The 230,686-nt window shown below is 67.9% G+C and carries 195 protein-coding genes, 5 tRNA genes and 11 pseudogenes (1 of these 211 cut by a window edge); 79 read left to right on the forward strand and 132 right to left on the reverse strand.

The features are described 5' to 3' along the window. A pseudogene (locus BG28_RS15680) lies at positions 1–708 on the forward strand (hypothetical protein); the annotation flags it as partial. A gap of 185 nt (positions 709–893) precedes the next feature. Here BG28_RS15680 and BG28_RS09815 read toward each other — a convergent pair. Both BG28_RS09815 and BG28_RS09820 read right to left on the reverse strand, forming a co-directional pair. After that, positions 894–2,090, reverse strand: coding sequence for an alkaline phosphatase family protein (locus BG28_RS09815; protein WP_036476294.1), 1,197 nt, complete (start codon positions 2,088–2,090; stop codon positions 894–896). A 13-nt stretch (positions 2,091–2,103) separates the two neighbouring features. After that, positions 2,104–2,763, reverse strand: a complete 660-nt coding sequence (locus tag BG28_RS09820) for a DUF5998 family protein (protein ID WP_051501290.1) — start codon at positions 2,761–2,763, stop codon at positions 2,104–2,106. 62 nt (positions 2,764–2,825) lie between these two features. Here BG28_RS09820 and BG28_RS09825 point away from each other — a divergent pair, with 62 nt between their 5' ends. The 4 genes from BG28_RS09825 (at position 2,826) to BG28_RS09835 (ending at position 7,654) form a co-directional block, all read left to right on the forward strand. After that, on the forward strand, positions 2,826–3,854 hold the full coding sequence (locus BG28_RS09825) for a 3-oxoacyl-ACP synthase III (protein WP_036476295.1): 1,029 nt from the start codon (positions 2,826–2,828) through the stop codon (positions 3,852–3,854). Further along, the gene (locus tag BG28_RS16810) at positions 3,848–5,137 is read left to right on the forward strand and encodes an alpha/beta hydrolase (RefSeq protein ID WP_369797220.1); all 1,290 of its coding nucleotides are present in this window, start codon (positions 3,848–3,850) and stop codon (positions 5,135–5,137) included. Before BG28_RS09825 ends, BG28_RS16810 begins: the two co-directional genes overlap by 7 nt. Before the next feature lie 125 nt (positions 5,138–5,262). Then, positions 5,263–6,636: an AMP-binding protein gene (locus BG28_RS16815; protein ID WP_369797221.1), complete on the forward strand. Its 1,374-nt coding sequence runs from the start codon at positions 5,263–5,265 to the stop codon at positions 6,634–6,636. Positions 6,637–6,661: 25 nt separating this feature from the next. After that, positions 6,662–7,654, forward strand: coding sequence for an NAD(P)-dependent oxidoreductase (locus BG28_RS09835; protein ID WP_036476296.1), 993 nt, complete (start codon positions 6,662–6,664; stop codon positions 7,652–7,654). 30 nt (positions 7,655–7,684) lie between these two features. On the opposite strand, the pseudogene BG28_RS09840 reads toward BG28_RS09835, so the two are convergent. Next, a pseudogene (locus tag BG28_RS09840) lies at positions 7,685–10,419 on the reverse strand (GNAT family N-acetyltransferase). Between the two features lie 92 nt (positions 10,420–10,511). Between BG28_RS09840 and BG28_RS09845 the strand changes: the two are divergent. From BG28_RS09845 to BG28_RS09855, 3 genes are all read left to right on the forward strand, one after another. Beyond that, positions 10,512–13,052, forward strand: a complete 2,541-nt coding sequence (locus BG28_RS09845; RefSeq protein ID WP_036476297.1) for a DNA topoisomerase (ATP-hydrolyzing) subunit A — start codon at positions 10,512–10,514, stop codon at positions 13,050–13,052. A 135-nt stretch (positions 13,053–13,187) separates the two neighbouring features. Next, complete coding sequence (locus BG28_RS09850; protein WP_036476298.1) at positions 13,188–13,529, forward strand: BlaI/MecI/CopY family transcriptional regulator; 342 nt, start codon at positions 13,188–13,190, stop codon at positions 13,527–13,529. Positions 13,530–13,608: 79 nt separating this feature from the next. Further along, positions 13,609–14,634 carry a M56 family metallopeptidase gene (locus BG28_RS09855; protein WP_036476299.1) on the forward strand — a complete coding sequence of 342 codons (1,026 nt, stop codon included), beginning with the start codon at positions 13,609–13,611 and terminating at the stop codon, positions 14,632–14,634. A gap of 36 nt (positions 14,635–14,670) precedes the next feature. Here BG28_RS09855 and BG28_RS09860 read toward each other — a convergent pair whose 3' ends face one another. Together BG28_RS09860 and BG28_RS09865 are read right to left on the reverse strand one after the other, a co-directional pair. Further along, complete coding sequence (locus BG28_RS09860) at positions 14,671–15,432, reverse strand: SDR family oxidoreductase (RefSeq protein ID WP_036476300.1); 762 nt, start codon at positions 15,430–15,432, stop codon at positions 14,671–14,673. Between the two features lie 75 nt (positions 15,433–15,507). Next, positions 15,508–16,215 carry a beta-ketoacyl-ACP reductase gene (locus BG28_RS09865; protein WP_036476302.1) on the reverse strand — a complete coding sequence of 236 codons (708 nt, stop codon included), beginning with the start codon at positions 16,213–16,215 and terminating at the stop codon, positions 15,508–15,510. A gap of 157 nt (positions 16,216–16,372) precedes the next feature. Between BG28_RS09865 and BG28_RS14470 the strand changes: the two genes are divergently transcribed. Genes BG28_RS14470 through BG28_RS09880 form a run of 3 tightly spaced genes read left to right on the forward strand, consistent with a single transcriptional unit; the run spans position 16,373 to position 18,098 of the window. After that, positions 16,373–16,882, forward strand: coding sequence for a DUF3099 domain-containing protein (locus tag BG28_RS14470; protein WP_084479634.1), 510 nt, complete (start codon positions 16,373–16,375; stop codon positions 16,880–16,882). Further along, a complete protein-coding gene (locus BG28_RS09875) occupies positions 16,882–17,169 on the forward strand; it encodes a hypothetical protein (RefSeq protein ID WP_036476303.1) in 288 nt (95 codons plus the stop codon). The genes BG28_RS14470 and BG28_RS09875 overlap by 1 nt, the downstream gene beginning before the upstream one ends. After that, a complete protein-coding gene (locus tag BG28_RS09880; RefSeq protein WP_036476305.1) occupies positions 17,166–18,098 on the forward strand; it encodes an SURF1 family protein in 933 nt (310 codons plus the stop codon). Before BG28_RS09875 ends, BG28_RS09880 begins: the two co-directional genes overlap by 4 nt. 357 nt (positions 18,099–18,455) lie before the next feature. Here the strand turns inward: BG28_RS09880 and BG28_RS09885 are convergent. After that, positions 18,456–20,053: pseudogene (locus BG28_RS09885) on the reverse strand (ABC-F family ATP-binding cassette domain-containing protein). Between the two features lie 65 nt (positions 20,054–20,118). Here BG28_RS09885 and BG28_RS09890 point away from each other — a divergent pair. Next, on the forward strand, positions 20,119–20,808 hold the full coding sequence (locus tag BG28_RS09890; RefSeq protein ID WP_036476522.1) for an energy-coupling factor ABC transporter ATP-binding protein: 690 nt from the start codon (positions 20,119–20,121) through the stop codon (positions 20,806–20,808). 79 nt (positions 20,809–20,887) lie between these two features. Here BG28_RS09890 and BG28_RS09895 read toward each other — a convergent pair whose 3' ends face one another. From BG28_RS09895 to BG28_RS09970, 16 genes and pseudogenes are all read right to left on the reverse strand, one after another. Continuing rightward, positions 20,888–22,348, reverse strand: coding sequence for a sugar transferase (locus BG28_RS09895; RefSeq protein WP_036476307.1), 1,461 nt, complete (start codon positions 22,346–22,348; stop codon positions 20,888–20,890). Next, positions 22,345–23,169 (reverse strand): ATP-grasp fold amidoligase family protein, encoded by an 825-nt coding sequence (locus BG28_RS09900; RefSeq protein WP_051501294.1) that lies wholly within the window; start codon positions 23,167–23,169, stop codon positions 22,345–22,347. Before BG28_RS09900 ends, BG28_RS09895 begins: the two co-directional genes overlap by 4 nt. A gap of 288 nt (positions 23,170–23,457) precedes the next feature. Continuing rightward, entirely contained in the window at positions 23,458–24,393 is a 936-nt protein-coding gene (locus tag BG28_RS09905) for an ATP-grasp fold amidoligase family protein (protein ID WP_051501295.1), read from the reverse strand. Positions 24,394–24,398: 5 nt separating this feature from the next. Continuing rightward, positions 24,399–25,892 carry a hypothetical protein gene (locus BG28_RS09910; protein WP_036476308.1) on the reverse strand — a complete coding sequence of 498 codons (1,494 nt, stop codon included), beginning with the start codon at positions 25,890–25,892 and terminating at the stop codon, positions 24,399–24,401. A 69-nt stretch (positions 25,893–25,961) separates the two neighbouring features. Beyond that, positions 25,962–26,918 carry a glycosyltransferase gene (locus BG28_RS09915; protein WP_152539270.1) on the reverse strand — a complete coding sequence of 319 codons (957 nt, stop codon included), beginning with the start codon at positions 26,916–26,918 and terminating at the stop codon, positions 25,962–25,964. After that, entirely contained in the window at positions 26,918–27,661 is a 744-nt protein-coding gene (locus BG28_RS09920; protein ID WP_036476310.1) for a WecB/TagA/CpsF family glycosyltransferase, read from the reverse strand. Before BG28_RS09920 ends, BG28_RS09915 begins: the two co-directional genes overlap by 1 nt. Positions 27,662–27,809: 148 nt before the next feature. Beyond that, positions 27,810–28,157, reverse strand: a complete 348-nt coding sequence (locus BG28_RS09925; RefSeq protein WP_036476311.1) for a hypothetical protein — start codon at positions 28,155–28,157, stop codon at positions 27,810–27,812. After that, on the reverse strand, positions 28,154–29,383 hold the full coding sequence (locus BG28_RS09930; RefSeq protein WP_036476312.1) for a polysaccharide biosynthesis tyrosine autokinase: 1,230 nt from the start codon (positions 29,381–29,383) through the stop codon (positions 28,154–28,156). The genes BG28_RS09925 and BG28_RS09930 overlap by 4 nt, the downstream gene beginning before the upstream one ends. Before the next feature lie 302 nt (positions 29,384–29,685). Beyond that, positions 29,686–32,628, reverse strand: coding sequence for a LuxR family transcriptional regulator (locus BG28_RS09935; protein ID WP_084479635.1), 2,943 nt, complete (start codon positions 32,626–32,628; stop codon positions 29,686–29,688). 127 nt (positions 32,629–32,755) lie between these two features. After that, a complete protein-coding gene (locus BG28_RS09940) occupies positions 32,756–33,088 on the reverse strand; it encodes a metal-sulfur cluster assembly factor (protein WP_036476317.1) in 333 nt (110 codons plus the stop codon). Positions 33,089–33,176: 88 nt separating this feature from the next. Further along, complete coding sequence (gene sufU, locus BG28_RS09945) at positions 33,177–33,635, reverse strand: Fe-S cluster assembly sulfur transfer protein SufU (protein ID WP_036476318.1); 459 nt, start codon at positions 33,633–33,635, stop codon at positions 33,177–33,179. Continuing rightward, positions 33,635–34,951: a cysteine desulfurase gene (locus tag BG28_RS09950; RefSeq protein WP_036476319.1), complete on the reverse strand. Its 1,317-nt coding sequence runs from the start codon at positions 34,949–34,951 to the stop codon at positions 33,635–33,637. The genes sufU and BG28_RS09950 overlap by 1 nt, the downstream gene beginning before the upstream one ends. Positions 34,952–34,958: 7 nt before the next feature. Beyond that, the gene (gene sufC / locus BG28_RS09955; RefSeq protein ID WP_036476321.1) at positions 34,959–35,720 is read right to left on the reverse strand and encodes a Fe-S cluster assembly ATPase SufC; all 762 of its coding nucleotides are present in this window, start codon (positions 35,718–35,720) and stop codon (positions 34,959–34,961) included. 108 nt (positions 35,721–35,828) lie between these two features. Then, positions 35,829–37,036: pseudogene (sufD, locus tag BG28_RS09960) on the reverse strand (Fe-S cluster assembly protein SufD). A gap of 235 nt (positions 37,037–37,271) precedes the next feature. Beyond that, positions 37,272–38,729, reverse strand: a complete 1,458-nt coding sequence (sufB, locus tag BG28_RS09965; protein ID WP_036476322.1) for a Fe-S cluster assembly protein SufB — start codon at positions 38,727–38,729, stop codon at positions 37,272–37,274. Further along, positions 38,726–39,703, reverse strand: a complete 978-nt coding sequence (locus BG28_RS09970; RefSeq protein ID WP_152539272.1) for a metalloregulator ArsR/SmtB family transcription factor — start codon at positions 39,701–39,703, stop codon at positions 38,726–38,728. The genes sufB and BG28_RS09970 overlap by 4 nt, the downstream gene beginning before the upstream one ends. Before the next feature lie 164 nt (positions 39,704–39,867). Here BG28_RS09970 and BG28_RS09975 point away from each other — a divergent pair, with 164 nt between their 5' ends. From BG28_RS09975 to BG28_RS09985, 3 genes are all read left to right on the forward strand, one after another. After that, a complete protein-coding gene (locus BG28_RS09975; protein ID WP_235181066.1) occupies positions 39,868–40,842 on the forward strand; it encodes an ABC transporter ATP-binding protein in 975 nt (324 codons plus the stop codon). 82 nt (positions 40,843–40,924) lie between these two features. Continuing rightward, a complete protein-coding gene (locus tag BG28_RS09980; RefSeq protein WP_235181067.1) occupies positions 40,925–41,599 on the forward strand; it encodes an ABC transporter permease in 675 nt (224 codons plus the stop codon). 8 nt (positions 41,600–41,607) lie between these two features. Further along, a complete protein-coding gene (locus BG28_RS09985; protein ID WP_036476327.1) occupies positions 41,608–42,666 on the forward strand; it encodes a heme A synthase in 1,059 nt (352 codons plus the stop codon). 9 nt (positions 42,667–42,675) lie between these two features. Here BG28_RS09985 and BG28_RS09990 read toward each other — a convergent pair whose 3' ends face one another. Then, positions 42,676–43,176, reverse strand: a complete 501-nt coding sequence (locus BG28_RS09990) for a redoxin domain-containing protein (protein ID WP_036476329.1) — start codon at positions 43,174–43,176, stop codon at positions 42,676–42,678. Beyond that, a complete protein-coding gene (locus BG28_RS09995; RefSeq protein ID WP_036476330.1) occupies positions 43,173–43,649 on the reverse strand; it encodes a DUF3052 family protein in 477 nt (158 codons plus the stop codon). Before BG28_RS09995 ends, BG28_RS09990 begins: the two co-directional genes overlap by 4 nt. 244 nt (positions 43,650–43,893) lie before the next feature. On the opposite strand from BG28_RS09995, the gene aceE reads away from it, so the two are divergent. The 6 genes from aceE (at position 43,894) to fabF (ending at position 51,961) form a co-directional block, all read left to right on the forward strand. Further along, positions 43,894–46,635 carry a pyruvate dehydrogenase (acetyl-transferring), homodimeric type gene (aceE, locus tag BG28_RS10000; RefSeq protein ID WP_036476332.1) on the forward strand — a complete coding sequence of 914 codons (2,742 nt, stop codon included), beginning with the start codon at positions 43,894–43,896 and terminating at the stop codon, positions 46,633–46,635. Between the two features lie 285 nt (positions 46,636–46,920). Next, positions 46,921–48,096 (forward strand): CdaR family transcriptional regulator, encoded by a 1,176-nt coding sequence (locus BG28_RS10005; RefSeq protein ID WP_051501297.1) that lies wholly within the window; start codon positions 46,921–46,923, stop codon positions 48,094–48,096. Positions 48,097–48,187: 91 nt separating this feature from the next. Continuing rightward, positions 48,188–49,111 (forward strand): ACP S-malonyltransferase, encoded by a 924-nt coding sequence (locus tag BG28_RS10010; RefSeq protein ID WP_036476335.1) that lies wholly within the window; start codon positions 48,188–48,190, stop codon positions 49,109–49,111. A gap of 143 nt (positions 49,112–49,254) precedes the next feature. Beyond that, a complete protein-coding gene (locus BG28_RS10015) occupies positions 49,255–50,259 on the forward strand; it encodes a beta-ketoacyl-ACP synthase III (RefSeq protein ID WP_051501329.1) in 1,005 nt (334 codons plus the stop codon). 101 nt (positions 50,260–50,360) lie between these two features. Then, positions 50,361–50,606, forward strand: a complete 246-nt coding sequence (locus tag BG28_RS10020) for an acyl carrier protein (RefSeq protein WP_036476339.1) — start codon at positions 50,361–50,363, stop codon at positions 50,604–50,606. Between the two features lie 95 nt (positions 50,607–50,701). Beyond that, the gene (gene fabF / locus BG28_RS10025; protein WP_036476340.1) at positions 50,702–51,961 is read left to right on the forward strand and encodes a beta-ketoacyl-ACP synthase II; all 1,260 of its coding nucleotides are present in this window, start codon (positions 50,702–50,704) and stop codon (positions 51,959–51,961) included. 246 nt (positions 51,962–52,207) lie between these two features. Here the strand turns inward: fabF and BG28_RS10030 are convergent, their stop codons facing one another. The 14 genes from BG28_RS10030 to ffh all read right to left on the reverse strand — a co-directional run bounded on the left by BG28_RS10030 (position 52,208) and on the right by ffh (position 64,078). Next, the gene (locus BG28_RS10030) at positions 52,208–52,714 is read right to left on the reverse strand and encodes a DUF3145 domain-containing protein (RefSeq protein WP_036476342.1); all 507 of its coding nucleotides are present in this window, start codon (positions 52,712–52,714) and stop codon (positions 52,208–52,210) included. A 148-nt stretch (positions 52,715–52,862) separates the two neighbouring features. Continuing rightward, a complete protein-coding gene (locus tag BG28_RS10035; RefSeq protein WP_036476344.1) occupies positions 52,863–53,840 on the reverse strand; it encodes a tyrosine recombinase XerC in 978 nt (325 codons plus the stop codon). Positions 53,841–53,888: 48 nt separating this feature from the next. After that, positions 53,889–55,286 (reverse strand): DNA-processing protein DprA, encoded by a 1,398-nt coding sequence (locus BG28_RS10040; protein ID WP_051501298.1) that lies wholly within the window; start codon positions 55,284–55,286, stop codon positions 53,889–53,891. Positions 55,287–55,300: 14 nt separating this feature from the next. Further along, on the reverse strand, positions 55,301–56,884 hold the full coding sequence (locus BG28_RS10045; protein WP_036476346.1) for a YifB family Mg chelatase-like AAA ATPase: 1,584 nt from the start codon (positions 56,882–56,884) through the stop codon (positions 55,301–55,303). Further along, positions 56,884–57,264 (reverse strand): YraN family protein, encoded by a 381-nt coding sequence (locus BG28_RS10050; protein ID WP_036476347.1) that lies wholly within the window; start codon positions 57,262–57,264, stop codon positions 56,884–56,886. The genes BG28_RS10045 and BG28_RS10050 overlap by 1 nt, the downstream gene beginning before the upstream one ends. Positions 57,265–57,433: 169 nt before the next feature. Further along, positions 57,434–58,102, reverse strand: a complete 669-nt coding sequence (locus tag BG28_RS10055; RefSeq protein ID WP_051501299.1) for a ribonuclease HII — start codon at positions 58,100–58,102, stop codon at positions 57,434–57,436. A 64-nt stretch (positions 58,103–58,166) separates the two neighbouring features. Beyond that, positions 58,167–58,814, reverse strand: a complete 648-nt coding sequence (gene lepB / locus BG28_RS10060; protein ID WP_235181068.1) for a signal peptidase I — start codon at positions 58,812–58,814, stop codon at positions 58,167–58,169. 64 nt (positions 58,815–58,878) lie between these two features. Next, complete coding sequence (lepB, locus tag BG28_RS10065) at positions 58,879–59,604, reverse strand: signal peptidase I (RefSeq protein WP_036476349.1); 726 nt, start codon at positions 59,602–59,604, stop codon at positions 58,879–58,881. Positions 59,605–59,648: 44 nt separating this feature from the next. After that, positions 59,649–60,044, reverse strand: coding sequence for a 50S ribosomal protein L19 (gene rplS, locus BG28_RS10070; protein WP_036476351.1), 396 nt, complete (start codon positions 60,042–60,044; stop codon positions 59,649–59,651). Between the two features lie 205 nt (positions 60,045–60,249). Beyond that, the gene (trmD, locus tag BG28_RS10075) at positions 60,250–60,984 is read right to left on the reverse strand and encodes a tRNA (guanosine(37)-N1)-methyltransferase TrmD (RefSeq protein ID WP_036476352.1); all 735 of its coding nucleotides are present in this window, start codon (positions 60,982–60,984) and stop codon (positions 60,250–60,252) included. Positions 60,985–60,998: 14 nt separating this feature from the next. Further along, entirely contained in the window at positions 60,999–61,583 is a 585-nt protein-coding gene (gene rimM, locus BG28_RS10080; RefSeq protein ID WP_084479637.1) for a ribosome maturation factor RimM, read from the reverse strand. Positions 61,584–61,602: 19 nt separating this feature from the next. Next, the gene (locus tag BG28_RS10085; protein ID WP_036476533.1) at positions 61,603–61,845 is read right to left on the reverse strand and encodes an RNA-binding protein; all 243 of its coding nucleotides are present in this window, start codon (positions 61,843–61,845) and stop codon (positions 61,603–61,605) included. Between the two features lie 20 nt (positions 61,846–61,865). Further along, positions 61,866–62,270, reverse strand: a complete 405-nt coding sequence (rpsP, locus tag BG28_RS10090) for a 30S ribosomal protein S16 (protein WP_036476354.1) — start codon at positions 62,268–62,270, stop codon at positions 61,866–61,868. A gap of 200 nt (positions 62,271–62,470) precedes the next feature. Then, positions 62,471–64,078 carry a signal recognition particle protein gene (gene ffh / locus BG28_RS10095; RefSeq protein ID WP_036476356.1) on the reverse strand — a complete coding sequence of 536 codons (1,608 nt, stop codon included), beginning with the start codon at positions 64,076–64,078 and terminating at the stop codon, positions 62,471–62,473. Positions 64,079–64,175: 97 nt separating this feature from the next. On the opposite strand from ffh, the gene BG28_RS10100 reads away from it, so the two are divergent. The 3 genes from BG28_RS10100 to BG28_RS10110 all read left to right on the forward strand — a co-directional run bounded on the left by BG28_RS10100 (position 64,176) and on the right by BG28_RS10110 (position 69,112). Then, entirely contained in the window at positions 64,176–67,067 is a 2,892-nt protein-coding gene (locus BG28_RS10100; RefSeq protein ID WP_036476358.1) for a glycosyltransferase, read from the forward strand. A 292-nt stretch (positions 67,068–67,359) separates the two neighbouring features. Then, entirely contained in the window at positions 67,360–68,592 is a 1,233-nt protein-coding gene (gene wecC, locus BG28_RS10105) for a UDP-N-acetyl-D-mannosamine dehydrogenase (protein WP_036476534.1), read from the forward strand. Between the two features lie 106 nt (positions 68,593–68,698). Next, positions 68,699–69,112: a hypothetical protein gene (locus BG28_RS10110; RefSeq protein ID WP_036476359.1), complete on the forward strand. Its 414-nt coding sequence runs from the start codon at positions 68,699–68,701 to the stop codon at positions 69,110–69,112. A gap of 35 nt (positions 69,113–69,147) precedes the next feature. On the opposite strand, the gene BG28_RS15685 is transcribed toward BG28_RS10110, so the two are convergent. After that, on the reverse strand, positions 69,148–69,285 hold the full coding sequence (locus BG28_RS15685; protein WP_161634825.1) for a hypothetical protein: 138 nt from the start codon (positions 69,283–69,285) through the stop codon (positions 69,148–69,150). A 30-nt stretch (positions 69,286–69,315) separates the two neighbouring features. Here BG28_RS15685 and BG28_RS10115 point away from each other — a divergent pair, with 30 nt between their 5' ends. Then, entirely contained in the window at positions 69,316–71,814 is a 2,499-nt protein-coding gene (locus BG28_RS10115) for a glycosyltransferase (protein ID WP_161634826.1), read from the forward strand. Between the two features lie 222 nt (positions 71,815–72,036). After that, positions 72,037–73,317 (forward strand): ATP-grasp fold amidoligase family protein, encoded by a 1,281-nt coding sequence (locus BG28_RS14475; RefSeq protein WP_161634827.1) that lies wholly within the window; start codon positions 72,037–72,039, stop codon positions 73,315–73,317. A 32-nt stretch (positions 73,318–73,349) separates the two neighbouring features. Here BG28_RS14475 and BG28_RS10125 read toward each other — a convergent pair whose 3' ends face one another. Continuing rightward, on the reverse strand, positions 73,350–75,521 hold the full coding sequence (locus BG28_RS10125) for an acyltransferase family protein (protein ID WP_084479638.1): 2,172 nt from the start codon (positions 75,519–75,521) through the stop codon (positions 73,350–73,352). A 202-nt stretch (positions 75,522–75,723) separates the two neighbouring features. On the opposite strand from BG28_RS10125, the gene ftsY reads away from it, so the two are divergent. Beyond that, positions 75,724–76,923 carry a signal recognition particle-docking protein FtsY gene (gene ftsY / locus BG28_RS10130; protein WP_051501302.1) on the forward strand — a complete coding sequence of 400 codons (1,200 nt, stop codon included), beginning with the start codon at positions 75,724–75,726 and terminating at the stop codon, positions 76,921–76,923. Between the two features lie 133 nt (positions 76,924–77,056). Here the strand turns inward: ftsY and BG28_RS10135 are convergent, their stop codons facing one another. After that, the gene (locus BG28_RS10135) at positions 77,057–77,773 is read right to left on the reverse strand and encodes a FadR/GntR family transcriptional regulator (RefSeq protein ID WP_036476369.1); all 717 of its coding nucleotides are present in this window, start codon (positions 77,771–77,773) and stop codon (positions 77,057–77,059) included. A 175-nt stretch (positions 77,774–77,948) separates the two neighbouring features. On the opposite strand from BG28_RS10135, the gene eat reads away from it, so the two are divergent. The 6 genes from eat to BG28_RS10165 all read left to right on the forward strand — a co-directional run bounded on the left by eat (position 77,949) and on the right by BG28_RS10165 (position 85,316). Further along, positions 77,949–79,382, forward strand: a complete 1,434-nt coding sequence (gene eat / locus BG28_RS10140; protein WP_036476371.1) for an ethanolamine permease — start codon at positions 77,949–77,951, stop codon at positions 79,380–79,382. Positions 79,383–79,518: 136 nt separating this feature from the next. After that, positions 79,519–80,865, forward strand: a complete 1,347-nt coding sequence (locus tag BG28_RS10145; protein ID WP_036476373.1) for a glutamine synthetase family protein — start codon at positions 79,519–79,521, stop codon at positions 80,863–80,865. Further along, positions 80,846–81,685, forward strand: a complete 840-nt coding sequence (locus BG28_RS10150) for a gamma-glutamyl-gamma-aminobutyrate hydrolase family protein (RefSeq protein WP_235181069.1) — start codon at positions 80,846–80,848, stop codon at positions 81,683–81,685. The genes BG28_RS10145 and BG28_RS10150 overlap by 20 nt, the downstream gene beginning before the upstream one ends. After that, positions 81,682–83,040, forward strand: coding sequence for an aldehyde dehydrogenase (locus tag BG28_RS10155; RefSeq protein ID WP_036476374.1), 1,359 nt, complete (start codon positions 81,682–81,684; stop codon positions 83,038–83,040). The genes BG28_RS10150 and BG28_RS10155 overlap by 4 nt, the downstream gene beginning before the upstream one ends. Positions 83,041–83,089: 49 nt before the next feature. Next, positions 83,090–83,866 carry a 3-oxoacyl-ACP reductase gene (locus BG28_RS10160; protein WP_036476375.1) on the forward strand — a complete coding sequence of 259 codons (777 nt, stop codon included), beginning with the start codon at positions 83,090–83,092 and terminating at the stop codon, positions 83,864–83,866. Between the two features lie 169 nt (positions 83,867–84,035). After that, complete coding sequence (locus tag BG28_RS10165) at positions 84,036–85,316, forward strand: ammonium transporter (protein WP_036476377.1); 1,281 nt, start codon at positions 84,036–84,038, stop codon at positions 85,314–85,316. A gap of 202 nt (positions 85,317–85,518) precedes the next feature. Here the strand turns inward: BG28_RS10165 and BG28_RS10170 are convergent, their stop codons facing one another. Beyond that, entirely contained in the window at positions 85,519–86,655 is a 1,137-nt protein-coding gene (locus BG28_RS10170) for an MFS transporter (RefSeq protein ID WP_235181070.1), read from the reverse strand. Positions 86,656–86,785: 130 nt separating this feature from the next. Between BG28_RS10170 and BG28_RS10175 the strand changes: the two genes are divergently transcribed. Then, a complete protein-coding gene (locus tag BG28_RS10175) occupies positions 86,786–87,178 on the forward strand; it encodes a DUF1801 domain-containing protein (protein WP_036476379.1) in 393 nt (130 codons plus the stop codon). Here BG28_RS10175 and BG28_RS16820 read toward each other — a convergent pair. Genes BG28_RS16820 through wecB form a run of 3 tightly spaced genes read right to left on the reverse strand, consistent with a single transcriptional unit; the run spans position 87,165 to position 91,964 of the window. Then, positions 87,165–89,276: an AAA family ATPase gene (locus BG28_RS16820; RefSeq protein WP_369797226.1), complete on the reverse strand. Its 2,112-nt coding sequence runs from the start codon at positions 89,274–89,276 to the stop codon at positions 87,165–87,167. The genes BG28_RS10175 and BG28_RS16820 overlap by 14 nt on opposite strands. After that, positions 89,159–90,787, reverse strand: coding sequence for a chromosome segregation SMC family protein (locus BG28_RS16825; RefSeq protein WP_369797222.1), 1,629 nt, complete (start codon positions 90,785–90,787; stop codon positions 89,159–89,161). The genes BG28_RS16820 and BG28_RS16825 overlap by 118 nt, the downstream gene beginning before the upstream one ends. Positions 90,788–90,797: 10 nt before the next feature. After that, on the reverse strand, positions 90,798–91,964 hold the full coding sequence (wecB, locus tag BG28_RS10185) for a non-hydrolyzing UDP-N-acetylglucosamine 2-epimerase (RefSeq protein WP_036476381.1): 1,167 nt from the start codon (positions 91,962–91,964) through the stop codon (positions 90,798–90,800). 203 nt (positions 91,965–92,167) lie between these two features. On the opposite strand from wecB, the gene BG28_RS10190 reads away from it, so the two are divergent. From BG28_RS10190 to BG28_RS10210, 5 genes are all read left to right on the forward strand, one after another. Further along, a complete protein-coding gene (locus BG28_RS10190) occupies positions 92,168–93,295 on the forward strand; it encodes a hypothetical protein (RefSeq protein ID WP_036476383.1) in 1,128 nt (375 codons plus the stop codon). Between the two features lie 11 nt (positions 93,296–93,306). Continuing rightward, on the forward strand, positions 93,307–95,370 hold the full coding sequence (locus BG28_RS10195) for an acyltransferase family protein (RefSeq protein ID WP_161634828.1): 2,064 nt from the start codon (positions 93,307–93,309) through the stop codon (positions 95,368–95,370). Between the two features lie 52 nt (positions 95,371–95,422). Continuing rightward, on the forward strand, positions 95,423–97,537 hold the full coding sequence (locus tag BG28_RS10200; RefSeq protein WP_036476387.1) for an acyltransferase family protein: 2,115 nt from the start codon (positions 95,423–95,425) through the stop codon (positions 97,535–97,537). 147 nt (positions 97,538–97,684) lie between these two features. Then, a complete protein-coding gene (locus tag BG28_RS10205) occupies positions 97,685–98,623 on the forward strand; it encodes an ABC transporter permease (RefSeq protein ID WP_051501303.1) in 939 nt (312 codons plus the stop codon). Beyond that, complete coding sequence (locus BG28_RS10210; RefSeq protein WP_084479640.1) at positions 98,620–99,654, forward strand: ABC transporter ATP-binding protein; 1,035 nt, start codon at positions 98,620–98,622, stop codon at positions 99,652–99,654. Before BG28_RS10205 ends, BG28_RS10210 begins: the two co-directional genes overlap by 4 nt. A gap of 86 nt (positions 99,655–99,740) precedes the next feature. On the opposite strand, the gene ndk is transcribed toward BG28_RS10210, so the two are convergent. The 4 genes and pseudogenes from ndk to ileS all read right to left on the reverse strand — a co-directional run bounded on the left by ndk (position 99,741) and on the right by ileS (position 105,356). Next, on the reverse strand, positions 99,741–100,154 hold the full coding sequence (gene ndk, locus BG28_RS10215) for a nucleoside-diphosphate kinase (protein ID WP_036476389.1): 414 nt from the start codon (positions 100,152–100,154) through the stop codon (positions 99,741–99,743). After that, positions 100,147–100,626 carry a DUF4233 domain-containing protein gene (locus BG28_RS10220; RefSeq protein WP_036476391.1) on the reverse strand — a complete coding sequence of 160 codons (480 nt, stop codon included), beginning with the start codon at positions 100,624–100,626 and terminating at the stop codon, positions 100,147–100,149. The genes ndk and BG28_RS10220 overlap by 8 nt, the downstream gene beginning before the upstream one ends. Positions 100,627–100,640: 14 nt before the next feature. Continuing rightward, on the reverse strand, positions 100,641–102,017 hold the full coding sequence (locus tag BG28_RS10225) for a folylpolyglutamate synthase/dihydrofolate synthase family protein (protein WP_036476393.1): 1,377 nt from the start codon (positions 102,015–102,017) through the stop codon (positions 100,641–100,643). Then, positions 102,014–105,356, reverse strand: a pseudogene (ileS, locus tag BG28_RS10230) (isoleucine--tRNA ligase). The gene BG28_RS10225 and the pseudogene ileS overlap by 4 nt, the downstream one beginning before the upstream one ends. Positions 105,357–105,989: 633 nt before the next feature. On the opposite strand from ileS, the gene BG28_RS10235 reads away from it, so the two are divergent. From BG28_RS10235 to BG28_RS10245, 3 genes are all read left to right on the forward strand, one after another. Continuing rightward, positions 105,990–107,717 (forward strand): sodium:solute symporter family protein, encoded by a 1,728-nt coding sequence (locus BG28_RS10235; protein ID WP_036476395.1) that lies wholly within the window; start codon positions 105,990–105,992, stop codon positions 107,715–107,717. Then, positions 107,714–107,845 carry a putative transporter small subunit gene (locus tag BG28_RS16285; RefSeq protein WP_036476397.1) on the forward strand — a complete coding sequence of 44 codons (132 nt, stop codon included), beginning with the start codon at positions 107,714–107,716 and terminating at the stop codon, positions 107,843–107,845. The genes BG28_RS10235 and BG28_RS16285 overlap by 4 nt, the downstream gene beginning before the upstream one ends. A gap of 150 nt (positions 107,846–107,995) precedes the next feature. Further along, positions 107,996–108,703: an MgtC/SapB family protein gene (locus BG28_RS10245; RefSeq protein WP_036476399.1), complete on the forward strand. Its 708-nt coding sequence runs from the start codon at positions 107,996–107,998 to the stop codon at positions 108,701–108,703. Positions 108,704–108,808: 105 nt separating this feature from the next. Here BG28_RS10245 and valS read toward each other — a convergent pair whose 3' ends face one another. Then, complete coding sequence (gene valS, locus BG28_RS10250; RefSeq protein WP_036476545.1) at positions 108,809–111,496, reverse strand: valine--tRNA ligase; 2,688 nt, start codon at positions 111,494–111,496, stop codon at positions 108,809–108,811. Between the two features lie 81 nt (positions 111,497–111,577). Between valS and BG28_RS10255 the strand changes: the two genes are divergently transcribed. After that, positions 111,578–112,342: an SDR family oxidoreductase gene (locus BG28_RS10255; protein ID WP_036476401.1), complete on the forward strand. Its 765-nt coding sequence runs from the start codon at positions 111,578–111,580 to the stop codon at positions 112,340–112,342. Positions 112,343–112,455: 113 nt separating this feature from the next. Here the strand turns inward: BG28_RS10255 and BG28_RS10260 are convergent, their stop codons facing one another. Both BG28_RS10260 and BG28_RS10265 read right to left on the reverse strand, forming a co-directional pair. After that, positions 112,456–113,058 carry a DsbA family protein gene (locus BG28_RS10260; RefSeq protein ID WP_036476403.1) on the reverse strand — a complete coding sequence of 201 codons (603 nt, stop codon included), beginning with the start codon at positions 113,056–113,058 and terminating at the stop codon, positions 112,456–112,458. Between the two features lie 204 nt (positions 113,059–113,262). Continuing rightward, positions 113,263–114,711 (reverse strand): mycothione reductase, encoded by a 1,449-nt coding sequence (locus BG28_RS10265; RefSeq protein WP_036476405.1) that lies wholly within the window; start codon positions 114,709–114,711, stop codon positions 113,263–113,265. A 162-nt stretch (positions 114,712–114,873) separates the two neighbouring features. On the opposite strand from BG28_RS10265, the gene BG28_RS10270 reads away from it, so the two are divergent. Continuing rightward, positions 114,874–115,203 carry a putative quinol monooxygenase gene (locus tag BG28_RS10270; RefSeq protein ID WP_036476407.1) on the forward strand — a complete coding sequence of 110 codons (330 nt, stop codon included), beginning with the start codon at positions 114,874–114,876 and terminating at the stop codon, positions 115,201–115,203. A 65-nt stretch (positions 115,204–115,268) separates the two neighbouring features. Continuing rightward, positions 115,269–116,054 (forward strand): ParA family protein, encoded by a 786-nt coding sequence (locus tag BG28_RS10275; RefSeq protein ID WP_036476546.1) that lies wholly within the window; start codon positions 115,269–115,271, stop codon positions 116,052–116,054. 107 nt (positions 116,055–116,161) lie between these two features. On the opposite strand, the gene BG28_RS10280 is transcribed toward BG28_RS10275, so the two are convergent. The 15 genes and pseudogenes from BG28_RS10280 to BG28_RS10340 form a co-directional block, all read right to left on the reverse strand. Then, positions 116,162–116,767, reverse strand: a complete 606-nt coding sequence (locus BG28_RS10280) for a MerR family transcriptional regulator (protein ID WP_051501304.1) — start codon at positions 116,765–116,767, stop codon at positions 116,162–116,164. 194 nt (positions 116,768–116,961) lie between these two features. After that, positions 116,962–117,126: a hypothetical protein gene (locus BG28_RS16510; protein WP_161634829.1), complete on the reverse strand. Its 165-nt coding sequence runs from the start codon at positions 117,124–117,126 to the stop codon at positions 116,962–116,964. Between the two features lie 98 nt (positions 117,127–117,224). Continuing rightward, a pseudogene (locus BG28_RS16830) lies at positions 117,225–117,464 on the reverse strand (bifunctional nuclease family protein); the annotation flags it as partial. 14 nt (positions 117,465–117,478) lie between these two features. Continuing rightward, positions 117,479–118,237 (reverse strand): MerR family transcriptional regulator, encoded by a 759-nt coding sequence (locus BG28_RS10285; protein ID WP_036476409.1) that lies wholly within the window; start codon positions 118,235–118,237, stop codon positions 117,479–117,481. 91 nt (positions 118,238–118,328) lie between these two features. After that, entirely contained in the window at positions 118,329–118,772 is a 444-nt protein-coding gene (locus tag BG28_RS10290) for an FHA domain-containing protein (RefSeq protein ID WP_036476411.1), read from the reverse strand. A 36-nt stretch (positions 118,773–118,808) separates the two neighbouring features. Continuing rightward, on the reverse strand, positions 118,809–119,195 hold the full coding sequence (gene gcvH / locus BG28_RS10295; protein ID WP_036476413.1) for a glycine cleavage system protein GcvH: 387 nt from the start codon (positions 119,193–119,195) through the stop codon (positions 118,809–118,811). 164 nt (positions 119,196–119,359) lie between these two features. Then, a complete protein-coding gene (locus BG28_RS10300; RefSeq protein ID WP_036476416.1) occupies positions 119,360–120,607 on the reverse strand; it encodes an ABC transporter ATP-binding protein in 1,248 nt (415 codons plus the stop codon). Between the two features lie 21 nt (positions 120,608–120,628). Continuing rightward, entirely contained in the window at positions 120,629–121,480 is an 852-nt protein-coding gene (locus BG28_RS10305) for a carbohydrate ABC transporter permease (protein ID WP_036476418.1), read from the reverse strand. A gap of 2 nt (positions 121,481–121,482) precedes the next feature. Then, on the reverse strand, positions 121,483–122,490 hold the full coding sequence (locus BG28_RS10310) for a carbohydrate ABC transporter permease (protein ID WP_051501305.1): 1,008 nt from the start codon (positions 122,488–122,490) through the stop codon (positions 121,483–121,485). Further along, positions 122,487–123,797 carry an extracellular solute-binding protein gene (locus BG28_RS10315; RefSeq protein ID WP_036476419.1) on the reverse strand — a complete coding sequence of 437 codons (1,311 nt, stop codon included), beginning with the start codon at positions 123,795–123,797 and terminating at the stop codon, positions 122,487–122,489. The genes BG28_RS10310 and BG28_RS10315 overlap by 4 nt, the downstream gene beginning before the upstream one ends. A 135-nt stretch (positions 123,798–123,932) precedes the next feature. Then, a pseudogene (gene clpX / locus BG28_RS10320) lies at positions 123,933–125,224 on the reverse strand (ATP-dependent Clp protease ATP-binding subunit ClpX). Between the two features lie 124 nt (positions 125,225–125,348). Beyond that, entirely contained in the window at positions 125,349–126,017 is a 669-nt protein-coding gene (locus BG28_RS10325; protein WP_036476420.1) for an ATP-dependent Clp protease proteolytic subunit, read from the reverse strand. Between the two features lie 65 nt (positions 126,018–126,082). Further along, entirely contained in the window at positions 126,083–126,691 is a 609-nt protein-coding gene (locus BG28_RS10330; RefSeq protein WP_036476421.1) for an ATP-dependent Clp protease proteolytic subunit, read from the reverse strand. Positions 126,692–126,899: 208 nt separating this feature from the next. Continuing rightward, on the reverse strand, positions 126,900–128,285 hold the full coding sequence (gene tig / locus BG28_RS10335) for a trigger factor (RefSeq protein ID WP_036476422.1): 1,386 nt from the start codon (positions 128,283–128,285) through the stop codon (positions 126,900–126,902). 40 nt (positions 128,286–128,325) lie between these two features. Further along, positions 128,326–128,399 (reverse strand) — tRNA-Pro (locus tag BG28_RS10340). A 294-nt stretch (positions 128,400–128,693) separates the two neighbouring features. On the opposite strand from BG28_RS10340, the gene BG28_RS10345 reads away from it, so the two are divergent. Then, positions 128,694–128,766: transfer RNA gene (locus BG28_RS10345), tRNA-Lys, on the forward strand. 213 nt (positions 128,767–128,979) lie between these two features. Here the strand turns inward: BG28_RS10345 and BG28_RS10350 are convergent. Then, positions 128,980–129,498 carry a hypothetical protein gene (locus BG28_RS10350; protein ID WP_036476423.1) on the reverse strand — a complete coding sequence of 173 codons (519 nt, stop codon included), beginning with the start codon at positions 129,496–129,498 and terminating at the stop codon, positions 128,980–128,982. 90 nt (positions 129,499–129,588) lie between these two features. Between BG28_RS10350 and bcp the strand changes: the two genes are divergently transcribed. Together bcp and BG28_RS10360 are read left to right on the forward strand one after the other, a co-directional pair. After that, positions 129,589–130,056 (forward strand): thioredoxin-dependent thiol peroxidase, encoded by a 468-nt coding sequence (gene bcp, locus BG28_RS10355; protein WP_036476424.1) that lies wholly within the window; start codon positions 129,589–129,591, stop codon positions 130,054–130,056. Positions 130,057–130,215: 159 nt separating this feature from the next. Further along, positions 130,216–130,299 (forward strand) — tRNA-Leu (locus tag BG28_RS10360). On the opposite strand, the gene BG28_RS15015 is transcribed toward BG28_RS10360, so the two are convergent. Then, on the reverse strand, positions 130,264–131,286 hold the full coding sequence (locus tag BG28_RS15015) for a hypothetical protein (RefSeq protein WP_133726128.1): 1,023 nt from the start codon (positions 131,284–131,286) through the stop codon (positions 130,264–130,266). The genes BG28_RS10360 and BG28_RS15015 overlap by 36 nt on opposite strands. 120 nt (positions 131,287–131,406) lie before the next feature. Between BG28_RS15015 and BG28_RS10370 the strand changes: the two genes are divergently transcribed. The 3 genes from BG28_RS10370 to BG28_RS10380 all read left to right on the forward strand — a co-directional run bounded on the left by BG28_RS10370 (position 131,407) and on the right by BG28_RS10380 (position 135,475). Further along, the gene (locus BG28_RS10370; RefSeq protein WP_084479644.1) at positions 131,407–133,053 is read left to right on the forward strand and encodes an ABC transporter substrate-binding protein; all 1,647 of its coding nucleotides are present in this window, start codon (positions 131,407–131,409) and stop codon (positions 133,051–133,053) included. Positions 133,054–133,171: 118 nt separating this feature from the next. Then, positions 133,172–134,683: a malate:quinone oxidoreductase gene (locus BG28_RS10375; RefSeq protein WP_036476426.1), complete on the forward strand. Its 1,512-nt coding sequence runs from the start codon at positions 133,172–133,174 to the stop codon at positions 134,681–134,683. Between the two features lie 54 nt (positions 134,684–134,737). Then, positions 134,738–135,475 (forward strand): alpha/beta fold hydrolase, encoded by a 738-nt coding sequence (locus tag BG28_RS10380; protein WP_051501307.1) that lies wholly within the window; start codon positions 134,738–134,740, stop codon positions 135,473–135,475. 9 nt (positions 135,476–135,484) lie between these two features. On the opposite strand, the gene BG28_RS10385 is transcribed toward BG28_RS10380, so the two are convergent. The 3 genes from BG28_RS10385 to BG28_RS10395 are packed head-to-tail and all read right to left on the reverse strand — an operon-like array spanning position 135,485 to position 141,374. Continuing rightward, on the reverse strand, positions 135,485–136,852 hold the full coding sequence (locus BG28_RS10385) for a hypothetical protein (RefSeq protein WP_133726129.1): 1,368 nt from the start codon (positions 136,850–136,852) through the stop codon (positions 135,485–135,487). Then, positions 136,849–140,127: an AAA family ATPase gene (locus BG28_RS10390; RefSeq protein WP_036476429.1), complete on the reverse strand. Its 3,279-nt coding sequence runs from the start codon at positions 140,125–140,127 to the stop codon at positions 136,849–136,851. Before BG28_RS10390 ends, BG28_RS10385 begins: the two co-directional genes overlap by 4 nt. Then, positions 140,124–141,374: an exonuclease SbcCD subunit D gene (locus BG28_RS10395; protein WP_036476430.1), complete on the reverse strand. Its 1,251-nt coding sequence runs from the start codon at positions 141,372–141,374 to the stop codon at positions 140,124–140,126. The genes BG28_RS10390 and BG28_RS10395 overlap by 4 nt, the downstream gene beginning before the upstream one ends. Positions 141,375–141,440: 66 nt before the next feature. On the opposite strand from BG28_RS10395, the gene BG28_RS15450 reads away from it, so the two are divergent. Further along, positions 141,441–142,349 (forward strand): ADP-ribosylglycohydrolase family protein, encoded by a 909-nt coding sequence (locus tag BG28_RS15450; RefSeq protein ID WP_051501308.1) that lies wholly within the window; start codon positions 141,441–141,443, stop codon positions 142,347–142,349. A gap of 126 nt (positions 142,350–142,475) precedes the next feature. Here the strand turns inward: BG28_RS15450 and BG28_RS10405 are convergent, their stop codons facing one another. From BG28_RS10405 to clpS, 7 genes and pseudogenes are all read right to left on the reverse strand, one after another. Then, positions 142,476–143,267, reverse strand: coding sequence for an exonuclease domain-containing protein (locus BG28_RS10405; RefSeq protein WP_051501309.1), 792 nt, complete (start codon positions 143,265–143,267; stop codon positions 142,476–142,478). A 190-nt stretch (positions 143,268–143,457) separates the two neighbouring features. Continuing rightward, positions 143,458–144,096 (reverse strand): RdgB/HAM1 family non-canonical purine NTP pyrophosphatase, encoded by a 639-nt coding sequence (gene rdgB / locus BG28_RS10410; protein ID WP_036476431.1) that lies wholly within the window; start codon positions 144,094–144,096, stop codon positions 143,458–143,460. Beyond that, positions 144,093–144,827: a ribonuclease PH gene (gene rph, locus BG28_RS10415; RefSeq protein WP_036476556.1), complete on the reverse strand. Its 735-nt coding sequence runs from the start codon at positions 144,825–144,827 to the stop codon at positions 144,093–144,095. The genes rdgB and rph overlap by 4 nt, the downstream gene beginning before the upstream one ends. Before the next feature lie 2 nt (positions 144,828–144,829). Continuing rightward, positions 144,830–145,663 carry an MBL fold metallo-hydrolase gene (locus tag BG28_RS10420; protein WP_051501310.1) on the reverse strand — a complete coding sequence of 278 codons (834 nt, stop codon included), beginning with the start codon at positions 145,661–145,663 and terminating at the stop codon, positions 144,830–144,832. An 18-nt stretch (positions 145,664–145,681) separates the two neighbouring features. After that, a pseudogene (murI, locus tag BG28_RS10425) lies at positions 145,682–146,585 on the reverse strand (glutamate racemase). After that, the gene (locus BG28_RS10430) at positions 146,582–147,400 is read right to left on the reverse strand and encodes a DUF2017 domain-containing protein (protein WP_051501311.1); all 819 of its coding nucleotides are present in this window, start codon (positions 147,398–147,400) and stop codon (positions 146,582–146,584) included. Before BG28_RS10430 ends, murI begins: the two are co-directional and overlap by 4 nt. A gap of 3 nt (positions 147,401–147,403) precedes the next feature. Beyond that, positions 147,404–147,715, reverse strand: coding sequence for an ATP-dependent Clp protease adapter ClpS (gene clpS / locus BG28_RS10435; protein WP_036476432.1), 312 nt, complete (start codon positions 147,713–147,715; stop codon positions 147,404–147,406). Between the two features lie 143 nt (positions 147,716–147,858). Here clpS and BG28_RS10440 point away from each other — a divergent pair, with 143 nt between their 5' ends. Beyond that, entirely contained in the window at positions 147,859–149,118 is a 1,260-nt protein-coding gene (locus BG28_RS10440; RefSeq protein ID WP_235181077.1) for a nicotinate phosphoribosyltransferase, read from the forward strand. Here the strand turns inward: BG28_RS10440 and BG28_RS10445 are convergent. After that, a complete protein-coding gene (locus tag BG28_RS10445; protein ID WP_084479659.1) occupies positions 149,111–149,746 on the reverse strand; it encodes a helix-turn-helix domain-containing protein in 636 nt (211 codons plus the stop codon). The genes BG28_RS10440 and BG28_RS10445 overlap by 8 nt on opposite strands. A 77-nt stretch (positions 149,747–149,823) precedes the next feature. On the opposite strand from BG28_RS10445, the gene BG28_RS10450 reads away from it, so the two are divergent. After that, positions 149,824–150,804, forward strand: a complete 981-nt coding sequence (locus BG28_RS10450; protein ID WP_036476433.1) for an NAD(P)/FAD-dependent oxidoreductase — start codon at positions 149,824–149,826, stop codon at positions 150,802–150,804. A 135-nt stretch (positions 150,805–150,939) separates the two neighbouring features. Next, a complete protein-coding gene (locus tag BG28_RS10455; protein ID WP_369797223.1) occupies positions 150,940–151,521 on the forward strand; it encodes an isochorismatase family protein in 582 nt (193 codons plus the stop codon). 58 nt (positions 151,522–151,579) lie between these two features. On the opposite strand, the gene BG28_RS10460 is transcribed toward BG28_RS10455, so the two are convergent. From BG28_RS10460 to BG28_RS15700, 6 genes are all read right to left on the reverse strand, one after another. Then, complete coding sequence (locus BG28_RS10460; protein ID WP_036476434.1) at positions 151,580–153,367, reverse strand: DEAD/DEAH box helicase; 1,788 nt, start codon at positions 153,365–153,367, stop codon at positions 151,580–151,582. 23 nt (positions 153,368–153,390) lie between these two features. Further along, entirely contained in the window at positions 153,391–153,723 is a 333-nt protein-coding gene (locus tag BG28_RS10465; protein ID WP_036476566.1) for a DUF3039 domain-containing protein, read from the reverse strand. 110 nt (positions 153,724–153,833) lie between these two features. After that, positions 153,834–155,414: a hypothetical protein gene (locus BG28_RS10470; protein WP_036476436.1), complete on the reverse strand. Its 1,581-nt coding sequence runs from the start codon at positions 155,412–155,414 to the stop codon at positions 153,834–153,836. Continuing rightward, a complete protein-coding gene (locus tag BG28_RS10475) occupies positions 155,399–156,214 on the reverse strand; it encodes an ABC transporter ATP-binding protein (protein ID WP_051501312.1) in 816 nt (271 codons plus the stop codon). The genes BG28_RS10470 and BG28_RS10475 overlap by 16 nt, the downstream gene beginning before the upstream one ends. Positions 156,215–156,303: 89 nt before the next feature. Then, on the reverse strand, positions 156,304–157,293 hold the full coding sequence (locus BG28_RS10480) for a co-chaperone YbbN (RefSeq protein ID WP_036476438.1): 990 nt from the start codon (positions 157,291–157,293) through the stop codon (positions 156,304–156,306). Between the two features lie 66 nt (positions 157,294–157,359). Further along, positions 157,360–159,474, reverse strand: coding sequence for a hypothetical protein (locus BG28_RS15700; RefSeq protein ID WP_051501313.1), 2,115 nt, complete (start codon positions 159,472–159,474; stop codon positions 157,360–157,362). Positions 159,475–159,620: 146 nt separating this feature from the next. On the opposite strand from BG28_RS15700, the gene BG28_RS10490 reads away from it, so the two are divergent. Further along, the gene (locus BG28_RS10490) at positions 159,621–160,910 is read left to right on the forward strand and encodes an AI-2E family transporter (RefSeq protein WP_235181071.1); all 1,290 of its coding nucleotides are present in this window, start codon (positions 159,621–159,623) and stop codon (positions 160,908–160,910) included. Between the two features lie 30 nt (positions 160,911–160,940). Here BG28_RS10490 and BG28_RS10495 read toward each other — a convergent pair whose 3' ends face one another. After that, a complete protein-coding gene (locus BG28_RS10495) occupies positions 160,941–161,252 on the reverse strand; it encodes a hypothetical protein (protein WP_036476440.1) in 312 nt (103 codons plus the stop codon). A gap of 104 nt (positions 161,253–161,356) precedes the next feature. Here BG28_RS10495 and nucS point away from each other — a divergent pair, with 104 nt between their 5' ends. Then, positions 161,357–162,049, forward strand: a complete 693-nt coding sequence (gene nucS / locus BG28_RS10500) for an endonuclease NucS (RefSeq protein ID WP_036476441.1) — start codon at positions 161,357–161,359, stop codon at positions 162,047–162,049. A 3-nt stretch (positions 162,050–162,052) separates the two neighbouring features. Here nucS and BG28_RS10505 read toward each other — a convergent pair whose 3' ends face one another. The 20 genes and pseudogenes from BG28_RS10505 to BG28_RS10600 all read right to left on the reverse strand — a co-directional run bounded on the left by BG28_RS10505 (position 162,053) and on the right by BG28_RS10600 (position 184,931). Then, on the reverse strand, positions 162,053–162,718 hold the full coding sequence (locus BG28_RS10505) for a dihydrofolate reductase family protein (RefSeq protein ID WP_084479649.1): 666 nt from the start codon (positions 162,716–162,718) through the stop codon (positions 162,053–162,055). Between the two features lie 191 nt (positions 162,719–162,909). Then, positions 162,910–163,176, reverse strand: a complete 267-nt coding sequence (locus BG28_RS10510) for a F0F1 ATP synthase subunit epsilon (protein WP_036476443.1) — start codon at positions 163,174–163,176, stop codon at positions 162,910–162,912. Between the two features lie 2 nt (positions 163,177–163,178). Beyond that, positions 163,179–164,639 (reverse strand): F0F1 ATP synthase subunit beta, encoded by a 1,461-nt coding sequence (atpD, locus tag BG28_RS10515; RefSeq protein ID WP_036476444.1) that lies wholly within the window; start codon positions 164,637–164,639, stop codon positions 163,179–163,181. 69 nt (positions 164,640–164,708) lie between these two features. Beyond that, positions 164,709–165,602 carry a F0F1 ATP synthase subunit gamma gene (locus BG28_RS10520; RefSeq protein WP_036476446.1) on the reverse strand — a complete coding sequence of 298 codons (894 nt, stop codon included), beginning with the start codon at positions 165,600–165,602 and terminating at the stop codon, positions 164,709–164,711. Positions 165,603–165,659: 57 nt separating this feature from the next. Then, positions 165,660–167,288, reverse strand: a complete 1,629-nt coding sequence (gene atpA, locus BG28_RS10525; protein WP_036476448.1) for a F0F1 ATP synthase subunit alpha — start codon at positions 167,286–167,288, stop codon at positions 165,660–165,662. 89 nt (positions 167,289–167,377) lie between these two features. After that, positions 167,378–168,187: a F0F1 ATP synthase subunit delta gene (locus BG28_RS10530; protein WP_036476449.1), complete on the reverse strand. Its 810-nt coding sequence runs from the start codon at positions 168,185–168,187 to the stop codon at positions 167,378–167,380. Further along, positions 168,187–168,756, reverse strand: coding sequence for a F0F1 ATP synthase subunit B (locus tag BG28_RS10535; protein ID WP_036476451.1), 570 nt, complete (start codon positions 168,754–168,756; stop codon positions 168,187–168,189). The genes BG28_RS10530 and BG28_RS10535 overlap by 1 nt, the downstream gene beginning before the upstream one ends. Before the next feature lie 81 nt (positions 168,757–168,837). Further along, on the reverse strand, positions 168,838–169,041 hold the full coding sequence (locus BG28_RS10540) for an ATP synthase F0 subunit C (RefSeq protein ID WP_036476452.1): 204 nt from the start codon (positions 169,039–169,041) through the stop codon (positions 168,838–168,840). A gap of 135 nt (positions 169,042–169,176) precedes the next feature. Beyond that, complete coding sequence (atpB, locus tag BG28_RS10545; protein WP_084479650.1) at positions 169,177–169,968, reverse strand: F0F1 ATP synthase subunit A; 792 nt, start codon at positions 169,966–169,968, stop codon at positions 169,177–169,179. A 289-nt stretch (positions 169,969–170,257) separates the two neighbouring features. Beyond that, complete coding sequence (locus BG28_RS10550; protein ID WP_036476455.1) at positions 170,258–171,406, reverse strand: MraY family glycosyltransferase; 1,149 nt, start codon at positions 171,404–171,406, stop codon at positions 170,258–170,260. Continuing rightward, on the reverse strand, positions 171,403–172,146 hold the full coding sequence (locus BG28_RS10555; protein WP_036476457.1) for an L-threonylcarbamoyladenylate synthase: 744 nt from the start codon (positions 172,144–172,146) through the stop codon (positions 171,403–171,405). The genes BG28_RS10550 and BG28_RS10555 overlap by 4 nt, the downstream gene beginning before the upstream one ends. 70 nt (positions 172,147–172,216) lie before the next feature. Further along, positions 172,217–173,167 (reverse strand): annotated as a pseudogene (prmC, locus tag BG28_RS10560) (peptide chain release factor N(5)-glutamine methyltransferase); the annotation flags it as partial. A gap of 5 nt (positions 173,168–173,172) precedes the next feature. After that, positions 173,173–174,255, reverse strand: a complete 1,083-nt coding sequence (gene prfA, locus BG28_RS10565) for a peptide chain release factor 1 (RefSeq protein WP_036476579.1) — start codon at positions 174,253–174,255, stop codon at positions 173,173–173,175. Between the two features lie 142 nt (positions 174,256–174,397). Further along, positions 174,398–176,779, reverse strand: coding sequence for a transcription termination factor Rho (gene rho, locus BG28_RS10570; RefSeq protein ID WP_036476459.1), 2,382 nt, complete (start codon positions 176,777–176,779; stop codon positions 174,398–174,400). A 308-nt stretch (positions 176,780–177,087) separates the two neighbouring features. Further along, complete coding sequence (gene thrB / locus BG28_RS10575; RefSeq protein WP_084479652.1) at positions 177,088–178,203, reverse strand: homoserine kinase; 1,116 nt, start codon at positions 178,201–178,203, stop codon at positions 177,088–177,090. Positions 178,204–178,226: 23 nt separating this feature from the next. Beyond that, the gene (gene thrC / locus BG28_RS10580) at positions 178,227–179,336 is read right to left on the reverse strand and encodes a threonine synthase (RefSeq protein WP_036476460.1); all 1,110 of its coding nucleotides are present in this window, start codon (positions 179,334–179,336) and stop codon (positions 178,227–178,229) included. A 60-nt stretch (positions 179,337–179,396) separates the two neighbouring features. Further along, on the reverse strand, positions 179,397–180,746 hold the full coding sequence (locus BG28_RS10585; RefSeq protein ID WP_036476461.1) for a homoserine dehydrogenase: 1,350 nt from the start codon (positions 180,744–180,746) through the stop codon (positions 179,397–179,399). 56 nt (positions 180,747–180,802) lie between these two features. Further along, positions 180,803–182,314, reverse strand: coding sequence for a diaminopimelate decarboxylase (locus BG28_RS10590; RefSeq protein ID WP_051501315.1), 1,512 nt, complete (start codon positions 182,312–182,314; stop codon positions 180,803–180,805). Positions 182,315–182,398: 84 nt separating this feature from the next. Next, positions 182,399–184,054 carry an arginine--tRNA ligase gene (gene argS / locus BG28_RS10595; RefSeq protein ID WP_036476462.1) on the reverse strand — a complete coding sequence of 552 codons (1,656 nt, stop codon included), beginning with the start codon at positions 184,052–184,054 and terminating at the stop codon, positions 182,399–182,401. Positions 184,055–184,130: 76 nt separating this feature from the next. Then, complete coding sequence (locus BG28_RS10600; RefSeq protein WP_036476464.1) at positions 184,131–184,931, reverse strand: LysE family translocator; 801 nt, start codon at positions 184,929–184,931, stop codon at positions 184,131–184,133. A gap of 89 nt (positions 184,932–185,020) precedes the next feature. Here BG28_RS10600 and BG28_RS10605 point away from each other — a divergent pair, with 89 nt between their 5' ends. The 4 genes from BG28_RS10605 to BG28_RS10620 are packed head-to-tail and all read left to right on the forward strand — an operon-like array spanning position 185,021 to position 187,789. After that, entirely contained in the window at positions 185,021–185,938 is a 918-nt protein-coding gene (locus BG28_RS10605) for a LysR family transcriptional regulator (RefSeq protein ID WP_036476465.1), read from the forward strand. 34 nt (positions 185,939–185,972) lie between these two features. After that, positions 185,973–186,341, forward strand: a complete 369-nt coding sequence (locus BG28_RS10610; RefSeq protein WP_369797224.1) for an ArsR/SmtB family transcription factor — start codon at positions 185,973–185,975, stop codon at positions 186,339–186,341. Positions 186,342–186,358: 17 nt separating this feature from the next. After that, a complete protein-coding gene (locus BG28_RS10615) occupies positions 186,359–187,345 on the forward strand; it encodes an SRPBCC family protein (RefSeq protein WP_036476468.1) in 987 nt (328 codons plus the stop codon). Between the two features lie 48 nt (positions 187,346–187,393). Beyond that, a complete protein-coding gene (locus BG28_RS10620) occupies positions 187,394–187,789 on the forward strand; it encodes a VOC family protein (RefSeq protein WP_051501316.1) in 396 nt (131 codons plus the stop codon). Between the two features lie 149 nt (positions 187,790–187,938). Here BG28_RS10620 and BG28_RS10625 read toward each other — a convergent pair whose 3' ends face one another. From BG28_RS10625 to BG28_RS10655, 8 genes are all read right to left on the reverse strand, one after another. Further along, positions 187,939–188,763 carry a hypothetical protein gene (locus BG28_RS10625; protein ID WP_200869324.1) on the reverse strand — a complete coding sequence of 275 codons (825 nt, stop codon included), beginning with the start codon at positions 188,761–188,763 and terminating at the stop codon, positions 187,939–187,941. Positions 188,764–188,772: 9 nt separating this feature from the next. After that, positions 188,773–189,267: an HD domain-containing protein gene (locus BG28_RS10630; RefSeq protein ID WP_051501317.1), complete on the reverse strand. Its 495-nt coding sequence runs from the start codon at positions 189,265–189,267 to the stop codon at positions 188,773–188,775. A 218-nt stretch (positions 189,268–189,485) separates the two neighbouring features. Beyond that, positions 189,486–189,558, reverse strand: a tRNA-Arg gene (locus BG28_RS10635). Between the two features lie 79 nt (positions 189,559–189,637). Then, positions 189,638–189,958: an antibiotic biosynthesis monooxygenase gene (locus BG28_RS10640; RefSeq protein WP_036476469.1), complete on the reverse strand. Its 321-nt coding sequence runs from the start codon at positions 189,956–189,958 to the stop codon at positions 189,638–189,640. 46 nt (positions 189,959–190,004) lie between these two features. Further along, a complete protein-coding gene (locus tag BG28_RS10645) occupies positions 190,005–191,795 on the reverse strand; it encodes a gamma-glutamyltransferase family protein (protein ID WP_036476471.1) in 1,791 nt (596 codons plus the stop codon). 91 nt (positions 191,796–191,886) lie between these two features. Then, on the reverse strand, positions 191,887–192,921 hold the full coding sequence (locus tag BG28_RS15860; RefSeq protein WP_235181078.1) for a radical SAM protein: 1,035 nt from the start codon (positions 192,919–192,921) through the stop codon (positions 191,887–191,889). Next, on the reverse strand, positions 192,812–193,468 hold the full coding sequence (locus BG28_RS16835; protein ID WP_369797225.1) for a hypothetical protein: 657 nt from the start codon (positions 193,466–193,468) through the stop codon (positions 192,812–192,814). The genes BG28_RS15860 and BG28_RS16835 overlap by 110 nt, the downstream gene beginning before the upstream one ends. Positions 193,469–193,505: 37 nt before the next feature. Then, positions 193,506–194,588 carry a putative sulfate exporter family transporter gene (locus tag BG28_RS10655; RefSeq protein ID WP_051501318.1) on the reverse strand — a complete coding sequence of 361 codons (1,083 nt, stop codon included), beginning with the start codon at positions 194,586–194,588 and terminating at the stop codon, positions 193,506–193,508. A gap of 35 nt (positions 194,589–194,623) precedes the next feature. On the opposite strand from BG28_RS10655, the gene tgt reads away from it, so the two are divergent. Together tgt and BG28_RS10665 are read left to right on the forward strand one after the other, a co-directional pair. Then, positions 194,624–195,955, forward strand: a complete 1,332-nt coding sequence (gene tgt, locus BG28_RS10660; protein WP_235181072.1) for a tRNA guanosine(34) transglycosylase Tgt — start codon at positions 194,624–194,626, stop codon at positions 195,953–195,955. Positions 195,956–196,181: 226 nt separating this feature from the next. Further along, positions 196,182–198,266: an acyltransferase family protein gene (locus BG28_RS10665; protein ID WP_161634830.1), complete on the forward strand. Its 2,085-nt coding sequence runs from the start codon at positions 196,182–196,184 to the stop codon at positions 198,264–198,266. A gap of 67 nt (positions 198,267–198,333) precedes the next feature. Here BG28_RS10665 and BG28_RS10670 read toward each other — a convergent pair whose 3' ends face one another. The 4 genes from BG28_RS10670 to BG28_RS10685 all read right to left on the reverse strand — a co-directional run bounded on the left by BG28_RS10670 (position 198,334) and on the right by BG28_RS10685 (position 202,000). Next, complete coding sequence (locus BG28_RS10670; protein ID WP_036476475.1) at positions 198,334–198,879, reverse strand: hypothetical protein; 546 nt, start codon at positions 198,877–198,879, stop codon at positions 198,334–198,336. A 90-nt stretch (positions 198,880–198,969) separates the two neighbouring features. Further along, entirely contained in the window at positions 198,970–199,200 is a 231-nt protein-coding gene (locus tag BG28_RS10675; protein ID WP_036476477.1) for a hypothetical protein, read from the reverse strand. 54 nt (positions 199,201–199,254) lie between these two features. Then, the gene (locus BG28_RS10680; RefSeq protein ID WP_036476479.1) at positions 199,255–200,865 is read right to left on the reverse strand and encodes a peptide chain release factor 3; all 1,611 of its coding nucleotides are present in this window, start codon (positions 200,863–200,865) and stop codon (positions 199,255–199,257) included. A gap of 238 nt (positions 200,866–201,103) precedes the next feature. Further along, on the reverse strand, positions 201,104–202,000 hold the full coding sequence (locus BG28_RS10685) for an alpha/beta hydrolase fold domain-containing protein (RefSeq protein ID WP_036476480.1): 897 nt from the start codon (positions 201,998–202,000) through the stop codon (positions 201,104–201,106). A 43-nt stretch (positions 202,001–202,043) separates the two neighbouring features. Here BG28_RS10685 and BG28_RS10690 point away from each other — a divergent pair, with 43 nt between their 5' ends. Further along, positions 202,044–202,547 (forward strand): GNAT family N-acetyltransferase, encoded by a 504-nt coding sequence (locus BG28_RS10690; RefSeq protein WP_036476482.1) that lies wholly within the window; start codon positions 202,044–202,046, stop codon positions 202,545–202,547. 85 nt (positions 202,548–202,632) lie between these two features. Beyond that, on the forward strand, positions 202,633–203,763 hold the full coding sequence (locus tag BG28_RS10695; protein WP_133726144.1) for an SGNH/GDSL hydrolase family protein: 1,131 nt from the start codon (positions 202,633–202,635) through the stop codon (positions 203,761–203,763). A 22-nt stretch (positions 203,764–203,785) separates the two neighbouring features. Here BG28_RS10695 and BG28_RS10700 read toward each other — a convergent pair whose 3' ends face one another. After that, positions 203,786–203,998 (reverse strand): hypothetical protein, encoded by a 213-nt coding sequence (locus BG28_RS10700; protein WP_036476486.1) that lies wholly within the window; start codon positions 203,996–203,998, stop codon positions 203,786–203,788. Between the two features lie 137 nt (positions 203,999–204,135). On the opposite strand from BG28_RS10700, the pseudogene BG28_RS10705 reads away from it, so the two are divergent. From BG28_RS10705 to BG28_RS10730, 6 genes and pseudogenes are all read left to right on the forward strand, one after another. After that, a pseudogene (locus tag BG28_RS10705) lies at positions 204,136–204,842 on the forward strand (NUDIX domain-containing protein). Beyond that, complete coding sequence (gene nadA / locus BG28_RS10710) at positions 204,839–206,116, forward strand: quinolinate synthase NadA (RefSeq protein WP_036476487.1); 1,278 nt, start codon at positions 204,839–204,841, stop codon at positions 206,114–206,116. Before BG28_RS10705 ends, nadA begins: the two are co-directional and overlap by 4 nt. 9 nt (positions 206,117–206,125) lie before the next feature. After that, positions 206,126–207,012, forward strand: a pseudogene (gene nadC / locus BG28_RS10715) (carboxylating nicotinate-nucleotide diphosphorylase). Further along, positions 207,012–208,109, forward strand: coding sequence for a cysteine desulfurase family protein (locus tag BG28_RS10720; protein WP_036476490.1), 1,098 nt, complete (start codon positions 207,012–207,014; stop codon positions 208,107–208,109). Before nadC ends, BG28_RS10720 begins: the two are co-directional and overlap by 1 nt. Positions 208,110–208,215: 106 nt before the next feature. Next, positions 208,216–209,253 carry an L-glyceraldehyde 3-phosphate reductase gene (gene mgrA / locus BG28_RS10725; RefSeq protein WP_036476492.1) on the forward strand — a complete coding sequence of 346 codons (1,038 nt, stop codon included), beginning with the start codon at positions 208,216–208,218 and terminating at the stop codon, positions 209,251–209,253. A gap of 192 nt (positions 209,254–209,445) precedes the next feature. Beyond that, positions 209,446–209,522, forward strand: a tRNA-Pro gene (locus tag BG28_RS10730). A gap of 95 nt (positions 209,523–209,617) precedes the next feature. Here BG28_RS10730 and BG28_RS10735 read toward each other — a convergent pair. After that, on the reverse strand, positions 209,618–211,261 hold the full coding sequence (locus tag BG28_RS10735) for an extracellular solute-binding protein (protein ID WP_036476493.1): 1,644 nt from the start codon (positions 211,259–211,261) through the stop codon (positions 209,618–209,620). Positions 211,262–211,538: 277 nt separating this feature from the next. Between BG28_RS10735 and BG28_RS10740 the strand changes: the two genes are divergently transcribed. The 4 genes from BG28_RS10740 to BG28_RS10755 all read left to right on the forward strand — a co-directional run bounded on the left by BG28_RS10740 (position 211,539) and on the right by BG28_RS10755 (position 215,402). Further along, on the forward strand, positions 211,539–212,543 hold the full coding sequence (locus tag BG28_RS10740) for an ATP-binding cassette domain-containing protein (RefSeq protein WP_051501319.1): 1,005 nt from the start codon (positions 211,539–211,541) through the stop codon (positions 212,541–212,543). Further along, the gene (locus BG28_RS10745) at positions 212,540–213,355 is read left to right on the forward strand and encodes an ABC transporter permease (RefSeq protein WP_051501320.1); all 816 of its coding nucleotides are present in this window, start codon (positions 212,540–212,542) and stop codon (positions 213,353–213,355) included. Before BG28_RS10740 ends, BG28_RS10745 begins: the two co-directional genes overlap by 4 nt. Before the next feature lie 47 nt (positions 213,356–213,402). Then, entirely contained in the window at positions 213,403–213,894 is a 492-nt protein-coding gene (locus tag BG28_RS10750; RefSeq protein ID WP_051501321.1) for a thioesterase family protein, read from the forward strand. A 218-nt stretch (positions 213,895–214,112) separates the two neighbouring features. After that, a complete protein-coding gene (locus BG28_RS10755; RefSeq protein ID WP_036476495.1) occupies positions 214,113–215,402 on the forward strand; it encodes a serine hydrolase in 1,290 nt (429 codons plus the stop codon). A 72-nt stretch (positions 215,403–215,474) separates the two neighbouring features. Here the strand turns inward: BG28_RS10755 and der are convergent, their stop codons facing one another. From der to BG28_RS10800, 10 genes are all read right to left on the reverse strand, one after another. Further along, entirely contained in the window at positions 215,475–216,971 is a 1,497-nt protein-coding gene (gene der / locus BG28_RS10760) for a ribosome biogenesis GTPase Der (protein WP_235181080.1), read from the reverse strand. 28 nt (positions 216,972–216,999) lie between these two features. Continuing rightward, positions 217,000–217,737: a (d)CMP kinase gene (cmk, locus tag BG28_RS10765; RefSeq protein WP_051501322.1), complete on the reverse strand. Its 738-nt coding sequence runs from the start codon at positions 217,735–217,737 to the stop codon at positions 217,000–217,002. Then, complete coding sequence (locus tag BG28_RS10770; RefSeq protein WP_051501323.1) at positions 217,716–218,882, reverse strand: prephenate dehydrogenase; 1,167 nt, start codon at positions 218,880–218,882, stop codon at positions 217,716–217,718. Before BG28_RS10770 ends, cmk begins: the two co-directional genes overlap by 22 nt. Next, the gene (locus BG28_RS10775; RefSeq protein WP_235181074.1) at positions 218,879–219,955 is read right to left on the reverse strand and encodes a pseudouridine synthase; all 1,077 of its coding nucleotides are present in this window, start codon (positions 219,953–219,955) and stop codon (positions 218,879–218,881) included. Before BG28_RS10775 ends, BG28_RS10770 begins: the two co-directional genes overlap by 4 nt. Positions 219,956–219,995: 40 nt before the next feature. Beyond that, the gene (scpB, locus tag BG28_RS10780) at positions 219,996–220,571 is read right to left on the reverse strand and encodes an SMC-Scp complex subunit ScpB (protein ID WP_036476499.1); all 576 of its coding nucleotides are present in this window, start codon (positions 220,569–220,571) and stop codon (positions 219,996–219,998) included. Continuing rightward, positions 220,564–221,076, reverse strand: coding sequence for a segregation/condensation protein A (locus tag BG28_RS16300; protein ID WP_369797227.1), 513 nt, complete (start codon positions 221,074–221,076; stop codon positions 220,564–220,566). Before BG28_RS16300 ends, scpB begins: the two co-directional genes overlap by 8 nt. After that, the gene (locus tag BG28_RS16305) at positions 220,962–221,501 is read right to left on the reverse strand and encodes a ScpA family protein (protein WP_051501326.1); all 540 of its coding nucleotides are present in this window, start codon (positions 221,499–221,501) and stop codon (positions 220,962–220,964) included. The genes BG28_RS16300 and BG28_RS16305 overlap by 115 nt, the downstream gene beginning before the upstream one ends. Then, positions 221,501–222,337, reverse strand: coding sequence for a ParA family protein (locus tag BG28_RS10790; RefSeq protein WP_235181081.1), 837 nt, complete (start codon positions 222,335–222,337; stop codon positions 221,501–221,503). Before BG28_RS10790 ends, BG28_RS16305 begins: the two co-directional genes overlap by 1 nt. Before the next feature lie 273 nt (positions 222,338–222,610). Next, positions 222,611–223,243: a trimeric intracellular cation channel family protein gene (locus tag BG28_RS10795; protein WP_036476500.1), complete on the reverse strand. Its 633-nt coding sequence runs from the start codon at positions 223,241–223,243 to the stop codon at positions 222,611–222,613. A 103-nt stretch (positions 223,244–223,346) separates the two neighbouring features. Then, positions 223,347–225,299, reverse strand: a complete 1,953-nt coding sequence (locus tag BG28_RS10800; RefSeq protein WP_051501327.1) for an AMP-binding protein — start codon at positions 225,297–225,299, stop codon at positions 223,347–223,349. Positions 225,300–225,455: 156 nt separating this feature from the next. Here BG28_RS10800 and BG28_RS10805 point away from each other — a divergent pair, with 156 nt between their 5' ends. The 4 genes from BG28_RS10805 to BG28_RS10820 are packed head-to-tail and all read left to right on the forward strand — an operon-like array spanning position 225,456 to position 229,809. Then, positions 225,456–226,181 carry a GntR family transcriptional regulator gene (locus tag BG28_RS10805; protein WP_036476503.1) on the forward strand — a complete coding sequence of 242 codons (726 nt, stop codon included), beginning with the start codon at positions 225,456–225,458 and terminating at the stop codon, positions 226,179–226,181. Positions 226,182–226,206: 25 nt separating this feature from the next. Beyond that, positions 226,207–227,724: an MmgE/PrpD family protein gene (locus tag BG28_RS10810; RefSeq protein ID WP_036476505.1), complete on the forward strand. Its 1,518-nt coding sequence runs from the start codon at positions 226,207–226,209 to the stop codon at positions 227,722–227,724. A gap of 3 nt (positions 227,725–227,727) precedes the next feature. Then, complete coding sequence (gene prpB / locus BG28_RS10815; RefSeq protein WP_036476507.1) at positions 227,728–228,645, forward strand: methylisocitrate lyase; 918 nt, start codon at positions 227,728–227,730, stop codon at positions 228,643–228,645. Between the two features lie 30 nt (positions 228,646–228,675). After that, on the forward strand, positions 228,676–229,809 hold the full coding sequence (locus tag BG28_RS10820) for a bifunctional 2-methylcitrate synthase/citrate synthase (protein WP_036476510.1): 1,134 nt from the start codon (positions 228,676–228,678) through the stop codon (positions 229,807–229,809). Between the two features lie 148 nt (positions 229,810–229,957). On the opposite strand, the gene BG28_RS10825 is transcribed toward BG28_RS10820, so the two are convergent. Continuing rightward, on the reverse strand, positions 229,958–230,686 hold the 3' portion of the coding sequence (locus BG28_RS10825; RefSeq protein WP_036476512.1) for a site-specific tyrosine recombinase XerD. The gene runs 300 nt beyond the window's last position; 729 of the gene's 1,029 nt are visible here — the last part of the coding sequence; the start codon falls outside the window, past its right edge; it ends in the stop codon at positions 229,958–229,960.

Below are 230,686 nucleotides of genomic sequence, written 5' to 3' on the forward strand. Positions count from 1 at the left end.
CGGGGTGACGCAGGAGCTCGCGGCGACGCCGCCCGTCGCGGTGGCTCCGGAGCTCGTGGTGGTGCCGGGGCTCGCGGTGAAGGCCACGAGCATGAGGACCTGCTCGACGTCCTGCGCGCCCGGCGCGGCCAGCGCCTGGGCGCCGACGCCGAGGCCGATGATCGGCTCGCTCTGATGCTCAACAAACAAGACCCACAGGACCGTGACAGCGCGGCTACGCCTGCGGTTCCGGGCAGCACGCCGACAGGGCCAGAGGACGAGGAGCACTCCACGGTTCCGATCCCACGGCTGCGCCCGGTGCAGCACCCCGCGGCCGATGACGCCGAGACCACAGGCACCGACGTTGATGCGACCGAGACGCGTGGCGACGAGACCGCCGAAGGGTCCGAGGAGTCCGCTGGGGACGCCCCGGCGGCGGCCGCACCGCAGGGCACCAACGCCTCCGACACCGGTGCCAACGACGGCCGGCTCGACGCCTGGGGCTTCGCCTACGAGGGTGAGCCTGAGGACCGCAGCGCCGACACCGGTGAGGCTTCGGCAGGTGAGTCTGCTGCAGGTGAAGCGCCAGCGCCCGCCGATCAGGCCGCCGAGCCGACCGAGCCGACCGAGCCAGAGGATCCTGCGGAGAAGCCGCGGAAACGCACACCCCCTCGGCGGGCGAGCATGCCGAAATGGGACGACATCCTCTTCGGCTCCAAGAACGACTGAGCGCCGGCTGGCTCGTCCCGCCCGGGCGGCCTCCCAGCTGCGCGCCGGACTCGAGGTCTCGTCCCGGTGACCTCCCCCGGGCTCTGATCTCGGCTCACTGGAGCGCCTTGGTGAAGCCGACCCGGCACGTGAGCCTGATGGGTCGGGGGGATCCGACGCTGCCAACGTCGGGCAGCAAGGAGGCCTCAGGCCCCCAGACGCAGCAGCGGCACCCGACGTTCGGCCTCGGTGAGCGAGCCGTGCTGACCCACCATGTCCATCGGCGCCTGGCCCACCCGGTCACAGTGGTAGAGCGCGATATCGCTGTGCGCGGCCACCAGCACGTCGCCGATGCGCCCCGAGACCCGGTCCTCCACCTCTCCGAACCAGCCCGCAGCGACGGCCTGCGCGCGGGTCAGGACCCAGGCGCGGTCGCCATACTCGCTGTCCCAGGCTGCGGCGATGGTCTCGGGCGCGGTGCCGGGTTCGGCATAGAGCTGCACCAGTCGCGGCTCGCCGCCGGTATGGCGCACCCCGTCCAGCAGCGCCGTCTGCCCGGAGAAGTCGAGCCGGTTCTCGGCCGCGATGTCGATCATCCCGTGGTCTGCGGTCAGCACCACCGAGACCTGGTCGCCGTAGCGGCGGCGCAGTCCGGCGGTGAAGCGCTCCGCCTCGGCGTCGAGCGTCTCCAGCATCTGCAGCCACTGCGCGGAGTCCACGCCGTAGCGGTGACCGGTCTTATCAAGCTCATCGACGTAGAGGTACACCAGCTGACGGGGGGCGGGTCCCTGCCGCACACCGCTGCTGGTGCGCTGCTGCTGGATCCACTCCGCAGTGAGGCTGAAGCGGGCGTCCATCCGGGCGGCGCCGCGGAACTCGCCGCCGCGCAGCACCGCCTGGGTGAGTCCGGAGTCCACGAACTTCGGCCGTGAGGCGGTCAGCACGGCAGCCCCGGCCGCGTGGGCCCGGAGCAGCACCGAGGGGTGCCGCTGCCACTGCACCGGGTCGATCTCAGCGTCCCAGCCTCCGAGCATGTTGACCGTGCGATCCAGCTCCGGCGCGAGGACGTCGTAGCCGACCAGCCCGTGCTGCCCCGGCGTGGTGCCGGTCCCCAGGGAGGCCAGGGAGGCCGCCGTCGTCGTGGGCACCCCGACGTCGAGGATCTCCGCGCTGGAGCTGCGCCAGGCGGCGGCGAGGAAGCGGGCGTGCCCGGAATAGCGGGCGAGCAGCGCGTCGCCGAGACCATCGACCATCAGCACCACCGTGGCTGAGGCCTCGGGCAGGCCCAGCCGGTTCTGGAATCCCGAGAGGCCCAACGAGGCGGCGGCTGAGGTCATCACATGGCGCAGGTGTGCGCCGTCGTAGTCCGGGGCGTCCGGCAGCGGGCGAGGCTTCGAGGTCATCGCGGAGGGCGCCTCAGCGGGCGTGCGTGATGCAGGCTCGGCGCAGCGCCCGGACGAACCCGCGGGCCTCGTCCACGGCGGTGTCACCCTCCGCGGTGGCCGCGATCCGCAGCGCGATGTCCTCGGGCACCCAGTTTCCGGTGTCCCCGTGGTCGGCCACGCACTCCGGGTTTCCGCACTCGGCCGGATAGGTGTCGAACCGGGCTCCCCCGGTCCAGGTCAGGTTCAGCGAGACCTCGGCGAGCGACCGATCCGGGGTGAAGTTCTCCGGGCTGCGGTGGACCTCGGAGAGAATCAGCGAGCGGACCCGGCTGACCGGGACCACCTCGGTGGAGATCCGGGCCACAGTGTCAGCTCGTCGCGGATGAGGCGAGTCGCCGTGGCCGAAGGCGGGGCCGTCGTCGGCCTCCAGATCATGGTCATCGAGGTGCGCGACGACGATGATGTCCTCGGCCAGCGCCAGCACCGTGATGTGACGATGGACCTCCTCCATGTCGAAATGGGTGTCCACATGCACGATCTGATGGCTGGCTTCACGCTCGTCGAGCGCCTCGCTGAGCGTGTGCAGCACCAGAGATGGATAAAAGCCTCCCCGCTCGACTGCTTCCTTGAGACTGGAGGTGGAGGCGGCGCTTCGGTGGTGCTCCCCGGACCCGTGCTGGCTGAACGTCATGGAACTCATGCTATCCGGTAGCGGGATTCGCCGGTGCGCGTCACATACGGGATACTAGACCGGTGCCAGGAAACGCTACCTTTCATCACCGCAACGCCGCCCTCCTCTCCGTGAAGGAGGTACAGGCCCCGGAGGTCCTCACATCGAAGGACCTTGACCGGCGTCTGGCGGATGCGCTCAAACGACTCAAGCTGCCCACCGGGCTGCTCCAACGGGTCGCGGGGGTCAAGACTCGCCGCCACTGGTCAGGGCCAGGTGACGTTCGTGCCGGGACCGCGGAGGCCGGTCGCCGGGCGCTGGCCGCAGCCGGGATCGCGCCGGAGGACGTCTCGATGATGATCAACACCTCGGTGTCCCGTGAGCACCTGGAGCCCTCGGTGGCGGTGGGGATCCACCATGACCTCGGACTGCCCACCTCGGCGATGAACTTCGACATCACCAACGCCTGCCTGGGCTTCGTGAACGCGATCACGCTCGCGAGCTCCATGATCGACGCCGGTCAGGCCAAGTACGTCCTGATCGTCAACGGTGAGGACACGCGGAAGGTCCAGGAAGCCACCATCAACCGGATCAACTCGCTTGAGAAGATGGCCTCCCGGGAGGAGTTCATGGCGGAGTTCGCCTCGCTCACCCTGGGCTGCGGCGCCGCCGCGGCGGTGATCGGACCGGCGGACCTGCACCCCGAGGGCCACCGGATCATCGGCGGCGTCACCCGGGCCGCGACCCAGCACCACGGACTCTGCGTGGGCGACCACAACGGCATGTACACCGATGCCCGCGGTCTGCTCGACGGTGGCATCGAACTGGTCATGAACGCCCTTGAAGATGCCCGCGAGCACTTCGACTGGGACTCGATGGACACCTACGTGACCCACCAGGTGTCCCAGCTGCACACCTCCTCGATCGTGAAGGCCGCCAAGCTGGACAAGAAGCGCGTCCCGGTCACCTTCCCGGAGCTGGGCAACGTCGGACCCGCCTCGCTGCCGATCACCCTCTCGAGGGAGGCCGATCGGCTGCAGCCCGGCGACCGGGTGCTGTGCATAGGCGTCGGCTCCGGGCTCAACACCGCGATGCTGGAGATCGAATGGTGAGCCTGAGAGACCTTTCCGGGCGCTTCACGGCGATCCCGGCTGCCGGCGCGCGGCTGCCCGCCGACCACGCCCCCGGCACCAGCTTCCCCGGCCTGGACCCGGCCTGGTCCCGGCTGGTCACGGCCAAGACCGAAGACGGCGCGCGGAGCTTCCACGTGCTGGACACCGGACCGGTGCTCGAGGCCCGCGGGATCACCCCCACCGGCACGATCCTGGCGGTCCACGGCAACCCCACCTGGTCCTACCTGTGGCGCCACGTGATCGCAGGATCGCTGGAACGCGCCCGCAGCGGCGACGCCTGGCGGGTGATCGCCCCGGACCAGCTGGACATGGGCTTCTCGGACCGGCTGGCCCATCCGGTGCCGCCCGCCGCCGAGGCGCCCAGCTACCGACGGCTCCCGCAGCGCCTGGGCGATCTCGACGCGCTCATGGACGCCCTGGATGTGGACACCGGCTCCCGGCTGGTCACCCTGGGCCACGACTGGGGCGGGATCATCTCGCTGGGCTGGGCGGTGCGCCACGCCGGCCGGGTCGATGCGGCGATCTCGCTGAACACCGCGGTGGACCACCCGACGCAGGACCAGGTCCCCGCCGCGCTGCGCGCCGCGATGGCCCCGGCCGTGCTGCCCGCCGCGACCATCGCCAGCGAGGCCTTCCTGAAGGTGACGCTGGGCCTCACCGAGGATCCGCTGCCCGAGGCGGTCCGCGAGGCCTATCGGGCGCCCTACACCTCACGGCTGGGACGAGGCGGGATCGGCGGGTTCGTCGCCGACATCCCGGCCGAGGCCACCCACGTCTCCCGTGCCGCGCTGACCGAGGTCTCCTCGGGCCTGTGCTCCTGGGACAAGCCGCTGCTGCTGCTCTGGGGACCCAAGGACCCGGTCTTCCAGGACCGCTACCTGGCGGATCTGCAGTCCCGGGTGCCGCACGCGGATCTGCACCGATTCGAAGGTGCCGGACACATGCTCGCCGAAGACCGAGACCTCAGTGCCCCGATCTTCACCTGGCTCGATGACCACTTCGGCGCCGGCGCCTCGCGGGCGGCGTTGGAATCCCCCGCCCCGGCGGGCAGGGTGCTCGGCATGCATGAGCAGCTGAGCACACTCGCCGGCTCGGAGCGGCGGGCCAGCCCCGCCGTCGTCGACATGACCGCCGAGCCCGAGGCCTGGAGCAACGCCGAGGACGCCGGCACCGGAGACCGGGCGCTGAGCTGGGAAGAGCTCTCCGCCCAGGTCGACGCGCTGGCCGTGGGTCTGACCTACACCCGGGGTCCGCCCCGGTGACCGGGTCTCGCTGCTGGTCCAGCCGGCGCCTCGCTCGACCGTGATTCTCTACGCCTGCCTGCGCCTGGGTGCGGTGGCCGTGGTCGCCGCGCCGGGCTGGGGGGTGCGCGGGATGACCCCGCGCCGTGCGCGCCGCCCGGCCCGACTGGGTCATCGGTGCCCTGCCCGGGCTCACCCTGGCGCGCAGCCTCGGCTGGCCCGGCAGACGGATCAGCGCCCAGGCGCTCTCGGCGCGCCAGGCCCGGCTGCTGGGCACCGTCGCCTCGGTGGAATCGCTGCTGAGCCGCCACGAGGGTGCCTCTCCGGACCAGGTGGCGACACCCGGCGCGGAGGACCCCGCGGCGATCCTGTTCACCTCCGGCTCCACCGGACCGGCCAAGGGCGTCATGTACACCCACGGACGGCTCGGCGCCCTGGTGGCGCTGCTGGTGGAGCACCTCGAGATTCGCCCCGGCGCCTCGCTGATCGCCGGCTTCGCGCCCTTCGCGCTGCTGGGACCGGCCATCGGCGCCACCTCGGTGACCCCTGACATGTCGGTGACCCGTCCGGCCACGCTCACCGCCGCGGCCGTGGCCGATGCCGCGCTGGCTGGCAGCGCCACCATGTTCTTCGGCTCCCCGGCCGCGCTGCGCAATGTCGTGGCCACCACGGGCGAGCTGAGCGAGCTGCAGCGCCGGGGACTCTCCGAGATCACGCTGGTGCTCTCCGCCGGAGCCCCGGTGCACCCGGACCTGCTGGACGCGGTCCAGGAGATCTTCCCGGGTGCGCAGATCCACACCCCCTATGGCATGACCGAGGGCCTGCTGCAGGCCGACATCGAGCGCCGCCAGGTGATCGAGGCGGTCGCCACCGGCCAGTCCGGGGTCTGCGTGGGCACCGCGGTCGCGGGCGTCCGCTTCGCACTGGCCCCGCTGGACGGGCTGGGACGGCCCGCAGAGGAGCTGCGCGAACCCGCCGAGGCGGTCGGTGTGCTGGGCGAGATCGTGGTCTCCGCGGCGCACCTGAAGGCCGGATATGACCGGCTCTGGCAGACCGAGCGGACCTCCCGCCGGGACACCCTTGACGGGCTGATCTGGCACCGGACCAATGACATCGGACACTTCGACGCCGAGAACCGGCTCTGGATCGAGGGTCGGCTGCAGCATGTGCTGAGCACACCCGCCGGGCCGATGGGCCCGGGCGCCGTGGAGACACCGGTGGATGCGCTCGAAGAGGTGGCCCGCAGCGCCGCGGTGCCGGTGGGGCCCCAGGGCACCCAGGCCGTGGTGGTGATCGTGGAACCGGCCCCGGATCGCAGCCTGCGCACCGGGCGCTCCCCGGTGGCCGAGACCAGCTTCGCCTCCCGGGTCCGTGAGGCCGCCGGCGAGGTCCCGGTCTCTGCTGTGCTGGTGCTCGAGGAGCTGCCCACCGACGTGCGGCACAACTCCAAGATCGACCGCACCCGACTGGCCGCCTGGGCCGAGAAGGTGCTCTCCGGCGAGAAGGTGGGCGCCCCATGAGCCGGTTGATCGAACCCGCGCCCGGGTGCTGGTCACCGGCGCCTCCGGGCTGCTGGGCGGCAGCGTCGCACAACGGCTGGCGGAGCAGGGCTACCAGGTCACGGTGCTCCAGCGCGGCGCCTCCGGGCTGCAGGGCGTGCACGAGGTGCGCGGCTCGCTCAGCGACCCCGCAGCGCTGGCCCGGGCGGTGAAGGACCAGGACGCGGTGATCCATATGGCCGCGAAGGTCTCGGTCTCGGGCCGGCATGAGGACTTCCTGGAGGTCAATGTGCGCGGCACCCAGCGGCTGCTCGACGCCGCAGCGGCGGCGGGTGTGACCGATTTCCTCCACGTCTCCTCCCCCTCGGTGGCCCACGCCGGGGCCTCGCTCATCGGCGTCGGCGCCGGGACGGCAGATCCGCAGCACGCCGTCGGCAGCTACGCCAAGACCAAGGCCGAGGCCGAGCTCCTCGTCGAGGCCCGCGGAGCGGCGGATCTCAACGTGCTGATCCTGCGTCCGCACCTGGTCTGGGGCCCCGGGGACGGGCAGCTCACCAGCCGGATCATCGACCGCGCCCGCTCCGGACGGATGCCGATCCTGGGCTCCGGCGCCGCGCTGGTGGATACGCTCTACATCGACAACGCCGTGGACGCCTTCGTCGCCGGGCTGCGCCGGCTTCCGCAGATCGCCGGGAGGCGCCTGGTGCTCACCAATGGCGAACCCCGCCCGATCGGTGAGCTGATCACCGGGATCGCCGCCGCCGGCGGGGCCCCCGCGCCCCGGCTGCGACTGTCCCCCGGGCTCGCCAAGGGCCTCGGCGCCGTCGTCGAACGCGTCTGGGCGCTCAGCGAGAAGCTCGCCGGCCCGCGCGCCGACGAGCCCCCGATGACGAAGTTCCTCGCCGAGCAGCTCTCCACCGCGCATTGGTTCGACCAGCGCAAGACCCAGCGTGCCCTGGACTGGACCCCGCGGGTGAGCCTGGACCAGGGTCTGGCGCTGCTGCGCGAGCATATCCAAGCCACCGGAAGCGTCCGCTGACCCGCCCCTCCTGGGCACAGCAGGAGCGGGTCAGTAGCGACTGATCGCCCGGCGGGCCGAGTCGGTGCGCTGTTCCGGGTTGGCGATCTCGATCGCGGCGTGCAACACCTGCACACCCTCCGGGGAGGCCAGCACCGGGGTCAGCTCCAGGGAGGCCACCTGCGGGTGGTTGTCCTTCAGCGTCGCCACCCGCTGCAGCGTGTCCTCCAGTGCCGCGATGTCCACCGCGGGCACGCCCTTATAGCCGAAGAGCCGCTTCGCCGCGCGGGGCCGGCGCAGCAGCCCGCGCACGTCCTGGTCGGTCAGCGGCGGCACCGCATGCGCCCAGTCGTCGAGCAGCTCCACCGCGTCCCCGGAGAGCCCGAAGGAGACCACCGGACCCATCAGCGGGTCTTCGATCGCGCGGATCACGCAGCCCTGCCCGGTCGGCGCCATGGACTGCAGCTCCAGACCCGCCGGCTCATAGTCGGCCAGCGCCCGGCGCATCTCGCCGATCGCCCGGCGCAGCGCCTCGGGATCCTCGATGTTCAGCTGCACCCCGCCGAGGTCCAGGCGGTGGCGCAGATAGGTGTTCGTGGACTTCACCGCCACCGGATAGCCCAGCGTCTGTGCGGCGGCCAGCGCCTCGTCCTCGGTGGAGAAGGCCACCGAGCGCAGCATCGAGAGCCCGTAGACCTCCAGCAGCTCGGCGCAGCGCTCGGGCTCGAGCTGGCGCAGCGTCGCACCCTCGAGGCCCTGGAGCCAGCCGTCGAGCAGCTCGTCGCCGCGCCGGGAGACCGTGGTGCCCTCCAGGCCGGCCGGGACATAGGGCTCCCCGATGCCCTGCGAGCGCCATCGCTGATAGCGCACGATCTTCGCCAGCGCGGTCAGTGAGCGCTCCGGGGAGGAGAACACCGGGAACCCCTGCTGCAGCGACCCCTTCTCGATCACCGGCGCCGCGTTGCCGATGTGGTTCAGCGGCACGCTGGTGTCGAGCACCCCGATCCAGGAGGCGACCATCGGCTTGGTGTGCTGGCGCGCGGTCTGCGAGATCAGCCGGCTGTGGTCATAGTGCTCCCCGGTGACCGCCGGCTGCAGGCACAGTGCCACGGCGTCGACGTCCTCGGCGGTGAACAGCTCCTGCAGCGCTCCGGCCAGCGCGGCGTCGGCCTCGGCGCGCGGAAGATCGAGGTCCAGATCCCCGACGACGTGGGTCGCGGTGAGGTCCAGGGTGCCGGCGGTGTCCGCCAGGATCCGGCTCATCGAGGGCGAGTTCGAGAGGATCCCGACCCGCCCGCCGCCGGGCAGCGGCTGGGTGGCGAGCACCTGCAGCACGTCCATGAGCGAATCGTGGTTGCCCACCTGGATCACCCCGGAGTGCTCCAACATCGAGTCCACCGCGCCCATCGGCGCCCGGGTGGTGCGGACCTCATGGCCGGGGGGCAGACTGCGCCCCATCACGTCGGACTTCGCCACGACCACCGGCTTGGTGCGCGAGAGCCGGCGCGCGATCCGGGAGAACTTGCGCGGGTTGCCGAAGCTCTCCAGATAGACCCCGACGGCGCGGGTCGAGTCGTCGTCCTCGAAGTACTGCATCGCGTCATTGCCGGAGAGGTCTGCGCGGTTGCCCGCGGAGATCACCGAGGACAGTCCCAGCTCGCGCCGGTTGGCCTGGGCGAAGAGCGAGACCCCGATCGAGGCGGACTGGCTGAACAGTCCCACCCCGCCGCGAAGCGGCATGGTCGGCGAGAGGGAGGCGTTCAACGAGACGTCCGGGTCGGTGTTGAGCAGCCCGACCGAGGCCGGACCGATCACCCGCATCCCCCAGCGCCGGGCCAGGCGGACCAGCTCCCGCTGATCCAGCCGCTGGTGGTCCGCCGCCTCGGAGTCCCGGCCCAGATCAGGAGCGGTGATCACCAGGATCCCCTTGACCCCGTTGCGTCCGCAGTCCGCCACCACCTCGCTGAGGCGCTCGGGCGGCACCGCGACGACGGCGAGGTCCACCACCTGCTTGATGTGTGCCAGCGAGGCATAGGCCTCCACCCCGCCGACCTCGAAGGCCTCCGGATTCACCGAGTGCACTCCCCCGGTGAAGTGGCCCTCGATCAGGTTCTGCACCAGGTGGTAGCCCACCGAGCCGTATTCGCGCGAGGCCCCGATCACTGCGACCTGTTCCGGCGCGAGCAGCTCGGCGATGCTGCGGGACTCGGCGCGGTGCTCGCGAGCCTCCATCACCGCCCGGGAGCGCTCGGTGGGGTCGATGGGGAACTCCACCATCACCACGCCGTCCTCGAGCTGCGCTGGGTCTCGTAGCCGGCCTCGGAGAAGACCCCGAGCATCTTGCGGTTCTCCGGCAGCACCTCGGCGGAGAACCGCTCGAGTCCGCGCTCGCGTCCGGCTGCGGCCAGATGCTCCAGCAGGATCGAGCCGAGTCCGCGGCCCTGGTGGCGGTCGGAGATGTTGAACGAGACCTCGGCCTCCCCGGTGCCATCGATCCGGTCATAGCCGCCCACCCCGATGATCTCATCGTCGAGCAGGATCACCATCGCCACCCGGTCGACGTGGTCCACGCGGGTGAACCGGGCGAGCTCCTTCTCGGTCAGCGCAGACTTGAACGTGAAATATCGCAGGTAGATCGAGGACTCTGACTGGGAGGAATGCAGGCGCTGCAGCCGCTCCGCGTCCTCCGGGTTGATCGGGCGCAGATGGGCTGCGGCCCCATCGCGCAGCACGACATCAGCTTCCCAGTGGGCCGGATATCCGCCGGTTCGGGGTGTCTCACCCATAGGATCAAGACTAACCACCCTCGCCCGGAGATGGATACCCACCCTCCGAGCTGCACCTGATCACCGAGAGATACAGGACCAGCACCCTCGCTATGGCCCGCCGTTCCAAGAGCGCCGAGAACCCCCCGGTCACCCCGGAGCAGAACATCATCGACATCGACGTCTCCGCGGAGATGGAGACCTCCTTCCTGGAGTACGCGTATTCGGTGATCTATTCGCGCGCCCTGCCGGACGCCCGGGACGGTCTGAAGCCGGTGCAGCGCCGGATCCTCTACATGATGTCCGATATGGGCCTGCGCCCGGAGAAGGGCCATGTGAAGTCGGCGCGGGTGGTCGGCGAGGTGATGGGCAAGCTGCACCCGCACGGCGACGCCGCGATCTATGACGCGCTGGTGCGCATGGCCCAGCCCTTCGCGCTGCGTCTGCCGCTGGTGGACGGGCACGGCAACTTCGGCTCGCTCGACGACGGGCCCGCCGCCCCGCGCTACACCGAGGCCCGGATGACCGCCCCGGCGCTGTCGATGACCGCGGACCTCGACGAGGACGTCGTGGACTTCGAGCCCAACTACGACAACCAGCTCACCCAGCCCGGCGTGCTGCCCAGCGCCTTCCCCAACCTGTTGGTCAACGGGGCCTCCGGCATCGCGGTGGGCATGGCCACGAACATGCCGCCGCACAACATGCGCGAGGTGATCAATGGGGCCAAGCACCTGATCCTGCACCCGGAGTCCACCCTCGAGGACCTGATCCATCACATCCCCGGCCCCGACCTGCCCTCCGGCGGGCGGATCGTGGGACTCGAGGGGATCAGGGATGCCTACCGCACCGGCCGCGGCACCTTCAAGACCCGGGCGAAGGTCTCCATCGAGCAGGTCTCGGCCCGCAAGACCGGGATCGTGGTGACCCAGCTGCCCTATATGGTCGGCCCGGAGAAGGTCATCGAGAAGATCAAGGACGCGGTTCAGGCCAAGAAGCTCACCGGCATCTCTGACGTCCTGGATCTCACCGACCGCAAGCACGGGCTGCGGATGATCATCGAGCTCAAGGCGGGCTTCAACCCGCAGGCGGTGCTCGGCCAGCTCTACCGGTACACCCCGCTGGAGGACTCCTTCGGGATCAACAATGTCGCGCTGGTCAACGGGCAGCCGCGCACCTTGGGCCTGCTGGAGATGCTGCAGGTCTATGTCGACCACCGGCTCGACGTGGTGCGCCGGCGCAGCGCCTACCGGCTGCGCAAGCGCCAGGCCCGGCTGCACCTGGTCGAGGGGCTGCTCATCGCGATCCTCGACATCGACGAGGTGATCCAGATCATCCGCGCCGCCGAGGACACCGCGGCTGCCCGGGCCCGACTGATGACGATCTTCGACCTGAGCCAGGCCCAGGCCGATCACATCCTCGAGCTGCGCCTGCGCCAGCTCACCCGCTACTCCGCCCTGGAGCTGGAGCAGGAGAAGGAGCGCCTGGAGGCGGAGATCGCCGAGCTCGAGGCGATCCTCGGCTCGGAAGACCGGCTGCGCGGCCTGGTCGCCGCGGAGCTCGATGAGGTGGCCGCGAAGTACGGCGATGACCGGCGCACCGAGCTGCTCGACGCCGAGGCCGCACCGGCGGTGGCCGTGCAGCCAGACCCCGCCGCACCCGCCGCCGGGTCCAGCCTGCAGATCCCCGACGCGCCCTGCTGGGCGGTGCTCTCCAGCTCGGGTCAGCTGGCTCGGACCACCAACCGCTCCAGCGTGGTCCACCCCACCCGGCGCGCCCGCCATGATGCGCTGACCTCCGTGGTGCCCACCAGCGCTCGCGGCGAAATCGGCGCGGTCACCACGGCCGGGCGGATGATCCGGGTCCCCGTGGTGGACATGCCCGCCGTGGAGATGTCCTCCGGGATGGTCAATCTCAACCAGGGCGTGAAGGCCAAGGAGTTCCTGCACCTGGAGAAGGCCGAGGAGCTCCTGGCGTTCGTGCCCCTGGATGCGGTGATCGCCCTGGGCACCGCGCAGGGCCGGGTCAAACGGGTGAACCCGGACTATCCGTTGAACCGCGACGACTGGGAGGTGATCTCGCTCAAGGGTGAGGGCCGCGCCCAGGACCGGGTCATCGGGGCCGCCGTGGCCGCCGACGACGCCGACCAGCTCTGCTTCATCACCGCCGGCGCGCAGCTGCTGCGCTTCGAGGCCGCGCTGGTCCGGGCCCAGGGGCGCACCGCGTCCGGGATGCTCGGGATCAAGCTGGCTCCTGAGGACACTGTGATCGGCTTCTCGGTGGTCCCCGCCGCTGGAGCACCGGAGGACGCCGAGGGAAGCACCTCGGCGCTGGTGGTGACCCTCGCCGCCGGGGACACCCCGCTGGAGGGCTTCGAGGCCGGCAGCATCAAGCTCACCGACTTCGCCGAGTTCCCCGCCAAGGGTCGCGGCACCGCCGGGGTGCGGGCTCACCGGTTCATGCGCGGAGAAGACCATCTGAAGCTGGGCTGGGCCGGGTTCGGGCCGGCCCTGGGGGCCGCGCGCAACGGCGTCGCACGGAATCTTCCCTCCGAGATGGTGCGCCGCGACGGGTCTGGGATCCCACTGGAACGCGGAGTGGACGCGGTCGCGCCCAGCCCCGAGGCTCTTGCCGCCGCGGCGGTCGCGGCCACATGACACACCATTACTACAGCGTGTAGAAATCGACGGTCCGCAGGAGTATCCTGTTGACATCACCTGACTGAGAAGACGCTTTGGTTCCCGCTCTCACCAGGATTGTCGACGTGTCACCGCGATAAGGAGCACCTGCAGATGGCCACTCTCGGAGGACTCGAGCGCTCAGTCATGAGCCTGCTCTGGGACGGCGGCGAGTCGCTCAGCGCCAATGATGTGCGCGACCGGCTCGGCGAGGACCTGGCCGTGACCACGGTGCTGACCGTGCTCTCCCGCCTGGAGCGCAAGGACATGGTCCGGCGTGAACGCTCCACCCGCCCGCACCGCTACACGGCCGTGGCCTCCCGTGAGGAGCACACCGTGGAGATGCTCAACGAGGTGCTGGGCACTGCGGGAGACCGCGAGGCAGTGCTCGCCCGGTTCATCGGGGGCATCCCCGACTCCGAGGCCGCGGCGCTGCGCCGGCTGCTGCAGAAATAGCCGCGACGGCGGAGGATCCCCGCGCCCGATGCGCATGCACCGTCCGAAGGCCCGACGCCTCGCAGACTAAACTGAGCCGGTGACCTTTCTCGCCGTCTGCCTCGCCGCGCTGGCCCTCGCCCTGGCGGTCCCGGTGCCCCGGGTGCTCAGCCAGGCGAAGTTCCGCGCCCGCTCCCCCTGGGCGGCGATGCTGCTGTGGCAGGCCATCGCCCTGGCCGGCGGGCTCTCCATGGTGGGCGCCCCGATCGTCTACGGCCTGGGCCCCTTCGGAGAGTCGGTGCCGGGCGCGGCCTTGCACGTGCTGCGCCTCTCGGCCGCGGCCGACTTCGCCGCGCTGACCGAGCTCGACGTGCACGCCGGTCATATCTTCGCGCTGTGCCTGGGAGTGCTGCTGGGATGCCACCTGCTGGCCACGCTGCTGCTGACCTACGTGCGGGTCCTGGGCCAGCGCCGGCGGCACCGCGATGTGGTCCGGCTGCTCTCGACTCCGGTCCAGGGCGACCAGGCGGCCACCCTGGGACGGCACCTGAACCTCTCTCCGGAGCTGCTCCACGCCCACGTCCTGGAACATGACGCGCCGCTGGCCTACTGCCTGCCCGGCCGGACCAACTCCGGCTCGGTCACGGTGCTCTCCCGGGGCCTGCTGGATCAGCTCTCCGAGGGCGAGCTCGCCGCCGTCGTCGCGCACGAGCAGACGCATCTGCAGCAGCGACATCACTTCCTGACCATGGCGTTCGAGGCCTGGTACCGCGCGCTGCCCTGGCTGCCGACCACTCGGCACGGGCGTGCCGCGGTCACCGAGCTCACCGAGATGCTGGCCGACGACGGCGCCCTGCGCGCCCATCGACGTGAGGACCTGGTGCGCGCCCTGGCCCTGAGCTCCTCCGGACTGGAACACCGCGACGTGCGCCGCGAGGCGACGGTCGATGAGACGTTCACCGGGGATCCCGCCGTGCAGGAACAGTCCGAGCTGATCACCACGGCGCGGCTGCGCAGGCTGCTGGTCCCGCCCGAGCCGCTGGGCCGGGCCGCGCTGGGCGGCATCGTGGGAATCGTGGCGGCACTGATCCTGGTGCCCACCGCCGCGCTGCTGCTGGGGCCGTGACCGCTCGTCGCCCGGGCCGTTCAGCCCGCGCAGTGTTCAGCCGTTGGCCGCCAGGAAGTCCTCCGCACCGCCGACCAGTTCGGTGTGCCCCTGCGCGAGGTCCTTGCGCCCGATGAGCGCCGCGATCTCCACCGCGAACTCCTCCACGCTGTAGAGCCGTCCGGCGGCCTCGCGGCGGGTTTCCAGGGCGCCGGGCTCGGCACGCTCGAGCAGGGTCGCGGTGATGGTGCCCTCGATCATGTCTCCGGAGACGATGCTCAGCGTGATGTCCTTGGCGTCGAGCTCAGGGATCAGCTCCAGCAGCGCGTCCTCTCCCGCCCGCTTGGAACGCGCCACCGGCTCATAGGCGTCCATCGTGGCGGTCTGCTTGATGAAATGCGCCTGGTGGCTGGTCACGAAGACGATCTGGGAGCCTGCCGGCATCACCTCGATCGCGGTGCGCACCATCTGCACCTGAGCGTCGCGGTTGAGCTTCAGCGCGTAGTCCTCACCTCGGCCGGATTCCATGCCGCCGGAGGCGTTGAGCACCAGCAGGTTCAGTGCACCGAAGTTCTCCACCGCCGCGTCCACCAGCGCCTGGGCCCCGGCGGCCTCGGTAAGGTCGGCGCCCACGGCCACCGCGCGTCCACCGGATTCCTCGATCCCCGCGACGACCTTCTTGGCGCGGGGGGCCTTCTGCCGGTAGTTGACCACGACGCCGGCGCCGCGAGCCCCGACCAGGGCCGCGGTGGCGGCACCGATGCCGCGCGATGAACCGGTGATGATGGCGCCGATGCCGGCGAGATCCTGCTCTGTCATGACTGTGTCCTCGGTTCTGCTGGTACGTGATGTTTGCTGGGGTGCGCGCCGCGACGGCCCGCGCGATGGTCGGGCTCAGTGGCCCATGCCCAGGCCGCCGTCGACCGGGATGACGGCGCCGGAGATGTAGCCGGCCTCTGCGGAGGCGAGCCAGCGCACCACCGAGGCCACCTCGGTGGGCTCTGCGAAGCGTCCTGCGGGGATGTTCTGCAGGTATTTGGCCTGGGTGGCGTCATCCAGCTCGTCGGTCATATCGGAGCGTACGAACCCCGGGGCGACGACATTGGCGGTGATCCCGCGGCTGCCGAGCTCTCGGGTCAGTGAGCGGGCCATGCCGATCAGACCAGACTTCGAGGAGGCATAGTTGATCTGTCCCGGAGAGCCGTAGAGCCCGACCACCGAGGAGATCAGCACGACCCGGCCCTTCTTCATCCGGATCATGCCCTTGGAGGCGCGCTTGAGCACCCGGAAGGCTCCGGTGAGGTTGGTGTCGAGCACATCGGTGAAGTCCTCCTCGCTCATCCGCATCAGCAGGGTGTCGCGGGTGATCCCGGCGTTGGCGACCAGGATCTCCACCGGCCCGTGGGCCTGCTCGACCTCGGTGAAGGCGGCGTCCACCGAGGCCGCGTCGGTGACGTCGGCGGCGACGCCGAGCGCACCTTCAGGGGCGTCTCCGTTGCGCGTGGTGACGGCGACCTTGTCCCCGTTGGCGATGAACGCCTCGGCGATGGCGCGGCCGATGCCGCGATTTCCACCGGTGATCAGTACGCTGCGTGCGGTCATGAGTCTCCTTGTTACGTCTCTGCGGCCGATCCGGCGCACCCTCGTGAGGTCCCGCCCACGGCCCGGTAGGGCTTCTCGGCCCAGCCTATGCCAGCGGCTATGTGACCGTCGCGTCACATCGCCGTCGGGCACCAGGTTGGCACCCTAGAATGGACCGGTGAGCGACCAGGTCCACTCGATCACTGATGCTCCTCAGAAGCACAGTGACGAGCAGCACTCAAGGATGGTGCGCTATGCGGTGTCTATGGGCATCCGTATGGTGTGTTTCATCCTTGCGGTGATCCTGCAGAACTGGATGACCTGGGTGCTGCTGGCCGCCGCGGTGATCCTGCCCTATGTCGCAGTCACCACCGCCAATGTCGGTGCCGACCGCTACATGGGGCGTCGGGAGTCCGAGGACCTGGACACCCCCGCGATGCTGGCCACCGCCCATGAACAGGGCGAGCCAGACGCTGACCAGCAGTGGTGGGAGGAGGAAGAGGAAGAATCTGACTCCGAGAATGGCTTCTCCAACGGGGTCTCCGAGTCCGAGGTGATCCCCGGCGAGCTGGTAGGTCCCGAGGACCCGACCGATGCGGATCCGGCGACCAGCGACGACGCCCAGCCGCAGCCGCAGCCGCAGGACGGATCGAACCAGCCCCTCGATGATCAGGACATGCACCGCTGATGGACCTCTTGAACACTCTGGGCGGCGCCGGCGCGCAGCCCGGACCGCAGACTCCACAGTGCTCGCGCAAGGACTGTCGGCTCGACGCGACCTGGCAGGTGCTGTGGAACAACCCGAAGGTCCATACGCCCGAACGGCGCAAGATCTGGCTGGCCTGCGAGGAGCACCGGCCCTGGCTGGAGAACTACCTGACTCAGCGGCTGTTCTGGCGCAGCACCGAACCGCTCGACGCCGGCCCTTCCGGCCCCGGCGGCACCTCCGATGAGCCGCAGCAGGCGGACCCGTGAGGCGCTACCGGTTCCTGCTGACCCCCACCTGGCTGGGCTGGCTGGGCATCTGCGTGCTCTTCGCGGTGGCCTGCGTGTTCCTGGGTCAGTGGCAGATCGACCGCCGCGAGGTCGCGCTGGAGGAGATCAACCGGATCGTGGAGAACTACGACCAGGACCCGATCCCCTACGCCGAGGCCCGGGAGCTCTTCGAGGCCGCCGATGAGCAGGATGAGTGGACCGTCGTGGAGCTCAGCGGCGAGTACCTGACCCAGGATTCCCGGCTGGTCCGCAACCGTGGACACAGCGGCTCGGTGGGCTACGAGTCGGTGGTCCCCTTCGCGGTGACAGGCACCGAGGACGTGGTGGTCATCGACCGCGGCTGGCTTCCCACCGACAGCACCGACGGATCCCAGCCCGCGCTGAACCCGGCTCCGCCCGAGGGCGAGGTGGACCTGGTGGCCCGGATCCGGCCCGCCGAGCCGGAGATCAACCGCGGCGCACCCGAGGGTCAGCTGGCCTCGATCGACCTCATCGAGTACCAGGACCAGCTCGGCTACGACCTGCTGACCGGTGGCTATGGGCTCATGGCCGAGGAATCTCCGGCGCCGGAGATCGCGCCCCGGCAGCTCATCCGGCCCTCCCAGGATGAGGGCCCACACCTGTCGTACTCGATGCAGTGGATCACCTTCGGGCTGCTCGGCTTCATCGGCTGGGGCTACGCGGCCCGGATCCATGCCCGCAACCGGGACTACGAGCAGGCCGAGGCGCTGATCTCGGGAGAGCCACACCATGCCGCAGGCCAAGACGGGGCTCCGGTGCACGCGGCCTCCTCGGCCCCTGCCCAGGACAGGATCCGCGAGGCCAAGCGCCGAGCGCGGATCAAGACCGGCAAGCTCTCCGATGAGGACCTCGAAGACGCCTGGGTGGACCAGCGGCTGCACCGCTGAGCATCACCCTGCGGGTGGGCACTCGTCCTGGGCACAGGACTCAACCTGCCGCCAGAGGCCGTCCCCGGCCCCGCCCCGAGGACTTCCAGCGCGCACATGAGCCAGCTACGGTGCTCTCCGCCCGGTTCGAGTCTCCCCGCTGCCTGATGAACCACCGCGGAGAGGCGTAAGCTCCCCGATTCGAGACTCCACTCCGAGGCCAGCGTGGACTCCAGCAGCAGACGACGACCGCGCGGGCCGCCCAGCAGCGAGTCAGGTGTCAGGGCGATCCGGCGAGCCTCGCCTCAGCACCGGCCCGCCCTGCACGAGTCCCGGTCGGTCCTGAGAGGCTCCTGTTCACACCGTGGAAGCCGCAGCTCAGGCGAGCGTGATCAGGTCCTCGTAGTCCTTGGTGTAGAGGTCTTCCTCGCCGTCGGGCAGCAGCAGCACCCGGTCCGGGCTCAGCGCCTCGACCGCGCCCGGGTCGTGGCTGACCAGGACGACTGCACCCTCGTAGGTGCGCAGCGCGGCGAGGATCTCCTCGCGGCTGGCCGGGTCCAGGTTGTTCGTGGGCTCATCGAGCAGCAGCACGTTCGCGCTGGAGGCCACCAACGAGGCGAGCGCCAGCCGAGTCTTCTCACCGCCGGAGAGCACCGAGGCAGGTTTGCTGACATCGTCGCCGGAGAACAGGAAGGAGCCCAGGATCTTGCGCTGATCGGTGTCGTTGAGGAACGGCGCGGCGGTCTTCATGTTCTCCAGCACCGAGCTCTCGGTGTCCAGGGTGTCGTGCTCCTGCGCGAAGTAGCCGAGTTTGAGTCCGTGGCCGCTGATGACCCGGCCCGCGTCCGCCTCGGCGGCACCGGCGAGCAGGCGCAGCAACGTGGTCTTGCCCGCGCCGTTATAGCCCAGGATCACCACGCGAGAGCCGCGATCGATCGCCAGGTCGAGTCCGTTGAAGATCTCCAGCGAGCCGTAGGACTTCGACAGTCCCTCCGCCATGAGCGGGGTCTTGCCGCAGGAGGCCGGGGCGGGGAACCGGATGTTCGCCACACGCTCGGCGGCGCGTTCACCCTCGAGTCCGGCCATCATCCGGTCGGCGCGCTTGAGCATGGACTGCGCGGCCACGGCCTTGGTGGCCTTGGCCCGCATCTTCTCGGCCTGGAAGCGCAGCGTGCTGGCCTTCTTCTCCGCGTTGGCGTACTCACGCTTGCGGCGCGCGGCGTCCTGATCACGCTGGACCAGGTACTTCTTCCAGCCCATGTTGTAGACGTCGAGGGTGGTGCGGTTGCCGTCGAGGTAGAACACCTTGTTCACGGTGGACTCGATGAGCTCCACGTCGTGGGAGATCATCAGGACTCCCCCGGCGTAGCTCTGCAGGTGATCGCGCAGCCACACGATGGAGTCGGCGTCGAGGTGGTTGGTGGGCTCGTCGAGCAGCAGCGAATCGGCGTCGGAGAACAGGATCCGGGCCAGCTCCACGCGGCGGCGCTGTCCACCGGAGAGGGTCTTCAGCGGCTGGGTGAGGATCCGTTCCGGCAGGTCCAGGTTGTTGCAGATCATCGCGGCCTCGGCCTCTGCGGAGTAGCCTCCGGCGGCGTCGAACCGGGTCTGGACCTTCCCGTACTGGGCCATGGCCTGGTCCCGGACGGCGTCGTCGGTGCTCATCATGTCCTGCTCGGCCTGGCGCAGCTTCGCGGTGATCACGTCGAGCTCACGGGCGGAGAGAATCCGGTCGCGGGAAAGCTGCTCCATATCGTCGATCTTGGGGTCCTGCGGCAGATAGCCGATGCTGCCGCGGCGCTCCACATGACCGGCGGCAGGCTGGGTCAGCCCGGCCAGCACCTTGGTCATCGTCGTCTTGCCCGCACCGTTGCGACCGACGAGCCCGACCTTGTCGCCGGAGTCGATCCGGAAGTTGACCTCGTCCATCAGCAGGCGCGCGCGGCGCGGAGTTCAAGATTGGATACGCTGATCAACGGTGCAGCTTCCCTTCGGGCCGAACACGGTTCGCCGGCCTGACAATTTCAGATGGGTGGGTTTGGTGGACAACCTCTCTAGTGTAACGACGACGCTCGATGCCGTCGCATTCGACGTCGACACCGCTCAAGGCGGCAGGCGCCGAATCCTGCACCCGCTGACCCTGACCCTGGACCAGCACCGGATCGCGGTGATCGGCGCCAACGGCTCGGGAAAGTCCACGCTGCTGCGCCTGATCGCGGGCCTGGTGGCTCCCTCAGAGGGATCACTCCAGCTCAGTCCCGCGGGTGTGCGGCCCGGATTCATCTTCGCGAATCCACAGGCTCAGCTGATCATGCCGGTGGTCGGTGAGGACATCGCATTCTCGCTGCGTCGCAGCATCGGCTCGGCCGCCGGGCGGCGGGAGCGCAGTCGTGAGATCTTGGACACCATGGGTCTCGGGGACCGTGAGGACTCGAGCATCTACGAGCTGTCCTCCGGGGAGCGGCAGAAGGTCGCGCTCGCCGGGGTCCTGGCCGCGGAGCCGGGTCTGGTCCTGGCCGACGAGCCCACCACGCTGCTGGATCTGCGCAGCACCGTGGAGTTCACCGAGCTGCTGATGGGGCTTCAGGCCCCGATGATCGTGGCCACCCATGACCTTCAGCTCGCCGCGCGCGCCGAGCGGGTGCTGGTGTTCGAGCAGGGTCGGCTCATCGCCGACGACGCTCCGGGCCCGGCGATCGCCTGCTACCGCGAGATCGCCGGCGCAGCCTGACCGAGGTCCCGAGGCGACCGACAGCAGAGTCGGACCAGGTCAGGTCAGGTCAGGTCAGGTCAGGTCAGGTCAGGTCAGGTCAGTAGGCCCCGGCCCCGCCGAAGACCGCCCGCGCGGTGCGCAGCACGATCTGGATGTCGCCCAACAGCGTCCAGTTCTCCACGTAGTAGAGGTCCAGCCGGACGCTCTCCTCCCAGGAGAGGTCAGAACGCCCGGTCACCTGCCACAGCCCGGTGATCCCGGGCTTCACGAGCAGCCGCCGATGAGCGTGCTCGTCATAGGTCTCCACTTCCACGGGCAGCGGCGGACGCGGCCCCACCACGGACATCTCGCCGCGCAGCACGTTGTAGAACTGCGGGAGCTCATCCAGGCTCAGCCGGCGCAGCACCGCCCCGATCCGGGTCACCCGCGGGTCCTGGTGCATCTTGAACAACACGCCGTTGCCCTCGGACCGGGCTTGGAGCAGCGAGAGATACTCCTCCGCGTTGACCACCATGGACCGAAACTTCAGCATCGAGAAGCGCGAGTGATGAATCCCCACGCGCTCTTGGCGAAACAGCACCGGCCCGGGGCTGTCCAGACGCACCCAGAGGGCGATGCTGATCAGCAGCGGCCCCAGCATCAGCAGCGCCAGGGCGGAGAAGACGAGGTCGAAGGTGCGCTTGGTCAGCCGGGCGATCCCGGTGAGCCGGGGGTAGGCCACGTGCAGCAGCGGCACTCCGGCGATCATATGCGAGCTGATCCGCGACCCGGAGGTCTCGGTGAGCGAGGGCACCACCACCAGGTTCACATCCAGCGCATCCAGCGCCCAGCCCAGCTCCCGCACTCCCTGCGCCGAGAGTGAATCCGTCTCGGTGAGCAGCACCAGGTCAGCCGCGCTGCGCGTGACGACGTCCAGGATCTGGACGACCGCGCGCTCGCGGGTCTCTGCGTCGTCGCCGGTGCGCTCGCCTGCCACCAGGTGGGTGGCGGTCACGATCGTGCCGGTCACGGTCTTGGATCCCTGCACCGCGGAGACCACGTGACGCACCTTCCCCGGGTGCCCCACCACCACGGCGCGGTGGGTCCAGAGGCCCCGACGCCACTGGGCATGCAGTCGGCGGCGCCAGAGGAGTCGACCCAGCATCAGCCCTAGGGCCCCGACCGGCAGTGACCAGATCAGGTGCTCTCGCGCAATGGCGATCTCCAGGGCCACCAGCACCGCGAAGAACAGTCCGAAGCTCGCAGCGGTGGCGACCAGCACCCTTCGGTACTCGGTGACCCCGGCACCGATGTGCCGCCAATCCCGAGACCTGGTCACCCCCAGCGTCGTGATCCACAGCGCAGCCAACAGCCCGGTGCTCACCGCGTCCATTCCTGGCAGGCCCAGCTGATGACCCAAGGCCAGCGAGCCGACGATGACGGCGAGGTCCGTGACGACCAGCCGCCTGGCATAGCCGGTCTGCCAGCGTCGGGCCGAGGCCGGGCCCGCCGGGGTGCTCATCCAGTCGAGCTGCCGCTGGGCACTGGTGACGCCCACCGGGCTGGCTTGGGTGCTCATGGCAGAGCCCGTTCGCGCTGGGTGCGGACCGGACTGCGATCCTGATCCGCGGCGGATTCGGCATCGAGGGACTGCTCAGCTGAGATCACCCGGGGCAGTCCGACCGGGTAGTCCTTCACGGTGTCGAACCCCGCCCACCAGGCCCCCAGCTGGAGGTCCACCGCATCGGGGGTGAAGGGCTCCATCCCGCCGGAGGGATAGGGGGTCAGCTCGCCGAACCACAGCTCACCGTGGAGGTTGTACAGATCCACCCGCATGAAGTCATAGCCGGCTCCCAGCGTCTCCGCGGCGCGGACCATATCCTGGAAGTTCTCCGGTCGCGGAGCGGCAACCCCTTGGGGCACCTCATTCGTGATGTTCAGCGGCTCCCAGTCACGGTCGTAGAACACCTCCTGGAAGTCGTCGGTGAAGCGACCGAGGTCGGTGTGCAGGATATGGGCCCGGCCGTGGAAGACGAAGATCTTGAAGTCGGTCAACGGGACCCCGGAGCCGATCCGGGCCTCGATGATGAGCTCGCGCCGGGCCTGCGTGTAGGCCCACTCCCCCACGGCGATCCGGTCATAGGGACGAAGCCAGCCCTTGGTCACGCTGCGCAGCTCGTCCAAGGTCGTGCCGCGGTCCCCGAAGTGGACCGCTTTGCTGCGGTGGTTCGGCTTGATGATCCAGTGGTCCGGCAGGCTTGCAAGGTCCAGCTGGTCCAGATCGGTGCCGTGCCACAGCGTCTCCGGCACCTGGATCCATGGTGCGTGCTCCGCGGCGTAGTCCTTCATCGCCCGCTTGTCACAGGTCCAGGCGATTTCCGGGCTGCGGTCCTGCAGCATCCTTTGGGTCAGGAACTCGGTGAAGCGGGCCGCTTCCTGAAGTCGCCCCAGCGTCCGAAACGACGCCGATACATGACATGGCGCAGCAGCGGATCGGGTATCGGAGTCAGCAGTCGACGGAATGACGGGTGCATGGTGGTCACCTTTCAAGGGGAACGGCCTGTGGAGCAGGCGTCGGTGCGGGTGCAAGATCTGAGGGGTCAACGTCAGAGCAAGAAGTCGGCACCTCCGGCGAGTCCGGGGTCGAGCCAGGAGCCGCCTCAGACGCGGCTGCTGCGATCGGGGCGGTCACTTCTGTGACCCTTCGTGGCCGAGGACGGGCCGTCGATCCGACTCCTCGGGGTCTGCGAGGAGCAGTCGCGGAAGACCCTCCGGGAGTTCCTCGATGGCCCCGACCCCGGCCCACCAGGCGCCCAACTGGTGGTCCACCGACTCAGGCGTGAACGGGTCCAGTCCGCCGCCGTGATAAGGGGTCAGTTCACTGAACCAGAGGTCGCCGTCGAGGTTATAGAAGTCGACTCGCATGGAGGCATAGCCCGCCCCGAGCGTCTCAGCCGCGCGGACCATCTCCTCGAAGTTCTGGGGTCTCGGCGAGACCGTCCCCCGGGGCGCCCCATTCCTGATATCGAGCGGCTCCCACTCCCGGTTGTAGAAGACCGCGCGGAGACCATCGGTGAATCGCCCCTGATAGGTGAGCACGAGCTTCAGCTCTCCATGGAAGACAAACATCTTGAAGTCAGCCAGCGGCCGCCCGGAACCGATACGAGGTTCTACGATCAGTTCTCGTCTGGCGGCGGTGTAGGCCCACTCCCCTACGGCTATCCGGTCGAACGGACGCAGCCACCCTCGCGTGACCTCTCGCAGCTCCCCCAAGGTGGTGCTGGGGTCGCCGAAGTGCACGGCATTGCTGCCGTGATTCGGCTTGATGACCCAACTCTCCGGCAGGCTCGAGAGGTCGAGCTGGCTCAGGTCAGTGCCCCGCCAGAGGGTCTCCGGTACCTTGATCCAGGGGGTGTGCGCAGCGGCGTATTCCTTCATGGCGCGCTTGTCGCAGGTCCACGCGATCTCTGGACTGCGGTCTTGGAGCATCCGCTGGGTCAGGAATTCGCTGAACCGGGTGGGGTCCTTGAAGTCACCCCGGCGCCGGTAGCACCGCAGGTACATGATCTGCCGCAGGAAGGTGTCCGGCAGGGGGATCAGCAGGCGGCGAAGTGATGGGCGCATCGTGATTACCTTTCAAGGGTGACAGGCTGCTGAGCACCTGCAGGTGCTGAGATGAGGTCGAAGGAGTCGGAATCAGGTCCGGAGGCGGCTGCGCCGTGTCCGGAGGGGGCTGCGCCGTGTCCGGAGGGGGGCGGCGAGCTCGATGGGGTGCCGGGCTCGCGGAGGATGCGGGAGGCCATGACCAGGCCGGGAATCACCTGGGCGATCACCACGCCCACGGCCATCGAGAGGCCCGGGGCGGCTGCTCCGAGTCCCAGCCGGATGCCCAGCAGGGTTCCTGGCACCACGAACGCGAGCAGGCACAGCGACATCGCGGCCTGCCGCCAGAATCCGCTGCGGTCGGTGAACAGATTCACCTGGGTCAGGTGTGCGGCCTGTGCCGCCAGCGCTGCTCCGAGTCCGAGCACCACGCCCCAGGAGGGCACCAGACTGCCGCCGGTCACGAGACCTGCCACGGGGCGGGCGAAGACGATGTAGCCCACGGCTGCCCCCACGCCCAGCCCGGTGAGCATCAGGTTGGCTCGGAGCCACAGCTCCGGTCCGGGATCGACCGCGAACCGTGGCCACAGCACCGTGGCGGCCATATAGAAGACCGAGTAGATCGGCATGTACAGCTGCAGAGCGATGGCATACTGACTCAGCTCCAGCGGGGACCCGGCGGCGGCGAGGACGAGTCGGCCGTGCTGCTCGGAGAGCACCATGCCGGCCGTGGCCAGCAGCACCGGGAGCCCGCCGAAGAGGATGAGTCTGATGGAGGTGCTCTCGGTGAGCTCTCTGCGGCGCCGACGAGACTCCTCCGGCTCGGAGCGCTCATGGAGCTCGGAGGGTGTGGGGTTCTCCGGCTGGTGGGCGGGGGCAGGGATCCCGCGGATCCCGATGCGAGGGTGCAGGAAGGCCAGATAGCCGCAGAGACCGAGGAAGCTCAGCGTGCTCAGCGGCAGACCAAGCGCCAGCCAGGCCACGGGCACCCCCAGCTGGCCGAGCGTGAAGACCGCCAACAGGTTTCCCACCGAGGGCAGCAGGCCCAGCAGCACGAGCACATCCGAGCGGTCCCGGCCCACCAGCACCCGCTCGGCGAGGCCCAGCGGGAGGCTCAGGAAGAACACGCCGAGCACCAGGCTCATGACCAGATCCACGTCGGGGGCCAGCGCCTCGGGGACGTCGAAGACTCTGGACCAGAACCCATAGATCCCACTCAGCGCCGCGACCGTGGCACCGAGGAGTCCCACTGCGAGCAGCACCAGGGCGGTGCGCCGAATCAGGGCTCGAAGTCCCTGCAGCGCCCGGGTCGAACCATCGGCCCGGGCCGCCGCGCGGGCGACGGCCGCGCCCATGCCGAGGTCTGCGAACGGGAGCGCGAGCTGGAGCTGCGCGACCAGGGTGATGAACCCGAAGGCGAGCACCCCCGCATAGTGCACGGTGAGACCCGCCGTGGTCAGGGCGCAGAGTGCGCTGATCGGCAGCACCGCGACGCGCAGACCGGCGGTGCGCACGAACATCGCGGTCCAGCTCCGCTGCGGCCCCGGGTGCGGCACCGCTGAACCCCGGGATGCTCGGGCAGCCCTGTCTCAGCCATGTCCGCGGACCTGCAGCATCCCGGACATGGCGACCACGACGGCGGCCGCGTGTGGGCGAGCGCGCAGGCATTTCACCAGCTGACGCACTCCTTGGTTCCAGGCCCCGGAGGCGAACGCGTCCCGCGCGACCACCGAGGCTCGGAAGTCCGCACCGGAGCGTTCGGAGACGGTGGTGCCGATCGAGTCGATCCAGCGCGAGCTGGCCTTCCAGTCGGCGCTGCGCGAGATCGAGCCCACGCTGCCCTGATGCACCCGGACCAGGACTTCGGGCAGCATCGTCAGGGACTTGCCGGCTGCGTCCAGCCGAGCCAGCCAGTCCCAGTCCTGGTGCCTGCTCAGCTCCTCGTCCCAGGGGATCTGCAGTGCGGTCGCCCGGCTGCACAGCAGCGAGGAGGTCTGCATGAAGGTGCGGCGGAGTCGCAGCGTGGAGCGGTCGAGGATGTAGTCCACCACTGCCTCCGCGTCCTGTCCCTGGCCCTGATAGAGCCGCTCCGGGACCACCCGGCTCGAGGTCCCGACGAGCAGCGCACGGGAGGTGACCACGGTGTTCTCGTCGACCATCGCCATCTGCAGGGCTGCCTTCTCGGAGACCCACTCATCGTCGTCGTCGAGGAAGGCCACATGCGTGGTGCCGGCGCTGCGCACCCCGAGGTTGCGCGCACCGGCGGCCCCGAGCCCTCCTGGGGTGGGGACCAGGATGTGCGGCAGGCCCTTGAGCAGCGTCTCGACGCACCCGGCGTCCTCGGGCCGGTCCAGGACCACCAGAGCCGTGGTGTCGAAGGACTGACGCAGCACCGAGGCGACGGCGCGCTTGAGGGAACGTCGTCCCACGGTGGGAATGACGGCGGTCAGGGACGGGGCGTGCGCAGGGGCCGGGCCTGCTGCCAGCTCGGCGTCGAAGCTCGCGACCTTCCCGGCCTGAACCCTGGAGGGGGTGTCGATGCTCATCAGGCCCTCCACATCAGCAGCGCGGCGAGCTTCATGGGCTCCAACAGATAGCGTCCGGCGAGCCTCCGCGGGTCTGTGGCCAGGCGCCACGCCCACTCCAGCCCCATCGCGCCGAGCCGGCGAGGGGCGAGGGACTGCGTGCCGCCCAGCTGGTCCAGCGCGCCGCCCACCGTGGCGATCACCGGGACGTCCACGCGTGAGGCGAGCTCGTCGGCGATCCGCTCCTGCAACGGCATGCCCATGCCGATCAGCAGCACCTGCGGGTCGTGCTCCCGGATGCTGGCCGCGACCTCTTCGAGGTTCTCCGCGCGCCAGGGGTCACCGGGGATGGCCTGCCAGTCGACCGCGCCGTCCAGGGAGCGCAGATGCTTGCGCACCGCTGCGCTCGCGGCCGGCGTTCCCCCGAGCAGAGAGACGCGTTGGATCCCCTCAAGCTCCGCCAGGCCCTCCACCCAGTCGGTGGAGCCGATCCGGTGCTCGGTGCGCAGCGGCACCCGGAGCCCGATCCGCATCAGGGCCAGCAGCGGCATGCCGTCGACGACGACGGCGCCGGCCCGGTCGTAGAAGTCGCGGAACTCCGGCAGGTTGTGCCAGAGGTAGACGGAGTGCAGGTTGTGCCCGGCGACGAGCATCCGACGGTGCTCGCGGGCGGCGTCGCGGATATGGGCCAGCAGCTCCTCCCTGCGCAACGGAGTGACGTCGACGTTGAGCAGCGGAACGTTCAAGGACGGGATGACAGTCATCTCAGGTCTCCTCAGGAATGGATCGATGGTGCAGGGGGCGAGGCCGGTGGAGCCGTGCTGGATCACCTGACCGGGGGTGCAGCAGTCGGGATCGGCCGCCTTCGAAGGCAGCGGCGGGGCCCGGAGTCGGAGCAGCCATGAAGACAGATCACGTCCTGTCCTGAGGCAGCGAGAAGATGTGCGCGCTGCGCGGGGCAGCCTCGGAGAGCGCCAGGGTGCCGTCAGGGAGCCGACGTCGTCGCGCCCAGGAGAGTCCGGAGGCGCGGGCGCTCAAGTTCCGCCCGGGCTCGTGGGGACCTGCATCGGGTCCGGGTCCGGCATCACGACGTCGCCGGCGTGAGCGCGAAGACCGAGGGTCTCTCAGGCTGTCAGGTCCGCGCAGCGGAACCCCGGTGAAGACCACCCCGACGAGTCGAGCGCGGGCGCGGGTCAGCAGCTCAAGTCCGGTGCCCAACTGTGCCCGCGTGACCTCGCCGTAGCGCGCCACCAAGATCACACCGGTCTGATCTGAGCCAGCAGCGCCGCATCGGATTCGTTCAGCAGCGCTGGCGTGTCGATCACGGTGACGTCGTAGGTCTCGGCGCAGCCCTCGAGCAGTGCCGCCATGGCGTCGAGGTTGGCGGGTTCCAGGCCCTGGACCGTCCCCCGTCCACCCGGGAGGATGTCGAGACCCGGTTCGGCCTCGGTGATGACCACATCTTCGAGGTACGCCCGTCCAGCAAGTACTTCGCTCAACCCTGCCGGGGTCAGATCGGTCAGCTGGCCTGCCCCCGGGGTCGTGGCCCGAAACCAGGACACCAGGTCCGGGTTCGTGAAGTCCGCCCCGATCAGCAGGGTGCGGCGATCCGCGTCCACCAGGGCTCGAGCCAGATTCACGGCCACGCTGGTGCGACCCTCCTGCTCCACGGCGCTGGTGATCACATAGGAGCTCGGGGTGCCTGGTGGCTTGCCGAACATCAGGCGTCGGCGCATCTCCCGGAAGGGTCCCGTGGCGTCAACGGACCTGGGATCCCGGCGCCGCTTCTCCCAGCGCCCCGCAGGTGCGCGCCGGATGACACCGATCAGCGGCGCTGCGGTGAGGTCCTTGAGATCCTGCGGAGTCCTGACGGAGGTGTCGCGGGCTTCCCGCAGGAATGCCAGGGCAAGGCCCAGGAGAAGACCGAGTGCCAGGCCCGTGCCCAGCGTGATCTCCGGCCGCGGGCTCTGCGGACGCACCGGTGCTTCGGCTTCCTGAACCACTGCCAGTTCGACGCGGGCCTCGCCCTCGGAGGCTGGGCCATCGCCTGGACTCTCGATCTCGGTGACCAGGGCTCGAAGACTGGTGACCGTCGCGCCGGCGAGGTCCGCGGCCGCCTGGGCCTCCCCGGCAGATGCGGTGATCCTCACCAGCGAGGTGCCGCTGGGAACCGTGGCCTCGATGTCCTCGGCGAGCTCGGCACTGGAGGTTGGCAGCCGCAGTGCCTCGATGACAGGGCCCAGCACGGCCGGTGTTGTGACCAGGTCCGCATAGGTCTGGGTCCGCTGTGCAGCAAGGGCGCTGCCCTGGGGAAGCTCCTGCGAATTCTCCCCCGTGGCGGCCGAGACATAGATCGTGGTGGTGGCCTCGTAGACGGTCGGCTGCCAGGCGTAGACGCCGACCGCCACGGCGGCGGCGAGGAGCAGCGTGAGCAGGATGGAAGCCCATCGACGGCGGGCGATCCGCACAGAGTCATGCATGGTCATGAGGGACAACTTCCCGGTGCAAGGTCAGTGGTCACCGGGCAGACGCCCCTGGAACGGAGGGGCGCCTGTCACGGTGCACTGCTCACGCTAGGCCGGGAGGTGGGTCCCGCATCACAGTGGTGGGCGAACCCCCGCAGGGACTACGTGGGAACCCCCGTGATTCCCCGTGGTGGGATTCGCGTCCAGGTCAGCCAGGGCACGGCACAGCAATCCAGCGCTGCGGCGGAGCCAGCCCAGGCGCTGTCGCGGAGCCAGCCCGGCCGCTGCGGCGGAGCCAGCCCAGGCGCTGTCGCGGAGCCAGCTCAGGCGCTGCGCAGACCGTCCTCGGCCTCGTCCTGGAGCATCCGACGCAGCGCATGACGCGAGTCCAGCGCGAGCTTTCCCAGCGCGTTCGCCACGTGGTACTCCACGGTGCGCACCGAGAGGACGAGCTCCTCGGCCACGTCCTTATTGGACAGACCGTGCCCGACCATCAGCGCGATCTCCCGCTCGCGGGCGGTGAGCGCGGCCAGCGCGAAGCGCGCCTTGGAGCTGAGTCCTGCGGGCAGGTCGATCATCCTCACGCGTCCCACGGCACCTGGGAGTGCGCCCCCCTTGCGCAGCGTCCGGAAGACCTCATCGGCCTGATGGAAGAGCCCCTCCGCCCCGCACCCCTGGAACATGGACCCGGCCCAGAGCACCCATTCAGAGCTCTGCTCGACCTTCTCCTGCAGTGAGTCCATGCCGAGCACCACGCACTGCGCCAGGTCCAGTGCGAGGAGTCCGCGGTAGATGCTCAGCGCTCCGCCGTCACCGGAGACCTGGCTGGATTTCAGCGCCGGGATCCCGGAGACCGTGGTCATCGCCGCGCTGAGGTGTTCATAGGCTGTGACGTGTTTTCCGGCCCCCATGGCGGCCAGTCCGCGCAGGTGACGCAGCACGTAGTCGCGCTGTGCGGCGGAGGAGTGCTCATCAGCACGAACCTTGGTGATCAGTGCCGGCAGCGCCTGGGCCCGGCCGCTGTGGAACAGCGAGCGGCCGAGCAGCACTGCAGGGGTGATCGCGCGGGACCAGATGTTGAGCTCGGCCTGCAGCCCGAGGACGCTGCTGATCACGCGCTCATGGTCCTGGGCGCACGTGGCCCCCCAGGCCTCGACGAATCCTCGGCCCGCGCGCCCGAGACTGGTGTCGGTCATGCGATGGATGTGTGCGCGCAGGTCGAAGGGCCAGTTCTGCCCCTCCCGCTCCCCGCGCGCCGCGGGCACCAGGTGGGCAGCGTTGAACGCCACCGGTGCCAGGTTGTCTTCGCTGATGTCCAGCACCTCCGCGGCGGCCGACTCGGCGAACCCCTGGGCCTCGCTCCACATCCCGGCCTCGAAGAGCAGGTAGGTGAGATGGATCTCGGCGTGCGCCAGTGCGCGACGATTTCGTCCGGGCCAGTTCTCGACGGCGGAGATCAGGTCCGAGTAGGCCTCGGAGAGGTGACCGGTGGTACGCAGCAGTGCGCCGCGCGCAACCAGCAGCACCAGCTGCGCAGACTCCGTGCCGGGAATCTGGCGAACCTCGTCGAGGAGCACCTCGACCTCCTGGGAGAACAGCTCGGGCTCAGCGGCATCCATGCCCTCCAGCAGTCGCCAGAGCTGCAGGCTGACCCGCAGTCCACGTGTCTCCGCCAGCAGCTGCTCGGGCGTAGCCATCCGGATGCGCAGGGTCGGATCCCCGGCTTGGAGGCGTTCTTCGAGCAGCTGCAGCACCTCGACGGTTCGTTCAGCGATCTTGAAGAGCTGCCAGTAGGATCCGCGGAGACCTGTGGTGCGCGAAGCGCTCAAGACCGTGTCGGCATAGCACAACAGTGCCTTCGGCGAGGCCTCCTCCAGACCGGCGCCGCCGGCCAGAAAGCCCAGTGTGCTCTGCAGATCTCCGCGCATCAGACTCTCGCGGGCCAGGATTCCGCGGCGCAGCACCGGATGCACGTTCTCGTGGCTCTGCGCCCAGCTGGTCGTCGAGTCGATGGCGAACCGGGTGCCGGCGCGCATCGCGGCAAAGGTCAGGGCCTCCAGGGTGTCCCCTGATCGGTCCACCTCGAAGGCGAGCCGGCTCAGCTCGAGGGTCTCGGCATGATCGCTGGTCCGGCTCGCGGTGCGCGCTGCGTCCGTGAGCGCTGCAACGATCGCCGGGCGGTCTCCCACCGAGGGGTCCAGCAGCGCCGCTTCCGCACGGTGACGCGCCGAGGAGGGACCCGCATCCAGGCGTGCCAGGCGCAGGTGCAGATCCGCCCGCTGCTCGCGCGGGAGATCGGCCACGAGGCCCTGCCGAAAGATGTGGTGGGTCAGGAAGAACCGGCCGGATTTGACCGATTCCTGGACCAGGCCGGAGTCTCGCAGCGCCGCGGCGTCCACGGCCTCGACGCCGAGCAGGTCACGGATCTCGTGGATCGCCAGCGGGTAGCTGGAGAGGGCGAGCAGCGCAAGGACCTCCTGCAGCTGCACAGGAGTCTCCTCGAAGACCTCCCGGATGCGCTGCCGCTGAGACTCGGCCGGACCTTCGCCCCGGTCCAGCTGCTCCAGCGCGTCGTCCAGCGCCGCGGCGGTGATCGCCTCGTCGCGTGCGGTGAGCTTCTCGATGACGTGGTCCAGGAAAGCCGGGAACCCGCCGGTGGCGTCGTGGATCCGCGCCGCCACATTGCTGCTGATCGGCAGCCCGGTCTGCTCCTGGAGCAGCGCGCGGACCTCGGCTCGGCTGAACGGCTCCAACACGATGCGCAGCGCCTCGCCGGCGGTCGCTGTGTATCGCGCCAGGCGCTGCAGCTCCGGTCGCGTGGTGGGGCGGCTTGTCACCAGCGAGAGCAGCGGGACGTCCTCGACCTCGCGGATGGTCTGATAGACCACGGCGGCCGAGAGCGGATCCATCCACTGCAGGTCCTCGATGACCAGCACCACGGGTTCCGTGATGCCGTCGACCTGCTCCTGGACCAGCGCGGCAAGCTCCTGCGGATCTGTGGGCGCGTGGTAGCGCTGCGGCTTGCGCAGCAGATGCGCGGCCGCGTAGCCCGGCGTCGCCCGGTCGGCGACATCGAGGTAGACATTTGCACGGGACCAGCCCGTCAGTCGGGCCACGGCCTCATTGAGCAGGGACGTCTTGCCTACGCCCGGAGGGCCGTCGATCAGGATGAACCTCGGGTCGGAGGAGGAGTGAACGGACTCCGCCGCCGCCGCAATGAGTTCCAGCTCTGATTCTCGGCCCAGAAACCTGTGCAATCGTGACATGTGAGCTCCCTGGCGCAGGCGGCATCCTGCCTGCTTCAGGGTACGGACATGGATGCCACCTGCTCCGAGACAGCCTATGCCAAGGTTCTTCCCAGCAATAGACCCGGCAGGTAATTGTTCAAATTTATTAGATGTTGAAGCCCAGGGCGCGCATCTGCTCGCGGCCGTCGTCGGTGATCTTCTCCGGGCCCCACGGCGGCATCCAGACCCAGTTCAGCCGCCACTCGTCGACCAGGCTGCCCACGTGCTGTCCGACCTGCTCTTCGAGCACATCGGTGAGCGGGCAGGCCGCGGTGGTCAGCGTCATGTCGATGAGCAGCGCGCCGTCCTCGGCGTAGTGCAGGCCGTAGAGCAGACCGAGGTCCACGATGTTGATCCCGAGTTCGGGGTCGATGACGTCCTTGAGTGCTTCCTCGACATCTTCAAGCGGCGTCTGAGCCGCGGTGACAGCGTCACTCATGGCGCTCTCCTCTCCTTCGACGTTCTGTATGTACGTGCTGTGGTCTGTATCTGATCATCTGCAGGGTCCAACGTTTCAAGTCAAGGGTCTATGCCCGGCCGCGCGCCTGGACCAGTGCGTCGCGCAGCGCCATCCAACCCAGCAGAGCACATTTGATCCGTGCGGGATAGCGTGCCACACCGGTGAAGGCCGAGGCGTCCTCGAGCGCCTCCAGGCGTGAGGAGTCCAGTTCCTTGCCTCGTGCCGCCATGAGCTCTCGGAAGTACGCCCCGAGCTCCTCGGCGCGGGCGACCGGCTGGTCGAGGACGAGCTCGTGCATGACCGAGAGCGAGGCCTGAGAGATCGAGCAGCCCTGGCCGGTCCAGCCGAGCGCCTGGATCCGCTCCCCCTCCGGGTCCAGCCGGACCCGGAGCGTGACCTGATCTCCGCAGGTGGGATTGATCTGGAAGGACTCTCCGCCGTATTCGGTGAGCTCGCCCTCGCCCTGCCGTACCCGGGCGTGATCAAGGATCACCTGCTGGTAGAGCTGTTCCATCGCATCGGCCATCAGTGGCCTCCTGTATCCGAGGGCGCCGCGAAGAACCGGCGCACCTCGTGGAGCCCGGCGATGAACGCATCGACGTCTGCGGCGGTGGTGTAGACCCCTGCCGAGGCGCGTGCCGAGGCATGGACACCGAGCCGCCGGTGGATCGGCTGGGCGCAGTGGTGGCCCACCCGCACGGCCACCCCTGCGTCGTCGAGCACCTGGCCGACGTCGTGCGGGTGCACCCCGTCCACCTCGAAGGCGACGACGGCGAGCCGATCGGTGGCGTCCTGGGGTCCCAGCACCCGGACTCCGGGCACCGAGGTGATGCCGTCGAGCAGCCGCTGGGTCAGCTGCGACTCGTGGGCGGCCACCTGGTCCATGCCCAGCTCGCTCAGGTACTTCACCGCGGCCGCGAAGCCGACGACCTGGGCGACCATCTGCGTGCCGGCCTCGAAGCGCTGCGGCGGCGGCATGAAGCTTGTGGCCTCCATCGTGACGACTTCGACCATGGAGCCCCCGGTGAGGAAGGGCGGCAGATCCTCGAGCAGCGCACGCTTGCCGTAGAGCGCGCCCACGCCCGTGGGTCCGACCATCTTGTGCGCGGAGAACGCGGCGAAGTCGACGTCGAGGGCGTGCAGGTCCACCGGCATGTGGGCCGCGGTCTGGCAGGCGTCGAGCACCACGTAGGCGCCCACCCTCCGGGCACGCGCCACCAGCGCCTCCACGTCGGTGATCGCACCGGAGACGTTGGAGGCGTGGGTGATGGCCAGAATCCTGGTCCGCTCCCCGATCACGGAGAAGGTCTCGGGATCCAGGCGGCCCTCCGCCGTGACCGAGATCCAGCGCAGGGTCGCGCCGGTCTTCTGCGCAAGCTGCTGCCAGGGCACCAGGTTTGCGTGGTGTTCGGCCTCGCTGACCACGATCTCGTCACCGGGGACCAGCGCATAGCGCTGGACGGCCTCGGGCGTCACCGCGGCTGCCGCGGCGCTGCCTGGGGCTGCCGCGGCGGCGAGGCTGGCGTTGAGGAACCCGTAGGCCACGAGGTTCAGCGCCTCGGTGGCGTTCTTGGTCCAGACGATCTCCTCGGAGTCGGCGCCGACGAACTCTGCGACGACATCGCGCGAGGTCTCGTAGGCCTCGGTGGCCTCCTCGGCGATCTGGTGGGCACCGCGGTGCACCGCCGCGTTGGTCTGGGCGTAGAACGTCAGCTCCGCGTCGATGACCTGCTGCGGCTTCTGCGCGGTGGCCCCGGAGTCCAGGTACACCAGCGGCTTCCCGCCGCGGACCGTGCGGCCCAGCAGCGGGAAGTCAGCCCTGACGGTGTCTGGATTCAGCATGGGGCGCTCAGGCCTGGGCGGGCGCGAGGAAGCGATCGTAGCCGTTGGCCTCGAGCTCGTCGGCCAGTTCTGGGCCACCCTGCTCGGCGACCCGGCCGTCGACGAACACGTGGACGAACTGCGGGGTGATGTAGTTCAGGATCCGCGTGTAGTGGGTGATCAGCAGGGTGCCCATGTCGTTCTCGGAGTGGGCACGGTTCACGCCGTCGGAGACCACGCGCAGCGCGTCGATGTCCAGGCCGGAGTCGGTCTCGTCGAGGACCGCGAACTTGGGCCTGAACAGCTCCATCTGCAGGATCTCTACGCGCTTCTTCTCACCACCGGAGAAGCCTTCGTTGACGTTGCGGTTGGCGAAGTCGGCATCGATCTTCAGCTTCTCCATGGCGCCGCGGACATCCTTGGCCCAGGTGCGCAGCTTCGGAGCTTCGCCGTCGATGGCGGTCTTGGCGGTGCGCAGGAAGTTCGTCATGGTGACGCCGGGAACCTCCACGGGGTACTGCATGGCCAGGAACAGGCCGGCGCGGGCCCGCTCATCCACGGACATCTCCAGCACGTCGAGGTCGTCGAGCGTGATGGTGCCCGAGGTGACCTTGTAACGGGGGTGCCCGGCGATGGTGGAGGCCAGTGTGGACTTGCCGGAGCCGTTGGGGCCCATGATGGCGTGGATCTCACCGGACTTGATGGTCAGGGTGACCCCTTTGAGGATCTCTTTGGAACCCTGCTCGGTCTCGATGGAGACGTGCAGGTCCTTGATCGCGAGAGTAGACATTCTTTGCGTGTCCTTTGCTTGATTCGTAGAAGTGCTGGTGATGGAGCGAACGAGCCGCGGCGCCCGGCAGGACTTCCTGCCGGCGGTGCTTCTGGAGGACCGGGGCCCCTAGAAGCCGGCGATCTTCAGTTCGTTCTCCAGGTCCTGCTGGACCGTGTCCTCGATCGACTCCACGCCGATGGCCTGGACGATCTCGTTGAGGAAGCCGCGGACCACGAGCTGGCGGGCCTCCTTCTCCGGGATGCCGCGCGCCATCAGGTAGAACAGGTGGTTCTCATCGAAGCGCCCGGTGGAGGAGGCGTGTCCGGCACCCTCGATCAGTCCGGTCTCGATCTCCAGGTTCGGGATCGAATCGGCGCGGGCGCCGTCGGTGAGGATCAGGTTCTGGTTCTTCTCATAGGAGTCGGTGCCTTCGGCCGCCTTGCGGATCAGCACGTCGCCGACCCAGACGGTACGAGCGTCCTGACCCTGCAGCGCCCCCTTGTAGAGCACGTTGGAGCTGTTCCGTGGGGAGTTGTGGTCCACGAAGCTGCGGTGCTCCAGGTGCTGGCCCGCGTCGGCGAAGTAGAGCCCGTACATCGAGGCCTCTCCGCCCTCGGCGGAGTAGCGGACGTTGGAGTTCAGCCGGACGACCTCGCCGCCCAGGGTGATCGAGACGTGCTTGTACTTCGCGTCGCGGCCGACCTCGGCGTCCTGCTGGCCCACGTGGACGGCGTCCTCGTCCCAGCGCTGCAGCGAGACCACGGTGACGTCGGCGCCGTCGCGCACGATGACCTCCACGTTGAGGTTGGCATCGGCGGAGCCCGGTGCTCCATGACGAAGACCGCCTTGGAGTGGTTTCCCGCCTCCAGCACGATGTGCCCGTTGGCGCGGTGCCCGGCGGCTTCACCGGTGATGTCGAGGAAGATCGGCTCGCTGAGCTCAGTGTTCGCCGCGACCTTGATGTGATCGGCCGTCTGGGTCTGGCTGTAGCCGACGACGGCGGCGCGGTCGGCGGCGAGGAAGACGGTGCCGCGCGGTGACTGGGCCAGCGCCAGCTCACCGTGGGTGACGCCGGTGGCGGTGTTGCGCACCTTCAGCGTGACCGGGGTCTGGGTGGCGGCGTCGGAGAGGACGCGGCCGAGCTTCTTCAGCGGCGAGAAGCGCCACTCTTCTTCGCGCCCGGTGGGTACGGCGAAGTCAGCCACGTTCAGGCTGGTGGTGCGGTCGGCTCGGGAGCCGCCGGACTTGGCCTTCACGGTGGACTCACCGAGACCGCCGTGGCTGTGTTCGGTCTCCTCATGCGCGGTGGCGAGGTTCTCGCCCTCTTCGCTCATGCCTGGAATCGTGATGCGGGCTTCGCCGACCTCGACTCCTGCGACCTGTTCCGCCTGATCGGCGGACGCGGAATTCGTCATGTGTTTCTCTTCCCTTGGTTCTGATGCGCGTATTTCTTCTGCGCACGGTGCTGATGCGCGGGGCAGCCGAGGCTGCGCGGTGGGCGGCAGGCCCCAGTCGCCCGGAGTGGTTGTGACCCCGGGCGACTGGGTGTCCTGCGACGATCAGGCTGGGTCAGCCGACCGAGCCTTCCATCTGCAGCTCGATCAGACGGTTGAGCTCCAGGGCGTATTCCATGGGCAGCTCGCGGGCGATCGGCTCGATGAAGCCGCGCACGATCATGGCCATGGCCTCGTCTTCGGCGAGTCCGCGGGCCATGAGGTAGAAGAGCTGATCCTCAGAGACCTTCGAGACCGTGGCCTCGTGGCCCAGCGTCACATCGTCCTCGCGGATGTCGATGTAGGGGTAGGTGTCCGAGCGGGAGATCGTGTCCACCAGCAGGGCATCACAGACCACCGAGTTCGCGGAGTTCTTCGCGCCCTCGTTGATCTGCACCAGGCCGCGATAGGCGGCACGGCCGCCGTTGCGGGCCACAGACTTCGACACGATGGTCGAGGAGGTGTTCGGCGCCATGTGGACCATCTTGGACCCGGTGTCCTGGTGCTGGCCCTCGCCGGCGAAGGCGACCGAGAGCGTCTCGCCCTTGGCGTGCTCACCGGTGAGGTAGACGGCCGGGTACTTCATGGTGACCTTGGAACCGATGTTGCCGTCGATCCACTCCATGGTGCCGCCGGCGTCGACCACGGCCCGCTTGGTGACCAGGTTGTAGACGTTGGTGGACCAGTTCTGGATGGTGGTGTACCGCACACGGGCGTTCTTCTTCACCACGATCTCCACCACGGCGGAGTGCAGCGAGTCGGAGTCATAGATCGGCGCGGTGCAGCCTTCGATGTAGTGGACGTAGGAGTCCTCGTCGGCGATGATCAGCGTGCGCTCGAACTGGCCCATGTTCTCGGTGTTGATCCGGAAGTAGGCCTGCAGCGGGATCTCCACGTGGACGCCCTTGGGGACGTAGACGAAGGAACCGCCGGACCAGACCGAGGTGTTCAGCGCCGCGAACTTGTTGTCGCCCACCGGGATGACCGAGCCGAAGTACTCCTCGAAGAACTCGGGGTGCTCCTTCAGCGCGGTGTCGGTGTCCATGAAGATGACACCCTGCTCCTCCAGGTCCTCGCGGATCTGGTGGTAGACCACCTCGGACTCGTACTGTGCGGCGACGCCGGAGACCAGGCGCTCGCGCTCGGCCTCGGGGATGCCGAGCCGCTCGTAGGTGTTGCGGATGTCCTCGGGGAGGTCTTCCCAGGTCTTCGCCTGCTTCTCGGTGGAGCGCACGAAGTACTTGATGTTGTCGAAGTGGATGCCGGAGAGGTCTGCTCCCCACATGGGCATGGGCTTGCGCTGGAAGTACTTCAGGCCCTTCTTGCGCAGCTTGAGCATCCACTCGGGTTCGCTCTTCTTCGAGGAGATGTCCTCCACGACCGCCTCATCGATGCCACGCTTGGCGTTGGCTCCGGCGGAGTCGGAATCCGACCAGCCGTATTCGTAGGAACCGATGCCGTGGAGCTCGGGGTTGCGCTCCAGAATATCGGAGGTGACCCCCTGGTCCTTTTCGCGCTGGATCTGCTCGGTCATGACAACCTCTCTTGTTGACGGGGGGAGATGACGATTCGTTTTCGTCCGCCACTGACCCTGCGCGACGAATGTGTCGCGCCGGCTGCGGCGCTGATCTGTAGTTCTGCCTCTGCGCTTGCTGCGGCGCGTTCCCGCTGCTCAGCGGCGAGCCTCTCGCGACCCACCGGCACGTGAGTGGTGCAGACATGGGCACCGGCCGCCTGGGTGGAGAGCCGCCTGACATCGACGTCGAGCAGGCGGGAGATCATATCGGTCTCCTCCTCACAGAACACCGGATGGGCCGCAGCTATTTCCCGGATCGGGCAGTGACCCTGGCACAGCTGGGTGGACTGCATGGCCAGAAGTGGGTTGTCCCGGCCCACCAGGCGGGTGAAGCCGGCGAATCCCTCCTCGTTGAAGAGCTGGGAGAGCCGGTCGGTGCGCGCATCGAGGTCCTCGATCCCGGAGAGCTCCGTCTCCCAGCGCTGCTCGAAGCCGGCGAAGTACCCGCGCGCCAGGGCGGCGGCGGCCACCTGGGTGGTCTCCGGCTGGCTGGAGTCCGGCTGGGCTGCGACGTCTGCCTCGAGGGATGAGTCGCGGTCGTCCTGGAGCAGCGAGAGGGCGGTCTTGACCAGGCCGAGGTAGTCATCGCCCATGGTGCGCTGCCCGCGCTGGGACACGACGTAGCGCCGGGAGGGCCGGCCTGCGCCGCGACGGCGCGTGGTGACGTTCTTGACCTCGAGGATGCCTTGTTCGGTCATCGCGTCGAGGTGGCGGCGCACGGCGGCGGCGGTCAGCTGCAGCTCGCTGCCCAGCGCGGCCGCGCTGATCGGGCCCTCTTCGACCACCAGCTGCAGGACCCGCTGACGGGTCGTGCTCTCTGCCTCGCGGATCGTCTCACCTGCAGCCGCGGAATCGACGACGTCGGCCGCCGGGGTGTCCACGTCGCGTGACTGCGCACCGGCGGCAGCAGACTCGGAAGCGGTGGAATACATGATCCTATTCTGACCTATTCAGAACAAACCCGCCAGCAAGGTGCACCTAAGTTCCCGGAGACCTGCCCCACGGCGCTGCGCCAACTGCCCGCTGCCTGAGCTCGAACTGCGCCTCCAGCTGACTTGGCGCTCTTCTACGGGGCGTAGAAATGTAGACTGGTGCAGTGCCCCAGCATCCACCCTGTCTGACCCTGCGCCATGTGCGCTACGCCGTCGGCTCAGCTCGCAGTCCTCAGGGCTTCAAGGAGATCCTCCGGAGCGTGGACCTCACCGCGCGATCCGGCGAGGTCACGGTCCTGCTCGGCCCCAATGGCGCCGGCAAGACGACCACGCTCAGCTGCGCCCAGGGACTGCTGCGCCCCTCTCAGGGAAGCGTCACGCTGCTGGGTGAGAACCCGTTTCGCGCCGGTGCCGAGCTTCGGGCACGGGTCGGGGTGATGCTTCAGGACGGCGGCATGCCCCAGTCGGTCCAGCCCCGCGCACTGCTGAACCACGTGGCCTCGCTGCACCAGAGTCCCTGGCCGGTGGATGACCTGGTCGCTCGCCTGGACATGGGTGATTTCCTCCGCACCTCGATCCGTCGGCTCTCCGGCGGACAGAAGCAGCGGGTCGCACTGGCGGCGAGCCTGCTCGGACGCCCCGAGGTGGTCTTCCTCGACGAGCCCACCGCCGGGCTGGACCCGCAGTCCCGGCAGACCGTCTTCGAGCTCATCGGCGAGCTGCGCGAGATGGGCATGGGGATCATCCTCACCACGCATCTGCTGGAGGAGGCCCAGAAGCTCGCCGATTCGGTGTTCATCCTCAAGGACGGTGAGGTGGTCCGCCACGGATCCGTCGCGGAACTGACCGGGGCCAACGACGCAGGGTCCGGGGCCTCCCCCGGCGCCGCCCGTCGGATGCTGTTCACCGCGTCCAGGACGCTGACCCACCGCGAGATCATCAGCGCTCCGGTGAGCATCGAGCTCGACGGCGGCACCGACAACGCCCCCGGTGCGGCCTGGATGACTCCCAGCCTCACCGGACCGACCCAGCTGCGCGAGCTGGCGGCCTGGTGGGAGCTGATCGACATGATGCCGGTAGAGGTCCGCATGGAAGCCCGCACGCTGGAAGACGTCTTCTGGGAGGTCTCCGTCTCATGACCACACCCCACGCGCCGCTGCGCCCGCGCCGCGTCCCGCGGCTCGCCGGATCCTCTCGCACGGGCTCTATGAGACCCGCAACGTGCTGCGCAACGGCGAGCAGCTGCTGGTCTCGCTGATCCTGCCGCTGCTGGTGCTCTTCGGCGCTCACCGTCTGGAGCTGATCACCTCCGCCGCCACGCCGAGCATCGACGTGATCACCCCGGGCGTCCTCGCGCTGGCCGTGATGGCTTCGGCCTTCACGGGTCAGGGCATCGCGACCGGCTTCGAGCGCCAGTACGGGGTGCTGGCATATCTGGCCACCACGCCGCTGGGGGCCACCGGCCTGATCTTGGGCAAGGCCATCGCCGTGCTGGCAGTCGTCATCGTGCAGGTGGTGGTGATCGGCACCGCCGGGATGGTCCTGGGCTGGAGCCCGGACCCGGTGGGCCTGGTGTGGCTGGGCGTCGTCGTCGTCCTGGGCGCCACCGCGTTCACCGCGCTCGGGCTGCTGCTGGCCGGCACGGTCCGCGCCGAGGCGACCCTTGCGCTGACCAACGTCATCTGGGTGCTGCTCGGTGCCGCCGGCGGCTCGGTGTTCCCGCTCGACCACGAGGGGGCCGGGGCGCTGCTGCTGCTGCTGCCCTCCGCCGCCCTGGGTGAAGGTCTGCGCACCGCCTCCCTGGAGGGATCGTTCCCGATCCTGGAAGCTCTGATTCTCGCCGGGTGGGCCGCGCTGGCCGTCCTGGCCGCACGAAGGTGGTTCAACTGGCGATGAAATTTCCGATGAATGTGCTCGAAGTCTTTCGCACCAACCTGCCCACCCGGATCACCCGGGTCACCAAGGTGCTCGCCTGGGCGACGCTGGTCAGCAATATCGGCATCATCCTCACCGGCGGGGCGGTCCGACTGACCGCCTCGGGACTCGGCTGCCCGGAGTGGCCGCGCTGCACGCCGGATTCCTGGGTCGCCACCCAGGAGATGGGACTGCACGGGGCCATCGAGTTCGGCAACCGGCTGCTCACCTACGTGCTCGTGCTGATCTGCGCGCTGATGTTCTTCGCGCTGCTGCGGCTGCGGCGCAGCCATCGGCCGCTGTTCCGGATGAGCCTGATCATCCTCGCCGGGATCCCGCTGCAGGCGGTCATCGGCGGGATCACCGTGTGGACCAACCTGAACCCCTGGATCGTGGCGCTGCACTTCCTGCTCTCCGCGGCACTGGTCATGGTCGCCACGATGCTGCTGAACCGGATCCGACTTGAGCTGCGGAGTGCCCGCGAGGCCGGCCAGGGCTCGGGGCAGGACTCCCCCGCGGCGCCTGGTGCACAGCTTCAGGGCGTGGCCGGGGTCCGGATGAGCCACGGCGCCTCCGATGCGGTGACCTCCGCGATGGCCCCGGTCATCCTCGCCTCGACCTGGGTCTCGGTGTTCCTGGGCACCGTGGTGACCGGCACCGGCCCGCATGCGGGGGATCCCGGATCACCGCGACACCTCTTCGACCCGGATCTGGTGACCCGGATGCACGTGGTGCCGGTCTATGTCCTGTGCTTCGCGGCGATCGCGCTGCTGGTGCGCCAGTACCGGATCAGCACGGCACCGAATCAGCGACGCTCGGCCTGGTGGCTGATGATCGTGATCATCGCCCAGGGGGTCATCGGCTACGTCCAGCACTTCACCGGACTGCCGATCATCCTGGTCGGGCTGCACATGCTCGGCTCGGCGCTGCTGGTCGTCATGGCCACCGCGGTCTTCGACAGCTACCGCGCCCGGTATGTCACCCGCGGGCTCGGCGACCCCGCGGCTGTGGCGCCCGCATCGCAGAGCGCGACGGCGCCGGCCTCCTGAGCGAGCGGCTCAGCGCAGACGCCCCAGCAGACGCAGCGCCTCATCAAGGTCGCGCGCCGTTCCGGCTGGCACGGATTGCACATGAGCCAGCCGCAGGGAGGAATCCAGCAGGAAGCTGCTGCGCTGGGCTGCGCCCTTGACCTGATCGAAGGACCCGTAACGCCGCGCAATCTCGCCGTGCGGCCAGAAATCGCTGACCAGGTCAAAAGGCAGCTCACTGGACTCGGCCTCTGAGAAGTCAGCGGTGAGCGTCTGCGCGTAGGCACGCAGACTATGCACCGGGTCACAGCTGATCGCGAGCACTCTCGCCCCTGTGGAGCGAACCCGTTCTCGGCGCGCCACCAGGGCCTGCAGCTCGGAGTCGCAGACCCGGCTGAAGGCAAAGGGGTAGAACATGAGCAGCACCGGAGAGCCGGCGAGTCGATCCAGTTCAAGCACCTCGCCATGGTGGCTGCGCCCGGAGAAGCCGGGCGCCTGCTCCCCGAGCACGGGGAGCGGCGAGGTGGTCACTGCTTCTTGCGCCCCATCAGGCGGGTCGCGGCCCAATGGGTGCTCACACCCGCCGAGGAGGTCACATGCAGACCCGCGTTGGGCGCCGCGTCCTGGATCTCCACCGGTGCCACATAGCCGTCCCGGCCCGAACGCGGAGTCAGCAGCCACAGCACGCCGCCCTCGTCGAGGGTGGCCAGCGCGTCCACGAGCGCGTCCGTGAGATCGTCATCGCCGTCTCTGAACCAGACCAGCACGGCGTCGACGACCTCCTGGACGTCTTCGTCGAGCAGGTCCTCGTCGAGCAGGTCCTCCAGACGGTCGCGGAAGTCGTCATCGACATCCTCATCTACACCGATCTCCTGGACCAGGGAATCGGGCTTGAGCCCGAGCTCCTGGAGCAGGTCGCCGAGCGAGACGACATTGGTTCCGGCGTCGTTCTTGTGGTCCGTCGAGGTGCCCGACGGATCCTCGGCTGCAGAAGCCTGACTCACCTGAGGTTCCCTTCCCATTCATTAGCGTCTGAAGCGCAGCTCCCACCCGAGGATGGGGCTGCCACCAGCAACGTTACGCGGATCCCTGTCGGTTGGGGAAGTGCGACACCACCCAAGCGGGTAGAGTTGAGCTGAAATTCGGCCGTCGAACAACCGGTGGCCGATGCCCTCGTGGGTCCCGCCCGTGGAACATCCCTGTCCATGGACCGCATGACCCAGACCCTTACCCCTTGAGAGGTGACCCGTGAGCGCTGGTGAAGAGAACTCCCATATCCGCAGCGGACTGACGAACCAACTTCCGGATCTGGATCCGGAGGAGACCCAGGAATGGCTGGAGTCTTTTGACCAGCTCGTGGAGTTCCACGGCACCGAGCGCGCGGAATACATCATCCGCTCGCTGCTGCAGCGAGCCGGCGCGAAGTCCATCGAAGTCCCGATGGTCACCACCACCGACTACGTGAACACGATCCCGGTGGATCAGGAGCCTGACTTCCCCGGCGACGAGGAGATGGAGCGCCGGGTGCGCCGCATCCTGCGCTGGAACGCCGCGGTCATGGTGCACCGCGCCCAGCGCAGTGACATCTCCGTGGGCGGACACATCTCTTCCTACGCCGGCGTGGCCACGCTCTACGAGGTGGGTCTGAACCACTTCTTCCGCGGCGCCGACCACCCCGGCGGCGGCGACCAGATCTTCTTCCAGGGCCACTCCTCCCCCGGCAACTATGCCCGGGCCTACCTCGAAGGCCGCCTCACCGAGACCCAGCTCAACGGTTTCCGCCAGGAGCACTCCAAGGCCCCCGACGGCCTGAGCTCCTACCCGCACCCGCGGCTGATGCCGGAGTTCTGGCAGTTCCCGACCGTGTCCATGGGCATCGGTCCGATGAACGCCATCTACCAGGCGCAGTTCAACCGCTACCTGCACAACCGCGGCATCAAGGACACCTCGGAGCAGCAGGTCTGGGCGTTCCTGGGCGACGGCGAGATGGATGAGCCCGAGTCCCGCGGCCTGCTTCAGCTCGCGGCCAACGAGAAGCTCGACAACCTGAACTTCGTGGTCAACTGCAACCTGCAGCGCCTCGACGGCCCGGTGCGCGGCAACGGCAAGATCGTCCAGGAGCTGGAGGCCTTCTTCCGCGGCGCCGGCTGGAACGTCATCAAGGTCCTCTGGGGCCGCGAGTGGGACGAGCTGCTGGATCAGGACGACGACGGCGAGCTCGTCCGGGTCATGAACGAGACCCTCGACGGTGATTACCAGACCTATAAGGCAGAATCTGGGGCCTTCGTCCGCGAGCACTTCTTCGGTCGTTCCGCCAAGACCAAGGAGCTCGTCGCGGACATGTCCGACGACGACATCTGGAACCTCAAGCGCGGCGGACACGACTATAAGAAGGTCTACTCCGCCTATAAGGCCGCCAGCGAGTCCACCGGCAAGCCCACCGTGATCCTGGCCCAGACGGTCAAGGGCTACGGTCTGGGACCCAGCTTCGAGGGTCGCAACGCGACCCACCAGATGAAGAAGCTCACCGTGGATGACCTCAAGCGCTTCCGCGACACGCTGCGGATCCCGATCAGCGATGAGCAGATCGAGGAAGACACCTATAACGTCCCGTACTACCACCCGGGCAAGGACTCTGACGAGGTCAAGTACACCCTCGAGCGTCGCGAACGTCTGGGCGGGCCCGTGCCCGAGCGTCGGACCGTCGGCGAGGGGCTGATCCTGCCTGAGTCCAAGACCTACGCCCAGGCCAAGAAGGGCTCCGGCAAGCAGAAGGCCGCCACCACGATGGCGCTGGTCCGGCTGCTCAAGGACCTGATGCGGGACAAGAACATCGGTCACCGGATCGTGCCGATCATCCCGGATGAGGCGCGCACCTTCGGGATGGACTCGTTCTTCCCCACCGCGAAGATCTACAACCCCAAGGGGCAGAACTACATCTCCGTGGACCGTGAGCTGATGCTCGCGTACAAGGAGTCCCCGCAGGGCCAGATGATCCACCCCGGCATCAACGAGGCCGGCGCCACCGCGGCGTTCACCGCAGCCGGCACCTCCTACGCCACCCACGGCGAGACGATGATCCCGTTCTACATCTTCTACTCGATGTTCGGGTTCCAGCGCACCGGCGACTCCTTCTGGGCGGCCGCCGACCAGCTGGCGCGCGGCTTCATCATCGGAGCCACCGCCGGGCGCACCACGCTGGCCGGTGAGGGTCTGCAGCACCTCGACGGACACTCCCCGCTGCTCGCCGCGACCAATCCCGCGGTGAAGCACTTCGATCCGGCCTTCGGCTACGAGATCGCTCACATCATGGAGAACGGCCTCTTCGAGATGTACGGCGACCACGACGGCGACCACAACGTGATGTATTACCTCACGGTGTACAACGAGCCGGTGCAGCACCTTCCAGAGCCCGAGGGCCTCGACGTCGAAGGCGTCAAGCGCGGCATCTACAAGCTCTCCAGCTCCGAGCAGGACGGCCCCAAGGTGCAGCTGCTGGCCTCCGGCGTCGGGGTGCCCTGGGCCAAGGAGGCCGCAGAGATCCTCGCCGAGGACTGGGGCGTCTCGGCCGACGTCTGGTCGGTGACCTCCTGGAACGAGCTGCGCCGTCAGGCGCTGCACGTGGAGCAGTCGGCCCTGCTGGACCCGGAGCGCGAGCCCGAGGTTCCCTTCGTGACCCAGCAGATGGAAGGCGCCGAGGGGCCGATCATCGCGACCACCGACTTCGCCACCCAGGTCCCGGATCAGATCCGCCAGTTCCTGCCGAACCGCTTCGCGACCCTGGGAGCCGACGACTTCGGCTTCTCCGACACGCGAGCCGCGGCACGGCGGCACTTCAGGATCGACGCCCACTCGATGGTGGTGCGCGCCCTGCAGATGCTCGCCGACGACGGCGCGGTGGACGCCTCGGCTCCGGTCGATGCGTTCAAGAAGTACGATCTCAGCAACGTCCGTGCCGGCACCTCGGGCGAGGCGGGCGGCGACGCCTGATTCTGCCCCCTCCTGAGGGGCCAGCACGATGAGCACCCAGCGGGGGCCCGGAGCATCAGCTCCGGGCCCCCGCTGCGTGTATCGGCGGCATGTATGCCCCTCCACCGGGACCGGACGTGGAGATCGCAGTGCGACTCACCGCTGGTCCGGCCGCCGGTGCCCCGCTGGTTCCCCGCTGGTCAGGCAGCTTGGGCGGCAGTCCAGGCGGAGGCAATGGCCATTCGATGCGGTTTGTAGGGATCACACAACTGGCGGGCGAACTCCGCAGGCTCTAGGCTCCTGAACATGACTGCATCTGCTCCGACGACGCCAGGGCCCGTCCCGGTCTCCTGGGAGGCCCTCGAGGTGCTCCGCTCCGACGCCGGAAACCTCACCCACGAGGTCAACTGCTACCTGGAGGAGACCCTCACCTGGTACCGCCACCTGAGCACCGATGAGCGGGCTTCGCTGCGCCTGATCGCGCAGCGTGGCATCGGCGGTCTGATCAGCTGGCTGGAGAACCCGTCCTCGAGGTCCCTGCCGCTGGTCAACGAGCTGTTGGGCAACGCCCCCACCGATCTGATGCGCACCATCTCCCTGCAGCGCGCGCTGCAGCTCATCCGCAGCATCGTCGAAGCGGTGGAGCAGCGACTGCCCGGTCTGGTGGCTCCGCAGGACCAGCAGCTGATGCTCGAAGCCGTGCTGCGTTACTCCCGGGAGGTGGCCTTCGCGATCGCCGACGTCTATGCCCGGGCCGCGGAGTCCCGCGGCGCGTGGGATTCTCGCCTGGAGGCGCTGCTGGTGGACGCGGTGCTGCGCGGCGAGCCCGCCGAGCAGATCGCCTCCCGCGCCGCGGCCGTCGGGTGGCGCAGCCACGAAGGAGTGGTCGTCGTCGTCGGCGACGCCCCGGACCAGGCCGACGCGGTGTTCATGTCGCAGCTGAGACGCCAATGCATCCGCTTCTCCGCCGATGCGGTGGTGGGGGTTCATGGTGACCGGCTGATCCTGCTCCTGGGCCGGGTCACCGACCTCGCCGAGGGACTGGAGCGGATCCTGCCCCGCTTCGGCCCCGGACAGGTGGTCTTCTCCAGCTTCGAGGGTTCGATCAGCCAGGCGCACGGCAGTGCACAGTCGGCCTTCACCGGGTTCACCGCTGTCGGGGCCTGGACCTCGGCACCCCGTCCGGTGGCCGCCGAGGACCTGCTTCCGGAACGCGCGCTCTGTGGAGACGAGACCGCGAAGACCGTGCTGCGCGAGCGCATCTTCGAGGTGCTCAGCGCCGCCGGCAACGGGCTGCTCGAAACGGTCACCGCTTATCTGGAGGCCGGTCACTCGCTGGAGGCGACCGCACGTGAACTCTTCGTCCATACCAATACCGTGCGCTACCGCCTGCGCCGGGTCACCGACGTCACCGGATGGGACCCCGTGACCCCGCGCGACGCCTATGTGCTGCAGACCGCGCTGGCCGTGGGGCGTCTCTGACCAGCCGTTGTAGGGTACCTACAAAGGCCACGGTGGAGCTTGGTGAGCCCATGACCCGCGAAAACCAGCCGCACTATGGGAGGTTGGTCTTGTGCTTGCCATAGTTTGCCCCGGACAGGGCTCCCAGACCCCAGGATTCCTCTCGGAATGGATCAGCGACGAGGCCACCCGCGCGGCGCTCGAGGCCTATTCCGAGCATTCCGGCACCGATCTGCGCGCCCACGGGACGGTCTCCGATGCCGAGACGATCCGGGACACCGCGGTCGCACAGCCGCTGATCGTGGCCGCCTCCCTGCTCAGCGCGTCCACCCTGGATCTCGCAGCGCTGGATCCTGACCGGGTGCTCTACGCCGGCCACTCGGTGGGCGAGATCCCTGCCGCCGTGCTCGCCGGGGTGCTCACGCCCGAGCAGGCCTTGGAGTTCATCAAGGTCCGCGCCACCTCCATGGCCGCAGCCGCCGCCGCGACGCCCACCTCCATGGCCGCCGTCGTCGGAGGTGTGGAGGCGGAGGTCCGGCAGGCGATCGCTGACGCCGGGCTGACTCCGGCCAACGCCAACGGGCCCGGCCAGATCGTGGCCGCCGGGGAGCTGGAGAAGCTTGCGGCGCTGGAGGCCAGTCCTCCGGCTCGGGCCCGAGTGATACCGCTGACCGTGGCGGGTGCCTTCCACACGGACTTCATGGACTCGGCCCGGCAGACCCTGGCGGCCGCGGCTGCCGGCCTCACGGTGAACGACCCCCGCCAGAAGCTGATCTCCAACCGGGACGGCGGCTACGTCTCCACCGGTGCCGAGGTGCTGGAGCGCCTCGTGGATCAGGTGACCCGTCCGGTCCGCTGGGATCTCTGCATGGAGACCATGGCGCAGGCCGAGGTCACCGGCGTGCTCGAGCTGCTGCCCGGTGGCACGCTGACCGGCCTGGCCAAGCGCGGACTCAAGGGCGTGAAGTCGCTGGCCATCAAGACTCCCGCCGACATCCCCCTCGCCCAGGAATTCATCGCCGAGCATGCGGGTTGAGCTGAGCGGGCCTAGGTCCATGGCCGTCGACAAACTCTGCGCAGGCGGCACCGCCGCGCAGCTCCCCCCAATGATCCACGAAGGACGTTCCTGACGTGACTGTCGCATTGAACCAGCCCACCGCCGTGGCGGGCACCCGTGTCATGGGCCTGGGTGCCTACCGACCCGAGCTCGTGATTGACAACGAGCAGATCTGCCAGTGGATCGACTCCTCAGACGAGTGGATCCAGAAGCGCACCGGTATCAAGACCCGGCGCCGTGCGCCCAGAGACGTCTCCGTGGTGGACATGGCCGAAGGCGCCGCCCGCGAGGCGCTGGAGCACGCCGGGATCTCTGGAGATCAGCTCGGCGGAGTCATCCTCGCGACCGTGACCCACCCCTACGCGACCCCCTCGGCCGCGGCGGACCTGGCTCACCGGCTGGGCGCCACCCCAGCGGCGGCCTTCGACATCTCCGCCGCCTGCGCCGGCTACTGCTACGGAATCGGCCAGGCCGACGCCATGGTGCGCTCCGGGCTGTCCTCCTATGTGCTGGTCGTCGGGGTGGAGAAGCTCTCGGACTTCATCGACAACCACGAGCGCACCATCTCCTTCCTGCTCGGCGACGGCGCCGGGGCCGCGATCATCGGTCCCGCCGAAGCTCCCGGGATCTCGCCCTCGATCCTGGGCTCCAACGGCGAGAAGTGGGAGGCCGTGGCGATGGACAGCACGCTGCTGAACTTCCGCGACGCGCTCGCCCGAGCCCGCGAGACCCAGGACGCCACCGAGCTGCTCGACGCCGAGAACCGCTACTGGCCCACGCTGCGCCAGGACGGTCCCACGGTGTTCCGCTGGGCCGTCTGGGAGATGGCCAAGGTCGCCCAGCAGGCACTCGATGCCGCTGGGATCACCGCCGAGGACCTCGTGGCGTTCGTCCCACATCAGGCGAACATGCGGATCATCGACGAGATGGTCAAACAATTGAAGCTTCCTGAGCACGTGATGGTGGGACGCGACATCGTGGACGCGGGCAACACCTCCGCAGCCTCGATCCCGCTGGCCATGCACCGCCTGCTCAAGGAGAACCCAGAACTCTCCGGCGGTCTTGCTCTGCAGATCGGTTTCGGAGCCGGACTGGTCTACGGCGCGCAGGTCATCCGGCTGCCGTAGCCCCGGGACCGGGGCCGCCACGCGGCCGCGGGACAGATTCACCACGTATCCCTGGAACCACCCAACGAACTGGAACCACCCAAAGAAAAGGAGTCGCCGATATGGCTGACAAGAACGAGATCCTCGCAGGCCTGGCCGAGATTGTGAACGAGGAGACCGGCCTGGAGGTCGAAGAGGTCCAGTCGGAGAAGTCCTTCACCGAGGACCTCGACATCGACTCGATCTCGATGATGACCATCGTGGTCAACGCCGAAGAGAAGTTCGACGTGAAGATCCCCGATGAAGAGGTCAAGAACCTGGCCACCGTCGGCGACGCCGTGGACTTCATCGCCAACGCACAGGGCTGATCCAGCCCCGCATCGGACGGGAGGGCTCCGGCGCACCGCCGAGCCCTCCCCTCCTCTCCCCCCACCCGCTGTCCCACTTTCATTGAGGTAGATCCATGACCCGTCGTCTTGTCATCACCGGTCTCGGCGCCACCACTCCCATCGGCGGCGACGTGAAGACGCTCTGGACCAACGCCCTGGCCGGCACTCCCGGTGCCAAGACCCTCGAGCACGACTGGGTCGAGAAGTACCAGCTGCCGGTCACCTTCGCCGCCGAGGTCTCCATCGAGCCCTCCGAGGTGCTGGCCCGTCCGGAGCTCCGCCGGATGGATCGCTCCACCCAGCTAGGCATGGTCGCCGCCCGGCAGGCCTGGGACGACGCCGGTCTCAGCCGCCCCGGCGATGAGGGCTACGACCTGGATCCCGAGCGGGTCGCGGTGTCCTTCGCCACCGGCATCGGCGGGGTCTGGACGCTGATCGACAGCTGGGACACCCTGCGCGAGCGTGGCCCGCGCCGGGTGATGCCGATGACCGTGCCGATGCTGATGCCCAACGGCGCGGCCGGAGCGATCAGCCTGGACCTCGGCGCTCAGGGCGGGGCCCGCACGGCGGTCTCCGCCTGCGCCTCCGGTGTCGAGGCGCTGGACGTCGCGCTGGAGATGCTGCGCAAGGGCGACGCCGACGTCGTCCTGGCCGGCGGCACCGAGGCTGCGATCCATCCGCTGCCCATGGCCGCGTTCAGCTCGCTGCAGGCGCTCTCCAAGCGCAACGACGACCCCGCTGCCGCCTCGCGGCCCTATGACCGAGACCGCGATGGATTCGTCATGGGTGAGGGCGCCGGCGCTCTGGTCGTCGAGACCGAAGAGCACGCCAAGGCCCGCGGCGCCACCATCTATGCCGAGCTCGCGGGTTCCGCGATCACCTCGGACGCGCACCACATCACCGCCCCGGACCCCAAGGCGCTGGGTGCTTCCCGCGCGCTGCGCCGGGCGCTGGAGTCCGCCGGCGCGCAGCTGAGCGAGGTCACCCACATCAACGCCCACGCCACCTCCACCCCGGTGGGCGACAAGCCTGAGTATGCGGCGCTGAAGTCGGTGTTCGGAGATCACCTCGAGAACGTCTGCATCTCCGCCACGAAGTCCCAGACCGGTCATCTGCTCGGCGCCGCCGGTGCCGTGGAGTCGGTGCTGACCGTGAAGGCCCTGCATGAGCGTCGCGCGCCGGTCACGATCAACCTCGATCATCAGGACCCGGAGATGCCGCTCGACGTGGTCACCGGCTCGCCTCGCGAGCTCGGGGACCAGCAGCAGGTGGCGCTGTGCAACTCCTTCGGCTTCGGCGGGCACAACGCCGTGGCGGCGTTCCGCACCTACTGAGCAACTCCGCCGGGGCTCATCCGGCGGCATCCGCGCAGAAGAAGACCCCCGGTCGGGATCCTCAGGGATCCCCGCCGGGGGTCTTTGCTGCTTCATGTAGAAGCTGCCGCGCTGGGAAGCGACGGCCCGCTTCAGCGGGCTCTGTGCGGCAGGACTGTGGTGGTGCCGGTCGATCACGGCTGCTGGTGGTCAGCACCGGCTGAGCGGATGGGCGGCGGTGGAGGACGCCGCGCGGTCCGCCTGGGCTCAGCTGACCACCTGGTGCAGCCAGTGCACAGGGGCGCCCTCTGCGGCATGGCGGAAGGACTCCAGCTCCTCGTCCCAGGCCTCGCCCAGCGCCAGTGAGAGCTCCTGATAGACCACGGAGGGGTCACCGGCGCCCATCTCGTAGGCGTAACGGATCCGGTCCTCGGAGACCACGATGTTGCCGTGCACATCGGTGGTGGCATGGAAGATGCCCAGTTCAGGCGTGTGGGACCAGCGGCCGCCGTCGCAGCCGGGAGAGGGGTCCTCGGTCACCTCGAACCGGAGATGGCTCACCGCGCGCAGCGCTGAGGCCAGGGTGGCGCCCAGACCGGCTGAGCCCTCCCAGGAGAGCTCTGCACGGAAGTCGCCGGGCGCGGCAGGCTGAGGGTGCCATGTGAAGTCCACGCGCGCGTCAACCGCCGAGGACACCGCCCATTCAACGTGTGGGCAGAGCGCGGCGGGCGCCGAATGGATGTGAAGCACACCTCGGGCCGTATTTTGGGACATATCCATCCTCCACTGTGCTGTTGGTACGTCTTCCCCTACGACCAGACAGCAGCCAGGTGGCTGATGGTTTTGATGCTCCACCAAAGGTTAACACCTTGCGCGGCGAGCACTACTACTGATGTTAACAGATCCAGATCAGATCGGTCTCTCAGGCGCGGGGATGAGCCTGTCCGTAGGCGTCGCGCAGCCTGTCGATGGTGACGTGGGTGTAGAGCTGCGTGGTGCTCAGCGAGGCGTGCCCGAGCAGCTCCTGGACGGTCCGCAGATCAGCACCTCCTTCCAACAGGTGCGTGGCGGCGGTGTGACGCAGCGCGTGCGGGCCTCGGGCTGCCGTGGTCCCAAGCCGGGCGAGGGAATCGTCGACGACGCGGCGCACCGTGCGCACATCGATGCGGCCTCCTCGACGACCCAGGAAACACGCCTCGGCCGAGGTGCTCGTGACGAGTCGGGATCGGCCGTGGTACAACCAGCTGCGCAGAGCGGTCTCTGCCGGCACCCCGTAGGGGACGATCCGTTCCTTGTTGCCCTTGCCGAGCAGCCGGACCATCCGCCGACCGGTCTCGAAGGAGGCCAGGTTCAGACCGCTGAGCTCGGAGACGCGCATACCGGTGGCGTAGAGCAGCTCCACCATCGCTGCGTCACGCAGGCTCAGCGCATGCGCGATCGGATCTGCCTCATCCGCCTGTCCGGCCTGCTGGGCCGCACCTGCCAGCTGGGAGGTGAGCTGTTCGACGTGCTGGTGCTGCAGCACATCGGGCAGGTGGCTGCTCTTTCGGGCGGTGCGCAGCCGCACGGAAGGATCCTCGGGCAGGTGCCCCCGGCGGTGCGCCCAGGCGGTGAAGGCCCGCACCGAGGCGGTCTTGCGGTTCAGGGTGTTCCGCGAGAGTCCCGCTTCGTGCAGCTCGCCCAGCCAGCTGCGAATCTCCGCGAGGCCGAGCTCCTCCAGCGGACCACGCTGCAGAGCGAGCTGGCGCAGATCGCCGCGATAGGCGCGGAGCGTCTGCACCGAGAGCCCCCGTTCGTGCCTGAGATGGTCGATGAACGCTGTGACCAGCTCGGGTTCGACCGCAGCGTCGGGGCCCGGAGGTGCAGCCGGGTCTGTGGATCGATCCTGCGCGGAGGCCATGAGGGAAGTCTACGACCGCGCACATCGGGCTTAGGTGCTCCGCGCCGATCATGCCCGACCCCAATGACCGTTGACCATGCGGGCGCGGCCCGAACGCTGAAGCCGGGTCAGCTCGGCGAGCACAGTGGGCAGCGGGAGCCCCGCGACTTGGGAGAGCTTGCCCGGCGCGCTCAGACCACGTCTGGGCAGCGCGTCGAAGAGCAGCCGCTGGGCCTCATCGAGTCCATCCTGCGGGTGCTCCCGGCCCAGGGGAAGCTCGGGTTGGACAGCCGGTCGGGAGGCTGATTCCCTGCGCCCGGCCCAGGAGCCGATGGCCAGCGACTCCTGGCTGGGGCCCGGCGGATGCGCGGTTTCTGGGCCTGCGCCTTCAGCGACAAGGTTCAGGATGTCGGTCGCGTCCCGGACCAGCTGCGCGGGTGTCTCGCGCAACAGACGGTGACATCCTGCCGAGGCGGCGGAGAAGACGCTTCCGGGGATCACCCCCACCTCCCGGCCGAGGTTCAGCGCATGGTGGGCGGTGGACTGGGCTCCGCTGCGCCAGCGCGCCTCGGTGATCACGGTGACCATACCCAGTGCCGCGATCAGGCGGTTCCGCTGCAGGAACCGGTGCCTGGTCGGCGCCGAACCGGGGGCCATCTCGCTGAGCAGCAGACCCTGTTCTGCAACTTCGCGGAGCAGACGTTCGTTCCCAGCCGGGTAGAACCGATCCAGTCCGCCGGCCAAGACTGCCAGCGTCGGCGCGGAGCGGTCTGCATCGCTGAACCTGGAGGCGTCTCTGTCCCCGGAGTCCTCCGCGCGGCGCGAACCTGAGTCCTGATCCGAGCACGCGCGCAGCGCGGCCCGATGGGCGGCGGCATCGACCCCGTAGGCGCCGCCGGAGACCACACAGAGACCGGCATGGACCAGATCCTCGGTGAGCTGGGCGGTGATCCGGATGCCATAGTCCGTCACCTCCCGGGACCCGACGATCGCCACCGTCCGGGCCGGGCCGGGAAGTCGGCCCAGTGCCTGGGAGGCGGACTCCTCCCGGCTGCCACGGAACCAGATCGCCACCGGGGCCAGCGGACCGAGATCTCCCAGCTGTGCGGGCCAGCCGGGGTCCTGCGGGATCAACAGACCCCCGCCGAGCCGGCGGATCGTGGCGAGGTCCGAGGCGCCATGCAGCTGCCCGCACCGGGTGCGCCAACGGGCAAGCCCGGTGCGCAGGTCCTGCTGCCGGGCTCCGAGCCCCGCCGAGTCAGCGACCTGCGCCATTCGGTCACGCTCTGCGGCGGAGGGTGCCCGCGCCGAGGTGATCAGTGCGTGGAGGCTCTGAGCTCCGAAGGTCTCCAGAGCGAGTCCGGCGAGCAGGTCTCCAGGTTCGATCAGCCGGGACAGCTCGGCACGAAGGACCCTTTCCTGCTCGAGGTCCACCCCAGGGGCGGCGGGACCGGGGTCATGTCTCATAGCTGCTCCTCGATTCAGTTCGTCTGGGCCCGCTGCCGCAGCTGCAAGGCAGCATCGACCTCGTCGGCCCCTGGCTGGTCCCGCTGCGCCAGATCCGCGATGGTCCAGGCCAGGCGCAGAACCCGCAGATAACCGCGCAGCGAGATCGCGGCTCGATCCAGTGCGGCGTCGATGTGACGGGTGGAGCCGGCGGGCAGGCGCAGCTCTCCGGTCAAGAGCTGCATCGGAGCCTGAGCGTTGGTGCGCAGGCCCCACCGGTGAAGACGTTCGCTCTGCACCGTGCGCGCGTCAAGCACCCTGGACCGGACGGCCGCGGAGCTCTCCCCCGGCGGTCCCAGGGCGGCGGCCGCCGATCGAGGACGCTCGACCTGGATCTGCAGGTCGATGCGATCCAGCAGTGGACCGGAGAGGCGTGACATGTAGTGCCGCCGCTGGGCCACCGAGCATCTGCAGCCTGCGCCGGTGCCCACGTTGAGTCCGCAGGGACAGGGATTCGCGGCGAGCACCAGTTGGAAGCGCGCCGGGTACGTCACGCTCCCGGCCGAGCGGTGCAGCGAGATCCTGCCGGTCTCCATGGGTTGACGCAGTGCGTCCAACGCGGGGCGTGGAAACTCCGGGGCCTCATCGAGGAAGAGCACTCCCTGGTGTGCCCGGGTCACGGCGCCGGGCCGCGCGATCCGCGCGCCGCCGCCCACGATGGCCGCCATCGAAGCGCTGTGGTGCGGGGCCTGGAACGGCGGGGTGCGGCGCAGCCGAATCACGGTCCGTGGGTCCGCCGAGAGGGATTCGATCGCCGTGGCCTCCATCGCCGCCTGATCATCCAGCGGCGGGAGGATCCCCGACATTCGTTCAGCCAGCATCGTCTTGCCGGCACCCGGGGCACCGATGAGCAGCAGGTGGTGGCCACCGGCGGCCGCCAGCTCCAGCGCGAACCTCGCTTCCTGCTGGCCCCGCACCTCCGCGAGATCGACCGCGGGAGCGCCGGAGTTCTCGGAGCCGGCGGCATCTTCGCCCACCATCGAGGCTGCGACACCGTGGCCAGCCGACCACCGATGGACCCCGGACGCCTCACGCACCAGCGGTTCGAGCTCGGCGGTGGCGAAGGAGGCCGCCACCTGTGACACATGGGCGGCCGCGAGGACCTCCATCCCGGGCACCAGGGCCGCTTCCTGGGCGTTCTCCATCGCCACGACCACCGTCTGGGCCCCGGCGGCCTGCGCGGCCGCCACTGCGGGAAGCACACCGCGGACCGGGCGCAGCCTCCCGTCCAGACCCAGCTCCGCCAGGAAGACGATCTCTGCCGTGCCCTGGACCCTGCCGTCGGCCGCCCAGGCGCTCATCAGAATGGCGAGGTCCAGGACGGAACCCGATTTCGGCAGCGAGGCCGGGAGCAGGTTCACGGTGAGCCGCCGGGCCGGAAGATCGCAACCGGTGTTCTTCGCCGCGGATCGGATCCGGTCCTGGCTCTCCCGCAGCGAGGCATCGGGCAGGCCCAGCAGGATGAACGCCGGAAGAGCCCGGCCGATATCGGCCTCGACCTCGATCAGGTGTCCGTCCATGCCGAAGAGGACCACGCCACGGGCCCGACCCATGCTCATCAGCTCACGTCCCTGAGATGTTCCAGCCGCTGCACCAGGTGCTCCTCGGCATGCGCCTCGGCGGCTCCGCTCAGGAGCACCGCGATGACGTCCACCCGGCGCTGCATATGGAGCCAATGCCGGGCGACACAGTAGTCCAGCAGCAGCCGGTGCAGCCGGGCCAGCTTGGCTGTGCCGATCGCCTCGAAGGGATGGCCGTATCCCTCACCCCGCCGGGTCTTGACCTCCACCGCCACCAGTTGTGCCCCATCCCTGGTGATCAGGTCCAGCTCTCCACGCACCCCGCGCCAGCGGCGCTCCAAGATCTGGTGACCCTGCCGACTCAGATAGTCGGCCGCGATCTCTTCTCCGATGATGCCGGTGACGTCCTTGGCTCGCATCTGCGCTCCTTCCTCGCAGGCACCAGCATCCGGCACCTCCCGAGACCCCGGCCGCAAGATCGGGGCGCTGTGGAGGGACCGAGCCGAGCGCACAGGCTGAACGGGCCTGGGGAAGATGCGGGACGCCGGAGACCTCAGAGAGGATCCAGTCGCAGGTCAGGCCGTGAGCTCAGACCCCGAGGTTCCAGCTGAGCCGATGCTGCGCGGTGACGCCGAGCTCCAGCAGTGCGCTCCGGTGTCCCTGGGAGCCGTACCCGCGGTTGGAATCCCAGCCATAGCCGGGGTGGGCTGCCGCGAGCTCCTCCATCAGCCGGTCCCGTTCCAGCTTCGCCAGCACCGAGGCGCAGGCCACCGAAAGCGCCCTGATATCGGCCTTGACCATGGTCTGCACCCGCGGTGAGGCGCCGTGGGTGAGCCAGTCGTAGGAGCCGTCCAGGATCACGGCATCCAGCGGCCTCCCGAGCTGGACCTCTACCGCGTTGAGCCCGGCGAGACCGGCGGCGCGCAGCGCCCCGTTGATGCCCAGCGCGTCGATCTCTCGAGGCGCGCGGTGTTGGACGCTGTAGGCGGCGGCGTGTTCGCAGATGTGCGGGTGCCAGCGCTGCCGGGCTTTGGCGCTGAGCAGCTTGGAGTCGCGCACGCCGTCGAGCTGGGAGCAGATCCCGCTCGCCGTCGGCGTCTCGGCGAAGACCGGGGCGTTGAGGTCGAACACGACCACCCCGATGCTGACCGGTCCAGCCAGGGCGCCCCGGCCGACCTCGTCGATCCCCGCGATGAAACGGACATTGCGCTGCGCGGCGATGGCCAGCTCAGGCAGCAGCGTGGCGTTCTCGGGCATCAGCGCGCGCCGTCCGCAAATCCTGCGCTGGCGCCCGCGGATCCGGCGCCAGTGGATCGGGTGCTCACGGCGCCGGGACCGCCTCGAAGGGATCCCGCTCGGTGCCGCCGCCGCCGAAGTTCTCGAACGGCCAGATCACCGCCGAGGAGCGTCCGATGACGTCTTCCAGGGGCACCGCACCCATATCGGGTTCGTCCACATGGGAGCGCGAGTCGGCGGAGTTGCCGCGGTGATCTCCGAGCAGCCAGACGCTGTCCTCGGGGACGGTCACGGAGAACTCACCCTCGCTGGGGACGTTTCCGGGGAAGATATAGGGCTCGTCGATGGGTTCGCCGTTGACCAGGATCCGTCCGGAATCGTCACAGCACTCCACCTCGTCACCGCCCAGGCCCACCACGCGTTTGACCACGAAGTGGGACGAGGTGTCGGGCATCAGACCGACGAAGATCATCGCGTCTTGGAAGGCGTTGGTGGGCACTCCGCTTCCGGCGCCCCACCACGCTCGGGTGTCCTCGAACACGACGACGTCGCCGCGCTGGACCTCCATGACCTCCGGGGCGAGCAGGTTCACGATGATCCGGTCATCGACCTCCAGGGTCGGCTCCATGGACTCCGAAGGGATGTAGAAGGCCCGGAAGAAGAAGGTCTTGACCACGAAGGAGATCACGAGCGCGAAGACCAGAATCGTCGCGATCTCGATCAGGAAACTCACCGCCGGGTGCCGGGCCTGACGGCGGCGTTCGCGTCGGCTCTCGGACGGTGGTGTCGAAGGCCCGTCACTGCTGCTGATGATCGGCCTCCGGGAGCTCTCGTCGTTCATCCCAGGGCCAGAAGACGCCAGTGACGCGGCCCAGGATGCGGTCCTGGCTGATCATACCCCCGCCGGGGGCGCCCAGCAGTGCCCGCGAATCCAGGGACTGTTCCCGGTTGTCCCCCATGACCCAGAGCCGGCCGGGAGGCACCTCCGCCTCGAAGCCCAGCGCTGAGGCGGGGTTCTCGGAGGTGATGGGACGGCCCAGGTAGGGCTCCGCGAGGGGTTCACCGTTGACGCTGAGCTCTCCGGTGTCCTCGCAGCAGGTCACGGTGTCGCCCCCGGTGCCGAGGACCCGCTTGACGTAGGTCGCGGGAGGAGTGGCGAGCCCGAACCAGTGGCCCACCCGGGCGCCGAGCTGCTCCAGGGTGGAGCCTCTGCCCTCGTATGGAGTGAAGGAGCCCTCCCCGTCGAAGACGATCACATCCCCACGCTGCACCCCCTGGTCCTCGGGGTAGCTCTTCTCGACCAGGATCCGCTCGGAATCGGCCAGGGTCGGTGCCATGGAGACCTGGGAGACGGTGTAGACGTCGACCACGAACAGGCGCAGACCGGTGGCGACCAGCACGGCGAGGACCGCGGTGACGAGCACCGCGGCCCAGAGCCGAACGCGGTGAGGGCGCTTCAGACGCCGAGAACCCTGAGTCTCCGAGTCAGACTCGGAGGGCTCAGGGTTCTCGGGATTCTTCATAAGACGTACAGGCTCTCAGCGCTGGGCCGAAGCCGATCCGCGGATCAGGCCTCGGTGACCTCTTCGACCTTCTCGCCCTGCTGGCGAGCAATGGTGGACTCACGCTTCTCTTTGATGCGTGCAGCCTTGCCGTGGCGATCGCGCATGTAGTAGAGCTTCGCGCGGCGGACGTCACCGCGGGCGAGGACCTCGATCTTCTCGGTCACTGGGGAGTGCACCGGGAAGGTGCGCTCCACGCCGACGCCGAAGGACACCTTGCGGACCGTGAAGGTCTCGCCGATGCCGTGGCCCTGGCGGCCCAGGACGTAGCCCTTGAAGACCTGAACACGGGTGTTCTTGCCCTCGATGATGTTGACGTGCACGTTGACCGTGTCGCCGGGGCCGAACTCCGGGATGTCGGTGCGCAGGCTGGCGGAATCAACGAAATCAAGCTTATGCATATGCTTCTCCTTGGACGACTGCCACAGGTCACTCGCCCGGGTTGCGACCTCTCCGTGCCGGCGCACAAGGCGCCGACCACGCCGAATCACGGCGCAGGTCAAAGCGTGAGCAACCGGATCGGGATGAGTTCCCGCACCGGCGGCCTGGCTGTTGACGGCCATCCCCTATGGCAGATGGGCCGCCCAGCAGGCACGGTGGTCAATTCTATGTCAGATTCTGCTCCCGTGCGACCACGTGTTTGGCCCACAGATCGGAGCGCAGCTTTCGAGTCCGGATCTCCTGCTGCTGTGCCCGCCACGCGCCGATCTTCGCGTGGTCCCCGGAGAGCAGGATCTCGGGCACCTCGAGGCCGCGCCAGCGCGCAGGCTTGGTGTAGACCGGGTATTCCAGGAGCCCGTCGGCGTGAGACTCCTCGGCGAGCGATTCCGGGTTGCCCAGCACCCCAGGGATCAGCCGGGTGATCGCCTCGACCATCACGACGACGGCGGACTCCCCGCCGTTGAGCACGTAGTCCCCGATGGACATGGGGCGCACCTGGAAGTGCTCCGGCGCCCAGTCCAGCAGCCGCTGGTCGATGCCCTCGAACCGGCCGGGCGCGAAGACCAGGTGCTCTGCCTGGGCGAGCTCCTGGGCGGCGCGCTGGGTGAGCACCTCGCCGGCCGGGGTGGGGATGATCAGGATCGGCGGCTGCTCTGCCGCGGCAGCCTCAGGCTGGGTCAGCACGTGTTCCAGCGCCAACGCCCAGGGCTCGGGCTTCATCACCATCCCGGCGCCTCCACCGGTGGGGGTGTCATCCACGCTGCGGTGCTTGTCGAAGCTGAAGTCGCGCAGCTGGTGCCGGTGCAGGCTGAGCAGTCCCTCGCGCTGGGCCTTCCCGATCAGGGAGAGGTCCAGGACGTCGAAGAACTCGGGGAAGATGGAGATGAGGTCGATCCGCATGGCGGGGCGCTTGCTCAGAAGAGGCCGGGCGGCGGGGTCAGCACGATGCGCTGATTCTCCACGTCCACCTCGGGCACGAGCTCTTCGACGAAGGGGACCATCACGTCCTCGCCGTTGACCGCGGTGACCACGAGCAGGTCCTGCGCCGTTCCGGTGAGCAGCTCCTTGAGCGTGCCCAGGGGCTCGCCCGCGGCGTCCACGCAGGCGAATCCGGCGAGTTCGTGGCTGTACCAGCCGTCGGAGTCGGACTCCTGCTCCGTCGCCACCTCGACGTAGAGCGTCGACCCACGCAGGGCCTCGGCGCCGTCGCGGTCGGTGACCTCTCGGAAGCTCAGCAGAGCGATGCTCTTGTTCCAGCGCTGTCGGGTCACGGTGAGCAGCGTGGTGATCCGGTCGGCGGTGTTCTCCCCGGCGATGCGGATGACCACCGAACCGGGGGCGAGCCGCTGCTCCGGCTCATCGGTGAAGAGTTGGGCAGTGACCTCGCCACGGATGCCGTGGGGTTTGCCGATGCGAGCGACCCGCAGGCGCTCTGCCGTTTCCGGCAGTGCCTGCGGGTCGGTCTCATGTGCTTCCTGGCCATTGATGCCAGCAGTCATGGTGCAGTCCCTCGGTCCGTCAGCGGCTGCGGTCGGTGTCGACCACGTCCACGCGGACATCGCCCCCACCGGGGAGGGCTGAGACCACGGTGCGCAGTGCCTTGGCGGTGCGCCCGGCCCGGCCGATCACTCGACCGAGGTCATCCGGATGAACTCGCACCTGAAGCACGTCGTAGCGACGCCCGCCCTTACGGCGGACATCGACGTCATCAGGTGCATCCACGATTCCGCGGACCAGGTGTTCGAGCGCGTCACTCAGCACTGCATCAGCTCCCATGATTACTATGCATTCTCCTGCGAGGCAGACTCAGCTGCATCCTCGGCAGGAGCCGGAGCCTTGGACTTCTGCTCCTGAATGACTGAACCCTTGTTGGGAGCGACGAACGCTTCCTTCGGGGCCTTGGTCCGCAGAGTGCCCTCGGAGCCTTCGAGGCCCTTGAACTTCTGCCAGTCACCGGTGACCTTCAGCAGTGCATTGACCTGCTCGGTGGGCTGAGCGCCCACGGAGAGCCAGTACTGAGCGCGCTCGGAATCGATCTCGATCAGCGAGGGCTCCTGCGTCGGGTCATACTTGCCGATCTGCTCGATGGCGGCGCCATCCCGCTTGGTGCGGGAGTCGGCGACGACAACGCGGTAGAACGGTGCACGGATCTTGCCCATGCGCTTCAGACGAATTTTAACTGCCACTTGAGTGGTCCACTCCCGTTTCTTGTTTCAGGGGCGCGGTCAGGCACCGGATTGCGTGGGGACGTGCTGCACAATCGATGCGACCACTTCAGAACATTGTCCCTACGGCGGGTTTAGAGGGTGCCCCCCGTCGAACAAAGTACCTGCCTATTGTGCCAGAGATCGGCCGAACACGCGATCTGAGACCGCGTCGGTCCTGCTCAGCGCAGGTACTTCTCGAACCCCTTGGGCAGGTTCAGGTCCTCGGGCTTGAGGTCCTTGGTACCCGCCCCGAAGCTGGAGCCATCCATCCGCTTGGCCGCGCCCTGGGTCCGCTTGAGTTCGGCCTCTCGGGCCTCCTGGGCGGCCTTGGCCGGGTTCCCGGACTTCTTCTTCGGCTTCGGCTGGGGCTTGCGCTTCTTCGAGGCGCCGCCGCCGGCGCCCATTCCAGGCATGCCACCCATACCGGGCATCCCTCCGCCGCCACCGGGCATCGAGGGCATTCCCCCGCCGCCGGCCATCTTCTTCATCATCTTCTGCGCCTGGGTGAAGCGTTCCAGGAGCTGGTTGACCTCGGAGACGTGCACCCCGGAGCCCTTGGCGATGCGTGCACGGCGGGAGCCGTTGATCACCTTGGGGACGTTGCGCTCATAGGGGGTCATGGAATAGATGATGGCCTCGACCCGGCCGATGGAGGACTCGTCGAACTGCTCCAGCTGCTGACGCATCCCCTGCGCGCCGGGCATCATGCCCAGCAGCTTCTTCATCGAGCCCATCTTCTTGAGCTGCTGCATCTGACCCAGGAAGTCCTCCAGGGTGAAGTCCTCCTGGTCGGCGAACTTCTGCGCCATCTTCTCGGCCTCGCCACGATCCCAGTTGGCTTCGGCCTGCTCGACCAGGGAGAGGATGTCGCCCATGTCCAAGATCCGGCGGGCCATCCGGTCCGGGTGGAAGACCTCGAAGTCCTTCAGCCCCTCACCGGTGGAGGCGTACATGACCGGCTTGCCGGTGACCGAGGCGACCGAGAGCGCGGCGCCGCCGCGGGCGTCGCCGTCGAGCTTGGTGAGCACCACGCCGGTGAAGTTCACGCCCTCGTTGAACGCCTGCGCGGTGGTGACCGCGTCCTGTCCGATCATCGCGTCGATCACGAAGAGCGTCTCGTGCGCGCCCACCGCGGCCTTGATGTCGGCGGCCTGGCGCATCAGCTCCGCGTCGACGCCGAGGCGGCCGGCCGTGTCGATGATGATCACGTCGTGAAGCTTGTTGCGCGCCTCGGCCAGGCCGTCGGTGGCCACCTTGACCGGGTCCCCGGTGGCGGACTCGAACTCAGAGGACACCCCGGGGTGCGGGGCGTAGACGGGCACGCCGGCCCGCCGACCGCCGACCTGCAGCTGGGTGACCGCGTTGGGCCGCTGCAGGTCACAGGCGACCAGCATCGGGGTGTGGCCCTGATTCTTCAGGTGGTGCGCGAGCTTCCCGGCGAGCGTGGTCTTGCCCGCGCCCTGGAGGCCGGCGAGCATGATCACCGTCGGCGGGTTCTTGGCGAACGCGAGCTCGCGGGTCTGCCCGCCGAGGATCCCGACGAGCTCCTCGTTGACGATCTTCACGACCTGCTGACCCGGGTTCAACGCCTGCGCGACCTCGGAGCCCATGGCGCGCGCCTTGACCTTGGCGATGAACTCACGGACCACCGGCACCGCGACGTCGGCGTCGAGCAGCGCCCGGCGGATCTCCCGAGCGGTGCCGTCGATGTCAGCCTCGGAGAGCCTCCCCTTGCCGCGGAGGTTCTTGAAGGTGGCGCTCAGGCGATCGGAGAGGGAGTTGAACACGTCTGGGATGTCCCTTGGGTCGTGGGTGAGGGCTGCGCAGCGCGACGCCGAGGGCGTCCACCGCGCAGTGGATGTACCGAGGCTCTAGAGTATCAATGTGCGATGGATAGACCTTCACCCCAGTGCCAACCCGTCCGACCTCGGCGAACCCGACGCAACTGCAGACTCTGTCGGCACCGAGATGGTGGACGCCGCACTCGCGATGCATCGTTCTGCACTGGGGGCCGCCGGACGGGCGCACCTGGCCGCCGCCCGTGCCTGGATGACGACCGCCTCGTCGTCGGCTGCCGAGTCGTCGCCGGCCTTGACGCTGCTCAACCAGGCAAGTGCCGCGCATATGCGGCGGACCCGGTCCTACGACGAGTTGATCCAGATCTTGGAGCACCGCGCCGCGGCAGCGCCGCGAGGCGGTGCCGTTCCGACCGCCAGCAGCGTCGCCGAGATCTCAGCGCCCGCTGAATTGGGACAGGAGTTCCTCCGATCCTCCGTTCACGCAGTGGAGGACGCGCTTGAGGCGGCGGTGACGCTCCCCGTCCCGGAGCCCGGCGCGTCTCGTCCTCGGCTGTCCTTGCGTGTAGGACTGATCGCGGGTCCGCGACTGGGCGCAGGACTGTTTGGGCTGGCGCAGATCATCCACATAGACGCTGAGAACTGGATGGACCTTCACGGAGACCTCGACCTGCTGCTCATCGGCTCGGACACCTCTGTATCCCATGAACTGCTCATCGACTCGATCATTCCGCACTACAAGGAACGTTCCGTGCCCACTGCGTTCTTCTCCGCCGTCGGCAAGGACGAGGCCGAGGAAGCCACCGGCATCGTAGAGAGCTGCGACGCGGTGTTCGCGGTGGACCACGAAGTCGCGGAGACATACCAGGAACTGGGCCGGTCGGGTCTGAGCGTGACCATGGTTCAACTCCCCGTGAGCCCCCTGCTGCACACTCCCCTCGGGACCCGACCTGCGGGCACGGATCTGCTCGCGTTCATGGGGTTGGACCCATCGTCGACACCGGCCAAGATCCACGCCGCCCAGTCGGTCTCCCCCTTGTTCGACGGCGCCCTTGCGTCCGGCCGCGCTGTGGCGCTGTTTCGGCCCGCCGAGGAGGACGGACTGCGAGCTTCTCAGTGGGCTGTGCCAGCGGAGTACGCTCCCTGGACGCTGTCCCGGCGCGAGGTTCCGGCCCTGGAGGGCCTCACCGAGACCGCGATGCTGCAGCGCAGCATGGACATCGGCCTCGCCGTGAACTCGGTGGCCAACTCGCAGACGTTGCTCGACAGCCAGATCTTGCAGCTGCAGGCGTGCGGGACCATGGTGCTCGCCACCTACAACCAGGGCGTCAACTCCTATCATCCGAACGTGTATGTCGCCAATGCGGCGGAGGACGTGGCGAAGACCCTCCAGTACATGGACCTCGAGGAGCTTCGCCGTGTCCAGAGCGATGGCATCCGCCAGGTCTTCACGGCCCATCACGGGACGGATGTGCTCGGCACGATCGCACGGACGGTCGGTCTGCACGTGGCCGCTCCCACCGACCGGGTCCTCGCCGTCACCGAGGAGGTCACGGATGAGCTTCGCGAAGACATCGCACGCCAGACCCACCCCGCCGTCGCTCTGGTCACCTGGGCAGAGATCGGAGAATGGCAGGTCGGCAGCGACACTGATGCCGGGGACTTCGACATACTCCTGCCGGTGAGCGCCTCGCGTCGATACTCCCCGATCTACACGGCCGATCATGTGGCCGCGTTCCGGTATCAGTCGGCACCGATCACCACCAAGCTCCAGGGAACTGCCGAAGAGACGGATCACCTCGCCCATTCGCGGACCTCCGAGGTCAGGAAGCTCTCGCTCACCGCCTGGTGGCGGCCGTCTGCGGCCGCCCTGGGCTCACCGCAGGAGCTGGAGGCGTCCAGATCTGGCCTGCCGGTCTACGCCATCGACCATTTCGGGCATCGTTCCCCCGCCACCCGGCGCGTGGTCGACCCCGCTGTGGGGTCGGACTTCGAGCGCACGGCACGGGAGTTCAAGACCACGGCTGAGGCTGAAGGGCTTGAGCTCGCCGTCGTCGTCCCGATCTATAACAACGGCGACCACCTGCGGCACAAGGCCTTCGCCTCGCTGCGCCGCTCCGAGATGTTCGACCGGATGCACGTTCTGCTGATCAACGACGGTTCCACGGATGCGTCCACGTTCGACACCATCGAGGAGCTGGCGCATTCTTATCCGAACGTCTCCGCATTCCATCACGCTTCCGGCGGGTCTGGTTCAGCATCGAGACCGCGCAACACCGGCCTGGCGCTCAGCTTCACCGAGTTCGTGACGTATTTGGACCCCGACGACGAAGAGCTCGACGACGGCTACCTGGTGCTCCTCGACGAGCTCCGCAGTAGGCCCGAGGCCGATTTCTCGCTGGGCACGATGGCTGTCTGGACGCATCGCTACAGTGTCCATGACTACCACGCATGGTTCGCCGACGGGGTCGAGCATCGAGACGGGCTCGTGTGGCCTCACCGCGACACCCTGCGCACGCTGAACTTCAGACCAGCCTCCATCGAGGCCCTGGTCGCTCGCACGGATTGGCTCAAAGGGTTGGGACTCGTCCAGCCGGTGGGCGCGGTCGGGCAGGACTCGTACTTTTTCCAGCAGCTGATGTACCACGTCCGGGCCTACGTCCCGGTGCACCGACCGGTCTACACCTACTACGGCGCCGTGGATACCTCGATCGTGAACGTGGTCTCTCCGAAATACTTCCGGAAGTACCTGATCCTGGAACTCGACCGGGCCCAATGGCTGCGTGAGGTGGGCCTCCTCGAGGACTACATGGAACAACGCTTCGAGAACTTCTTCGTCTCCTGGTATCTCGCGAAGTTCGCGAAGGTCCGCCCTGAGGATCGCGAGGAGGCCGCAGGCGTGCTCCGAGAGATCGCACGCGCCTATGGCCCTTACCACTGGAACGACTCTAGGGCGCGAGCGTTCTTCAGAAGGTACTAGGCGCTCTCCCCAAGCTGGAGGCGCGACGCCACACAGGCAGCCGGGGGAGCGCAGGCCCGGGATCTCGGGCTGGCATCGCCCGCTCCAACCCGGGTGGGCGGGGCGGGCCTCAAACCGAGTTCGCGTGAACTGGTTCTGGGCCGCGGGAGCTCGGTGCCGCTACTCCGGATTGATCAAATCCACGTTCACCGTTCGCGGCGCGCGGGATGCGGGTCACGCTCATATCTAGCTGCTGGGATAGACTCGCCAGCTGTTAGACACCTAGGACCGCCGAAGAAAGTGAATCGCCTTGATCAGCAAATCCTCCACCGTCGGTGTGATCGGACTTGGCTACATCGGTCTACCCACCGCAGCCATCCTCGCCGATCACGGTGTCACCACCATCGGGATGGACGTCTCCGAGCGCAACGTCACCGCTGTCAACAACTGCGAGGTGCCGTTCGTGGAACCAGGGCTGCGCGAAGTCCTGGAACGGGCAGTCAGCAGCGGCGCACTGACCGCGAGCACGCAGACACCCGTGGCGGACGCCTACATCGTCGCCGTGCCCACTCCCTTCACCGATACCCACTCGGCTGACCTGAGCTACATCGAAGCTGCCGCGGATGGAATTGCCGCCAAGCTCTCCGGCGGCGAACTGATCATCCTGGAATCGACGTCCCCTCCGGGGGCCACCGAACACATGGCCGCACGGATCCTTGCCGCACGCCCCGACCTGGGCCCGGCGGACATCATGGTCGCGCACTGCCCCGAGCGTGTGCTGCCGGGCAAGATCATGGAGGAGATGATCTCCAATGACCGGATCATCGGTGGTCTGACACCCGCCGCCGCGGAGGCGGCGAAGGACCTCTACTCAGCCTTCTGCAAAGGCGAGTTCCTGCTCACCGATGCGCGCACCGCAGAGATGGCGAAGCTCACGGAGAACAGCTTCCGTGACGTCAACATCGCATTCGCCAATGAGCTCTCGGTGATCAGCCACAAACTCGGTATCGACGTGTGGGAGCTCATCGAGCTCGCTAACCACCACCCGCGGGTCAACATCCTTCAGCCAGGACCCGGCGTGGGCGGGCACTGCATCGCGGTGGACCCGTGGTTCATCGTCGACGCCGCCCCGGAGCAGGCCAATCTGATCCGGACCGCCCGCGAGACCAACGACGCGAAACCTGAGTGGGTCCTGGGCCGCATCGAACAGGCGCTCGAAGCCTCCGGTGAGGCGCCCACTGTGGCGCTGCTGGGCCTGGCGTTCAAGGCGAATATCGATGACCTGAGAGAATCGCCATCGCTGCACATCGCGGAGAAGCTGGCGCAGCGGGCCCCCGATGCGAAGATACTCGCGGTGGAGCCGCACATCCAGAAGCTGCCCACTCCCTTGGAACAGTTTGGCAACGTCGCGCTGACCGAACTGGACGAGGCCCTGGAGCGCGCAGATGTGCTGGTGCTGCTCGTCGACCACGACGTGTTCAAGTCCTTGCCGAAGTCCCGGCTGGGCTCCGCGGCGGTCATCGACACTCGCGGCATCTGGCGCTGAGGCGTCCACAGGGGCGGTCCCAAACCGACCGCAGTTACACTGTGCCCAATGATCCCTGGGGCTAACCCCGAAGCAGCAGAACTCTATTGAGCCAACGAGGAGCCTGATGACCACCGACTCAGCCACAAGACGTTCTGGCGTCACCGAAGATGCGCCTGAGGGCGCTGTCAGCGGAGACCAGCTGTCCCCCGAGGACGTCGTGGTCGCCTTGTTGCGTCAGCAGGAGACCCTCCTCGCCGAGCTGAGCTGGGCGTACGAGCAGCTCGAACGGTCCCAGGAGTCGGAGATCGCCGCCCTCAGGTCCCGCGTCTCCTCACTGGAGTACCGGGTGGCCAAGAAGCTGAAGGGACGAAGCGCTCCCGAGCGGGACCTCAGCCCCGCCCCACCGTCGTTCCTGACGGATACCCGCAAGCGCCTGGATTTCACGCTTCGGCACCCGCGCCGGGCCGTCCGAGCAGCAGAGCGCCGTCTGCGGAGGAGGAACGAGGCCCCTGCCGCACAAGAGGGCCTCACGAAGTGAACCGCCCCCGACACCGACAGCCGTTCGACAGGCATTCACAGCTCGCCGTCGGCCGGGCCCGCGTAGAGCGTCTGCTCAGCACGAGTGATCCGCTGAGCGCGCTGCGAGACCCCAGCCTGCTCGCGGCTCTGGGCGTGGCGACTTCTTCGCCGTTCCGCGGTGGAGTGATGCACCCCGACACCCAGCCTGCGCTCTCCGGAGCCATGGATGCCCTGCCGGCGCTGGAGAGCGGGATTGCCAAACCGGCCCTTCCCGCGACGGTGGGCGTATTCGGCGATGACACGCTGCTGCATGCCTTCGAGAACAGCGCCCTCATGAGGTCCATCGACCCGCTCGACTGGGAAGCAGGGGTCCGGGATTCCCAGATCATCTTGCTCGGCCCCCAGAGCACCCGGTCACGCCGGGGCCGCGGCAGGGTCATAGAGTATGCCCGCGAACACTCCCTGCCGTTGATCTACGTAGACCTCGGCACCGCCGCACCGACTGCAGAGCAGCTGAGGCTCGCGGCCCGCTGTGATCGAATCTTCGCCGTCTCGGAGGAGAATGCGGGGGTCTTCCAGAACGCGCGATCTGCTCCCCCGACCTCGGCAGACGACGATGCCCGGATCTCCTCGCCGCAGCTCATCCCGGTAGAAGTCGTTGCATGCCCGGTCAACCCCCTCCATCGGTCCCCACTGGGCTCCCGCCAGGTCATTCCTCCTCTGGTCACCTATCTGGGTGACCTCGGCACCCAGCTTCCGACCGAGGTCGGCGAAAGTCTAAAATGGACCCTCGATGGAGTCTTGGCGGCCGGCGCTGATCTGCTGATCAGCCCCGAAGCGCGTGTCGAGGCGGCGCTGACCACCCAGTATTGGCCGCACGTCCAGGATTGGGTGTCGAACCGCAGGTCCGAGCTCGACCGACTCACGGACATCGGAGTGGTGGCACACACGATCAGCGGCTCCCAGACGGCGTTCTCCCCTCGAGTGATCGAGCTGCAGGCTTCCGGGTCCTTCGTGCTCTCAACATATAACCAGGGCGTCAACTCCTACTATCCGCAGGTGCACGTGGCGAACTCCACGCTCGACGTTGCCTCGATGCTGGAAGCGTTGCAGCGGACTGACCTGCGTCGAGCCCAGAACGACGGGGTTCGGCAGGTCTTCAGCGAGAACCACGCGACAGATGTTCTGCGTCAGATCCTCCATTCCGTGGGACTGTCTGATCCAGCTTCCGCGCCGCGGGTTCTTGCCGTCACGGATGACGAGGATGACGTGCTCAGAGCAGAGCTCTCGGTCCAGACTGTGGGCGGTGTCGACGTCGTCACCTGGCGCGAAGCCTCCATGCGCTCTGCGGGTTACGACGTTCTGCTCCCGGTCTCCTCTGCGCATCACTACGCATCGACGTACGTTGCTGACCATCTCGCCGCGATGGCCTACCAGTCTGCTCAGGTGGTTGCCAAGTTGGACTCGGGTGCCGAGGATCAGGGCCACCGGCACGTCGAGGGGTCCCTTGGCGATCTCGCTCTGACGGCTTGGTGGCGTCCCGACCTCGGCGAAGAGATGAGTGCCGAGAAGTTGGCTGGAAGCCTCGCCGAAGCTCGCGTCTACATCGCCGAGGAATCAAGCCATCGCCCTCGACGAGCCGACTCGCCGCGCCGCACGTCCATGGAGCTCGCCCAGGGAGATGACTTCGATGAGGTTTCTCGCCAGGTGGCGCAGACGTCACGCGACGCCGACCTCAGGCTCTCGGTCGTCGTGCCGATCTACAACAATGGACCCCACCTGCGACATAAGGCCTTCGCCTCGCTGCTGAGGTCGAGCGCGTTTTCTGACATGCATGTGCTGCTGGTCAGCGACGGTTCCACGGACCCGTTGACGCTAGACACGATCCAGGACCTCACCGAGGACCATCCCAACGTCTCTGCCTTCCATCACGCTCGAGGCGGCTCTGGTTCGGCATCGCGTCCCCGCAACACGGGGCTCGATCTCGCCCAGACGGAGTTCGTGACCTATCTCGATCCTGACAACGAGGCCATAGAAGACGGGTACGCAGAGCTCTACGCAGCAATCCAGGAGCATCAAGACGTGGACTTCGCGCTGGGCAACATGTCCCAGTGGGCTAAGCGCAGGTCCATGCAGCCCTACGCCGAGGTGCTTCAGACCGTGTTCGCCGATGATATCGACGGGGCAGGAAACATCACGGTCCCTCCGCGGGCGCTCGAGGCTCTGCGCTTCCGGCCCATGGGCATCCAGACGGTGGTGGCGCGCACCGAATGGTTGCAGTCGCTGAACCTCACCCAGCCGGTCGGGGCCGTCGGCCAAGATTCGTATTTCTTCCAACAGATGCTGCACTACGCAAAATCGATCAGGGCGATCGACGTCGGCGTGCACACGTATTACATGGCCGTGAGCAACTCGACGGTCAACACCTTGAATCCGCACTACTTCAGGAAGTACCTGCCGCTGGACCGGGCGCGCGCGAAATGGCTGGATGAAGTCGGTCTTCTGGACGCTTATAAAACCGATCGTCTTGAGCCGTTCCTGGTCTCCTGGTTATTGCCAAAGTTGAGGCGCGTGAAGCCCGAAGAATGGCAAGAGGCGGCGGAGAATCTCGCCGAACTGCTAGATTGCTATGGGGAGTATGAATGGACACAACCCACAGCTATCTCATTCTGGAAAGATCTCAACGCCGCCAGATCACCACGTGTGCAGTCCTGCGGATGAATGCTCTCGATAGGCCGTCCACCAGTGCTTGGATGTCCTTGAGGTCAAGACCGTAGGCCTACCTCCGTGGCGCTCCCTGGGTGCTGGCACGGAAGGAATCGCATGCCGCAGATCCCGAAGGCACTGCACGACCGCATTCCTGGCATAGGGTGGCGCGATCGGAAGATCGCCTTCCTTCAGACGCGAACGAATCAGCTCGACCGTGCCCAGCACTCGCTGACCATGAAGGTTCGGAAGCTGAAGACCGCCTTGGATCAGGAGCGTGCTGCACACGCCGCAGCCGATGCGGCCCACATATCGGAGCGTGCGGCGGCCGATGCCGCCTACACCTCCGAGCGTGCCGCAGCCGATGCCGCCTACACCTCCGAGCGTGCCGCAGCCCATGCCGCGCACAAGGCGGAACGGGACACCCTCGAGGCGGCACACGACGCAGAGCGTGCCGCCCTCACGGAGGAGAACGACGGCCTGAAATCGGAGATCGAGATTCTGCAGGCCAAGTATGAGGCCGCAGTCGCTGAGCACCAGCGATTCACCCTGCCGTCCTTCAAGGCAAAGCTCGTGAATTACCGAGATGCCGCCGACATCACCAGTGACAACAAGTGGCACGCATCCGGTCCGCTTGCTCAGGTGAGCTACAAGCTGCGCAGCTACGCCCTCGCAGACAGCCTCGGCATAGCTACACCTGAGATCTACCGGGTGTGGCACTCCCTGGAAGACATCGATTTCAGCGACCTCACCGTTCAGCGCTTCGTCCTCAAAGCTGACCGGGGGCACAGCGGTATGGCAGTCATTCCTCTGACGCGCACCGGGACCGGTTGGCAGACACTCACCGGGAAGGAGCAGCTCACCGAAAGCCGCCCCTCAGAACGGATGCTGACCCGCCTCGAGCAAGGAGGAGGACCCTATTTCGCTGAAGAGTTCCTCGAGAGCGCGAGCAATGCCACGATCCCCGAAGACATCAAGGTCTACACCGCGTACGGTCAGGTGCTTCATGTGCTCGTGATGAGCACCGAGGGCGTGCAGGTGATGAATCGAAAGACCTTCAAGCGGAAGTACTTCGGCCCGGACGGTGGTGATCTCGGTCCCATTCTGCCCGGGGCAAACTACGGACCAGACATCCCTGTGCCGGTGGGCTGGAACGGGCTGCTCGAAGCGGCAGAGAAGATGTCCATCGCCGCAGGCATACCCTTTGTGAGGGTCGACCTCTATGCGACCTCACGGGGTCCGGTGCTGGGCGAACTCACTCCGGCTCCTGGGGGGAAGCAGACATATTCCCTGGACCACGATGCCCAGCTCGGCGCCGCGTGGAACAACGCGGAGGTGCGTCTACACCGCGACATCGCGCGGGGACGCCCTCCGGGCACGATCTTCGGAGCGCAGCCCTACACCTGGTGGTACCCAGAATCACCCCTGGAGTCGCACCCCTCGGCGTGGCCGCGCCGGCGTGCCGACGCCCGGCGCTGGTTCACTCCGCCCCCGTCTCGGCAGGGCGAGCAGGACTGACCCCAGTACTGCGAGGGGAGGTGGGGCGACCCTCAGCCCTGCGCCGAGAGAGCCGGTTCCATCCGGTCGCTGATCTCAGGGATCATGGACCGCACGAAGTCCTCTGCCAGGTGGCTGTTGTCTGAGTACGTGATGGCACCGCCGATCGTTGCGTAGCAGGTGTCCTCCAGGCAGACCAGGTCCTCTGTGGGCACGAAGTGGTAGTTCTCCGCATCCTCGAAGACCTCGGCTGATCGTGTCAGCCAACGATCCCCCACCTGGGTGTCCTCTCGGGTCTCATTGCACGCGGAGGGATCATCCTCGTTCAGGGCAACACATTCCGGCAGGGTCTCTTCCGAGTCCTCATCGTTGCTCATGCGGGGGGACTCGCCGAAGACCACCACTTCCTTCTCGGCCTCGAGCCAGGTCACGATCGGCTCGTACATCGCCAGCGCGGAATCATCGAGATCGTAGTCACTCTCGTCCAGACCAAGGTCGCGGCTCGGTCCGCCGAATTCGCCGTGCATCTGGCTGGCGGCCACCACCACCGTGTGGACGCTCTCGTCCTCGGAGACCTGCTCCATGATCTCTGCATTGGCCTGCAGACACTCGCTGGAGTCGTCGCCGACCTCGCCGCCACGCGGCGTGCAGGCAGATCTGGTGAGCACCAGGAGCTGCTTGTCCTGCTCTTGGGCGATCTCATCGAGAGCCGGGAGCCACATGGTGGCGTGGGAGTCCCCGAAGACCGCAATCGTGCCGTCGGCGTCGGACTCCTCGGCACCGAGCCAGCACTCCTGGACAGCAGGGTCTTCGTTGTCGGCCTGGCATCCCGGGAATGCCCCCTCCTGGTACTGCTCCGCCACCACCGCAGGCGAGGGCCACAGACCAAGCTCACCTGCAAAGGCGTCGCCGCATTCCCCGATGTTGGCTAACGCCCGGTAGCCGTAGCAGGGGTGGTCCGCCGTGATGGTGGAGTCTTCGGAGCTGGTCTGCATGGTCGAGACTGCCGCGATGCCGGAGACGATGACCAGCGCCATGCCAGCACCGGCCGCGACCATCGTCCGCCAGGTGGGCAGCAGGATCTTGGCCCGGCGGATCGGGGTCTCGAAGAAGCGGGTGCTGAGCGCAGAGAGCGCGATGATCCCCAGGATCAGCAGGACCTTCACATACCAGAACCTTGCGGCCTCGCTGATGTAAGGAGAGAAGATCACCACTGGCCAGTGCCAGAGGTAGATGGCGTAGGACCAGTCACCGATGGCAGTCGCGGGGCGCAGCGAGAGCCACCAGTGGATGCCGGTCACAGGTTCGCGTCCGCCGCAGGACAGCACCAGCACCGTGCCGAGGGTCGGCACCAGTGCCGTCCAGCCGGGGAACGGGGTGGCATCGGTATACATGATCGCCGAGCCCAAGATCATCAGGAACCCGACCCAGCCCAGCACATTTCCCCACTTGCCGGTGAACTGCCGAGAGCCGAGGACGAGCGCCGCGATCGCTCCCAGGGTGAACTCCCAGATCCGAGTGGGGGTCACGAAGTACGCCTGCGCAGGCGCGGCGGCGGTGTAGTAGATGGAGAAGATCAGCGAGAAGGCGCCGAGCAGTCCTACCACCCAGAGGAACGCTACCCGGATCTGAGCATGCCCCAACGCCGGGGCCCCCGACCGTCGTTGCCGGAATGCCAGGAACATCAGTGTGAGCGCCAACAGGACGGGCCACAGGACGTAGAACTGCTCCTCCACCGACAGCGTCCAGAAATGCTGGACTGCGGTCGCCCGTTCGTCGGCCTTCGAGTACTCCACCGCGTCTGCCGCGAGGACCCAGTTCTGCACGTAGAGCGTGGACGCGATGATCTGGCGCAGCGTGGCCTGCCAGGCGGTGCTGGGCAGGATCAGCACGGCCGAGATTGCGGTCAGCAGCAGCACGAGCAGGCTCAGCGGCAGCAGCCGACGGATCCTGCGCGCCCAGAACTGACCGAGCCGGACTCCCCCGGTCTTCACCGCCTCCTTGAACAGATGCGCGGTGATCAGGTACCCGGAGATCACGAAGAACACATCCACGCCCACGTAGCCGCCGGTGAGCCGGTCGGGCCAGAAGTGGTAGAGCAGCACGACCAGAACCGCCAAGGCTCGGAGCCCCTGGATCTCAGGCTGGAAGTGCGCCGGGGTCTTGACCTGCGCGGGCAGCGGGCGCCCCGATGGGGTGGCCGTTGTCGAGGGTATCGAAGTCATTCGGGCACTGAATCTCTCACCTTGTCCTACGTTGCACGCGGATGCGCCGGTCTATTCAAGCTCATGCAATGTCAGTCGCCCACTCATGAAACGCCGACGATTCCGAAACTGCACGATACTCCAACGCCCTGGAGCTTCGCGTCAAGACGCGATCCTCGTTACCCTGGCCGCCCACCGCGCAGGTCTGTGACAGACTGAACGGGTGGATTTTGACGTACTGATTCTGTTCATCGTTCTTGCTGTGATCCTGCTCAGCACCCTGGGATTCTTCCTGGTGCAGGGCGGGAAGTTGCTGCCCAAGGCCAAGCGTGAGCAATACCTGACCCAGCGGGACCCCGACGATCTGCCCTCCGGCGGCGTGGACACTCTCCCGGCTCCCACCGAGGACCGCCCGGAGACCGCCGAGCCGAGCCTCGGGGACGGCGTCGACCTTCTCGAGGAGCCGACGGTCCTTGAACCGACCGTCGAGACCCCGGAGCCGGTGGCGGGGCGCCTGGCGCGGCTTCGCGCCCGGCTGGTCAAGTCCAACAACATCTTCGGCAAGTCGCTGCTGGCCCTGCTCTCCCGAGACGAGATCGACGAGGACGTCTGGGAGGAGATCGAAGAGGTCCTGCTCATGGCGGACCTCGGCACCGATCCCACCATGGAGCTCGTGGACCGGCTCCGCGAGCGGGTCAAGGTCGAAGGCACCCGGGATCCCGCGACGGTCAAGTCGATGCTGACCCAGGAGCTGACCGATCTGGTCGACCCGACCCTGGATCGCCGGCTCACGGTGACGGCCGAGGGCCGCCCCGCAGTCATCATGGTCGTCGGCGTCAACGGCGTCGGCAAGACCACCACGGTGGGCAAGCTGGCCCGGATGCTGGTCGCCGAGGACAAGGACGTCCTCCTCGGTGCGGCCGACACCTTCCGTGCCGCCGCCGCGGAGCAGCTGAGCACCTGGGGTCACCGCGTGGGCGTGCCCACGGTGAAGTCCGACGTCGAAGGCGCTGACCCGGCCTCTGTGGCCTACGAGGCCGTGGACAAGGGCATCGAGCTCGAAGCCGACGTCGTCATGATCGACACCGCGGGCCGGCTGCAGAACAAGTCCAACCTGATGGACGAGCTCGGCAAGGTCAAGCGCGTGGTGGAGAAGAAGTCCGCCGTCGACGAGGTCCTGCTGGTCCTCGACGCGACCACCGGTCAGAACGGCCTGAACCAGGCCAAGGTCTTCTCCGAGGTCGTCAATGTCACCGGCATCGTGCTGACCAAGCTCGACGGCACCGCTCGCGGAGGCATCGTGGTCGCGATCCAGCGCCAGCTGGGCGTCCCGGTCAAGCTCATCGGGCTCGGCGAGGGGCCCGATGACCTCGCACCCTTCGACGCCGCCGAGTTCGTCGCCGCGCTGCTCGAGGACCACTGAGCCTGAACGGTCGCTGAGTCTGAACTGCCCCTGAGCCTGAACGGCCACTGACTATGGGCCGCCACAGCTCTGAGCGGCCGCCGCATCCGGACGACCACAGCCTCGCTCCGCCCCGGGGAGGCAGCCCGGCGGCCTAGGTGAGGAAGCCGCGCAGCAGCGAAGCAGTGCCCTCCAGGTGATCGATCATCAACGACTTCGCCCGCGCTCCATCCCCGTGCAGGATCGCGGTGGTGATCGCCAGGTGCTGGGCGTTGGAATGCTCCAGGTTCGCCGGCAGCAGCGGAATCTCATCCAGCAGCGCGCTGACCCGTGCCCGGGTGTCGGTCACCGCGGTGATCAGCGACGGCGACCCGCTCAGCTCCGCGATCGCGATATGGAACCGCGCATCCCGGGCACGATAGCTGGCCCGATCCGCGCCCTCCAGATCTGAGAGGCAGCCCTGCAGGTGCTCTCGGGCCGAGGCGGAGAGGTCTGCCTGGGCGGCGAGCTCCGCGGCGGCGGGCTCAAGCACCGCCCTGAACGCCAGCACGTCGCGCCGCTGGAGCGGATCCATATGCTGCACCCCCTGAGGGGCGGCGTTGGGAGCTTCCAGGATGTAGGTCCCGCCGTAGCGTCCCCGGCGGATCTCGAGGAACCCCGCCGTCTGCAGCTCGGCCAGGGCCTCACGCAGGGTCGCACGCGAGACCCCCAGGTGCTCCGCCAGGTCCCGCTCCGGAGGCAGCTTCTGCCCCGGTGGGAAGAGCCCGACCCGGATCGCCTGCAGCAGATGCTCGATCGTCTCCTCGAAGGTGTTGCCGGAACGCACCGGACGCAGCACCGAATAAGGGTCCCCGAAGTCTGCCGCAGTCATCTGATCCTCCGCTCTGGCTCTGGCCACAGCCTACGTGTTCCCTGCGCGGACGGAACGGGCGTCCGCCTATTGACGCCTCAGATCAGAGCTGGCAGGCTTCCGCACAACACCATGGACTGAAATCAGTCCTTTGACGGTGTTCCGATCGGTTCGAATCCACAAGAGGTGGACAGCCATGCCGCATGACAAGACCGGCCCATTCGTCGCTGATTCCAGCTATATGGCCCACCGTCGGCTCAAGACCGGCGCCGCGGGATGGATCCTGCTCGCCGGACTGGGGGTCTCCTACGTCATCTCCGGGGACTTCGCAGGGTGGAACCTCGGCCTGGCCGAGGGCGGCTGGGGCGGGCTGCTGATCGCCTTCGTACTCATGGGTGTGATGTACACCTGCATGGTCTTCGGCCTCGCAGAGATGTCCTCCTCGCTGCCCACCGCGGGTGCCGGCTACGGCTTCGCCCGCCGGGCACTGGGACCGCTGGGCGGCTACGCGACCGGCGTCGCGGTGCTCATCGAATACGCGGTCGCGCCGGCCGCGATCGCGACGTTCATCGGCGGCTACATCGAGGCGCTGGGGCTGTTCGGCATGACCAATTCCTGGCCGGTCTACCTGGCGGCCTATGTGATCTTCGTGGGCATCCATCTCTACGGCGTGGGTGAGGCGCTGCGGCTGATGTTCGGCATCACCGCGATCGCCGTGCTCGCCCTGGTCGTCACGGTCATCGCGCTGGTCCCGCACTTCGACGCCGCGAACCTCTTCGACATCGTCCCGAACGACGCCGTGGGCGCCAGCGCCTTCCTGCCGATGGGCTATGCCGGGGCGATGGCCGCGCTGGTCTACGGCATCTGGTTCTTCCTGGCGATCGAGGGCGTGCCGCTGGCCGCCGAGGAGACCACCGATCCCCAGCGCGACATGCCGCGCGGGATCATCGTGGCGATGCTCATCCTGCTGGTCACCGGGGCGCTGATGCTGGTCCTGGTCCCCGGCGCTGCGGGCGCGGAATCGATGAGCACCTCCGACAACCCGCTGCCCGAGGCGATCCGCGCCGTCGGCGGCCCCGACAGCGTGATGGCCAGCATCGTCAACTACGCCGGGCTCGCGGGCCTGATCGCCAGCTTCTTCTCGATCATCTACGCCTACTCCCGGCAGCTCTTCGCGCTCTCCCGCGCCGGCTACCTGCCGCGCTGGCTCTCGTTGACCGGTAGCCGCCAGACCCCCTGGGTGGCCCTGATCGTGCCCGGCACCATCGGCTTCGTGCTGGCGGCGGCGACCCGGGACGGTGGCCTGCTGATCAACATCGCGGTCTTCGGCGCCACCGTGTCCTATGTGCTGCTCAACCTCTCTCACATCGTGCTGCGACTGCGCGAACCCGACCTCCCGCGCGCCTACCGCACACCCGGCGGAGTGGTCACCACCGGCATCGCACTCGTCCTGGCGGTGGTGGCGGTGATCGCGACCTTCCTGGTCGATGTGTTCGCCGCCTCGATCACCGCCGCAGTGTTCCTGGCCTTCCTCGGCTACTTCTGGTTCTTCAGCCGCCACCGTGTGGTCGCCAACGCACCAGAGGAGGAGTTCGCCCGGGTCAAGGACGCAGACTCCACCCTGAACTGAGCCGACCCTGAACCAGGCCCACCCCGAACCGAACCCGCCCGGGCATCAACACCCCAGCCTGGACCCCGTCCCTGCCCCTCCACCCCAAGGAACAGATCCCGTGACGACATCGCCCAAGCACCCCCGCAATGATCGAATGCTCACCGTCCCTGCGCTGCGCCAGGAGATCACCGAGGGGCGCATCGACACCGTGGTCCTCGCGTTCACCGATATGCAGGGTCGGCTGCAGGGCAAGCTGTGCCACGCGCAGTTCTTCCTGGATTCGATGCTCGAGGAGGGCGCCGAGGGCTGCAACTATCTGCTGGCCGTGGACACCGAGATGAACACCCCGGGCGGCTACGCGATCAGCAGCTGGGAGGCCGGCTACGGGGATATGAGCTTCGCCATGGACTTGGACACGATCCGGGTGATGCCGCACAACCCGGGGCAGGTGATGATCCAGTGCGATCTCACCGCTCACGACGGCCAGCTGATCCCGATGTCGCCTCGGGCGATGTTGACCCGTCAGCTCGATCGCGCTCGGGAGATGGGCTATCAGATGCTCACCGGCACGGAGCTCGAGTTCTGCGTCTACAACACCAGCTACGAGGACGCCTGGGACTCCAACTATCAGAGCCTGGTCCCGGCGAACCGCTACAACGTCGACTACAACATCCTCGGCTCCCAACGGGTGGAGCCGCTGCTGCGCGAGATCCGCAATGCGATGTATACCGCTGGGATGACCGTGGAGAGCGCGAAGGGAGAATGCAACTTCGGCCAGCACGAGATCGCCTTCCGCTTCGATGAGGGTCTGGTCACGGCCGACAACCACGTGGTCTACAAGCTCGCCTCGAAGCAGATCGCCCAGCAGCAGGGGAAGTCCATCACCTTCATGGCCAAGCCCAACGAGCGTGAGGGCAGCTCCTGCCACATCCACATGTCCCTGCGCGGACTCGACGGCGAACTGAGCTTCTGGGACGAGGAGACCAACGCCCGCAGCGCCACCTACGACCACTTCATCGCTGGAGTGCTCAAGGGGATGCGGGAACTCTCCATCTTCTACGCCCCGAACATCAACTCCTATAAGCGATTCGCCGAGGGAAGCTTCGCTCCCACCTCGGTGGCCTGGGGCATCGACAACCGGTCCTGCGCGGTGCGGCTGGTCGGTCACGGCGGCTCCGCCCGGATGGAGAACCGACTTCCCGGCGGCGACGTCAATCCCTACCTGGCGCTCTCCGCCATGCTGGCCTCAGGTCTCTACGGCATCGAGCATCAGCTGGAGCTGGAACCCATGATGGAGGGCAACGCGTATGAGTCCGACGCTCAGGTCGTGCCCTCGGCGATGCGCGAGGCCCGCGACCTCCTCGAGGGCTCAGCACTGGCCCGCGAGGTCTTCGGCGAGGACGTGATCGAGCACTACGTCCACTACGCCGATGTGGAGCTGGAGGCCTTCGAGGCCGCCGTCACCGACTGGGAGCTGCACCGTGGTTTCGAGAGGCTCTGACGACACCTCGACCGAGCCGGGACGTCCGCCCCGGATCGCGCTGACCACGTACTACCAGGAGGGATCCTGGGGCGACTGGAAGTCGATCGCGGCGATCGTGCCCGGGACCTATGTGGAAGGTGTTGCGGCCGCCGGTGGAACTCCGGTGCTGCTGCCTCCGGTGGGCTCCGACCCCTCGGTGCTGGAGCTGATGGACGGGCTGATCGTGATCGGCGGGGTCGACGTGGATCCCCGGTTCTACGGCGCCGACCGGCACGAACGCACCTCCTCCCAGCCGAGCCGGGATGAGCACGACATCGCGCTGACCCGGGCGGCCCTGGATCGGGGTCTGCCGCTGTTTGCGATCTGCCGCGGCGCCCAGATCCTCAACGTCGCGCTGGGCGGAACCCTGATCCAGCATCTGCCCGACGTGAATCCCGACGCCGCGCAGTATCAGCCCGCACCCGGGCGCTACGGCAAGGTCCGGTTCACCACGGAACCGGGCAGCCGATGCGCGCAGCTGCTCGGGGAGAGCGCGGAGTCACCCTGCTACCACCACCAGGCGCTGGACGCGGTGGCTGAAGGGCTCGTCGTGACCGCCCGCGCCGCTGACGGCACGATCGAGGCCGTGGAGACCACCACAGAGCCCTGGACCCTGGGCGTCCAGTTCCACCCCGAGGAGAACCGCAAGGATGCCCGGCTCTTCGAGGGCTTCATCGACGTCGCCCGGCGCTTCGCCCAGCAGCGGGACGCCGCAGCAGAGACCGACCGTCACCAGAGCCCGCCCCGAGGATCTGGGGCGCTGGTTGACCACGACCGAGAGGACGCACTGCACCCATGACCGCGACCGAGATCATCGACCCGACCACCGAAGAGGTCATCGAGACCATCGAGCTGACCTCGCTGCAGGAGACCGACGCCGCCATCGCCGGCGCCCAGCGCGCCTTCACCTCCTGGCGCGCGGTGGACCCGGCGGACCGGGCGCGTCTGCTGCGTCGCTTCGCCCAGGCGGTGGACGCGGATCTGGAACATCTCGCGGCCCTGGAGGTGCGCAACGCCGGGCACACCATCGGAAATGCCCGCTGGGAGGCCGGCAACGTCCGCGACGTGCTGGACTACTACTCCGGCACGCCGGAGCGACTCTCCGGTCGGCAGATCCCGGCGCCCGGAGGCGTGAACCTGACGTTCCATGAGCCGCTGGGCGTGATCGGGGTGATCGTGCCCTGGAACTTCCCGATGCCGATCGCCGGATGGGGCTTCGCGCCCGCCCTGGCGGCGGGAAACACCGTGGTGCTCAAGCCGGCGGAGATCACCCCACTGACCGCCATCCGGCTGGGCGAGCTGGCGCTGCAGGCCGGGCTGCCCGAGGGGGTCTTCACCGTGCTGCCCGGCAAGGGCTCGGTGGTCGGCGAGCGCTTCGTGACCCACCCGGGGGTGCGCAAGGTGGTCTTCACCGGCTCCACGGCTGTGGGCAAGCGGATCATGGCCGGCTGCGCGGACCAGGTCAAGCGACTCACCCTGGAGCTGGGCGGGAAGAACTCCAACATCATCTTCGCCGACGCCGACCTGGAGCAGGCCGCCGCCGCCACACCGGGCGGCGCCTTCGACAACGCCGGACAGGACTGCTGCGCCCGGTCCCGGGTCCTGGTGCAGCGCAAGGTCCTGGACCGGTACCTGGAGCTGCTGGAACCTGCCGTGCGCGGCTTCCGCTGTGGGGATCCCCGGCAGGAGCAGACCGATATGGGCCCCCTGGTCTCCGCCGCCCATCGCGACTCGGTGGCCGCCTACCTCGAGGACGACGCCTCGATCGCCTTCCAGGGGTCCGTACCCACCGGGCCCGGATTCTGGTTCCCGCCGACCGTGCTCACCCCGTCCCCCGACTCCCGGGTGTTCAACGAAGAGATCTTCGGACCGGTCCTGGCCGTGGTCCCCTTCGAGGATGAGGCCGAGGCGATCCGCCTGGCCAATGACACCGACTATGGCCTCTCGGGCTCTATCTGGACCCGGGACGTGGGACGCGCGCTGCGTGTCTCGCGCGGGGTCGAGGCCGGAAACCTCTCGGTCAACACCCATGCCTCGGTGCGCTACTGGACCCCCTTCGGCGGGTTCAAGGAATCCGGCTTCGGCCGGGAGCTGGGCCCCGACGCGGCCGAGGCCTTCACCGAGACCAAGAACGTCTTCATCTCCAGCAGCTGAAGGGCTGCACAGAACATCCCACCCCCCTGTCCATCGATCAAGGAGCCCCATGCAGATCAACGCCCGCCGTCTCGTCGACCGAAGCGCCGTCATCACCGGAGGCGCCAGCGGCATCGGTCTCGCCAGTGCCCGCCGGATGGCCGCCGAAGGAGCACGGGTGGTCATCGCCGACGTCGACGCGGTCGCCGGCGAGCAGGTCGCCGCCGAACTGGGCGGGCTCTTCGTCAAGGTCGACGTCACCGACCCGGAGCAGGTCAAGGACCTGTACGCGCAGACCCAGGAGGCCTACGGCAGCGTGGACATCGCGTTCAACAACGCCGGCATCGCCCCGCCCGATGACGCCTCCATCCTGGACACCGATATCGACGCCTGGCGCCGGGTCCAGGACGTCAACCTCACCTCGGTCTACCTCTGCTGCAAGCACGCCATCCCGTACATGCAGCAGCAGGGCAAGGGATCGATCATCAACACGGCCTCCTTCGTGGCGGTGATGGGCGCCGCGACCTCCCAGATCTCCTACAGCGCCTCCAAGGGGGGCGTGCTCTCGATGAGCCGGGAGCTGGGCGTGGAGTTCGCCCGGCAGGGCATCCGGGTCAACGCGCTGTGCCCGGGGCCGGTGAACACGCCGCTGTTGAAGGAGCTCTTCGCCAAGGACCTGGAGAAGGCCGCCCGCCGCCTGGTCCACGTGCCGCTGGGCCGCTTCGCGGAGCCCGAGGAGCTCGCCGCCGCGGTGGCCTTCCTCGCCAGCGACGACTCCTCCTTCATGACCGCCTCCACCTTCCTGGTCGACGGCGGCATCTCGGGTGCCTACGTCACCCCGTTCTGAGCCCCGAGGCGGCGAAGGGCCCCGGTGCATGGCGGACCCCGCACCGCGGGGAAAGGTTTAACCTTCCTGAAACATCACGGCGCGCCCGGTGAAACACGAGGCGGTCACCATGGAGATCAGCTCGTCTCGGTGAAGTTCACCGATGAATTGATGTTTCCTGGAGGGACACATGGAACTTGGATCACTAGACGTCTGGGTGCTTGTGGCAAGCGGCCTCGTGCTGCTCATGACACCCGGACTGGCCTTCTTCTACGGCGGTCTGTCTCAGGCCAAGTCCGCCATCAACATGATGATGATGAGCTTCGCGGCCATGGGGCTGGTCGCCGTGGTCTGGGCCCTCTGGGGCTCCGCCATCGCAGGCGGCGAGTCCGTCGGTGGCCTGTTCGGCAACCCCGGCACCGATCTCGGCCTCTACAACACCCTGGCCGAGGCACCCGAGGACCTGATCGGCATCGGCTTCGGTGCCACCTTCGCCATCATCACCACGGCACTGATCTCCGGCGCGATCGCGGACCGCGCCAAGTTCTCCGCCTGGATGGTCTTCGTGCCCATCTGGGTCACCCTGGTCTACTGCCCGCTGGCCTTCATGGTCTGGGGCGATGGTGGACTCCTCGTTGAGGGCGGCGCCGTGGGCGACGCTGTCGGTGAGGCAGTCGACTACGCCGGCGGCCTCGTGGTCCACATGTGTGCCGGTCTCGCTGCTCTGGTTCTTGCACTGATCCTGGGCAAGCGTCGCAACTTCACCGAACGCGCCTCACACCGCCCGCACAACACCCCGTTCGTGCTGCTGGGCGCCTCACTCCTCTGGTTCGGCTGGTTCGGCTTCAACGGCGGCGCAGCTGCCGAAGCCGGCGAAGCTGGACTCATCTGGGTCAACACCCTGCTGGCCCCCGCGTCGGCTCTGGTCGTCTGGCTCATCACCCAGCGCATCCGCGGCGAGAAGCCGACCGCCCTCGGCGCCGCCTCGGGCATCGTGGCCGGACTCGTGGCCATCACCCCGGCCTGTGCACACGTGGACCCCGTCGGTGCCATCATCATCGGCGCCATCTCCGGCTTCGTCTGCTACCTGGCAGTCGGCCTGAAGTACAAGCTCGGCTTCGATGACACGCTCGACGTGGTCGGCCTGCACTTCGTCGCCGGCCTCTGGGGCACCGTCGCGATCGGCCTGCTGGGCCGCGCCGAACTGATCGACGGCGAACGAGCCGGTCTGTTCTACGGCGGCGGTCTGGGCCTGATGGGCTCACAGGTCGTGGCCGTGCTGGTGACCCTGGTCTTCACCGTGGTGATGACCGCGATCATCGCCTACGCCATCCACGCCACCATCGGCTTCCGCGTCACCTCCGACGTCGAGACCCTCGGCATCGACCGCTCCGAGCACGACGAGGATGCCTACATCTTCGAGACCATCAACGGTGAGCACAAGACCACCGTCGGCGCACCCCGCGAGTGACCCCCGTCTAGGTCCCCGCAACGCATCAAGAGCCTGGGTCCGGTTCATCGAGCATCTCGCTCGGTGGACCGGACCCAGGCTCTTTGTGCGGGATCAGCGGCGGCGGCTCAGGGCCGCGCCGTGTCGGCGGTCTCCGCTTCGGCCTCCAAGGTGTCCGGAGCCTGGGTCCAGGCCAGAGCGCCGAACATCAGAATCACTCCGGTCACACCGAAGGCCCAGGCGTAGCGAGCTGATCCACCAGGAACCCTGCCAGCAGCGGCCCGATGATCGCCCCGAGGTCCTGGGTCATCTGGAAGGTGGAGACCACCGATCCCCCGTTGCGTCCCGAACCGACGATGTCCGCGATCGCCGCCTGCTGCGCGGGATTCATCAGGCCGGTGCCCACCCCGGCGATCACGCTGAGCAGCAGCAGCACCAGCGGGCTCGGCGCGAGACCGAGCAGGCCTGTGGCCAGCGCCGAGACGAGGAGACCGAGGATGATCGGGCGTCGTCGTCCGAACCGATCCGACCGCCGTGAGAACAGCAGCACCGCCGCCACGTTGCCTGCGGCGAAGGTGGCCAGCGCGACCCCGGCCAGCTGGCTGGAGTCCAGCATCCAGCCGGAGCCGACGAAGGCCGTGGCCGCGAAGAGCGGCACCACGGAATTGCGCAGCCCGAAGGTCGCCCATCCGTTCGCGAAGCCGGCCGTGAGCGCGGCGCGGTACCCGCGGTGCTGCCAGGCCTCGGCCAGGGTGGCGGTCTCGCGTTCTTCCTTGCGTCCCCGGTCCTCCAGGCGAGACTGCCGAAGCATCACGAACACGATCGCGGCCGCCACCACCAGTGCCGCTCCGTAGACCAGGAAGGGCACCCGAGGGCCGAAGACCAACAGTCCCGAACCCACCAGCGGACCGGCGACGCTGCCGATCAGAAACGCCGAGGCGTAGGCGCCGGAGACCCGGCCGCGGATCGTTGGCGGCGATTTCCGGGCCAGGAACGTCATCGCCGAGACGGTGAAGAAGGTCGAGCCGATGCCGCCGAGGGCCCGGAAGAGCAGCAGCAGCTCATAGCTGGGGGCGTAGGCGGTGGCGATCATGGACACCGCCACGATCAGCAGCCCGATCACGTAGACCGGGGTCTCCCCCAGCCACTGGGTGAGCTTTCCCGATGCCGGGGCGAAGAGCAGCCGGAAGAGGCCGAACGCCGAGACCACGGCGGAGACCGCCATAGCCGAGACACCGAAGTCTGAGGCGTACTGCGGCAGGATCGGGGCCACGATGCCGAACCCGATGGCGATCACGAAGGCCGAGACGATCATCACCTTCAGCTCAGGAGGGATCCCGATCTTCGTGTCACGTGTCATGGAGCCACTCCTGTTTGTTCTGCCATCGGTCATCCTGGTTGCTCAACGCAACGAACCCCGGGACCATTCCCTCCCCCGGCTTCGCGATCTCATGGCAGGATAGGGGCACTTCATCACGAGAGGCGTTTCGATGGAACCCACTGCCGGCAGCCTGGACGTCTTCTTGAGCGCGATCACGCCGAAGGTTCGGCAGCGTGACGCTCGGACCATGGTGGAGCTGATGCGGCGGGTCACGGCCGAGGAGCCGCAGCTCTGGGGCAGCATCATCGGCTTCGGGGCCTACCACTACCGCTATGCCTCGGGCCGCGAGGGCGACGCCCCGGCGGCGGGCTTCGCCGCCCGCCGGCAGGCCACCACGATCTATCTGCCCGACGGGGTCGAGGCGCACGCCGAGGCGCTGGACCGGCTCGGTCCGCACAGCACCGGAGTCGGATGTCTCTACATCCCACGCTTGGATCAGGTGGATCTCACGGTGCTCGAGGAGATCATCGCCGGCTCCTACCGCAGAGTCACGGCGTGGTGAGCTCTGCGCCACTGATCTCCTGCGCCGCGCCGAGGCGCTGCGAGACCACCCGGGTAGAGCCGTCCTGCCGCATCGACACCCCGTAGAGCGCGTCGGCGATCTCCATGGTGCGCTTCTGGTGGGTGATGATGATCAGCTGGGAGGACTCGCGGAGCTCCTCGAAGATCACCAGCAGCCGTGAAAGGTTCGTATCGTCGAGCGCGGCCTCCACCTCGTCCATCACATAGAACGGGCTTGGCCGAGCCTTGAAGATCGCGACCAGCAGCGCGACGGCGGTCAGTGAGCGTTCTCCCCCGGAGAGCAGCGAGAGCCGGCGGATCCGTTTGCCGGGAGGCCTCGCCTGCACCTCGATTCCGGTGTTGAGCATGTCTTCGGGGTTGGTCAGCTCCAATCGGCCCTCGCCGCCGGGGAAGAGCCGGGCGAAGACCCGTTCGAACTGCACCTTGGTGTCGAGCCAGGCCTCGGTGAACACCTTCTCCACGGTGGCATCGACATCCGCGATGATCTCGAGCAGATCCTGCCGAGACCTCTTGAGGTCGGCCAGCTGCTCCTGCAGGTAGGTATGGCGCTCCTCGAGGGCAGAATGTTCCTCCAGCGCCAGCGGGTTGACCTTGCCGAGTGCCTTCAGATCACGGCGCGCGCGGGTGAGCCGCTTCTCCTGCTCCGAGCGATCGAAGGGCACTCCGCGCTCGAGCTCCGGGGACGCACCGGTGCGCTCGTCGGTCTCCGGCGTCTCAGCGTGTGGCACCAGCTGGTCCGGCCCGTAGTGCTCGATGAGATACTCCGCGGTGAGACTGAGCTCCTCGAGTCCGCGGGCCTCCGCGGCCTCCAGGCTCAGGCGCAGCTCGGTGCGGGTCAGCTCGGCCCGGTGCAGCGCTGCGGTGAGCGTCTCCAGCTCGGCGGCGTCGTTCCGGCGTGCGGCGCGCAGCGTGGTGGTGCGCTCCTGGGTGGCCGCCCCGGCAGTTTCGGCGACGGTGCGCGTCGTCTCCGAGCGGCGCAGGACCTCGTTCAGTGCCTGGAAGGCGGTTTCGGCCTCGCCCTGAATGGTCTCTGCCGCCTGGGCGCGGGAGCTGCGAGCCTCCGCGACCTTCTGGGCTTGTTCCCTGCGGGTCTCTTCAGCGGAGGCGCTGCGCCTCAGCGCGGCGGCCCGCTCAAGCATCTGTTTATGCTGCTCCTCGGCGGCGCGCAGCTCCAGGCGGGCGTCGACCTCTTCACGGCGCCGCGCCGCGGCGGCTGCCGAGAGACGATCCCGCTCGGCGCTGGAGGGCTCCTCCTCGATGTCTTCGCTCTGCGCGGCCTCCAGCCGTGACTGAGCCTCCTGGCACTGCTGCTGCGCCTCGGCGGCCGAGGACTGCGCTGCATGGGCCTCCTGGTCAGAGGTCTCGATCCGCTCGGCGGAGCGCGCCATCTCCGCGTGGAGCCGCGCGAGCTGTTCGGTCATGGCATGCAGCTCGGCATCGTTGGCGTGCAGAGCCTGCAGGGTCGCCTCCACACGCAGCTCCGCGGCATTGACCTCCGATTCATCCGATGCGGAGGCGGCGGCGAGCGCCTCGAGCTCGAGCTCCCGCTGCTCCACGGCCTCGGTGAGCTCGGCGATCTCGGCGGTGATCGCCACATCGGAGTTCTCCAGCACCGTGCCACCGATCCGCTCACCGGCGCGCAGGATGATCCCTTCACTGGTCACCGCGGCGCGCACCTCAGACCGCTGGAGCAGCCCGGCGGCCTGCGGCTGGTCGGCGCAGAGCACGACCCCGGCAAGGGCAGCGTGCACCGGGATCTGCTGGTCCTCGGCGACGCTGACCACCTGGTGGGCCCAGGCCGCGCCCTCGGGAAGCGCGGGAAGCTCAGCGTCTGGCAGCCCGGCGGAGACCTGCTCGGAACGGGTATCGGTCCCGGTGAGCACCGGGTGGATCAGGTGTGCCCGGCCGGCGTCCTCCGCGGCGAGCCAGCCCAGCGCCTCCGCGGCAGTCTCGGCGTCCTTCACGATGAGTGCCGCGTCCAGACTGCCCAGGCAGGCGGCGATCGCGGTCTCCCAGCCACGGGTGATGCGCAGCCGGTGCGCCAGCGGCGCCTCGATGTCCTCGGCCCGGTCTCGCAGCAGCGCCGCGGCGCCGTCGCGAGGGGTGCGGGCCGCGGAGAGCCCCGAGAGCCGGGCGCGGTGTTCATTGATCTGCGTGCGCAGCCGCTGCTGCGCGGCGAGCTGTTCGTCGTAGCCGGTGCGCAGCGTCTCAAGTCGCTGATGCGCAGCCTCATAGTCGCGTCGAGATCAGCTTCGCCGGTCTCGACGCCGGCGAGGCGCTGCTCGAGCTCGGCGAACTCGCCGCGGGCACGCTCCTGGGCCGCCCGGGCGTCGTCGCCCTGCTCCTGCGCACGGCGACGACGCGCCTGCGCCGCGTCGATCCGGCCCTGGGCGGTGTCCACCCGGCCGCGCAGCGTGGCCAGCCCGGCGCGACGGTCTGCGACGGCGCGCAGCTGCTCGGTCAGCCGGGTCTCCTCCACCTTCCAGGCATCCTCGGCCTGCGCCCGCGCGGCCGAGCAGCGTTCCAGTCGTTCCCGGTCCGCGGTGACCTCGGCGTCGAGCTCGGCGGCGGCCTCGGCCACGGACTGGGCCTGAGCGCGCAGCGCCTCCGGGTCGCGGCCGGACTGCTGCACCACGGCGGAGGCCCGAAGGCTGCGAGCTCGTTCTTGAGCCAGGGAGGCCACCGAGCGCAGTCGCTCCTGGACCCGCTCGAGCCGGTGGTGTCCCGCCAGCAGCTTCTCGACGTGGGCGCGCTGATCTGCGGCCTGCTTCTCCAGCTGCGCGATCTCCGCGTCCTGCGCCGCGAGCGAGGCTCGGAACTGATCGGCGGCGTCCCGGTCCTGCTGTTCGCCCTGGCTGGATTCGTGCAGAGCGGTGGCCGCGCGGACCAGATCATCGGCGATGATCCGGGAGAGCGAATCGCGCAGATCATGCTGGATGCGCTGGGCGCGGCGGGCTACTCGGGCCTGGCGGCCCAGCGGCGCGAGCTGCCGGGAGATCTCACCGATCAGGTCCTCGAGGCGGGAGAGGTTGGTCTGCATCGATTCGAGCTTGCGCACGCTGCGTTCCCGGCGGCGCCGGTGCTTCAGAACTCCGGCTGCCTCTTCGACGAAGCCGCGCCGCTGCTCCGGGGTGGCCTGGAGGATCTGATCCAGCTGCCCCTGACCGACGATCACATGCATCTCCCGGCCCAGCCCGGAGTCCGAGAGCAGCTCCTGGATGTCGAGCAGCCGACACTTGGCACCGTTGATCGTGTAGTCGCTGCCCCCGGTGCGGAACATCGTCCGGGAGATCGTGACCTCGGAGTATTCGATCGGCAGCGCACCGTCGGAGTTGTCGATGGTCAGCGACACCGAGGCTCGGCCCAGCGGCTGGCGCTCGGTGGTGCCGGCGAAGATGACGTCCTCCATGGTGCCGCCGCGCAGTGACTTCGCGCCCTGCTCGCCCATGACCCAGGCCAGGGCGTCGACCACGTTGGACTTGCCCGACCCGTTGGGACCCACCACGGCGGTGACCCCGGGTTCGAACTCGAAGGTCGTGGCCGAGGCGAAGGACTTGAATCCGCGGACCGTCAGGGTCTTCAGGTGCACGGGGGTGGACTCACACTCCGCCGGACTCGGCGGGGCTGGGCTGGAAGTCTTCCATCCGTTCCCCGAGCCCGAACATCGCAGCGATCGCCGCCACGGTGCGCTGCGCGGCGTGGCCGTCGCCGTAGGGGTTCACCGCATTGGCCATCGCGGAATAGGCGTCCGGGTCGTCGAAGAGCGCGGCGACCTCTTCGACCACTCGTTCCTCGGCGGTGCCGATGAGCCGGACGGTGCCGGCGTCCACGGCCTCGGGGCGTTCGGTGTTGTCCCGCATCACCAGCACCGGCTTGCCCAGGGAGGGGGCCTCCTCCTGCACGCCGCCGGAGTCGGTGAGCACCACGGTGGAGAGATTCATCAGCCGGGTGAACTCGCCGTAGGGCAGCGGCTCGGTGACGATCACGTTCTCGTGCCCAGCCAGGGCGGGAAGGATCGCTTCGCGGACCACCGGGTTGCGGTGCGCCGGAAGCACGATCAGCTTCTCGGGGTACCGGTTGGCCAGGCGGGCCAGCGCGCGGCCCACGCCCTCCATGGCGGAGCCCTGGTTCTCGCGTCGGTGGGTGGTGACCAGCAGGACGTCCCGGCCGGAGGCCGCCGCGTCTTCAAGCTGGGCATCGGCGAACGGCACATGCTTGCTCGCGACCTCGAGCAGCGCGTCGATCACGGTGTTGCCGGTGACCACTATGTCCTGCGCCGGCAGCGCCTCGCGCAGCAGGTTGTCCCGGGACTGCCCGGTGGGAGCCAGGTGCAGCGCGGTGATCTGGCTGGTCATCTTGCGGTTCGCCTCTTCGGGGAACGGTGAGTAGAGGTTGAACGAGCGCAGCCCGGCCTCGGCGTGGATCACCGGGATCCCGGAGTAGAACGCGGCCATCGCGCCGGCGGTGGTGGTGGTCGTGTCACCCTGGACGACGACGGCGTCGGGCTTGTTCCGCGCGAAGATCGCGTCCAGTCCGGTGACTGTGCGGGTCAGCACCCCGTTGAGCGTCTGCCGGGGCTGGATGATGTTCAGGTCATGGTCCGGCACGATGCCGAAGAGCTCGTTGACCTGGTCCAGCATCTCGCGGTGCTGGCCGGTCACGGTGACCTCGCACTCGAAGAGCTCGCTGGCCTGCAGCGCCTTGACGATCGGTGCCATCTTGATGGCCTCGGGACGTGTCCCGTAGATGGGCATGATTCGCTTCATAGCGTGGATTCCTCTTTCGCTGGTGTCGCCAGGTGTGACGAATTCTGCGGCTGGTGGCGTGCAGCGGGGACGTGCCCGCTCCACACCGACGAAAACAGCCTATCCGCAGGACGGGCGAAGCAGAGGGAGACTCCCCCGTCCCGACGCGGCCTAGACTGGATCAGCACCCCTACCAATCTGGACCGACGAGGAGATTCATAGCGATGGCAAGTGCAACGGACTCGACCTCGTCGGCGGATCAGGCTAGGCGCTCCGAGCGGCGACGACGAGCCGAGAGATTCCGCGACCCGAGCGATCCCAGCCGCCGCCTCATCGCCCGCTTCGACTCGATTGACTGGAGCGCGCCGGAAGAGTACTCAACCTTCAAGTCCAACAACATCCTCTTGCTCGATGCGGCCAAGAAGGGCAAGGCTGGCATCCTTGAGGTCCATAAAGGCTACCGCACGTTCACCCGGAACGGCCGGGTCATCGGCGGGTTCCACCAGCTCACCACCTCGCTGACGAGCGATCTGGCGAAGACGGTCATGCGATCACGCGCGCTGGTCAAGGACTGCCTTGAATCGGCGAGCGTTCCCACCCCGGTCGGGCGTGGGTTCAGTGTGCGAGACCTGCAGGGAGCCCGAGACTACATGGCCGGACTCGGTGGCTCCGTCACGGTCAAACCCCAAGCCGGCAGACACGGCGACGGGATCTCCACAGATGTTTCGAGCCACCAGGAACTGGCGCATGCCTGGGAGTCAGCCCAGCCGCAGGAGAAGTCTCCACTGTGGCGCGCCAAGAACCTCCTCGTCGAGCAGTTCGTCCCGGGAGCCGATCTTCGGGTCTATGTCGTCGGTGAGGCGGTGGTCGGCGCACTGGCACGGCTTCCGCTCTTCATCGTCGGCGACGGACGCTCAACCGTGGCGACTCTCGCCCGAGATGCAGTTGCGGCCCGCGGTCGAAACGCCTTTCTAGCCGAGTCTCCACCGGACATCAGCGCCGACGCGCTGGCTGACCTGGGGCTCGATCCCCTGGTGACTCTTCCAGTCGGGGAAGTGCGTGATATCAGTGGGACGTCGAATCCCAAGGCGGGAGGCGTCACCCTCGACGTCACGGCGATGCTCAGCGCCCCGCTGCGTCGGCTGGCGGTCGATGCCCTGTGGGCGGTTCCCGGACTGCCTGCGGGAGGGGTTGATCTTCGGGTGAGTGACCTGAGCGAAACCGCCGAGGCGGTCGTCACCGATGTCACCGACAGTGCGGACATGTCTCTGCATCGATACCCCACGTTCGGCACCTGGCGCTCTCCAGCGCCCGCTGTCATCAGTCGGATGCTGGCGGACTCCGCTGCGTGATGGGGACCGGCTTGCTCCGCTCGACTGAAGACTCCCCACCTGCCCCCGCCCCCTGGAGCGCTCCGGAACGGCGCTACCGACCAGAGCTGCACGGACTGCGCGGCCTGGCGATCCTCGGGGTCGTCCTGTTCCACCTCTTCGGCGCCGGCCGGATCTCCGGCGGCATCGACATCTTCCTGGCAATCTCAGGGTTTCTGTTCACTTCGATGCTCCTCAGGGAGGCAGTCGAGAACCGAGGCACGATTCGGATCGGGCAATACGTCGCACGGTTGGCCCGACGCCTGCTGCCTGCTGCCGCCCTGGTCATCGCGGCAACGACGCTGGCCGGGCTCTGGCTGATGCCCGAGACCCGCCACGGACAGCTCCTCGCCGAGGCTCGAGCGTCCTTGCTGTACTTCGAGAATGTAGAGCTCACCACCTCCCAGCTCGGGTATGACGCTGCGGGACCCGACTCCAGTCCGTTCCAGCACTTCTGGTCGCTGTCGGTGCAGGGCCAGTTCTATCTGGTCTGGCCCGCGGTGGCGCTGCTCGCCGTCCTCCTGGCCAGGCGCCTGCACCGCGGTCCGATCCTGGTCATGGGCGTCCTGGTCGGTGTGATCATGGCCGCGTCCTTCGGCTACGCGGTATACATGGGGGAGGCCAATCAGGACGCCGCATATCTGATGACCCGCACCAGGGTGTGGGAACTCTGCTTCGGAGGGTTGCTGGCGCTGTGCGGCGCCCGGCTCAGTGTGCGGCAGCCGTGGCGCGCACCGCTGGGCTGGGCTGGGGTGGCGCTGATTGTCTCCACCGGATTCGTGTTCAACGGTGCCGAGGTGTTCCCCGGCCCCTGGGCGCTGTGGCCGCTCCTGGGACTCGCCCTGGTGCTGGCGTCGGCAGGACCGAGTGGAGGCGCAGCCGATACTGCCAACAGCGCCACCCGAGTGCTGTCCCGACAGCCCTTCACCTGGGTCGGAGACCACGCCTACGCGCTCTATCTCTGGCACTGGCCGCTGCTGGTCTTCTTCCTCCAGCTCAACGACGAGAGCGTCCTGGACGCATCCGGCGCCGTAGTCGTCCTGGGCGCGTCCCTGGTGCTCGCGGTCGCGACACATTCCTTGGTGGAAAAGCCGATCAACGCGCGCCCCAGGACAGGCTCCCGGGACCCGCTGCGCATTGCCGCCGTGACGCTTCTGCTAGGCGGCTCGCTCACCAGCTACGGGCTGCATCAGATCGACTTGGAAAGCACGGGGTCTCCCTCGCTCGCCGACCTCGACCGGGACGACCACCCGGGGGCGCTGAGCACTCTGGGTGGCATCGACGTTCCCGATGACGTGGAATTCGTCCCGGATCCGCAGACCTTGAGCCAGACTCGTCCGGACTACTACGGGTGGGACTGCCGTCGGGAGAACAACGACGGAGCAGGCGGGGAGGTCTTGATCTGCGAGGACCCTGGTCAGCCCACCGATCCAGAGCTGACCGTCCTCATCACCGGTGGCTCTCATGCGGGACAGTGGCACCATGCCTGGCGGATCATCGCGGCGGAGAACAACTGGGAGCTCCTGATCGCCGACATGTCCGGCTGCGTGCTCGCCGAACCCACAGATCCGCAGGAGAGCGAGTGCCACGAATGGAACCAGGGCCTGCTGGACCTCATCGAGACTCGAGGGCCGGACCTGGTGTTCTCTGCCGGCACCCGGGTGCCCAATGATGACTCGGAGGAGAACATCCCTGATGGCGCGCCCGCCCAGTGGCAGGCCATCATGGACCGCGGAGCCGACCTGCTGCTGATGCGCGGGACCCCGCGCGGAGAAGATTCTGTGGCTGATTGTCTGGCCGAAGGTGGTGACGGGACGAGCTGCGGAATGGATCCGGTCAGCTACCAGCAGCAGAATCCGCTTGCCGACCCCGAACTGCCTGCGGGGATCTACTCCGTTGACCTGACCGAGCATCTCTGCGAGGCGGAGGTCTGCCCCGCAGTGATCGGGAACATCGCCGTCTACTACGATCACAGCCATCTCTCCAACCACTACGTGGAATCCCTGGCGCCGATCCTCGACGCTGAGCTCCGACAAGAGATGCCCCACCTCTTCTGATCTCGGGCGGGCTTCCACGAATCCGGCGCACCTCTCGGTTACCCTCGTTTCAATGCCTCGACCAGTCCCCGCCCTAGATGCCCGCGCCACCGGACCCTTTGAGTCCGGCACCGGGTCCCTCCCTGAGCGTCGCCACCGGCCCGAGCTGCACGGTCTGCGCGGACTTGCCATCGCCGGCGTCGTGCTGTTCCACCTCTTCGGTGCGGGCAGGGTCTCCGGGGGCATCGACATCTTCCTGGCCATCTCGGGCTTCCTGTTCACCGCCATGCTGCTGCGGGAGGCGGGTTCGACGGGGAAGATCGACCTCCTGCGCTACTTCGTGCGCCTTGCGAAGCGGATCCTGGCGCCTGCGGCACTGGTCATCGCGGTCACCACGACTGCAGGCCTGATCCTGCTCCCGCTCACCCGACACGCGCAGCTCGTCACCGAGGCGCGCGCCTCGCTGCTCTACTTCGAGAACTTTGAACTGATCCGATCTCAGCTGTCCGACGAGGCGGCAGGCGCGGAGACCAGCCCTTTTCAGCATTTCTGGTCCCTCTCCGTCCAGGGGCAGTTCTATCTGATCTGGCCCGCGGTGGCTCTGCTCGCCGTCTGGTGGGCCCGGCGGTCCCGGTTCTCCCTCACCGCCACTATGGCGACGCTGATCATGCTGCTGATGATCGCCTCCTTCGCAGCCGCGCTTCTCGTCCAGCAGCAGAATCAGGCAGAGGCGTATCTGCTCACCCAGACGCGGATCTGGGAGCTGGGCTTCGGCGGGCTGTTGGCCCTGTTCGGTGCCAGGCTCGTGATTCCACGCGCCGCGCGCACCGCTGCGGGCTGGCTGGGCCTGGGACTCGTGATCAGCTGTGGCTTCGTCCTGGACGGGGCGGCGCTCTTCCCCGGACCCTGGGCGCTGTGGCCCCTGATGGGCATGGCGCTGATCCTGGTCTCGACGGCTCCGTCCGGCTCGGATGAGCAGCGCAGGCCGGTCAGCGCCGCGGCGCTGCTGTCCACCACGCCGTTCACCCGGCTCGGTGACATCGCCTACGGGCTCTTCCTGTGGCACTGGCCGCTGCTCATCTTCACCCTCGAGTTCCGCGGCGACTCCGGGCTCAGACCCACCGACGCAGTGATCGTGCTCGCTCTCTCCCTGCTGCTGGGCTGGGCGACCCACCGTTTCATCGAGCAGCCCCTGGCCCGCAGCTCCAGCGCCGAGAACCCAGCAAGGCCGAGGAGAGCCATGACCCTGGCCCTGGCCGCAAGCACGCTTGTGGTCGGCGGCCTCGGAGCTACTGCCTACGTCCAGGTGACCACCGACCCTCAGCAGGACGGCCTCGCCATGGCGGGGGTGGATCGCAAGCTCTATCCCGGTGCGGACATCATCCAGGCGGAGAACGCCGCGCACGACGTCGAGTTCTACCCGGAACTCGGCGGCATCTCCCGGCGCGTGCCCGAATACGCGCGCACCGACTGCCACCAGCCCACCGGGGATCAGCCAGGATCCGGAGAGGTGCTGGTCTGCGAGGATCCCGCCCAGCCGGAGAACCCCGCCAAGACCATCATGCTCGCCGGCGGCTCCCACGCGGGCCACTGGCACAACGCGTGGATCATCCTGGCCGAGAAGCACGACTGGGAGGTGCTGGTCGCCACCAAGGGCGGATGCGTGTTCCGCGGTCTCGACACCGAGGATCCCAACACCTGCGACGAATGGCTCGCCGGCTTTCCCGAGGTTCTCACCGAACACCAGCCTGACCTGGTGGTGACTCCGGGCACCACAATCCCCCAGGACACTGGCACTGAGAGCATCCATGAGGGCGCCGAAGAGCAGTGGCAGGCGATCACAGACGCCGGGTCGGAACTGCTGCTGCTCCGTGGAACACCTCGGCAGGAGCATAATGTCCCCGACTGCCTGGCCGAGGGCGGAGACGAGCTGGACTGCGCCCCGGACTACGGCAAGTACGCGGAGGTCAACCCGCTGGAAGATCTGGACCTGCCAGAGAACACCTACAGCCTGGATCTCACCGAGCACTTCTGCCCCGACCGTCAATGCTCGGCCGTGATCGGCAATGTCCTGGTCTATCGAGACAGCCACCACCTGACCAACGAATATGTCGAGACCATGGTGCCGCATCTGGAGCGTGAGCTCCGGGAGTCCGTCCCGGGGCTCTTCTCTGCCCCGGCCAGCTGACCCGGTGTTGGGTGGGGACGCTGATAGACTCGCAGGCGCTCAACCGGTCCTGCACCTCGAGTCCGCGCGTTTCGCAGAACGAGGCAAGATGACAGCGAGAACGAGACGGCATCCCTGCCGGATCGAGGCATCAGGAAGGAAACGACCATGGCCGCACCTGCTCTAGAGCGCGCCGGTGGACCCACGGAGCCGGGCGACGCTCGCAGGGTCGCTCAACTTGATGGCAGCAACCTCATCCGGGTCGGCGCCCGCCCCGGGCTCTTCCGCTACATCCGGGAGATCTGGTCCTTCCGCCACTTCCTGTATTACGACTCGCACTCCCGCGTCTCCTCCGCCAACAGCTACGACTCGCTGGGCCGGATCTGGATGATCCTGAATCCGGTCCTGTTCGGAACGGCTTATTTCTTCGTCTTCGGCCTGCTGTTGAACACCGGCCGCGGCATCGACAACTTCATCGGCTACCTGATCATCGGCGTGTTCACCTTCCGCTTCTTCACGGCAGCCGTCTCAGGCGGTGCCAACGCCATCGCGGGCAACCAGAAGGTCGTCCAGGCCTTCAATTTCCCCCGAGCCTGCCTGGTCATCTCCACCACGGTCCGCGAGCTCTTCTCGAGCATTCCGATGTTCTTCGTGATGGCGCTGCTGGTGCTGAGCATCGGCGACATGCGGCTCGGCGGGGCGGAGTCGATCCCGATCACCCTGACCTGGCACTGGCTGCTCTTCTTCCCCTGCATCGCCTTGGCCCTGATGGTGATGCTCGGCTGGTCTCTGGCCCTGGCCCGCGCGGTCAACGCGCACAACGACGTGAAACATCTGATCAGCTTCAGCACCCGGATCCTGTTCTACACCTCGGCGGTCTTCTTCTCCGCAGATCGCTACTCCGACCTCGGAGTGGACTGGCTGGACACCGTGATGGGCCTCAATCCGCTGTTCTGCGTCCTGGACATCCTCCGGCACGCGTGGCTCTACGACGGTTTCGCCGACCCCGCCCGCTGGATCGTCCTGGGCTCCTGGGCGGCGGGCTCCATGCTCATCGGCTTCCTGATCTTCTGGCACGGTGAAGAGAGCTACGGTAAAGAACGATGAGCACCTCAACGCCCTATGTCCCACGTCGGCACACTGACTCTGAGGCTGATCTGATCGCCCAGGACCTCGCCATCGAGCTCGACGACGCCGCCGGACGGGCTGAGGCCTGGGATGAGCATCCCTTCACCCAGCAGACTCCGGTGATCCAGACCGTGGATCCTGAGAACGTGTGCATGGTCGTCGACGACGCCTCCATGACCTACCGGGTGCGCTCCTCCACGGGCAACAACGATTCCGGGGGGCGAATCTCTCGCGGCCTCAAGCGGATCACCGGCGCCGGCTGGGCCGAGGTCCACGCCCTGTCGAACCTGAGCTTCATCGTCAATCGCGGCGAATCCGTCGGCGTGATCGGCACCAACGGGTCCGGCAAGTCCACCTTGATGAAGCTGCTCACCGGCAAGGTCCGCCCCACCAGCGGCGAGGTCTACGCCACCTCGACGCCGGTGATGCTCGGCGTCAACGCCGCCCTGGTCAAAGAGATCTCCGGCCGGGAGAACATCCGGCTCGGCTGCCTGGCCATGGGGCTCTCCCCCGAGCAGACGGCGGCGAAATACGAACAGATCGTCGAGATCTCAGGGCTCAGCGATGCCCTGGAGATGCCGCTGAAGACCTATTCCTCGGGCATGTCCTCGCGTCTGCAGTTCGCCATCGCGACCTCCGTGGACCCGGACATCCTGTTGATCGATGAGGCGCTGAACACCGGTGACGCGCAGTTCCGGGCCCGCACCAAGGAGCGCCTCGACGAGGTGCGCGCCAATGCCGGTGCCGTCTTCCTGGTCTCGCACTCGCTGGGCACCATCAAACAGATGTGCACCCGGGTGATCTGGATCGAACAGGGCGAGATGCTCGCCGACGGCGACCCGCAGTGGGTCTGCGAGCAGTACGAGGAGTACACCTCGCACAAGTCCAACGGGCGCACCCGCGCGGCCAAGGTGGTCTACGAACGCACCCGGCTGCGGCTGGACCCGATCAAGGTCGACTTCACCTCCGGCTCCCGGCCGAAGAAGGCCGGCAGCAGCCGTATTCGCTGAGCCTGCATGACGAAGGCCCCGGGAGATGATTCCCCGGGGCCTTCGTCGTGTTCAGGCTCTGAGCCGTGCTGAGGGCCGGTCCTGGTTCAGCTGAACCAGATGCCGATCTCACGCTCGGCGGACTCCACCGAGTCGGAGCCGTGGACCAGGTTCTTCTGGACCTTCTCGCCCCAGTCCCGACCGAGGTCGCCACGGATGGTGCCCGGCGCTGCCGTGGTGGGCTCGGTGGTGCCGGCCAGGGAGCGGAAGCCTTCGATGACGCGCTCACCCTCGACCACGGCGGCGACCACCGGGCCGGAGAGCATGAAGTCCACCAGCGGCTGGTAGAACGGCTTGCCCTCGTGTTCTGCGTAGTGCTGCGCCAGCTGCTCGGTGCTCGCGCTGATCTGCTGCAGCGCGGTGATCCGGTAGCCCTTGGCCTCAACACGGCGCAGGATCTCGCCGGTCAGGCCTCGTTCAACACCGTCGGGCTTGACCAGGATCAGGGTACGTTCAGTCATTCTTGTGCTCCTCACTTGTCGGGTTCTCTGCCAGGGCCTGTTCGGCCCGGAATCGGTCGAGCTTTTCGTCGTCGAGCTGTTCGCCCTTGTTCAGCGCGTACCACCAGCAGGCCATGAAGGCCACCCCGGGGATCGCGGCCAGCGGCACGATCAGGCCTTCGCTGGTCACCAGGGCCACGCCGATGAAGCCGAAGAGCATCACGAACTGCAGAATCCAGCCGAAGACGTAGCCGCCGGGGCGCTGCAGGATGGCGCAGGTGAGGACCAGAACGACCGCCAGGGCGATCGAGCCGCCGAACAGCCACCAGGCGTAGGACTCGTTCTGGTTCAGTCCCCAGGCCATGAGGCTGAAGAAGAACATCAGCACCGCTTCCAGGCACAGCACGGTGGAGGCGAACAGCGTCTTCACCGACCGTGGTGCCTTGACCTGTCCGGGGCGCCATTCGCGCTGTGCGCGGGTCTGCTTGGGCATCCTCTGCTCCTGTCTCATATGCCTTCGGGGGCGCCCAGCAGTGTCCGGGCCTCCCCCACCAGGGTGATCGAGCCGGTGATCAGCACCCCGCCGATCAGGCCGGGGTCGGCCTCATCGGCGCGTCCGACCGCCCAGTCGATCGCGTCGTCGAGGCGTTCGGTGACGTAGATGTCCTGCTCGGCGTAGCCGATGTCGAGCGCGAGGCTTCCGAGCTGCCCGGCGGGGATGGCCCGCGGCGAGGTGGACTGGGTGAAGCAGATGTCCTCGACCAGTCCCTCATACTCCTTGTACAGCGCAGTGAGCATCTCGCGGGCGTCCTTGTCCTGCAGGATCCCGACCACCAGCACCAGACGGGAGAGCCCGAAGCTCTCCTTCAGCGCCTGTGCGCTGGCAGTGACCCCCGCAGGGTTGTGCGCGGCGTCGACGATGATGCTGGGACCGGTGCGCAGCGTCTCCAGTCGACCCGGGGCGCTGATGTTCTCCGCGGCCAGGCGCAGGTTCTCGATGTTGAGCTCCTGGTCTCCCCCGCCGATGAAGGCCTCCAGCGCGGCCACCGCCACGGCGAAGTTCTGCGCCTGATGCGCCCCATGCAGGGGCAGCAGGATGTCCGGGTAGCGTCCCGCGAGCCCGGTGACGCTCAGCTGCTGGCCGCCCACTCCGGGGACCCGGGATTCGACGCCGAACTCCACACCTTCGAAGCGGTAGGGCACGTTCTTCTCCCGCGCCTCGGCGAGCAGCACATCGGCGGCGGCCGGCACCTGGGCGGCGGAGATCAGGAACCCGTCGGTCTTGATGATGCCGGCCTTCTCCAGGGCGATGTCACGCTCATCATCGCCGAGCAGGTCGGTGTGGTCCAGGCTGATCGGAGTGATCACGCTGACCGAACCGTCGGCCACATTCGTGGCGTCGGTGATGCCGCCGAGGCCGACCTCCAGGACCATGACGTCTACCGGGGCGTCGGCGAAGACCGCGAAGGCCAGGATGGTGACGCATTCGAAGTAGGTCAGCGGCACCTCGCCGCGCTCGGCGAGCTTGGCATCGACCAGGCTGATGAACGGGCGCACCTCGTCCCAGATCCGCACGAAGGTGCCGTCCTCCACCGGCTGCCCGTCGAGGCAGATCCGTTCGGTCACCGAGTTCAGGTGCGGAGAGGTGTAGCGCCCGACCCGCAGATCGTGGGCCAGCAGCCCGGCCTCGATCATCCGTGCCGTGGAGGTCTTGCCGTTGGTGCCGGTGATGTGGATGACCGGCGCGGTCCTGTTCGGCTCCCCCAGCAGATCCATGGCTTCGATCATGGGCTGCATCCGCGGTTCCATCTTGTTCTCCGGGGCGCGCGAGAGCAGCTCCGCGTAGACGCTGGCCACTGAGAACTGATCCAGTTCCTCGCTCATGCTCGAGCTCCTTCGACGACGGACACATGGATGCTCGGTTCGGGTGCAGTCTCGCAGGGAACCGGGTGCAGATCCACCGTGAGGGTCTCCTCGCAGACAAGCTGCCTGTGGGCCTGAAGCGCTTCCACGATGGCCGGTGAGGCGGTGACCGTGGTCTCGATCCGGTCCGAGACCTGGAGATCGGCGTCCTTGCGGGCCTGCTGGATGCTGCGGATCAGATCCCGGGCGGTGCCCTCCTTGATCAGCTCCTCGCTGAGCTCGGTGTCGAGCACCAGGAACCCTCCGGTGCCGTCCAGGACCGTGACCGCCTTCTCGCTCAGCTGTTCCGACACCGTGGTGCTCAGCGTGTACTCGCCCTCGAAGAGCTCGAGGCCTCCGGCGGTGACCACACCATCGGCCACCGACCAGTCACCGGACTTCGCACCCTTGATCGCCTGCTGGACCTGTTTGCCCAGCCGGGGGCCGACGGCGCGGGCGTTGACCACCAGCTGCTGCCCGATCCCCCAATCCGCGGCATCGGTCTGCGCGGCGTCGAGCAGCTGGACCTCTTTGAGGTTCAGCTCATCGGCGATGATCTGTTGGTAGGTGCCTTCCAGCGCCGGGGCCTGCGGCACGGCCACAGTGAGCGTGGCCAGCGGCTGGCGCACCCGCAGGTTCGCCTGCTTGCGCAGCGAGGACCCGGCCGAGCTGACCAGACGGGTGAGCTCCATCAGCTCCACGGCGCGCTCGTCGCTCAGGTAGTCCTCCGGGTCCGGCCAGTCGGCCAGGTGCACCGAGCGGCCCCCGGTCAGGCCGCGCCAGATCTCCTCGCTGATCATGGGCAGCAGCGGGGCAGCCACCCGGGCGAAGGTCTCGAGCACCGTGTAGAGCACATCGTAGGCGGCAAAATCCTCGGCGTAGAACCGGGCTCGAGAACGTCGGATGTACCAGTTGGTGAGCGTGTCGGAGAACCGGCGCAGCGACTCGCACGCGTCGGAGACGTCGTAGGCGTCCAGCGAGGCGGTGACCTCACGGACCAGATCACCGGTGGCGGCGAGGATGTAGCGGTCCAGCGGGCTGGCCACGTCCTCCGCGCCCACGGACTTCGCCTGATAGCCGGCGCCCTGGTTGGCGGTGTTGGCGTAGAGCCCGAAGAAATGCCAGGCGTTCCACATCGGCAGCAGCACCTGGCGGACGCTCTCGCGGATCCCCTCCTCGGTGACCACCAGGTTGCCGCCGCGCAGGATCGGCGAGGACATCAGGAACCAGCGCATCGCGTCGGAGCCGTCTCGGTCCAGGACCTCGGAGACATCCGGGTAGTTCTGCAGCGACTTGGACATCTTCTGCCCGTCTGAGCCCAGCACGATCCCGTGGCTGATCACGTTGGTGAAGGCCGGGCGGTCGAAGAGCGCGGTGGCCAGCACGTGCATGGTGTAGAACCAGCCGCGGGTCTGCCCGATGTACTCCACGATGAAGTCGGCCGGGTGGTGATCGGCGAACCACTGTGCGTTCTCGAAGGGGTAGTGGACCTGGGCGAACTGCATCGACCCGGAGTCGAACCAGACGTCCAGGACGTCCTCGACCCGGCGCATGGTGGACTTCCCCGTGGGGTCATCGGGGTTCGGCCGGGTCAGCGCGTCGATCCAGGGCCGGTGCAGGTCCGGCTCGCCCTCGGCGTTGCGCGGGTAGTCACCGAAGGCCTCTTTGAGCTCCTCCAGCGAGCCGTAGACCTCGGTGCGCGGGTGCTCGGGGTCATCGGAGACCCAGACCGGCAGTGGGCTTCCCCAGTAGCGGTTGCGCGAGATCGACCAGTCACGGGCGTTCTCGAGCCATTTGCCGAACTGGCCGTGCTTGACGTTGCCCGGGATCCAGTTGATCTGTTCGTTGAGTTCGAGCATCCGCTCCTTGACCTGGGTGACCGCCACGTACCAGGAGGTCACCGCCTTGTAGATCAGGGGGGTGCGGCAGCGCCAGCAGTGCGGGTAGGAGTGCACATAAGACGCCTCACGGACCAGCCGGCCGGAGGCCTTGAGCTCGTTGATGATGGTGCGGTTGGCCTCGAAGACCTGGAGGCCGGCGATCTCGGCCAGCGGGGTCTCACCAGTCGGCGTGGGCTGGGCGAACATCGGCAGGAACCGGGCGCCCTCGTCCACCGAGAGGATCACCGGGATCCCCGCCTGCTCGGAGGAGCGCTGATCCTCTTCACCGTAGGCCGAGGCCTGGTGGACCAGCCCGGTGCCATCGGTGGTGGTGACGTAGTCCTCCACCAGCACCCGGAAGGCGTGCTGCGTACCCCAGGTCTCGGTATCTGTGTAGTAGTCCCACAGCGGCGCGTACTCGATGCCAGCCAGCTCGGTGCCCTGGTAGCGGGCGACGACGGCGGCGGCTGCGGCCTCAGCGGCGGTGGTCACCTCGCGTCGGTGACCTCAGCGTCGGTGAAGCCCAGGTCCGTGGCGTAGGCGCCGAGCAGCTCGGCGGCGATCAGATGCCGGCCGGGAAGCGGCGAATCGGCGGGCGCCTGGACGACCACGTATTCCACCTCGGGCCCGACGGCCACGGAGAAGTTCGTCGGCAGTGTCCAGGGAGTGGTGGTCCAGGCGAGCAGATTGACCCCGGCCAGGGCGTCACCGTGGGCGCCGCCGCCGGTGATCGGGAAGGCCACGGTGACCGAGGGGTCCTGACGATCCTTGTAGACGTCGTCATCCATCCGCAGCTCATGGTTGGACAGCGGGGTCTCGTCCTTCCAGCAGTAGGGAAGCACGCGGAAGCCCTGGTAGGTCAGGCCTTTCTCGTGCAGCTGCTTGAAGGCCCAGATGACCGACTCCATATAGTCGACGTTGAGCGTCTTGTAGTCGTTCTCGAAGTCCACCCAGCGGGCCTGGCGGTGCACATAGGACTCCCATTCGCCGGTGTACCTCAGCACCGAGGCGCGGCAGGCGTCGTTGAACTTGTCCACCCCGAGGCCTCGATCTCGGCCTTGTCCGTCATGCCGAGTTCCTTCATGGCGGTCAGCTCGGCAGGCAGCCCGTGGGTGTCCCAGCCGAAGCGCCGCTCCACCCGGGACCCGCGCTGGGTCTGGTATCGCGCCACGAGATCCTTGACGTAGCCGGTGAGCAGGTGACCATAGTGTGGCAGACCGTTGGCGAAGGGCGGACCATCGTAGAAGACGAATTCGTTGGCCTCACCCGAGGCGTCCTCGGTGGGCCGGTTCTCGATGGAGGCCTGGAAGGTGCCGTCCTTCTCCCACTGCGCCAACACGCGCTCTTCGATCCTCGGGAAGCGCGGAGAGGCGGGGATCCGGCGCGCACCGGAGTCGGCGGCTGATGCGCGGGGATACACGGGAGAGTTGTTCTCGGTCATGGAGGTCCGTCCTGCTGTGGTGCTGAGCGATGGTCTGACGCACTCACAAGGACGCCTGCCGGGCGCGGTACCACCTTGCTTGCCCCACGCCTGACGCTCCTGCCCCTTGGAGGAGCTGGGGCGCGCCGCCGTCGGGCCACTCCATGACTGCTGTGACGGGCTTACCCGTCCGGCTCTACTGAGGCGCTGCGGCGGTGGTGCCGCGGGCCGGTTCTCCCGGAAGCTCACCGGTGATGGCCGGGTCAAAGCTGCTGGGGTTCAGTCTACTGGGTCCGTGCGTGCGGGGCCATACGAGGCCCTGTCGGGCGGGCTGTCCCGCCCGAGGCTGCCGGTCAGGCGAGAAAAGCGATGTGTTACGGTCTACTGCTTGTGGCCTGGTTCACCCCCTTTGATGAGTGAGGGTGGGCTCGGCCCGGCATGAGGGGAACACCGTCGCGCGCCGCCTGCCCGAGCTCCGCCGAGGCTGAGAACCAGCCCGCGTCATGAGCCGAGAGCCCGGCCACGGATCCGCAGCAGCAAGAAGCAGGGTCTGACAGACGCCTGCACGACTGCGCCCAAAAATGCCTATACACAACGGTGCCGCGGCATCTGAAGATGCGAGACGACTGATACTCAACGAGGGGAACATACAACGTGAACGAATCAAGCGCAGTCCAGTTCGGCGCCATCACGGTGGTGCTGCTTCTGGTGGCCTTCTACGGGGGGACTTACCTGGTCTCACACCGGATCAGGAAGAAGAAGGAGAACGCTGACCAGTACATGACCGCCGGCAACAAGATCGGCTTCGGCATCTCGGCGGCATCGATGACCGCCACCTGGATCTGGGCGTCTTCCATGTATGCCTCCGCCGAGGCCGGGTACACCTACGGAATCTCCGGGCCCATCCACTATGGACTCTGGGGGGCGCTGATGATCCTGTTCATCTACCCCTTCGGCAAGCGGATCCGCGCAGTGGCCCCGAAGGCGCACAGCATCGCGGAGGTGATGCATGCTCGGCACGGCCGTTCCAGCCAGCTGATGCTCGCCGGTTCCAACGTGGTGGGCAGCTTGATCTCGCTGATGTCGAACTTCATCGCCGGTGGCGTGCTGATCGCGATGCTCTCACCGTTCACGTTCATCCAGGGTGTGCTCACCGTGGCCGCCGGAGTGCTGCTCTACACGCTGTGGTCAGGTTTCCGCGCCTCGGTGCTCACCGATTTCATCCAGGTCATGGCCATGTTCGGGGCGGTGGCGGTGATCATCCCGTTCATCTTCTTCGCCGCGGACTTTCCCGCCGCCTTCGAGACCGGCGCGCAGAACCTCACCTCCGAGCAGCAGAGCTTCTTCTCCAGCGAGGCGTTCCTCAATCAAGGCGCGCCCTACATCGCGGCGGTGCTCGCCTACGCGATCGGCAACCAGACCATCGCGCAGCGACTCTTCGCGGTGCGCGAGGATCTGATCAAGCCGACCTTCATCACCGCGACCATCGGCTATGGCGCGATGGTCATCGGTGTGGGCATGTTCGGTGTGATGGCCCTCTACCTGGGCTTCGAGCCCACCGGCGGCGATGTCAACAACATCATCCCGGAGCTGGCGGCGAGCTATCTGCCTGCGGTGCTGCTGGCGGTCTTCTTCGTGATGATCATCGGAGCACTCTCCTCCACCGCGGATTCCGATCTCTCGGCGATGTCCTCGATCATGATGGCCGACGTCTACGGCCAGAACGTCGCCGGAAAGGCCAAGGCCAATCCGCGGACCATGCTGCTCGTGGGTCGGGTGACCATGCTGCTGGCTACCGCCGCGGCGGTGAGCTTCGCCAGCCTGCAGCTGAGCATCCTGGACCTGCTGGTGTTCGTGGGTGCCCTCTGGGGCGCGCTGGTGTTCCCGGTGCTGGCGAGCTTCTACTGGAAGAAGGTCACGAACAAGGCGTTCACCGTCTCGGTGCTCGCGGCGCTGGCCTGCTTCGTGCCGGTCCGATTCGAGTGGTTCCCGCTCACCGGCGTGGTCGGGATCATCGTGGACCTGTTCTCGGTGGTCGGCATCGCCGTGATTCTGGGCCTGATGTGCTTCGGCTTCTTCGGGGTCAAGGTGGCCAAGGTGGTGGCGGTGATCGCCGCGGTCGTCTCGGCACCCTTCGTCATCGGCTTCCTGCATGACTACGCCACGCTCAGCGCCTCGCTTCTCGCCTATGCCGTGAGCACCATCGTCTGCTGGGCGATGTCCGTGCGCGGCAGCGCCGAGTTCGACTTCGCGCTGATCGCGCAGCGGACCGGCGACTTCGACGACGACGCGGCAGCCAGCCCCGCAGCTTCCTCCAGCACGGCCGGAGCCGCCCCCGGTTCGGCCAGCCATGAATCGACAACAGTGGGAGACCCCCGATGAGCACCCTTGCGATGACCCTTTACACCCTGATGTGGCCCTTGATCGTCCTGGCGGTGATGGCCGTGATCGGCTACGCCTTCTTCGCCGATTGGAAGAAGGCCCGCGAGACCGGGCAGGACATCATCTAGGTCTGCGTCCGAGCCGCCCCGCGGTGGCCGCTCTCAGCGAGAGCTGAATCTCGGCGGGCTGAATCTCGGCGGGCTGTCCCGGGTGTCGGTAGGGCTGTCCCGGGTGTCGGTGGGGTTATAGGCTGATGTGGGATCTTCAGAGGAGGGGCGATGAGCATCGATGTCTGGCCGGAGACGGCACCGACCCAGATTCTGCTCCTGACCCTGGCCTTCCTGATGTCGGCGGCGATCGGGATCGAGCGTGACATCCGGCAGAAGTCCGCCGGTGCACGCACCCACATCCTGGTCGGCATGGGCTCAGCCCTGTTCACCCTGGTCTCCGCCTACGGCTTCTCGCATCTGATCGGCGGGGACGTGGTCCTGGACCCCTCCCGGATCGCCGCGCAGATCGTGAGTGGGATCGGCTTCATCGGTGCCGGGGTGATCTTCGTCCGGCAGAACGTGGTCTCGGGGCTGACCACCGCGGCTTCGATCTGGGTGACGGCCGCCGTCGGCATGGCCTGCGGCGCCGGGATGCCGGTGATCGCGGGACTCACGGTGGTCTTCTACCTGCTCTCGGTCACCCTGGTGACGAACCTGGTCCGCCGGCTCCCACGCCATGATCGCTCCGAGCATTACATCGTGCGCTACACCGACGGGCGTGGGATCCTGCGCGAGATCCTCGGGGCCGCCTCGCAATTGGGCTACGAGACCCGGCTGGTGCGCACCCGGAGACTCGCAGTCTCCGATGGGTTCGCTGTCGACGCCACCATGACCTTCACCCGCACCCAGCGTGTGGGCCGCGAGCAGCTCTTCGAGGCGCTCCAGGAGCTCGAGGGCGTCTTGGAGATCCGGACCGTCACGGAGGAGAACGACTGAGGCGGCAGCCCGCCCTGGTCAGAAAATCGGAGAGCTTCGCAAGAATCGTAGAGCTGCAGCCCGACGATCGGCTGCAGCTCTACGATTCCTTGACGCGCTGAGAGGTCAGACCTGGGCGGGCTGTTCCTCTTCGGCGAGCTCCACCTCGGTGACCACCACGGCCTGCGTGCCGTCGGTCTGCGCGCTCAGCTCCAGGGAGCGGGACCGGGTGGCCGCCTGGACGTCGGCGATGGCGGCGTCGATATGGGCCAGCGTCCGCTCGGGTGCGGAGACCTTGGCGGTGATCACCTCGGTGCGCTGCTTCACTTTGGCCTCGGACTTGACCTTGCGCAGACCGGAGAGCACCTGCGCCACGGAGTCCAGCATCCCGGCCGAGCCCTGCACGGACTCCAGCCCGGAGGTGGTCGGCCACTGGGTGGAGTGCACCGAGCCGTGGCGCCACCAGCGCCAGACCTCGTCGGTGACGAAGGGCAGCACAGGGGCGAAGAGCCGCAGCAGCGAATCCAGTGTGGTCGCCAGGGCTGCCAGCACCGAATCCTGGGCCGACTCACCGCGTGAGCCGTAGGCGCGGTCCTTGACCAGCTCCACGTAGTCGTCGGTGAAGGACCAGAAGAAGGACTCCACCAGCTGCAGCGCGCGGGCGTAGTCGTAGTCTGCGAAGTGCTTGGTCGCCTGGTCCACCACGGTGCGCAGCTCGGCGATCAGGGCGCGATCCAGAGCCTCGGTGAGGACCTGAGCTCCGGCGTCGTCGCGGATGATGTGGGCTTCGGTGACACCGAGGTTCAGCGCGAACTTCGAGGCGTTGAGCAGCTTGATCGCCAGGCGGCGCCCGATCTTCATCTGCGCCACCTCGTAGGCGGTGTCCGCGCCGAGCTTGGCCGAGGAGGCCCAGTAGCGCACCGCGTCGGAGCCGAACTGCTCCAGCGGCTCGGTGGGCACGACCACGTTGCCCTTGGACTTGGACATCTTCTTGCGATCCGGGTCCAGGATCCAGCCGGAGATCGCGGTGTTGGTCCACGGCACGGAGTCGTTGAGCGAGTTCGCGCGGACCGCCGAGGCGAAGAGCCAGGTGCGGATGATGTCGTGGCCCTGTGGGCGCAGATCGAAGGGGAACACCTTGTTGAAGAAGTCGTTGTCCTTCTCCCAGCGGCCTGCGATGTGCGGGGTGATCGCCGAGGTTGCCCAGGTGTCCAGGACGTCGGCCTCACCGATGAAGCCGCCGGCGACGCCGCGCTGGGACTCCTGGTATCCGGCGGGGACCTGCGAGGCCGGGTCCACCGGCAGCAGGGCCTCCTCGGGCAGCAGCGGGTGGTCGTAGTCGGGTTCGGCGTCGGCGTTCAGCGGGTACCAGACCGGGATCGGCACGCCGAAGAAGCGCTGCCGGGAGACCAGCCAGTCGCCGTTGAGCCCCTCCACCCAGTTCTCGTAGCGAGAGCGCATGAAGGTCGGGTGCCAGGAGATCTCCTTGCCGCGGGCGACCATCTTCTCGCGCCGGGCGGCGTCGCGGCCGCCGTTGCGGATGTACCACTGCCGGGAGGTGACGACCTCCAGCGGCTTGTCGCCCTTCTCATAGAAGTGCACCGCGTGAGTGATCTTCTTGGGCTCCCCCTCGAGCAGCTCGGCGGACTTGAGCAGCTCCACCACGGCCTCCTTGGCCGAATGCACGGTCTTGCCGGCGAGCTGTTCGTAGTTCGCCTGGCCCTCCGTGGAGCTGATCCACTCCGGGGCCTCGCGGGAGAATCGGCCGTCGCGGCCGATCAGCGCTCGGGTCGGCAGCTGCAGCTCGCGCCACCAGGTCACGTCGGTCATATCGCCGAAGGTGCAGATCATGGCCGCGCCGGAGCCCTTGTCCGGCTGCGCGAGTCCGTGCGCCTTGACCTCGACCTCCACGCCGAAGAGCGGGGAGATCGCGGTCTTGCCGAAGAGGTGCTGGTAGCGCTCATCATCGGGGTGCGCGACCAGCGCCACGCAGGAGGGCAGCAGCTCGGGCCGTGTGGTCTCGATGAAGACCTGTTCGCCGGTGTCCTTCACGGTGAAGGGGTAGCGATGATAGGCACCGGGGTGGTCCTTGAACTCGAGCTCGGCCTGGGCCACGGCCGTACGGAAGGTGATGTCCCACAGCGTCGGCGCCTGGGCGGTGTAGGCGTTGCCGGCGTGGATATCGCGCAGGAAAGCCCGCTGAGAGGCGGCGCGGGAGTCATCGTCGATGGTGCGGTAGGTCTGGCGCCAGTCCACCGAGAGGCCCAGCCGGGAGAAGAGATCCTCGAAGATCTTCTCGTCCTCCACGGTGAGGGTCTCGCACAGCTCGATGAAGTTCGCGCGGCTGATCGCGTCCCAGTCGCGCTGGTTCTTCGCCGGCTTCTCCGGCGGGGTGTAGTCCGGGTCGTAGGGCTGCGCCGGATCGCAGCGCACCCCGTAGTAGTTCTGCACCCGACGCTCGGTGGGCAGTCCGTTGTCGTCCCAGCCCAGCGGGTAGAAGACGTTCTTCCCAGTCATCCGCATGAAGCGCGCCATCACGTCGGTCTGCGTGTAGGAGAACATATGCCCCACGTGCAGCGAGCCGGAGGCGGTGGGCGGCGGAGTATCGATGGAGTAGACCTCGGCGCGCTCGGTGTCCTCGTTGAAGTGGTAGATCTCCTCGGCCTGCCAGGCGGCATGGAGCTTCTCCTCAAGGCCCTCCAGCGCCGGGCGGTCCGGGACCACGGGGGTCTTGTGCGCGGCGGCGCCCTGGGAGGTGTCTGCGGAAAGGGTCGCGGTGGCGGGCGCGTCTGTGCCCGGAGTCTGATCAGCCATGCTGGCCATTCTCTCACGACGCAAGTGTCACATACTGAACCACCGGTTCTCTCAGCGCACGCTGCTCACTAGGCTGTCTCCATGATCGACACTGATGCCTCCACCCGCAGCGCCATGGTCACCGGCGCCTCCTCCGGGATCGGCGCTGCCACCGCGCACCGACTCACCACCGAAGGCTGGCGGGTCTTCGCCGTCGCGAGGCGCACCGAGAAGCTCGAGAGCCTCGCCGAGCAGGAGGGGATCATCCCGATCATCTGCGACGTCACCGATCCGGAGCAGGTGGCCGCCGCTCTGGAAGAGGTCACCGCCGCCGGAGGGATCGACACCCTGATCAACAACGCCGGCGGGGCGCTGGGCATGGACCTGGTGGCCGAGGGCCGGCCCGAGGACTGGCGCTGGATGTATGAGGTCAACGTGCTCGGCGCGCTGAATGTGATCCAGGCCTTCATCCCGATGCTGCGCGCCCACGGCGAGGGAACGATCCTCACCGTCACCTCCACCGCTGGCATCACGGCTTACGAGGGTGGCGCCGGCTATAACGCGGCGAAGTTCGGAGAACATGCACTCACCGGGGCGCTGCGACTGGAAGAGGCCGAGCACAACATCCGGGTCATCGAGGTGCTGCCGGGCATGGTCGCCACCGAGGAGTTCACCGCGAAGCGTCTCCGTGGAGACGTGGCCGCCGCCGAGGCGGTCTACCGCGGGGTCAAGCGACCCCTGGTCGCCGAGGACATCGCCGAGGTGATCGCGGGCGCCGTCACGCTCCCCCACCATGTGAACCTGGATCAGGTCGTGGTCCGCCCGGTCGCCCAGGCGGCCCAGCACAAGGTGATCCGCGAGGACTGAGCACTCCCCCGGCCTGAGAACACCGGAAACGACGACGCGGCGCGGGCTTCAAGCCCGTGCCGGCGTCGTCGTGTGGTGCCCTCTTATGAGGGCCCTCTGGGTGGGAGCCTCGATCAATCGAAGGCTGGGGACTCCGTGCGGGAGCGCTTGAGTTCGAAGAAGTACGGGAACTGAGCCAGTGCGACGGCGCCGTCGAAGACCTTGCCGGCGTCCTCGCCGCGCGGGATCCGGGTCAGGACGGGGCCGAAGAACGCGGTGCCCTGGAATGCGACGACCGGGGTGCCGACGTCCTGACCGACCAGGGAGATGCCCTTCTCGTGTGAGGCGCGCATCTCGGTGTCGTTCTTCTCCGTCTTGGCCTCGGCGAGCAGGTCCTCCTCCAGGCCGACGGCGCGCAGTGCGTTGCGCGTGGCCGCCTCGAAGTCCTTGTTGCCGTTGTTGTGGATCTCGGTGCCGGCGGCGGTGTAGAACTCTCCGACCTTGTCCTCGCCGTGCTTCAGCGCCACGGCGGTGGCGGTGCGGGCCGGGATCCAGCGGGCGAGCTGCTCGGGGTCCTCGGCCGGTGCGGGGTTCTTGGCCTCGTTGAGCACACCGAGGCTCATCACGTTCCAGTGCACCTCGATGTCACGGACCTTCTCGGCCTCCAGGATCCAGCGTGATGTCACCCAGGCGAAGGGGCACAGTGGGTCGAACCAGAAATCAACGCGTTCTGCCATGGAAAGCTCCTCTCGGCGCGGGACGATCGGTCTCCGCGCACGGTTCAGTGGTGTTCGGGCCAGCCGCAGCGCTGCTCAGTGGAGCGTGCGGCTGGTGCTTCTTCTCCTGACAACCGGAGCGCCGCGAAATCCATTCCTGGCGCCGCGGCTCCGGCAGGGCAGCACGGCGAGGCACCTGCGGTGAGCGCTGAAGCTCCGCCAGGCTCAGAGCGGGGCGTCCTCCGGGATCGGGACCTCGAGGCCCAGCAGCGCATTCTCGGTGACCTCCATCAGGGCGGGATGGATCCAGTACTGTCCCCGAGCGGCCGTGTAGGCATCCTGGCCGAAGCTCATCGCCTGGATGATCGGCTGGATCAGGTTCGAGGCCTGGTAGCCCATGACGTGAGCGCCGAGGATCTGCCCGCTGCGGCGGTCCGCGATCACCTTGAAGATCCCCTCGCCGTCCTCCATCGCCCAGCCGTAGGCGGTGTCGCCGTATCGCTGGATCTTGGTGGTGAGGTTCTCCGCACCTACGGTCTCTGCGGCCTGGACCTCGGTGATTCCGACCTGGGCCATCTCTGGGAAGGAGAAGATCGCAGAGGGGATGGCCTCGTGCCGCGACGCGCGGATCCGGTCCGGGTGCTCCAGGTTGTGGGCGACCACCCGGGCCTCCTGGTTCGCGACATGCTTGAGCATCGCCTCGGAGCTGACGTCGCCCAGTGCGTAGAGACCCGCAACGGGTTCGCCCTGGCTGAGCACTCGCTGGTATTCATCCACCGTGAGGCGCCCGTCGGAGTGCACGTCGAGACCGACCTCTCGAGCACCGATCAGGTCGGTGTTCGGCATGCGACCGATGGCCACCAGGACCGCGTCCACATCCTGGTGCTCGACACGGCCGTCGGAGGTGACCAGCTCGACGCGCAGCCCCTCACCGTGCTCGGCGATCCGGGTCGCGGTGCGCTGGTAGTGCACCGTCCAGTTCTTCTCGGCCTCGGCCGAGAAGGCGGCGGAGATGTCGGCGTCCATGGCGGTCATCAGCCCCTGGCTGCGATTGACCTGAATGACCTCGGTGCCGAAGGCGGAGAACACCCCGGCGAACTCGCAGGCGATGTAGCCGCCGCCGATGATCAGCAGCTTCTCGGGCCGCTGCTCGATGCGCATGATGCTGTCAGAGGTGTGCACCCCAGGCAGGTCGATTCCGGGGACCTGCGGAAGCACCGGCCGGGAGCCGGCGGCGATGACCAGCTGGTCGGCCTCCGCGCGGACACCGGACTCAGAGACGAAGGCGAAGGGTGGCTGGCTGAAGTCCCCGGTGAGCGTGACCTGCTCCGTCACCAGGTCAACGTGGTCCAGCTCGACCTCGCGGTACTGCCGGCCGCCGGCAGAGATCGCGTCGATCCGGCCGAAGACCCGGTCACGCATCGCGGACCAGTCCACCTCGGTGGTCTCCTGGGTGACGTTGAGCCGGGCCGCTTCCACCGGCCCCCGGGCCAGCGCCGCCGGGCGGACGAACATCTTGGTCGGAATGCACCCCACGTTCAGGCAGGTGCCGCCGAAGGCCGCCGTGCTGCCGGAGCCCTTGTCCGCCAGGACCACGCGCTTGTCATCCCAGAAGGGTGTGATCAGGGAGTTCCCGGAGCCGGAACCGATGATGGAGAGGTCGTAGTGGGCCATGTGACAATCCTAGACGCGACCGTCGGGTGATTCTTCCCAGCCCGGGCTCGGGGCCGTTTCGGGAATCCCTGGGCGCCCGGCTCGGTTGTCGTGGAAGACTCACCCGCGTCTGCGGCCTGTCGCCGCGGATGCCTCAACCCGACCCACACCAAGGAGCAGCCCATGATCCTCATCGTCGTGAAATTCCAGGTCAAGCCCGAGCTGGCAGACCAGTGGCCCGCCATCACCGCTGATTTCACCGAGGCCACCCGGGCCGAGCCCGGCAACAAGTGGTTCGACTGGTCCCGCAGCCTTCAGGACCCCAACGAATATGTGCTCATCGAAGCCTTCGACGACGACGCCGCTGGCCCGCACGTGGAATCGGCGCACTTCCAGCAGGCGGTCAGCTCAGACGGAGCCATGGCGCAGGCGCTGGTCTCCACCCCGAAGATCATCTCGCGCCAGATCGAGGGTGAGGGCTGGGAAGAGATGGGTGAGATGAAGATCAGCTGATCCATCCCTTCCTGCGCGGAGCGCCGGGGCAAGGATCACAGCAGATCATCCCTATGATGGGGAGCGTGCAGATCTTGAGTGTTTCCAGTCTGAAAGGCGGGGTCGGTAAGACCTCGGTCACTATGGGCCTTGCCTCGGCCGCCCTCCACCAGGGGGTGCGGACTCTCGTCGTCGACCTGGACCCGCACGCGGATTCCACCACCGGGCTGGCCGTCACCCGCGGCACCGGCACTGAGGCCGGGCAGCTGCTGCGCGATGCCAAGCGCACCACCCTGAGTGACCACGTGGTCCGCTCCGGCTGGCTGGACCTGCTCCCCGCAGAGCAGCGCTCCGAGGCGACACTGGACGTCGTCGTCGGCTCCGCGCTCTCGGCGGCCTTCGATCGTCCCGATATCCGGCCTCGCGATATGCGTCGACTCCGCATGATCCTCGATCGGGTCAGCGGCTATGACCTGGTGCTCATCGACTGCCCGCCCTCGTTGGCAGGTCTGACCCGAATCGGCTGGTCGGCATCGGACGGCGTGCTCCTTGTGGCTGAGCCGAGCCTGTTCTCCGTGGCCGGCACCGAGCGCACGATGCGTGCGATCCGGATGTTCTCCAACGAGTACGCACCGCAGCTGAAGTCCGCCGGCGTGGTGGTCAACCGTGCCCGTGCCGACTCCGCCGAGCACGAATACCGCCTGCTGGAGATGGAGCGGCTCTACAAGGACAAGCTGATGCTCCCGGTGCTGGAGGAGAACCCGTTCTGGCAGCAGATCCAGGGCGCGGCGTACCCGGTGCACCAGTGGCCCGGCGAACAGGTCAAGGACCTGGCGAAATCCTTCGACCAGCTGCTCAAGCAGCTGGTCTGACACAGCAGCTGGTCTGACACAGCAGCTGGTCTGACACAGCAGATAAGGACCGCTCCTCATCGAGGGGCGGTCCTTTTGCGTGTGCCCCGCGGGGCGAAGTCTGAGGGTTAGGAGGCTTGGGAGCGACGCGCTCTGAGCTGGGCGAGTTCATCTCCGGCTGAGCCGAAGGCCTCAAGCTCGGGAATGGCCTCGGGCTCGGTGCGCTCCCGTGGAAGCTCCACCAGGCTGGCTTCGACCTCGCGCCACACCCGGCCCACGGCGATGCCGAAGACTCCCTGTCCGCCCTGCACAAGGTCGATGACCTCGTCGGCGGAGGTGCATTCGTAGACCGAGGCGCCGTCCGACATCAGGGTGATCTGGGCGAGGTCATCGACGCCGCGTTCGCGCAGGTGTTCGATCGCGCTGCGGATCTGCTGCAGCGAGACACCGGTGTCCAGCAGACGCTTGACCACCTTGAGCACCAGTACGTCGCGGAAGGAATACAGTCGGGCCGAACCAGAGCCGGCGGCGTTGCGCATAGAGGGTTGCACCAGCTTGGTGCGCGCCCAGTAGTCCAGCTGACGATAGGTGATCCCTGCGGCGGCGCAGGCCACGGGCCCGCGGTAGCCGAGCTCCTCGTCCAGCTCAGGCCGACCGTCGCTGAACAGGGGCTGCTGGGCAGCTGCCTGCCCTGGCCGTACACGCTCGGTGCCCGCGTGCGATTCTGGACCCACCTGGTAGCCTCCTGAAGTGCCGGACTCCGCTGGGAAAGCCCCTACCCGGCGCCGCGAGAGCGGCGAGGAAGGCGCCTGCGAAGGCCTTGTCCCTTGACGGTATTGCCGCAGCCGCGCAGGGTCAAAGACATTTGAGTTTTACTCTACGGCGTGTCGCGAAGTTCCACCAGTGACGAGCTCGCATCGGCCCTGGTTCACTCGAAGTCACCCGGCTCGGCATCGTCGAGGAACCGGCGAAATTCCTTGATCTCGTCCTCGGAGATCGGACGCTGTCCCGTGGCTGCGGTGCGCGGTGTGATGCCCACCCGGGTGAGCATCTCGCGCTCCATGGTGACCAGACACTGCACCCGCACCGCCACGGCGATCGCATCGGAGGCGCGGGCGCGAAGCTGCGGCCGCTGACCAGGGTGATGGTCCCTCGGTAGGTCGATGAGTCCAACATGCCGATCTCCACCGAGCGCACTCCCGAGCCGAGCCGAGTCATGACCTCGGCGAGCAGATCGTGGGTCATCGGGCGGGGTGGGATCTTCTTCTCCATGGCCATCGCGATGGCGTTGGCCTCAGCTGGTCCCACCAAGACGGCCACATGAAGATTGTCCAGGCCGGGTTCTGCGCCGCGGAGCACCACAACAGGCTGTTTCGATGGGAGCTCGATCCGAACACCCACGACATCCAGCGGCACAAGCTGGCTCTCCATGGTTCAAGTCTAGGTCAGTTCTTGTCCAACTGCTCCACTGAGGTGTCCATGATTGAGCCGCGCAGATCTTTGAGGCACTGGAGCATCTCCTTGGAGGACTCCGCGACTCGCGCCCGGGCGGCAGTGTCCCTGCGGGCAGCATGCGGGGCCATGGCGCGTGAGATCAGATCCAGCTCGTTGTCCGCGGAGCGGCGGATGTTGACCAGATGCTTCGGTTCGAGCCCATAGCGCGCCAGGACCCGGACCGCTTTGACGGCCTTGAGATCGTGGTGGCTGTAGTTGCCCTCCGCGTCGGCCGCGATGATCCGGAACTTCTCCAGCGTGTCGAGCATCCCGCGGGTGGCGCCGGAGTGGGCGCGCAGCTCCTTGCGCGACATCGGGCGAATTCGTCCGGTGATCTGGGCGGCCATCTCATCGGTGACTTCGCGGGGACCCACTGGGGCCGCCTGCGGCAGCGCCTCCGGGGTATCCCCGGAGTCGATGGCGTCCATGGTCTGTTTGATGACATCCAGCGGCATGTACCGGTCGCGCTGCAGCGCCAGGATGAAGCGGAGTCGCTCGACGTCGGCCGCGCAGTACTTCCGGTAGCCCGATGCGGTGCGGGCGGGTTCCACGAGATCGCGCTCTTCGAGGAAGCGCAGCTTCGATGCGGTGAGGTCGGGGAACTCGTTCTGCAGCTCGCGCAGAACCTCGGAGATGGTGAAGACATGCGTGGCGGCGCGCTCGGTGGGAGTCGCGGCCGGTTTCGGCTTCGACGCTGCTGAAGCACTCACTGCATGTCCTCTTTCGGGCTTTGGGGGCGAGACGAAATCATCCTCAGGATAACGTTTCCCTCCGGTCCGCCCTGGCATTGTGGATCACCGGTCAGTCGGATTCCTTGGATCCGGCATAGAAGGTCAGCCGGAACTTGCCGATCTGCACCTCATCGCCGGGCTTCAACGCGTACTCGTCTACGCGGTCGTGATTCACATACGTGCCGTTGAGGCTGCCGAGATCTCGAATCTGGAAGCCCAGTCCCTGCCGGGTCAGTTCGACGTGGCGCCGGGACACGGTGACGTCATCGAGGAAGATCCCTGCCTCAGGGTGCCTGCCGACGGTGGTCAGATCTTGGTCCAACAGGAAGCGCGCCCCCTGGTTTGCACCGCTGTGGGCGATCAGAAGCGCCGAGTTCCTGGGCAGCGCCGCGATGGCCTGCCTGTCATCTTCCGAGAGATGAGGCTCCCCTGCGTGCGCCTCTGCCGGCGGCAACGAGATGCTCGTCGTCTCCGCCGCACTTTGACCGTTGTCACGATTTCGCGTGCTCTCCACGTCGCCTCCTCTCGCCGGGCTGCCTGCTGGCGGCCTTCAGCCTACTTGGTTTTTGTAGTCCGCGGCACTGAGCAGAGTGTCTGCCGCTGCGGATTCTGCGAGCTTGATCTCGAACAGCCAGCCCGCCGCATAGGGGGCGGAGTTCACCGCTCCGGGATTCTCGTCGAGGTCCGTGTTGACGGACACGATCTCCCCCGCGACCGGGGCGAAGATGTCAGAGACCGACTTGGTGGATTCCACCTCGCCCACCACGTCGCCGGCTGCAACCGTCGCACCGACCTCAGGATGCTCCACGTAGACGACCTCGCCGAGGGCGTCCTGGGCGAAGTCGGTGATGCCCACGCGCACCACGAGTGAATCCTCGGTGGTCCCGATCCACTCGTGCTCGGCACTGTACTTGAACTCTTCGGGGACGGTGCTCATGGTGGCGCTCCAACTCTTCGGCCTGGTGTTGACTGCTCAGCCAGACGGTCGCCCCGCGGCGGCCTGCCCTGCTGAGCGTCAGGTCTGTCTTGTAAATAACTTAGCATCCCGGGCTCGCCGGGGGGTGTGACCGTGCAGGTCAGCGGCGAACGAACCCGCCCCGGTCAGGACTGCTTGGCGACGAACCGCTCGGCATCGCGCTTGCGGTCCTCGCGGGCCTCACGGGTGAGCTCCGCGCCAGCTTCCTCATCCCGGGTGAGGTTCTCACCGGTGCCCGGGTCGAAGAGGTGCATTCTGCGGGTGTCGAGCCAGAGCTCGGCGGTGTCCCCGCTGCGGAAGCGCGAGGTGGCATCGACCTCGACCACGAGCTGGGTGCGCAGCTCATCGGCGTCCATCTCCTCGGCGAGGTTGCGCAGCGTCTCCTGGACCCGCTCGTCGGTCTCGTAGGAGACATAGGCGTACTGCTCGTTGCCCATCCACTCGCTGTGGCTGATCTCCGCGGTGAAGGTCGTGCCCTTGGAGAGCTGCGCCTCGCTGAGCTGAGAGGCGTCGTCGAAGAACTCTGGACGGATCCCCGCCAGCACGATGTCACGGCCTGCGCCGGCCTTGGCCGCGCGGTCCGGGATCTCGATCTTGCCCAGCGGCGTGGAGAAGATGTTGCCCTCCACGGTGCCGGGCAGGAAGTTCATCGACGGTGAGCCGATGAATCCGGCGACGAAGAGGTTCGCGGGCTGCTCATAGAGCTCTCGCGGAGAGGCGATCTGCTGGAGCAGGCCCTTCTTCAGCACTGCTACCCGGTCCCCCAGGGTCATCGCCTCGGTCTGATCGTGGGTGACGTAGACGCTGGTGGTGTTGAGCTCGCGCTGGAGCCTGGCGATCTCGGCGCGCATCTGACCGCGCAGCTTGGCGTCGAGGTTCGAGAGCGGCTCATCGAAGAGGAAAGCGTCTGCCTCGCGGACGATGGCGCGGCCCATGGCCACGCGCTGCCGCTGACCGCCGGAGAGGTTCGCCGGCTTGCGCTCCAGGTGTTCGGTGAGCTCGAGCATGGTCGCCGCGTGGCGGACCTTCTCATCGATCTCTTCCTTGGTGAACTTCCCCTTGGTCAGCCGCATCGGGAACGCGATGTTCTCGTAGACGGTCAGGTGCGGGTAGAGCGCGTAGCTCTGGAACACCATGGCGAGGTTACGTTCGCGCGGGGCCTTCTCGTTCACGCGCTCCCCGCCGATGAGCAGGTCACCCTCGGTGATGTCTTCCAGGCCCACGATCATGCGCAGCAGCGTGGACTTTCCGCAGCCGGAGGGTCCCACCAGGATGATGAACTCGCCGTCCTCGATGTCGATGGAGATGTCATTGACGGCGGGGAAGCCGTCGTCGTATTTCTTGACGAGATTCTGAAGCGTGATGGATGACATTGCAGTGGAGTCCTTATCTACTCAGCCCTTGACGGCGCCCTGGGTCAGTCCGGAGACGATCTGGCGCTGGAACAGCAGCACCAGAACGACGACGGGGATGGTCACGATGATGGCGGCCGCGGAGATCGCGCCGGTGGGTTCCTCGAACTGCGAGGAACCGGTGAAGAAGGCCAGCGCCGCGGGCACCGGTCTGGCGGCCTCGGTGGAGGTCAGGGATATCCCGTAGACGAAGTCGTTCCAGGCGATGAAGAAAGCGATGATCGCGGTGGTGAACACGCCCGGCATGGCCAGCGGCACGATGGCCCGGCGGAAGGCCTGCCATTGGGTGGCGCCGTCCACCTGCGCGGCCTGCTCGAGGTCCCAGGGGATCTGCCGGAAGAACGCCGCCAGGGTCCAGATCGAGATCGGCAGGGTCAGTGACAGATACGGGATGATCAGACCGAGCCAGGTGTCGTAGAGCCCGATGTTGCGCCACAGGTTGAACAGCGGGGTCACCACGGAGATCACCGGGAAGATCGACACCGCCAAGGCGGTGCCCAGGATGATCTTCTTGCCCGGGAAGTTCAGCCGCGCGATGGCGTAGGCGCACAGCGTGGCCAGCACCACCGCGATGAACGTGGCGATCAGCGTGATGCCGATCGAGTTGCGGAAGGCGGTGAGGAACAGACCCTGGGCATCCCCGAAGAGGATCATCTCGTAGTTTTCCCAGGTCAGGCTGCTTGGCAGGAAGCTGGCATTGCCGAGGTCGGCCTGGGTCTTGAAGCTGGTGGCCAGGATCGCGGCCACGGGGAAGAGCGCGTATCCCATGACGACGATGGTGAGCGCCGTCCATCCGAGCCTCTGCTTGCCGGTGAGCTTGCCGTTGGAGGCCATCTCTACTTACCTCCCTTTGCATCGGTCCCGCTGGCGAGATCGACCTTGAAGAACTTGATCGCGATGACGCAGATCAGCAGGACGCAGGCGAACAAGATCACCGAGACGGCGGAGCCGAGTCCGATCTCGAGCCGCCCGATCGAGGTCCGATAGGCCAGCAGCGAGAGCACCTCGGTGCCGGCTGCGCCGTTGGTCATGATGAAGACGTTGTCGAATATTCGGAAGGCGTCGAGTGCGCGGAAGAGCACCGCGACCATGATGGCGGCCTTCATGTTGGGAAGGATGACCCGGGTCATCTGCTGCCGCCAGCTGGCACCGTCGACCTTGGAGGCCTCGACCAGCTCATCGGGGACCTGCGCGAGGCCGGCAAGGAGCAGCAGGGCGATGAACGGTGTGGTCTTCCAGATCTCCGAAGCCATGATCACCGTGATCGCGGTGCCGAAGTTCGCGAACCAGTCGAGGTCGCTGTCGATCCCGGGCACCCAGCCGAACCAGCTGTTCACGAAGCCGGAGTTGATGTCGAACATGTAGTACCAGGCGAAGGCGGAGACCACGGTGATGATGCCGTAGGGCACCAGGATCGCGGTGCGCAGCGCCCCACGGATCCGCAACAGAGCCTTATGCATCACCAGCGCCAGTCCGAACCCGAGGACCAGCTCCACAGCCACGGTGACCACGGTGACCAGCACCGTGACTCCCAGGGCAGACCAGAAGACTCCGGTGTCGGAGAGGATCGTCATGTAGTTCTGCAGGAACACGAAGGAGCGGTCATCCGGCGAGGTGAGCCGGAAGGAGAACAGCGAGTCGTAGATCGCCTGGGCGATCGGGTACGCGGTGACCGCGAGCATGATGAAGAAGGCAGGACCGGCGATCAGCCAGCCCAGGCGGGCCTCAGACTTCGCGCGGTTGGTCCGCTTCTTCCCGCTGCCGTTCTTACGGTCGGCAGTCCTGCCATGAGACGCGGCGGCTTCGCGCTTCTGCCGCCGCGAGGTTTCAGGTGCGGTTGTCACAGGAGACGCTCCCCTCTGAGCACTTCGACGATGAAGGCATCGGTCTGTGTGGGAGTCTGTTCTGCATTGACCCCCGAGATGGGTGTGAACTCCTGCTGGATCGCGGTGGAGATCTCGTTGTAGAAGGGAGTCTGAGGCCTCGGTGCTGCGTTCTCCAGCGCCTCTCGGATGGCATCGGCCATCGGGAAGTCGTCCTCGAGGGCCGGATCCTCGTAGGCGGCCTCCGAGGAGGGAGGGTTGCCGTTGGTGATGAAGTACTCGGTCTGGTTCTCCGGGGCCACGATGCACTCGATGGCCTCGAAGGCGAGCTCCTGGTTCTCGGAGTCGGCGCCCACGGCGAGGTTGATGCCGCCCAGCGGGGGTGCCGAGGCGGTGTCCTCGTCGACCCGGGGGTACTGCGCCCAGCCGATGTCATCGACGAGCTCGGACTCGACGGCGCCCTCCTCGGCGGCGGCGTTGGTCGCGGCCCAGACGAAGGGCCAGTTGACCATGAAGGACCCCTGATCTCGCTGGAACAGCAGCATCGACTGGTTCTCGTCCATGGACGCAACACCGGGGCCAGCCAAGCCCTCGGAGCCGATCATGCCGATGATCTCGGCGGCCCGCGACCCGGGTTCGGTGTCGAGGTTGGTCTGCAGGTCTGCGGCAGGCGCCTCGGGGTTGGCCAGGATCGACTCGCCCTGGGACTCTACGAGCGCGTTGAGCCAGACGGTCATGGACTCGGCTCGGATCCCCTGGACGCCGAGCAGCTTGTCCTGCTCGAGCGCGGTCTCGATGACCTGGTCCCAGGTGACCGGCTCGTCCATGTCGAGTCCGGCTTCCTCCACCACGGATTCGCGGTACCAGAGCAGCTGGGTGTTGGCCCAGAACGGGACGGTGACCAGTTCGTCGTTCCACATCGCCCCGGCGAGGGCACCCTCGAGGGTGTCTTCGGTGGTGCGTTCTGCGACGTCCTCCGGGACCGGGGCCAGGAACCCGGGCTCAGCGAGCTCCGGGATGAACGGCGGGTCCAGGGACATGATGTCCAGCGAGGAGTCGTTGGCCGCAAGACGCCGGGCCAGCTGCTCGCGCTGGGAGGGTGCGTCGGCGGGCAACAGCGAAGTCTGGATCGTGTAGGCGCCCTCAGCCTCCTCGGTGCAGAGCTGCGCCAGCGTGGCCTGTCCGCCGTCGTCCGGGTTGATGTACCAGGTGAGGACGGGGACGTCCTCACTGTCGGAGCAGCCGCTCAGCAGGATGGCTGCCGCGAGTGCGGTGCCGGCTGCTCGAACCGTCCGTCCCCTGCGCGGGGAACCTTGGGATTGACCCATGAATCTTCCACCTCTCGTCACCCGGCGCGGTGGCCCGATCACTTGATGTGGCCTAGGCCACGACGTGTGATCGAGCCTACACCCCAGCTCCTGTCCAGCAAATAGACAGGCTCCGAAAAGGGTGAAAAAGGCAGGTCAGGCGGACTTCTTGCGGAACTTCTTGGCTTCGGACAGGGTGACCAGTTCCGCCTCGGCACCCTCACGGACGACCGCCGCGGTGATGGTCACCGTGGCGACGTCATCGCGGGAGGGCAGCTCAAACATCACCGGCCCCAGCACGTTCTCCAGGATGGAGCGCAGACCGCGGGCACCGGTGCCGCGCAGCTCCGCCTGCTCCACCACGGCGCCGAGTGCCTCGGGAGTGAACTCGAGCTCGATCCCGTCGATGGAGAAGATCTTCTGGTACTGCTTCACGAGCGCGTTGCGGGGCTTGGTGAGGATGTCGGTGAGCGCGGCGGCGTCGAGCTGTTCGACGGTGGCGATCACCGGGAGCCGGCCGATCAGTTCAGGGATCAGTCCGAATTTGTGCAGGTCCTCCGGTTCGACGTCGGCGTAGCTGGCCTCGGTCTTGGTGATCGTGGACAGCGGGGCGCCGAAGCCGATGCCCTTGCGCCCGGCACGGGACTCGATGAGCTCCTCGAGCCCGGCGAAGGCCCCTGCGACGATGAACAGGATGTTGGAGGTGTCGATCTGGATGAACTCCTGCTGGGGGTGCTTGCGCCCGCCCTGCGGAGCCACCGAGGCCACGGTCCCTTCGAGGATCTTCAGCAGCGCCTGCTGAACTCCCTCGCCGGAGACGTCGCGCGTGATCGAGGGGTTCTCCGACTTGCGCGAGATCTTATCGATCTCGTCGATGTAGATGATGCCCTGCTCGGCCTTCTTGACGTCCCCGTCGGCGGCCTGGATCAGCTTCAGCAGGATGTTCTCCACGTCTTCACCGACGTAGCCGGCCTCGGTGAGGCTGGTCGCGTCGGCCACGATGAAGGGAACCTGGAGCTTCCGAGCCAGGGACTGCGCGAGGTAGGTCTTGCCGGAGCCGGTCGGGCCCACCATCATAATGTTGGACTTGCCGATCTCGACGTCGTCCAGCGGACCCTTCTCCAAGGAGGTGGTCTTCTTCGCCGAACCGGTGGCCTGGATGCGCTTGTAGTGGTTGTGCACCGCGACAGAGAGCGTGCGCTTGGCCTTGTCCTGCCCGATCACATACTCGTCGAGGAAATCGTAGATCTCGCGGGGTTTGGGCAGCTCGAAGTCATCGGGCTCCTGCACCTCATTGAGGTACTCCTCGATGATCTCGTTGCAGAGTTCGATGCACTCGTCGCAGATGTATACGCCGGGCCGGCGATCAGCTTATAGCGGACCTGCTTCTGGCTCTTGCCGCAGAACGAGCACTTGAGCAGATCTGCACTCTCACCGATGCGTGCCATGGACGTTGAATCCCCTTAAGAACTGTTGTGCTTTTCGGCTCTAGCGTACTCCAGGGCACTGACACGTTCGGGGACGTCCCGAAGGAACGTCCCCGAACGGGTCGAGATCTTCAGCTCATGTGCCTCAGAGCGGAAGCTTGCGTGAGGCCAGCACCTCGTCCACCAGGCCATAGTCCTTGGCTCCGGCGGCGGAGAGGAACTTGTCACGGTCGATGTCCTCGGCGATCTCGTCCGGGGACTTCTTGGTGAGATCTCCCAGCACGTCTTCCATCCACGTGCGGATGCGGCGCACCTCATCGGCCTGGATCTGCAGATCCGTGGCGGTGCCGCGGGTGCCCCCCACGGCAGGCTGGTGGATCAGCACGCGTGCGTTCGGCAGCGCCAGGCGCTTGCCGGGCGTGCCTGCGGCCAGAAGCACCGCTGCGGCGGAGGCTGCCTGACCCAGGCAGACCGTCTGGATGTGCGGCCGGACGAACTGCATCGTGTCGTAGATGGCGGTCATCGCGGTGAACGAGCCGCCCGGGGAGTTGATGTAGAGCGTGATGTCGCGCTCGGAGTCCATCGACTCGAGCACGAGCAGCTGCGCCATGATGTCATCGGCCGAGGCGTCGTCGACCTGGCTGCCCAGGAAGACGATGCGATCCTCGAAGAGCTTCGCATACGGGTCCTGGCGCTTGAAGCCATAGGGCGTCCGCTCCTCGAAGGAGGGAAGGATGTAGCGCGAATCCGGCATGCCGGGGCCGCTGGGCTGAGCCGAGGGGAGGCCCTGTGCCGAAGGATCAAGTGGGTTCATGTCAGATGTGCTCCTGTGGTCCTGGTGCGAATCGTGGGCTGAAGGCGATCTGGTCCCGTCAGGGATCAGACTCCCCCGCCTCCGGAGACGGTGGAAGACCGCTGAGCGATCTTGTCGAAGAAGCCATACTCGAGGCCGTCCTCAGCGGTGAACCACTTGTCACGGGCGTTGTCCCGCAGGATCGTCTCGAGGCTCTGGCCGGTCTGCTCGGCGGTGAGCTCCGCCATGACCTGCTTCATGTGCTGGATCAGCTGCGCCTGGATCCGGACGTCAGACTCGGTGCCTCCGATGCCGCCCGAGGGCTGGTGCATCAGGATGCGCGCATGCGGGGTGGCGAAGCGCTTGCCCGGGGTGCCCGAAGAGAGCAGGAACTGTCCCATCGAGGCGGCGAGGCCGGTGGCGACGGTGACGATGTCGTTCGGGATGAACTTCATCGTGTCGTAGATCGCCATGCCCGCGGTGACGGATCCGCCCGGGGAGTTGATGTAGAGGTAGATGTCCTTCTCGGTGTCTTCAGCCGAGAGCAGGAGCAGCTGTGAGCAGATGGCGTTGGCGTTGTCGTCGCGGACCTCTGAACCGAGCCAGATGATCCGTTCTTTGAGCAGACGGTTGTAGATGTAGTCGTCGCGGGACGCGGGGTCCACGCTGGACATGCTCGGCAGGCTCTGGGTCATGGACTCATCCTCCACTGGTGGGTAAATCTGGGGTCGGCACTTGCAGTGCCCTCGGCAAGAACATTACTGGTTCCCCTGCTCCAGGTGAGCCCCTGACCCGGGACTGTTCGCTGTTGGCACACGGTTTCTACCAGCAGAGAACGCCTGGATGCACAGAAGGGCCCCACTTCACGTGTGAAGTGGGGCCCTTCTGTTGCTGCAGGCTGAATCAGCCCTGCTTGGTCTCCTCGGAAGCCTCAGCTTCAGTGGTCTCAGACTCAGTGGCCTCAGCCTCAACAGCCTCAGCCTCGTCCTCATCTCCGGCGGGGGTGACGAAGTCGGTCAGGTCCACGAGGTTGCCCTCGGTGTCCTTGACGACGGCGAGCTCGAGCACCTTGGCCAGGGCCTTGCGACGGCGAACCTCGCCCATGATCATGGGGACCTGGCCGGCCTGGTCAAGCATCTGCGCGAACTGGTTCGGCTCCATGCCGTACTGCGAGGCGGTGGAGACGATGTATTCGATGACTTCGCTCTGCTCGACGCCGATCTCTTCCTTCTGCGCGATCTCGTCGAGGACGAGCTCGTTGCGGAAGGCCTCGGCGGTCTGCTTGGAAAGCTCCTCGCGGTGCTCCTTGGTGTCGTGATCGTCACCGACCTCGTGGCCCTGCGAGGCGAAGTGCTGCTCGACCTGCTCGGTTACCACGGACTCGGGCACGGGGACATCGATGAGCTCCATCAGCTTCTCGAGCACCTTGTCGCGTGCTTCCACGCCCTGCTCCACGACGAGGTTCTCCTCGGCCTTGGACGTCAGGTCGGCGCGAAGCTCCTCGATGGTGTCGAACTCCGAGGCGAGCTGAGCGAACTCGTCGTCGGCCTCGGGCAGCTCGCGCTCCTTCACGGATTGCAGGGTGACCTTGACCGAGGCGGTCTCACCGGAGTGATCGCCGCCGGCCAGAGTGGTCTCGAAGGTGGCGTCCTCGCCGGCCGAAAGGCCCTCGAGGGCCTCGTCGATGCCCTCGAGCATGGTGCCTGCGCCGACCTGGTAGGAGAGGCCCGAAGCGGTGTCGACCTCTTCCTCCCCGACGGTGGCGATCAGGTCGATGGTCACGAAGTCGTCGTTGGCGGCGGGGCGCTCGACGTCTTTGAGCGTGCCGAAGCGGGCGCGGAGCTCATCCAGCTGCTCTTGGACTGCTGCTTCGTCTGCCGAGCGGGACTCAACCTCGATCTCGAGGCCGGAGTACTCCGGCAGCTCGATGACAGGCTTGATGTCCAGCTCACCGGTGAACTTGAGCACGCCTTCGTTGGTCTTGACGTCGGGGATCTCTTCGATCTCCACCTCAGGACGGGACAGCGGGGCGAGCTCGGCCTCGGCCAGGCCCTGCTGGTAGAAGTCGTTGAGACCATCATTGATGGCCTGCTGCATCACGTACTCGCGTCCGACGCGCTGATCGATGATCGGAGCCGGCACCTTGCCCTTGCGGAAGCCGGGGACCTGGACCTGCTCGGCGATGCTCTTGTACGCCGCCTTGATCTTTGGCGCCAGCTCCTCGGAAGTCACCTCGACGGTGAGCTTGACGCGGGTCGGGTTCAGATTCTCTACGGTGCTCTTGACCACGTGTGGGGCTCCTGATCGATGACTGGTGAATCGTCTGCTGTCGGGGTGACAGGATTTGAACCTGCGGCCTCACGCTCCCAAAGCGCGCGCTCTACCAAGCTGAGCTACACCCCGATTGACTGTCCGCCCTGCCGTGCGGCCGCGCCGCATTGGATCGGCGGGCCTCCGTGAGGACTTCAGGCGGACCGGTCCACAGTACCGTGTCCTCCCCCGAGGCGACGAATCCTGCGCCATGTGCCCAGGTGAGCCCTCGAATAGGGCACTCACGCCGGACAGAGGCGATCCGGTCCGGTGAGAGCACGGTCACCCATTCTCAATTGGCGCACCCGCAGACCTGGTGCTAGAGTTCTATGTCGTTGCCCTGCTGAGATGCAGAGCAGCGAAAGGCAGTACAGCGCTTGTCATTAAGGGCCTCTAGCTCAATTGGTAGAGCATCAGACTCTTAATCTGCAGGTTTCGGGTTCAAGTCCCGAGGGGCCCACTTTTAGAGGGCAGGCGCTGTGGCCAGAATCAGGCCGCCGGATCACGAATTCATCGTGCACCGGCGGCCTTTTTCGTGCCCTCGCCCGGTCTCATTGTGGCCCGCCGCCGCGGGCTCGTGGCGTGCTGCCGCGGGTTCATGCGGTGCCGCAGCGACGGGAGCACCCCTCCGGAGCCTGTCCGCCTCCCGCAGGTCGCCCGCGGGAAGCGTTGCTCAGGCGGCGTTCATCCGCTCGACCACGTCCATGAAGTAGTCGATGAATTCGTAGAAGTCCGCCACGTCCCGGCCCTGGTGCAGCGCGGTCTCGGGGAACTGGTCGAAGCGCACCTGCGAATGGAGGTCCAGCTTCGTCCGTCTGCCGGTAGAGAGGGTCACCTCGACGACGTTGTCCTGTGACGCCATCCCGGCAAGGTTCGTGAGGTTCACCAGTGTGGGAATCGCCGCCGCGGCAGGGCCCGGTTCTTCCCCCCTGCGCAGGGTCTCGACCCGGCTGAGCGCGTCATCGAGATCCACCGGGCAGAGCACGATCTCGATGGGTTCTCGGCGGTAGCCCACGAGCAGCAGCGACCCGCCCCAGGCGCGGGCGGCGCCGGTGTCGGCCGGGGCCCCCAGCCGGTCCACCGTGCAGAGGATGTTGTAGGACCCGAAGTTCATCACCGAGGCGTCGAAGCTTGCACGCAGGGCATCGACCAGCAGCTGCTCCGGCTGGCTGCGCTCGGTGAGGATGACCATGGGTGCCTCGACTCTCGCGGGGGCTGGGTCGATCTATTCTACGGATAGGCTGGTTCTGGCGCATCAGCCATACCGTTGAAAGGACCTTCGATGAGCATTCGACTTGAGACCGGCGACACCGCTCCCGACTTCAACCTGCCGGCCGCCGGCGGGGATTCGGTGAGTCTGGACCAGCTGCGCGGGCAGCGGGTCATCCTTTACTTCTACCCCAAGGCCTCGACACCAGGGTGCACCACTCAGGCCTGTGACTTCCGCGACTCGCTGGACTCTCTGGCCGCCTCGGGCTACACGGTCCTCGGCATCTCACCGGATCCGGTGTCTGCTCTGGCGAAGTTCACGCAGGAGCAGTCCCTGAGCTTCCCGCTGCTCTCAGACGAGGATCACTCCGTGGCGGAGTCCTACGGCGCCTGGGGCGAGAAGAAGAACTACGGCCGCGTCGTCGAGGGACTGATCCGTTCCACCATCGTGCTCGACGAGGACGGCAAGGTTGCGCTGGCCCAGTACAACGTGAAGGCCACCGGCCATGTCGCGCGTCTGCGCGAGAAGCTCGCCGCCTGAATCAGGCCGTGAGTCCTCAGTCCGGAATCTGAGCTGATTCGTCGCCGGTCCCGGGCACTGGCCCTTTCCCCGCGGCCTCGCCGGCCCGGGCTCAGGGCTGAGGCTCCTGTAGACTGAGGCGTCGCGGCGAGGAGTCCAGGTACTTCGCCAGCGGCAGCTGCGGGCGTGGCGGAATTGGTAGACGCGCTGGATTTAGGTTCCAGTGTCTTAGACGTGGGGGTTCAAGTCCCCCCGCCCGCACCACGCGAGCCTGGGCCCATGCTGGGTCTGACCCGCCTCGTCGATCACGCGTTGCAGGTCCTCGGCGGTGAAGAAGTCCAGCGGCACCAGCACGCCTTGCGGACCGGGCGCACTGCGCAGCTTCTTCGCCACTGCGGCCACGAGCAGCGCCGTGCTTCCATAGTCACTGAAGGCCTGTATCCCCACGCTCCGGGTCACCGGCTCCCCGCCGCGCCGTCCGCTCGCCTCCACGCTGAGCCAGATCGTCTCCGGGACAGAGGGATCATGCCGTGGGGTGATTCTCACCCCGCTCCTCGTGATCAGCCGCAGCAGACCCGACCTGCGCAGCGCGGCGATCATCGAGGTGAACCGGAGGTCCGACCACCCCGTGTAGTAGCGGACCTCGCCAGCCCGGAACCGCTGCAGCAGGACCTCCCGCTCATCGCAGCGCATCAGCCGCACCGGGACCGGCCGCTCACCGAATCTCATCCTGCGCCGAAGCCTGAACCCCGGAGTCAGGCCCTTCCTGGTCGGGACCGGCTGCGAGATCTTGCTGAGCATGTCGCGCACCCCGACCGGCCCGACCAGCGCATTGGTGCTCTGGAGCAGTCCCAGATGGATCTCAGAGACCTCATCGAAGGTCGAAACAAGGTCGGCCGCCAGAATGCCGCTGAGCCCGGGATAGACCCCACACATCATGACCAGCGGCACCGGAGATCCACCAAGCTCCCGCTGGGTGGCGCGCAGCAGCGCGCCTTCGTGGGAGACATCGATGCAGGGAATCCCCAACGCGGCACAGACCCGCTGGACTCGAGGCTGATCCTGCGGCACCGCCACCACCACCAGGTCCGCCGCTGCGGCCGAAGCACGGATGCTCATCTCCTCGCGGACATCGACTCGTCGCGAGCCCGGTTCGCCCTGGGACCGCACTCCCCTGATCAGCGTCACCTCGCGCTGAGTCAGCAGCGCGGTGCAGATCTGCTGACCCAGCGCGCCGGAAGAGCCGATCACCAGGATCCTTGGCATAGCTCGATCATGGCGCACAGATGGGCTACACGGAAGGGGCTCGGGTAGTCTGAACGGCGACCAAGGAGCAGCCCGCAGGTCCTGCGCCGATCGAAAGGACGCGAGATGCCATCACCCATGCAGCGCCGTCGCTTTCTCGGTGCGCTGGGACTGGCGGGCTCCGCCGGCGCGCTGCAATGGCCCGCTTCCGGATCCACACCCGGCTCCCCCGTGCCCGCCCGGGCCACCGAGAGCCCCGATCAGGCACGATCGGGCAGCGTCGTGCTCTCTGCGGTCTCTTCTGTGATGTCGATGGACCCGGCGCTGTCGGTGGACACCGAGACCGAGCGGGTCTGCCGGCAGGTCTTCGAGACCCTGGTCGGGATCGACGGCGAGACCGGTGCCACCGCCCCGCTGCTGGCCACGGACTGGGATGTCAGCCGTGACGGGCTGACCTATACCTTCACGCTGCGCGAAGACGTGCTCTTCCATGACGGCAGCGACTTGACCGCCGAGGTGGTGGTCGCGAACTTTCAGCGCTGGGGCCGGATGAACGAGCTGCTGGGCTCCGGCGCTCCGGCTCGGACCACGCTGGCCTTCGAGTCGGTCTTCGGCGGATTCTTCGACGACGACGACTGCTTATTGGAATCGGTGGAAGCCGCCGACGAGTTCACCGTGGAGCTCGTGCTCTCCGAGCCGCTGGTCTTCCTGCCGCAGGCGCTGGCGATGCCCGCCTTCGGGATCGCCTCCGCGGAGGTGTTATCCGGAAACGACCCCGAGCTCCTCTCCCGGCGACCCCGAGGCACCGGCGCCTACCGGGTGCTCAGCGTGGGCCAGGACGAGGCGGTGCTCGTGGCGTTCCAAGACTATTGGGACGGGGAACCCCCGGCAGAGCGAGTGACCGTGCGGACGCTCCCCCGTTCCTTCGATCGGCTGCGGGAGCTGCAGCGCGGCGAGATCGATGTCTATGACTACATCACCGCGGACAATCTGCGTTCGCTGGTGCAGTCCGGCCGGCTGATCCTGCAGCGTGATCCCTTCTCAGTCCTCTATCTCGGCTTCAACCTGGACCACCCGGTGATGGGAGATCTGGACGTGCGTGAGGCTGCGGCGCGCGCCATCAGTCTCAGCACCCTGGTCGAGTCGTATTTCCTGGAAGGCAGTCGGCCGGCCTACCAGTTCACCCCCGCGGCGCTGGGCGTGCACTCGGAACAGGCCACCCGGTACGGCTACAACGTCGAGGAGGCGCGCGAGCTGCTGGCTGAGACCGGCTACGACGGTGAACCGCTGCGCCTCTACTATCCGATGAACGCCACCCGCAGTTACTTCCCGCGCCCGGAGGCGGTGTTCGCCTCGATCGCGCGGGACCTCACGGCGGTCGGGTTCAACATCACGCCCCGACCGGTGTCCTGGGACGACGGGTACGTGGATGCGCTGCTCGGCGACGATGATCGGGCGATGCACCTGTTGGGCCGCAACGGCGGGTACCGGTCGCCGCACTCGTTCTTCGGACCGCTGTTCTCGCACCGCACGCCTGAGTTCAACTACGACTCCGCAGAGGTCCGTGGACTGATCCGGGACGCGCGCAGCGAGGATGATGAGCAGTCACGCAATGACATATACCGGGAGATTGCAGACCTGGTCGCCGAGGACCTTCCCGCGCTTCCGCTGGTACATCCGATCTCCGGAGTGGCGCTGGGCCGGGGCGTGGCTGACTATCCGATCTCCCCGGTGCTGCACGAGCTCTTCAAGGACATCACGCCGAGCGACTAGGTCCCTTCCCCGGGCCGTGCTGGATTTCCCGGGCTCGCGCGCGCGCGGGTAGAGTCGATTCAAGGACAACGCGTACCACCCCCGGGTCTCATCAGGGGGAACACTCAAGGAGAATTCTGTGGCCAAGTCATCGTCGACCAGCGCTCAGCAGTCCAGCGAAGGGCAGAAGTTCGACGTCGTGCTCATCGGCGCCGGGATCATGTCCACCACTCTCGGTGCCATGCTCAAGGAGCTGGAGCCGAACTGGTCCATCGGACTGTTCGAAGCCCTGGACCAGGCGGGCCAGGAGTCCTCCGATCCCTGGAACAACGCCGGCACCGGCCACGCCGCGCTGTGCGAGCTCAACTACACCCCCCGCGGAGCCGACGGCAAGGTCTCCACCGCGAAGGCCCAAGGCATCAACGAGCAGTTCACCGTCTCCAAGCAGCTGTACTCGCACTGGGTCAAAGAGGGAACGATCGGCTCGCCGCGCACCTTCATCAACGGCCTGCCGCACATCAGCTTCGTCTGGGGCGATAAGAACGCGCAGTACCTCAAGGACCGCTATGAGGCGATGAAGGCCCAGCCGCTCTTCTCCGACATCGTGCACACCGAGGACCACGCGGAGATCGCCGAATGGGCCCCGCTGCTGATCGAGGGACGCGATCCTGCTCAGCGGATCGCCGCGTCGAAGTTCGACACAGGCACCGATGTGGACTTCGGTTCGCTCACCCGCCAGCTGGCGACCCATCTGGACAGCAGCGGCGCGGATCTGCGCTACGGCCATGAGGTCCAGTCGGTCAAGCGCGGGGTGGACGGCCGGTGGGACATCAAGGTCAAGGACAAGGCCACCGGAGACCGCAGCGTGGCCAGTGCCCGCTTCGTCTTCGTCGGCGCCGGCGGTGGAGCGCTGGGACTGCTCCAGGGGGCAGGCATCGACGAGATCAAAGGCTTCGGAGGCTTCCCGGTCTCGGGCAAGTTCCTGCGCAGCACCGACCCCGCCGTCGCCGCACAGCACCACGCCAAGGTCTACGGCCTGGCCTCGGTCGGTGCGCCGCCGATGTCGGTGCCGCACCTGGACACCCGCTTTGTCGAAGGCCGACGCACGCTGATGTTCGGGCCCTACGCAGGGTTCTCCACCAACTTCCTCAAGAGCGGCTCCTTCATGGACCTGCCGCTCTCGGTCCGCCCACACAACCTGCTGCCCATGTTGCAGGTGGGCAAGGACAACACCGATCTGGTGACCTATCTGGTCAAGGAGGTCACCAAGTCCTCGAGCTCGAAGTTCGAAGAGCTGCATGCCTTCTTCCCCAGCGCCGGCTCGGAGGCCTGGGAGATGATCACCGCCGGTCAGCGGGTGCAGGTGATGAAGAAGAACGAGAAGGGCAAGGGCGTGCTGCAGTTCGGCACCGAGCTGATCTCCGCCCGGGACGGCTCCATCGCCGGGCTGCTCGGGGCCTCCCCCGGTGCCTCCACGGCGCCGTCGATCATGTTCTCCCTGCTCGAGCGGTGCTTCGGTGCGCAGATGGACCGGTGGCGGCCGAAGCTGGAACAGATGGTCCCCTCCTTCGGGCGGGCGCTCAACGAGGAGCCGGGACTGCTCTCCGAGATCACTGCAGAGACCGTCGCGACCTTGCAGCTGCAGCCCTGATCCGTGGCGCGTCTTGAGTTTCCGGCCCCGGAGTCTGTGCGGACCCCAGCAGGGTTGACGCTGCACACCTGGACCCATCAGGACCCCACCGGGCCACCGGTGCTGCTGATCCACGGCTTTGCCAGCAGCACGCTGTTCAACTGGGTGAAGACTGGTTGGCTCGACCCGCTGGCGAGGACCGGGCGCAGCATCATCGCCGTGGACCTGCCCGGGCACGGTGCTTCCCAGGACCTCAACCCGGTGGAGGTCCGGGTCCGGGACATCCTCGCTGATCTCAGCTCGCACCTGCTCCAGCAGGGGCACGAGACGGTCGCCGTGCACGGGTACTCGCTGGGCTCTCGGCTGGCCTGGGAGTTCAGCGCGGCCCACCCGGAGATGGTCACGCACCTGGTCATGGGTGGCTCCCCCACCGATGATCGCCTCGGCGCGCTGAAGGCCAAACAGGCCCGGCTCTGGGTGCAGGAGGGCGTGCGACCGGTGGATGACCTGACGCGCAACCTGGTGACCCTGGCGGGAGCCCTGCCCGGTGCCAATGTGCCGCACACCGTGGAGCTGCTGCTCAGCCTCTCGGCGGACCCCTACGACCCTGCCTCCTCGGTGCCCCCGGTTCCCACTCTGGTGGTGGCCGGCTCGCAGGATGAGATCGCCGCCGAGGCCGCCTCCCTGGTCCCGCTGGTGACCGCCCGAGGCGCAGTTGCGGCGTTCGTGCAGATCCCCGAGCGTGACCACATCAATGCGGTGACCTCACGCGACTATAAGGCGGCCGTGGTCAGCTTCCTGCAGACCGGCTGAGCCCAGGCTTCACTCTCGCGGACCCTGTGTGTCCGGCTGATCCGCCTGGGATCTGGGTCTGATCCCGACGCCCGGCCGGGGGCTGGAGCGGGATCCGGCGCTGGAACCGGGGCTGCCCCAGAGCCGGTCGGAGAACACCACGCCGACGGCCAGTGCGCTTCCCGCCACGGCGACCGCGCCCGAAGCGCCTCCGCCGATCTCATCGGAGGCGATCCCTGCCAGGGTGAGGCCCAACGCTGCCCCCAGCAGCACTCCCCCGGCGACGGCGGTGAGCGCGGTGGGCAACCGAACAGCCGGCACTCCGACGGCCAGACCGGCATAGAGTCCCAGTACCAGCCGCCCCAGCACGGCCGCCTGGAACACGACGATCACGCTGAGCACCACCAGCGAGGCCAGGCCCTGGGGAAGCCCCATCGCCAACAGCAGCAGGATCAGGCTGGAGGCCAGCAGCACGATGACATGCAGCCGCCGTCTGCGCAGGGTCAGCGGCGCGGTGAAGCTCGAGGGGTTCCATCGGGCGCAGAGAACTCCGGCGGTCGCCATGAGCCCAAGTGTCACCGCGAACCAGCTGGAGCGCTGGAGGGTCTGCGCGGCATCCAACGCCGTGATCCAGAGCGCACCCAGGACAAGGCCCACCGCCGCCGCCAGAAGGATCGCCGCGCTGATCCCTGTGGCCCAGGAGATGACGTTCCTGGGCTGCTCGGCGCCCAGTCCGTGGTGTTCCAGAAGCTGTTGCTGGGCATGTTCCGCTCCTCCCAGGGGCAGCCGTGCGGAGTCGCTGGGCGACTCGAGCGGATGCTCCCGGTCCACGGCATAGATCGGCACCGCGATCGCGGTGAGAACCGCTGAGCTGAGCAGGCCCACGGTGGGCCCGAAGCTGAAGCTGAGCAGGACCAGCATCACTGGCGCGGTGATCAGGGCCGCGTCGTCGAGCCTGGCCTCCCTGCGCAGCAGGGCCCCCACCAGAGGTCCCGCAGGCCGAACCGAGCTGCCGGCGCGGCTGAAGCTGGCCACGGCTGGCGTGCTCAGACCAGCCAGGAGCGCGCAGACCAGCAGCAACGTGTAGATGGTCGCGTCGGAGGTGAGCGTATCTGCCTGGGTGAGTCGCTCCACGCTGCTGATCATGAGCACCAGCATCAGCACATGGGCGATGGCGCTGCTCAGCAGAACGTTGCGCACACCGAATCGCTCGGCGCTCGCCACGGCGGCGGGCGCGGAGATCGAGAGGCCGACCAGCGCTGAGGCGGTGAGCGTAGCAGTGGTGAACATCGACCCGGTGCTGGCGGCGGCGGCGATCATGACGCCCACCGGCAGCAACGGCCCGGGCATCCGGGCAGCCAGAGAGACCGTCGTGCTCAGCCCGGACCGGCCGCTCACGGGATGACCATCTCGGTGGTGGACCCGGCGCGGCGGCGGTGGATGCGCAGCTGGGTCGGGATTGCTCGGTGCATCTCGGTGACATGGCTGACCAGCCCCACCCTGCGGCCCTCGCCCTGGAGCCGGTGCAGGGCGGCCATCACATGTTCCAGCGTGTCCTCATCCAGCGAGCCGAACCCCTCATCGATGAACAGGGACTCCATACCGATTCCGCCTGACTCGGCCTGGACCACCTCGGCGAGGCCCAGCGCCATCGAGAGCGAGGCCATGAAGGTCTCGCCGCCCGAGAGCGAGGAGGTGGGCCGTTCGACGTCGCTGTGGTCGTCGTGGACCTTCAGCTCCAGTCCGCGCAGCCCACGACCGCCCGCCTCGTCGCTGTGCTGCAGCTGGTACCGGTCTTCAGACATCGTGGCCAGGTGTCGGGAGGCCGCCTCGGCGACGCGTTCGAGGCGCGCTGCCAGGACGTAGGTGGTGAGCGTCATCTTCAAGGAGTTCTCGGGACCTGCACCATTGATGGTTGCGGCCAGCTCGCTTCTCATGCGCTGTTCTCCCAGTGCCGCGTCACGATGCCGCAGCGCGCCCAGAAGCTTGGCGCTCATGTCCTCCACAGCTTCACGCTGCGTGTCGAAGCGCAGCACCGCCGCCGCCGCGTCCGCTGCGGCCTGCGCTGCGGCGAGGCTGTCCTCGGCTGCGGTGTCGAGCTCCGCAGCTTCCGGCCGGGTCTGACCCTCGTCACGCCGACGCCTGCCAGCCCGGATGACCTCCTGCTCGGACTCGTAGTCGAGCTGCCGCTGCAGCTCGTCCCAGCGCTGGAGGCTCTGGTGCTGACTGTCCCGGACCTCCTGGGCCAGCTGGGCGCCCTGCAGATGGGCCCGGTCAGTGAACACCGAGGCCTCCAGTTCGGCGGCGGCGCTGCGCTGGGCACGATCCCGGTGGGACCGCAGAACGTCGGCCGCTTCGATCTGCCGCTGCGAGGTTCGCAGCTCCTCCAACACCCGCTCGAGCGCCTCGCGGCGCAGACGCAGCGAATCGTAGCGTCCGCGGAGTCCGGCCAGCGCCGCCTCGAGTTCAGCGATCTGGGTCCGCTGGTGCTTCAGCGTCGCCTGGGCCTGCTGCGCCTGGTGCTGCGCCTCCGTGTGCCGGGCGTCGCCGCGCCGCCGTTCGGCGACGCTGGCGTCCAGGCGTTCTCGCAGCTTGCGCTGCTCCGATCTGCGCTGCTCCGCGAGGGTGAGCGCCTCGCGAGCCTGTGCCAGCTCCTCCTCGGTGCGCTCGATCGGGATCTCAGCGGAGTCCGCGAGCTCCACCAGCACCGCGTCGCGCTGTGCGTTGAGGCTGCGGAGCTCGATCTGGGCTTCGCGGAGCTCATCCCGGGCGTTCTGCAGCTGAAGCTGGGTGTGTTCCACCTCTTCCCGGGTGATGGACGGGTCCTGGTCACCGGCAGGGTCGGGATGTTCGGTGGAGCCGCATACCAAGCAGGGTGCCCCGTCCTCGAGCTCGCCGGCAAGCTGCAGGGCGATGCTGCGCAGGTAGCTCTGCAGCCGCGCTCGATGCTGGTCCTGCACCTGGTCATGAGCGCGTTCGCGCTCGGCCTGGCGTTCCCGCCAGGACGCGCAGCGGTCTTGAAGCGCATCCCGGGTGCGCTGGGTCTGCGCGCGGATCGCGAGCAGGTCGGCGTGAGCGCGGGCCACATCCCTGGCGGCCTCTAACTCCTCTGGATCCTCGAGCGCAGTCTGCAGAGCCTGGTGCGCGGCGCGGAGGCGCTCCTGCTCCCCGGACAGGGCCTCGGCCTCGGCCTCTGCCTGCTCCTGCTGCTGCAGGGTCTGTGTCTGAGCCTCACGCAGCTGGGTGAGTCGGGTCTCGAGCTTCTCGGCGTCGGCCCCGGAGAGCCTGGCGCGCAGCGCGATCAGCTCCTCGATGGCCGCAAGGACCACCGCGGCCGCTGGTTCCTGGTCTTCAGCGAACAGGGCGCGGGGCGTGACCTCCTCGGGTTGCAGGGCTGCGAACCCGCCCAGGCTCGATTCGGCCTCCTGGGTCGTCGTCGAGGCGGTCGCGCCCGCGGTCCGGTGCTCCTGTGCGGCCTCCTCGGCGGCATCGAACCAGGTCTGGATCTGCGCAGCCGACTCGTGCCGATCCAGCTGTGCGCGCAGCATCGAGATGTGCTCGCGCTGCGCCTCGTGGGCCGCACGCCGTTCGGCATGGTCGGCGAACCGACTCAGGGTCTCTTCGCGGGCTCGCAGCTCCTCCAACGCGGTGGAAGCCTGCTGAGCCGCCGCGTCGGCCGCCGCTGCGCTGCGCTGCAGCTGGGCGTGCCGGGTCTCGATGGCCCGAGCCACGCGGGGACTCAGCTCCGCCGGGCTGAGCTCTGCAAGCTCTGCCTCCCGGAGCCCTGGCTGCTCCGGGACGGCCACTGGCGCCTCGGGTGTCGACGGCGGAGCGACTTCCGGCGCAGTGCCGTCCATTGCGAGAGCATCCGGCGCAGGGTCGCCCGTTTCGGGAGCTTCCGGCGCAGGGTCGCCCGTTTCGGGAGCTTCCGGCGCAGGTCCGCCCGTTGCGAGAGCCTCCGGCGCAGGGCCGCCCGGTTCGGCGTCCGCGGGGGCTGGGAGCATCGCCACCGCGGCCTGGATCAGGTTCTCCCGGTGCATCGCGATCCTGGTGTCGCTGGCTTGGAGCTGCTGCTCGGCCTCCCGGGCCAGTTCACGCAGGTGTTTCTCCACCAGGGTGAACCGATCCGTGTCGAAGAGACGCTCGAGGAGGTCCTGCTTATCCTTGCTGCTGGCGTGCAGGAAGTGCGCAAAGGCCCCCTGGGGCAGCAGGATCACCTTGGTGAACTGGTGCAGGTCCAGTCCGAGCATGCGCTGCATCTCATCATTGGCCGCCTGGATGCCGGAGGTGTAGGGCTGCCAGGCTCCGTCCTGGAGAAATTCGACGACGACGCGCTGCCCGACCTCGCGCTGGCGGCTCGGGTCGCGCTTCTGGGGGCGGCCGTGGTGCGGTGAGCGCCAGACGCGGCAGCGCCGCCCGCCCTGGGTGAATTCCAGCTGCACATGGGGCTCGCTCTCGGCGGGCGCGTGGGTGCTCTTGAGCTGGGTCTTGTCTCGCTGACCCGGGACGTCTCCGTAGAGCGCGAAGGTCACCGCGTCAAGTATCGAGGTCTTGCCGGCACCGGTGCGTCCGCGCAGCAGGAACAGCCCGTCGGCGCCGAGCCGGTCGAAATCGATGATCTCGGTGCCGGGAAAGGGGCCGAAGGCGTGCAGGGTGAGCTGGTGCAGCTTCATGGCCGCACCGCCTGCAGAGTCCCCGAGATCAGGTGAGACTCCTCAAGGCTGGGTCCGCGTCCGCCGCGCACGTGTTCCAAGAATCCGTCGATGACCTCGGTGTCGGTGCGTGCCTGCTCCACCTTCGCCGAGTAGGTCCGGTGTGGGGCGTCCTGGCGTCCGGTGTGCGAGAACGAGGACATGTACGGGTAGACCTCCTGGAGCTGCTGGAAGGCGCGTGCCGGGCGGACCGGATCGGTAAGTCTGACCTGCACATAGGACTCCTCGTGCGCCGCCACCGTGTCCGGGCTCAGCAGCTCCTCGAGCGTCGCCTCCAGCTGCGCCAGGGGCCGCCCGATGTTCCAGTCCAGCGGCTGGGCCTGCTCTCCCGAACTCGAGTCCCAGAGCCAGGCTCCCTTGGCCTGTCGGGTCTCAGAGAAGGAGAGCCGCAGCGGGGATCCGCTGTAGCGTACGGTCTCGGAGAGCCGCTGACGCCCATGCAGGTGGCCCAGCGCGACGTAGTCGAAGCCGTTGAAGAGCTCAAGGGGCACCACGGACAGCCCGCCGATGCTGTCCTGGTGGTGCGTGGGCTGATCTCCGGCCGCGGCGTCCACGCCGATATTGCGCTCGGAGTCCGAGGCTGCCCCAGCGGCGGCGAAGAGGTGCGCCATGAGCACCACCTTCAGCTCCGCGCCGGGACTCACCCCGGGCTTCTCTGTGGTGTGCTCCGAGACCTCAGACGCTGTCGGCTCGCCGGCGGCCTGCCGACGCCGAGCCACGTCCGCCCAGATGCGCTCGATCACCTCTGCGGTGACCCCGGTATGGTGTCCGCGGTCCAGCCCTAGGCTGGGCGCGAAGAGCTGCGGCTCCAGGTAGGGGATGCCATAGACCAGCGTCCTGCCGCCATCGGGCTCGCGGACCTCCACCGGGGACCATGAGTCGCTCAGGGAGCTGCGGATGTGCACGCCTGAACCGCGCATCAGGGCGCGTCCGAATCCCAGCCGCTGGGCGGAATCGTGGTTGCCCGGCGTGATGATCACCTGGGTCCCGCTCTCGGTCAGCCGCTGCAGCGTCTCTTCCAGGGCGGCGACGGCCCATTCGGGGGGAAGCGCGCGGTCATAGACGTCTCCGGCGATCAGCACCACATCGACCTGGTGCTCGGTCACCGCGGCGCAGACCGTCTCGAGCATCTGCTCCTGTTCGGTGCGCAGGGAGTGTCCATGGAAGCCTCGACCGAGGTGGAAGTCCGATGTGTGGAGCCAGCGCATGCCCCCACGGTATCGGCTGGCACGGACATGGCCCCGCACCACCCCGCAGGAGACTATTCTGAACGGGTGGAGACTGCCGAGAGACTGATCAGCCGCTTGCGCCCGGTGCTGGCCGCCGCCGTGGAGCCCCAGGCTCCGCAGCCACCTGGTGAGCCGATCGTGCTGCACGCCGAGGTGCTGCACCAGATGTGCACCGCCGATGGCCTGATGGAGCTGCTGGACTGGTCTCGCCAGGGACTCGGCGCGGATCCGCTCGCCTGCATGTGGCTCGGGTCGCTGCGCTGGTACCGGCTCATCACCGGGTCCTACCCGGAGCATGCGCCGCAGCCGCCGGCGCGCCCGCTGGATCAGGCGCTGACGCAGCTGAGCCGGCAGGGCGGGTTCACGGCGCGGACCGGCTCCGGCATGACGAGCCTGCGCGGACTCAGCCAGGGACAGATGGCCTATCCGAGCGCTCCGGCGCAACCGGAGTCCACCGATTCCGCCGTGCTGCTGCGCGCGGTGCCGATCGGCCTGGTGCCCTATATCGATGCGCCGATGCGACGGAGCTGGGTGCGCCAGGCCATCGCGCTCACGCACGGGCATCCCGAGCTGACACAGAGGGCCGAGGAGCTCGCTGATCTCGTGCACCGTCTGGCCGGCGGTCCCCCCGCAAAGGTGCTCCCCGAAGCCGCGGCGCAGCAGCAGGCGGCGCTCACCGCAGGCCTGGACGACGACGTCGCCGCCATCTTGGACCGCCAGCTCCGCGCCGCGGCCGGAGCGGGACCCGCGGCAGCCTCCGCTTCGGCAGCAGCCGCCGCTCCGGCAACCACCCGCGCAACAGCCTCAGCCCAGTTCAGCGCGTCATCCTCCGGTGACACCCCGAACTCCGGTGCCCGGCTCGGCGGCTCGGAGTCGACCGGGGAGCTGCGCACGATCTATGACGTGATCGAGGAGCTGGCCCAGAATTGGGAAGAGGTCACCCGGGCGCGTTGAGCCGCAGAGTCGGCTCCTGCGCCTCGGGATCGGTGCCGGCCTCGGGCTTGGGATCCGCCACGGCCTCGGCCGCAGCGCTGAGCGGCCAGTGCGAGCCGAGCATCGCGCGGAACTCCTCCTCGGCGATCAGCCGCAGCCGCTGACCGTCTCGCTGCCGGCGCAGCGCCTCGCGCGCCTTGCTGCTGCGCAGCGGAAAGGACTGCTCCGGCTCGCGGAGCTCCCAGCTTCGAAGCCGTCGCCGACCACCAGCAGCGTGGTGCCGGCGGTGACCCGGGAGGCGGTGGCCGCGCCCAGCGCGGCCACCAGCTCCTTGGCCTCGGCACGCGGGATCGCGAGGTTGCCGGTGAAGGTCAGCTGCTGGGCGAACAGCGGGTGGGCCGGGTCTGCCACCGAGGACGGCGGCAGGTTCTTGCCCTCGTCCTGCCAGCGCATCAGATCCGGCATATGCCGTGGCTGCGGGGCGGGCAGGCGAGCGTCGAAGAGGTGCGCCATGCCGCGCACCTGTCGGGTCGCCCGGGACTCCCGCGCCCTGGGGCCCTGCCAGGATTCCATGGTGCGCGCCGCGATCCCGCTCTCCTGGAAGAGCCGGTGGGTGGTCCCGACGTTGCGCCGGGCCGCGATGTCGCAGACCACCGCCGCCGAGGCCCGTGCGTCGTCGAGCGCGTAGTGGTGCTGGGTGAGCTGGTAGCCGGCCTCGGCGGCCGCCTTCGGCAGCGCATGGGAGGCGAGCTGGTAGTTCGCACGGGAGAGCCGCACTGAGCACAGACAGCTCAGGCCTGGGGAATCGAGCCCGCTGACCTCCAGTGCGGCTTCGAAGACCTCGATGTCGAAGCCGGCGTTGTGCGCGACCAGCACGTCCTCTCCGATGAAGCCCTGGATCTCGCCGAAGAGTTCTCCGAAGCGCGGCGACTGGGCCACCGCGTCTGCGGTGATCCCGTGGATCGCGACGTTATGCGGGTCGAATCGGTCGAAGCCTCCGGGGGACGCATCGCGGAGTAGTAGCTCTCGACCTCCGCTCCATCGCGGACCCTCACCAGTCCGATGGCGCAGGGAGACCCGCGGAATCCGTTGGCGGTCTCGAAGTCCACGGCCGTGAAGTTCAGGCCCTTCACCGGGTCAGCGCCTCCACGATGTGACCGCGCAGCGAGGCGAAGGCCTTGCCCCGGTGTGAGATCGCATTCTTCTCTGCCATGGAGAGCTCGGCAGTGCTGCGGGTCTCCCCCACGGGCTGCAGGATCGGGTCATAGCCGAAGCCGCCCCGGCCCTGCGGCTCGCGCAGCAGCCTGCCCTGGAGGCGCCCGGTGGTGGTGAACTCGCTCGCCGGTGCGCCCTGAGCGTCGGGGATCACCAGGGAGGCCACGCAGACGAAGGCCGCGCCGCGGTGGGCCGGAGCGATGTCTGCGAGCTGTTCCAGCAGCAGCGCCAGATTCGCCTCGTCGGAGGCTTGGGCGCCGGCCCAGCGGGCAGAGAAGATTCCGGGGGCTCCGCCGAGGACGTCCACAGCGAGCCCGGAATCATCGGCCACGGCGGGCAGCCCGGTCTCGGCTGCCACTGCGCGCGCCTTCAGCAGTGAGTTCTCCTCGAAGGTCAGACCAGTCTCCGGGACCTCGGCGCAGCCGGCGGTGGCCGCATCGATGACCGCGGTCTCCAGATCGAGCTCGCTCAGCTGAGGACTTGATCCGAGCAGGGCGCGGAATTCGCGGAGCTTTCCCGGATTTCTGGTGGCCAGCACGATCCTGGGCGTCACGGGGCCAGCGCCTCCCGCTGCAGCTGGGCCAGCCGGTCGGTCCCTCCCAGGGCGAGGTCGAGCAGCCGGTCCAGCTCTGTGCGGTTGAACGGGGTTCCCTCGGCGGTGCCCTGGATCTCCACGAATTCCCCGGAACCGGTGACCACGACGTTCATATCGGTGCCCGCGGTGGAGTCCTCCGTGTAGGGCAGGTCGAGCACGGCCTGGCCTCCGGGGAGCACCCCGACCGAGATCGCTGCCACGGAGTCCTTGAGCACGGCCGCGCGCTTGGACACGTGGCCCTGTTCGCGCGCCCATTCCACCGCGTCGGCCAGCGCCACGTAGGCCCCGGTGATCGCGGCGGTGCGGGTGCCGCCGTCGGCCTGCAGCACGTCGCAGTCCAGGGTGATCATGTTCTCGCCCAGCGCCTTGGTGTCCACGACCGCGCGCAGTGATCGGCCGATCAGCCGGGAGATCTCGTGGGTGCGCCCGCCGATCTTTCCCTTCACGGATTCACGTCCGGAGCGGGTGTTGGTGGCGCGGGGCAGCATCGCGTATTCGGCGGTGACCCAGCCTTCGCCCCGGCCCTTGAGCCAGCGCGGCACGTTGGACTCGAAGGAGGCGGTGCACAGCACTCGGGTGCCGCCGAACTCGATCAGCGCCGAGCCTTCGGCGTGGGCGTTCCAGTTCCGGGTGATGGTGACCGGGCGCAGCTCATCGGCTGCGCGTCCGTCGGTCCGCAGGGTGGTGATAGTCACTGCTCGCTCTCTCCGTGGTGGTGGGTCGTGGCGGCACCGATCTCGTAGGTGACGCCGGCGACGGCGACCGCGAGGTCGCCGCCGTATTGTTCTCGTGCCTTGGCCAGCAGCACCCTCTGGGAGGTCCAGACCGGGATGTGGGTCAGCAGCAGCCGCCCCACCCCCGCGGCTCGGGCCGTGGCTCCGGCGCGGTGACCGTTCAGGTGCACCCCGTCGATATGGTCATCGCGGCCGTCCTCGAAGGCGGCCTCGCAGAGGAAGACGTCGGCACCTTGGGCGGCTTCGACGAGTCCCTCGCAGGCGTCGGTGTCTCCGGAGTAGGTCAGCGTGTGCGCGCGGGCATCGGCCGAGGCTTCGGCGGCGATGTCGATCCGCAGCGCGTAGGCCTCCTCGATCGGGTGACGCACCGGGACCGGGGTGATGGTGAAGGGCCCGATGGTCTCGGCCTGCCGGGGCTGCCAGGTCCTGAAGTCGAAGTCCGGGTGCATCCCCGGGTTGGGGTCCATCCCGTAGGCGCTGGCGATCCGCTGGTCGGTCGTGGAGGGACCGTAGACGGGCACGTGCTTGCCCGGCCAGCCCCCGGGACGCCAGCGGATGGCCACATGGAGTCCGCACAGGTCCATGTAGTGGTCCGGGTGCAGGTGGGAGAGGCAGACCGCGTCGATGTCCTCCAGCGCCAGGTGCTGCTGCAGCTTCCCCAGCGCGCCATTGCCCAGATCCACCACGACGCGCCAGGTCCGGCCCTGATACCGGGCGGTCAGCAGATAGCACGAGGCCGGGGACTCCGGGCCGGGGAAGGATCCGCTGCACCCGATGATGGTGAGTTTCATATGGTGCCGGGCTCCCCTTCAGTCATCCTGCGCTCCGGACAGCATAGCGGGAGAGATGCGTCGGATCACGCCGGTGGGATAGGTCTCACGCACATGAGCCACCTGACGCACCGTGAGCACCTCGGGGCCGAGGAAGCGCCGCGCCAGCAGCGCGAACGCCTCGGCGTCGCCGGTGGAGAGGAAGGTGTGGCCCGCTGGCTCGAAGACTCCCCGGGCAGAGGCGACCGGCGGGCGCTGGAGGTCCCCTCGGGTGAGCGCACGGTAGAGGTCCTTGGCGGTCTCCTCGGCGGAGGACACCAGGGTGACCTGCTCCCCCATGACGAAGGAGATCACGCCGGTCAGCAGCGGGTAGTGCGTGCAGCCCAGCACCAGTGTGTCGACCCCGGCGGCCTGCAGCGGCGCCAGGTACTCCCGTGCGGCATCGAGCAGCTCCTCTCCGGTGGTGACGCCGCGTTCGACGAACTCCACGAAGCGCGGGGCGGCCGCGCTGGTGATCTGCAGCGCCGGGGCGGCGGCGAAGGTGTCCTCGTAGGCTCCGGAGCCTACGGTAGCGGCGGTGCCGATGACCCCGATGCGCCCATTGCGAGTGGCCGAGACTGCGCGCCGCACCGCGGGCTGGATGACTTCGATCACCGGGATCCCGTGACGATCGGTATAGCGTTCCCGGGCATCGCGCAGCACTGCGGCCGAGGCGGAGTTGCACGCGATGACCAGGGCCTTGACCCCCGGAGTCGACGAGCTCGTCCATGACCCCCAGCGCGTGGGCTCGGACCCGCGCGATCGGCAGCGGGCCGTAGGGACCGTGGGCGGTGTCACCGAGGTAGGTGATCAGCTCCCCGGGCAGCTGGTCCAGCACGGCCCGGGCCACGGTCAGTCCACCGACCCCGGAGTCGAAGATGCCCACCGGAGCCGAGGCGTTCATCGAGACGATGTTCCCGCACCGCCGCTCGCACCCGGGTCTGAATCACCGGTTTCTGGGTCGCCGGTTTCTGGGTCGCCGGTTTCTGGGTCGCCAGCTTCTGGGTCACCGGCTTCTGGGTCACCGGCTTCTGGGTCACCGGGCGCTGGATCCCCGGCCGCTGGACCGCTGGGTTCTGGATCACCGGCATCCGCCGCGTCGTCGGCCGTTCCTTGCTCCGGGAGGAACTCGGTCATCGCGCTGAACAGGGTCTCCTGGAGCCAGGTGATGAAGGTGTAGATCTCCGCCATGAAGGAATCGGTGTCCTTGGCGCTGGGGCCGACGGCGAGGTTGTGCACCCGCTCGGCGTCCTCGGCGCTGTGCAGCCGCAGTCGGCTGGCCAGGGTCAGCCGCAGATCGTTGAGCGCTCGTCCGAAGATCGGCGCGACGTCCTCGTCCATAGTGACCGGCGTGGACTCGAGCAGCATCCGCGCGGTGCGCAGATCCGCGATCTTGGCGCTGCGCAGCGAATTCTCGCTGAGCCGACGGAACTGTCCAGCCTGCTCCGGATCGCTGGAGGCATCCGGCAGCAGCCGGCGCAGCACCTCGTCCTCCGGCGGTGCCAGGGGCTCCTCGCCGCCCAGCCCTGCGAGCTCGGCCCGGAAATGGGCGAAGGCGGGGTCCTCGGCGCCGGACGGGGTCGGGTCGTCCTGCTGCAGGTCCTCGCGGCTCTCCAGGAGCGCGATGACATCGGCGCACAGCGAACTGAGCAGGCGCCGTTCGTGCTGTTCCAGGTCGGCGCGGTATCCCGTGGTGGTGGCGCGGAAAGCTGTCGCCACGGGTTACTCCGCCTCTTCCAGGGTCGCCTGCAGGCCGTACTGGTGCATGGCGGTGACGTCGCGCTCGGCCTTCTCCCGCGGGCCGTGGGAGACCACGGCGCGGCCTTCCTGGTGCACCTGCATCATCAGTTTCTCCGCGCGTGCCTTGGAGTGACCGAAGTAGCTGCGGAAGACCCAGCTGACATAGGTCATCAGGTTGACCGGGTCATTCCAGACGACCACCTGGTAGGGGCGCGCGGCCGAGAGGAGCTGGGAGAACTCGGAATCGAGGTCAGTCTCCTCACGGCTGAGCGTGGATCCTTCGGCTGAACTCATGCTCGGTATTCTACGCTGGGGCTGTGACACCTCAATCTGCCTCCGCCCAGCCCCACGCTGCGCGCGCCACCGAGTCCGCCTCCGCCGTTCCCGCGCCTGCCGTCCCGGTCACCGCGCTGCTCACCGATCAGTATGAGCTGACCATGGTCCAGGCCGCCCTGGCCTCCGGGGCCGCCGGACGGCGCTGCGTCTTCGAGGTCTTCACCCGGCATCTTCCCGCAGGTCGACGCTACGGGGTGGTGGCTGGCACCGGACGGATGCTCGAGGGCCTCGCCGCGTTCCGCTTCGGCGGGGCCGAGATCGACTGGCTGCGCGGCCGGGGCATCGTGGATGAGCCGACGCTGGAGTTCCTCGCGGACTACCGATTCTCCGGAGACATCCACGGCTACGCCGAGGGAGAGGTCTTCCTGCCCGACTCCCCGGTGCTGCGCGTCGAGGCCAGCTTCGCCGAGGCCTGCCTGCTGGAGACCTACGTGCTCTCGGTGCTCAACCACGACTCGGCCATCGCCTCCGCCGCCTCGCGGATGACCGTGGCCGCCGGGGACCGGCCGTGTGTGGAGATGGGGTCACGACGCACCCAGGAATTCAGCGCCGTGGCCGCGGCCCGGGCGGCCGCCGTCGCCGGCTTCACTGCCACCTCGAACCTCGAAGCGGGGCGCCGCTGGGGCCTGCCTACCCTGGGCACCGCCGCCCATGCCTTCACTCTGCTCCACGACTCCGAGGAGGAGGCCTTCGAGGCTCAGGTCGCGGCCTTCGGCCCGGGCACCACCCTGTTGGTGGACACGTATGACGTGGAGACTGCGGTGCGCCGCGCGGCAGCGATCGCCGGGCCCGAGCTGGGCGCGGTCCGGCTGGACTCCGGGGACCTGGTGGAGCAGGCCGGCGAGGTCCGGGCGCTGCTGGATTCGCTGGGCAACACCGGCACCAGGATCATCGTCTCCTCGGACCTCGACGAGCACGCCATCGCCCGGCTGCAGTCGGCCCCGGTGGACTCCTACGGGGTGGGTACGAAGCTGGTCACCGGCAGCGGCTCCCCCACCGCCGCGATGGTCTACAAGCTGGTGGCGCGCACCGACGACGACGGCCAGAGCATCCCCGTGGCGAAGAACGCCCCGGGCAAGTCCAGCCTCGGTGGGGTCAAGCATCCGCTGCGCAGCCTGGACGAGTCCGGTCGGGCGACTGCGGAGCTGATCGGGGTCGGCGCCGCGCCACAGACCCACGGCCAGCGCACCCGTGAGCTGATGGTGCCGCTGGTCCGACGCGGTGAGATCGCTGCGGAGCACACCGGCGAGTCGGGCGTGGCCCAAGCACGGCGCCGCCATGCGGCGTCGCTCGCCGAGCTGCCTCCGGCGGCGAAGCGGCTGCAGGACGGCGACCCGGTGCTGCCCACGATCTTCAGCTGAGCTTCTCGCTGAGCTCGGTCGGCTCAGCACCCGCCTGGTCAGCGGTGTGCTCAGCGTTCTCATCAGCGACCTGGTGGTCTATGTGGTCCTCGGTATGGCTGTTCACGGCGGCGTCGTTGAGGATGCAGATCACCTCGGCGTCCTCCGGGCCGACCGCGCTGAGTCCGTGGGGGCGCAGCGTGTCGAACTCCGCGGCCTCCCCCGCCTGCAGCAGGATCTCCTGCTCGCCCAGCTGCAGCCGGAGCCTGCCGGAGAGCACATAGAGCCACTCATATCCGTCGTGGCTGCGCAGCGCGGTGATCGGCGGGCGCGGCACGTAGCGGATCTTGTAGGTGTGCACCGGCGAGCTCTCCGGGGACAGCGGCTGCACGAGCATCCCGTTGCGCTCCCAGGCGTCGCGCTGCACGCGCGGGTCCGGACTCGAGGAGACGAGCAGCTCGTCCACTGTGATGCCCAGGCAGCGCGTGATCGGCAGCAGCAGCTCCAGGCTGGCCTGGCGCTTGCCGGATTCCAACCGCGACAGCGTGCTGGGTGAGATGCCGGCGCTGCGGGCCAGTCGGTCCAAGGTCCATCCGCGGGTGGTGCGCGCTGATCTCAGTCGCAGGCCCAGCTGGGCAAGTTCCTCCATATCGAGCATTCTCACCACTTCTTGCCATTTCAGCAAGATCTCTTTCACGCCTCGCCCGAGCGGCGCATGCTGGAGCCATGAACAGCACAGCAGAAGCAGAACTCTTCGACGCCATCATCATCGGCGGCGGCGCCGCGGGACTCAGCGCCGCCCAGTCGCTGGGCCGGGCGCTGCGCAGGACCCTGATCCTGGACGCCGGCGAACCCCGCAACCGCTTCGCCGACCAGATGCACAACATCCTGGGACACGACGGCGCCTCCCCCGACCAGCTGGTCGCCGCTGGCAGAAAGGAGGCGCAGCGCTACGGGGTCGAGCACCTGACTGCGGGGGTGCACCGGGTCAGCGAGTCCACCCGCACCGACTCCACCGAGAAGACCGGACCCCGCGAGCTTGTCGTGACCCTGGACTCCGGGGTGCAGCTCTTCACCCGCACGGTCATCGCCGCCTCGGGGCTGACCGACGAGCTGCCGCCCATCCCGGGACTGGCCGAGCGCTGGGGCAAGAGCGTGCTGCACTGTCCCTACTGCCATGGCTGGGAGGTCCGCGGACAGCGTCTGGCGGTGCTGGCCACCAGTCCGATGCAGCTGCACCAGGCGCAGCTGCTGCGCCAGTGGAGCGATCGGCTGACCTACTTCCATGCCGGCGCCGGCGAGCTGACTGCCGAGACGGCTGCGCGGCTGCGCTCACGCGGCGTCGTCCTCGAACCGGCCCCGGTCAAGGAGGTCCTCGGCGATGGCACACGCGTGACCGGCGTCGTCCTGGAGGACTCCCGGACACTGGAGGTGGACGCGATCTTCACCGGAGGCAGCCTCATCCCGCGCGACGCCTACCTGCGTGGGCTTGGGCTGGAACGCGAGGACACCATGGTGGGCAGCTTCTTGAAGATCGACGCGATGGGGCAGACCTCTCATGACCGGATCTGGGCGGCCGGAAACCTCGCCTCACCCATGGCGACGGTCCCGCTGTCCATGGGGATGGGAAGCTTCGCCGGCGCGGCGGCCAACGGGGCGCTGGTCGCCGAGGAGTTCGACCTCGCCGAGGCCGGGCGGAACCAGTAACGTGGTGGGTGTGCGGTCGCGGGATCCTCGCGCCGCACACCCGTACCAGGAGAGTTCCGACCAGGAGGACGTAGTGGCCCAGGCGCTGATCATTGTCGATGTGCAGCAGGACTCTGCGAAGGTGGGGCGCTGGCGGTGGCCGGCGGCGCGCAGGTCGCCAGTGAGATCAGTGAGTTCCTCGAGGACAGCTACGCCGAGTTCGACGCGATCCTCACCACCCAGGACTGGCACATCGATCCAGGCCCGCATTTCTCCGCCACCCCGGACTTCCAGCAGAGCTGGCCCGAGCACTGCGTCGCCGGCACCCCGGGTGCGGAGCTGCATCAGAATCTCGACACCGAACACGTGGACGCCCGGTTCCTCAAGGGCCTCTACTCCGACGGCTACTCCGGGTTCGAGGGCCTCGAGGGCGATCCCGAGAAGGTCGGCACCCTGGAGGGAGAGAACGGCACCAAGGTCGGGCCCGCCGCGGCCATCACCGAGGGCGCCGCGGACCTCCACACCTGGCTCCGCGCCCAAGACATCGACTCCGTGACCATCGTCGGGATCGCCACCGATCACTGCGTGCGGGCCACCGTGCTGGACGCGGTGGAGAACGACTACCAGGTCCGGGTGATCCGTGAGCTCACGGTGGGCGTGGGCGAGGAGTCGGTCGATGAGGCCTACGCAGAGTTCGACGCCGCCGAAGTCGAGATCGTCAGCCTAGAGGACCTCTGAGCCGGGACCACTGAGCCGGACCTCTGAGCCGGGAGCTCTGAGTCCACCGGCCGCGGCGTCACCTGCGCCCGACGAACCACATCTGGATCTTCTTCAGCCGCTCCTCAAGCTGAGTCTGGGTGGCCTGACCCACCGCAGGCCCGCCGCAGGCATCGCGGAGCTTGGTATGGATGCTGCCCTGATGCATCCCGGTCTTCGCGGCATAGGCCGAGACCGATTTGTTCAGCGTGGCCCGCAGGGTCTTGAGCTGCCGGTGGTCCACCACCGGCTCCGCCGGCGTTGCAGTCGCCGGCTTGCGGCGCAGCTGGTCCGCCTGATGCTGACGCAGCAGCGTGGAGACCTGCTCGGGCTCCAACAGGCCGGGGATGCCCAGGAAGTCGAGCTCCTCCTCGGATCCCATCGCGCCGCCGAGGCCGAACTCCGCGCCGTCGAAGAGCACCTTGTCGAAGGACGCGTTGGAATGCAGCGCCGCGAACTCGCCACGCTCCAGCTGGTCCGAGCCACGCTCCTCCTTATTGGCGGCATCGAGCAGCTCATCATCGAGGCCCTCCTCGGAGTCCTCGGCCGCGGTCCGCGGAACCTCCAGGGCGTGGTCGCGCTCCTGCTCCATCTCATTGGCCAGCGTGGTGAGCACCGGCACCGAGGGCAGGAAGACCGAGGCCACCTCGGCCTTCTTGCGCAGCCGCACGAAGCGCCCGACCGCCTGGGCGAAGAACAGCGGGGTCGAGGTGGAAGTCGCGTAGACGCCCACGCAGAGCCGCGGCACGTCGACCCCCTCCGAGACCATCCTGACCGCGACCATCCACATCTTCGAGGGGTCTGAAGAGAACTTCTCGATCTGGTTCGAGGCACCCTTGTCATCGGAGAGCACCACCGTGGTCTTCTGCCCGGTGAGCTCATCGAGCTGCGCGGCATAGGCGCGCGCGGTCTCGTGGTCGGTCGCGATGACCAGGCCCCCGGCGTCGTCGATCTTGTCGCGGACCTTGAGCAGACGCTGATGCGCAGCCCGCAGCACCGAGGGGATCCACTCGCCCTCGGGGTTCAGGGCGGTGCGCCAGGCATGGTTGGTGATGTCCTTGGTCGCGGCGGCCCCGAGCTGGGCCTCCATCTCCTCCCCGGCCGAGGTCCGCCAGCGCATGTTCCCGGAATAGGCCATGAAGACCACCGGGCGCACCACTCGGTCCTTCAGCGCCGGACCGTAGTTATAGGCGTAGTCCGCCTTGGAGCGGCGCACCCCGGCGCCGTCCTCCACGTACTCCACGAAGGGGATCGGGGAGGTGTCGGAGCGGAACGGAGTCCCGGTCAGCGCCAGGCGCCGCACCGCCGGGTCGAAGGCCTCACGCACGCCGTCGCCCCAGGACAGGGCGTCACCGGCATGGTGGATCTCGTCGAAGATCACCAGTGTGCGTCCGGCCTCGGTCTTGTTCCGATGCAGCGCCGGCTTGTTCGCGACCTGCGAGTAGGTCACGACGACGCCCATGTACTGGCGACCGTGGCGACCGTCGGAGTTCTTGAAGTTCGGATCCAGGGCCAGGCCCACGCGCCCGGCGGCGTCGGCCCACTGCCGCTTCAGGTGCTCTGTGGGCGCGACCACGTAGATCCGATTGACCTCACCGGATTCCACCAGCAGCTTCGCCACGCGCAGCGCGAAGGTGGTCTTGCCGGCGCCCGGGGTGGCGACGGCGAGGAAGTCCTTGGGCCGCTTCTGGATGTAGAGGTCCAGGGCCTCCTGCTGCCATTGGCGCAGCGTTCCCGCGGTGCCGTGCGCGGCGCGGTGCGGATAGACCGGCGGCAGGGATTTGCCGACATCGGTGCCGACGTCGAAAAGGGTCTCAGACTGCTCCACTGTGTGCTTGGCTCAGCGCAGGTTCAGCTGCGGCCGAAGCCGAAGAAGCCGCGCTTGCCGCCGGAGTCCCCGCCGGACTCGCCGTCCCCGTCGCCGCCGCCCATCATCTCTTCGTAGATCTCTTTGCACTCGGGGCATACGGGGAACTTCTTGGGATCGCGCGAGGGGATCCAGACCTTGCCGCACAGCGCCACGACGGCGCCGCCTTCCAGGGCGGACTCCATGATGCGGTTCTTGTTCACGTAGTGGGCGAAACGCTCGTGATCACCGGGCTCGGAGAGCTGCTCCTGGTGAACGCGTTCGATGGTGGCGGCTCCGCCTGGGGCCGGTGCGGCGGCCGGATCAGCAGTATGCATGCCGAACCGGGCGGAGGCGGGCTGGAGTCCGTTGTCGTTGACCATCATGGAGCCTAGTCTAGCGAGCCTGGGCCGACACATCATCCCCGCGCGACGCCAGTAGGCCCCGCTCAGTACTGGCTCACCGCTTGGAACAGCTCCGGCTGGCTGCGCTCATAGACCCGCGCGCCGAGACGCACCCCGATCCAGACCAGCGCCAGCCCCTTGAGCACCGCGCCGATCCCCAGCAGCCACCCCCACAGGGAGGCGTCGCTGAGAAGCCAGACGATGACCAAGATCACCTCGGGCAGCATCAGGATCAGGGTCGCGACCAGCATGCCAAGTTGGACGATCATCAGGCGTCCGGTGGAGCCGGAGGGCTGGCTCAGCGGCCCGTCCCCGGGCCTGGGGACGGGATAGGTGAAGCGTGCGGAGACCAGACAGGAGAATCCGGCGGTGCTCAGCAGCAGGCCCAGGCTCACGCCCACCAGCGCGAGCGTGGTGACCGGTTCGGTGAACATCAGGGCCGGAATCAGGGAGGCGAGCACCGTGGCCGGCAGCCCGAAGCTCAGCAGCCCGATCAGCCGACCCGCCCGGTCCGCCGTGCCGGAGACGCCGCTGGTGATGTGCAGCGCGAACGCCGAATGGTCATAGGAGATGTCGGCGGAGATCGCGAAACCGAGCATCCAGCCCACGACCGGACCCAGTGCGAGCAGGATCCACGGCTGGCCGAGCTGGGAGTACATGACGATGGCCAGCACCACGAAGGCCGGAATCACCACCAGGGTGCCGCCGTAGCGACTGTCCTTGAGCCAGTAGGTGCTGGCGCGTGCCGCCACCGCACCCCAGGGCGTGGCGGGGAAACGGGCGAAGAGCCCGAGTCCCTTCGCGTCCTTGGGCCCCGCCGAGCCGTGCACGGCCGGACGTTCGGTGATCTTCACCAGCGCGGCCCGGATGACGAGGACCGCGAGGCCCACCGTGGCAGCCAGGATCCCCACTCGCAGCGCGAAGGCGCCCCAGTGACCTGCCGCCGCGTCGGCAGGCAGGGCTGCTCCTGCCCCCAGTGGGGTCAGTGTGAGGAAGTCCACCACGCTCGGCACCGCGTCGCTGAGCGAGCTGAACGCGCTCTGCAGCCCGACCATGATCGGGTAGATCATCACCATCAGGCTCAGGGCGAGGATCGCCAGGAAGTCTCGGGAGCGTCGACCGCTGAGCCAGGCGCTGATCGAGGTGGTCACCGCCTGAGAGACCAGGCTGAAGGTGATCAGCAGCAACGGCAGCGTGAGCAGCGCCGTCGCCGTGGCCGCAGGATCCCAGCGCCAGTGCAGCACCTGCCCGATCAGCCAGACCAGCGTGAGCACCGCCCCGATAGAGACCAACCCGGTCAGCGCGAGACCCAGGATCAGGCCGCGGCGGGGGATGCCGTAGGTGATGAACTGCCGCGGGTTCATCGCCGCGTCCGCCCCCGAGATGAACACCGGAATGATCAGCCAGAGCAGGAAGACCGCCGAACCCATCAGCACGCTGGAGGTGCGGATGAACTGGGAATCGATGACCTCGGCGCCGCCCGCCATGACCTGCGCTGAGAACACCATCCCCACGATGCCCAGACCATAGAGTCCGGCGAAGACCGTGCCGAGGATGTGCCAGCCTGACTGGTTGAAGGCGTTGAAGGTCAGGTCCTTCTTGAGCCGGATCAGAGTTGCAACCATGCGAGCTCCTGATCGCCAGCTTCAAGTCCGACCAGATCCACGAAGCGTGACTCCAGATCCGATCCGCCGCGGACCTCGTCCAAAGTGCCGGAGGCCAGCAGCCGGCCCTCGGCGATGATCCCGACGTGGGAGCACATTCGCTGGACCAGATCCATCACATGGCTGGAGAGGATCACCGTGCCGCCGGAGGCGACGTAGGACTCCAGCAGGCCACGGATGGTGCGCGCGGACACCGGGTCCACGGCTTCGAAAGGCTCATCGAGCACCAGAAGCTCCGGGGCGTGGACCATTGCGGAGGCCAGCGCGATCTTCTTGGTCATCCCGGCGGAGTAGTCCTGGACCAGCTTCCCCCGGGCATCTTCGAGACCGAGCACCCGAAGCAGGTCCTCGGTCCGGGAGGCCACGGTGTCGCGGTCCATGCCGCGCAGCAGACCCGCGTAGGTCACCAGCTGTGCTCCGGTGAGCTTGTTGAAGAGCATGACGCCGTCGGCGAGCACGCCCATGGTCTGTTTGGCCTCGCGGGGCTGGGCCCAGACATCAATGCCTCCGACTTCGGCGGTGCCGGCGTCGGGACGCATCAGACCGGTGGCCATGGACAGCGTGGTGGTCTTGCCCGCCCCGTTGGGTCCGACGAAGCCATAGAAGGAGCCGCGCGGCACATCGAGGTCGAGGTGGTCCACCGCGGGGGTCTGCCCGAATCTCTTGGCCAGACCGCGCAGCCGCAGCGCCGGGACCCTCAGGTCAGGCGGGGTCGGGGCAGGAGGAGTCAGGGCAGCAGGGCTCTCACTGGCTGGTTGCATGCCTCGAGCCTACCGACCCCAGGTCAGCTCCACCTCAGCCCTGAGAAGGACATGGCGTGAGGCATCCGGGCTGCGCCGGATGCAGGGCTCTAGAAGAGCGCTCGCGCCAGCTGCTTGCGCGAGGCGGAGACCCGGGGATCGGTGTCGCCCGTGATGGAGTACAGCTCGACCAGGTGGGCGCGCGCGGTCTCCCGATCGTCACCGAAGTGGGTCTGGATGAATCGGACCAGTCGTGAGAAGCCGTCCTCCACATGGCCGCCCAGCACGTCGAGGTCGGCGACGGCGATCTGTGCGTCGATGTCGTCGGGGTTCTCCGCCGCTGCCTGCCGGGCTGCGGCGAGATCGGCTCCGGTGGTGCGCTGCAGCAGCTTCACCTGGGCCAGGCCGATCTTGGCGTCCTCGTCGTCGGGCTTCTCCTTGATGGCCTGCTGGTAGGCCGTCGCGGCCGCGGCGTAGTCGCTGTTCTCCAGGGCGTCGAGCGCCGCCTGGTGCAAGGGCGGCAGCTCAGGCTCAGCGGGAGGCTCCTGGCCCTCCACGACTCGGGTGGACTGTGCCGGCAGCTTCTGCGTCATCCCGTTCTGCGTCGCCATCTGCACCATCTGCGTCACGAGCTGGGCGAGCTGATCGGCGGGCACCGAGGCGTCGAACTCCCCGACCGGACGTCCGCCGATGAAGGCGGTGGCCACCGGGACCTGATCGGCGCTCTGGGCCAGCTCTGGGTGCGCCGCGGAGTCGATCTCCGCCAGCAGGAGGCGACCCTGCTGGGCGTCGACGAGATCCTCCAGGGTGGTCTTCATCGTCGCTGATGCAGCGTCGGCACCGTGGATGAGCACGATCACCGGGGCCTGCCCGGAGAGCTCCACCACTTGCTGAAGCTGCTGCGGCTGCACCTGGATCGCCCAGCTGTTGGGCGCTGCTGACGGGCCTGCCGTGGCCTGGGCCTGAGCGGTCGGACTCTGGCCCGCTGGTCCAGCGGGTGTGGGCGCAGCGGGTGCGCCCTGGGAGGCGAGACCGGAGAGGTCCACCGCTCCCCTGGCGTCGACCCGTCGGGACTGGGGCTCCTGGGCGGAATCTGTCACTGCAGCGCTCCTTGCACGTCGGCGTCGATCAGGCTGGTCCGGCGGACCGATCTCCAGATGCGGAGATCAGTCCAGTACGTTGACCTCGTTCACAATATCGTGGACTCCGAGCACGTCGACCCGCTCGCCCTCCTCGGCCGGGATGTGCAGGATCATCGACTCACGGTTGACGATGTCCACGTCCTCGGTGGTGGAGTCGGTCCCCGCCAGCTCGGCGGTGACTCCGCTGAGATTGATCGAGGCATCTTCCTCCGGGCGCAGCTGCGTGGTGGAGTCGAAGCTTCCCACGGCGATGACCGAACCATCCGGCAGCCGCAGCGCGGTGCTTCCCTCGCCGATGAAAGGCCGGGTGTAGGAGATGCTGAGGTCCTCGGCGCTCTCGTTGAGCTCTTCCTGGTACGCCTGCAGGTCCTCGATATAGGCGTTCTCCTCCACGCTCATGCCGAAGTAGTACTCGCGGTTGTTCATGAACACGGCGACGCGCTCCATGGCATGGTTCGCGGCGAACCGGGCCACCTCGTCATCGGGGTCCACCGGCTCCACGCCGCCGTCTTCGGCGGAGATGGCCGGGAACGCTGTGCCCGGGACCATCAGCACTGCCTGGGTGAGCGCATAGTTCTCTCGGGGCGATTCCTGTTCGATGACAAGCACCTGTGGGATCTCAGCCTCGGCCTCCTGGGTGATGACCACGGCCTGGCGGGGAAACTCGGTGCTGGAGGTCACGGCGGCGCTGAGGATCTCGGTGCCGATCGCGTCGGGGGTGACCTGCTCGTCCATCTCATGGTTGCGGTAGGTCAGCTCCCGGACCTGTGCGGCGTTCCCGGACACGCGGGGGGCGAGCATCTCGGCGTCGAACTCGGCGTCCGCGGCGGCCGCCTGCTCCGCGATGTCCTCCACGATCCCCTGCAGCTGGGACTCCAGGAGCACCGAGTATCCGGCGTCCTCGCCGTCCTCGGCCTCCACCTCTTCGGCTTCGACCTCTTCGGTCTGCGCAGAGTCGTCCTCGGCGGGGTCCTCTGCGGGGTTCTCCGCGTCGGCCACCAGCACTGCCGGGCTCAGGGCCAGCGCGAACGCCGCGGCGGTCGCCACCGAGCGGCTGCGCCAGGTGCGGCCCTCTTCAGTGCCGTCCTCGGTGCTGTTCTCGGTCCCGTTCTCGGGCTCCTCGGCCTCAGCCGTCTCGGCGTCCACCGGGGCGATGATGCCGGTGGCCTCGGGATCCTCTGGGGTTCCGGCCTCCCGAGCGTCCGCTCCGGCCGCAGTCGGGTCTTCCTCGCGGAGCGCGTCGGGATCGTAGGTGCTCTCGGTGGCGGAGATCGAGCCAAGGGTTCCGGTCAGCTCTTCCTCGGCAGGATCGACATGCTGCGGATCGTCACGATCGGGGCGCTTGGGGTGTCCTTCGGTCTGATTCATCTCGTCCTCGGTGGTGGCGGTGACGACGGCGGTGTCCGTAGCACTCGCGCCGGCGGCGGAGGTCTCCGTGGCACTCACGGCGGTGGCGGAGGCACCGGGCGCGCCGACGGGGGTGGCAGAGGCACCGGGCGCGCCGACGGGGGTGGTGGAATCGCGGCGTCGGGCGGCCAGTGCTCGATAGAGCAGGAAGATGCCCACCAGGATCACCAGTGCGCCGAGCACGATCAGCGTCGTGCCGAGCAGGCTCTCCTCCTCCTCCTCCGGAAGCTCGACCGTGACCGCGCTGGGCGCGGGCTCCTCGCCGTCGCGGAAGATCAGCAGGCTCCACTCGCCGGTGTCATCGGGGGCGCTCCAGCGGTAGCGCAGATCACCCTGGGTGGTCTCCGTGGCGGCCCAGAGATCAGAGCCGCTCGGATCCGGCACCGTGGTCTCACCCTCGGTGAACTCCGTCTCGATGGTGGCAGGAGCGTCCTCTTCACCCTGACGCACCGCGCCGATGGTCACATGGGCCGCGTCACCCACCCAGGCTTCGATGTCCTGGGTGCGCGCCAGGGCGATGGTGTACTCGCCCTCGGCATTGATGGTGAACTCTTCGCGCTCGGCCTCCGGGTCGATCAGGTCGTCGCTGATCACGGTCAGCGGGGCGTCCTGAACCTCCTCGCTCTGCGCGGTGGGGACCTCATCGGAGGCCCAGACGGTGAGCAGCCCCACCCCGATGCCTGCCATGAGCAGACCCAGGATGAAAGCGATGATGGAAGCGGGGAAACGCACGGGTGAGAGGTCCTTGATCGAGGGAGACGAGGGTTCAACCCCCTAGGATACCGAACGTAACAATAAGATCACAGTCTGAGCGTCGGCTGGAAGGTTTCCCGCCGAGGGATGGTGTCCGGCGACGGGGGCGTGGCTAAGCTGACCCCGTGACAGAGTCCGAGCCGAATCCTCATCAGCGGGAGTCCCAGGTCCCGCCGGGCAGCGACGAGCAGACTGGCCCCGCTGCTCCGCGCCGTCGACGCTTCGCCCGCGTCCCCGCTGGACGAGGTCTGCGGGCCGTGCAGAACAGCGTCCGGACGATGCGTTCGGCCCGCGCGGCCAGGTCCTCGGGAACCCCGCCCGAATTCGATGAGTACGGTCTGCCTCCGGTCTCCGCCGGGGACCCGCAGACGGCCGCAACCTCCACCTCACGCCCGATCTACACCGGATTCATGCTCGCCCTCGGCGTCGGCCTGGCGCTGATGGTGTTCTTCGTGGCTCAGGCCAATACGCAGCTGCTGGTGTGGATCACCGCCTCGCTGTTCATCGCCATTGGCCTTGATCCGGTGGTGCGCAGCCTGGAACGGGCCGGTCTGCCGCGGCCCGCGGGCGTGGCGGTCACGATCACCGGGTTCCTCGCCGTCGTCGCCACCTTCATCGCGGCCCTGGCCCCGATGGTCACCGAGCAGACCGCCACCTTCGTGCGTTCACTGCCGGTGCTGGTCGAGAACATCTCCAGCTCGCAGTGGTTCCAGAGCATCGAAGATGAGTTCCAGATCCAGCAGATCATCGACACCGAGGTCAACCGGTTCATCTCTGACCCGATGAACATCACCAATGCTCTCGGCGGGCTGTTCGGCGTCGGGACCGCGATCCTGACCACCGGTCTGGGCACACTGGTGGTGTTCGTCCTTGCGATCTATTTCCTGGCCTCCTTGCCGGTGATGACCGCCTGGGCCTATCGGTTGGCGCCGCGGTCCAAGCGCGACCGGGTCCAGCACCTCGGGGACCGGATCCTGGACGGGGTCGGCCACTACGTGATCGGCCAGGCCGGGGTGGCGCTGCTCAACGGGATCGTCGCGTTCATCGCGATCAGCATCGCCGGTGTGCCGTTCGGCGTGCTCTTCGCGGTGGTCGCCGGGGTGCTGGCCTTCATCCCCCTGGTCGGCCCGGTCACCGGCGGCACCCTGGTCACACTGGTCGCGCTCACGGTGGACTGGCAGACCGCGGCGACGTTCGCCGGCATCTATTTCGTGTACCTGCAGGTGGAGGCGTACTTCGTCTCCCCGCGCATCATGGCGCGTGCCGTGCGGATCCCCGCCGCCGTCGTCGTGATCTCGGTGATCGCCGGCGGCACGCTGCTCGGCGTGCTCGGCGCCCTGATGGCCATCCCGACCGCGGCCGCCGTGATGCTGCTGACCCGAGAGGTGCTCATCCGCCGGCAGGACGCGCGCTAGCCCGCGTCGGGCTTCCTGGCAGGCCTGGCGTCAGCCGATCCGCCAGCAGTGACTGTGCCAGTGGCGCCGCTCGGCGGCGGCGTGTTCATCGCCGAAGATCGAATCCGCACGCCAGGCCACTACGTGGGCGGTGCCGGCGGGCACCGGGAGCTGGCATCCCGGGCAGGTGTAGCTCTTCTGCGCAGCGGAGGCGGAGATATGGCGCACGTGGTACTCCCCGTCCCGGCGGCGCACCGTCCCCGTGGAGAATGCTCCGTGACCGAAGACCCCGGTGGACAGCGGCCGGTGCTCGCGCTGCCATTTCGACGCGCGCCTTCCGGGTCCCTTCGCAGACTTGGCCATGGGTCCCATTGTTCCAGGTGATCGGGACTCCTCCCGCACCACCGCGACCGCTCCTTGCGCTGCACGTGCGGCCGGAGTGCGATGACCGGGTAGGATCAGGCACCGTGCGATTGGTAATTGCGACCTGCTCAGTGTCATATTCCGGACGGCTCAACGCCCACCTGGCCCAGGCCACGCGCCTGCTCATGGTCAAGGCCGACGGCGGCGTGCTCATCCATTCCGACGGCGGCTCCTATAAGCCGCTGAACTGGATGTCCCCGCCGGCCACGATGCGGGTCACCGAGCCCGACGCGCAGCAGCGCGAAGCCGGGATCACCGAGGTCTGGACGGTCTCGGCGACCAAGAGCGATGACACGCTGCGCATCCTGATCAGCGAGGTCCACGAGGACGTCTCCCACGACCTCGGCGTGGACCCAGGTCTGGTCAAGGACGGCGTGGAGTCCGACCTGCAGAGGCTGCTCGCCGAGCAGATCGAGCTCCTGGGCGCCGGGCACCGACTGATCCGCCGGGAGCATCCGACGCCGATCGGCCCGGTGGACCTGCTCGCCCGCGGGCCGCAGGGCAGTGTGGCCGTGGAGCTCAAGCGTCGCGGTGACATCGACGGCGTCGAGCAGCTCACCCGCTACCTGGAGCTGCTCAACCGCGATCCGCTGCTGGCTCCGGTGCAGGGGGTCTTCGCCGCCCAGCAGATCAAGCCGCAGGCTCGCACACTGGCCGAGGATCGCGGCATCCGCTGCCTGGTGCTGGACTACGACGCGATGCGCGGGGTCGACGACGCCGATTCGCGACTCTTCTAGCCGCTAACCGGCGCGTTTTCCGTCGCCGCTTTCGGTGCCGCTCTCGGTGCCGCTTTCGGTGCCGCTTCCGCTGCCGCTCTCGAGCGGGCTTCCGGCGACGCCTGCGGCGCGAAACGTCGCGAGCGTGACCCCTCCGGGCAGCGACTCGAGACCTGCGGGGTGGAAGGTGTGTGCCATGGCCTCTGCTCTGAACAGCGGGATGCCGGCGCCGAGCACCAGCGGGTTGATCTTCAGCTGAACCTCGTCGATCTCGCCGAGGAGCTGCCCCGCGAGCTCAGCTCCCCCGCAGAGCCAGATGTCCCTGCCGGGTTCGGCCTTGAGCTCGCGCACCTGGGAGGCCAGATCCCCGTGGATCACCTCGACGCCCGGCGCCTGCGCCGGCGCGCGATGCGCTGCCAGGATCTGACGAAGGTGCGGATACGCACCACCGACCAGCCCGGCATCCACCGCGGGCTGATAGGTGCGTCGGCCCATCAGGACCGTGTCGAAGCGGCGAGGCTCCGCCGTGACACCCAGAGCCTCCCGTGCGTGCACCGGGCAGGTCTCGGGATAGAGCTCGAAGAGCGCCTCCAAGGTTTGTGGATCCAGCGGGAAGCTGGAGAAGTCCCCCGCCGGGTCCGCGATGAAGCCGTCGATGCTGGTGGCGATGTAGTAGACGAGCTCACGCATGACATGCTCCCGAGGCTGCGGACGTTCTAGGCGGTGTGACAGGGGTGGTTCGGGCCAATCTATCGCAGCCCGATCGGCTCAGGCCCGGCGTGGACGCTGGACCCGCGGCCCACAGACAGGCGGGCCCCCGGTCTCCGTGAGGAGTCCGGGGGCCCGCCTGGTGATGCGGTTGGATCAGTCGGTGGGAAGACTCAGCTCTCGTCGAGCTCGGCCTTGTCCGCCACGATGGTCACCTGATCGGAGTCCACGGAGAAGAATCCTCCACTGACCCGAGCCCGCACCGGAGCGCCCTCGACGGGGTTGATGACCAGGTCACCTTCGGCCAGCAGCGAGAGCACCGGGGTGTGACCCGGCAGGATGCCGATGTCACCCTCCACGGTGCGCCCGCGCACCGACTTCGCGGCACCGGACCAGACGGCGTGGTCGCTGGCGACCACCTGGACGTCGAGTTCGGCCATGCTCAGCCCCGCTTCTTGATCTCGGCGTAGAGACGCTCGACATCATCGAGGCCGCCGACGTTGTAGAACGCCTGCTCCGGGATGTGGTCGAGATCGCCGTTGGCGATGGCGTTGAAGCCCTCGATGGTGTCCTTGATCGCAACAGTGGAGCCGTCCACACCGGTGAACTGCTTGGCGGTGTAGGTGTTCTGCGACAGGAACTGCTCGATGCGGCGGGCACGGGAGACGACGATCTTGTCCTCTTCGCCGAGCTCGTCGATGCCCAGGATCGCGATGATGTCCTGCAGCTCCTTGTTCTTCTGCAGGATCTGCTTCACCCGAGTCGCGGTGTCATAGTGCTCCTGACCCACGTACTGCGGGTCCAGGATGCGCGAGGTCGAGCTCAGCGGGTCCACAGCCGGGTACAGACCACGCGAGGCGATCGCACGGGAGAGCTCCGTGGTCGCATCCAGGTGGGCGAACACGTTCGCCGGCGCCGGGTCGGTGTAGTCATCGGCGGGTACGTAGACGGCCTGCATCGAGGTGATCGAGTGGCCGCGGGTCGAGGTGATGCGCTCCTGGAGCACACCCATCTCGTCCGCGAGGTTCGGCTGGTAGCCCACTGCCGAGGGCATGCGCCCGAGCAGCGTGGAGACCTCGGAGCCGGCCTGGGAGAAGCGGAAGATGTTGTCGATGAAGAGCAGCACATCCTGGTTCTGCACATCGCGGAAGTACTCCGCCATGGTCAGGGCGCTCAGTGCCACACGCAGACGCGTGCCTGGCGGCTCATCCATCTGACCGAACACCAGTGCGGTGTCCTTCAGCACGTTGGCCTCTTCCATCTCCACCCAGAGGTCGTTGCCCTCACGGGTGCGCTCACCGACACCGGCGAACACCGAGGTGCCGCCGAAGTTGCGGGCCACACGGGTGATCATCTCCTGGATCAGCACGGTCTTGCCGACACCGGCACCACCGAAGAGACCGATCTTGCCACCCTGGATGTAGGGAGTCAGCAGGTCGATCACCTTGATGCCGGTCTCCAGCATCTCGGTGGAACCCTCGAGCGCGGCGAAGTTCGGGGCCGGGCGGTGGATCGGCCAGCGATCGGTCACCTCGAGCTCCGAGATCGGCATGTCCAGGGTCTCGCCCAGGACGTTGAAGATGTGTCCCTTCACGGACTCACCCACTGGCACCGAGATCGCGGATCCGGTGTCGTGCACGGGGGTGCCGCGCACCAGGCCGTCGGTGGCCTGCAGCGAGATCGCGCGAATGAGGTTGTCACCCAGGTGCGCGGCGACCTCGAAGGTGATCTTGCGGGTCACGCCGCCGAGGGTGACCTCGGAGTTGAGCGCGTTGTACATCGATGGGATGGAGTCGGCGGGGAACTCAATGTCCACGACCGGACCGATCACCCGGGCGATGCGACCAGTCGCACCCGGCTGACCGGCTCCTCCGGAGCTCTGCTCTGCAGTGGTGGCAGTCATCTCTCTCACTTCACTTGATCTTGGATGATGTCAAAACGTCTGTTGTTGGCCTGCGGGAGTACCCGTGGGCTAGCTCGCGGCCAGAGCGTCGGCACCCGCGATGAGCTCGCTGAGCTCCTGGGTGATCTCGGCCTGGCGAGCGTTGTTGCGCAACAGGGTGTACTTCTTGATGAGGTCGTCCGCATTGTCGGCAGCGGACTTCATCGCCCGCTGGCGAGCTGCGAGCTCCGATGCCGAGGCCTCCAGCATCGCCGCGAAGATCTTGGACTCGATGTACCGCGGGAGCAGCGCATCGAGGACCTCTTCGGCGGCGGGCTCGAAGTCGTACAGCGGGGTGGGCTCGTGCTTGGCGTCCGCATCCTGCTCCACGAAGGCCAGCGGCAACAGACGTCGCACCACCGGCTCCTGCTTCACCATGGACTGGAACTCGGTGTAGACGAGGTACAGCTCGTCCACGCCACCCTCCTCGGTGGGCTGCAGGAAGCGATCGACCAGTGTGCGGCCGATCTCCTGAGCACGGTCCACCTCGGGGGCGTCGGTGTTTCCGGTCCATACCTGGTCATACTCCCGCTCACGGAAGTCGTAGAACGCCTGCGCCTTGCGTCCATAGAGGTAGGGGCGGATCTCCTTGCCGTCCTCCCGAAGGCGCTTGGTCAGGGCTTCGCCCCGCTTGAGCACATTCGTGGAGTAGGCGCCGGCGAGTCCGCGGTCGCTGGTGAGGATCAGCACTGCCGCGCGGGTGGGGTTCTCCACCTTTGTGGTCAGCACATGATCGATGTCGTTCTGCGAGGCCACGGCGGAGACCGCACGTGTGATGGCATCTGCGTATGGCGAGGCTGCCCGCGCACGGCTGCGTGCTTTGCCGATGCGAGACGTCGCGATCAGCTCCATCGCCTTGAAGATCTTCTTCATCGACGAGGTCGATGCGATCTTCTGGCGGTAGACCCGAATCTGGGCTCCCATGCTTGTCCTTCCCTGATGTCGTCCAGCAAGTGATTCTGCTCAGCGGGGGTGAAAACCTCAGCTGCGGGCGGGAATCTCTTCCTGGCTGATCTCGTCGGCGGACATCGCGTCGGTCTGCTCGTTGCCCACGATGGACGAAGCACCCTCGGCGTGGAATTCCTTCTTGAACGCGACCATGGCGTCCTTGAGCGCGCTGACGGTGTCGTCCTCCAGCTTGCCGGAGGCGGCGATGTTGGTCAGCACGTTGGTCTTGCGACGCAGGTAGTCCAGCCAGTCCGTCTCGAAGCGCTTGATGTCAGCGGTCTCGACATCGTCCAGGTGACCCTGGGCGCCGGTCCAGATCGATGCGACCTGGTCCTCGATCGGGTACGGCGTGTACTGCGCCTGCTTGAGCAGCTCGGTCTGTCGCTCGCCGCGCACCAGCTGCTGGCGGGTGGCGGGGTCCAGGTCCGAGGCGAACATCGCGAAGGCCTGCATGTCGCGGTACTGCGCCAGGTCCAGCTTCAGCGTGCCCGAGACCTTCTTCATGGCCTTGAGCTGCGCGGCACCACCGACGCGGGACACCGAGATGCCCACGTCGACTGCCGGACGCTGGTTGGCGTTGAACAGGTCCGACTGCAGGAAGATCTGACCGTCGGTGATCGAGATGACGTTGGTCGGGATGTAGGCCGAGACGTCGTTGGCCTTGGTCTCCACCAGCGGCAGTCCGGTCATCGAACCGGCGCCGAGCTCGTCGGAGAGCTTGGCACAACGCTCGAGCAGACGGGAGTGCAGGTAGAACACGTCGCCGGGGTAGGCTTCGCGGCCCGGTGGGCGACGCAGCAGCAACGAGACCGCGCGGTAGGCCTCAGCCTGCTTGGAGAGGTCATCAAAGACGATCAGCACGTGCTTGCCGCCGTACATCCAGTGCTGGCCGATGGCCGAGCCGGCGAACGGCGCCAGGTACTTATAACCGGCGGGGTCTGAGGCCGGGGACGCCACGATGGTGGTGTACTCCAGCGCGCCGCGCTCCTCCAGGGTCTGCCGCACGGCAGCGATGGTGGAGGCCTTCTGGCCCACAGCGACGTAGACACAGCGGACCTGCTTGGCGACATCGCCGGATTCCCAGTTCGCCTTCTGGTTCAGGATGGCGTCGATGGCGATCGCGGTCTTGCCGGTCTGGCGGTCACCGATGATCAGCTGACGCTGGCCGCGGCCGATCGGGATCATGGCGTCGATGGCCTTGATGCCGGTCTGCAGCGGCTCGTGCACGGATTTGCGCTGCACCACCGAGGGAGCCTGAAGCTCCATCGGACGGCGACCCTCCGGGGTGATGTCGCCCTTGTCGTCGATGGGCGTGCCCAGCGGGTCGACCACGCGACCCAGGAACTCGTCACCGACCGGGACCGAGAGGACCTCGCCGGTGCGGGTGACCTCCTGGCCCTCCTCGATGCCGGAGAACTCGCCGAGGATCACGACGCCGATCTCTCGGGTGTCGAGGTTCTGGGCCAGGCCCAGAGTGCCGTCTTCGAAGCGAAGAAGTTCGTTTGCCATGGTCGAGGGAAGTCCCTCGACACGAGCGATGCCGTCAGCCGCGGAGATCACGCGTCCGACCTCGACGCGCTCTGCGCTGCCGGGATCGTAGGATGCGGCGAAATCGTTCAAGGCGTTGCGGACGTCGTCGGCGTTGATGGTCAAGTCGGCCATCTGCAGTCCCTGCTCTCCTCAGTCATGGCCGCAGTCTGCGGCCGGGTGGTTCAAAGATTCACGTATGTGTTGAGCCAGTCTGAAGAAGACTAGCTGGCCAGTCTCCGGTTCAGGTCATTGAGCTTGGTGGCCACCGTTGAGTCGACCACCTCATCTCCGACCTGGACACGGATGCCGCCGACCACGGCCGGGTCGAGCACGACGTCGAGCTTGAGCTCTCGACCGAAGTAACGGTCCAGGCTTGCCCCGAGCCGCTGCATATAGCTGGGGTCCAGCTCCTTGGCGACGGTGACCAGTGCGATCCAGCGCTGCTGGCGTGCTGCGATCTGCTCGGTGAAGCGCTCGACGAGCTGCGAGGGACGAAGCCCGCGCGGCGCCGTCACGGCGCGATCGATGAGCAACCGCGCCTCGGCGCTGGCTCCCGGTGAGAGCTGCGCACCGAGCTTCTGCTTGGCTTCGCCGGTTGCCTGGGCGTCGGTCAGCGCACGCTGCACCTGGTGCGAGGAGGCCACGGTCCGCCGGAAGTCCAGCAGCGCGGTCTCCAGCTTCTCGAGTCCTGCCAGGCCCTCACGCTCGGCCTGCACCACCACCACTACGACGGCGAGGACCTCGACGGCATCGCCGAGATCGCGCTCCTTGCTCCAGCGTCGTGAGACCAGGGCATCGAGGACTTCCGTCGTCGTGGCCTTGACCTTCGCGCCGAAGAGGCTGCGCGCCATCGCCACCCGATCCTGCGGATCACGGGAGGGGTCGGTGAGGCTGCGGCGCAGCCCTGCCGAGGAATCGAGGACATCCAGTACAGCGAAGAGCTCGCGGGCGACCTCGAGGTCGGCCTGCGCCAATGACGGCGCGAGCTCCTGCTGCACGGCTGCCAGGGATTCGGTGGTCACCGCTGCCATTACTGTGCTGCTCCTGTCTGGCCAGCCTGAGCTGACTGATCAGCGTCGAGGTCGGCGAGGAAGCGATCCACCACTCGCTGGGAGCGGGTGTCGTCCTCGAGCGCCTCGCCGACGATCCGGCTCGCAAGCTGTGTGGCCAGCGACCCGACCTCAGCCTTGAGCGAATGTGCGGCCGATGCCCGTTCTGCGGCGATCTGCTGCTGGGCCTGTTCGGTGATGCGGGCTGCCTCCACGGCGGCCTTCTCCTTGTGCTCGGCGACGATCTGCGCACCCTCGGCGCGAGCTTCCTCGCGCATCCGGCTCGCCTCAGCGCGGGCATCCCCGAGGTTCTTCTCGTACTCAGCCTTCATGGCCTCGGCTTCAGACTTGGCCTTCTCCGCCTCGTTGAGTCCACCTTCGATGGCCTCGATGCGGGTCTGATAGGCCTTCTCGAATGCCGGCGCGATCCATTTCTTGACGACATAGAGCAGCACCAGGAAGCCGAGTATTACGACCAGCGCTTCCCAGGGGTTGGGAAGCAATGGGTTGGCGTCACCTTCTGCCGCCTGGATCAGAGATGCACTGATCATGTGTTCACCCTTTTTTCAGTAGTCTGACGATCTCAGAGGGCCCGGAGCTCCGGTGCCCGTCCCAGAAGAATCGAACCAGCGTCAGAGCACGAAGGCGAAGACGATGGCAAGGATGAAGACCGCCTCCGCCAGCGCGAAGCCGAGGATGGCGATGGGCTGCAGCACGCGCTGCGCCTCGGGCTGGCGGGCCACACCGTTGAGGTAGGCCGAGAAGATCATGCCGATGGCCAGTGCAGCGCCGAAGCCTGCGAGACCCATACCGACCATGTTCAGAGTGCCGTCCATATGTGTTGCTCACTTTCTGTACGAGTCCGGCGTGCGTACCACGCGGACGGTTCAATGTCAGGCTCACCGGCGTCTGCCGGTCCGCCGCTGCGACTCGGTGTCCGTCTCAGGTCATCCGAACCGCATAGAGGAAAATCAGTGGGCGTCAGCCTCGATGGAGCCCTGGATGTAGATCGCTGTCAGCAGGGCGAAGACGAAGGCCTGCAGGACCATCATGATGAGCTCCAGGAAGTACAGCGGGATGGAGCCCACCAGGATCAGCGCGCCGAGGCCGTAGCCGTCCAGACCGCCCTGCTGGGCGACGAGGAACTCGACGCCGGAGCCGGCGAGCATCACGATGATGTGACCGGCGAGCATCACGGCCATCAGACGCAGCGAGTGCGTGAGCGGACGGATGATGAAGTTCGAGAGGAACTCCAGGACCACCAGCAGCGGCAGCAGCCACTTCGGCACGCCCGAGGGCACCGTCATGAGCTTGATGAATTTCGGCCCGTGGGTCCTGAAGCCCAGCACGATCCAGGCGATCCAGATGATTCCGGCCAGCGCGTAGGCGGGGCCGGCGTGGGAGAAGGTCGGCAGCTGCAGGCCCGGGATGGCGCCGAAGATGTTGTTGACCAGCACGAAGAAGAACACCGCGAAGAGCAGCGGGATCCACTGCCGGAAGTGCTTCTCACCGAGGATGTCGCGCCCCAGGGTGTGCCGGACGAATCCATAGCCGGACTCCGCGATGAACTGGGTGCGGGATGGAACCAGGGACTGCTTCCGGATCGCCCACATGAAGAACCAGGAGATGACGATGACCGAGAGGATGACCATCAGCATGTTCTTGCCGAAGCCAGTCCCCCACTCCGCCATCCAGGGAAAGATCTCCGGAAGGTGCGTCTCAGAAATCGTGGGCGGCTGGAATCCACCTTCATTGGTGGCCATGGGCGCAAGCGAATGCAACGCTGGTCCTCTCTGCGGTGTCCGTCAGTGGGTTACTACCCCGGGCATCGGAAGCCGGATCAACTCCGTCTCGCCTTGTATGTGGTCCGCCGGTCTACGAGAAAGACTTCCGAAGACGGTCCACGGGCAACTCCCCCACGCAGGTGTGAGAACACACGGAACTAGTGTGGGAAGTCACCGAAAGCTTACCAGAACAACGACCCCCGGCACTGCCGGGCAACACTGGCGCGGGGCAGTCCCACCCCACTCACGGCCAGGTCCAGGGGCTGGCTCAGCCGCCCAGCCGGTGCCGCAGTGCCCGTTGGGCGGCGGCACGGTTGACTCGCAGCGCACGACGCCGAAGCCAGGGCCCCAGCGTGAGCACCACCGCGGCGCCCAGGCTCAGCAGCATGCCCGAGGTGACCAGCCACCAGGGCAGGAAGTTGAAGGACACAGCCCCGAAGGCGAACAGCGCCGACCAGAGGTAGAGCAGCAGCACCGCCTGCGGGTGGGAGTAGCCGCCGTCGACCAGCTTGTGGTGCAGGTGCCCGCGATCCGGGGTGAACGGCGAGGACCCGCGCGCGGTGCGCCGGACCACCGCCATCGCCAGGTCCAGCAGGGGAAGCAGGGTCACCGCCAGCGGCAGCAGGATCGGCATGTACGCCGGGATGTTACGGAATCTGAAGCCCTCGGCGAGCTGGCCGACGTCGGCGGTCACCGCGAGGGCCCCGGCAGCCATGACCAGTCCCAGCAGCATCGCCCCGGTGTCGCCCATGATGATCTTGGAGGGGTAGAAGTTGTGCGGCAGGAACCCCAGGCAGGAGCCCACCAGCACCGCCATCAGCAGGGTCACCAGGTTCGAGGCGTCGAAGGCGTTGATGGAGAGCGTCAACAGGTAGCTGTAGATGAAGAAGGCGGCGCCGCCGAGCGCGGCGACCCCGGCGGCCAACCCGTCGAGGCCGTCGATGAAGTTGAAGGCGTTGATGGTGAGCACCACCACGAAGACGGTCAGCAGCGACTGGACCAGCGGACCACCCACCCCGAGCCAGCCCACCGGCATGACCTCGAGCTGGATCCCATGGAGCACCAGGATGACGGCAGCCCCGACCTGTCCGCCGAGCTTGAGCATCCACGGGATGTCCCAGGTGTCGTCGGCCATGCCGACCAGCAGGATCACCACCATCGCCGCGAACACGCCGCGCACCGGGGTCAGATCGGCGAAGATCCCGCTGAGGTAGGGAATCGTGGAGGCCGCGGCGAGGCCGACGACCATCCCGAGGAACATCGCCACCCCGCCCCAGCGCGGCTTGATCTGGCTGTGCACATCGCGTTCCCGGATGGGGGTGTAGATGCCCAGCTTCAGCGCGATGCTTCGCACCGCGGGGGTGAGCAGATAGGTCACCACCATCGAGACGGCGAGGACTGCCAGGAAATAGATCATGAGTGCGTGTCGGGCGCCTCTGCCTCAGGCGGGGCTTCAGAGGCCTCTGCCTCAGCCGGAGCTTCGGAGGCCTCTGCCTCAGACGGGGCTTCGGGCGCCAGGCTGGCGACCACGGCCTGCAGCTCGGCGAGCGGCAGCGCCCCGGGGCGCACCACGCGCAGCGGGGTCACGGTGGCGTCGATGATGGTCGAGGCCTCGGAGGAGCCGCGGTCGCCGTCGTCGAGGTAGACCGAGACGGATTCCGCGAGCATCTGCTGGGCCTGCGCGACGGTGGTCGCGGCGGGCATGCCGGTGCGGTTGGCCGAGGAGACGGCCAGCGGTCCGGTCGCGCCGAGCAGGTCCAGGGCGAGATCATCGGCGGGCATGCGCAGCGCCACGGTGCCGCGGGTCTCCCCCAGGTCCCAGCGCAGCGAGGGCTGGGCATGCAGGATCAGCGTCATCGGACCCGGCCAGAAGGCCTGCGCCAGGGCCCGGGCCTCCTCGGGAACATCGATGGCCAGGGCGTCCATGATCTCGGGGCGCCCGATCAGCACCGGCGGCGGCATGGCGCGGCTGCGTCCCTTGGCGGCCAGCAGCACCGCGACGGCCTGCGGCGAAAACGCGTCGGCGCCGATCCCGTAGACCGTGTCGGTGGGCAGGACCACCGTTTCGCCGCGGGAGAGCGCGTCCTGCGCCGCAGAGATGCCCTCGGCGCGGGAGGCGGGGTCGGTGCAGTCGACTGTCTGGCTCACGCGCGCCATTCTTCCACGCCGAGAGCTGGATCTTGCTCAGCCACGGGCCTGCGTCAGCGGCAGCGCCGGTGACCGCGCTGGTGGCGCGGTCTCGTCCGGTGAGGTCTTGGTGGGTGCTGACCTGTGTCAGTGACTCGTCGGCGCGGCAGTGCTCGGCGAGCACCGAAGCCTGGGACTCGGCGTGTTCCAGGATGAACCAGCCGCCCGGCACCAGCAGCCGTTTGGCGGCGGCGATCACCGCATGGGGCATGGTGAGTCCGTCGGCTCCCCCGCCGTAGAGCGCCAGCTCCGGATCATGGACCCGCACCTCCTCCTCGCGCGGCACCATCCCGGCCGGGATATAGGGCGGGTTGGAGACGACGAGGTCGAAGCTGGACTCCCACTCTTCGGGCACCTCGCGCAGGTCCCGCTGGTGCAGGGCCACGCCGAGCGGGACGAGGTTCAGCTCGGCCCAGGCCACCGCCTGGGCCGAGAGTTCCACGGCGTGGACCTCGGCGGAGGGATGCTCGGCGGCGATGGCGGCGGCCAGGGCACCGGATCCGGTGCCGAGGTCGATCACCCGGGGCCGCCAGGAGGCGGGACGCTGGGCGGCCATGAGTGCGAGCTGATCCAAGGCCACCTGGGCGACCTGTTCGGTCTCGGGGCGCGGGATGAAGACTCCGGGGCCCACGCGCAGCTCGAGGTGCCGGAACGGGGCCAGTCCGGTGAGGTGCTGCAGCGGCACCCGATCGGCGCGCTCGGCGACCAGGTCGGTGAGCTTCTCGGCCTGCTCGGCGGTGACCGCGCTGCCCGCCACGGCCATGGCGGCGAGACGACCGCGCGGGACGCCGAGCACGTGGGCCGCAAGGATCTCAGCATCGACCCGAGGGCTGGGCACGCCTGCGGCGCCGAGCCGGGCTGCGGCCTGGTCCAGCAGCTGGTCCGCTGGCTGATTGGCCGGCTGATTCGCCGGCTGCTCAGCTGCCTGATTCGCCGAGGGCTCAGCTGCCTGGTGTGCAGGCTCGGCTGGGGCGGGATGGTGTGCGGGCATCGGGCTCAGGCCTGGTTGTCGTTGAGCGCCGCGAGGCGCTCCTGCTCGTCGAGCTCGACGCAGGACTGGATCACGGCCTCCAGGTCTCCGTTGATCACGGTGTCGAGGTTGTAGGCCTTGTACCCGCTGCGGTGATCCACGATCCGGTTCTCCGGGTAGTTGTAGGTGCGGATGCGCTCGGAGCGGTCCATGGTGCGGACCTGGGACTTGCGCACCTGGGCGTTGTCGGCGTCGATCTGTTCCTGCTGGTGGGCCAGGATCCGGGAGCGCAGCACCCGCATCGCGGCCTCCTTGTTCTGCAGCTGGGACTTCTCGTTCTGCATCGCCACCACGATCCCGGTGGGCAGGTGGGTGATGCGTACCGCGGAGTCGGTGGTGTTCACGCTCTGCCCGCCGGGCCCGGAGGAGCGGTAGACGTCGATCTTGAGGTCGTTCTGGCTCAGCTCCAGCTCCTCGGGCTCATCGACCTCGGGCAGGACCAGCACTCCGGCCGCCGAGGTGTGGATCCGGCCCTGGGACTCGGTTTCGGGCACCCGCTGGACCCGGTGCACCCCGCCTTCGAACTTCAGGTGGGCGTAGACGCCCTGGGCAGGGTCATTGGTGGAGGACTTGATCGCCATCTGTACATCCTTATAGCCCCCCAGATCTGAGGGGGTCGAGGAGATGATCTCGGTCTTCCAGCCCCGAGCCTCGGAGTAGCGGGTGTACATGCGCAGCAGGTCCCCGGCGAAGAGCGCCGCCTCATCGCCGCCGGCACCACCCTTGATCTCGATGATCACGTTGCGCACATCGTTCTCATCGCGTGGGATGAGCATGCGCAGCAGCTTCGCGGCGGCCTCCTCGCGCGCAGCCGTGAGCGCGGGGATCTCGGCGGCGAACTCGGAGTCCTCTTCGGCGAGCTCCTGCGTGGTCACCAGGTCCTCGCTGAGCTGTTTCCACGTCTTGTGCGCCTCGGCCACACCGTTGAGCTGCGCGTAGCGGCGCCCCAGCCGACGCGCCAGGGACTGGTCGGCGTGGACCTGTGGATCGGCGAGCTGCTCCTGGAGCTCCGCGTGCTCGGCGAGCAGCGTCGATACGGAGTCGAACATCCGGGCGTTGATCTCTTCGTCCATGACTGGATTCTCTCTCGTTTCCTGGGCTGGCGCGCGAACGCAGCGCGGGCGCACCGGGCTGTTACAGGCGAAGCCCGGGGAGAGCGGCGCTCTCCCCGGGCTTCAGCTGTTGCTGCGGCTAGTTGCCTTTGTCTCCGAGCGTGGTCTTCGATGCAAGCATCAGGAACTCGGCGTTGGACTGGGTCGCCTTGAGCTTGTTGATCAGCAGCTCGAGACCCTGCTCCTGCTCGAGTCCGGAGAGCACGCGACGCAGCTTCCACATGATCTTGACCTCCTCCGGCGAGAGGAGGTTCTCCTCACGACGGGTGGAGGACTCGTTCACGTTCACGGCGGGGAAGATCCGCTTGTCCGCCAGTCGGCGGGACAGGCGCAGCTCCATGTTGCCGGTGCCCTTGAACTCCTCGAAGATGACCTCGTCCATCTTGGAGCCGGTCTCCACCAGCGCGGTGGCGAGGATGGTCAGCGAACCACCGTTCTCGATGTTGCGCGCCGCGCCGAAGAAGCGCTTCGGCGGGTAGAGCGCATTGGCATCGACGCCGCCGGAGAGGATCCGGCCTGAAGCCGGGGCCGCGGTGTTGTAGGCACGGCCCAGTCGGGTCATGGAGTCCAGCAGCACGACGACGTCCTTGCCCAGCTCCACGAGACGCTTCGCGCGTTCGATGGCCAGCTCGGCCACGGTGGTGTGGTCCTCGGCCGGGCGGTCGAAGGTCGAGGCGATGACCTCGCCGTCGACCGTGCGCTGCATGTCGGTGACTTCCTCGGGGCGCTCGTCGACCAGGACCATCATGAGGTGAACCTCAGGGTTGTTGATCTTGATCGCCTTCGCCAGGGCCTGCAGGATGATCGTCTTGCCGGCCTTGGGCGGGGAGACGATCAGGCCGCGCTGACCCTTGCCGATCGGGGCGATCAGGTCGATCACGCGAGGTGCGATGTCCTTGGCGTCACCCTCCAGGCGCAGACGATCCTGCGGGTACAGCGGGACCAGCTTGCTGAACTCCACCCGGTCGGTGTTGGCCTCGGAGGGCCGGCCGTTGACGGCGTCGAGCTTCACCAGCGCGTTGAACTTCGCCCGCTTCTGCGGGTTCTCACCTTCGCGAGGAGCGCGGATGTGGCCGTGAACGGCGTCGCCCTTGCGCAGGTTGTGCCGCTTGACCTGGGCCAGGGACACGTAGACGTCGTTGGGTCCGGAGAGGTAGCCCGAGGTCCGCACGAAGGCGTAGTTGTCGAGCACGTCCAGGATGCCTGCCACCGGCACCAGGACGTCGTCCTCGGTGACCTCGGTGTCATCGACCTCGGGATCGCGGCCGCGACGGCGGTTGTTGCGATCACCCCGGTCATTGCGGTCAGTGCGATCGCCCCGGTCATTGCGGTCGTTGCGATTGCGGCTGCGCCGGTTGCGGCGCTCCTCGTCGCGTCCACCCTCGTTGCGGTTGCTCTCGCGCCCGCCGTCGTTGCGATCGTTGCGGCTGTTCTCGTTGCGGCTGCTGTCGCGCCCACCGTCGTTGCGATCGTTGCGACTGCTGTCGCGCCCACCGTCGTTTCGGTCGTTGCGGCTGCTGTCGCGCCCACCGTCGTTGCGGTCGTTGCGGCTGCTCTCGCGGCCGCCGTCGTTGCGGCTGCTGTCGCGCCCGCCGTCGTTGCGGCTGTTCTCGTTGCGGTTGCTCTCGCGGCCTCCGCGGCCACCGTCACGGCCGCTGTTGTCTCGATTGCGCCTTCCGCGGCCTTCGCCGTCGTTGCGCTGGCCGTTCTCCTGGCTCTGGTCCTGAGTCTGCTCGTTGGAGCCTGACTGGGAGTTCGACGGCTGCGCATCCGCCTGCTGGGCCTCGGCCTGCGCGGTGTTCTGCTGCTGGCCGCCGTTGTCCTCGCGATTGCGGTTGCGCCGGTTGCGGTTGCGTCCGCGGGGCTGGGAATCGCCGTCCTCGGCGCTGCTGCTCTCGCCAGCCTGCTGATCGTTGTTCTGCTGATCACTGTTCTGCTGATCACGGTTCTGCTGTCCACTGCGGCGATCGTTGCCGCCGCCTTCGGTGGGCGCGTTCTCGCGTGAATTCTCCCCGCGCGAGGTGCCGCTGCTCTGGGCGTTCTCGGCGACCTCGGTGCTGGAGCCGTTCTGCTCTGCGACGGACTCGCTCGCCTTGGGCTCGGCTTTGGGCTCGGCCTTGGACCGGCGGCGGTTCGGGCGGTTCGCGGCGGGCTCCTCGGAGCCGGCGCCCTGCTGGTCGCTGCCGCCCTTGGCGGCGTCGTTCTGGCGACCTTCGGCGGCCGCCTTGTCCTGCTGCTTGTCCCGCTCGGCGACGGCGCCACCACGCTGGTGCGAGGAGATGGCCTCCACCAGGGCAGATTTGCGCATCCGCGAGCTTCCGGTGATGCCCAGCTGGGAGGCAAGCGCCTGCAGCTGAGCGAGCTTCAGACCGGCCAGCCCGGAGCTCTTGGGCTCAGGTGCAGCGGACTCGGCCTTCTCAGGGCTCTGAGTCGCAGTGGTCTCAGCGGTGGTTTCTGTCACGAAGGTTCCTTCCCCCTCGTCAGGCAGGCCCGGCGGATGCGCCGTCCTGCGGTGTCTTCAACGGAGCGTCAGAAGTCCGTTGGCTTATTACTGTTTCTTCGCGCATCCAGCATCAGGGAGATTTCTTGCACGGTCCGCGTCCCCGGCGGGGAGTGGGATCATCGCAGGTCGCTGCCGGATCGCTCTGTCGAGGAATCGGCACCGTCCAGCGCTCAGGAAAAAAGCGCGGCTTGCGCGAAGGAACATCATGGTGATCTCTTAGAGGCCGATTCGACCGGCCCGGCAGAGCGAGCGTGCGCAGCACGCCGTCAACGCTGATGTGCCTCCACTGTAACACCAGAGCCGGCGATCGGCAGGATTGAGGGGGTGAACACGTGACCCTGCGCGTCGGGACCGCCGAGCGCGGAGATACGCTGCGCCGCGGCGCTGGCCTGGGCGTCGGAATCGGCAAGCACCAGCACTGAGGGTCCTGCGCCGGAGATCACGGCGGCGAACCCGGCGGCCCGGAGCCCGTCCACCAGGGCCATGGATCCGGGGAAGGCGGGACGGCGCTGCTGCTGGTGCAACGCGTCTTCGGTGGCGTCGAGCAGCAGCTCCGGTGCGCTGGTCAGGGCGTGGACCAGCAGCGCGGCGCGCGCAGAGTTCTGCGCGGCGGCGGAGTGATCGATCTGCGCCGGGAGCAGATCGCGCGCCACCTGGGTGGACTGCTCGAAGTTCGGCACGGCCACGACGGTGCGCAGCCGCGGGTGCGGAAGCAGCGGTGCGGTGCGGAACGCCCCGTCGCCGGTGTCGAGGGTGGATCTGCGCACCTCTGACCCGGAGGACAGCGCGTTCGGGGCGTCCTGCCAGGAGATCGCCACTCCCCCGCGCAGCGCCGGTACGTAGTTGTCCGGGTGGCCCTCGATCCGGGAACCGATCTGCAGCTTCTCGTCCTCGCTCAAGCCCTCTGGCAGCAACGTGTCCGCGGTCATCACCGCGGAGGCGACCGCGGCGGCTGAGGAGCCGAGTCCGCGGCTGTGCGGAATGTTGTTGACCGCGCGGACCTCAAGGTCCGGGAGGCTGAAGCCTTTGGCGTTGAGGATCTTCTCGACCAGGGTGACCACCAGATGGGAGGCGTCACGGGGCAGCGTCTCGGAGCCCTCGCCCTCCACGGTGATCTGCACCTGGGCCTGCGCACCGCGCCGCGGGGCGGCATGGACGGTGATCTCATCGAAGAGTCCCAGGGCCAGGCCCATGCTGTCGTAGCCCGGGCCGAGATTCGCCGACGTGGCGGGCACCCTGAGGTGGAAGGACATCGGCGCGCTCAGCGGCTCGCGCAGCTGAGGCGACTCGTGATTCCCAGCCGCGTTCCCCGCCGACGGCGGAGTGGCCGCCGAAGGGGCCAGGGCCTGCTCCGGGGCGAGGCCCTGACCGAGTTTATGCATGCTGGACTGCCCGCTCACGAGGATCAGAGCCCCAGCTGCCGGGCCACGGTCTCGACGTCCTGCGGGACCATGGTCGGGGTGACGTCGGAGCCGTCGGCGTTCTTCAGCGCCCAGTCGGGGTCCTTCAGACCGTGACCGGTCACCGTGATGACGATCGTCTTATCCGCAGGGACCTCGCCGGCAGAGTGCTTCTTGATCAGTCCGGCGACGCCGGCGGCCGAGGCGGGTTCCACGAAGACGCCCTCCTTCGCGGAAAGCCAGCGGTGCGCGGTGAGGATCTCCTGATCGGTCACCGACTCGATGACTCCCGCGGACTGGTCGCGAGCAGCCTCCGCCTTCTCCCAGGAGGCCGGATTGCCGATCCGGATGGCCGTCGCGACCGTCTCCGGCTCGGTCACCGGGTGACCCATGACGATGGGCGCTGCGCCCTCTGCCTGGAAGCCCCACATGATCGGGGTGTGGCTGGACACCGGGGCGAGCTCCGCGCCGTCGGCACCCTCGTAGGGGTTGGTCCAGGGCCGGGAATACTCCTGGTAACCCTTCCAGTACGCGGTGATGTTCCCGGCGTTGCCCACCGGGAGCAGGTGGTAGTCCGGCGCGTCGCCGAGTGCGTCCACGACCTCGAAGGCGCCGGTCTTCTGGCCTTCGATGCGTGCCGGATTCACCGAGTTCACCAGGAACACCGGGTAGTTCTCGGAGAGCTTGCGAGCGATGTCGAGGCAGCCGTCGAAGTTGCCGTCCACCTGAATCAGCTCGGCCCCGTGGGCGACCGCCTGGGAGAGCTTGCCCATCGCGATCTTCCCCGCCGGCACCAACACCGCACAGGTCAGTCCGGCCTGGGTCGCGTAGGCCGCGGCGGAGGCGGAGGTGTTGCCGGTGGAGGCGCAGACCACGGCCTTGGCGCCTTCGGCCACCGCGGCGGTGATCGCCATCGTCATGCCGCGGTCTTTGAAGGATCCGGTGGGGTTCATCCCCTCGACCTTCAGGTAGACCGTGCCGGAGACCAGCTCGGAGAGCGCCGGGGCGTAGACCAGCGGGGTGCCGCCCTCTCCCAGGGTGATGACCTCGGTGGTCTGCTCCACGGGGAGTCGGTCTGCGTATTCACGGATGACTCCGCGCCATTGGTGCGCCACGGTGGGTGCTCCTTCATCGTCAAGCGGGTGGGATCTGCTCGGGCGGGGATGGGCCCAGGGCTACTGCTCGACCTCAACGCGCAGCACCGAGTTCACTGACTTGACCACGTCCAGGGCCCGCAGTGTGGACACGGTGTCGGAGAGGTCCTTCTCCTTGGCCAGGTGGGTCACGATCTGCACGACGGCGCCGCGCTCCCGGGCCGCCTCGGTGTCCACCTCGCCGTCGCTGGAGACGCTGCCGGGCTGTCGCATCGACTCGATGGAGACGTGATGATCGGCCAGCACGCGGGCGACCTCGGCGATGACACCCTCACGATCAGCGACTTCCATATCAATGTAGTACTGGGTGTGGGCCTCATCCACCGGGAGCGCGCGGACGGACTGGGAGTCGCTGCTGGTGTCGGTGGTCCCGGGGTGCTCCGGGCCGCTGTGCAGCCGGCGCGCCACGGAGACCACATCGCCCATGATGGCCGAGGAGGTCGGCAGCCCGCCGGCGCCCTGGCCGTAGAACATGAGCTCTCCAGCATTCTCGGCGACCACGAAGACCGCGTTGAAGGCGCCGCGGACACTGGCCAGCGGGTGGGTGCGGGGCAGCAGGGTGGGGTGGACGCGCAGGATGGCGCCGTCATCGTTCTTCTCCACGATCGCCAGCAGCTTGATCACGTACCCGGAGGCTGCCGCGGCCTCGATGTCCTCGGCAGTGACCGAGGAGATGCCCTCGCAGTAGACGTCATGGATGTCGAAGGGCGCGTGGAACGCCAGCGCACCGAGGATCGCTGCCTTGGCGGCGGCGTCGTGGCCCTCGACGTCGGCGGTCGGGTCGGCCTCGGCATACCCGAGCCGCTGAGCCTCGAGCAGCGCGTCGTAGAACGCGGCGCCGGTGGAGTCCATCTGGTCCAGGATGTAGTTGGTGGTGCCGTTGACGATGCCCATCACCTTGGTGATCCGGTCACCGGAGAGCGACTCCTGGATCGGGCGCAGGATCGGGATGGCACCGCCGACCGCGGCTTCGAAGCGCAGCAGCGCCCCGGACTCGGCGGCGGCCTGGCTGAGCTTGCCGCCCTGGACCGCGAGCAGCGCCTTGTTCCCGGTCACCACGGCGGTGCCGGCGCGCAGGGCGCGCTCCACCAGGGTGCCGGCGGGCTCGATCCCGCCCATCAGTTCGATGATCAGGTCGGCCTCGTCCACCAGCGCCTCGGCGTCGGTGGTCAGCAGCTCGCCGGGGATCTTCCAGTCACGCGGGGCCTCGACGTCGCGCACGGCGACGCCGATCAGCTTGACCGGGGCCCCCACGCGCGAAGAGATCAGCGCCCGGCCCTCGACCAGAGTGCGTGCGACCTGGGCGCCGACGTTGCCGGCGCCGAGCAGGCCGATCTTCAGCGGCTCGGCGGTGCTCTTTGCTGCGGACATCATGACCTCAATCCCTTGTGCCTGTTCGGTTTCCGGCGCTGCGCGCGCGCTGTGTGTCAGCCTGCGGCAAAGCCGGTGTCGCGCCCGAGCATCTCCTGCTCGGTCTCTCGGCGGATGAGCACCTGGGAGGCGCCGTCTGCGACGGCGACCACCGCGGGTCGAGTCAGGTAGTTGTAGTTGCTCGACAGCGAGTGGCAGTACGCGCCGGTGGCGGGAACGGCAAGGAGATCATCCCGGGCCGTCGCCGTCGGCAAGTATACGTTTCGCACGACGATGTCGCCGGACTCGCAGTGTTTGCCCACGATGCGAGACAGCGCATGGTCTCCGGTCACCCGGCGTGAGGCCAGCACCGCAGAATAGTCCGCGTCGTAGAGGACGCCGCGGGCGTTGTCGCTCATGCCGCCGTCCACGGCCACGTAGCGCCTGGAGGTGGTGCTGCCGTCGGGCGCGTCGACCTGGACGTCCTTCTGCACGCCGACCCGGTACAGCGTGACCCCGGCAGGTCCGACGATCGCTCGGCCGGGCTCGATCGAGATCCGCGGCACGCGCAGCGCGTGCTCCGCGCAGGCCTGCTTGACCGTGGCGGCCAGCGCGGCCGCGATGGATTCGGGGTGCCGCGGGGTGTCGGCCTCGGTGTAGGCGATCCCGTGGCCGCCGCCGAGGTCGAGCTCTGGCAGCTCCACGCCGTAGGCCGAATGCAGACTGGCCAGGAAGGTGATGAGCTTCTGCGCCGCCAGCTCGAAACCGGCGGGTTCGAAGATCTGCGAGCCGATATGGGCGTGCAGGCCGCGCAGCTCGACGCCGGGGAGCTGGAGGGCGCGCGAGGCCGCGGTCCAGGCCGGTGACCCGAGGTAGGGGTTGGCTGGTGTCGAGGGGGTGCCGTCTGCGTCCGTGCTGGGCGCACCGGCGCTCGGGGTCAGCGAGAGGCCGAACTTCTGATCCTCGTGCGCGGTGGCGATGTATTCGTGGGTGGAGGCGTGCACGCCGGGAGTCAGCCGCAGCATGACCGGGGCGCGGGTGCCGGCTGCCACGGCGAGCCTGGAGATCCGTTCCAGCTCATCCAGGGAATCGGCGATGATCCGCCCGATCCCGGCGTCCAGGGCGCGCTGGATCTCGGCGTCGGACTTGTTGTTCCCGTGCAGGCCTATCTTCTCCGGCGGGACCCCGCCGGCCAGGGCGAGGGCGAGCTCGCCGCCGGAGGCAGTGTCCACGCAGAGGCCCTCCTGCACGGCCCAGCCAGCCACATGGGTGCTCAGGAAGGCCTTGCCGGCGTAGAACACATCCACCTCAGCCTCTGGGGCGAAGGCGGCACTGAAAGCCTCGCGGAAGCTGCGGGCTCGGGCGCGGAAGTCCGCCTCGGAGAGCACATAGAGCGGAGTGCCGTGCTGGGCGGCGAGGGTCTCCACGTCGACTCCGCCGATGACCAGGCGGCCCTCGGCGTCGCGGTGCGCGTCGGCCGGAAGCAGCGCGGCCTCGAGGTCATCGGTGTCCCGGCGGGCGGTCAGCCACGACGGAGCCAGCGGGTGCGCGCGCGGGGCGGAGCCATGCTGCGCAGACCCGTCCTGCACGGAGGCCTCCAGGGTGGGGCTCTCCGCGGTGGAGTTCTCCGAGGAGGGGCGGGACGTGGGTGAGCCGGGAGTCGTGATGAGGGTTCACATCCTTTCGGGTGCGGTGACGCCGAGCAGCGCCAGTCCGTTGCGCAACACCTGGGCGGTGGCGTCGTTGAGCCAGAGCCGGGTGCGGTTGAGGTCGGTGACCGGGTCCTGGACGCCGTCGGGGCTGACGCTGGGCGCCATCCGACAGACGGCGTACCAGCCGTGGTAGGCGCTGGCCAGGGATTCCAGGTAGCGCGCCACCCGGTGAGGTTCGCGCAGCTCGGCGGCCGAGGAGACCACGGAGGTGAAGCGCCCCAGCTGGGAGAGCAGCTCCTCCTCGGTCTCATGGGTCAGCAGGCTTGCGTCGAAGCCCTCGCGGTCGACCCCGGCGGCCTCGGCGTTGCGGGCGGCGTTGCGGGACCGGGCGTGGGCGTACTGGACGTAGAAGACCGGGTTGTCATTGGTCCGCGACTGCAGCAGCTCCGGGTCCACGTCGATCGGTGAATTGGCAGGGAACCGGGCCAGGGTATAGCGCAGCGCATCGGTGCCGAGCCATTCGATGAGGTCGGTGAGCGCGATGATGTTGCCGGCCCGCTTGGAGAGCTTCGCTCCGCGGATGGACATCAGCTGCCCGATGAGCACCTCGATGTTGCGCTGCGGATCGTCCCCGGCGCAGGCGGCGATGGCCTTGAGCCGGGAGACGTAGCCGTGGTGGTCCGCGCCGAGCAGGTAGATCTTCTCGGTGAAGCCGCGCTCGCGCTTGGAGAGGTAGTAGGCGGCGTCGGCGGCGAAGTAGGTGGGCTCGCCGTCGGCCTTGAACAGCACCCGGTCCTTGTCGTCGCCGAAGTCGGTGGTGCGCAGCCAGACGGCGCCGTCGCGGTCCTCGATGTGGCCCTGCTCGCGCAGGGTCTCCACGGCGGCGGCAACCTTGCCCTCGGCGTGCAGCGCCTGCTCGGAGTAGAACACGTCGAAGTGCACGCCGAAAGCGGTCAGCGTGTCCTTGATCTGGCCCATCTGCGCCTGGTAGCCCAGTTCGCGCACGATCGGCAGCGCCTCCTCGCGGGGCATGTCCTTGACGTCCGGGCGGGCGGCCAGGATCTCCTCGGCCAGCTCGATGACGTAGTCGCCGGGGTAACCGCCCTCGGGGACGTCTTCGCCGTGGATCCGGGAGAGCACCGAATGGCCGAAGACGTTCATCTGGTTGCCGGCGTCGTTGACGTAGTACTCGTTGGCGACCGTGGCGCCGGAGGCGCGCAGCAGCCTGCCGATCGCGTCACCGAGGGCGGCCCACCGGGTGTGTCCGATGTGCAGCGGCCCGGTCGGATTCGCGGAGACGAACTCGACGTTGACGCTGCGCCCAGCAAGCGCGGTGTTGTGCCCGAAGGTGTCTCCGGCTTCGACGATGGTGCGGGCCAGCTCGCCGGCCGCGGCGGAGTCCACGGTGATGTTGATGAACCCTGGGCCGGCGATCTCGATGCGCTCCACGCCGGGGGCCTGCTGAAGCCGGGCGCCGAGAACCTCGGCGAAGGCACGCGGGGGCATCCCGGCCTTCTTGGCCAGCTGCAGGGCGATGGTGGTGGCCCAGTCGCCGTGCTCGCGATTCTTGGGGCGCTCGATGACGACGTTCTCGGGGAGATCGACGGTGAGCTCACCGGCTTCGACAGCTTCGGCGAGCGCGCTCTTGACAACGGTGGAGAGTTCTTCGGGAGTCACCGGAACAGTCTACGGGGTTCGCCCCGGGAGCCGGGTCTCGACTTGGATGCGCCTTGAGGCCGATCGCTGGGCCGGATCAGCCCAGCAGTCCGAGCACGCCGGTGACGCTGAGATAGACGCCGAGTCCGGCAAGGGTCAGGCCGCTGCCCATCTCAAGCCGACCGGTGACGACCGGGTTGGAGAGCCAGGTGTTCGCCGCGTCGACGAGCAGGACGACGCCGATCAGGTAGAGCCACATGCTGGCGGCCACCGTGCCGCCGAGCACGCCGATCGCGAAGGCCGGGGATGCGCCGACCGGCGTGAACTGCGGGAACAGTGCCAGGAAGAACAGGCCGACCTTCGGGTTGGTCATGCAGCTGGCCAGCCCGATCAGGAAGGTGCCGCGGAAACTGGTGATGGTGCGGCGCGGCCGCCGCCCCGCGGACCGTTGTGGATCGGCCCCCGATCCGCGAGCGCCCTCGCCCTGCGCCGGATCAGCTCCGTGCGCACCTGCCGGAGCCGCGGCCGCAGCAGGCGGCTGGGGATCATAGGGACCACCGACCAGCGCGGGAACCCCAACCTCGGCGCGGGTCAGCCGGTGGGCCCTCAAGGTGATCCGCGCGCTGCGCACCGCGCGGGCGCCGAGGAAGATCACGTAGAGCCCGCCGATCAGGCTGAGCAGCTCATATGCCACCGGTGAGGCTTGGAACAGGGCCGCCAGGCCGGTGGCGGCCAGTGCCGCCCAGATCAGCGCCGCCACGGAGGAGCCCGTCGCGGCGCCGAGGCCGGCCCGGCGCGAGAGCAGCGCATTGCGCAGAGACAGCATCGTGTCCTGTCCCGGGGTGATGGCCAGGACGGCGGAGACGGCGAGCAGACCGAGGTAGCTGGAAAGTGTCACAACACCATCCTGGAACACCGCATCGATCAGAACAAGCAGATAAAAGCATAGGACTGTTCGGCATCGACGAATCGTTAGATACTGGTGCCATGTTGAATCCACACAGGCTGCGCGTGCTGCAATCGGTGATCGCCACCGGCTCGATCCAGGGCGCCGCGCGCAGCCTGCACTACTCCCCCGCCACGGTGAGTCAACATATGAGCATCCTCGCGCAGGAGACCGGGCTGAAGCTCTTCGAGCGCAGCGGTAGAGGACTGATGCCGACCTCCTCAGCCCTGGCCCTGGCGCAGGGGAGCACCGCCGTGCTGCAGGCGTTCGATGAGCTGGACCGCCTGGTGGAGGGTCTGCGCCGGGGGCGGTCCAGCCACCTGACACTGGCCAGCTTCACCTCCGCCGCGAAGGAATGGCTCCCTCAGGTGGTGGCCACCCTGCGCGCCAGGGACCCGGAGCTGACCGTGCAGATCAGTCTCAACGAGCCCTACGCGGAGAAGACCGGGCACCCGGTGGACATCGACATCCGCAATGAATCCCCGCTGGAGCCCGAAGAGCACTTCAAGGGCTACCTGCGTCACCTGTTGCGGCACGAGGACTTCGCCGTCGTCCTGCCTGCGGGCCACCCGCTGGCGGACTCGGAGACCGTGGAGGTCCACGAGCTCAGTGATCAGATGTGGGTGGACCATGACATCAAGGACAGCCCCAACGGGCGGATGATCCGCACCGCCGCTCAGGCTGCAGGGTTCGTGCCCCAGTTCGCCGCCAGGCTGGATGACCACAATGCCGCCCTCTCCCTCGTGGCCGCCGGACTGGGGATCACTGTGCTCCCCCATCTCGCGCTGCGCGATCTTCCGCGCGGAACCGTGGTGCGGGCACTGCGCAATCCCACTGTGCAGCGCCGGATCGTGGCTCACGTGAGACAGGACCGCGCAGGTGAGGAGCTGGTCGCCGCAGCGCTGCAGGTGCTGCGCGAGGAATCGGAGAAATCACTCGGCGCAGGACCCTTGACCTGAGCATCGGCCAGTCCTAATCTACAACCAAATGGTTATGCGTTCTGAGTCTTCAACGCCCCCCGGCGACGCCCAGGTGGACCGGATCTTCCGGGCCCTGGCAGACGCCACTCGCAGGGACATCGTCCGTCGCACCCTCGGCGAGGAGGCATCCGTCTCCGCGCTGGCCGCGCTCTACGAGATGTCCTTCGCTGCCGTGCAGAAGCACATCAGCGTCCTGGAAAGCGCAGATCTGGTGACCAAGCGCCAGCAGGGGCGCGAACGCCTGGTCCGCGGCAACCCCCACACCATCCGTGAAGCCCAGGCACTGCTCGATGACTATGCGCTCATCTGGCAGGGCCGGATCTCCCGCCTCGACGCCGTGCTGGCGGAGACACCCACCGAAGACAGCAGCAAGAAGCACTGACAGCAGAAAGGCTCGTCATGCCTATCACCTCGATCACCAAGGACACCGATGCGTTGACCATGACCGTGGTCGCAGACTTCCCCGTGCCGGTCCAGCGACTCTGGGACGCGCACGCCGACCCCCGCCAGCTCGAGAGGTTCTGGGGACCTGCCGAGTGGCCGGCCACCTTCACCCGCCACGACTTCCACGCCGGGGGGCGTTCGCACTACTGGATGACCGGGCCCGACGGCACCCGGGCCGCCGGCTGCTGGGAGTACCTCGCAATGGATCCCGGGCGCTCCTTCGAGGTCACCGACGGCTTCGCCGATGAGTTCGGCACCCCGGATCCTGAGATGCCGGTGATGCGCCTGAGACTGGTCTTCGAGGAGACCCCCCAGGGCTCCAGGCTCACCTCGAAGACCTGGTTCAACTCCGCTGCGGATTATCAGCAGCTGCTCGAGATGGGCATGGAGGAGGGCCTGACCTCGGCCATGGGGCAGATGGACGCGGTCCTTCAGGACCTGACCTCCTACGCCGCCGGCAGCGGCGTCCATACCCAGGTGCTCACCGACACCAAGGTGCGCATCAGCCGGGTCATCCGCGGCACCCCGGCGCAGGTCCGGCAGGCACACCGCGATCCCGATCTGCTGCGCCGCTGGCTGCTCGGACCCGACGGCTGGCGGATGTCGGACTGCCAGGTCGCGACCAAGGTGGGAGACAGCTACCGTTTCGCCTGGGAGAAGGAGGAGGACGGCTCCGACGGATTCGCGCTCTACGGTGAGCTCCTCGAGCTGGATGAGCCCTACCGCGAGGTCACCACCGAATCCATGGAGGGCGTCCCCGGGGAACCCAACGTCAATGAACAGACGCTGACGCCGATCGAGGGCGGCACGCTGCTCACTCTGATCGTCACCTATCCCAGCGTGGAGGTCCGGGACATGGTGCTCGGGACCGGCATGACCGACGGGATGGAGACCAGCTATGCACGCCTGGAGGAGGTGCTTCGGGCCTCCGCTCGGGCCTGACCCCGCAGTCCACACAGAGCATCCCCGAGAAGGAAGGCCCCCCGATCCATGCCGTCACCGTTCACCATCACCCTGCCGATCGCCGACCGAGGCCGCTCTCACCGGTTCTACCGGGAGGGTCTAGGTCTCGACCCTGTGGGGCAGGTGGCACAGGACGGCCTGCCCGAACCGCTGCAGTTTCGGCTGTTCGGGGAGGCCTACCTCTGCCTGGTCCCCACGGAGGGACTCGGCTGGGTCCTCGGTGACCGCGAGCTCTCCCCCGCCGGGCTCAGCGAATGCCTGCTGGGAATGGCGCTCACCGACGCCGAGCAGGTCAGCGCGATGACCGACCGCCTCCTGGCAGCCGGGGGCACGCTGCTGACCGCGCCCACCCAGCAGCCCTGGGGCTTCGAATCGATCGTGGCGGACCCGGATGGTCACGCCTGGCAGCTCTACGTGGGCTGAGCTCGGAGATCAGTCCGCACCCCGCTGCCTATCGTCAGGGTCCCTCTTCTCTTCATCCTCACGGAAGCCGGCCGCGATGGCGATACCGATCACCAGACCAAGACCAACGCCGACACCCATGTTCTGGCACGACCGGCCTGCTCCTCGGCCTATCGACCCAGGGTCTGCTCAGGATCTGACGACGCGCCATCGCGGTCTGCGCCCTCCAGGTCCGCGTATTCTGCGCCGTCACTATCACCCTCGTCGCCTGCTGCGCCGTCGTCCTCCGCCTCGCCGCGGGGCTGACGCACCAGCAGGTAGGTCGCACCGAAGAGCAGGAGCCCGGCGCCGATGGCGGTGGGGATGGCCCACTCCTCGCCGACCAGGTCATCCAAGAACGACCGTGCCGGGGACTCGGGGTCCACGAGTGCCACCACGACGAACGCGGTCACCACGAATGTAGCCAGGATCGTGCCCAGGCGCCGCCACCACCGCGACGCTCCGACGTTCTGCAGCGAGTGACCCGCCTTGGCCACCTGTTTGGCGCGCAGCACCCGCAGCGCACCGACGCTGCGCAGCAGCCGAAGCAGCTGCATCGGGCCGATGCTGAAGACCACACCGACGATGACGAGCACGCTCAGGCCCACGAGCCACCAGTTGCGGAGCAGCCAGTCGATCTTCTTGGGCGAGACCAGGAACAGCACGATGGTCTCGAAGATCAGGACCACGCTGGTGACCCAGAGCCCCACGTGCCCGATCATCTCGAAAGGCTCGTCCAGCAGCGTCAGGAAGACAGCGGGCACCGAGATCACGGCGGCGATGAGCACCGGCCAGGCCAGCCGGTCTTCCCACCGCTCCTCCAGCTCGCGGGCTCGTTCCTCGGATGCTCTGCCGCTGGCGGTCTCGGCAAGCTCGCCGGCTGCGGCCGAGGTACGCCGCCGCTTGGATCTAGGTCCGCGCTCGTCTTCTTCGGCGGGAGGGGATGCGGAAGTCATCGTTCCAGACTAGAGGGGTTCTGAATCTCGCGAGGGAAGCTTCGGTCCGCCGAGGTGCGCCACGGCGTTGGCGTACTTCGCGGTCAGCCGCTCCTGGGTCGCCGAGTCCAGTGCGGCGAGACGCTCCGCAGAGGTGTTGTCCTGGATGTCGGCATGCTTGACCACCAGTGACACCTCGCTGAGCAGGACCCGGGCGTAGTAGTCCTCGGGGGCCTCCGCTTCTCGTCGGGTCAGGTGGTCCACGGGCTCGCTGACGGTGGGACCGAAGGCGGCCCGCAGGTCGGTCAGCGTCACCTCGGTGTCCTCGACGACATCATGCAGCAGCGCGACGGTGCTGTACGGGGGTCCATAGCCATTGGCGCGCACGATCCCGGCCACGCGCCGAGGATGGTCGATGTAGGGATTGCCTGCCTTGTCCACCTGACCGCGGTGGGCTAGCTGGGCGATCAGGTCTGCGGCGGCGTCTTCCGCTGGTCCCGGTGCAGAGGAGTTCTCAATGCTCATAGCAATCGGTGTCCGATCTGTTGGGAGACTGGGGTTCAGAGCAGGATCGGCGGGTGGCAGCAGCGGCGTCCCGCCCGCTTTCCTCCTGACCGTCCTGAGACTCTCATGACCCTCTGACATGCCGGCCGCATGGCCGAGGTGACGGCAGCACCGATCCGCAGGCACGAAAAAGGTCCGCATCCTTGTTGTGACAAGAATGCGGACCTGATTTCTCTCTGTGCCCCCGGCGGGAATCGAACCCACGACTTTTGGTACCGGAAACCAACGCTCTATCCCCTGAGCTACGGAGGCCCGCCAGCTGTGCAATTCGAAGACCTGAGTTCCTCGAGCAACTGACCGATTTAGATTACCAGCATCCCACCGGTTCCACCTAGCCGGTCACCGAGGTGGTGTAGCTCCAGAGCTCTGCGGACATGCCCACGGGCTTCTTCGGCGCCTCACCGGCGGGCGCCTCGCCACCGCTGTGCGACCTCTGGAAGTCCTGGGAGGTGCGCCAGTTCTCGAAGGCCTCCTCGCTGGCCCACCGGGTGATGACCAGCCAGGTGTGGCGGTCATCGGTGGGCTTGAGCAGCTCAAACCCTTCGAAGCCTTCGGTGCCTTCCATGGAGTCGCGGCGCGCGGCGAACCGCTTGCCGAGCTCGTCGCCGGAGTCGGCAGGGACGGTGATGGCGTTGATCTTGATGATGCTCATGGGGTCATCCTGCCAAAGTCCGCGGCATCCGCACCAGGGGCCCGCGTCATCGTCCCGCCGCGTAACCCTGGGCGCCGCGCGCATTGGCGGCGGCGCGCAGCCGCCCGGTCTCAGGGTCCCGCGTGACGCAGGAGAGCCGGCCCAGCGCCCAGTCTCCGGCCGTGGTCACCTGGTGTCCCCGTCGGCGCAGCCCCTCGATGAGCTCGGCACCGAGCCGGTCCTCCACCACGGCCCCGCCGGGCTCCCAGGCGCGCGGCCAGAAGGAGCCGGGCATCGACGTCGTATGCAGGGTGGGTGCGTCGATGGCCTGCTGGGCGGTGTGTCCGCCGATGAGCATGCGCAGCAGCATCGGCAGCTGCCACTGATCCTGCTGGTCCCCACCGGGGGTGCCCAGGGCGATCAGCGGGGCGCCGCCCTTGAGCACGAGCGTGGGCGTGAGCGTGGTGCGCGGACGCCTGCCCGGTTCCAGCCGTGAGGCGGAGCGTTCATCGAGCCAGGTCATCTGCAGCCGGGTGCCCAGGCAGAAGCCGAGCCCCTCGATCACCGGCGAGGACTGGAGCCATCCCCCGGAGGGGGTCGCCGAGACGATGTTGCCCCAGCGGTCCACCACGTCCAGATGGCAGGTATCACCCTTGGTCTCCCCGGACTTGGACACCGTCGGCTCGCCGGCTCCGGCGCCCGTGGCCGCATCGGACACGTGCACCAGCGCCGGCAGCACCTGCTCCTGCCCGGGAACCTCTCCCGGGCGGAACTCAGCAGAGGCGTGCTCGCTGATCAATTCGCGGCGCTGGGCCGCGTAGGCATTTGAGAGCAGATGCTTCAGGTTCACCGGGACATCTCCGTAGTAGGTGTCACGGTCGGCCAGGGCCAGCTTCTGCGCCTCCAGGATCAGGTGGGCGCCGGTCTCGGTGCCGGGATCCAGCTGCTCGTCCGGGTAGCCCTCGAGGATCTTCAGCGCCTGAAGCAGCGCGGGACCCTGGCCCCAGGGGCCGGACTTCGCGATGGTGTATCCGCGGAATTCGATGGACACCGGGTCTTCGTAGCCAGCGCTGTGCGAGGCGAAGTCCTCGGCGGTGATCACCCCGGCGTAATCGCCGCCGTCGGAGTGCCGGTGCGGGGTCTTGACGAACTCCGCCGCCGCCTGGGCGACCCGTCCGGTCTTCCACTCCCCCCGTGCCGCCTCGATCTGCGCGACACGTCCCGAGGCGCCCTCACCGGCGGCGATGAGTTCGCGCAGAACCAGCGCGTATTCGGGGTTGCGGATGATCTGTCCCGGCTCGGGGACCTTTCCCTCGGGCATCCACAGGGCGGCCGAGGTCGGCCAGTGCTCCTGGAAGAGCTCGGCGACGGCGCGGATCGCCCGCACCGCGCCGGGCAGGATCGGATGGCCGTGCTCCGCGTAGCCGATGGCGAAGTCGAGCACCTCGGCGAGATCCCAGGTCCCGTGATCGCGCAGCAGCACCAGCCAGGCGTCGACGGCGGCCGGGACGGCGGCCGCGAGCGCACCGGCGCCGGGGACGTTCTCGAGTCCGAGCGCCCGGTAGTGCTGGATCAGGGCTCCGGCGGGCGCCGGACCCTGGCCCATGAGCACCTGCGGGTTCGAAGGGGCCCCGGCGGTGGCGAAGATCCCGACCATGTCACCGCCTGGACCGTTGAGGTGCGGCTCCACCACGTGCAGCACGAAGGCACCGGCCACCGCCGCGTCGAAGGCGTTGCCGCCCCGTTCCAACACCGCCTGCGAGGAGGCGGTGGCGAGCCAGTGCGTGGAGGCGGTCATTCCGAAGTGGCCCTCCAGCGTGGGCCGGGTGGTGAAGGTCTCGGCGTGGGTGAACGTCATGGGCACTCCTGAGGCGTCGGTGCGAGGATCGAGCAGACATCCATCCGTCGCTTTAGTTGCTTATGCAAACCAGACTACGGGATGGGCGCACTCAGAAGAGCGCCGGCTGACTCGGCGCCGCGGCGGCGGTGGTCAGCGCCCCCTGGTTGGGCACCATCTGGTTGGACGCCGTCTCGCCGGGCACCGGGGAGTCCGGGTCCTTCCGCTCCCGCCACATCAGGTCTGCGGGCTTGTCGAAGCCATGGCGACGCCGGGCGGTGCGCGCGGAGTCGGCCAGCCAGTGCCGGTATTCCTTCGACGCGTAGGAGCCGCCGCCGTAGATCCGGCGATACTTCGCCACCAGGGCGGGATACTCGCGGGCCAGCCACGCCATGAACCACTCGCGGGCGCCGGGGCGAAGGTGCAGCGCACCGGTGGTCACATAGCTGGCGCCGGCCTCGGCAAGTGCGGCATGCAGGGTGTCGATGCGCTCTTCGCCGTCGGTGAGCCAGGGCAGGATGGGCATGGCGAGCACGGAGCAGTCCAGCCCGGCGTCGGTGATGGAGCGGATCAGGTTCAATCGCGCCCGCGGGTCAGGCGTTCCCGGCTCCACCTTCTGCTGCAGCTCCGGGTCCATGACCGCCAGGGAGACTGCGACAGAGACCGACACCTGCTTGGCCGCCTCCTGGAGCAGCGGGAGGTCTCGCTTGAGCAGCGGCCCCTTGGTCAGGATGGAGAACGGCGTCCCGGAATCGGCGAGCGCCCGGATGATTCCGGGCATCAGCTGGTAGCGGCCCTCGGCGCGCTGATACGGATCGGTATTCGTCCCCAGCGCCACGTGCTCGCGCTTCCACGAGGGCCGATTCACCTCGGCGCGGAGCACCTCGGCGACGTTGGTCTTCACGATGATCTGGGTGTCGAAGTCACGGCCAGCGTCAAGGTCGAGGTACTCGTGGGTCTTGCGCGCGAAGCAGTTGTGACTGATCACCCCGTTGGCGATGAAGTCACCGGTGCTGGTCGTGATGTCGATCAGAGCCTCAGTTCGGCCCAGCGCTTCGATGTGGGTGATGCTCAGAGCGTCGCGGGTTTCCACCAGACTTCCCAACAGCGTCGCCTCGACCGCAGTCGCCTCCGGCTCTGTATACAGCTCGGGAGACATGCCAAGGCCGAACCCCATGAAGTCGGTTGTTCACCGTCAGAGAGGGGCGTTGCGAGCCACCCTCCGGCCGAGCCACGTACTTCCACCCACGCTCTGTCAGGAACCGATGATCCCCGCTGGCCACGATCTCCGTCCCATCACGGAGCGTGACGCGGAAAGCAGGCTTCTCCGTCCCCCATTTCGCAGACACGTCCGAGCGGACGAATCGGCGGTACTTGCCGTCGAACTTGGTGCCGACGACGGTGTCGCCCACCAGGACGTCGCGCAGCGGCTTCTGACGACCGTCCGCCATGAGGATCAGAGTCTCCGGGCTCAGGCAGTAGACGCACTGGTGGAGACACCCCCGGGTGGGGTTCACGGTCCAGGAGAATGGCATGTTCGATTGGCCCGGGACCTTGTTGAGCGCGGTCTTCGCCGCCACCTCGTGAAAGGTCACTCCTTCGAACTCCGGGGTGCGCACCGAGCGCATGAGCCCCTTGAGCGGGATGAGAGCCGTGCCCTCACTCTCCTGCACTGCCTGTCCCTGCCACCTCATGAAGCTATTCGAACATAGTTTCGAATGGGTGTCGAGATCAGCTCACCAGCAGCAGCACCGAAACCAGCCCGGTCCCCACCGCCAGCACGGTGCCGCCGGCGCCGAGAAGCAGCGCCGGGCCACCCTCACGCAGCAGTCGTCGCAGGTCCACCGAGGCCCCGACGCCGACCATTGCGGTGGTCAGAAGCATCGTGGTCACGTCCGCCGCGAAGTCAAGGGTGGGTGCGGGCAGGTCGGTCACCGAGCGCAGCAGCATCATCGCGAGGAAGCCGAGCACGAAGAGCGGGATCAGCGGCGGCCGCCGCCCCCCGCCCTGATGGTCGGCGGTGATGCGACGACGACGCCCGGCCAGGCTGATCCCGGCCACCACCGGCGCCAGCAGCACCACCCGGGCCAGCTTCACCAGGGTCGCGGTGGCCAGCGCCGCGGCACCGACCACTCCCCCGGCGGCGACCACCTGCCCCACCTCGTGGATGCTGGCGCCGATCCAGACACCGAGCTGTTCCTCACCGAGGCCCAGCAGAGCTCCCAGCGCGGGCAGGGCGAGCAGCGCCAGGGTGCCGTAGAGGGTGACCACGGCAACCGCGGCCGCGGCCGCGGACTGCACCGGGGCGCCGTCGTCGTCCTTGCCGTCACCGCGGTCGATCGCCGCTGCGGCAGCGGCAACCGCCGAGGCGCCGCAGATCGCCGTTCCGGTGGCCAGCAGTGTGGTCATTCCCCGCGGGGCACCCAGCAGCCGCCCCAGACCGAGCATGCCGAAGAAGGTCACCCCGACGGCGAGTACCACGACGGCGAGCACCTGCCAGCCCAGGCCGAGCAGGTCTCCCAGGGCAAGCTGGAGTCCGAGCAGCACGATGCCCGCGCGGAGCAGCGTCTTGGCCGCCCAGCCGAGGCCTCGCTCCGCCCAGGCCGGTACCCAGCCCAGGCTGCGCAGCGCGATCCCGGCCAGCACGGCGATCAGCAGTCCGGAGACCACCGGGATCAGCTCGGCGATCAGCCGATGTGCGGCGATCGCGATGATCAGCGCCAGCGCGATCCCGGGAAGGATCAGCGCGGTCTCGCGCCAGACACGCGCGAGCCTCGAGGTCAGGGCGGTGGTCAGGGCGGAGAGGGGAGGCACCGGATAAGCATAGGACCCTGGCCTAGACTGGGCGGGTGCCGAATCAGCTGAACACCGAGACCCCCTCCGCCGCTCCGCAGGAGAAAGCTCCGCAGGAAAAGGCCCCACAACAGGAGGCCGCCCACCCGCAGGCGAACCGCGAGTCCTTCAGCTTCGAGGTCGAGTCTCGGATCGAGGGGGCGCTGGGCCGCACCGGTACCATCCGCACTCCCCACGGGGACATCAAGACCCCGGCGTTCATCCCGGTGGCCACCAAGGCCACGATCAAGACCGTCCGGCCCGAGGAGATGCTCGAGATAGGCGCCCAGGCGGCCCTGGCCAATGCGTATCACCTGAACCTGCAGCCCGGCACCGACGTGATCGACGCTGCCGGCGGACTGGGCAAGTTCATGAACTGGCCGCTGCCCACCTTCACCGACTCCGGCGGGTTCCAGGTGATGAGCCTGGGCGCGGGATTCAAGAAGGTCATCACCATGGACTCCTCGGTGGTCCCCGACGACGCGGCCGTCGCCCCAAAGAAGGTCCGCCTGGCACTGGTGGACGACGACGGCGTCACGTTCAAGTCCCATATCGACGGCTCCACCCACCGATTCACCCCTGAGATCTCGATGCGGCTGCAGCACGAGATCGGGGCGGACATCATCTTCGCCTTCGACGAGCTGACCACGCTGTTCAACACCCGCGAGTACCAGGAGACTTCCCTGGAGCGCACCCGGTTGTGGGCCGAGCGCTGCCTCTCGGCGCACGGCCGCCTCACCGCCGAACGCAGCCACCGTCCCTACCAGGCGCTCTTCGGGGTGCTGCAGGGGGCCCAGTATGAGGATCTGCGCCGCAAGGCCGCGAAGGATCTCGGCGCCATGGAGATCGAGGGGCAGAGCTTCGACGGCTTCGGGATCGGCGGGGCCCTGGACAAGGAGAACCTCGGGACCATCGTGGGCTGGATGGCCGAGGAGCTCCCGGAGAACAAGCCACGCCACCTGCTGGGCATCTCTGAGCCCGAGGACTTCTTCACCGCGATCGAGAACGGCGCAGATACCTTCGACTGCGTCTCGCCCTCCCGAGTGGCGCGCACCGGTCGGGTGTATCATCCCGACGGTCGCTACAACATTCCGCAGGCCCGCTTCAAACGGGACTTCTCCCCCATCGATGCCGAGTGCAGCTGCTACACCTGCGCGAACTACACCCGGGCCTACCTGCATCACCTGTTCAAGGCCAAGGAGATGCTCTACAACACGCTGTGCACGATCCACAACGAGCACTACACCATCAAGATGGTCGACGACATCCGGGCCAGCATCGAACAGGGCCGGTTCTACGAGTTCCGCGATGCCACCCTGGGGCGCTATCAGGCCGGGGCCACGCCGTAGGCCGGCGGACCCCGAGTCAGACTTGGCACCCTGCCGGACAGGTCAGCTCCCTGGCCTGACTGAGAGCTGAGGACGAGTCACTCATCCCTGCTCAGCGCGTCATGCGACCCTCGGCCTGAAGTTGCGCAATCGAACCACTTGAGGTGCACTGAGTCACAGCTCTTTGGCCTGCAGAACCTTTCGGCCAACGCCTCAGCACCGTCAGGATCGATCTAGGCAGGACCATTTGCGCCAACCCCCACCCGCGAGCGGTCACGCTCCACCCCTTGACCGCCACGCCTCCTGGGCGGCCCCGGAACGCCGTTATCGACCCGAGATCCACGGTCTGCGCGGCTTCGCGATCCTCGGAGTCGTGCTCTTCCACCTCTTCGGCGCGGGCAGAGTCTCCGGCGGCATCGACATCTTCTTGGCGATCTCCGGGTTCCTCTTCACCGCCATGCTGTTGCGCGAAGCAGTCGAGAGCGGCGGCACGATCCGCGTGGGCAGGTACCTGGCACGGCTCGCGAGACGGCTGCTTCCGGCGGCGGCGCTGGTCATCCTGGTCACCACACTGGCCGGGCTGCTCCTGTTCCCAGAGACCCGGCATGCTCAGCTTCTATCCGAGGCCCGGGCCTCCCTGCTCTACTTCGAGAACCTCGAGCTGATCCGCTCGCAGCTGAGCTACGGGGCCGCCGGTCCAGAGACGAGCCCTTTCCAGCACTTCTGGTCGCTCTCCGTGCAGGGCCAGTTCTACCTTCTCTGGCCCCTGGTGGCGCTGACAGCAGTGCTCCTGGCCAAACGGGCTGGACGCAGCCCGATCCTGGTCATGGGGGTGATGACCGGCCTCATCGTCGTGGTCTCGTTCGGCTACGCCGTCTACATGGGCGGGGTCAGTCAGGACGAGGCGTATCTGATGACGCGGACCCGCTTCTGGGAACTCGGCTTCGGTGGGCTGCTGGCGCTGCTGGGCTCCACACTGACGCTGCCGCGCCGCTGGCGCCGACCGGCCGGCTGGGCCGGCGTCGCCCTCATCATCACCACCGGATTCCTGCTCGACGGTGCGGCGCTGTTCCCCGGCCCGTGGGCGTTGTGGCCACTGCTGGGCATGGCACTTGTCCTGGCCGCCGCCGGTCCCGGGGGTGGTGCGAAGGACCCCGTCGCGACGGCGACCCGAGTGCTCTCGGCGCACCTCTTCACCTGGGTCGGCGATCGCGCCTACGCCCTCTACCTCTGGCATTGGCCGCTGTTGATCTTCTACCTCGAGATCAGGGAGCGCCCTGGACTGGGGGTCGGTGGTGCGATGATCGTCCTGGCCGCGTCTCTGGTGCTGGCGGTGCTGACCCACCGGTGGGTGGAGCGCCCGGTGACCCGCGTCTCCGCCCGCATCTCCCTGCGAGTGCCCCTGGCGATGGCGGCGACGGTGCTGCTGATCGGCGGCTCCGCGAGCAGCTACGCCATCCACCAGATCGATCTCCAGCGCAGCGGGGCCCCGTCCCTGGCGGAGCTTGATCCTCAGGACTATCCGGGGGCACTGGCCACGCTGGCCGACACCGATGCCCCGAAGAACGTGGACTTCGTCCCCGATCTGCAGACCCTGGCGCAGAGCCGGCCGGACTACTACGACTGGGGATGCCGACAGGAGATCGGTGACGGGCCGGGCCGCGGCGAGGTTCTGGTGTGCGAAGACCCGGACAGACCCGCTGACCCGGACCTGACCGTGATGATCACCGGAGGCTCACACGCGGGGCAGTGGCACCACGCCTGGAGGATGCTGGCGGCGCAGAACAACTGGGAGCTGCTGATCGCCGATAAGTCGGCCTGCATCTTCACGGAGGCCTCGGACCCCGAGAATAACCAGTGCCACGAATGGAACCTCAACCTGCTCGACGTGGTCTCCGAGCGCGAACCGGACCTGGTGTTCACCGCCGGCACCCGGGTGCCCAACGACGGCAGCCCGGAGAACATCCAGCCAGGGGCCCCGCAGAAGTGGCAGCAGATCATGGACCGCGGCTCCGAGGTGCTGCTGATGCGCGGGACCCCGCGGCGCGAGGACTCGGTGGCTGACTGTCTCGCCCAGGACGGGGACGCCGAGGCCTGCGGGATGGACCCGATCAGCTACCGGGACACCAACCCGCTCACCACACCCGACCTGCCCGAGGGCTTGTTCACCGTGGACATGACCGAGCACCTGTGTTTCGAGCAGATCTGCCCGGCGGTGATCGGCAATATCGCGGTGTACTACGACCAGAGTCACCTTTCGAACCACTACGTGGAATCCATGGCGCCGTTGCTGGAGGCGAAGCTCCGCGAGGCGATGCCACACCTGTTCTGAGCTGGCCGGGTTCTGTTCTGAGCGGGCTCGGTTCTGCTCAGAGCCGGCCCAGTCGAGGCTGGCCGGGTCAGAGCTGAGCCAGCAGCTCCCGCCAGACCGCCTTCCAGCGTTCGACCTCCTCGGGAGAGCCCAGCTTGGTGTGACCGACCCCCACCGAGGACTTCGTCAGAGACTTCTGCGAGATCGTCACCGCGACCCGGGAGCCGTCGACCAGCCCGGCGCGCCAGTATCGCCAGCGCTCCGTCGCTGAGGTGCCGGGTTCGCCCTGGACCGTGACGCCGCCGAAGGAGTCACGTCCGTGGACCAGGCCGATCCAGGCCTGCAGCGCGGCATCCATGTCTCCTGGATAGGTCTTGGAGACCGAGGCCTGGAACTCACCGGCCCGGGACTCCCCCGGCCGGCGCAGCGCATGGTGCTGTTCGTAGGCGACCGCCACGCTCTGGGCCCACCAGCCACGATTCTCCACGTCCTCGGGCATATGGTCATAGACGATCCCGGCGATCTCGCGGTGCGGCAGGGCCGCAGCTCCGGCGTCGTCGAGGGCGGTGACCCACTGCGCCCAAGCGCGTCGGGTGGTGCGTTCGATGGCTGCGGTGCTGTGACTCCTGACCATGGAATCGAGCCTACGCCGCTGGTGCGGGCCTGCCAGCCCCTGGCCGCCGTGGAACCTCCCCCGGCGGCTCAGGCGCCTCGACCTCAGGCCTCAGCCGGCGTCGATCGCGTTGACCGGCATATGAGGGAAGTACTCCCAGAGCTCGCGGAGTCTGCGGAACTGCAGGTCTTCATCGAGGCCTGCAAGCACGGTGACCACCGCAGGCCGCGCTCCCGACGCGGTGGCGGCTTGGACGAGATCCCTGGGGACGGTGGGTTGAGCAGTGAGCGTGAATGCGGTCTTGACAGCTTCGACGACTTCTACTCGGGTGACAGCGTGCATGGTGTTCCTTCCAAGAGGGTTCTGCATGGGGTGCCCGCAGCCCTCGGCGATCGGTCACATCCGTGCGGAGACCGATGCGTTGATGCTTCCCGGAGGATCCGGGAGCAGGTTTGGATGGTCGCGCTGAACGGTGCGCAACCTCCACGGGTCTCTGAACAACGCCACAGGAGTGCCGTCGCTGCGGTAGAGGACTTCGCAGTCCTGGCGACCGTTGAGGATCTCGGCGGCCGCGGCGTCGATGTCGCGGGCGACCGAATAGTCCAGCGCGTCGAAGGACACCGAGGCGCCGAAGTCGGATTCCATCCGGGCCGAGACGACCTCGAACTGCATCGGGCCCACGGCGCCCAGCACCGGGCGCTGCTGGCCGCGGCGCTCGGAGTAGAACACCTGGATGACGCCCTCGCGGTCCAGCTGCTCGACGCCCTTGCGGAACTGCTTGTGCTTGGAAGCGTCCCCGGTCTTGCCCACCCGGAAGTGCTCCGGGGCGAAGGGCTTGAACGGCGGGAACATCACGGACTGACCGGCGAAGAGCGTGTCCCCGGGACGCAGCGTGGAGGCGTTGACCAGGCCGACGACGTCGCCGGGCCAGGCGGTGTCCACGGTGGTGCGGTCGCGGCCGAAGACCTGCTGGGAGTACTTGGTCGGGAAGGGCTTCCCGGACTGGGCGTGGGTGGCGACCATGCCGCGTTCGAAGACCCCGGAGCAGATGCGCATGAACGCGATCCGGTCGCGGTGAGCCTTGTCCATGCCGGTCTGCACCTTGAAGACATAGCCGCTGAAGTCAGAGGTCAGCTCGTGGGGGGCACCTTCGGCGTCCGGGCGGGCCTGCGGCGGTGGTCCCTGCTCCATGATGAACTGCAGCAGCTCTTCGACGCCGATGTTCTGCACGGCGGAGGCGAAGAACAGCGGGGTGGCCTCCTGGGCGAGGAAGGCCTCGCGGTCGTAGAACGCGTCGTCGAGCTCCAGCAGCGAGGACTCCTCCACCGCGGTCTGGAACTCGACCGGGTACTCGGCCTCGGCGATCTCGGCGGAGAGCTTCTCGGCGAGGACCTTCTTCGCACCGCCGGGGGCGCGGGTGTAGCGGTTCATGGTCATCTCATCGGGGTGCAGCAGCCCGAGCATGTGCCCGGAGTCGCCCACGGGCCAGTTGCGCGGCATCGAGCGCATCCCGGTGCGGGTGAGGATCTCATCGACCAGCTCCAGGGCGTCCTGGCCCGGGCGGTCCCATTTGTTGATCACGGTGATCACCGGCAGACCGCGAGCCTTGCAGACCTCGAAGAGCTTCATGGTCTGGGCTTCCATGCCCTTGGCCGCGTCGATGAGCATGATCACCGCGTCCACGGCCGCCAGCACGCGGAAGGTGTCCTCGGAGAAGTCGGCGTGCCCGGGGGTGTCCACCAGGTTCACGATCGCGTCCCCGACGGTGAACTGCAGCACCGCGGAGCTCACCGAGATACCCCGGGCCTTCTCCATCTCCATCCAGTCCGAGACGGTGCCGCGGCGACCGGCTTTGCCATGGATCGCGCCCGCCTCGGTGATGGCATTGGAGTGAAGCAGCAGGGCCTCACTCAATGTGGACTTGCCCGCATCGGGATGCGAGATCACCGCGATGGTGCGGCGAGACAAGGCCTCCTCCAGGATCTGCTTGGTATCTGCTTCCTTCACGCCTCTGACTCTACGCTTCCGCGGGTAGAGAGTTGAATTCCGGGCGGGCCGTGAGTGCACCGTCACAGCCCGGCGGCAATTTGTCGCATCGCTATGCCATGTCCCATCGCTATGGACGGAAATAGCGGTGGGACATGGCATAGCGATGCGACAGATCGAGGCTGGCGAGCCGATCCGAGCGCATGGCTGGAGCGCGGTCATCGAGATGGAACGAAGCAGCTGACCGGAACTGGGACTGCTAGGCGAACGCCGCCTTGACCGATTCCGCGATCTTTTCGTACACCGGCTCCACGACCTCGCGCCCGGCACCGCCCATGTTGAACGCGTGGCCCACCCCGTGGAGATCGAGATGGTCGATCAAGGCGTCCTCCGCGCGCAGCCGCTGCGCGTATCTGGCGGCCTCGTCGCGAAGGACGTCGTGCTCTGCTGAGATCACGAGTGCCGGTGCAATGCCCGCCAGTGGCGCGGTGTCCTTGACCCCGGCCGGGGACGCGAGCCGATCGGCTCGCAGCCTGACATCGGGGCAGTAGGCGGAGTTGAACACCGGTCCCATCCGCACCAGAAACTTCTCTTGGCCCGGTGACCATTTCCGCGCTGCCGGGATGCTGAGGTCCAGAGCCGGGTACATCAAGACCTGCAACAAGACCTCCGGGCGTCCTCCCTCTTCGAAGGCCAGCCGGGCCGCCGCCGCGGCCAGGGCGCCGCCCGCAGACTGACCTCCGAGGGCGAGCTTGCTTCCGTCCCAGGGCCGTTCCGGTGAGGCCACCCAGGTGGCGACGTCGTACACCTGTTCCACCGGGCCGGGGAACCGCGACTGTGGCGCGGGGATGTAGTCGAGGTTGATCACCGTGACGCCTGCGTGGAAGGCCATGAAACGGCACAGGGCGTCATCCTGCTCGGGGTGGCGAATCACGAAGCCGCCGCCGTGCAGGTTCAGGTAGACCCCGCGCCCGGCTGCGCCGGACGGTGGGGAGTATTGGATCGCGCGCAGCGTCCCATGCCTGGTGGGGACGGCGATCTCCTCGGTGGTGGCGGGGAGATCGGCGAAGGCGACCTCTGGTGGCAGCCGTGAACCGCGGGGAGCTCGCTGCAGCAACTTGGCCACGCCGTCGGCGAGCCATCCTGGTAACACCATGTGCAGTCTCTCCTTTGACAGGTCTCCGCCTATTCTTGCCCTTATGCCCGTCCCTCCGCACACCGCCCGGCTCAGGTTCCGGGTCATGACCGACGCTGACCTCGATGGTATGGCCGCGCTGCTCGGCGACCCCGTGGTGATGCACTACTACGCCGCGCCGAAATCACGGGCGGAGGCTGCACAGTGGATCGAGCGGAACAAGCGCCGCTGCGCGGAGCACGGTTACGGCCTCTGGATCATCGAGACGCTCGACGGTGAGTTCCTCGGCGATTGTGGGCTGACCTGGCAGTCCGTGAACGGGACGCCCAAGCTCGAGGTCGGTTTCCGGGTGCGGGAGCAGCGGCAGAACCGTGGCTACGCTACCGAGGCCGCGATCGCCTGCCTGGAGTTCGCCCGCGAGCACACCGAGGAGACCGACCTGGTGGCGATCCTGCACCCGGAGAATCGCGCCTCGGAGCGAGTCGCCCAGAAGCTCGGCATGCACCGGGTGGCGGACGACCTCGCCGGGCCCATTCCTGTGCGCGCCGTGTACAGCATGCATCTATGAACGGGTAGCCGAGAGCGGCGCGGATGTCCTCCCCGAGCGCGTCGGGGCAGCGCTGGCCAAGTCAGGTGCTTGCTAGTCTGAGCTCATGCCAAGTCCTCGTTCTGCCCTCGTGGGCGCTGCCCTGTTGTTCTCGCTCACGGCCTGTGCCACCGGGGCACCGGAGGAAGACAACTTCCCCACCCTCAAGTTCAACGAGTCCTTGACCGCCGATGTCACGGCGGCGCAGCTGGAGGAATGGACGGTGCAGGACCAGCTGCCCGTGGCGCCGGCCCATGGCGGCGCCTTCGAGACGATGACCAACGCCCTGCGTGCCGCCGATCCGGCGCCGGATGTGGTCATCTTCGGCGACTCCATGACTCAGCAGGGCCTCGATCCCACCGAACTGGGACATCTGCTCTCTGACGCGACCGGCGACGAGGTCTCCGTGTTCAACGGTGCGAGCAGCCGGGCTCGTTGGGGCATGAACCTGCTGCTCGCTCAATACGTGGTCAGTCTCGAGGATCCCCCCTCGGTGGCGCTGATGGGCATCTCGACCCGGGCGGCCGAGCGGGACGATTTCTACACCACAGAGGGCGCGAAGTCGCCGTTCTCATCGATGGTGGAGGGATGCGACCGGCCCCACAGCGACTCCTGGGGCGACGCCGACGTCGCGAGGTGCGAGCGCGATCACGCTGACCCGTTGTTCCGGTTCCGCGCCGGCGGGGACCAGATCGCGCGGGCCCAGGACGGTGAGTCCGCGCAGACCAGCCTGCGGATCAAAGAGGGAAGCCGGCTTCGATCCGACGGCTTCATGATCCACCCTGGCGTCAGCGCCGCAGAGGCCCAGGAGATCAGCGATACCCGGATGGAGAGAGGTTTCCCTGGGTTCCCAACGGTGCATGATGAAGCGGTCGCCGACTTCGGACGCGCCACGGAGCTGCTGCGCAGTCATGGCGTGACGGTCCTCGCCTTCGAGATTCCGTACACCCCGGTCCACCAGGCGAATCTGGAGGAGGCAGGACGAGACTATGACGCCCGCCGGCAGGATGCTGCCCAGGCCCTGACCGCCCCGCACGACGTTCAGCTGATCCCCGTGGATGAGTTCGGCGACTGGTGGGGAGACGGCGACAGCCGGGACGCCATACATCTCGCACCTCAGGGCGCGACCAAGTTCGCGCGCCAGCTCACTGAGACCCCGGGGTTCCTCGAAGAGGTTGAAGCGGGACTGGCTGACTGAAGGATCAGTGCGCAGGGCGGACCTAGCTGAGCGGCTCTGGAGACTCTCCAGGCGCGGCTGAGGCTCGCTGTGTGCGCTCCGCCGTCCAGCGCGAGAGCAGCACCGTCACGACCATCGCGATCCCGATGACTACCGCCCAGCGGAGAAGCATCGGCACATCGGTGGAGAGATCCATCGCGATATTCACCGCAAGGGCCACGGCCGCGCTGCAGGCGACCACCACGTATTGACGCATGAGCGCAATCGTTCCAGCCCCTGGCGGCGCTGTCGAGAGCCGAGACGAACCTGTCAGCAGACAACGAGGCCCCTTCAGGTTGACGTGACCATATGAGCTGCACCATAGTGTCACTGTCACCTTAAGGAGGCCGCACCATGGCCGCGCCGTCGAACCTGCAGACCGAGCTCGCCGTGAGCACTGTGGTCTTCGCGCTGCGCCCGCACCCGGAGACCGGGGAGCTCACGCTCTGGCTGCCGTTGGTGCGCCGTATTCGTGAACCTTTCCTCGGCCAGTGGGCGCTCCCCGGCGGCCCCCTGGAACCCGAGCAGGACCTGGTCAGCTCGGCCCGGGCCACCCTGCTGGAGACCACCGGGCTGGCCCCACGGCACCTGGAACAGCTCTACGCCTTTGGCAATGTCGACCGCTCCCCCGCCAGCACCCGGGTGGTCTCCATCGTCTACTGGGCCCTGGTGCGCCAGGACGAGGACACCGACGCGTGGAGGGCGAGAACCTGGAATGGTTCCCCGCCGATGACATCGCCGAGGAGGCCGGGGTGCTGGCCTTCGACCACGGCGTGATCCTGGCCTACGCGCTGGACCGGCTGCGCGCGAAGGTCGCCTACTCCCCCATCGCCCACGCCTTCCTGCCCGAGAAGTTCCCGCTCGCCGAGCTGCGCCGGGTCTATGAGGCGATCCTGAACCGGGCGCTGGATCCGTCAAACTTCCGCCGCCAGATCCTCGCGCAGGACACCGTGGAAGACACCGGCGAGCGCATGACCGGCACCGCGCACCGCCCGCCGCGGCTCTACCGTTCCAACCCCCACCGCACCCGCTACACCCTCACCATCCAGGAGACACCATGACCGCCTCGGTCCATGACCTGATCAGCCTGACCCCGAAGGACAGCTGCAACACCAAGCTGGCCGCCGGGCCCTGGGACTTCGACAACGTGCCGGGCTATGGGCCCGGCTCCTCACAGGCCGACCGGCTCCCGGACCCGGTCTCGCGTCCCGGGCAGCTGCCCGAGCGCTACCAGCTGATGCCGGAGCCCGAGCTGCATGAGCGGATCCTCGCCGCGAAGGCGACGCTGGGTGAGGAGCTGGTCATCCTGGGCCACTTCTACCAGCGCGACGAGGTGGTCCAGCACGCCGATTTCGTCGGGGACTCCTTCCAGCTGGCCAATGCCGCGCTCAGCAAGCCCGAGGCCAAGACCATCGTCTTCTGCGGGGTCCACTTCATGGCGGAGACCGCCGACATCCTCTCCGCCCCTGAGCAGACGGTGATCCTGCCCAACCTCGCCGCCGGCTGCTCGATGGCCGACATGGCCGATGAGTCCTCGGGGGAGACCGCCTGGGAGGAGATCTGCGAGACCTATGGTGTGGACCCGGAGAACACCACACCCGACGCCGCCGGCAAGGTCCCGATCATCCCGGTGACCTATATGAACTCCTCCGCCGCGCTGAAGGCCTTCTGCGGCCGCCACGGCGGGATCGTCTGCACCTCCTCCAACGCCGCGACCGTCCTGGAATGGGCCTTCGAGCGCGCACACCGAGTGCTGTTCTTCCCGGACCAGCACCTGGGCCGCAACACCGCCAAGGCCATGGGGGTGCCGCTGGAGCAGATGCCGCTGTGGAACCCGCGCAAGGCCCTCGGCGGGAACACCGCGGAGCAGCTGCGCGAGGCCAAGGTGCTGCTCTGGCACGGCTTCTGCTCGGTGCACCGGCGGTTCACCGTGGACCAGATCACCGCGGCCCGCGCCGCGGACCCGAAGGTGAAGATCATCGTGCACCCTGAGTGCCCGATGGAGGTGGTCGACGCCGCCGACGCGGCAGGCTCCACCGACGCGATCCAGAAGTTCATCGCCGCCTCCGCTCCCGGGGACACCATCGGGATCGGCACCGAGATCAACATGGTCAACCGGCTCGCCGCACAGTTCCCGGACCGGACCATCTTCTGCCTGGACCCGGTGATCTGCCCCTGCTCCACCATGTACCGGATCCACCCCGGCTACCTGGCCTGGGTGCTGGAGGAACTGGTCGCCGGACGGGTGAACAATCAGATCAGCGTCGAGCCCGAGGTCTCCGTGCCCGCGAAGATCGCGCTGGACCGGATGCTCGCCGCGAAGCCGAAAGCCTGAAAGGACCCAGTGGACACCCAGCTCTCCACCCGCGAGATCGACGCGGTCATCACCCTGGCCCTGGCCGAAGACCTTCCGTTCGGGGACCTCACCAGCACCGCATTCGTCCCCGCCGACGCCACCGCGCGCGCCGAACTGGTGGCGCGGGAGCCCGGCATCCTGGCGGGCGGCGAGGTCTTCGCCCGCACCTTCGCCGCGCTGGATCCCGCCGTCCTCGTGCGTCTTCAGAACGACGACGGCGCACGGTTCGGCCCTGGGGATGTCCTGGCCACCGTGCAGGGCCCGGCACGGGCGATCTTCGGCGCCGAGCGGGTCGCGTTGAACCTGATCCAGCGTCTCTCCGGGGTGGCCACGCTGACGAGTCAGTATGTGGCGGCCGTCGCCGGCACCGGTGTGCGGGTCACCGATACCCGCAAGACCACGCCGGGGCTGCGCGCGCTGGAGCGCCACGCGGTGCGCTGCGGGGGCGGGCACAACCACCGATTCTCACTCTCCGACGCGGTGATGGCCAAGGACAACCACCTGGCCGTGCTGGGCGACTCCCCCGAGGCGCTGACCGAAGCGATCCTCACCGCCCGCGAGCGCCTGCCGCACACCACCCACATCGAAGTCGAGGTGGATCGGATCGAACAGATCGCCCCGGTGCTCGCCGGCGGGGCCGACACCATCATGTTGGACAACTTCACCCTTGCAGACCTGCACCGCGGAGTGGCGCAGATCAACGGCGCCGCTCTGGTGGAGGCCTCCGGCGGGGTGACGCTGGAGAGCATCGCTGCGATCGCCGGCACCGGAGTGGACCTGATCAGCGTAGGGGCGCTCACCCAGGCGCCCGTGCCCTGGACCTCGGGCTGGACATGGACGGTCTGATCGTAGGCGGGCCGGGAACCTCGGGCTGATGCTCTACCTCGACGAGTCCGCCGCCTCGCCGGTCAAACGCGAGGTGCTGGAGGCCATGTGGCCGCACCTGACCGGTTATGCAAACCCCTCCAGCGTCCACGAACCAGGGGCCGCCGCGTCCCGAGCGCTGGAGGCCGCGCGCGCCGAGGTCGCCGGGCACCTGAACGCGCGACCGGCCGAGATCATCTTCACCTCCGGCGGTACCGAATCCGACAATGCGGCTATCAAGGGCATCGCGCTCGCCGACCCCCGGGGACGCCATGTGCTGGTCTCCGCGCTGGAGCATCCGGCCGTCAGCGAGTCTGCCGCCTGGCTGGGCCGGTTGGGCTATGAGGTGGAGACAGTTCCGGTGGACGCCGACGGCGTGGTCAGCCCCGCCGCGCTGGCCGCGAGGCTGCGCCCCGAGACGACGCTGGTCTCGGTTCATTACGCGAACAACGAGGTCGGCACAGTCCAAGACGTCGCCGCACTGTCGGCCCTCTGCGCCGAACACCGAGTTCCCTTCCACACCGATGCGGTCCAGGCCGCCGGGACCCTGTCCCTGGACGTGCAAGCTCTCGGGGTCAGTGCGATGAGCCTGGCCGGGCACAAGCTCGGCACACCTAAGGGCACCGGCGTGCTCTACCTGCGCCGTCGGACGCCGTTCGAACCGCTGATCCACGGCGGCGGTCAGCAGCGGGACCTGCGTTCGGGCACCGAGAACGTGGCCGGAGCGGTTGGGATGGCGACGGCGCTGCGACTGGCCGCAGAGACTGACGTGGCGGAGATCGCGCGACGTCGCGATGGGTTCATCGACGAGGTCCTCGCCCGGGTGCCCGGCGCGCAGCTGACCGGGCATCGCACCCGGCGGCTGGCCGGACACGCGTCCTTCGTGCTGCCCGGGCGCAGCGGAGAGTCGGTGCTGCTCGACCTGGAGCGGCAGGGAATCTTCTGCTCCTCCGGCTCGGCCTGCGCCGCGGGCTCCAGTGAGCCGAGCCCCGCTTTGAAGGCCATGGGGTACTCGGAGGAGATCGCCCAGACGGCCGTGCGGTTCAGCTTCGGGGACTCCGTGACCGCCGAGGACCTGGCCCGCGCCGCAGCGGCGCTGCCGGGCTGAAGAGCCCCCCACGCAGGCGTAAGGTGATCAAGGGCCGACCTGCTGTCTCCACCGGCGGGCCTGCCAGATGTTTCCACCACTGACACTTTGATCTCCAGGAGTCACCATGTACGTTCCCGCAGAAGACCGTTACGAGAACGCGGAGTACCGCCGCGTGGGCCGCTCCGGGCTGGTGCTGCCGCCTCTCTCTCTGGGGCTCTGGCACAACTTCGGTGACGACTTCGCCCTGGAGAACCAGCGCGAGATCATCCACCTGGCCTTCGACCATGGGATCACCCACTTCGATCTGGCCAACAACTACGGGCCTCCCCCAGGCTCGGCGGAGATCAACTTCGGACGGATCCTGCGCGAGGACTTCGCCGGGCTGCGCGATGAGCTGGTCATCTCCACCAAGGCCGGCTGGACCATGTGGCCCGGCCCCTATGGTGGCCCCTCCGGCAGCCGCAAGCACCTGCTGACCAGCCTGGACCAGTCACTGAGCCGCATGGGACTGGATTACGTGGACATCTTCTACTCCCACCGCCCCGACGCCGACACTCCCCTCGAGGAGACCATGTCCGCCCTGGACGCGGCGGTCCGTTCCGGAAAGGCGCTCTACGCCGGGATCTCCTCCTACTCGGCGGAAGACACCATCAAGGCGGCCGCGATCTTGAAGGACCTCGGAACCCCGCTGCTGATCCACCAGCCCTCCTACTCGATGCTCAACCGCTGGATCGAGACCGAAGGCCTGCTCGACGCCGTCGAAGAGGTCGGGGCCGGGGTCATCGGCTTCAGTGCACTGGCCCAGGGCATGCTGACCGATAAGTATCTCGACGGGGTGCCCTCGGACTCCCGCGCAGCGACCAAGGGCTCGTTCCGCGATGACTTCCTGACCGAAGAGAACCTCGGACACATCCGCTCGCTCAACGAGATCGCTTCGAACCGCGGCCAGAGCCTGGCGCAGATGGCGCTGGCCTGGGCGCTGCGCGATGACCGCGTGAGCTCCCTGGTGATCGGCGCCAGCCGGCCCGAGCAGCTCAAGTCCAACCTGGCCGCGTTGGAGAAGCGCTCGTTCAGCACCGAAGAGCTGAAGGCGATCGATGAGCACGCCGTCGACGGCGGCATCGACATCTGGGGCTCGGCTCGGAAGAGCACGAAGGGCTGATCGATCCGCAGGCACGAGTCTGGTGGGTGGGGTGCAGATGCGTCCGCGTCCCACCCGCCAGACTCTGCCGTTGCAGGTCACGCACCTGTTCTCGGACTCGATGCAGCACCGGGCGCTGAGCCCGATGCGCGCTTGAGCCGGATCATGCGGTAGACTTTCCTGGTGCTTCCGGCGAGTTTGCAGGAAGAATTTCGGGCTATAGCGCAGCTTGGTAGCGCGTCCGTCTGGGGGACGGAAGGTCGTGGGTTCAAATCCCGCTAGCCCGACCACATAAAGGGAAAGCCTCAAACCATCAGATGGTTTGAGGCTTTCCCTTTTTCACGCCCTCCCAGCTACGGGAGGCTAACGCCGCGACCGTTCAGGGTCACTGCGCCCGCTCATAGGCCTCATTCGCCAGGTCCACGAGCTGCTGCATGTTCAGGTTCTCCAGCTCGGCGAGATAGGCGTCCCAGTCCTCGAAGGACCGCTGACCCAGGATGAACTGGGAGGAGGCGGTCTGCACATGGTCCGTCAGCGTGGTCTGCAGCAGGCCAGCCTGCTCCAGCTCGAGATCGGTGAACGGATAGGGCGGGGTCACCGGGAGCTCCTCCTTGTCATGCATCTTCTCCTGCCACTCGACCACATGCGGGCGGAAGGTCGAGTGCACCAGCTCGGTGGTGGAACCCACCGCGTGGAGGAACGGCTGGTTGGAGAAGCCGTAGTCCCGCACCAGGTGCTCCTCGGCCTCGGGGTTCAGGCTGTTGAGGTCGATGTTCGAGTCCAGCTCGCGTTCACCATCGGCGTTGAGCGTGTAGGTCTCGCCCTCCACGCCCCAGGTGGCGTACTCCAGGCCCTCGTCCGAGTAGTACAGCCAGTCGATGAACTGCAGCTTGGCAAGGAAGTCATCGTCCTCCGCGATGGAGGAGGAGATGGCGAGCCCGCTGTCGAAGCGTGCTCCGCTGTGAACGAAGTCCCCGTCCTCGCCGCCGGGGATCGGGATGAGCCGCGCCTCGGCACCCTCGGTGCCGAGCTCATCGAATCCGCGGGTGTAGATCTGGGTGGACTCGTCATTGCCCGCGATGGCCAGCGAGCTCCCGGAGGAGAACTTCTGCTCGGCCATGCGATCATCCTGCGTCAGGGTCTCTGAGTCCATCAGGCCCTCCTCGAGGAGGCCGGCGAAGAACTCCAGGAGCTCGCGGTACTCATCGGAGGCTCCGGCGTAGATGAACTCTTCGGCCTCATGGTCGAAGTAGATGCCATCGCCGTAGCCCCAGCCGGCCACGGTGTTGAAGTTCGCCGAGGCGAAGTTCAGCGTGCTCTGCAGCTCCCAGCGATCCGAGTACGGGACCGAATCCGGGTACTCCTCCTTGACCTCGCGCAGCTGGTCCGCGAACTCTTCCCAGGTCTCGGGCTCCTCGAATCCCATCTCATCCCAGATGTCACCTCGGACCACCAGCGAGAAGTGCTGGAAGGGATCCTCCAGCAGACCAGGCAGGATGTAGGCGTTTCCGTCCTCCTGGTAGAGCGCCTCATAGTCCTCACGAAGATCCCAGGCGTCGAGCTTCTCGGTGAAGTTGGGCATGTGATCCAGATAATCGCTCACCGGCAGCAGCGCCCCGCCAGAGATGTAGGGCACCTCCTGACCGGGATAGGTCACCGGGACGAAATCGGGCATGTCTCCGGCACCGATCACCAGGGATCTCCGCTGTTCGAAGTCGCTCAGCGGCGCATCCACGATCGAGAGCGATACATTGTGGTTCTCCTCGAGGTGTTCGAAGAACATCCACTCGTCGTCCAACCCATGGTCGGGGTTGTTGCGGTAGAGCACCGAGAGCTCCAGGGGCTCGGTGGCCACGAAGCTGTCCCCAGCCCCGAAGTCAGCCATGGCCGCCAGGTCACGCTCGCCGGCATCTACGCCCGCGTCACCGGCGGCGTCGCCCCCGCCACAGCTGGTGGCCAGCAGCGAGCCGGCCGCAATGAGCCCCACCACACCGGTCCGGGACCTGCGGTTTCGATTTTTAGCTGTCATAGTCTGCACGCCTTTTCCCTCATACAGCTCATCTGATTTTGTATCTTGGTGATACAGATCACACTCAGTATAGGGTCACACCATGCAACTATTTCAAGGACCATCCTCACACCGGCGATTCTCGCCGGTTCCTCGAGCCGGCCAGATCTCCAGATCCACGGGCCTTGCCGTGCCCTGCTCGCGCTCCTATTCTGAGTCCACCCGGAGATCTGGGCGCCTGGCGCAGGTGTGAGCCACCGCTGGCACGTTTTGCTTCACACCCTCATAGGGAGCCGCCATGTCGCAGAGTCAGATCGCTATCAGCGCGGAGGGCGTGGAGCGCCGGTTCGGGGACCTGCGCGCGGTAGACGGCGTCAGCCTCGAGGTCAAGGCCAGTGAGATCTACGGGTTCCTGGGGCCGAACGGGGCGGGGAAGTCCACGCTGACCCGGATCTTGTGCACCCTGCTCACCCCCTCGGCCGGTCGAGCCACCGTGGCCGGCTACGACGTCGCGTCCCAGCCCGGCGAGGTGCGGCTCCGCGCCGGGGTGGCCCTGCAGGAGGCTGCGCTGGACGATAAGCAGACCGGCGCGGAGATGCTCGCGCTGCAGGGCCGGTTCTATGGGCTCACGGCCAAGGCCACCAAGGCTCGGGTGGATCAGCTCACCAAACTCGTCGACATCGGCTCCGCACTCGATCGCCGGATCGGCACCTACTCCGGGGGCATGAAGCGGCGGCTGGATCTCGCGCTCGCCCTGGTCCATGACCCGCAGGTCCTGTTCCTGGACGAACCCACCACCGGCCTGGACCCGGTGAGCCGGGCGAAGGTGTGGCAGGAGGTGCGCAGACTCAACCAGGAGCTGGGAATGACCGTCTTCCTCACCACCCAGTACCTGGAAGAGGCCGACGAGCTGGCGGACCGGGTGGGGATCATCAACAAGGGCAAGCTGGTCGCCGAAGGAACCCCGGCCCAGCTCAAACGCACCATCGGCACCGATGTCGTGATCGTCACCGTCACCGGGGACGCGACCGACGCCGGGCGGGCCCTGGAGTCGCTGGAGCTTGTGGAACGCGTCGAGGTCAACGGGCCGACGCTGACCCTGAGCGTCATCGACGGCCCCTCGGCGATCAGCCCGATCGCCGTCGCGCTGGCCCAGGTCCCTGACACGCAGGTCATGGAGCTGTCCCTGCGTCGACCCTCGCTCGATGATGTCTTCCTCTCCGTGACCGGGGAGCACATCACCGACCCCAGCGCGTTCATGGCCAGCGCCTCGGCGGCACAGAATCTCCAGGAGCCCCAGTGAACTCGTCCACCAGCACGATCACGCCCCCAGCCACCCGGATCGAACCCAAGAGCGCCGGGTTTCTGCGCGACCTCAGCTCCGTCTCCTACAGGGCGCTGCGCGCCATCCCCCGAGATCCCGCCGCGGTGATCCCTGCGCTGATCATCCCGCTGTTCTTCTTCGTGGTGAACATCGGCGCCCTGGAACCCGTGGCAGAAGGCATCGGCGTGGCCGACTTCCGAGCGTTCCAGCTTCCGGTGGCCATCGTCTTCGCCGTCACCGGCGTCTCCCGGGCGAGCGACCTGGTGACCGATATCAGCAGCGGCTACTTCGACCGGTTGCTGCTGACACCGATGAGCCGCACCGCCCTGCTGCTGGGCCTGATGGTCGCGGATCTGGTGCTGGTGATGGCCCTGTGTGTGCCGGTGCTGATCCTGGGCTTCTTCGTCGGGGTGGAGTTCGCCACGGGAGTCTCCGGCGTCCTCGCCTTCGTGCTCATCGGAGGGCTCTGGGGCCTGGCGTTCACCGGGTTCCCCTATGCCATCGCGCTGCGCACCGGAAGCCCGGCCGCGGTGAACTCCTCCTTCCTGCTGTTCTTTCCCTTCGCCTTCCTGACCACCTCCTTCCTGCCCCAGGAGGCACTGACCGGCTGGCTCGCGGCCATCGCGGACTACAACCCGATCACCTATCTGCTGGCAACGCTGCGTTCGCTGATCTCCGAGGGCTGGGTCTGGGCGGACCTGTGGCCAGGGCTGCTGGCGATCCTCATTGTGGGCTCGGTGAGCTTCACGCTGGCCTTCGGGGCGCTGCGCGGCCGAGTCTCGCGCGGATGAGGCGCACGCCGCTCCTCCGGTGACACGCTCAGGTTAGGCTGGCGGGCATGATCGCGCCTGCTCTAGATGACACCGGCCCGCGGCTGCGCACCCAGGTGCCGCTGCGCTGGGGCGATATGGACGCCTATGGCCACATCAACAATGTCGAGGTGCTGCGGCTCCTCGAAGAGGCGCGCATCCGAGCTTTCGGAGCACCGGCGCATACCGGCAGCCCCGTTGGGGAACCATTGGCGCCGCTGTTCAACGAGCTCCCCCGCGAGGCTCAGGCGCTCGTCGTCGAACACCGGGTGCGCTACCTGGCCAGCCTGGAGTATCGAGATGTCCCCGCGCGGATCGATGTCTGGGTGACCCAGCTCAAGGGTGCGGGGCTGACCCTGGCCTATGAGATCCGCGACGGGGTGGACGGCAGCCGGTGCGTGATCGCCGAGACCCAACTGGCCTTCTTCGACACCGGCACAAAGACGCTGCTGCGACTGACGGCTCAGCAGCGGGAACAGGCCTCGGCGCACCGCGCAGCATCGCCGTTCCGCGCGACCTGAGCCAGCGCCCGGCCTTTGTCGCGTCCCGGGCCTGCTGCGCCGGTTGCCGAACCGTGACCCGAGGACTACCACGGAAATCCCAGATCAGACGATGATGCGTGGATACGATCAGCCCCATGCTTCCCCGCGAACACCTTCCCCATCGTGGACAGGGAGGCAGGCCCACTCGGCGCCGCCTCGGGCACCGAGCCCTGGGGCTTGTCACTGCCACGCTCCTGATGACCGCCTGCAGCCCTGCCGTCTTCCACCCCGCCCCGGCGCAGGAGGCAGCCGCCGAGCCGGCGCTCGCCGAGCAGGCCGAACAGGCTGAACCGACCGAGCAGGCCGAGCAGGACGGGGAGGACGCGGCGCCGCTGCCGGCGCTCGCCGCGGAGGTGAAGAGCGCCAGGGAGTCCCAGCGGACAGCGGCGGCCGAGGGCGCGTCTGCCCTGGAGGCGGCGCACCAGCAGCACCAGGAGGAGCTTGCCGCCGAAGAGGCGCGGCTTGCGGCGGAACAAGCCGAGGCCGAGGCGGAGATCGAGCGGCAGCGCCTGGAGGATCAGGCGGCACAGGAGGCGGCTCGGGATCAGGACGGCTGGACCGAAGAGCGTGAGGACGACGCCGAGGCTGAGGCGCCGACGGAACAGGACACCCCCGCCGAGCCCGCTCCGGAGGGCTCTGCCGAAGAAGGCGCCGGCGAGGAAGATGCTGGTGCAGAAGACGCCGGGGCAGAGGACATCCTTGAAGAGGATGGGATTGAAGAGGATCCCGCTCCGAGCGCTCCCTCCCCCGAAGAACCATCCCCTGATGAGTCCGAGCCGGTCAGACCCGAGGCTCCGGCCGATGCCCCCAGCTTCACCGGTGATCTCGACGACTACCTGGAGGAGCTCGCCGCCCACTACCCTGGCGACATCTCGATCAGCGTGGCAGAGCTGGGCGGCCAGGGCCGCACCGGTTCCACCGCAGGCGGAGAATCCCGGGTCAGCGCCAGCACCTACAAGGTCTTCGTCGCGTACGGGATCCTTGATCGAGTCGAATCCGGGGAGCTGGACTGGGCGGACCCGATCGACGGCGGTCGCGATCGCGCCACCTGCTTCGCCGATATGCTCTCGGTCAGCGACAACCCCTGCGCCGATGACTTCCGCGAGGAGCTCGGCTGGGAAGGACTGCGTGACATCGCCGCGGAGACCGGCGGCCCGGCCACGGACTTCATCCCGGCCTATGCGCGCACCTCCGCCAACGACCTCACCGCGTTCATGACCCGGTTGGAGTCCGGTGCGCTGGAGATCAGCGAAGCAAGCCGATCACGCCTGCTGGGCGCGCTGGAGTCCAACATCTTCCGCGAGGGCATCGGCGCCGGAAGCGCCGGAACGGTGCTGAACAAGGTGGGCTTCATCGACGGCTACCTCAACGACACCGCGATCGTGCGGCACCCACAGGGCAGCTACGTGCTCTCCATCATGTCCGAGGGATCGGACTGGACCGCGATCAGCAGCATCACCAGCGACGTCGAGGCCGCCCTGTACTGAGCGATCCAGTATCGGGCGACCTCGTCCAAAGTCCGGTGCTCCCCGCAGGCTAGGCCTGCGGGACGCCGCGGCCTACTTGCGCTTGCGCTTCTCGCGCACGCGCATGGAGACCTCGATCGGTGAGCCGGTGAAGTCGAAGGTCTCACGCAGCCGGCGGGTGATGTAGCGCCGGTATCCCGGGTCCAGGAAGCCGGTGGTGAAGAGCACGAAGCGCGGGGGCTTTGTGGAGGGCTGGGTGGCGAAGAGGATCCGGGGCTGCTTGCCGCCGCGGACCGGGTGCGGATGGGCCGCGACCAGTTCGCCGAGGAAGGCGTTGAGCCGTCCGGTGGAGATGCGTCGGCCCCAGCTGGTCAGCGCGGTGTCCAGCGCCGGTGCGAGCTTGTCCTTGTGCCAGCCGGTCAGTGCGGACACGTTGACCCGCGGGGCCCAGGCGATGTGCGCCAGGTCTCGGGTGACTTCACGTTCGAGGTAGTAGCGGCGCTCCTCGTCCATCAGGTCCCATTTGTTGTAGGCCACCACCAGGGCGCGACCGGAGTCCACGGCCATCTGGATGATCCGCACATCCTGCTCGGAGACCGGCTCCTCCACCGAGAGCAGCACCACGGCGACCTCGGCCTTGTCCAGGGCGCGCTGGGTGCGCAGCATCGCGTAGTACTCGGAGCCTGAGGCCATGTGCTGACGACGCCGGATGCCGGCGGTGTCCACGAAGCGCCAGGTCTCTCCGCCGAGCTCGATGAACTCATCCACCGGGTCCATGGTGGTGCCGGCCACGGAGTCCACGACCACGCGCTCGGAGCCTGCCAGCTTGTTCAACAGCGAGGACTTGCCCACATTGGGCCGCCCCACCAGCGCCACGCGGCGCGGACCGCCGGTGGGGATCATCCCGCCATGCTCGGCGAACTCCGGGAGCGCCTTCACGGCGGCGTCGAGCAGGTCACCGGTGCCGGTGCCGTGCAGCGCCGAGACCGGATAGGGCTCGCCGAGTCCGAGGTTCCAGAGCGCGTAGACCTCGCTCATGTGCGAGGGCGCGTCGACCTTGTTGGCCACCAGCAGCACCGGCTTCTTCTTGCGCCGCAGCATCCGCACCACGGCTTCGTCCACGGCGGTAGCCCCGACGAGTCCGTCGACCACGAAGATCACGGCGTCGGCCTCGTCCACGGCCATCTCGGCCTGTTCTGCGACTCGCTTGTGCATCCCGCGGGCGTCCTGCTCCCAGCCGCCGGTGTCGACCAGGGTGAAGTCCTTGCCGTTCCACTCCGCGTCATAGGAGACCCGGTCGCGGGTCACGCCGGGCACGTCTTCGACCACGGCCTCCTTGGAGCGGGTGATCCGGTTGACCAGCGTGGACTTGCCCACGTTGGGGCGCCCGATCACGGCCAGGGCCGGCGGGGCCGCGACATAGGGCTCGTAGTCCTCGTCGTCCTCGTCATAGTCCAGGAGGGCGGCGTCTTCCTCGGCCAGCTCATAGTCGGAGAGTCCGGCGCGCAGCGCGGCGGCGCGCGCCTCGGCCTCCTCCTCGGTGATGGAGGCCAGTCGTTCGGCCAACCGGTCGTCCTCGACGGCCGGAATGTATTCCGGGGACTCGGAGGGGTTGTTCTCAGCGTGATTCGCCACGGGATGCTCCTGCAGATGGGATCGAGAGTGGTTCGTCGGAGGCCTGTTCCACGCGCTGGATCAGCGCGTCGATGGTCTCCTGAAAGGTCAGGTCCGAGGAGTCCAGCACGGCGACGCCGTCGGCTGCCTCGGTGAAGTTCGACGCGGTGGAGTCGCGGGCGTCGCGGGCGATCACCTGGCGGTGCAGCGCCTCGGCGGTCTCAGTGCCGCCCAGCTGCAGGCCACGGCGGCGCAGCCGGGCCTCCGCGGAGGCGGTGAGCAGCACGCGCACCTGCGCGTCAGGGGCCACCACAGTGGTGATGTCGCGACCCTCGGCCACGATGAAGCCGGAGTCGTCGATGATCCGGCGCTGAGCGGCGATCAGCAGCGCACGGGCCGGGCGGTTGGTCGCGATCTCAGAGACCCGCTCGGAGATCCGGGTCTCGCGGATCGCCGCGGTGACATCGCTCTGCCCGACGGTGATGGTCTGGTGATCGGGGTCGGTGGAGATGGTCAGCGGCAGCTCCCCCACGGCCACAGCCACCGCCCGCTCGTCGGCCAGGTCTATCCCTTGGGCCAGGCAGTACCAGGTGGCGGCGCGGTACATCGCTCCGGTGTCCAGGTAGGCCGCGCCGAGCCGGCCGGCCACCGCACGGCAGACGCTGGACTTCCCGGACCCCGAGGGTCCGTCCACTGCAATGATCAGGCGCTGTCTTTGACTCACGAGAGCACTACCTTCCATCCAAATTCCGTCATGGCTTCGGCGAGCTCATCACGCCGTCCAGGCAGCACGGAGAGCTCCACCATGCCGACCTGGTGGCCGGCGGAGTGCTCCATGCGGAGGTCTTCGACGTTGACCCCGACGGTGGCCACGTCATTGAGCACCGCGGCGATCTGTCCGGGCTTGTCGTCCACGATCACGGTGAGCACCGTGAAGGACTGCGGTGGGGCGCCGTGCTTGCCGGGCACCCGGGTGACTCCGGAGTTGCCCTCGGCGATCAGCTGGGCGATGTCGGCCTGCCCGCCCGGAGCGCGCGGGGCCTCCAGGGTGCTGATCAGTCGTTCCATGTCGGCGCGGAGTCCGTAGAGGATCTCCACCACCGGACGGGCGTTGGAGGAGAGGATCTGCACCCACAGCCCTGGGTCGGAGGCCGCGATCCGGGTGACGTCGCGCAGCCCGTTGCCGGCCAGCGCGAGCGCCGAGACCGGTGCGTCCTGCAGCCGGGAGGCCACCAGGGAGGCAGCGATCTGCGGCAGGTGTGAGATCAGCGCCACGGATTCGTCGTGCCGGGCAGGGTCCATCTGGTGCACCGTGGCGCCGAGCCGGCGTCCCACCTCGCCGGCCCATTTCACGGCCTCGGGGGCAGAGAGCTGGTCTCCGGTGACCGGGTCCACCGCGGGGCAGATCACCCAGGGCATCGAGGTGAAGAGCTCACCGCGCGCGGCTACAGGCCCGGACTTCTCCCGGCCCGCCATCGGGTGGGTGCCCACATAGCGACCCAGATCAGCCCGGGTCAGCGCGGAGGCTTCGTCCTGCGTGCGGTGCAGCAGCAGGCTGAGGATCTCGGACTTGGTGGAGGCGATGTCGAGCACGACGGCGTCGGGGAACCGGATCAGCGCGGCCGCGACCTCCGCAGCGGTGGCCTCCGGGGGTGCGGCGACGATGACGATCTCCGGGTCGCTCCCCTCAGGGGCCTGCTCCAGGATGATGCCGGCGCCGATGTCGGCGGCGATGGCCTGTGCGGTGGCAGAGGGGTCCGAGAGCAGCACCTGGTGCCCGTCGGCGCGCAGGCCGAGCCCGATGCTGGTGCCGAGCAGCCCGGTGCCGCGGATCAGCACGGTCGGGGTCTGACGCACGCTGTCCGGTGTGGCGGTGAGCAGGTTCATCGCGGGCCGTCCCCGGTGTCGGGTGTGTCTGCGTCGCTGCCGCCGCTTTCGCCGGCCTGGCTGCCGGATGAGTCGCTGCTGCTGGAGTCGCTGCCGCTAGTGTCTGCGCCGCTGCCGCTGGCGTCACTGCCGGTGGCGTCGCGGCTGGTCAGCTCGAGCAGGTGGCCGAGCTCGAGCCGGCCCAGCGGGCGCACGGTGCCCTGCTGCTGGTTGCCGATGGTGATCTCGCCCAGCGCGGTGCGCACCAGGCGCAGCACCGGGTGTCCGACGTGATCGAAGATCCGGCGCACGATCCGGTTGCGTCCAGAGTGCAGGGTCACCTGGATCATGGTGCGGCGGCCGTCGCTGCCCAGCTGCCGGTAGTCGTCCACCGCAATGGGCCCGTCCTCCAGCTCGATCCCGGCGCGCAGCTTCTTGCCGACCTCTTTGTACACCGGTCCGGCGACCTCGACCACGTAGGTCTTGGGCACCTCGTAGGAGGGGTGGGTGAGCTTATTGGCCAGCTCGCCGTCGTTGGTCAGCAGCAGCAGGCCCTCGGTCTCGGCGTCGAGGCGGCCGACGTGGAAGAGCCGGGCGGCCTGCATCTCCTCGGTGAGGTAGTCATTGATGCAGGGGCGACCGTGCGGGTCGGACATGGTGGTGACCACGCCGGTGGGCTTGTTGAACATCACGTACTGGTGTTCCACGCTGAGCTGGATCCGCACGCCGTCAACATGGATGGTCACGTTCTCGGGCCGCACGCGGATGCCGGGTTCGATGATGACCTTGCCGTCCACCGCGACCCGGCCCTCGGAGATCAAGGCCTCGCAGACCCGCCGGGAGGCGACGCCGGCCTGGGCCAGGACCTTCTGCAGCCGGACGCCTTCGGGGTCATGGACCGCGGTGAAGTTCTCCTCGGCCTCGTCTCGGCGGGGCTTGGCCCGGCTGGGACCGGTGGAGATCATCCGCTGCGGGTCCTCGGAGGAGAACGGTCCCCCGGACTGACCGGCCTTCGGGGTGCGGGCTGCCGTGGCAGCGCGTGGCTCCCGCCGCTGCGCCTCGCGCGCGCGGCGGTCTGGGCCCGAAGAATTCATGGTCTCCATTCTATGGGGAGTGTCCAATCGGTTCGGCCACTCAGCCTTGCGGGCCCAGCTCCTCGGCGGCTTCGATGCCGGGCAGGTGTGGGGAGAGCTGGGGAAGCTCCTGCACGGAGTTGATCCCGAGCCGTTCCAGCAGGTCCGCGGTGGTGACATACAGGGTGGCTCCGGTGAGCGGATCGGTCCCGGCGGTGTCCACCAGGCCGCGGGTGACCAGGGTGCGCACCACCCCGTCGACGTTGACCCCGCGGATCGCTGCGACCTGGGAGCGGGCCACCGGCTGCCGGTAGGCGATCACGGCCAGGGTCTCGAGTGCGGCCTGGGAGAGCCGGGTGGTGGCTCCGCCGAGGACGAAGGCGGAGACCTGCTCGGCGTGCTCGGCGCGGGAGTAGTAGCGGTATCCCCCGGCGATCTCGCGCAGCTCATAGCCGCGGCGCCGGGAGCCCTCGCTGATCCCGTCGAGGTCCAGGCGCAGCGCATCGAGCACCGCGACGACCTGGTGTTCGGGGATCTCGAGCACCTGGGCCAGCTCCACGGCGGTGACCGGCTCCTCGGTGATCATCAGCACCGCCTCCGCGGCGGCGAGCAGGTCCTCGCTGATCGGCTCAGCCATGATCGGCATCCTCCGTCTCAGGGGCTGGTCTCGGGGACTGCCCGGACTCCGGCTCCGCCCATTCCGCGGCCGCCCGGTCCAGCGCCGCGATCTCACCGCTGGCGGGCCCGGACCACAGGACGCGCAGCTCGCCCAGCGGCGCGTCCTGTTCGAACTCGACGTCGCGGTCCCGGTAGAGCTCCAGCAGCCCCAGGAACCGCACGACGACGACGAGCCGGCTCTCGGACTCGCGGATCAGCTCGGTGAAGCTGGCCGCGCCGGCCTCACGCAGCAGCGCAGTCATCACCGCCATCTCGGCCCGGATGTCCACCGTGTGGGAGTGCAGATGCTCGAACCGGATATGGTCCGGCTCCATGGCCGGACGGGCGAAGGCGCGCTCGGCGATGGTCTTCAGGTCCTCCGGGGTGGTCTTGAAGACCAGTTCCGGGAGCAGCTGGGCCAGCTCGGGGTGGGTCCCGGGCTGGCGCGGGAGGCGGTCCGAGTGCGCCTGGATCTGCTCGGCGATGTGTCCGGCGATGTGTTTGACGCCCGGTATTGCAGCAGGCGGGCGAAGAGCAGGTCGCGGGCCTCCAGGGCGGCGACATCCTCCTGGGACTCGACCTCTCCGCCGGGCAGCAGCTGCGCCGCCTTGAGGTCCAGCAGCGTGGCGGCGATCAGGATGAAGTTCGAGGACTCATCCAGCGCCTGATGGTGTGAGAGTCCGCGCACATAGCCGATGAACTCGTCGGTCACCGCGGCGAGCGCCACCGCGGTGACGTCCATCTCGCGCTTGGCGATCAGGCCCAGCAGCAGGTCGAAGGGGCCGTCGAAGTTCGTCAGCGAGACGGTGAATCCGGTGGAATCGCGCCGGGAGTCGGTCCCGAGCTGCTCGAGGCCCCCGGCTGCGTCGGCATCTGGACGCGCCGCGGCGCCCGCTGCCGGCTGCGCCACTAGGGCGATCCACCTCGAAGGATCAGCTCTCGGGCCAGCTGCCGGTAGGCCTTGGCACCCTCATGCTTATGCGCGTAGGCGGTGATCGGCTCCGCGGCCACGGTGGCGTCGGGGAACTTCACCGAGCGTTTGATGACGGTCTCGAAGACCTTCTCGCCGAAGGCCTCGACGATCCTGGCGATGACCTCCCGGGCATGCAGGGTGCGCAGATCCACCATGGTGACCACCACGCCGTCGATCTCCAGGTCCGGGTTCAACCGGTCCTGGACCTTCTCGATGGTGTCCACCAGCAGCGCCACAGCGCGCAGCGCGAAGTACTCGGCCTCCAGCGGGATGACGACGCCGTGGGCGGCGGTCAGCGCGTTGACGGTGAGCAGACCCAGCGAGGGCTGGCAGTCGATGATGATGACGTCGTAGTCGTTGCGGACCTGGCGCAGCGCACGATCCAGGACCTGTTCGCGGGCCACCTCGTTGACCAGCTGCACCTCGGCGGCGGAGAGGTCGATGTTGGCCGGGAGCAGGTCGATGTTCTCCACGTGGGTGGACACGATCGCGTCGCGGGTCTTGACCTCGCGCTCCATGAGCACGTTGTAGACCGTGGTCTCGAGCTCATGCGGGCTGGTGCCGAAGCCGGCGGAGAGCGCGCCCTGCGGGTCGAAGTCCACCATCAGCACGCGGCGGCCGTATTCGGCCAGCGCCGCTCCCAGGTTGATCGCGGAGGTGGTCTTGCCGACTCCGCCCTTCTGGTTGACCATCGCGATGACGCGCGCGGGCCCGTGGCTGCTCAGCGGGTCGGGCTCGGCGAAGTCATGCTTCGGCCGGCCGGTGGGGCCCATGATCGCGTCGCCGTAGATGGTGAAGAGTTCGGTCGGCTGGTCGGCCTGCGACGCGTTGACCTCCCGGTCAGGCGTTTCGCCCATCCGGGCACCCGGCTCGCTCACGTGATCCCTCATCTTCCTCCTGCGGACAACAACTTATCCAGGTTACCCCGTGTCCTGAGCCAGGCAAGATGCGCGGGCGAAGTAGCACTCGAAGGTTCACCGCACGGCCGGTTCAGGCGCCGGTTCAGGCGTCGGATCAGGTGCCGGTTCAGGCGTCGGCGGAGGCGCTCAGGCCGCGCCGCCGCTGGAGCCGCGTCCGGCCAGCGGCACCCGCCAGCCCCGCTTGAGCGAGATCATCCGCAGCGTGAAGACCAGGCTGGAGACCACCAGTCCGGCCCAGATCAGCGGCAGCTCGTAGCTGAGCACGATCACCATCAGCCCGGCCCCGAACATGGCCGGCACCGCGTAGACCCCGCGCGGGTTGAAGATCTGCGGGGTCTCATTGGCCACCACGTCACGCATCGCCCCGCCGCCGACTGCGGTGGTCACCCCCAGCAGCACGCAGGCGATCTCGTTGAGCCCGGCGTTGAACGCGATGACCGTGCCGGTGAGGCAGAACAGCGAGAGGCCGACGGCGTCGAAGACCAGCAGCGTCCGGCGCAGCCGGGTCTCATGGAGCAGCCCGGTGAGCACCAGGATCACCGCGAGGAGCACCGGGGCCAGGTAGATCGGCTGCAGGAAGGCGGCCGGGGGTCCCTGGCCGATGATGATGTCTCGTGTGACCCCGCCGCCGAGTCCGGCCATGGAGGCCAGCAGCAGCGAACCCACGACGTCGAAGCCCTTGCGGGCGGCGAGCAGCGCCCCGGAGACCGCGAAGGCGAAGGTGCCCAGCAGCTCCACCGCCAACAGCGCCAGGTCCATCGCTCTCCCTCTGCGTCAGCCGGTGAGCAGCTGCGCGTGACACCTCCACGGCGCCCAGGCTGCGGAGACTCTCCCGGCGCGCGGTCACGCGCCGCCGACAAGCCTACCGTCGGGGCCGCAGCACCGGGATCAGATCATCGAGCACCGAGGCGTCCTCGATGGTGGAGGGCACCCGGGCCTGCTCGCCGTCGGCGATCTGTCGCATGGTCTTGCGCAGGATCTTGCCTGAGCGGGTCTTCGGCAGCGCGGCGACCACCGCGACCGTCTTGAAATCGGCCACCGGACCGATGTCCCGGCGCACCAGGGCGGTCAGCTCGGCCTGCAGCATCTTCGGATCGTCGGTGCGTCCGGACTTGAGCACTACGAAGCCTGAGGCGCGCTGGCCCTTGAGCTCGTCCTGCAGCCCGATCACCGCGCATTCGGCGACCGCCGGGTGGGAGGCGACCACGGCTTCTATTGATCCGGCTGAGAGCCGGTGGCCGGCCACGTTGATCACGTCATCGGTGCGCCCCATCACGAAGAGGTAGCCGTCAGGATCCAGGTAGCCGGAGTCCCCGGTGGCGTAGAACCCGGGGAACGCCGCGAGGTAGGAGTCGATGTAGCGCTGGTCATCACCCCAGAGCGTGGGCAGGGTGCCCGGGGGCATCGGCAGTCGCAGCGCGATGTTGCCCTCCTCCCCCGGCGGCAGCTCCTCCCCGGTGGCGTCGAGGATCACCACGTCGTAGCCGGCCATCGGCAGGGTGGCCGAGCCCTCCTTGACCGCGAGCGCCTCGATCCCCACCGGGTTGGCCGCGATCGGCCAGCCGGTCTCGGTCTGCCACCAGTTGTCGATCACCGGGACCCTCAGGGCCTCGGTGATCCAGCGCTGGGTGACCGGGTCCAGCCGTTCTCCGGCGGCGTAGAGGTGCCGCAGCGAGGAGATGTCGTAGTCGGCGACCAGCGCCGCTTCCGGGTCGATCTTGCGGATCGCGCGCAGCGCCGTGGGCGCGGTGAACAGCGCGGTGATTCGGTGCTGCTGAATCATCCGCCAGAACGCGCCGGCGTCCGGGGTGCCCACGGGTTTGCCCTCGTAGAGCACCGTGGTCGCCCCGACCAGCAGCGGTCCGTAGACGATGAAGGAATGCCCGACCACCCAGCCGACGTCGGAGGCGGTGAACATGGTCTCCCCCGGGCCGACGTCGTAGATCGCCTGCATCGACCAGCTCAGCGCGACGGCGGTGCCACCCTGGTCCCGGACCACGCCCTTGGGTCGACCGGTGGTCCCGGAGGTGTAGAGGACGTAGAGCGGGTCGGTGGCGCGCACCGTGACGGGGGCGGCGGGCTGCGCCTGGGCGGAGCGCGCGGCCCAGTCGTGCCATGCCGCGGCACGGTCCGCGCTCGCCGCGCTCCCCTGGTCTGAAGCGGAATCTGCGGAATCTGCGGTGAACTCCTGCAGGCCGTGGACGAAGCCCTCGCGCTCCTGGACCACCACGTGGCGGACCTGGTGCGTGGCCAGGCGCAGCGCCTCGGCCACGGTGGGCAGGTATTCGACCTTCCGGGTGGGCTCGATGCCTCCGGTGGCCGTGAGCAGGACGTCCGGCGAGGCGTCGTCGATGCGGGAGGCGAGCTCCTTGGCGGCGAACCCGCCGAAGACCACCGAGTGCACCGCGCCGATCCGCGCGCAGGCGAGCATCGCGATGGGGGCCTGCGGGATCATCGGCAGATAGATGATGACCCGGTCCCCGGCGCCCACGCCGAGCTCGGTGAGCATCCCGGCGCACTGCGCCACCTCCGCGGTGAGCTCGGCATAGCTGTAGCTGTGCACGGTCCCGGTCACGGCGGAGTCATAGATCAGCGCGGCCTGGTCTCCGCGTCCGGCCTCGACGTGGCGGTCCAGGCAGTTGTAGCTCAGATTCAGCCTCGCGTCGGGGAACCAGCGATAGATCGGTGCCGCAGAGTCATCCAGGGCGCGCTCCGGGGCGCGGTCCCAGTCGATCTGGGCGGCGGCGTCGAGCCAGAACTCCTCGCGCTCGGCCAACGATCGGGCGTGCAGCTCGCGATAGGACGGACCGGTCATGGGAATGCTCCTGCTCATCGACGGGGAGGCGTGACACCTTCCAGGGTATGACCTGCCTCACAGAAGGTAAAGGCCCATGTATACAAATCTCCGGTGTTCATCGAATTTTCACCCGGAACACTGTCTGGAGTCCGTGTCGATGTATACAATCAAGTCATGCGTGCCAGCGACCGTGCCTACGACACCTTGCGGCAGGAGATCCTCGACGGGGTGCTGACCCCGGGGACCCTGCTCGGCGAGGTCGAGCAGGCGGAGCGGCTCGGCCTCTCCCGCACCCCGCTGCGTGAGGCGTTGTCCCGGCTGATCGCCGACGGCCTCGCCGGCCAGACCCGAGGGCGGGGCACGGTGGTCAGCTCGATCTCGGCGGCAGACGTGGATCTGCTCTTCGAGCTCCGGCTTCCGCTGGAGGTCCAGTCGGCGCGGCTCGCGGCAGAACGTGGAGACCCGGTTCGGTTCACTGCGCTCGCGGAGCGCTTCACCGCGGCGGAGCAGACGCTTCGCGCGCGTCAGCGCGAGCGGGATCCGGCCCAGGCCGACGAGCACTACTACGCGCTCACCGAGGAGCTCGACGAGGCGGTCTCCGAGGCGGTGGCCAATCCCTATCTGAGTCTGGCTCTGCGCAGCATGCGCGCCCACCTGGTCCGGGCCCGACGGCTCTCTCAGCACGCGCCCGAACGACTGGCGGCCTCGGCCCGGGAGCACCGCGAGGTGTGCACCGCCATCGCCTCCGGAGACCCCGACACCGCGGGCGCCGCGATGCTGATCCATCTGCGCCGCAGCCTCGCCTACATCACGGCCCAGCACAAGAGAATCCAGCCCGAGAGAATTCAACCCGAGACCGCCCAGCACGCCACGGCACAACACAGCAGCAACGACGCCTGACTCCGAATCGAGAGGAACCACCAGCATGATCACGCATAACGTACGGGTCTACCGCAGTGACGAGAACCTTCCCCGGCAGGACCAGCTCGCCTGGAAGATCGCCCAGGTCGCCGTCGACCCGGTGGAGGTGGATGCGGAGGTCACCGAGATGGTGATCAACCGGATCATCGACAACGCGTCGGTGGCGGTGGCCTCGCTGAATCGGGCCCCGATCGTCGCCGCGCGCGCTCAGGCGCTGGACCATTCGGTCTCCGCCAACGGTTCCGGCGCCTCGATCTTCGGCATCGAGACGAAGACCAGCCCCGAGTGGGCCGCCTGGGCCAATGGTGTCGCCGTGCGCGAGCTGGATTATCACGACACCTTCCTGGCCGCCGAGTACTCCCACCCAGGGGACAACATTCCGGCCTTGCTGGCCGCGGCCCAGCACACCGGAGCCTCCGGACCGGAGCTGATCCGTGGCATCGCCACCGGTTACGAGATCCAGGTGGACCTGGTCAAGGCGATCTCGCTGCACAAGCACAAGATCGACCACGTGGCGCACCTCGGACCCTCCGCCGCGGCCGGCATCGGCACCCTGCTCGATCTCGACGCCGAGACGATCTTCCAGGCTGTGGGCCAGGCGCTGCACACCACCACCGCGACCCGGCAGTCCCGCAAGGGCGAGATCTCCACCTGGAAGGCCCACGCCCCGGCCTTCGCCGCGAAGATGGCCGTGGAATCCGTGGATCGCGCGATGCGCGGGCAGACCTCCCCGGTGCCGATCTATGAGGGCGAGGACGGGGTCATCGCCTGGCTGCTCGACGGGCCGGACGCCTCCTACGAGGTGCCGCTGCCAGAGCGCGGGGAGTCCAAGCGGGCGATCCTGGACACCTATACCAAGGAGCACTCCGCGGAGTACCAGGCGCAGGCCTGGATCGATCTGGCTCGCCGGCTGCATCACGCCCACCCGCAGGTCACCGACCCTGCGCAGGTGGACTCGGTGCTGATCCGCACCAGCCATCACACCCACTACGTGATCGGCTCCGGGGCGAACGACCCGCAGAAGTACGATCCCACCGCCTCCCGCGAGACGCTGGATCACTCCATCCCGTATATCTTCACCGTGGCGCTGCAGGACGGCGCCTGGCATCACGTGGACTCCTACACCCCGGAGCGCGCGCAGCGCGAGGACACCGTCGCGCTCTGGCACAAGGTCACCACCGAGGAGGACCCGGAATGGACCCGGCGGTACCACTCCACCGATATCGCAGAGAAGGCCTTCGGCGGGTCCGTGGAGATCCGACTGCACACCGGCGAGGTGATCACCGATGAGATCGCCGTGGCCGACGCCCACCCGCTGGGCGCGAGGCCCTTCGCTCGGGAGCAGTACATCGCGAAGTTCCGCAGCCTGGCGGAGGGTGTGATCGCCGAGGCGGAGATCGAGCGCTTCCTCGGCGCGGCCGAGGGTCTGGAGACGATCCCGGCCGGTCAGCTCGATCAGCTCAACATCTTCGCGGCCACCGGGGTCATCGACCCCTCCGCCTCACCGAAGGGACTGTTCTAGGCCATGCTGTATTCCACCATCACCCCCGCGCAGAAGCGGCTTGATCTGCGCGCCATGCTCACCCCCGGCGCGGCGCGTCAGTTCCCGGGCACCTTCACCCCGCTCTCGGCCCCGCTGATCGAGCAGAAGGGCTTCGACGGGATCTACATCTCCGGCGCGGTCCTGGCCAACGAGCTGGGCCTGCCCGATATCGGGCTGACCACGCTGAGCGAGGTCGCCCAGCGGGCCGGGCAGATCGCCCGGGCCACCAATCTGCCGGCCCTGGTCGACGCCGACACCGGATTCGGGGAACCGATGAACGTGGCACGCTCGGTCCAGGAGCTCGAGGACGCCGGACTCGCGGGCTGTCATATCGAGGACCAGTTCAACCCCAAGCGCTGCGGACACCTGGACGGGAAGAACCTGGTGGACCTGCAGACCGCCACGAAGCGGGTGGCTGCGGCCGCCCGCGGACGGCGTGATGAGAACTTCCTGATCATGGCGCGCACCGACCTGCGCGCCGTCGAAGGTCTCGACGCCGCGATCGAGCGGGCCAAGGCCCTGGTCGACGCCGGGGCGGACGCGATCTTCCCGGAGGCGATGAAGGACCTCAGCGAGTTCGCCGCGGTCTGCGCTGCGGTGGACGTCCCGGTGCTCGCGAACATGACCGAGTTCGGGAAGTCCCCGCTGTTCACCCGCGATCAGCTCGCCGAGACCGGGGTCGCCATGGTGATCTATCCGGTGACCTCGCTGCGCTCGGCGATGGGCGCGATCGAACGCACGCTGGACACCCTGGCCGCTGAAGGTTCCCAGGAGGCCGCAGTGGATCAGATGATGACCCGAGCACGGCTCTACGATCTGGTCGACTACGAGGGATACAACGCCTTCGATACCGGGATCTTCAATTTCGACGTCCCTGACGTGCACGAGCTGAACACCTAGAGACCCCGCAATGACCCAAGGAGGTCACGCATGACCGAGCAGATCTATAAGGGACTGGCTGGTGTGGTCGCAGATCACACCGCCGTCTCAAAGGTGAACCCCGAATCGAACTCGCTGCTCTACCGGGGCTACCCGGTGCAGGAGCTGGCCGCAGCGCTCTCCTTCGAAGAGGTGGCGCTGCTGCTCTGGAACGGCGAGCTGCCCAGCGCGGCCGAGAAGCAGGAGTTCCGCGACTTCGAGCGCTCCCACCGCGCGCTGGACCCCCGGGTCCGCTCCGCGATCGACCTGCTGCCCCTGGACTGCCACCCGATGGATGTCGGGCGCACGGCGGTCTCGGTGCTCGGCGCGAACCACCCGCTCTCGGAGGACTCCTCACCCGAGGCAGAGCTGACCAAGGCCAAGGAGCTCTTCGCCGCGTTCCCCGCCGTGGTCGCCTATGACCAGCGCCGCCGTCGGGGTCTGGAGCTGGTCGAGCCGCGCCAGGATCTGGACTATTCGCAGAACTTCCTCTGGATGACCTTCGGCGAGGAGGCCCCCGAGGAGGTGGTCGACGCCTTCCGCGTCTCGATGGTGCTCTACGCCGAGCACTCCTTCAATGCCTCGACCTTCACCGCACGGGTGGTGACCTCCACCCTGGCGGATCTGCACTCGGCGGTCACCGCGGCGATCGGTGCGCTCAAGGGCCCGCTGCACGGCGGTGCCAACGAGGCGGTGATGCATACCTTCGAGGAGATCGGCATCGACCCGGCCGAGACCCGCGAGGATGCTGCGGCCCGGGCCAAAGCCTGGATGGAGCAGGCCCTGACCGAGAAGCGCAAGGTGATGGGCTTCGGCCACCGGGTCTACAAGTCCGGGGACTCCCGGGTGCCGACCATGAAGCAGGCGCTGGACGCGATGGTGGAGTACTACGGCCGCGGCGAGCTGATGGGCCTCTACGACGGGCTCGAAGCCGCGATGGGCGAGGCCAAGAACATCCTGCCCAACCTGGACTACCCCACCGGGCCGACCTATCACCTGATGGGATTCGACACCGAGATGTTCACCCCGCTGTTCATCGCTGCGCGGATCACCGGTTGGACGGCGCATATCGCGGAGCAGCGCGCGAACAACGCGCTGATCCGCCCGCTGAGCGCCTATAACGGGCCGGACGAGCGCCACCTCTGAGGCATCACCTCGAGGAACCACCATCCTGGGGCGATAACGGGTGGAATGGCGCACGCAGCAGGCGTCATTCCACCCGTTAGCGACCCATAGACGCGGGTTGGCTCATAAACGCGGGTGGGCCCGGGAATGCGCCTCGGTGGGCGCGCGTCTAGCGGGCGCGCGGGTGGGCGGTGGCGTAGCTCTCCTGCAGCGCCTCGGCGGTGACCTTCGTGTAGATCTGCGTGGTGGTCACCGAGGCGTGGCCCAGCATCTCCTGGACCAGTCGGATCCCGGCGCCGCCTTCGAGCAGGTGGGTCGCGCAGGAGTGGCGCAGCGTGTGCGGGGAGACCTCCTGGGTGATCTCTGCGGCGGCGGCGTGGTTCTGCAGCACGGTCCAGGCCGACTGCCGGGAGAGTCTGCCGCCGAGCTTGTTCAGGAACAGCCCGGGCGACGGCGCGCGGCGTCCGATCCGCGCGGCCAGGCCCGGCCGGCCAGCGGTGAGATAGTCGTTGATCGCCTGCTGGGCATAGCGCCCCACCGGCACCATCCGCTGCTTATCGCCCTTGCCGGTCACCCGCACGATCACCAGCCCGTCCGTCCCGCCCGGCTCTGCTGACGAGCCCGGCCCTGCTGACGAGCCCGGCTCGGCTGAAGAGCCCGGCGTCGTCGGGGCGCCGCCAGCACCGACCGGAGCGGCGCGGATCTCGTGGATGTCATCGACGTCCAGGCTCACCGCCTCGGTGATCCGCGCGCCGGTGGCGTAGAGGAACTCCAGCAGCGCCCGATCGCGGCGGCCCAGCTCGGTGTCCCGGCTGGGCGCGTCGAGCAGTCGGGTGACCTCGTCCACGCTGAGCGCCTTGGGCAGGGACTGGCGCGGCTTGGGTGCGGCGACATGTTT

Origin of the sequence: Nesterenkonia sp. AN1 (assembly GCF_000582475.1) — a bacterium.
Classification (GTDB): domain Bacteria; phylum Actinomycetota; class Actinomycetes; order Actinomycetales; family Micrococcaceae; genus Nesterenkonia; species Nesterenkonia aurantiaca.

What these genes read in the sequence shown, in the direction of transcription:
- BG28_RS10700 (WP_036476486.1), bottom strand. Translation starts at nt 203,998, where the DNA reads ATGCGTCAATACGTGGTGGTCGCCTGCAGCGCGGCCGTGGCCCTTGCG.
- ndk (WP_036476389.1), bottom strand. Translation starts at nt 100,154, where the DNA reads ATGACTGAACGTACCCTGATCCTGGTCAAGCCCGACGGTGTTGAACGA.
- BG28_RS10535 (WP_036476451.1), bottom strand. Translation starts at nt 168,756, where the DNA reads ATGATCAGTGCATCTCTGATCCAGGCGGCAGAAGGTGACGCCAACCCA.
- BG28_RS10690 (WP_036476482.1), top strand. Translation starts at nt 202,044, where the DNA reads ATGCCCGTCCCTCCGCACACCGCCCGGCTCAGGTTCCGGGTCATGACC.
- BG28_RS10350 (WP_036476423.1), bottom strand. Translation starts at nt 129,498, where the DNA reads ATGGTCATCCTCACCGAGCGCAGCCAGCCGGAGCAGCTGCTGGTCGAT.
- BG28_RS10625 (WP_200869324.1), bottom strand. Translation starts at nt 188,763, where the DNA reads ATGACTTCCGCATCCCCTCCCGCCGAAGAAGACGAGCGCGGACCTAGA.
- BG28_RS09845 (WP_036476297.1), top strand. Translation starts at nt 10,512, where the DNA reads ATGGCCCGCCGTTCCAAGAGCGCCGAGAACCCCCCGGTCACCCCGGAG.
- gcvH (WP_036476413.1), bottom strand. Translation starts at nt 119,195, where the DNA reads ATGAGCACCGTCCCCGAAGAGTTCAAGTACAGTGCCGAGCACGAGTGG.
- wecB (WP_036476381.1), bottom strand. Translation starts at nt 91,964, where the DNA reads ATGAAGCGAATCATGCCCATCTACGGGACACGTCCCGAGGCCATCAAG.
- BG28_RS10775 (WP_235181074.1), bottom strand. Translation starts at nt 219,955, where the DNA reads ATGAATTCTTCGGGCCCAGACCGCCGCGCGCGCGAGGCGCAGCGGCGG.
- BG28_RS10155 (WP_036476374.1), top strand. Translation starts at nt 81,682, where the DNA reads ATGACCGCGACCGAGATCATCGACCCGACCACCGAAGAGGTCATCGAG.
- BG28_RS10265 (WP_036476405.1), bottom strand. Translation starts at nt 114,711, where the DNA reads ATGGCCCACTACGACCTCTCCATCATCGGTTCCGGCTCCGGGAACTCC.
- BG28_RS10325 (WP_036476420.1), bottom strand. Translation starts at nt 126,017, where the DNA reads ATGAACCCACTTGATCCTTCGGCACAGGGCCTCCCCTCGGCTCAGCCC.
- BG28_RS10495 (WP_036476440.1), bottom strand. Translation starts at nt 161,252, where the DNA reads ATGGCCAAGTCTGCGAAGGGACCCGGAAGGCGCGCGTCGAAATGGCAG.
- BG28_RS10530 (WP_036476449.1), bottom strand. Translation starts at nt 168,187, where the DNA reads ATGGCAGCGGTGACCACCGAATCCCTGGCAGCCGTGCAGCAGGAGCTC.
- mgrA (WP_036476492.1), top strand. Translation starts at nt 208,216, where the DNA reads ATGTACGTTCCCGCAGAAGACCGTTACGAGAACGCGGAGTACCGCCGC.
- eat (WP_036476371.1), top strand. Translation starts at nt 77,949, where the DNA reads ATGCCGCATGACAAGACCGGCCCATTCGTCGCTGATTCCAGCTATATG.
- BG28_RS10645 (WP_036476471.1), bottom strand. Translation starts at nt 191,795, where the DNA reads ATGACGTTCACCCACGCCGAGACCTTCACCACCCGGCCCACGCTGGAG.
- BG28_RS10300 (WP_036476416.1), bottom strand. Translation starts at nt 120,607, where the DNA reads ATGTCATCCATCACGCTTCAGAATCTCGTCAAGAAATACGACGACGGC.
- BG28_RS10270 (WP_036476407.1), top strand. Translation starts at nt 114,874, where the DNA reads ATGATCCTCATCGTCGTGAAATTCCAGGTCAAGCCCGAGCTGGCAGAC.
- BG28_RS10370 (WP_084479644.1), top strand. Translation starts at nt 131,407, where the DNA reads ATGCCATCACCCATGCAGCGCCGTCGCTTTCTCGGTGCGCTGGGACTG.
- BG28_RS10305 (WP_036476418.1), bottom strand. Translation starts at nt 121,480, where the DNA reads ATGGCCTCCAACGGCAAGCTCACCGGCAAGCAGAGGCTCGGATGGACG.
- BG28_RS10115 (WP_161634826.1), top strand. Translation starts at nt 69,316, where the DNA reads ATGGATGCCCTGCCGGCGCTGGAGAGCGGGATTGCCAAACCGGCCCTT.
- BG28_RS10110 (WP_036476359.1), top strand. Translation starts at nt 68,699, where the DNA reads ATGACCACCGACTCAGCCACAAGACGTTCTGGCGTCACCGAAGATGCG.
- BG28_RS10450 (WP_036476433.1), top strand. Translation starts at nt 149,824, where the DNA reads ATGAACAGCACAGCAGAAGCAGAACTCTTCGACGCCATCATCATCGGC.
- BG28_RS16810 (WP_369797220.1), top strand. Translation starts at nt 3,848, where the DNA reads ATGGTGAGCCTGAGAGACCTTTCCGGGCGCTTCACGGCGATCCCGGCT.
- trmD (WP_036476352.1), bottom strand. Translation starts at nt 60,984, where the DNA reads ATGCGGATCGACCTCATCTCCATCTTCCCCGAGTTCTTCGACGTCCTG.
- BG28_RS09935 (WP_084479635.1), bottom strand. Translation starts at nt 32,628, where the DNA reads ATGTCACGATTGCACAGGTTTCTGGGCCGAGAATCAGAGCTGGAACTC.
- BG28_RS16285 (WP_036476397.1), top strand. Translation starts at nt 107,714, where the DNA reads ATGAGCACCCTTGCGATGACCCTTTACACCCTGATGTGGCCCTTGATC.
- BG28_RS10445 (WP_084479659.1), bottom strand. Translation starts at nt 149,746, where the DNA reads ATGGAGGAACTTGCCCAGCTGGGCCTGCGACTGAGATCAGCGCGCACC.
- BG28_RS10160 (WP_036476375.1), top strand. Translation starts at nt 83,090, where the DNA reads ATGCAGATCAACGCCCGCCGTCTCGTCGACCGAAGCGCCGTCATCACC.
- BG28_RS10755 (WP_036476495.1), top strand. Translation starts at nt 214,113, where the DNA reads ATGACCGCCTGCAGCCCTGCCGTCTTCCACCCCGCCCCGGCGCAGGAG.
- BG28_RS10770 (WP_051501323.1), bottom strand. Translation starts at nt 218,882, where the DNA reads ATGAACCTGCTCACCGCCACACCGGACAGCGTGCGTCAGACCCCGACC.
- sufB (WP_036476322.1), bottom strand. Translation starts at nt 38,729, where the DNA reads ATGACCGAGCAGATCCAGCGCGAAAAGGACCAGGGGGTCACCTCCGAT.
- BG28_RS10395 (WP_036476430.1), bottom strand. Translation starts at nt 141,374, where the DNA reads ATGCGCTGGCTCCACACATCGGACTTCCACCTCGGTCGAGGCTTCCAT.
- BG28_RS10720 (WP_036476490.1), top strand. Translation starts at nt 207,012, where the DNA reads ATGCTCTACCTCGACGAGTCCGCCGCCTCGCCGGTCAAACGCGAGGTG.
- BG28_RS10125 (WP_084479638.1), bottom strand. Translation starts at nt 75,521, where the DNA reads ATGACTTCGATACCCTCGACAACGGCCACCCCATCGGGGCGCCCGCTG.
- BG28_RS10740 (WP_051501319.1), top strand. Translation starts at nt 211,539, where the DNA reads ATGTCGCAGAGTCAGATCGCTATCAGCGCGGAGGGCGTGGAGCGCCGG.
- atpB (WP_084479650.1), bottom strand. Translation starts at nt 169,968, where the DNA reads ATGGCCACCAATGAAGGTGGATTCCAGCCGCCCACGATTTCTGAGACG.
- BG28_RS09905 (WP_051501295.1), bottom strand. Translation starts at nt 24,393, where the DNA reads ATGCGCCCATCACTTCGCCGCCTGCTGATCCCCCTGCCGGACACCTTC.
- BG28_RS10795 (WP_036476500.1), bottom strand. Translation starts at nt 223,243, where the DNA reads ATGGACCTGGCGCTGTTGGCGGTGGAGCTGCTGGGCACCTTCGCCTTC.
- BG28_RS10675 (WP_036476477.1), bottom strand. Translation starts at nt 199,200, where the DNA reads ATGCACGCTGTCACCCGAGTAGAAGTCGTCGAAGCTGTCAAGACCGCA.
- BG28_RS10640 (WP_036476469.1), bottom strand. Translation starts at nt 189,958, where the DNA reads ATGAGCATCATCAAGATCAACGCCATCACCGTCCCTGCCGACTCCGGC.
- BG28_RS09900 (WP_051501294.1), bottom strand. Translation starts at nt 23,169, where the DNA reads ATGCTGCAGGACCGCAGCCCGGAAATCGCCTGGACCTGTGACAAGCGG.
- BG28_RS09895 (WP_036476307.1), bottom strand. Translation starts at nt 22,348, where the DNA reads ATGAGCACCCAAGCCAGCCCGGTGGGCGTCACCAGTGCCCAGCGGCAG.
- prpB (WP_036476507.1), top strand. Translation starts at nt 227,728, where the DNA reads ATGCTGTATTCCACCATCACCCCCGCGCAGAAGCGGCTTGATCTGCGC.
- lepB (WP_036476349.1), bottom strand. Translation starts at nt 59,604, where the DNA reads ATGAAGAATCCCGAGAACCCTGAGCCCTCCGAGTCTGACTCGGAGACT.
- BG28_RS10315 (WP_036476419.1), bottom strand. Translation starts at nt 123,797, where the DNA reads ATGGGTCAATCCCAAGGTTCCCCGCGCAGGGGACGGACGGTTCGAGCA.
- BG28_RS10510 (WP_036476443.1), bottom strand. Translation starts at nt 163,176, where the DNA reads ATGGCCGAACTCGACGTCCAGGTGGTCGCCAGCGACCACGCCGTCTGG.
- BG28_RS10040 (WP_051501298.1), bottom strand. Translation starts at nt 55,286, where the DNA reads ATGAGACATGACCCCGGTCCCGCCGCCCCTGGGGTGGACCTCGAGCAG.
- BG28_RS10695 (WP_133726144.1), top strand. Translation starts at nt 202,633, where the DNA reads ATGCCAAGTCCTCGTTCTGCCCTCGTGGGCGCTGCCCTGTTGTTCTCG.
- BG28_RS09820 (WP_051501290.1), bottom strand. Translation starts at nt 2,763, where the DNA reads ATGACGTTCAGCCAGCACGGGTCCGGGGAGCACCACCGAAGCGCCGCC.
- BG28_RS10220 (WP_036476391.1), bottom strand. Translation starts at nt 100,626, where the DNA reads ATGCCCAAGCAGACCCGCGCACAGCGCGAATGGCGCCCCGGACAGGTC.
- BG28_RS10475 (WP_051501312.1), bottom strand. Translation starts at nt 156,214, where the DNA reads ATGCAACCAGCCAGTGAGAGCCCTGCTGCCCTGACTCCTCCTGCCCCG.
- clpS (WP_036476432.1), bottom strand. Translation starts at nt 147,715, where the DNA reads ATGAGTTCAGCCGAAGGATCCACGCTCAGCCGTGAGGAGACTGACCTC.
- BG28_RS09940 (WP_036476317.1), bottom strand. Translation starts at nt 33,088, where the DNA reads ATGAGTGACGCTGTCACCGCGGCTCAGACGCCGCTTGAAGATGTCGAG.
- sufC (WP_036476321.1), bottom strand. Translation starts at nt 35,720, where the DNA reads ATGTCTACTCTCGCGATCAAGGACCTGCACGTCTCCATCGAGACCGAG.
- BG28_RS10605 (WP_036476465.1), top strand. Translation starts at nt 185,021, where the DNA reads ATGTTGAATCCACACAGGCTGCGCGTGCTGCAATCGGTGATCGCCACC.
- sufU (WP_036476318.1), bottom strand. Translation starts at nt 33,635, where the DNA reads ATGGCCGATGCGATGGAACAGCTCTACCAGCAGGTGATCCTTGATCAC.
- BG28_RS09930 (WP_036476312.1), bottom strand. Translation starts at nt 29,383, where the DNA reads ATGACCATGCATGACTCTGTGCGGATCGCCCGCCGTCGATGGGCTTCC.
- BG28_RS10670 (WP_036476475.1), bottom strand. Translation starts at nt 198,879, where the DNA reads ATGGTCAGGAGTCACAGCACCGCAGCCATCGAACGCACCACCCGACGC.
- BG28_RS10440 (WP_235181077.1), top strand. Translation starts at nt 147,859, where the DNA reads ATGGTCCAGGCCGCCCTGGCCTCCGGGGCCGCCGGACGGCGCTGCGTC.
- BG28_RS10820 (WP_036476510.1), top strand. Translation starts at nt 228,676, where the DNA reads ATGACCGAGCAGATCTATAAGGGACTGGCTGGTGTGGTCGCAGATCAC.
- fabF (WP_036476340.1), top strand. Translation starts at nt 50,702, where the DNA reads ATGACCCGTCGTCTTGTCATCACCGGTCTCGGCGCCACCACTCCCATC.
- BG28_RS10245 (WP_036476399.1), top strand. Translation starts at nt 107,996, where the DNA reads ATGAGCATCGATGTCTGGCCGGAGACGGCACCGACCCAGATTCTGCTC.
- BG28_RS10750 (WP_051501321.1), top strand. Translation starts at nt 213,403, where the DNA reads ATGATCGCGCCTGCTCTAGATGACACCGGCCCGCGGCTGCGCACCCAG.
- BG28_RS10015 (WP_051501329.1), top strand. Translation starts at nt 49,255, where the DNA reads ATGGGCCTGGGTGCCTACCGACCCGAGCTCGTGATTGACAACGAGCAG.
- BG28_RS10055 (WP_051501299.1), bottom strand. Translation starts at nt 58,102, where the DNA reads ATGCCCGAGAACGCCACGCTGCTGCCTGAGCTGGCCATCGCCGCGCAG.
- BG28_RS10225 (WP_036476393.1), bottom strand. Translation starts at nt 102,017, where the DNA reads ATGAGCGAGGAACTGGATCAGTTCTCAGTGGCCAGCGTCTACGCGGAG.
- BG28_RS10005 (WP_051501297.1), top strand. Translation starts at nt 46,921, where the DNA reads ATGACTGCATCTGCTCCGACGACGCCAGGGCCCGTCCCGGTCTCCTGG.
- BG28_RS09850 (WP_036476298.1), top strand. Translation starts at nt 13,188, where the DNA reads ATGGCCACTCTCGGAGGACTCGAGCGCTCAGTCATGAGCCTGCTCTGG.
- BG28_RS10550 (WP_036476455.1), bottom strand. Translation starts at nt 171,406, where the DNA reads ATGATCTATTTCCTGGCAGTCCTCGCCGTCTCGATGGTGGTGACCTAT.
- prfA (WP_036476579.1), bottom strand. Translation starts at nt 174,255, where the DNA reads ATGTTCGACTCCGTATCGACGCTGCTCGCCGAGCACGCGGAGCTCCAG.
- rplS (WP_036476351.1), bottom strand. Translation starts at nt 60,044, where the DNA reads ATGCATAAGCTTGATTTCGTTGATTCCGCCAGCCTGCGCACCGACATC.
- BG28_RS10035 (WP_036476344.1), bottom strand. Translation starts at nt 53,840, where the DNA reads ATGGCCTCCGCGCAGGATCGATCCACAGACCCGGCTGCACCTCCGGGC.
- BG28_RS10255 (WP_036476401.1), top strand. Translation starts at nt 111,578, where the DNA reads ATGATCGACACTGATGCCTCCACCCGCAGCGCCATGGTCACCGGCGCC.
- BG28_RS10330 (WP_036476421.1), bottom strand. Translation starts at nt 126,691, where the DNA reads ATGACCCAGAGCCTGCCGAGCATGTCCAGCGTGGACCCCGCGTCCCGC.
- BG28_RS10620 (WP_051501316.1), top strand. Translation starts at nt 187,394, where the DNA reads ATGCCGTCACCGTTCACCATCACCCTGCCGATCGCCGACCGAGGCCGC.
- BG28_RS10420 (WP_051501310.1), bottom strand. Translation starts at nt 145,663, where the DNA reads ATGAAACTCACCATCATCGGGTGCAGCGGATCCTTCCCCGGCCCGGAG.
- BG28_RS09875 (WP_036476303.1), top strand. Translation starts at nt 16,882, where the DNA reads ATGGACCTCTTGAACACTCTGGGCGGCGCCGGCGCGCAGCCCGGACCG.
- BG28_RS10390 (WP_036476429.1), bottom strand. Translation starts at nt 140,127, where the DNA reads ATGAAGCTGCACCAGCTCACCCTGCACGCCTTCGGCCCCTTTCCCGGC.
- BG28_RS10165 (WP_036476377.1), top strand. Translation starts at nt 84,036, where the DNA reads ATGGAACTTGGATCACTAGACGTCTGGGTGCTTGTGGCAAGCGGCCTC.
- BG28_RS10735 (WP_036476493.1), bottom strand. Translation starts at nt 211,261, where the DNA reads ATGACAGCTAAAAATCGAAACCGCAGGTCCCGGACCGGTGTGGTGGGG.
- BG28_RS10190 (WP_036476383.1), top strand. Translation starts at nt 92,168, where the DNA reads ATGGCAAGTGCAACGGACTCGACCTCGTCGGCGGATCAGGCTAGGCGC.
- rimM (WP_084479637.1), bottom strand. Translation starts at nt 61,583, where the DNA reads ATGACTGCTGGCATCAATGGCCAGGAAGCACATGAGACCGACCCGCAG.
- BG28_RS16835 (WP_369797225.1), bottom strand. Translation starts at nt 193,468, where the DNA reads ATGAGGTGGCAGGGACAGGCAGTGCAGGAGAGTGAGGGCACGGCTCTC.
- BG28_RS10630 (WP_051501317.1), bottom strand. Translation starts at nt 189,267, where the DNA reads ATGAGCATTGAGAACTCCTCTGCACCGGGACCAGCGGAAGACGCCGCC.
- BG28_RS10175 (WP_036476379.1), top strand. Translation starts at nt 86,786, where the DNA reads ATGGAACCCACTGCCGGCAGCCTGGACGTCTTCTTGAGCGCGATCACG.
- BG28_RS10800 (WP_051501327.1), bottom strand. Translation starts at nt 225,299, where the DNA reads ATGACCGGTCCGTCCTATCGCGAGCTGCACGCCCGATCGTTGGCCGAG.
- BG28_RS10505 (WP_084479649.1), bottom strand. Translation starts at nt 162,718, where the DNA reads ATGCGTGAGCTCGTCTACTACATCGCCACCAGCATCGACGGCTTCATC.
- bcp (WP_036476424.1), top strand. Translation starts at nt 129,589, where the DNA reads ATGAGCATTCGACTTGAGACCGGCGACACCGCTCCCGACTTCAACCTG.
- BG28_RS10805 (WP_036476503.1), top strand. Translation starts at nt 225,456, where the DNA reads ATGCGTGCCAGCGACCGTGCCTACGACACCTTGCGGCAGGAGATCCTC.
- BG28_RS09865 (WP_036476302.1), bottom strand. Translation starts at nt 16,215, where the DNA reads ATGACCGCACGCAGCGTACTGATCACCGGTGGAAATCGCGGCATCGGC.
- BG28_RS09970 (WP_152539272.1), bottom strand. Translation starts at nt 39,703, where the DNA reads ATGTATTCCACCGCTTCCGAGTCTGCTGCCGCCGGTGCGCAGTCACGC.
- BG28_RS10790 (WP_235181081.1), bottom strand. Translation starts at nt 222,337, where the DNA reads ATGGGCCCCACCGGCCGGCCGAAGCATGACTTCGCCGAGCCCGACCCG.
- BG28_RS10610 (WP_369797224.1), top strand. Translation starts at nt 185,973, where the DNA reads ATGCGTTCTGAGTCTTCAACGCCCCCCGGCGACGCCCAGGTGGACCGG.
- BG28_RS10540 (WP_036476452.1), bottom strand. Translation starts at nt 169,041, where the DNA reads ATGGACGGCACTCTGAACATGGTCGGTATGGGTCTCGCAGGCTTCGGC.
- BG28_RS09815 (WP_036476294.1), bottom strand. Translation starts at nt 2,090, where the DNA reads ATGACCTCGAAGCCTCGCCCGCTGCCGGACGCCCCGGACTACGACGGC.
- BG28_RS09860 (WP_036476300.1), bottom strand. Translation starts at nt 15,432, where the DNA reads ATGACAGAGCAGGATCTCGCCGGCATCGGCGCCATCATCACCGGTTCA.
- BG28_RS10210 (WP_084479640.1), top strand. Translation starts at nt 98,620, where the DNA reads ATGAGCACCTCAACGCCCTATGTCCCACGTCGGCACACTGACTCTGAG.
- nadA (WP_036476487.1), top strand. Translation starts at nt 204,839, where the DNA reads ATGACCGCCTCGGTCCATGACCTGATCAGCCTGACCCCGAAGGACAGC.
- BG28_RS09910 (WP_036476308.1), bottom strand. Translation starts at nt 25,892, where the DNA reads ATGTTCGTGCGCACCGCCGGTCTGCGCGTCGCGGTGCTGCCGATCAGC.
- cmk (WP_051501322.1), bottom strand. Translation starts at nt 217,737, where the DNA reads ATGGAAGGTAGTGCTCTCGTGAGTCAAAGACAGCGCCTGATCATTGCA.
- BG28_RS10585 (WP_036476461.1), bottom strand. Translation starts at nt 180,746, where the DNA reads ATGTCCGCAGCAAAGAGCACCGCCGAGCCGCTGAAGATCGGCCTGCTC.
- BG28_RS09985 (WP_036476327.1), top strand. Translation starts at nt 41,608, where the DNA reads ATGAATGTGCTCGAAGTCTTTCGCACCAACCTGCCCACCCGGATCACC.
- scpB (WP_036476499.1), bottom strand. Translation starts at nt 220,571, where the DNA reads ATGGCTGAGCCGATCAGCGAGGACCTGCTCGCCGCCGCGGAGGCGGTG.
- BG28_RS14475 (WP_161634827.1), top strand. Translation starts at nt 72,037, where the DNA reads ATGAAGGTTCGGAAGCTGAAGACCGCCTTGGATCAGGAGCGTGCTGCA.
- BG28_RS10145 (WP_036476373.1), top strand. Translation starts at nt 79,519, where the DNA reads ATGCTCACCGTCCCTGCGCTGCGCCAGGAGATCACCGAGGGGCGCATC.
- BG28_RS09920 (WP_036476310.1), bottom strand. Translation starts at nt 27,661, where the DNA reads ATGACTGTCATCCCGTCCTTGAACGTTCCGCTGCTCAACGTCGACGTC.
- BG28_RS10050 (WP_036476347.1), bottom strand. Translation starts at nt 57,264, where the DNA reads ATGCGAGCCAAGGACGTCACCGGCATCATCGGAGAAGAGATCGCGGCC.
- BG28_RS10135 (WP_036476369.1), bottom strand. Translation starts at nt 77,773, where the DNA reads ATGACTGCGGCAGACTTCGGGGACCCTTATTCGGTGCTGCGTCCGGTG.
- valS (WP_036476545.1), bottom strand. Translation starts at nt 111,496, where the DNA reads ATGGCTGATCAGACTCCGGGCACAGACGCGCCCGCCACCGCGACCCTT.
- atpA (WP_036476448.1), bottom strand. Translation starts at nt 167,288, where the DNA reads ATGGCCGACTTGACCATCAACGCCGACGACGTCCGCAACGCCTTGAAC.
- BG28_RS10170 (WP_235181070.1), bottom strand. Translation starts at nt 86,655, where the DNA reads ATGACACGTGACACGAAGATCGGGATCCCTCCTGAGCTGAAGGTGATG.
- BG28_RS10615 (WP_036476468.1), top strand. Translation starts at nt 186,359, where the DNA reads ATGCCTATCACCTCGATCACCAAGGACACCGATGCGTTGACCATGACC.
- BG28_RS09915 (WP_152539270.1), bottom strand. Translation starts at nt 26,918, where the DNA reads ATGAGCATCGACACCCCCTCCAGGGTTCAGGCCGGGAAGGTCGCGAGC.
- BG28_RS10685 (WP_036476480.1), bottom strand. Translation starts at nt 202,000, where the DNA reads ATGGTGTTACCAGGATGGCTCGCCGACGGCGTGGCCAAGTTGCTGCAG.
- BG28_RS10555 (WP_036476457.1), bottom strand. Translation starts at nt 172,146, where the DNA reads ATGGCGCGCGTGAGCCAGACAGTCGACTGCACCGACCCCGCCTCCCGC.
- BG28_RS10520 (WP_036476446.1), bottom strand. Translation starts at nt 165,602, where the DNA reads ATGGGAGCCCAGATTCGGGTCTACCGCCAGAAGATCGCATCGACCTCG.
- BG28_RS10260 (WP_036476403.1), bottom strand. Translation starts at nt 113,058, where the DNA reads ATGGCAGAACGCGTTGATTTCTGGTTCGACCCACTGTGCCCCTTCGCC.
- BG28_RS09950 (WP_036476319.1), bottom strand. Translation starts at nt 34,951, where the DNA reads ATGCTGAATCCAGACACCGTCAGGGCTGACTTCCCGCTGCTGGGCCGC.
- BG28_RS10205 (WP_051501303.1), top strand. Translation starts at nt 97,685, where the DNA reads ATGGCCGCACCTGCTCTAGAGCGCGCCGGTGGACCCACGGAGCCGGGC.
- thrB (WP_084479652.1), bottom strand. Translation starts at nt 178,203, where the DNA reads ATGCATAAACTCGGTCAGGGCCTCGCCCCGGAGCAGGCCCTGGCCCCT.
- BG28_RS10020 (WP_036476339.1), top strand. Translation starts at nt 50,361, where the DNA reads ATGGCTGACAAGAACGAGATCCTCGCAGGCCTGGCCGAGATTGTGAAC.
- BG28_RS10200 (WP_036476387.1), top strand. Translation starts at nt 95,423, where the DNA reads ATGCCTCGACCAGTCCCCGCCCTAGATGCCCGCGCCACCGGACCCTTT.
- BG28_RS10810 (WP_036476505.1), top strand. Translation starts at nt 226,207, where the DNA reads ATGATCACGCATAACGTACGGGTCTACCGCAGTGACGAGAACCTTCCC.
- BG28_RS10470 (WP_036476436.1), bottom strand. Translation starts at nt 155,414, where the DNA reads ATGGTTGCAACTCTGATCCGGCTCAAGAAGGACCTGACCTTCAACGCC.
- atpD (WP_036476444.1), bottom strand. Translation starts at nt 164,639, where the DNA reads ATGACTGCCACCACTGCAGAGCAGAGCTCCGGAGGAGCCGGTCAGCCG.
- BG28_RS10030 (WP_036476342.1), bottom strand. Translation starts at nt 52,714, where the DNA reads ATGTCCCAAAATACGGCCCGAGGTGTGCTTCACATCCATTCGGCGCCC.
- BG28_RS10045 (WP_036476346.1), bottom strand. Translation starts at nt 56,884, where the DNA reads ATGAGCATGGGTCGGGCCCGTGGCGTGGTCCTCTTCGGCATGGACGGA.
- BG28_RS10465 (WP_036476566.1), bottom strand. Translation starts at nt 153,723, where the DNA reads ATGCATACTGCTGATCCGGCCGCCGCACCGGCCCCAGGCGGAGCCGCC.